The organism is Leclercia adecarboxylata, assembly GCF_023639785.1.
Classification (GTDB): domain Bacteria; phylum Pseudomonadota; class Gammaproteobacteria; order Enterobacterales; family Enterobacteriaceae; genus Enterobacter; species Enterobacter adecarboxylatus_D.
Map to the genome: position 1 here is coordinate 2,341,080 of NZ_CP098325.1, position 230,686 is coordinate 2,571,765.

The following is a 230,686-nucleotide window of genomic DNA, read 5'->3' on the forward strand; positions in this document are numbered from 1 at the left end:
GTGCAGCGGGTTAGTCCCGAGCGGCGTTTCCATCGGCTCGTAATGTTCCGGGAAAGGTCCTTCCGCCAGCTTATCAAGGGCAAACAGACGTCCCAGCCCTTCCGGCTGCATGATAAACGGCCCGGTGTTGCTGCCCGGCGCGGCGGTGTTGTAGTCCGGAATATCGTTCCCGGTCCACTTGCTGCCGTTCCACTGGATCAGCATCCGTTTCGGATCCCACGGTTTACCGTTGATATCCGCCGACGCGCGGTTGTACAGCACCCGACGGTTTAGCGGCCATGCCCAGGCCCAGCCCAGCGTATTGCCCAGCCCTGACGGGTCGGCATTATCGCGGTTGGCCATCTGGTTACCCTGCTCCGTCCAGCTGCCGGTGTAGATCCAGCACGACGAGGCCGTTGTGCCGTCGTCACGCAGATGGGCAAAGCTGTTCAGCAGCTGGCCTTTCTTCGCCACCAGATTGCCGTTGGCGTCATAGAGATCGGCCAGCGCCACGCCGTTGTTCTCTTTCGCCACCTCTTCCGACTCAGGGTGATCCGGCTGTTTGTAGTGCCAGTTCATCCCCAGCAGCGGCTCGACGCCTTTACCGCCTTCGGCGCGGTACATCTCGCGCAGGCGATGGTAAATCCCGGCAAGGATTTCGCCGTCGTTGCGAGCTTCACCCGGCGCGTCCTGCCCCTTCCAGTGCCACTGCAGCCAGCGGCCGGAGTTGGCGATGGAGCCGTCCTCTTCCGCAAAGCAGGTGGACGGCAGACGGAATACTTCAGTCTGAATGGCGGCAGGATCGACGTCGTTCATCTCGCCGTGGTTCTGCCAGAAGGTCGAGGTTTCGGTAACCAGCGGGTCGATCACCACCATGTACTTCAGCTTGCTCAGGCTGGCGACAATTTTGTTCTTATCCGGGAACGAGGCCACCGGGTTAAAGCCCTGGCAGATATAGCCCGTCACATCGCCCTTCGCCATCATGTTGAAATACTTGATGACGTCGTAAGACTGATCCCATTTTGGCAACCAGTTAAAGCCCCAGTCGTTCTCCTTCTGCGCCGCATCGCCGTAGAAGGATTTCATCAGGCTGACGAAGAACTTCGGATAGTTGCTCCAGTAGTTGACCTGGTCCGGCAGCGTCGCTTTTGGCGTGTTCGCCGCCAGGTATGTTTGCAGGTCGGTCTGCTTTTCAGACGGCAGCGTCAGATAGCCCGGCAGGCTGGTGGACAGCAGTCCCAGATCCGTTAACCCCTGAATGTTGGAGTGACCGCGCAGGGCGTTCACCCCGCCACCAGCCATGCCCATGTTGCCAAGCAGCAGCTGGATCATCGCCATGGTGCGGATGTTCTGCGCACCCACGGTGTGTTGCGTCCAGCCCAGCGCGTACAGGAACGTGGTGGTTCGGTCGGCGGCACTGGTGGAGGCCAGCACTTCACACACTTTCAGGAAGTCCGCTTTTGGCGTCCCGCAGATGTTCTCCACTACCTCCGGCGTATAGCGGGAGACATGCTGTTTCAGCAGGTTCCACACGCAGCGCGGGTCGGTCAGGGTTTCATCGCGTCTGGCGTAGCCGTTCTCATCGAACTGGTAGTTCCAGGAGGACTTATCGTACTGGCGTTTTTCGGCGTCATAGCCGCTGAACAGCCCGTCATCAAAGGCAAAGTCCTCCCGCACCAGCAGGTTAGCGTTGGTGTAGTGCTTAACGTACTCGGCGTTAATCTTGTTATTTTCAATCAGGTACAGCAGCACGCCGGAGAGGAACGTAATGTCCGTACCGGAGCGGATCGGCGCATAGATATCTGCCACCGATGCCGTACGCGTAAAGCGCGGATCGACGACGATAAGCGTCGCTTCGTTGTTGTTTTTCGCTTCCATCGCCCAGCGGAATCCCACCGGATGGGCTTCCGCGGCGTTGCCGCCCATCACCACCACGACGTTAGCGTTTTTGATATCAACCCAGTGGTTGGTCATCGCACCGCGACCAAATGTTGGAGCAAGACTTGCTACCGTTGGTCCGTGTCAGACGCGCGCCTGGTTGTCTACCGCCAGCATGCCAAGTGAGCGCACAAATTTTTGCGTCAGCATGCCGGTTTCATTACTTGCCGCAGAGGCGCAGAGCATCCCGGTTGAGAGCCAGCGGTTGACCGTCACGCCCTGCTCGTTGGTCTCGACGAAGTTGGCATCGCGGTCGGCTTTCATCAGCTTCGCGATGCGGGTGAAGGCTTCATCCCAGGAGAGCCGCTGCCATTTATCGGAGCCTGGCGCGCGGTATTCCGGGTAACGCAGACGGTTATCGCTGTGGACATAGTCCAGCAGACCGGCCCCTTTCGGGCATAACGCCCCGCGGCTGACCGGATGATCGGCGTCGCCTTCAATATGATAAATCGACTCTTTAGCGTTCTTTGCGCCATCACCCAGGCTATACATCAATAGCCCGCATCCCACGGAGCAGTATGTGCAGGTGTTACGGATCTCTTTGGCACGCAGCAACTTATAGTTGCGCGCCTGAGCCAGCGCCATTTTGGGGGCAAACCCCAGAGCGGCTACTGTTGTTCCGGCCATACCGCCCGCGCAGATTTTAAAAAACTGTCTGCGACTGACGTCCATCGTTGTCCTCGTTAGCAATTGAGAAGTCCGGCGGAAAACTAACAGCAAAGCCCCTGTTTTTTTTGCGGCAAATCAATATCGCCGATCTTCGCCCTCTTAATAGTCAGCGCTTATGACTTTTACTCATCCTAAAGAGTTACTGCAGCGCAGTTTCATTCGCGGAAGGTACTGAAAGAGTGCTATAAATTTGCCCCTGAAATGTATAGCCAGTGGAAAGATGATGGACAGAAAAAGAGCCACCCTGATCGGTCTGGCCGCGATTGTGCTCTGGAGCACGATGGTGGGCCTGATCAGAGGTGTCAGTGAGGGATTGGGCCCGGTCGGGGGCGCGGCGGCAATTTATACACTCAGCGGTTTACTCTGTCTGGTGACGGTAGGCTTCCCCAACCTGCGACGTTTCTCGCCACGATACCTGATCGCCGGCAGCGTGCTGTTCGTCAGCTATGAGATCTGTCTTGCCCTGTCGTTAGGCTACGCCGCCACCCGCCATCAGGCGATTGAGGTGGGGATGGTGAATTACCTCTGGCCAAGCCTGACCATCGTGTTCGCCATTTTATTCAACGGCCAGCGATCCACCCTGTGGGTGATCCCGGGTCTGATTATCGCCCTGCTGGGGGTCAGCTGGGTATTGGGCGGCGAGAACGGGCTCAACCCGACTGAGATTACCCGTAACGTTGTCTCTAACCCGCTGAGTTACGGCCTCGCATTTGCTGGCGCGTTTATCTGGGCGGCCTACTGTACCGTAACCAGCAAATACGCCAACGGCCAGAATGGGATCACGCTGTTTGTGCTGCTGACGGCGCTAACCCTGTGGCTGAAATATGCCTTCAGCGATCAGCCTGAGATGGTGTTTAGCCTGCCGGTGGTAATAAAGCTTTTGATGTGCGGCGTGGCGCTGGGGTTCGGTTACGCGTCGTGGAATATTGGAATTTTGCACGGCAACGTGACGCTGCTGGCGGCGGCATCCTATTTTACCCCGGTGCTGTCGGCAGCGCTGGCAGCCGTACTGCTGAGCGCCCCGCTGTCGTTGAGTTTCTGGCAGGGGGCGATGCTGGTGTGTGCCGGGTCGCTGTTGTGCTGGTATGCGACGCGGTCGCGGGTGGGTTGACGTTTCTGCGGCCTGCAACGCCGGGCGGCGCATTCGCTTGCCCGGCCTACGGCGTCCCCTTCCAGGCCCGGCAAGCGTAGCACCGCCAGGCGTGTTTTACCGCGGCGATACCTTCGAAAGGCTAAACCCGATCCCCACAGCCAGCACCAGCAGCATCCCGCCGGCGCTGCCCAGCGCCACGCTGTGGGAGGTGATAAACGCCGTTTTAGCCGCCTCTATCACGGATTCCGCCAGCGCAGGCGGCAAGTCCTGCGCGACTTTTACCGCCTCGCCGATGGAAGATGAAGCATGTCCGGCGAGCGTGGCGTCCAGCCCGTTCGGCAACTCAATAGATGCCGAGAAGCTACGCGTCAGCAGCAGACCGAAGATAGCGATCCCAAGCCCCGCGCCCAGCTCGTAGGACATGGTCTCAATCGCCCCGGCGGCAGCGGCTTTCTCTTTTGGCGCGGCGGCCATGATTGCCGAGGTGGAGGCCAGCAGCGCGCTCGCCGCACTGAATCCCAGCAACACCATCAGGCTCCAGGCCTGCCACTGTTGGGTGCTGAAATCGAGCATCGACAGCCCGATAAAGCTAAGCGCGCTCAGCCCCATGCCGCCGGTCGCCACAATCCGCAGCCCCAGACGTCCCACCAAAACCCCGGCAATCGGCCCGCTGAAACCGCTGGCAACCATCAGCGGCAGCATAAACATTCCCGCTTCAAAGGGGGTGAAGCCGTGGACAAACTGCAGCTCCTGGGCCATCAGCAGTTCGAAACCCACCAGGGCGATCATCGCCGTCATCGCCATCACCACGCCGCTTAAAATCACACGATGGCCAAAAAGCCGCATGTCGATCATCGGCGTGCGGGCGCGCAGCTGGATACGTACAAAAACACACAATAACGCTGCGCCCGTCACCAGCGTGCCCGCCACCAGCCACGGCGAAGGCGCTCCTTTTAACGCGGTTTTGGCGCTGTAGACCAGCAGCAAAATCGCCACGATCAGCATCAAGGCATGAGTGATATTGAGCGGCTGCTCGGGCCGCCCCTGCTGCGCGGGTACAAAACGCGCCGCCAGGGAGACCACCAGTAGCACAATCGGGACGTTGATCAGAAACACCGCGCCCCAGTAGAAATGCGCCAGCAGCATGCCGCCGATCAGCGGGCCAAAAGCTGCCCCGCCCGACCCCACCGCCGCCCAGACGCCGAGGGCGATATTGCGCTGACGCGCGTCGGCAAACAGCGTGCGGATCCCGGCAAGCGTCGCGGGAATAATCATCGCCGCACCGACGGCCAGCAGCGCCCGCGCCGCGATCAGCCACCCTGCCGTGGGCGCAAATGCCGCTGCCAGCGACGACAGCCCGAACAGGCTACTGCCCATAATCAGCAGGCGCTTAAAGCCAATGCGATCCCCGAGCGCCCCCATCGGCAGCACCATACCGGCCATCACCAGCGAGTAGATATCAATGATCCACAGCAGTTCATTGCCGGTGGCATCCAGGGTCATACTCAGCGTCGGCGCCGCAACGTGCAGCACCGTGGCGTCAATCGCGACCGGGATATAGACCAGCACGATAATCACTAACGCTAACCACTGACGAAACATAAATTTCCTTATTATCCGAAACTGGACACATGTCCAGAATGGGATCCTACGTAAAGTTGAACGCATGTCCAGCTTTTTGTTACACTCGTTGTCCCGGGATCGAGAGTGAAAAAAATGAGCTATCTGAGTAAGGACGAACGGCGGGAAGAGATCCTTCAGGCCGCCATGCGCGTAGCGCTAAACGAGGGCTTTACCGCGATGACCGTCAGACGTATCGCCGCCGAGGCAAAAGTGGCGACAGGCCAGGTCCATCATCACTTCTCCTCTGCTGGCGAGCTGAAAGCCCAGGCCTTTGTGCGCCTGATCCGCACCCTGTTGGATGCCGAGATAGTGGCAGAAAACGCCAGCTGGCGCGAACGACTGCACGCCATGCTCGGCAGTGAAAACGGCGGATTTGAACCCTACATTAAACTCTGGCGTGAGGCGCAGATTGAGGCTGTAAGGGATGCTGAGATCAAAAGCGCCTACCTGCTGACCATGCATATGTGGCATGAAGAGACCGTCGCCATTATTGAACAGGGCGGTGTTGCGGGTGAATTTTTACGCGTTGACCACGCAGCCGATATCGCATGGCGGCTGATCGCGTTGGTGTGCGGCCTTGATGGTATGTATGTGCTGGGGATGGCTGAGATGGCCGGGTCGGCGCTCTTCCGTCATCTGGACAGAGCGATCGGCTTAGAGCTTTTTTCTCAACGCTAACGTTTTACAGCGGGCAAAGCAGAACGTTGCTCTGCCCGCCCGGCCAGGGAAAGACGCTTTTTAAGGCTCCCATTCCGGGTTTACAGCCAGCGGGCCTACCCGCGATGACCATTTCTGTGCCGGGTGTTGGCTGCGGCCCGGCCTGAAACTGTCCCCTGCGTTTTAGCTGAAGTATTGACCTGACGATGACAACTACAGTAGTTTGCTGGCAAGGAATAACACTTAACAAGGAAAGTTAAGCATGCTTAGTGTCGTTAAATTTACCCTATTTGATATTTTTATTGCATTTTTGCTACTCTCTGCGCCCTGGTTAATGGGAGCGATCATTTTACTTTTCCTTATTAAAGCTTTCAGAAATAAAAAAAGCCGTCTGCTCTTACTATGGTTGCTGTTACCTCAATGTTTGGCCACTTTATTCATAGGGTTGGGACTGAACTTCTACAACGTTGATACAAATATTAGCTTATTATCCTCCGCGAGTCTTGCATCGCTGGGAGGAACGGTCATTTGCTCTCTTATTTTCCGAACAAGACAGGCTATCCTTGGCGGGCTATTATGGGGCCATATCTTTGCCTTGACAGTGTTTTTAGTCCTGATACATATCTTTAAACCCGCTCTACTTTCTGAACTGCAGACTGGCAGAGATATGCATCAGCTACACCATATCAATCAGAGTGGTGAAGCATTTAATCGCCGGCTTGAGGACGCATCGTTTCGACAGCAAATGTTATTTGAAGCGGTGAAGTCCTATGATATGCCTGAAACAACCTATCGGGGATTGCTGGCGAAAGGCGCAAATCCATTTCAAACATATGCGTTTCAGGGTTTCATTTTCTCAATAGCGGTAGAGCGCCATAATTTTAATGCGCTTCGCGTATTTAGCGAACAACTGGATGGCAGTACTGAACAGGCAAAAAACAACCGTCTCTTTCTTACTAAAAACAATCCGTTGGATGAACATTTTTATTTCTCTGCTACGCCGAATGAAGAACAAACACAGCAATATAACGCTACCGCAAAAGTTATACTCGACAAAATGCCTGAGTTATTAACGGACAAGGTTTACGCCAGAATTCTGGCGACGACCAATAAGGATATTATTCAATTTTTATGGCAATACCATCCCCCTGAAAAACGCATATATCGCATTCAGGCCGAAGCGCTACTGGGTATGTTAACGAGTGCGGATAATATCGCTGCAGCGCCAGGCGTTCTTACGGAGAAACCTGCCGCCGACTACTCTAAAACGCTGTGGGAATACCTTGTTGAGTATGCTCCACAACCTGTTATCCAGGCTATACTGCAGAAAAATGTGGTGCAATGGGCTGATTATGTAGATAAAAATAACAATAACCCGGTCCTCGAAAAGGCTATCTTAAGAGCAAAAAAAATATGGCGTTAATCCTCAAGTCCTGACGGCCATTATGAATGATATCGTATTACATCGAGCATCCTGGTCGCCCTCTCAGTTAGCTCACGGTTTTTATACAGAAGAAACGGGTTCGCCTGTTGTCCTGGCATTATATAAAGCGGGTATAACCTGCAAGCAACTCAGAGAAGCATTGTCTACCTACGTCACAGGATATTATTATGAGAATGGAATGCATAGAATAGAGGAAATTTGTGGCGCGGAAAAATAACGTTTAACTGTAGTAAGAAGGCTCTGCCGATATTAAAGAAAAGGATCTGTGACAGATCCTTTTGTTGCATGTATGGGACAGTTACCGAAGCTACAGACCGGATAATGTCCCCTGAAGGAAGGAAATAATCAAAAACAGCAGCAGGATCGCGCAAACAATCCCAATACCAAATAGTGCGGCGTGAAACATCAGCGTTCCGCCCGCAAAAACCAACGCGCCCACGATCCCCCAGCGATTTTCCTTGCGCATACCGCCAATAAAGGCCAGCCCCAGCGCCACCACCGCCAGCGCAATCCCGCCATTGTGCAGAATCTTATCAATATTTACGCGTTTATTTTCGGCCACCTCCGGCTGCTCCCCCTTTAAGCCAGCGGTGATGCCTTTTTTAACGGCATTCACCTGGTTAGCGATCGCCGATTGTAAGGTTGGCGGCGGCGAGGAAAAAGGCCCTAATGAGAAATGCACAATGCCCAGTACCAGGGCGATGGCGCCTAAAAGCATACCCAGCGAGCTGAATTTATTCTGCGATAAGATTTCCATATCTCTTTGCCTTGTGATGATGACGGGTAAATTATCTGAGTGGCGCCATTGTATCAGACTTAAGTCCTGCTGGAGGTCCAACGGGTTTCCCGCCCTATTTCCCCGCCTGCGGATGGGTTTCAAACCCGGCCATCACCGCCGTCAGTTCTGCCAGGGTAAAGCCGTGCTTCGCATCGGTTACGCCCAGCCCAAACCGCTCCTGCATCAGCTGATACAGCGCTGCCGCATCCGGCAGGTTAATCTGTTCCACCGCGTGACCCTCCTGCCAGTGGGTGAAGTGGAAGTTAGTGAGGGTCAGCTTGCCGCCGTCGGGAAGATGGCGGCACATCAAAAGATGATGACGGAAATGGGACTGCGGCCAGTGCGCGGACCAGAAGTTGCCCATCACGTAATCGGCCTGATACTGTGCGGCGAGATCGAAGTGATACATCGACTGCCAGTGCTCGTGATGACGGAACTGTAGCACCCAGTCGCTGCCGTCGTTGATCAGCCGGTACAGCCCGTGGGGCGTCGCCTGCTCCTCTTCGGCAATCAGACGAATGGGCGCGGTCAGGGTCTGCCCGCCAAACCCCACGTCGGCGATCCAGCGTTCCCCCTCCAGATCGATCAGCAGCAGGCGATGGGTGCGCGGCGGCATGTGGGGCGGATTCGCCAGCACCACCCGGCCCAGCAGGCTGCGTACGTTAAAACCCACCTCGCGCAATACCCGCTCGAACAGGCCGTTCTGCTCAAAGCAGTACCCGCCCCGGCGGGCGGTGACCAGCTTATCGACCAGGGATTGATCGTCGAGCTGGATCTCACGGGGCAGAACCACATCAATATTCTCAAACGGGATGGCGCTGTTGTGATGCAGATGCAGCGCTCGCAGGGTGGCGATATCCACAGAAACCGGCTGCTGCCAGCCGGTACGGACGAAATACGCAGTCAAAAACGGGGTCATAGTCAGTTTCCTTGTCCAGTGCTTCCTTGTTTATAAACTATATTTCTCCGCCCACTGTCGCAAAAGTGCTTTTTACCCGCGCGTTGAGCGCTGCATGATCCCGAGGGCGGTCAGCATCAACACCAGCCCGGTCAGCAGCGTCAGGGTGGCCATGGCCATTCCCTGCCCGACGGAGCCCTGCTCGAACTGCCGCCAGATAAACACCGACACGGTTTGCGTACCCGCCGGGGCCAGCAGCAGCGAGGTGACCAGCTCCCGGGAGGCAATAGCAAATACCATCAGCATCGCCGCCAGCATTGCCGGAGAGACCAGCGGCAACACGATAAACCGCAGCGCCTGCAATGCCGAGGCGCCATGCACCCGCGCGGCGGGCTCGAGATTACCCCCGAGCTGGCGCAGCGCGCTGCCCACATAGCGCACCGGCCACGGCAGCAGCAGGCAGCAATAGGACAGCAGCAATATCGCCCAGCTGTTATAAGGGGACACCGGCCAGAACGGGCGGTTCCACAGCAGGATCAGCCCCACCCCGACCACCACGCCCGGCAAGGCGGCAGGCATCAGGGACAGCGCATCCAGCAATCCGCGGCCTTTGATCTTCTGCACCACCACCAGCCAGGCGGCCAGCAGCCCCAGCGCTCCGGTGATACAGGCTGCGCCCAGAGCCAGCGACAGGCTGGTGCCCAGCGCAGACAGCGCATCCCCCTGCTGACTGAAGAGCGCAGCATAGTGGGCGGCGGTCAGGTTCGTCAGCGTCACCCCGCCGGACAAGGTTCCCAGTACGCCGGACAGCGCCATCGACGCCCCCGGCAGGATCACCGCGATACCCCCCACCAGGGCCATGAGCGCGACAAGCGGCAGCGTAAACACCCCCGCATTCGCCCCCATGTTCTCCGTCGGTTTCCCGGTAATACTGGTCACATCCTGATGACCGGTCAGCTTTTTCTGCAGCCACCAGGCGCTGAGGGCGATAGCCACCAGCACAACCGAGAGCATCGACGCACCCGAGAGGTCGATCGGCCAGTCGGCGAGCTTTTTCTCGATATCGGTGGTCAGCATCAGCACGCCAGCGCGCGTCCCGAGGGCTGCGGGCACGCCAAACTCTTCGATTGCCAGAGTGAAGGCCAACAGCATCCCCGCCGCCAGCGACGGTGAGAGCATCGGTAAGGTGATATGCCAGAAGGCCCGACCGGGGCTGGCGCCGTGGACGCGGGCCACCTGGGCCAGACGCTGTCCGCTCGCCAGCAGGCTGCGGGACACGGCAAAATAGACCACCGGGAAGATGTTCAGGGCCATCACCAGCACTATACCGCTCTTGCTGAACAGCAGATCGTTGAGGTTGAGCCCGGTTAGCTGTTGCAGATAGCCGTTGGTTTGCAGCACCAGCATCCACGATAGCGCGGCGATATAGGGCGGGGTTAAAAACGGGATCAGGAACAGCAGGTCCCAGAGCTTTGGCAGCGGCAGGTTGAACAGGCCGCGGGCCACGCCAAGGGGAAAGCCGATCAGGGCGCTGACCAGCGCCACGCCGAGGGCGATTTGCAGCGTTCCGCTCAGCATGCCCGGCAGCTGCGACTCGGCCAGAAGCGTGCTGATGCCGCTAAACGCCCCGGAAAACTGCCCGGCACTGAACTGCGGGAACACCGCCTGCAGCAGTATAAAGGTGAGCGGAAACGCCACCAGGATCAGCAGTAGCCCCAGCGTCGTCACCGAAAGATATTTAGGATTCACGAAGCAGTCCTGAAGACGGGGTTGCCCCCGTCCTGTGATTATAAGGTAAAGAGCGTGTTGAAACGCTTGAGGATGTCGCTGCGCTCGCTGCTTCCGTCGCTTTTGGTCGGCAGGATGTTCAGATCGTTAAGCAGCGGACGTTTGGCCTGCACGTCGCCACGGGCGGGCATGAGCCAGGCATCGGCCACCATCGCCTGGCCTTCTGGCGACAGAACGTAATCCACAAAGGCTTTGGCATCATCGGCGTGCTGAGTGGATTTGAGGATCATCATTGGACGCGGGGCAATCACGGTGCCGCTGGCCGGGAAGATCACCTTCAGGGATTCGCCCTGGCTGATGTTGCCGTACGAGACGTAGTCCACGGCGCCGAACACCGCCGCTTTCGCCCCCTGCATCACCGGCGTTACCGCCTGCGCATTCGGGCCGCTCACCACCATGCCGTTCTTTTTCAACGCATCAAACAGGCTCCAGGCTTTATCGCCCATGCCATTTTGCAGCCCGATCAGCAGGTCCAGCGACGCGCCTGACAGCGCCGGGTCCGGCGTTGTGACTTTATCTTTGAAGGCGTCGGTGGTCAGATCGCGCCACTCTTTCGGCTCCGGGGTGCCGCTTTTGGTATTCCAGACGATGCCTAACGCCGACACGCCCTGGGCCACGAAGTCGTCTGATTTCAGATCCGCGGGCACGTTAGCCGCGTTAGCGCTCTGATACGGCAGCAGCCAGCCACGGTTGTGCAGATCTTCTGCGGTATCCCAGGAGGCGGAGATCAGAATATCGGCCTGCGGGTTGGCCTGCTCTGCCTCGAGCCGGGCCATTACTTTGCCGGTGGTGGCCTGGAAGACATCCACCTTCACGCCGGTTTTCTTCTCAAATCCGCTGGCCAGATTTTTGGCAAGCGATCCCGGCCCCGCGGTGTAGAGGGTCAGCGCGTGGGCGCTGGACATCATAACGGACGATAACGCCATGGCTAACAGCACTCCTTTTTTGACGGACATTGCAGCTTTCATGCGAACTCCCCAGAGGTTGTAATCAAACGATCGGCAGCAACGCTGCCAGCAGACAAATGCACGATGCGGTCGGCGAGGATTTCAGCCTCCCGGCGGTCGTGGGTAACATAGACGGCGGTGGTGCCGAGCTGGCGCAGCAGCGTGGCCATCTCATGGCACAAACTTCCGCGCAGTTCGCTGTCGAGGTTGGAGAGCGGCTCGTCAAACAGCAGCATCCGTGGCTCCGCGACAATCGCCCGGGCCAGCGCCACGCGCTGTTGCTGGCCGCCGGAGAGCCCGGCCGGTTTGCGTTCGGCGAAATCGCTTAAGCCGACGCGCGCCAGCGCCTGCCCGACACGGCTGTCGCGCTCCTGACGCGGGAAGTTGCGCATTTTCAGCGGGAACATCACATTCTGTGCCACGGTCATATGCGGCCAGAGGGCGTAATCCTGGAATACCATGCCGATGTCCCGGGCTTCCGGCGGCAGTGCCCAGCCGGTTTTCGCCACCAGACGATCGCCAAAATGGATTTCACCCTGTGCGGGCTGGGTTAACCCCGCCAGCAGACGCAACAGGGTGCTTTTCCCGCAGCCCGACGGCCCCAGCAGCGCAACCACGCTACCCGGCTCGATATGCAGATCGATTTGATTCAATACGGTATTCGCGCCAAAAGCGTACGACACGCCGTTGAGCGAGATGGACGTGAGCATATTGTTATCCTCTTTGGGATTTGATGCTCGCCACTCTAGGCAGCTTGTGTGACGAAAAAATGACGTGTTTGTTGCGTATTGATTTCTGATGGCTTTCAGGCGTTTAATGCCTGCACCCGTCCTGCGAGGAAAACTGATGAGCCACTTCCGCCCCGTTGAGTTAATACACGCCAGCCGCCTGTTGAATCACGGCCCGACCATCCTGATCACCAGCCGCGACGACACCCTTGGCCGCCGCAACGTCATGGCCGCCGCCTGGTCGATGCCGGTAGAGTTTGAGCCGCCGCGCATCGCCATCGTGGTGGATAAAAGCGCCTGGTCGCGGGAGCTGATTGAGCGCAGCGGCATGTTCGGCATCGTCATCCCCGGCGTGGCAGCCACCAACTGGACCTATGCCGTGGGCAGCGTCAGCGGGCGCGATGAAGACAAGTTCAACTGCTACGGTATCCCGGTCATCAACGGCCCGGTGCTGGGCCTGCCGGTGATCGAGGAGAAGTGTCTGGCGTGGATGGAGTGCCGTCTTCTGCCCGCCACCTCCACCGCAGAGAAGTATGACACCCTGTTTGGCGAGGTGGTCTCTGCCGCCGCAGACGAGCAGGCGTTCGTGGCCGGACGCTGGCAGTTTGACGACGATAAGCGCAACACCCTGCATCATCTCGGCGCCGGGACGTTTGTGACCAGCGGGAAGCAGGTGAAGGCGCCGGGTCAGTAAGTTTTATAGGGAATGCGCATCCGGTCCAGCAGGTTGGTAAAATCCTGCACCGCGATAAAAACCACCGCCCCTTCCCCCGGGATGACGTTGGTGATGATCCCCACCGCCTCCCCGGTCAGGCTGTCGATCACCGGCCCGCCGGACATGCCGGAGACCGCCCCCGCCCCGGTGATAATCCCGTAGTAGCAGCCGTTGCGCTTAACGAAGCCGTCGATCTTGCCCCGGCTGGATTTGGGTAGGCTGTTAATGGCGCTGTAGCCGAACAGCGTGACGTTGCGCCCGGCCCGGGCGTAAGCCAGCTGATGCACGATTTTCCCGAGATTATTATCGGCAATGACCGCCACATCGCAGATGGGGTGCTGGGCTTTGATCGGCTTCAGCAGCGGCACCGCCACGTGGGCGGCGGTAAGCGATAGGGTGCTGGAGACCGGAAACGTGGTGCCCTGCATCCCGGCCACCAACCAGTTCAGCGGCGCCGGGAGCCCGATAAAGACCATGTCCGCCTGTCTGGTGGCGGCAAAGTCGGTTTTGCTGGTGCCGGTCATCACCACGCACCCCAGCAGCAACAGGGGGGCGGTGATGACGGCGAGAGCGAGATGCAGGCGCTTCATGGTTCGCCCGGTCGCTACTTTTTCGCGCGTCCGGCGATGATCTCATCGGCCACGATGCGCGGCGCTTCGGCATAGTGATGAAACTCCATGCTGTAGGTCGCCCGCCCCTGCGACATCGACCGCAGCGTGGTGGCATAACCGAACATCTCCGCCAGCGGCACGTCGGCGCGGATGATCTGGCTGCCGAACTGCTCCTCCATCCCCTGCACCAGCCCACGCCGGGACGAGAGGTCGCCCATGATATTCCCGGCGTACTCTTCCGGGGTTTCTACCTCCACGTGCATCATCGGCTCAAGGATCACCGGGTCGGCCTTGCGCGCCGCCTCCTTAAAGCCAAAGATCGCCGCCATGCGAAACGCCATCTCCGAGGAGTCGACGTCGTGATAGGAACCGAAGGTCAGGGTCGCTTTGATATCCACCACCGGGTAGCCCGCCAGCACGCCGCTGTTCATCGCCTCCCGCAGCCCTTTCTCTACCGACGGAATATACTCCCGCGGCACCACCCCGCCTTTGGTGGCATCCACAAAGGCAAAACCGCTGCCCGGCTCTTGGGGCTCGAGGCTAAGCACCACGTGGCCGTACTGCCCTTTACCCCCGGACTGGCGGACAAATTTGCCTTCGACGTCGCTTACCGCTTTGCGGATGGTCTCCCGGTAGGTCACTTGCGGACGGCCAATGTTGGCCTCGACGCCGAACTCGCGTTTCATGCGGTCGACGATGATCTCCAGGTGCAGCTCCCCCATCCCGGAGATAATGGTCTGGCCGGACTCGTCGTCGGTATGCAGGTGGAACGAAGGATCTTCCGCCGCCAGACGATGCAGGGCGATGCCCATTTTCTCCTGATCGGCCTTGGTTTTCGGCTCGATGGAGAGGGAGATCACCGGGTCCGGGAACTCCATCCGCTCAAGGGTGATCACCGCACTGGGGTCGGTCAGGGTGTCGCCGGTGGTGACATCTTTCAGCCCCACACAGGCGGCGATATCCCCGGTGCGCAGCTCCTCGACGTCATGACGGTCGTTGGCGTGCATCAGCACGATGCGCCCGATGCGCTCCTTCTTCCCCTTCACCGGGTTAAAGACCGCGTCCCCTTTTTTCAGCACCCCGGAGTAGACGCGGATAAAGGTCAGCTGGCCGACGTAGGGGTCGGACATCAGCTTGAACGCCAGCGCCGAGAAAGGTTCGTCGTCGTTGGGATGACGCTCGGCGTGCTGGCCTTTTTCATCCACCCCGTCGATAGCGGGCACGTCGAGGGGGGACGGCATCAGCTCGATCACCGCATCGAGCATCCGCTGCACCCCTTTGTTTTTAAAGGCGCTGCCGCACAGCATCGGCTGTATCTCCCCGGCCACCGTGCGTTGACGTAAGCCGCGGATTATTTCCGCCTCGTCGAGATCGCCAGTTTCGAGGTATTTATCCATCAGCTCGTCGCTGGCTTCCGCCGCGGCCGAGACCATTTTTTCCCGCCAGGCTTGCGCAGTCGCCAGCAGATCCTCCGGCACCGGGGCATAGCTGAAGGTCATCCCCTGGGTAGCGTCATCCCAGAGTATGGCCCGCATGTGGATAAGGTCGACCACCCCGGTGAAATGATCCTCCGCGCCGATGGGGATCACAATCGGCACCGGATGGGCTTTCAGCCGGTCGATCATCATCTGCACGACGTGAAAGAAATCGGCGCCCGGGCGGTCCATCTTGTTCACGAAGGCGATGCGCGGCACCCGGTATTTATTGGCCTGACGCCAGACGGTTTCCGACTGCGGCTGCACGCCCCCCACCGAGTCATAGACCATCACCGCGCCGTCCAGCACCCGCATGGAGCGCTCCACCTCGATAGTAAAATCGACGTGGCCGGGAGTATCGATGATATTGATGCGGTGCGGCTCAAACTCGCGATCAATGCCGGACCAGAAGCAGCTCACCGCCGCCGAGGTGATGGTGATCCCCCGCTCCTGCTCCTGGGCCATCCAGTCGGTGATCGCCGCGCCATCGTGGACCTCCCCCATCTTATGGCTCACCCCGGTATAGAAAAGGATGCGCTCTGTGGTGGTGGTTTTACCTGCATCAATATGCGCCGAGATACCGATGTTGCGATAACGCTCAAGAGGAATGGGCCGGATCATGATGCATCCTTCTTTTATGGACATGAAAAGCACGCGCTGGGTTAGCGCGTGCGGGTATGTAGATCAGTGTAGTGCCCTGTAAACAGGGGGACGGGTGATTTACGGTGAGGGCCGGTTGAGTATGATGATGGGGCGCAAAGGGTTCCCTCTCCCTTGAGGGAGAGGGTTAGGGTGAGGGGGAACAGGCCGCTTCGAAACAACAACGCCGGGTGGCGGCTCCGCCTTACCCGGCCTACGGGCGCGTGAAGTTGTAGGCCGGGCAAAGCGAAGCTGCCGCCCGGCGATACCACCTTACCTGACCATTATCACCCGAATATCATTCACATTGGTTAACGTCGGGCCGGTCACCACCAGATCCCCCAGCGCGGCAAAGTAGCTGTAGCTGTCGTGCCCGCGCAGCATCGCCTTCGCATCCAGCCCGGTGCGCGACAGCGTATCCGGCGTGACGATCGCGCCTGCGGCATCCTCGGTTCCGTCGATCCCGTCGCTGTCCCCGGCGATGGCGTAGATCCCCTCCTCGCCCTTCAGCGCGCAGGCCAGCGCCAGCAGAAACTCGGTGTTGCGTCCGCCGCGCCCGCAGCCGGTGTCGCCAAGGGTCACCGTGGTCTCGCCGCCGCTCAGCAGCACCGCCGGGCCTTTCACCGGCAGGCCGTGCTGCTTCACCGATTTGGCGATGCCGGCCATCACAATCCCCAGTTGGGCGCTTTCACCCTCCAGCGCATCGCCCAGAATCAGCGGGGTGTAGCCCATCCGCCTGGCAACTGAGGCCGCGGCGGCCAGCGCCCCGGACGGGGTAGCGATAAGGCGGATATCCTCGTCAATGTCCGCAGGCGTTACCGGCGGGCGCGGAGTCTGCAATACCCGCATCACCGGCTCCGGCAGTTCCAGACCGTAGCGGGCGATAATCTCCAGCGCCTCCTCCGGGGTTGAGCTGTCCGCCACCGTCGGGCCAGAGGCGATGCTCTGGGGATCGTCGCCGGGTACGTCGCTGATAATCAACGTGATCACCCGGGCAGGTCTGGCAGCCAGCGCCAGGCGCCCGCCTTTGATGTCCGACAGCTGCTTGCGAACGGTATTCACCTCGTTGATGGTCGCCCCGCTTTTTAGCAGCGCCTTGTTCACCGCCTGCTTGTCGGCAAGCGTAATCCCCTTGCGCGGCAGCGCCAGCAGGGACGAGCCCCCGCCGGAAATAAGCGCGATCACGCAGTCGTCGGCGGTAAGGTTTTTCACCTGCTCCATCATCAGCATCGAGGCGACTTCGCTCATGGCATCGGAGACCGGGTGCGCCGCCTCGACGATGCGGATTTTTTGCGTCGGGGCCGCGTGGCCGTAACGGGTCACTACAACACCCTGAAGATCGACATCCGGCCAGGCGGTCTCCAGCGCGGCGGCCATGGCGGCGCTGGCTTTTCCGGCCCCCACCACAATGCAGCGACCGCGCGGTTTCTCCGGCAGGGCTTTGAGCAGTGCTTCATGGGGGTCGGCACTCTTCACCGCCGCCATGAAGATCTCAGTAAGCGCCCCTCTCAGGGCGCTGTCGTCGTGTTGAGCCATAGGTCAGCCTTCTGTGATGGCGCGGATCACCGCCTGGGTGACCTCGCGGGTGTTGGCCGTCCCGCCCACGTCCGGGGTCATGATCCCCCCGGCGCAGACTTTTTCCACGGCGGCCATCAGGCGCGCGGCGGCTTCGTTCTCGCCCAGATGTTCCAGCATCTGCGCCGCGGTCCAGAAGCTGGCGACCGGGTTGGCGATGCCTTTGCCGGTGATATCAAACGCCGAACCGTGGATCGGCTCGAACATTGACGGGAAACGACGCTCCGGGTCGATATTGGCGGTCGGCGCCACACCCAGACTGCCTGCCAGCGCCCCGGCCAGATCCGAGAGGATGTCGGCATGGAGATTGGTTGCCACTATGGTGTCCAGCGACTCCGGGTGCAGGGTCATGCGCACGGTCATGGCATCCACCAGCATTTTATCCCAGGTGACGTCCGGGAACTCGCGGGCCACCTCGGCGGCGATCTCATCCCACATCACCATCCCGTGACGCTGGGCGTTAGATTTGGTGACCACGGTTAACAGCTTACGCGGGCGGCTCTGCGCCAGGCGGAAGGCATAGCGCATAATGCGCGTCACTCCGGTGCGGGTGAAGATCGCCACCTCGGTGCCGACTTCCTCCGGCAGACCACGGTGCGCCCGCCCGCCGTGCCCGGAGTATTCCCCCTCCGAGTTCTCACGCACAATCACCCAGTCGAGAGTGCCCGGCACCGCTTTGCGCAGCGGGGACTGAATGCCCGGCAGGATTTTGGTGGGGCGCACGTTGGCATACTGGTCGAAGCCCTGACAAATCGGCAGACGCAGCCCCCATAGGGTGATGTGGTCCGGTACGTCCGGCGCGCCCACGGCACCAAAGTAAATGGCATCAAAGGCTTTTAACTGCGCGAGTCCGTCCTCCGGCATCATCACGCCGTGCGTCTTGTAATAGTCCGAACCCCATTCGAAGGTATGTACCGAGAAACGCATATTTCCCTGACGCTGCGCCAGCGCATGTAACACCTCTACCCCTGCGGTGATCACTTCCGGGCCGATACCGTCTGCGGGGATGGCTGCAATCGCGTAATCTTTCATCTGTGTTTCCTTAAATTAATGTTTTGACTGAACTAAGGGTTCGCTGGGCTGGGTTTTGCGGCTGGATGCCGACAGCCACAGCACAACAAGCGAGGAGAGGATCAACAACCCGGCCACAAACCACAGCCCCCAGGTGTAACTGCCGGTGTGCTGCTTAATCAGGCCAATCATGAACGGACCGACAAAGCCGCCGAGGTTGCCGAGGGAGTTGATGGTGGCGATACCTGCCGCTGCCGCCGAACCGGAAAGGAACAGCGTGGGCATGCTCCACAGCGGGGGTTTAGAGGCGCTGATGCCGCAGTTAACGATGGTCAGGGCGAGGATCACCCCGACGATGCTTGCCGTAGTGCCCGCCATAAACAGCCCGGCCGCAGCCACGATGCAGGCGGCAATGACGTGCCAGGAGCGTTCGCCTGTTCGGTCGGAATGACGCGCCCAGAGCACCATCGCCACGACGGCAATCACGGCCGGAATGGCATTCAGCAGGCCAACAGTCATGGAGGAGACGCCGAGCGTTTTGATGATCTGCGGCGACCAGATGCCCAGGGTATAGAGCCCGGCGGAAGTACCAAAGTAGACCAGAGAGAGCGCCAGCACGCGTTTATCCAGCAGTCCTTTCCAGACGCTGTGCTGCGCCGTGGCTTGTTTCGCCGCCTGCTCGCGTTGCAGGGTGCCAGTCAGCCAGCCGCGCTCCTCTTCGCTGAGCCATTTCGCTTTCTCGGGGCGGTCGGTAAGCCAGAACAGCACCACCACGCCGAGGATCACCGCCGGAACCGCTTCAAGAACAAACATCCACTGCCAGCCGGCAAAGCCCATCATGCCGTGCATCTCCAGCAGCGCGGCGGAGATCGGCGAGCCGAGTGCGGTGGAAATGGGGGCCGCCGCCATAAAGATGGCCGTGACCTGGGCGCGCTTCTGCGCCGGGAACCAGTAGCTTAAGTAGAGGATGATCCCCGGGAAGAATCCGGCTTCCGCCACGCCGAGGAGGAAACGGAGGGTGTAGAAGCTGGTGGTGCCCTGAACAAAGGCCATGCCGCCGGAGACCAGCCCCCAGGTGATCATCACCCGCGCAATCCAGATGCGCGCCCCGACCTTATGCAGGATGAGGTTGGACGGAACTTCAAACAGGAAGTAGCCGAGGAAGAAGATCCCGGCCCCGAAGCCAAACACCGCCGGGGAGAAACCGAGGTCGGCATTCATGGTGAGCGCCGCGAAACCGATGTTGACGCGGTCAAGGAAGGCGATGAAATACAACAGCATGATGAAGGGCACGATGCGCAAGGTGATTTTGCGCATTACCCGTTGTTCGATTGTGCAGGTCATGTGAGGTGTTCCTCATAATTATTTTGTAGGGTACGCAGTCGGGCTGCTTTGATGAGTATGCTGATATTTCTTGCATGATCATGCGCATCGGTTTATACAAAAAAATGCAATAATCACGAGCGAGCCAACATGGAACTACAACACCTGCGCTGTTTCCTGGCGGTGGCAGAGACCCTGCATTTCGGCCAGGCGGCCCAGCGGCTGGATATGCTGCCTTCTGCCCTGGGAAGAAATATTCGTCTTTTAGAAGAGGCACTTGGCACGCGTCTGTTCACCCGCTCGACCCGCCGGGTGGCGCTGACGGAGAACGGCGTCCTGCTGCGGGAAGAGGCGCGAAAACTGCTCGCCCATGCCGACGCGATTATGTTGCAATTTCGTCAAAATCCGCGTCGCTCACAGCCGCTTTTACGCGTCGGGACTATCGACAGCGCGGCCATCGGTTTATTGCCCGGGCTGCTGCATCTGTTCCGCCAGCTCTACCCGGAGGTGGAGATCCAGCTGTTCGAAGATAAGACCGTGCATCTGCTGCCGAAGCTGAAAAGCGGCAGGCTGGATCTGGTGTTTATCCGCCCGCCTGCCCAGCTCGACGTGCAGTTTGGCCGGGCATTTTTGTGCAACGAGCCGGGTATTCTGGCCCTGCCCGCCAGCCATCCGTTCGCCGGGCGCGAGGCGGTGGATATCGTGGAGCTTGAAGGGATGCCAATGATCCTGCCGGAGCGGCGTTCGCGCCCGCACAGCCACGACCTGACCATGAATCTGTTTCATCAGGCCGGAATAGAGGTGACAGTGTCACAGATGGCGGATGAGAAGCAGACCATCATCAACCTGGTGGCGGCGGGAATTGGGCTGGCGATTGTGCCCGCCTGGAGCAGTCGCTATCTGATGCCGGGGGTGAAGTTTGTGAAGCTGAATGGTGCCGACCTGATGGGAATGCCGCTGGAGGCGGTGTGGATGGCCGGAGCACAGGATGAGATTCGGGATAATATGCTGGCGATGCTTGACGAGCATCCTGAATTGTACGTTTAACGTTGTACGGCCTGTGTGCCGGGCGACGCTACGCTTGCCCGGCCTACGGGTTCCAGGCCTTTGTAGGCCGGGTCAGGCGTAGCCACCATCCGGCAGAACACCGCACGGTTCCCTGTAGGCCGGGTCAGGCGTAGCCGCTACCCGGCAAAACACTTACATCGAATAACCCGGCTTCTTAATCAGCTCGTCCAGCTTCGGGCCAATCTCCGTATCCCAGACATGCGCTTTCCAGTCCGCTTCCTGAACTTCGTTCAGGGCCACGGAGATGGAGCGATCTTTACTGTTCAGATGACGGGTGATCACCTCGGCGATATCCGCCGCCAGGGCGGTTTTCTGTTCGTCGTTCAGGTCGCGGGGAAAACATTTGATATCAACGTGTGGCATGTGCAGGTCTCCTTTTGAATGTGCGTTCCAGCCTATCAGAGAATGTTGTTCTCTTTTAGCACCTTGTGCAGTTTCGGGAGCTTGCACACGCTATCGGCAATCGCAGTGATTTTCGGCGTATTGGCGGCAAACCAGTCCGGGCGTGGCCCCCAGATACGCATCACGCACAGGTAGCAATCGACCAGAGTTATCTGTTCGCCAAAGGCATACGGGGTGGCCTTCAGATGGCTGTCCAGCCACAGGTAGAGCGATTTGCGGTATTCAATGCAGTTTTTTTGCAGCTGCTCTGGCGCATCCGGTGCCCAGCGCTCCGGGTAGTCGGCGTAAGTAAAGGTGGGATAGACGTTAGCCACAAGCCAGATCAGCAGGCGCTGAAACTGCTGGCGCTCCGCGCGTCCGACCGGGGGTGCCAGATCCGGGCAGCGATCGAGGATCATCAGCGCAATCGCCGCCGTTTCCGTCATGATCTCGCCATTTTCCAGTTCCAGGGTTGGCACCTGACACAGAGGGTTGAGCTTTTCGAGCAGCTCACGCGTGGCGCCCGGCTTATCAAAACCGTCGACGTCGATGAACTGATACGGGATGTCGGCCAGGGTCAGCATCACCTCACTGATGGCTGAGCCCCAGCCCGGTACGCCATAGACTTTAATCATGTTCTCTCCACTCGCGGGTCAAAACCCTAAGTGTAGAGCAGCATCAGTAGGTGATCCCCGGCGGGTTGACTACCGACTGCGCCACCGCTTCTCCCTGTTCACCCCAGCGCGCCAGCACCTGCTGGTACTCACCCCGCTGGATAGCCCCGTCCAGGGCGGCCTGCAAGGCGTACACCAGCTCGTTGCCCTTTTTGGTGGTGGTGGCCACGTACGCCTTTTTCGGACCTAAACCCACCACCCGGGTTTTACCGGTCAGCGCCGCTTTATAGGACGAGACCGACTGCGGGCCAAAGAACACATCCGCCCTGCCGGACTGGATATAGAGATTGCCGGAGGCGTCGTCGGTCAGGTAAACCGGCAGCGCAGGCTCGCGCCCGGCGGTTTTGTTCTCCTCGTTCCAGCCGAGCAGAATGCGCTCCTGGTTAGTGCCGGACCCGACAATCACCTTCTTGCCCGCCAGATCGGCGGCGCTTTTGATCGACTGCACCTCACTGGTGGATTTCACCGAGAAGGCCAGGTTATCGACGCGATAGGTGGCGAAATCAAACTTCTGTTTACGCTGCTCGGTCACCGCAATATTGACCAGCGCCACGTCGTAACGCCCGGAGGTGATCCCCAGCGGCCAGTCCTCCCACGCCGTCGGCACCAGCTTGAGTTTCAGGCCGAGACTGCCAGCCAGCAGCCGGGCAACATCCGGGTCGCTGCCGATGCGGGTGCGGTTGTCGCTGGCCAGCAGCGCCAGCGGCGGCGAGTTGAGGGCCGAAATCGCCACGGTTAAGGTGCCCGGTTCAACAAACTTATAGCTGGCCGGAATTTTCGCCACCGCCTGCGGATCCACCGTCACCCGCAGCGGCTGCTCGTTGGCCTGTAAATCAATCTCCGCGTGGCTGGCAGAGGCCACCACTAACAAAGCCAGTAATCCCTTTTTCATCTTCTCTCCTTACAGCACTTTGGACAGGAACTGCCGCGTTCGGGCGTGGGACGGGCGGTTCAGCACCTCGTCGCTGCTGCCCTGCTCCACGATTTTGCCGTCGACCATAAACACCACCTGGTCCGCCACTTCCCGGGCAAAGCCAATCTCATGGGTCACCACCACCAGGGTGGTGCCGGAGCGGGCCAGCTTTTTAATGACGTCCAGCACCTCGCCCACCAGCTCCGGATCCAGCGCCGACGTCGGTTCATCAAACAGGATCACCCGCGGGCGCAGGGCCAGAGCGCGGGCAATGGCGATACGCTGCTGCTGACCGCCGGAAAGATGGCGCGACCAGGCGTCGGCTTTATCCCGCAGCCCCACCACGTCCAGCAGTTCGTAAGCCCGCTCGATGGCCGCTTTACGGCTCAGTTGTTTATGGGCGATGGGGGCCTCAATCAGGTTCTCCAGCACCGTCAGGTGGGGGAACAGGTTGAAGTTCTGGAACACGTAGCCCACGTTGACGCGCTGCTTAAGGATCGCTTTCTCCTTCAGCTCGTACAGCGTATCGCCCTCCCGGCGATAGCCGATGTAGTCCCCGTCAATCTGGATAAAGCCTTCATCCACGCGCTCCAGGTGGTTAATGGTGCGCAGCAGGGTTGATTTACCCGAGCCGGACGGGCCGAGGATCACCGTTACCGAGCCCGGCGGGATCTCCAACGAGACGTTATCCAGCGCCTTGTGGCGCCCAAAGAACTTGCTTACGCCGGTAATGGAAATATGTCCTTCAGGAGAGGCTTGCATGGACAGGCTCCTGTGTCGATTGGGTGGTCACGGAACGGCTGCGGGTGGCGCGGGCGCTGTTCACCGCCGAGCGGCGCTCGCTGCGGGCCAGCCCCCGTTCAACCAGATGCTGAATGGCGGAGAGCACGGTGGTGATCACCAGATACCAGACGGCGCCGACCATCAGGAGCGGGATCACCTCCTGGGTGCGGTTGTAAATCATCTGGATGGTGTAGAACAGCTCCGGCATCGCCAGGACGTACACCATCGCCGTGCCTTTGGCGAGGCTGATGACCTCGTTAAACCCGGCCGGGAGAATGGTGCGCAGCGCCTGGGGCAGGATGATGCGCAGGGTGCGGCGCGAGGCCGGTAAACCCAGCGCCGCGGCCGCTTCGTACTGGCCGTGATCGACCCCTAAGAAGCCGCCGCGAACGATCTCCGCGGTATAGGCGCTCTGCACCAGCGTCAGCCCGACGACGGCCGTGGAAAACTGCCCCAGCACGTTGATGGTCTCAAAGCTGCCCCAGGTGATGCCGGTGAACGGCACGCCAAGGGAGAGGGTGTCGTACAGATAGGAGAAGTTGTAGAGAACGATCAACACCACAATCAGCGGCAGGGAGCGAAACAGCCAGATATAGCCCCACGCCAGGGTGCTCAGCAGCCACGACGAGGAGAGCCGCGCCAGCGCCAGCAGGCCGCCTATCACCACGCTGAGCACGGTGCCGATCAGCGTCAGCAGCAGCGTCTGCCCTACCCCTTCGAGGATCACCGGGTCAAAGAACCAGCGGGCAAAGACCGCCCACTCCCAGCGGGGATTAAAGGCCACCGACTGGACAACCACCGCCAGGACAAACAGCGCGACAACGGCGCCAAGGGTGCGCAGCGGGTAGCGCGCCGGGACCACTTTGATGGTTTCAACGTTGTTCATCGTCGTTCCTCATGCCGATTTACTGAACGCTTCGCGTACCAGCGTTTTGGTGAAGCGCAGCCGTCCGTCAAACGGCGGCTGGCTGTACTCTTCCGGGTCGCGGGTCAGATCGAACTGCGCCGCGTAGCCCTGGCTCAGGTAGAGCCGCACCGCTTCTGGCTGGCGAAAGCCGGTGGTGAGATAGATCTGGCTGTAACCGGCCAGTACTGCCCGCCGCTCCAGCTCCTGCACCACCCGGGCGGCAAGACCCTGCTGGCGCAGGGATTTGTCGGTCCAGATACGTTTGATCTCGGCGGTCTCTGCATCTAAGGGTTTGTATGCCCCGGTGGCGATGATTTTTCCGTCGCGCTCCAGCACAATAAACAGCCCCTGCGGCGCCAGATACCATTCGGTCAGTTCCACCTCGGCATCTTTAGAGAAGTAGTCGCCGTAGCGTGCCGCGTACTCGCCGAACAGCCCGTCGATGATGGGCTGAAGATCGGCGTCTTCCGGCGATACGTCGCGAAAAAGGTCGCTCATGGGATCTCCTTAGTCGCCGAGGCCAGCCGGGTTAACTTCTGATGCCGGAATACGCTCCACGCCTTCCCCCCAGCGGTTCAGCACCCTGTCGTAGTCGCCGTTTTTGATCGCGCCGTTGAGTGCGGTCTGTACCGGCTCCGCCAGGCCGCTGCCTTTTTTCAGGGTCACGGCAATGTGCGCCGCTTTCGGCCAGCCGCCGTCGACGCTGCCCACCAGTTTGGTTTTGCCGGTCAGCGCCGCTTTCCACGCGCCAATCACGTTCGGGCCAAAGTAAGCATCCGCGCGACCGGACTGCAGCGCCAGGGTCTGGGCCGCATCATCTTTGGTGTAGATCGGGGTGAACGGCTTCAGCCCCTTCTTCTGGTTTTCGGCATCCCATGCCAGCAGGATCGCCTCCTGATTAGTGCCGGATCCCACGATGATCCGCAGCCCGGCGATGTCTTCCGCTGTCTCAAGTTTCTTGATCGGGCTGGTGGATTTCACGTAGAAGCCCAGCGAGTCTTTACGGTAGGTGGCAAAGTCGAACTTCTCTTTGCGCTCTTTGGTGACGGTGATGTTGCTGATGGCCGCGTCGTATTTCCCGGACGTCACCCCCAGCGGCCAGTCCTCCCAGGAGGTCGGCACCACGTTCAGCTCCAGCCCGAGGCTGTCGGCCACCAGACGGGCGATATCGGCCTCGCTGCCTATCAGCGTTTTGTTGTCATCGGCAAACACCGTCAGCGGCGGCTGGCTCAGCCCGGCAATTGCCACGGTGAATTTCCCCGGCACCACCGGTTTGAAGCTGGCCGGGAGCAGGGCAATGGCCTCCGGGTTTTTCGCGGTGTTAATCGGCGTTTTGTTGGCCTCGAGGCTTACCCCGGTGCCATTAATGTTGACGTTCTCTGCCCAGACGGCAGGGGTAAAGGCCAGCGCGAGCGCCAGAATAAGCGATGATTTTTGCATGGCAGTGTCTCTTATTGTTGTGTGAACTGATTAACGGGCTGATCTAACCCCAGGCTGTCACGCAGGGTGGTACCAGGATAGTCGGTGCGGAACAGGCCGCGCGCCTGCAACAGCGGCACCACCTGGTCAACAAAGCGCGGGAAGGTATCCGGCGTGCCGCCCTGGATGATGAACCCGTCTGCTGCGTAACCCTCAAACCACTGCTGTAAACCATCGGCCACCTGCTCCGGGGTGCCGGAAAAACGCGGCCGGGGTGAGGCCGCCTCCAGGGCCACCTGGCGCAGGGTTAGGTTGCGCTCCCGGGCGTTGCGCTTGATCTCATCCGTGGTGCTGCGGAAGCTGTTTTTGCCGAGGTCGCCGATATCCGGGAAGGCTTCATCCAGCGGATACTGGCTGAAGTCGTGATGCTCGAAGTAGCGGCCGAGATAGTTCAGGGCATCATTAACAGAGACCAGCGCGGCGGTGGTCTGGTACTGCTGCTCCACGTCGTCGGCATCGTTGCCGACGATGACGCTCACCCCCTGGAAGATGTGCAGTTCATCAGCCCGACGGCCATGCTGTTTCAGCTGGCTTTTCACGTCGTGCCAGAAGGCCTGGGCCTCCTCAAAGGTTTCATGGTGGGTGAAGATGGCGTCGGCGTGTTTTGCCGCCAGCTTTTTGCCGTCGTCAGAGGCACCGGCCTGAAAGACAATTGGTCTGCCCTGCGGGGTGCGGCCAATGTTCAGCGGCCCGGCCACCTTAAAGAAATCGCCGTGGTGATCGAGGGTGTGCAGCTTTTGTGGGTCGAAGAACCGCCCGGTCTCTTTATTGCGCACAAAGGCGTCGCCCTCCCAGGAGTCCCAGAGCCCTTTCACCACGTAGAGGTACTCATCGGCGATGCGGTAACGCAGGGCGTGCTCCGGGTGTTTTTCCCGGGAGAAGTTCTTCGCCGACCCTTCCAGGGGCGACGTCACCACGTTCCAGCCTGCCCGGCCGTTACTCAGGTGATCAAGGCTGGCAAACTGGCGCGCCACGGTGAAGGGCTCGCTGTAGGAGGTGGACAAGGTCCCTACCAGCCCCAGCCTTGAGGTGACGGTCGCCAGCGCCGACAGCACGGTCAGGGGCTCAAAGCGGTTGAGAAAATGCGGGATCGACTTCTCGTTGATGTACAGGCCGTCGGCGACAAAGATGAAGTCGAGCTTGCCCGCTTCGGCCTTCAGGGCCGTCTCTTTGACGAATTCAAAATTGATGCTGGCATCGGCGGGGGCCGCCGGGTGGCGCCAGGCCGACATGTTCCCCGATGCGCCGTGCAGGATGGTGCCAAGACGCAGCTGTCGTGTTGCGGACATATTCACTCCTTACCCTTAAAGTTGATTCAGTGCTTTTTCCGCAAGCCGGGCGAAGTATCGCGCGGCGGGTTCGATTAAGGCTTCATCCGGGTTAAAAGCCGGATGATGTAAGCCGTACTGGCTGGCGCTGCCGATGCTGACGAAGGCGCCGGGGATCTGCTGGAGGTAGACGGCGAAATCCTCCCCGCCCATATGCAGTTCGGCCTGCTGCGTCTCGTAGCCGGTTTCCTGTGCCACCGAGGTGGCAAACTCGGCCCAGGCCGCATCGTTAACCAGCGCGGTGGGCCCGGCATACCAGGTGATGTCGATCTGCGCGTTAAAGGCGCTGGCGAACCCGGCGGCGATTTCCGCCACCCGGGCCTTTACGTTCTGCTGCACTTCGGTGCGGTGGGTGCGCAGGGTGCCCTCCAGCTCAACGCTCTCCGGCAGGACGTTCCAGGTGTTCCCCCCGGTAATGCGCGTCACGCTCAGCACCACCGAATCAAGGGTGTTAACGTTGCGGCTGGCGACGCTTTGCAGGGCGGTGACCAGCTGGCTGGCGATGACAATGGCGTCGTTACCTTCGTGCGGGCGGGCGGCATGCGCCCCCTTGCCGGTAATGCGGAAGATAAAGCGGTCGACGTTGGCGTAGAACGGGCCGCCACGGGTGGCAAAGTGCCCCACCGGTAAGCCAGGTTCGTTATGCATGCCGAAGATGGCGCTGACGTCGCGCAGGGCACCGGCGCGAACCAGGCTTTTCGCGCCGCCGAAGTTCTCCTCCGCAGGCTGGAACAGGATCCGCACTCTTCCACTCAGCTCGCTTTCACGGGCTTTCAGGGTTAAGGCCGCGCCGAGGATCACGCTGGTGTGGACGTCGTGGCCGCAGGCGTGCATGACACCGGCACGCTGCGAGGTAAACGCCACGCCGCTGCGCTCCTCAATGGGCAGCGCATCGATATCCGCACGCAGGGCGATCTGCTTTTCGCCCCTGCCCACTTCGGCCACCACGCCGGTAGGCAGGTCATAAGGCAGGACGGCGATCCCGGCCGCTTTCAGCCACTGGCGCAGGCGGGCGGTGGTTTCCACCTCTTCGCCGGAGAGCTCCGGGTTCTGGTGCAGCTCGCGGCGCCAGGCGATCAGCTGTTGTTCGAGGCTCATACCGCCACCTCCCGCAGCTGTCGGGCCTGGGCCAGCAGGCGCAGGGACTGGACGCGGGCCGGGCCGTCGGCGACTGGGGTATCGATAATGAACTCATCAATGCCCCACTGCTGATGCAGCGCCTCGAGCTGGTCGAGTACGAATTCGGCGGTGCCAGCCAGCAGAGACTGGGCGCGACGGGCGATACGCAGCGGCTCGCTGCCCGCCTGACGGGCAAAGGCGTAGGCCTGCTCTTCGCTGGCGACGGTCACCCGCTGGCCGTTCGCAAGCTCAACGCCCCAGACTTCGACTGCGCTCGCCAGCGCCCGGGCCTGCCCCTGGGTTGGGGCAACGATGGCCTGCACCGCGACAATCACCTCCCGGGCGCTGAGGGCGCGCCAGGTGCCAATCACCTCACGCAGAAGCGCGGGATCGCCGTTGAGATGGGCGGCAAACACGAAGTCCCAGTTAAGGCTGGCGGCAAGGCGTGCGCTCTCCGTGCTGGCCCCCAGCAGGAAACCCGCCGCAGGCACCTGCGGGTGCGGGGTGGCGCGTACCGCCTCCTCCAGTGACGTCGGGTTAATCCAGCCGTTCAGCTGCGCCAGCTGGGAGGCAAAATCCCCCTTCTGCTGCGGGTTAAGGCCGAGCTGTAACGCCTTTGTCGACAGCGGCAGGCCGCCGGGCGCTTTGCCGATACCCAGATCCACCCGACCCGGGGCGATAGCCGCCAGCAGGTTGAAGTTTTCGGCCACTTTGTACGGGCTGTAGTGTTGTAGCATTACCCCGCCTGAGCCGACCCGAATGCGACGCGTCTGCCCCAGGATCCAGGCAATCAGTAGCTCCGGCGACGGGCTCGCCAGTTGCGGGGTGTTGTGGTGTTCGGCAATCCAGAAGCGGTGATAACCCAGCGACTCGGCCTGCTGCGCCAGGCTTAAAGTGCGTGCCAGGGCATCGGCGGCCGTTTCGTGTTCTGCGACAGGACTTTTATCCAGAATGCTGATTCGCCATGACATGTTGCAATCTCGTTTGACTAAACATGTCGCCATTATTAAAGGGCGATTTCACCTCTGAGAAACAATTAATTTACATTTGGTTTGCCGGATTTCAGATATACCGCCCCGGATTACTGCGCTGCACGCAGTTCGGCGATCAGGGCTTCGGCCTGCTGACGGGAGGTGATGCGCACGAAGCGAATGTGGGCATAGTTCGGGTTGAGCATGTCAGCTTCATACCGCGCCCGGTTGCTGCGCCAGGTTTTGATGGTCCACAGCAGAATCGATTCGCGACTAAAAAAGGAGCGGCGAAAGCTCTCCCGGTTGCCGGTGCCGGGCCACAGCTCCTGCTGCGTCCAGGCGCGTTTCGCGGCCCGGATCACCGCCTGGCGCAGGGTGCGGGCGAAACCATAATCTACCCATACCACCAGGTCGACATCACGCCACTTCACGGGGCGGGTGCGGTTGTAGTTGCCGTCCAGCACCCAACCGGGGCTGGCGCTGAGGGCAGTCTCCAGCTTTGCGAAGAGGACCTCATCCGGGGTGCCCTGCCACGCCGGGAGCCAGTACAGGGTGTCCATTTCGATACAGGGCAGCGCCAGTTCAGCGGCAATTCTGCGGGCAAGGGTGCTTTTTCCGCTGCCGCTGGTGCCAATAATATTGATTTTCATCGTTTCATCTGAGATTCGGAGAACGGGGCCAATATAATAATGTTTAACCGGTGTTAATGAAACGCTATTTCTGGTAGTCAGGTTTATGCCAGGAATCCATTAATTTCTTTATATTTGCCTTAAGTCGGGTTATTCCCCGCTGGCCTTTATATCCGCGCTTTATTGATTGCATTTTTATTACATCAGCCGCCATTAACAGATAAAAAATAGTTAATAGTGACGCTATCCAATTGATTAAATTTTGTGGAGAATACGCCGTCCGTTTTTTAAAAAATAAGATTTTCACCTTGCCTGAACCTTTTTCGGGCGGCATTTCTTTACGCAGACATCAGCCGGAGTTATTCATGAGGCGTAACATTCACGTTACACAAAACGAGTACTTGCTTAACGAAGGGTCGACCTTAATGTCGACTACCGATACACAAAGTCATATTACGTACGCGAACTCGGCCTTTATTGATGCCAGTGGTTATAAAGAAGAGCATCTTATTGGTGAGCCTCATAATGTGATCCGCCATCCGGATATGCCTCCGGAGGCGTTCGGTGATATGTGGTTTACCCTGCAACAGGGCGAGAGCTGGACCGGGATGGTCAAGAACCGCCGTCACAACGGGGATCACTACTGGGTGCGGGCCAACGTCACCCCGGTTTATCAGAATGAGGTTCTGACCGGGTATATCTCAGTGCGAAATATACCCGAGCGCCACGAGATTGACGCCAGTGAAGCCCTTTACGAGCGGGTGCGAAATAATGAAATAAAAGGCCATCGTTTTTATAAAGGCGTGCTGGTCCGTCGGGGTATGCTCTCTTTTCTTTCGATATTTAAGCGGCTCAGCACCACAAAGCGCGTTAATTATGCCCTGGGGATCGCCGCCCTGCTCTCTTTCGCCGTTCCTTTATTACTTCCTGCCGGGATAATTCAGACAGCGACGCTGGCGCTGCTGTTTATTTTGCTGGGACTGTTTCTCAACAGCCAGATCTGCCGTCCGTTAAAAACCATCGTAAAACAGATGCAGCGTATCGTGTCTGGCCGCAAAACGGATTACACCCATTTCGACCGCGTTGACGAAATAGGCTTAATGATGCGGCTGGTTAATCAGTCCGGCTTAAACCTCAACTCGCTGGTGGACGATGTTGGGGCACAGATCGGCGGCATTCGCGATATCAGCCAGCAGGTGGCGAAAGAAGGCAATGCCTTGCAGGCACGTTCTGAGGAGACGGCAGACGATCTGCAGCAAACCGCCGCCGCGGTGGAAGAGATTGCCAGCGCGGTTAAGCAGACCGCCGAAACCGCAGAAGAGGCGATCCAGATGGCGGACCAGACCCGCGCCAGCGCATACCGCGGCGAGTCGGTGATGAAGCAGACCATCGGCGTGATGCAGTCTGTCTCCCGGGATAACGGCCAGATTGTCGACATCATCTCCGTCATCGACCGGATCGCTTTCCAGACCAATATCCTGGCGTTAAATGCCGCGGTGGAAGCCGCCCGCGCCGGGGAGGCCGGTCGTGGATTCGCAGTGGTGGCTGCCGAAGTGCGTAATCTGGCCCAGCACTCGGCGTCAGCGGCAAAAGAGATCGCCGCGCTTATCGAGAAAAACGTCGCCAGCGTGAATGCCGGGGTGGATATGGTGGAGCAGACCGAAACCCAGCTGACCACCATGATTGGCAACGTGCTGAACATGTCGGCGTTGATTAAGGAGATTGGTCACGCTACCCAGGAGCAGACCCAGGCCCTGACCCTGATTAACGAGTCCATTTCACGCATCGGGGTAATGACCCATAACAACACCGGGATGGTGGAGCACGTTACTCTGGCGGCTAACCACCTGACCCAGCGCACCACCAGGTTGCAGCAGGCGATTGGGGTGTTTGGCGGCTGACTCCCACCACAAAAATGGCTAACCCGGCGAAAAGGTCATATCTTTTTAAGGCGACGATCGCCGCCGGGAGCCCTGAATGAAAGCAGAGAAACTGACGTTAGCCTGTTCATTACTCGCCTGGGGCGCGCTCTATTATCTGCTGGGCTGGCTCTCACTCTTCCTCGACGGCCCCGACATCCGGGCCGCTTTTATCTGGTTACCTTCAGGCGTCGCCGTCACCGCCCTCCTCCTTACCGCAAAAAAACAGTGGCTCGCGCTGGGGCTGGTCCTGTTTATCGCCCGTCTGGCGCTGGGCTTAACCTTTCACCACACCTTCCACGTGTCGCTGGTGCTGGGGGCGTTTTCGCTCCTCAGCCATCTGGGCATCGCCTGGTCGGTGCGCCACTTTTCCCGGGGTTATGACAGGCTGCACAAAATCGTTAACTGGATCATGGCCACGGTGGTCTTCAGCACCCTGAGCGCGCTGGCGGGCGTGGTCTGGCTCTCTTATCTCGCGGGCACCCTGCAAATGTCGTGGTTCTGGCTTGCGTGGAGCGCCAACGTCACCGGCACGCTGTTCGTCACGCCGCCGCTGATGGGCCTGCTGGCGCCGGATAAAGACGCGCGCCGCGAGTCGCTGGCGGGCGTGTGTCTGGTGTTCGCGATCCTGCTGGCAACGCTGTTTATCTTCAGCGAGGTGCCCGATCGCAGCGACAATATCGCCCTGATCTACTCTCTGGCCTGCCTGCCGTTAATCTTGCTCACCGCCACCACCGTGGTGTGCGGCAATCGCCTGGCGTCGGTGGCGTTTATTCTGTTCAGCGCCGTGGTGATCTACGCCTCCTGGCGGGAAACCGGCCCCTTCTATTTAGCCCGCCTGACGGCGGAAGAGTCGATTTTGCTGGCCCAGTGCTACCTCTCCGCTGCCGCCCTGCTGCTGGTCTTTATCCGCGCCCAGAAAACGCACCGGCAAAGGGATCTTCATGCCCGGAGCGTGGCATACTCTCTGGATATCGAAACCGGCCGCCTGGCATGGGATCCCCATGCCAGCACCCCTCTTGCCGCCGCGTTAGCCCCGGTTACCCGTCGGGAGGCGCTGCTCTCGCGCATTCCCGATCCACAAGAGCAGGCACACATGGCCGCCCGCTGGCAGGCTACTGCCGCAGGCCAGCCGGTTAAGGAGCAATTTCACTTTACCCTTGCCCTGCCGGGCCAACCGTCCGTGGTAATTACGGAGCGAAATATGCTGCTGATGACGGACAACGATCGCCCGGTGATTGTCGCATTCTGGTCTGAGGATAACGCCAGCCTGTTTCAGCCCACGCCGCAGGAGGAGGGTTAACGATGCTGCAAATTGCCTTTTTACTTGCCGGGGCGGCGTTTGTCCGCAAGGCGGCGCCGTTCTTTATGCTGGCGGGCATTCTGTGGGGTGGACTGGGGCTGGCTATTTTTATTGATGGCCTGCAGGGCGGACTGCATTTTCCGCTGCATGTCTTTGGCCTGTTTCTGCTCCTCGACAGCCTGGTCTCCCTGACGCTGGGCTCGGCGGCCAAGGGAACCCAGCGCGGGATCTTTTACTTTAAGGGCGGGCTGTTTCTGCTGATCGCCATTTTGATTTTATCCGGGCGTCATGACGGCACCCTGGCGCTGGCCATCGTCTTTGGCATTGCGTACTTCATTACCGGCCTGTTCACCATCGCCTCTGCCGTGGTGGTGCGGTTTAGCCACTGGCGACGCGCCCTGATTTCCGGCGTGGCGCAGATCCTGTTTGCGATTTTCCTGTTCCTGCCTTTTCCTACCCAGCACGACGGCACCGTCTCGCAGTTTATCGGCATGGTGATGCTCACCGGCGGCGTGCAGTCGGTCGTCCTCTCCCTGCGCATGCGCCAGATCCGCCACGGTCGCTCGGTGTTTGATATTCTCGCCCCGCAGGCGCTGATCCCCGGCCCGCGCGAGACGTTGCCGCCCACCGTTGCCAACACGTCGGGGAATCAACTGATCGTCCATGTCTGGACCCCGGAAGGATCGGCAAAACAGCAGACCCTGCCGCGCCCGGTCATCAACCGCTACATCGCCGCCGTGGATGCTAACGGCGTGATCTCCACCGGCCATGCGGCGCTGGAGTGCCCGCCGGAACTCTATATCAGCCTCTATCCCGCGGCGGAGATCGACCGTTCCCCTTCCGAGTTCTTTAACCTGCTGAAGGCCGTGGAGGCGAACACCGTGGCAGGGAAATACCAGCCTAGCTACCGCTATGAGGCGGGTATCTGGTGCGAGTCCAACCGTAAAATTCACTTCTCAACCTTTAATGCCGCCTCGTTAACCAGCTTCTGGACGCAATACCGGCAAACCGAGACCTACAACCTGACCTGGCGCAACTGCTCCAGCAGCGTGGCCTGGGCCCTGGAGGCGGCGCTGGACGGCGCACTTCAAGAGCGCTGTGCCGGGGTCGGTTTTGTGCGCCTGCTGTTTATTCCTGAGCTCTGGATCGCCGCCCAGCTGCGCAAACGCGCCACCAATATGGCCTGGACGCCCGGGCTGGTGCTGGACTACACCCGGGCACTGCACGCCATCGTTCATCCCGGCGGCGTGTCGCTTTTTGCGCTGATCAAAAAGAGGCTGTCTACGCCTGCGGATACTGCGCGTCGGTAACCTTTTCCAGCCAGTCTACCGGGCTGCCGTTCACCGCTTCGGCAATGGCGATGTGGGTCATCGCCGTCCGGGCGCAGGCCCCGTGCCAGTGTTTTACCCCCGGTGGGATCCAGGCGATATCCCCCTGATTGAGTTCTTGAGCCTCTTTGCCCCACTCCTGTAGCCAGCCGCGCCCCTGGGTCACGATCAGGGTCTGCCCCAGCGGATGGGTATGCCATGCGGTGCGCGCCCCCGGCTCGAAGGTGACGGTCGCTCCGCCCACTTTGGCCGGTTCGGTAGCCTGAAACGGCGCGTCGATGCGCACGGTACCGCTAAACCAGGCCTCGGGGCCCTGCACGGAGGGTAATGAACCACTGCGGATAATTTTCATAATGACTCCTCGTTTGCTGTTGCGTTAACAGTAGCGCATGCGCACAGCGAGGATTAGACTGCATAATCAGAAAGGAACCATGAGCCAGATTCATATATCCGGAGAGCCGCGATGCTGAAAGACAACTTCAACGATCTGCTGTCGTTTATGGTGGTTGCCCGGGAGCGCAGCTTCACCCGCGCGGCGGCCCAGCTCGGCGTGTCGCAGTCGGCCCTCAGCCACGCCATGCGTAATCTCGAAGCCAGGCTGGATATGCGGTTGCTGACCCGTACCACCCGCAGCGTTGCCCCTACCGAGGCGGGTGAACAGCTGTTTATGCGCCTGAGCCCGCACCTGCTGGAGATCGAGCAGGAGCTGACCGCCCTGCGCGACATGCGTGACAAGCCGGCGGGCAATATCCGCATTACCGCCGGAGAGCATGCCATGAGCGCGGTGCTGTGGCCGGTGCTGAAGCCTTTTATGGCTCAGTATCCGGACATTCACGTCGAGGTGACGGTGGATAACGGCCTGACGGATATCGTCGACGGGCGTTTTGATGCCGGGGTGCGCTTAGGCGAACAGGTAGCGAAGGATATGATTGCGATGCGTATCGCGCCGGATATGCGAATGGCGGTGGTCGGCTCCCCGGACTATTTTGCCCGCTTCAGTGAGCCGCAAACCCCGGAGCAGCTGGCAGATCACCGCTGCATCAACATGCGGCTGCCGACGCGCGGCGGCCTGTATGCGTGGGAGTTTACCCAGGAGGGGCGGGAGATCCGCGTCCGGGTGGACGGGCAGCTTACGTTGAATAACCTCCCCGAGCGTCTGGATGCCGCCGAGGCCGGTCTGGGGCTGGCGTATGTCCCGCAGGACACAGTGCAGGAGGCCATCAGCCAGGGGCGACTGGTGCGGGTTCTGGAGGCGTACTGTCCGGTATTTGACGGCTATCACCTCTACTACCCCAGCCGCCGCCAGCACACCACCGCCTTTGCCCTGCTGGTCGAGGCGCTGCGTCGAAACTAGCCTGATTTCCCTGGCGGGATTTTTACTTCAGCATGCATCACTTTCACTCCGTTATTTTTTGCGTCGTTTATTAATTGCAGGTAGGATGCTTCGCCATGTTTTGCCTTATCCATACGCAGAATGACTGGAAAGGCAGAATATTTCCGCGCAAGAGCAATCGTTTGTATTGCTGCTGCCGGTTACGGACAATACGTTTTTGATTCAGACAGGCAAACAGGTAACTCAATGAAAACAAGCAATAAAAGCGCAGCCGATCATCACGCTGCGAAACGTCGCTGGTTGAATGCCCACGAAGAGGGCTATCACAAGGCGATGGGCAACCGTCAGGTGCAGATGATCGCCATCGGCGGCGCTATCGGTACCGGGCTGTTTTTAGGCGCAGGCGCACGTCTGCAGATGGCTGGCCCGGCCCTCGCCCTGGTCTATCTGGTGTGCGGGATCTTCTCCTTCTTTATTCTCCGCGCCCTTGGCGAACTGGTATTACACCGTCCGTCCAGCGGCAGTTTCGTCTCCTACGCCCGTGAGTTCCTCGGTGAAAAGGCTGCCTACGTGGCGGGCTGGATGTACTTTGTGAACTGGGCGATGACCGGGATCGTGGACATCACCGCCGTGGCGCTGTACATGCACTACTGGGGCGCGTTTGGCGATGTACCGCAGTGGGTGTTTGCCCTTGGCGCGCTGGCGATTGTCGGCACCATGAACATGATTGGCGTAAAGTGGTTCGCCGAAATGGAGTTCTGGTTTGCGCTGGTAAAAGTGCTGGCCATTGTCATCTTCCTGGTCGTGGGTACCGTGTTCCTCGGCACCGGCAAGCCGCTTGACGGCAACATGACTGGCTTCCACCTGATTACCGACAACGGCGGTTTCTTCCCGCACGGCCTGTTACCTGCGCTGGTGCTGATCCAGGGCGTAGTGTTTGCCTTTGCCTCCATTGAACTGGTGGGTACGGCTGCGGGCGAATGTAAAGACCCCGAGAACATGGTGCCAAAAGCGATCAACAGCGTGATCTGGCGTATCGGCCTGTTCTACGTTGGCTCCGTGGTGCTGCTGGTTCTGCTGCTGCCGTGGAACGCCTACCAGGCGGGCCAGAGTCCGTTCGTGACCTTCTTCTCTAAGCTCGGCGTGCCGTATGTGGGCAGCATTATGAACATCGTGGTCCTGACCGCGGCCCTCTCCAGCCTGAACTCCGGTCTGTACTCCACCGGCCGCATCCTGCGCTCCATGTCGATGGGCGGCTCCGCGCCGAAGTTTATGTCGAAGATGAGCAAGCAGCAGGTGCCGTACGCGGGCATTCTGGCGACCCTGGTGGTCTACGTCTTTGGCGTGTTTCTGAACTATCTGGTGCCGTCCCAGGTGTTCGAGATTGTCCTGAACGTCGCAGCGCTGGGTATTATCGCCTCCTGGGCCTTTATCGTGGTGTGCCAGATGCGTCTGCGCCAGGCGATTAAAGCCGGTACCGCGGCTGACGTCAGCTTCAAGATGCCTGGCGCGCCGTTTACCTCCTGGCTGACCCTGCTGTTCCTCTTCAGCGTGCTGGTGCTGATGGCGTTCGACTATCCGAACGGGACTTACACCATCGCCACTATCCCACTGCTGGCGGTTCTGCTGGTGGCTGGCTGGTTTGGCGTGCGCAAGCGCGTGCATGAGATCCACAGCACCGCGCCTCAGCACCCGGACAATGAAAAGCGGGATGGTCCGCTGGTGGAAGAAACCTCAAGGTAAACGCAAAAAGGCAACGTAAGTTGCCTTTTTTAATGTTTGCTCCCTCTCCCTTTGGGAGAGGGTTGGGGTGAGGGGATCTGACCGCACCACCGTTTTTTGCCCAGCGGCGCTACGCTTGCACGGGCCTACGATCTCTGAGGTACCCGGGCAATCACCTTAATCTCGAAATCAAAACCTGCCAGCCAGGTCACGCCAACGGCTGTCCAGTTTGGATAGGGAGGTTGCGGAAAAATCGACGCTTTGACCGCCATAATGGTTGCAAACTGATTTTGCGGATCGGTATGAAAGGTGGTGACATCAATCAGATCATCAAAGGTACATCCCGCCGCGGACAGCGTTGCTTTGAGGTTATCAAACGCAAGCCGCACCTGAGCGGCGAAATCCGGCTCCGGCGTGCCGTCGGCGCGGCTTCCTACCTGGCCCGACACAAACAACAGATCGCCGGAACGGATGGCGGCAGAATAACCGTGCTCTTCATAAAGAGCATGTCGGTTAGCAGGGAAAACCGGTTCACGCTGGATCATAAGGTATCCTGTACTTAGTCTGAGGTGAATTAGGTAAAGCGCAGCACGCAGCAATGATTTAATATACGCGGCGTATGTCAAATTAATCACACATACGCCGCGTATGTCAAATGAAGATGGAGATCCTATGGTTGCAAGACGCCGCAGCGAAACGATGGAAGAGAACCGGGCAAAACTGCTAATGGCAGCGCGGAAAGCCTTTGCTGAAAACGGCTTTGCCGCCGCATCAATGGACGAGTTAACGGCCAGCGTGGGCCTGACCCGCGGGGCGCTGTACCACAATTTTGGTGATAAAAAGGGGCTCCTCGCCGCCGTTGTCGCGCAGATGGATGGTGAAATGGCGCAACGCGCGAAGGCGCAAGCCGCTGATGTAGTCGATGAGTGGGAAAGGCTGATAGCTGAAGGGGTCGCCTATATCAAAATGGCGCTCGACCCTGAGGTGCGACGTATTGTGCTGCTTGATGGCCCCGCTTTTCTGGGCGATCCCGCCCAGTGGCCCGGTCAAATGAGCTGTCTTGAATCCACCCGCCAGAGCATCCTGAAAATGCTGGAACGCGACGTGATTAAGCCGGTAGATGCGGGTGCCGCAGCCTATATGTTAAACAGCGCCGCCATGAACGCCGCGCTGTGGATAGCCGCCAGCCAGGATCCGCAGAAAGCGCTGCCGGACATTATTAAGGTGTTTACGCACCTGGCAAGCGGCCTGTGCCAGCGTCCGCAATGACCCTTTTGCCCGGCGGCGCTGCGCTTGCACGGGCCTACAAAACCGCACACAACCGTAGGCCGGGTAAGGCGCAGCCGCCACCCGGCATGCAGACCGCACCGCCCTTTTGCCCGGCGGCGCTGCGCTTGCACGGGCCTACAAAACCGCACACAACCGTAGGCCGGGTAAGGCGCAGCCGTCACCCGGCATGCAGACCGCACTGCCCTTTTACCCGGCGGCGCTGCGCTTGCACGGGCCTACAAAACCGCACACAACCGTAGGCCGGATAAGGCCCAGCCGCCACCCGGCATGCAGACCGCACCGCCCTTTTGCCCGGCGGCGCTGCGCTTGCACGGGCCTACAAAACCGCACACTACCGTAGGCCGGGTAAGGCGCAGCCGCCACCCGGCATGCAGACCGCACTGCCCTTTTACGCGGCGGCGGTGCGCTTGCACGGGCCTACAAAACCGCACACAACCGTAGGCCGGATAAGGCGCAGCCGCCACCCGGCATGCAGACCGCACTGCCCTTTTGCCCGGCGGCGCTGCGCTTGCACGGGCCTACAAAACCACACACAACCGTAGGCCGGGTAAGGCCCAGCCGCCACCCGGCATGCAGACCGCACTGCCCTTTTACCCGGCGGCGCTGCGCTTGTAGGGCCTACAAAACCGCACACAACCGTAGGCCGGGTAAGGCGCAGCCGCCACCCGGCAAAACCACGCGAGACTTACAGCGCGATACGGATCACATCATCCGGCTGGGTCGCTTCCTGCTGACGGGTAGACTTCTGCTTCACCGTCACGTACAGGGTTTTACCGTCCGCCGAGAGCGCCAGGCTGTTCGGGAAGGTCGGGGTGTCGTGGGTTTTGGTCACTTTGTAGGTTTTCGCGTCAATCACGCTCACCTTGCCCGCTTCACGGTGGGTGACGTAGGCTTCATCACGCGCCGGGTTGAACAGCACCGCCAGAGATTCAGGCGCGGCCACTTTGCTGATGATGCTGCCATCTTTCAGGGAGACCACCAGCACTTCCGGCTGTTTCGAGTCGGTAATAAATGCGCGCTGGCCCTTCACGTCGAGGCTCAGGTTCAGGTAGAAGTGCTCTTTCCCGTCGTCCTGCAGCTTTTTACGCTCGATGATTTTGTTGGTGGCAGTATCGATAGTCACCAGTTCGCCGTCGCCGTTAGTGGTGTACAGGCGCTTCGCCTGCGCATCCAGAGCCAGGCCGGTGCTGAACTTACCGGTGCCGGAGATCGTCTCTTTCAGCTTCAGCGTTTCGCCATCCACTACCCAAATCACGCTCTCTTTACCGATGCCGGTAATGTAGACGCTGTTGTTAGTGTCATCGGCGACCAGCTCGCGCGGCTGCAGGGGTTTTACCGTTTCGCTGCGCTTGCGATCGTCGAGCACCAGGCGGCCCTTCACGTCACCGGTTTTGGCGTCAATGGCGGTCACCGCGCTGTTGGTGGTGTTACCAAACCACAGCGTCTGGGTGGCGTTGTTGATGGTGGCCCCAAACGGCTTCAGATCGCTATGAATCGCCTGAGTAACTTCCAGCGTCAGCGGATCGAGGCGGTACACTACCCCACCTTTATCCGTCTTGCGGCTCTGGGTGGTAGCCACCCACAGCGCATTCTCCTGCTGGCTGACGGCCATCTCATACGCGCCCTTACCAACCGCTTTACGCAGCATCTCTTCTGCGGCATGGACATTAAACGTCCCGGCTACCAGCAGAGAACCCAACAGCAGTGAGCCACGCAGACGCGGCGAGCACAGATGACGTAAATTCATAACAACTCCCTTTTGAGTAAATGGTATGGCTGACATCGCTTCCGGCTGGCTAAGTCATCGCTTCGCCTGATTATGGATGAGAATAGTAATCATTATTTATCTCAATGTGGAGTAATTCTTGATCGCAACGAGCCCGTTCGCTGATTTAACCTACACTTAGGTTAACGCTATGTGCTGTTTTGGTTTTCAAAATATTTACAAAAGATTTACCATATCCGCACATGTTCCATTTGGTTCGTCTTTCCTTAACCGGTTTTATCATTCATGAAAATCTTTTATGCCCGCAGGGCAACGCTTCCCCTGCTGTTGGTTCCTGTTGTTTTAGCCCCTGTCGCGGCGATGGCGGCCGACGAACAGACCATGATCGTCAGCGCGTCGCCGCAAGCGCTCTCCGAATTAGATACCCCTGCCGCGGTCAGCGTGGTTAATGGCGAGGATATGCGTCAGGCCGCGCCGCGCATCAATCTCTCCGAATCCCTCGGCAGCGTGCCGGGGCTACAGATCCAGAACCGGCAGAACTATGCCCAGGATCTTCAGCTCTCAACCCGTGGTTTTGGCGCCCGCTCCACCTTCGGGGTGCGCGGTATTCGACTCTATGTGGACGGGATCCCGGCGACCATGCCGGACGGCCAGGGGCAAACCTCGAACATCGATCTCAACAGCATCGAGAGCGTGGAAGTGCTGCGCGGGCCGTTCTCCGCCCTGTACGGCAATGCGTCCGGCGGCGTGCTTAACATGACCACCGAAACCGGCCGTGAGCCGAACACCGTCGAGGCCAGCAGCTATTACGGCAGCTACGGCACATGGCGCTACGGCATGAAGGCGACCGGCGCGATGGGCGACGGCACTCACCCAGGTGACGTGGATTACACCGTCTCAACCACCCGCTTCACCACCCACGGCTATCGCGATCACAGCGGCGCGCGCAAGAATCTCGCTAACGCCAAACTGGGCGTGCGTATCGACGATGCCAGCAAGCTGAGCCTGATTTTCAACAGCGTGGACATGAAAGCCAACGATCCGGGCGGGCTGGACTATCAGGAGTGGCGGGATAACCCCCGCCAGTCGCCGCGCGGGGATCAGTACAACACCCGTAAAACCATCAAGCAGACCCAGGCCGGACTGCGCTATGAGCGCCAGCTCAGCGCCCAGGACGATCTCAGCGTGATGGCCTACGCCGGTGAACGCGAGATGACGCAGTACCAGTCCATCCCGTATCAGCCCCAGCTCAGAGCCACTCACTCTGGCGGCGTGATCGACATGCAGCGCCACTATCAGGGGATCGACACCCGCTGGACCCACCGCGGGGAGTTGCTGGTGCCGATGACCTTCACCACCGGCCTGAACTACGAAAACATGAGCGAAGATCGTCGCGGGTATGAAAACTACGTGATGAATAACGGGGTGCCGGACTACGGCGTCAAAGGGGCGAAACGCCGCGACGAGCGCAACCTGATGTGGAACGTCGACCCTTACCTGCAGACCAACTGGCAGCTGACGCAGAAGCTCTCCCTCGACGCGGGCGTGCGCTACAGTTCCGTGTGGTTCGACTCCAACGACCACTACGTCAAGGGCGCGAACGGTGATGACAGCGGCGACGCCAGCTATCACAAATGGCTCCCGGCAGGCGCGCTGAAGTACAGCGTGACCGATGCCTGGAACCTGTATGCCGCCGCTGGTCGCGGTTTTGAGACGCCGACCATCAACGAACTCTCCTACCGTTCTGACAACCAGAGCGGCCTGAACTTCGGCCTGAAGCCGTCGACCAACAATACGTATGAAGTGGGAAGCAAAACGCGCATCGGCAACGGCCTGTTCACCGCGGCGCTGTTCCGCACCGATACCGACGATGAGATCGTTGTCGACGCCAGCGCGGGCGGGCGCACCAGCTACAAAAATGCCGGTAAAACCCGCCGTCAGGGCGTGGAGCTCTCCCTCGATCAGCAGTTTGCTGAGAACTGGAAGCTGAAAATGGCGTGGACGTATCTGGATGCCACCTACCGCACCAACGTCTGTGGCGATGGCGACTGCAGCGGCAACCGCATGCCGGGCATTGCGCGCAATATGGGCTATGCCTCCTTTGGCTGGCAGCCTGTTGAAGGCTGGTACGCGGGCTCTGACGTGCGCTACATGAGCGACATCATGGCCGACGACGAGAACAGCGCCAAAGCGCCATCCTACACCGTTGTGGGCCTGAACACCGGGTATAAGCTCAACTACGGCAACTGGGGAATGGACGTGTTTGGACGCGTGGATAACCTGTTCGACAAAGAGTACGTCGGCTCGGTGATCGTCAACGAATCGAACGGTCGCTACTACGAACCGGCACCGGGGCGCAACTACGGGGTGGGCCTCTCCGTCTCGTATCGCTTCGAGTGACAATAAGACCGGCAGCCCTGGCTGCCGGTCTTGTTTTATGCCATCTGCGTCTGCTGCTCCAGGCGGAATGCCACCCGCAGCAACACCAGACCAAAACCCGCCGCGATCTTTCTGCTGATTTTTATATTACGGATTCGGTGACTGACACGCATTCCTGGCTCCTGAAAAGGCAACTGTACCTTTTCAGGTTATCGGCAGCGTGCAGGGTTATTTAGTTAAGCTGGTCTTATCACCAGGATAAAAAATAGCCATCCCCGGCGGTATGATTTCCGCCGGAAAATAAACAGAGTAATAATCAGCGATATTACCGCTTCGCTTATTAATATCCCTTAGTTGACAAACTGTTTGATTAAAATGTCATTCGCCTCGTCGATCACTTTATCGATGGCCGCCCGGCTGGCGTCCTGATCGCCCTTCTCCAGTGCATCAAGCAGTTCATCGTAGCGATAGGATTTGCAGGGAAGCACGAGGTCTGGATCGTACAGATAGTTAAAACAGGGCCCGGCGCGCACCCACAGCTGCTCAATGAGCGACATCAGGATGGGCATTTCGGCATAGTGATAGAGGGTGAAGCGAAAGGCCCGGTTGGTATGCAGCGCGCGCTCCACTTCACCGTTACTCATCGCATCATGGAATTTGTCAGAAAGTTCGCGCAGCGTGCCTAACTTTTCGTCAGACATCTGGTTACAGGCCGCCGCGACTGCCATGCACTCCAGTTCCTTACGGATAGCGTTGACTTCGGTGTAACGCTCAAAGGATATTTCCGGCACCAGAAAGGCCTGAGCCGGGGTAGCGTGCAGCGCGCCAGCGGAGACCAACCGCAGCAATGCTTCACGAACAGGAGTAATACTGGTACCGAGTTTATCCGCAATCTCTTTCGTAACGAGCCTGGCCCCAGGCTTCAGCGCTCCGGCAATTAGCGCGCTTTTAAGGCTCATCTCAACCTGCATCGTCAGGCTCATTCGTTGAGCTTTTTCTAAATTATCCAAATCCAGCATGTTCTATTCCTGTTACCTGCACTTAACTAATATTCCACGGGCGGTTAAATGTCTCGCCAGAGTATTTGATATATCCTGTATCTGCATGCCTGATTTACGTCAAAAAGAAACCTGTCAATCAATACGAAAATTGATTGATTAAATAAAAAAAATCGTTTCGTATACGGCGCTTTGACTATTCTATGCCTGTATAATTAAAGACGTTATTTCTCATTTTGCACAACTGAGTATGGCGGAATATTCCGCCATATACGTTACTGTTCGTTATCGTTCGCGACGCGTATCACGACTTTGCCAAAGTTTTTTCCATTCAGCAAACCGATAAACGCCTCTGGCGCATTTTCCAGGCCTTCCGTTACCTGCTCACGGTAATGGATCTTGCCCTCTTTGACCCAGCGTCCCATCTCCTGCTGAAACTCCTCGATGCGGTGGCCATAATCCTGGTTGATGATAAAGCCCTGCATACGAATGCGTTTTTTCAGGATGGTGCCCATCAACAATCCGAGACGATCCGGCCCTGGCGGCAGGTCGGTGGCATTGTATCCGCTGACCAATCCGCAGACCGGCACCCGCGCCTGGGTGTTCAGCAGCGGCAGCACCGCATCAAACACTTTTCCGCCGACGTTCTCGTAATAAATATCGATGCCATCCGGGCAGGCCTGCTTAAGCTGCCCGGCGAAATCGTCAGCATGGTGATCCAGACACTCGTCAAAACCCAGCACCTCGGTCGCGTGGCGGCACTTCTCCGCCCCACCGGCAACGCCCACCACCCGGCAGCCTTTCAGCTTACCAATCTGCCCGACGGTGGAGCCCACCGGGCCAGTCGCCGCGGCCACCACCAGCGTTTCACCCGCTTTGGGTTGCCCGATGTCCAGCAAGCCCATATAGGCGGTGAAGCCCGGCATACCCAGAATGCCTAACGCCCAGGAGGGGTGATCCGGGTTCTCACCCAGTTTAACCAGCCCGTTGCCGTCAGAGAGTTCATACTCCTGCCAGCCGCTGTAGCCGAGCACCCACTCACCGGGCTGATAATCAGGATGGTTTGACGCCTCAACGCGGCTGACTGTGCCCCCTACCATCACGGCACCGATCTCTACCGGCGGCGAGTAGGACGGCGCATCGCTCATACGGCCCCGCATATAGGGGTCGAGAGAGAGCCATATCGTGCGCAGCAGAAGCTGGCCGTCGGCGGGCTGTGGGATGTCGGTGGTTTCTGAGCGAAAATTATCGGCGGTGGGTGCGCCATGGGGACGAGAAGCCAGAACCCATTGACGATTCTGCGTTGAAGATTGACTCATACCTCACTCCTTTTTATGAATACGTCCTTAAGCCTAGCCTCATCTTTCCGGGTCTGCTTTGGCATTATGAGCCGGACTGGTTAAGCCTGACGACCAGATAGACGCACGGCGCATCGCTTTCATTAATAAACCGGCAGTCGTTGGGTGGGCCCAGTTCCAGACAATCCCCCGCCCGCATTTCATGGCGGGTATCCCCCTCCTGAAAGACCAGCTCCCCTGACTGAAGCCAGATAAGCTGACGTGCCAGGGCATACGAGAACGCGGGCATCGGCACATCGCTGGCTGCGGGCAGTTCCACCTGCACCAGGTCAATGGGTAGATCGGTACGCGGGGAGACGTGCCTGCGCAAATAGTGCGTTTGCGGATCGCGCCAGACGGGCTGGCTTTCAAAGCGCAGCAGCTTGCCTTCCTGCATTTCGGCGCGGGCAATCAGCGTTGACATGCTAATGCCAAAGGCGCCGGAGAGTCGGGCCAGCAGGGTGGCGGTTGGGCTGCTGTCGGCACGTTCGATCTTGTGGATCATCGCCCGCGACACCCCCGCCCGTTCGGCAAGCTCGCTCAGGGACCAGCCGCGTGACTCGCGTTCAAGACGAATGCGCGCGCTAATGCGATGATTGATATTGTCTGACATAGTATTCATCCCGCCATACTATAGTGAAAGAAATGGATTACAACGGGCTTTTTTCATAACCAAAAGATATGAGTTATGCCGTAGCGTTTCCAGTGTCGGTTTGTGTAATATCGTGTCAAATCGTACTACTATAGTGAACAACACAGACTGAGGTTTCGCCATGCTTATTCGCCACGCTCTTAAAGAGGATTGCGCCGCTATCGGCGAGATCTATAACCACGCCGTGCTGCACACCGCCGCCATCTGGAATGATGCCACCGTGGATACCGATAACCGTATCGCCTGGTTCGAGGCGCGTCAGCTGATGGGCTACCCGGTGCTGGTCAGCGAACATGACGGCGTGGTAACAGGGTATGCCTCCTTTGGCGACTGGCGCGCCTTTGATGGCTTCCGCCATACGGTTGAGCATTCGGTTTACGTCCATCCGGATCATCAGGGCAAGGGTATCGGCCGGGCGCTGATGAAAGCGCTGATTATCGAGGCCAGGCGCATCGGTAAACATGTGATGGTGGCGGGCATTGAAGCGCAGAACAGCGCCTCTATCCATCTGCATGAAACCCTGGGCTTTGTCATTACCGGCCAGATGCCGCAGGTGGGCACCAAGTTTGGCCGCTGGCTGGATCTCACCTTTATGCAGCTGCAGCTCGACGCGCGCAGCGAGCCGGATAACATCGGATGAATCACTCCCTGACGCTGGTATTTCTGGTTGCGGCGGGCATTGGGCTGGTGGTGCAAAATACCCTGATGGTGCGCATCACCCAGACCTCCAGCACCATTCTTATCGCCATGCTGCTTAATTCGCTGGTGGGTATCGTGCTGTTTGTGTCGATCCTGCTGATTAAAAACGGCGTCGCCGGGTTCAGCGAACTGGCGCACCAGGTGCGCTGGTGGACACTGATCCCTGGCCTGCTGGGGTCGTTTTTTGTTTTTGCCAGCATCAGCGGTTATCAGTATGTTGGCGCCGCGACGACTATCGCGGTGCTGGTCGCCAGCCAGTTGATTGGCGGTCTGGTAATGGACGTGGTGCGCAGCCAGGGAGTGCCACTGAAGGCGCTGATTGGCCCGGTGTGCGGTGCGGTACTGCTGGTGATTGGCGCCTGGCTGGTCGCAAAGCGCCAGTTCTGACTTACAGGATCACCCCGCCTTTGGTCAGGCTGTCGTGGCGGGCTTCCTGATCTTCTTTGTACTGCTTCCCGTGGTGGGCAATGGCGTTGCGCAGCCGCTGCTGCTGGGCATAGCGATCTTCACGGGTCAGCTCCGCGTCTTCGCTCAGCGCAATCAGCAGTTCGTTCATATGCGCAATCACGCTTTCAGTTATTGCCGCGTCCACGCGGGCGGTAACATCCTCTAAATGTGACATTGTCACTCCTTGTCAGTTTGCCCGGCGGCGCTGCGCTTGCGCGGGCCTGCGGGTGAGAATTTGTAGGCCGGGTAAGGCGCAGCCGCCACCCGGCGGTTTATCAGTTCACTTTCGCTTTCGAGAAATCACTGCCCATCAGGCTCACGCTGTATCCGCTGATGTTGCTGCGGGTGGCGTAGAAAGTTTTACCGTTGGCCAGCGCAATCCACGGGGCCTGCTGGTAGAAAATCTCCTGCGCCTGACCGTAGAGCTTTGCGCGGGCAGCCGGATCGCTGGTCAGCTTCGCTTTCTGCACCAGGTCATCATAACCCTTGTCGCACCAGCGTGCAGCATTGGAGCCGGTTTTAATACTGTCGCAGCCCAGCAGCACGTCGGCAAAGTTGTCCGGGTCTCCGTTATCCGACATCCAGCCAAACAGGGCGCTGTCGTGCTCGCCTTTGCGCATGCCGGAGAGGTATTCGCCCCACTCATAGGACACAATCTTCGCCTTAATCCCCACCTTTGCCCAGTCGCTCTGGATCATCTCAGCGATACGGCGCGAGTTCGGGTTATACGGACGCTGCACCGGCATCGACCAGAGCGTCACTTCCGCCCCCTTCTCCAGCCCGGCCTGCTTCAGCAGCGCTTTGGCTTTTTCCGGATCGTAGCCGTAGTCCTGCAGATCTTTATTAAAGCCCATCATGTTCGGCGGGACAGGCGATTTTGCCACCGTGCCGGAGCCCATAAATACCGCGTTGATAATCGCTTTTTTATCGGTGGCGTAGTTCAGGGCCTGACGCACCAGCACGTTATCAAACGGCTTTTTCTCGGTGTTAAACGCCAGATAGCCAACGTTCAGCGCATCCACCGTATGCAGGGTCAGGTCTTTGTTCTTCTTGATCACCTCGAACTGGACTGGCGATGGCGCCGGAATGATCTGGCACTCGTTGGTTTGCAGCTTCGCCAGGCGGGTTTCCACGTTCGGGGTGATAGAGAAGATCAGGTGTTTGGTCGGGACCGCGCCATCCCAGTAGTTCGGGTTAGCCAGATAGCGGATCTGCGAGTCGGTCTTGTACTGCTGGAGCACGTACGGCCCGGTGCCTATCGGCCAGGTGTCCACGTTCTCCGGGGTGCCCTTCTTCAGCATCGCGTCGGCATATTCCGCCGAGAGGATCGAGGCGAAGTCCATCCCCCAGTCGGCAAGGAACGCAGCGTTCGGTTCGCTCAGTACAAACTGGACGTGGTTATCGTCGATCTTCTTCACCTCCTGGATCAGCTTATCCAGGCCAACGTCGTTAAAGTATTCGTAATTGCCCTGAGAGACGTTGTGGTACGGGTGCTTAGGGTCTTTCTGACGCATCACCGAGAAAATAACGTCATCGGCATTAAAGTCGCGGGTCGGTTTGAAGAATTTGTTGCTGTTAAACTTCACCCCTTTGCGCAGGGTAAAGGTATAGGTTTTGCCGTCCGGGGAGATGGTCCAGGACTCCGCCAGGGACGGGACCGGGGTATTTTTAACCGGATCAAAGTTAATCAGGCGGTTATACAGCACCTGCGAGCTGGCGACGAACGTCGGGCCGGAGCTGGCGATCTGCGGGTTGAACGACTCCGGCGAGGCCTCAGAGCAGTAGATAATGGTGTCGGTATTGGCCGCCCATGCGGCGCCCGCTGGCAGTAATGCACTTAACGCCAGCGCGAGAAGCGTTTTCCCTGTAGACATGGTTATTACCTGTTTGGTTTTATTATAAAGAACCGTAATAACAGCACAGCCCTCGCCCGCAGGCAAATAACGAAACACTATCAGGTTATTCTAAAGCAGCGATTTCCGCTGATTTTCCCGGCAATAGCCGGAGGGTGATTTGCCTTAAGGTACATTCAGCGTCAAGCACTTTCCCTCCTCTCAATGCTGCAAGAAATCGCCCCTTTTGCCGTCTCTTCTGCCGTTTGCTTGCCGGCAGATTTCGTAAAGTAGACGCGTGAAAAAGTCTATGGGACCAAATCGTGGCAAAAACCCTTTTACGCAGCGGCAATCTGGATGATTTTCAGGCCGTTGGCGGCGGCGGACAGGCCGTTTTTGAATCAGCATTGCAAATCCGTGAGGCGCTCCGTCTGCGCAAACAGCAGGCTATCGTTGATTGCCTTGCCATCCCGCAGGTCAACGATGAAGGCGACCGGGTGGACTGGTACTCCCCGTCAGACGGCGCGGTTATCAGCTGGAAAGCCGCCGACGAAGATGCGCGCTTCCGGGCGCTGCGCCTGCTGGAAAGCACCCTGTCGAGCGTAGAATCCCTGAGCAAAAAATCGCTCCAGTCGCCAAAAACCGCCCAGCAGCTGTTTGGTTCCCTGCTGTCAAAAGCGTTTCAGTTCCCAGGCGAAAACTTCCTGTTCCTCGTCGACGGTAAGCCGGTGATCACCTTCTGGGGTTTTGTGAACCTCAATGAAAGCGCGCGCGAGGATGTTCTCGACTGCCTGCGCGCCTCCCTGCTGCCGGTCCCGATGCCCGCCGCCGAGGTTGAGCCAGAGCCGGAGCCGGAAACCGCCCCGGCTATCGTCTTTGAAAAGGCCGATGAACCGCTGGTTACCGCCCCGGCGACGGTGAGTATTACCGCGAACGATCTCTACGAAGCGCAGCCTGCGCCGGTAATGTCCGCCAGCGAGCCGGAGCCGGTACCTGCGCCGGTAGTCGCGAAAAAACGCCGCGTTCCGCTGTGGTCCCTGCCGGTTGCCGCGGTGGTGGTTGCAGCCGTTGCTGCCCCGCTCCTGTGGCCAAAACTGGCCCCGACCGCCGAGCCGGTAAAAACCGCCGTCGCTGCCGCTCCGGTGGCCATCGAGCCCAAACCGGTTGCCGCAGTTGAACCCATGCCGCTGAATCTGCCGTTGCATCAGGCTGAAGTGGCGGCAGTGGAAGCCCCTGAACCTGCCCCAGCCGAGCCGGTGGTGATTGCCGCGATCCCGAAAGACGCGCTGGTGATGGAGGCAGGCCAGGTAAGATCCGGTTCGACGCGTTTTCTCAACGGAAGCTGGCGGGTGATGCTGGACGTGACTGACCCGATTACCGGTAAGCCGCCTTCAATGCGCTATCAGATTCAGAACAACAAAGGGTCGGCCCGCGTCGTTCACGGCGATAACGTGGTCTGCCGCGTCGAGGTCTTCTCCGGGCTGCACAGCAACGGCGAACTGCTGATTAAAACCCGGGGTAACGCCCGCTGCGCTGACGGCTCGCGCTACCCGATGCCGGAAATTACCTGTAAGGCCGGCACCAGCGACGTGGCGGAATGCAGCGCGCGCTACGACGCGAAGACCGTGGTTCCATTGACATTCAGGAAGACAGGTGCGTGATCCTATGCTGGTAAACCTTTGCGACTACAAACAGAGCGTCACGCTGATTGCCAACAGCGGCGTACAGTTTCTTGATTTCGGCCTGACTCCGCAGGATTCCGCCCAGAGCGGGCGTTTTGTGCGTAAAACCGCCAACGGCCCCCTGCTGCGCCTGGACTTCGATCTGGTCAACGGCCGCTACACCCTGCCTGCGACCCACGGCGGACAGCCGGAAGTGGTTAAACCGGAAAGCACCATTCTGTTGCAGCAGTCGCTGGCGGTGCTGGACGGCGTCTGGCTGCCGGTGCCCTTCCTGCGCTTCAACCCACCGCGCACCTTTGTTGAAGGCCCGGATAACTGGGCGCGGGTGCAGGTCCGTAAGCTGGAAACCCCGGATAACGCCGGAAACAGCCACCGCGTGACCCTGGCGCTGGACAGCCAGATTGCCGCCCACGCCACCAGTCCCCTGTCGCCGGTGGAGAATGACATTCTCAACGGGACCCGATTCGCGCTGGCCTGGCGTGACGATGAAGTGGCGAATTTCCTCGACCAGACCTGGATTGACGGCTGGCTGCGCGAGGCCTTTACTCAGTATGCCACCGGCGTGGAGAACCGCGCTGAACGTGAGCTGCAGCTGGCGATGCGCAACTTTGAGTACCAGGCGCACTGGCTGAACATTCTGGCGATGCTGGGCGAGCAGCTCACCGTCCCGGAAGTGAAATTCGTCACCCATACCCTCAGCACTCCGGCGATCCCGGTGGACCTGATCCTGGATGTGGGTAACACCCACACCTGCGGGGTGATCATCGAAGACCACGGGGATGCCAACGACGGCCTGCGCCAGACCGCCGAGCTGCAGGTGCGCTCGTTAAGCGAGCCGCAGTTCCTGAATGAGCCGCTGTTTACCAGCCGCCTTGAGTTCTCCGAAGCCCGCTTCGGCAAGCAGCACTTCTCGGTGGAGAGCGGGCGTGAAGATGCCTTTGTCTGGCCCTCCATCGTGCGCGTGGGCGACGAGGCGCGCAAGCTCGCCACTCAGCGTCTGGGCACCGAGGGCAACAGCGGCATCTCCAGCCCGCGCCGTTATCTGTGGGATGAAACCCCGGTGGTGCAGGACTGGCGTTTCAGCCAGATGAACGCAAAAACCCAGCGCGAGCCGCTGGCGACCGCCTTCCCGCTGATGAATCTGATGAACGACGACGGACAGCCGCTGTTCACCCTGCCGCAGGATGAGCGCCTGCCGGTGTTTTCCCCGCAGTACAGCCGCAGCACCCTGATGACCCATATGCTGTGCGAGCTGCTGGCGCAGGCGCTGGGGCAGATCAACAGCGTTGCCACCCGTCTGCGTCTGGGCTTCCCGGCCTCGCCGCGTCAGCTGCGCACCCTGATCCTCACCCTGCCGTCGGCGATGCCGAAGCAGGAGCGGGAGATCTTCCGCCGTCGCATGTTCGAAGCCATCGCTATCGTCTGGAAAGCCATGGGCTGGCACCCGCAGGATGACGACTTCTCCAGCCGTAAACAGCAGGAGAAGAGCGTGGTGCCGGTTCCGGAGATCCAGATGGAGTGGGATGAAGCCAGCTGCGGCCAGCTGGTGTGGCTCTATAACGAAGCTATCTCCCACTACAATGGCCAGACCGAAGCGTTTTTTGCCGCCCTTGCCCGCCCGGATCGTGAGCCGGAGCCTGGCTGTCAGCCGGGCCGCGCCCTGCGCGTGGCCTCGATTGATATCGGCGGCGGCACGACCGATATGGCGATCACCCACTACCAGCTCGACGACGGCTCGGGCAGTAACGTCAAGATCACGCCGCAGCTGCTGTTCCGCGAAGGCTTTAAGGTGGCGGGGGATGACACCCTGCTGGACGTCATTCAGCGCTACATTCTGCCTGCCCTGCAGACACAGCTGCAGAAGTCCGGCATTGCCGATGCCTCGCTGCTGATGGCCTCGCTGTTTGGCGACTCCGGGCGCATCGACACCCAGGCGGTATTGCGCCAGCAGACGGCGTTGCAGCTGTTTATGCCGATTGGCCATGCGATCCTCGCCGCCTGGGAAGCCAGCGACGCCGACGATCCGCTGGACGGACTGCACGCCACCTTTGGCGATCTGCTGACCCGCAAGCCCACGCGCAACGTGATGAACTACCTGCAACAGGCCATTGAGCACGCCCTGCCTGCGGGCTCCCCGCCGTTCGACCTGTTTGCCGTGCCGCTGCACGTTAACTTCCGCGAAATGCAGGACGCGATGCTGGCCGGGCACTTCACCCTGGCCGCACCGCTGCACGCGGTAGCCGAGGCGATCTCCCACTACGCCTGCGATATTCTGCTGATCACCGGGCGTCCGGGCTGTCTGCCGGGCGTTCAGGCGTTGATCCGCCATCTGCAGCCGGTCCCGGTCAGCCGCATGGTATGGCTGGATAAGTACCGGGTGCATGAGTGGTATCCGTTCAGCCAGCAGGGGCGCATTGGCAACCCCAAATCCACTGCGGCGGTCGGGGCGATGCTCTGTAGCCTGGCGCTGGATCTGCGCCTGCCGCGCTTCAACTTTAAGGCGGCGGACATCGGCGCCTACTCCACCGTGCGCTACTTAGGCGTGCTGGATAATACGGTAAATACCCTGCGCGAAGAGAACGTCTGGTATCAGGAGTTGGACCTCGACAAACCGGGGGCGAAGCTGGATACCCGTCTGCACTTCCCGCTGCGGGGCAACGTCACTCTCGGCTTCCGTCAGCTGGCGAACGCCCGCTGGCCTGCCACCCCGCTCTACACCCTGAGCATTAACTCGGCGGAGCTGGCAAAATCGATTGCCGGTGACGGGGTGCTGAACGTGCGCCTTAAACTCTGCGGCGGCAATAAACATGAAGGCCCGGAGGCCTTTGAGCTGAGCGACGCCTGGCTGCAGGACGGCACGCCGGTGTCGGCGGATGCCCTGACCTTTAAACTGAATACTCTGGCCGATCGCCGACACAGCGGTAGCCATTACTGGATCGACAGCGGGAGCGTATACCTGAAATGACAGCCACGACGACCACGACTCAGGCGTTAATCGGGTGGATCAACGCAACGCGTCAGCACGCCCCCATTCTCGATAACGACGCCGACGCCCTGCTCGCACGACTGGCGATGGCCGACGCGCGGGAAAACGCGATTGCGCGCGCGCTGGCCTCCGGCAGCACCATCGGCTTGTACGGTCACTCCCAGGCGGCGAAAGCGCACCTGCTCGCCACCCTGTGCGGCAATGACAATCAGCGGATGAATGTGACCGTCGGCCAGCGGACCTTTGACTATTTTTCCCACATCAACCCCGGTCACGCGCTTACCAACATGGCGCTGCGCTTCACCCCGAACGCGGCGGAGGTGGCTGACGACGTCTTTCCGCTGCGCCTGAGCCTGCTCACCGAAGCCGAACTGGTGCAGGTGTTTCTGGCCCGTGCCACGCTCGCGGCGGTGGATAAATCGGTTATCGAGGCGCGGCTGGAGAAGTGGCGCGCCCTGCGCCAGCCCCAGAGCGTTCCGGGGATCACCCCTGCCGACGTGGGCACTATCGCCCACTACTGGCGCGATACTGTCCCCGCGGCGGCGCAACAGATGGACGATGCCCTGTGGCACCAGTTTGCCCTGCTGCTGCCGTCGCTGGATCTGAGCACCCGGGCCAGCGTCTGGTCGTTACTGTGGGGCGAACAGCAGGAGCTGACCCAGGAGTGGCTCAAGCTGGCGCATATTCTTCACCAGACCAGCCATGCGCCAGAGCTGGCCGCCCCGCTGAGCCTGCTGGTGGACAACTTTGGTCTGCCGACCGAAGGTTTCCTCACCCGCGGCGACATCGCCCTGCCGGACGTCCAGCAGGCGGTGCTGCATCCGCTGCACAAGGGTGAACTGCTTAATGCCATCAGCATTCCGCTGGATGTGCTGGCCCTGCTGACCCGGGAGCTGATCCTGCCGGTCGAACAGTGCGCCCTGGCCGGAGTGGATATCATTGATATTCCTGCCCCGTCGGCCCAGCCGGATCTGCCCCTCGCCCGGGCCAAACAGCAGTGGCTGCTGGAGCACTACCGTCAGCAGCTGCAGCCGGACGTGCTGGTGATCTGCAACGCCACCGCTCATCACGGCCAGACGGCCAGAACCGCGAGAATGCTCCTCAACTGGGTGAAGGCAACCCAGCCGGGCGACGATGCTGCACTCCCGGGCCTGGTATGGGCCATCACCCCGCAGGATGCGCGCTTCACCAGCCGTACCAATCTCGACGAAGCCGTGCAACAACTGCTGGGCAAACCCGGCCAGCACTGGGGGACGTTGCAGGCACTCGATACCAGCAGCATGCAGCGGGTGATCGAGTGGTTGTCCCAGGCGACGCTGGCCACCCAACGCCAGACCCGTTTGCAGGCGTTACGCCAGCAGCATCAGCGCCAGCTACGCCAGCTGATGCAGGGGTATCTCGCGCCGCTGAGCCAGGATGCTGGCGCTCAGCGCGTTGCCGCCGAAGCGATGGTGCGAGCCCTGCAGGGGAGCGCTGCCCGTCACGGGGAGCTGCTGGAGGGATTACTCCCGCCGCTGCGCGCCTTTGAGACGCTGCTTGCCGTGCAGCAGCCGCGCGAGGAGCAGGTTAATGGTCTGTTTACCGACGCCATCGACCTGTTTGCCGACAGCGCCCTGGACAGCGATGAGATGTTACAGCCCACCGACAAGGCCCGTCTGGCCCATCAGGTGTGGATCAATCATATGCGCCAGTGGAGCCGCGACGAGGCCGTCGCCAGTCGTCTGGGTCTGGAGTCCGCGATCCTGCAGCAGATCGGCGATGTGCTGGTGATCGCCAGCTACCGCCTGAACCTGCTCGCGCTGCTGAAGAAAATAGTCGATACCGATAAAAGCAGCGCCGCGCAGCTGCATGCCGCACTCGGCAACTTTGTCGGCTGGGTGGGTTATGCGCAGACCCCGGCATCCGCCCGTCCGGCCAGCCGCATCCGCAAGGGCCAGCCGGTGTTTGTGACGCCATCGGTCAACAGCAGCGCGCCGCGCTTAACCCGACTGGGAGAGCAGCCGGTGCACGCCGCGACGGCCTATGTCTACGACTGGCTGGTGGCCTTGTATACCCAGGCGATTGAGAATATCGGATATCAGCATCCGCATGATATGACGATGGACGACCGCCAGGCGTTGCAGGGGTTGCTCGCCTGACAGAGACGCCTGATGGCGCTGCGCTTATCAGGCCTACGGTGAGAGGAATATCATGCGTAGGCCTGATCAAGGCAATCAGATAACGCCTTCGCCAGCGCCGAGGGTTTTTCCCAGGACATAGAGTGCCCTGCATCCGGGATAATTTTTACCTCAACGCCCTGCCCACGCATCTCGTCTACATCGGCGTCGGGTAACGAAAGCTCACCAAAAATAAGCCATACCGGGCAAGACAATTGCAGAAAGCGCACATTCCAGCTGGGCTGTACGCCTGTAACCAGACTCGCGGCACCGCGCCACACTGCCCAGGGAGCATTGCTTTGCAGGCAGCCTTTCCAGGATGAGGTTTCCGCCTCCAGCATCGCCTGATAACCTGTTCGAACAAACTCGTCTTCTGTCTGCGCGGCTATATCCCGGCTAAACACACCACCTCCGGCATGAAAGTTGGGCTCTGAAACGATCAATCCCCGAAGACGGTTACCGGCCAGCTCTGCCGCTTCGATCGCAATGCTGCCCCCCATGCTGTGCCCGTACAGCCAGAATGACGTTACGCCCAGATGATTGAGCAGCTCGATGACCACCTGCGCCTGGGCAGAGGTCTGATAGCTGAATGCTTCAGGTTTATCGCTGTAACCGCTGCCGGGCAGATCGATAAGAATGGCTCTACGGGAACCGAACTGAGGCTCGCACACAATGCGGGGATATTCGTAAGAAGAGGCACAGCCGAGACCGTGTATAAAGACCAGCGGTTCGCCCTGTCCGGGCAGTTCCTGCCAGCGCACGACACAATTGGCCTGTAGCGATTTAAAGCTGTTCATATGCACTCCTTTTCAGATAACTGTGTATTTATACAGCCCATCGTAAAGAAATACTATCGCTGGCATTCAAATCTGGAAGGTGTCTTCAGAAACAGACGTCGGAGGGCGCTACGTTAAGTAGGCCGGATAAGGTGCTTGCACCGCATCCGGCAAAAAGCCGCCTAAGGCGGCTTTTAGAAGAGAGAGATCAGCAGGGCGACCGGGAAACTCATCGGCCAGGTGGAGCCCACCAGAAAGGCACTCAGAAAACGGATACGCTTACGATCTTTAGAGAGAAACCAGGTGATCAGGGCACTGATCGTCGCCATGACGGCGTAAAACATCAACATCTTCTGGTACAACGTCATTTCAATGACCCAATTTGCTGTTCAATAACCGCGCGCAATATGCGACATATGTTGATAAGGATCAAGTTTTTTTGTTACAGATTATCCACAGTTTTTGCGAGGTAATAACAGTTGGGTAGCATCCGCTACAACTTTTTGACGAGGTTTTTCGGGGATAGCGATAACCAGAGCCGCGATCAGCGGCCCTGGTTTCCGGCTTTACTTCTTCACCGGTTGAGGCTTTTTGTTACCCGAATCGGGTACTTTAGGGGATTTGTCTTTATCAACCTGAAGCATCAGACTCTCCTTTGTGGCCTTCGGAATAAACAAGTATAGCCTGGTTAAAAAACACACTGCCAATGGTGCTTACATTTTGAGCAGATCAAGCACCCTTTGCGGGACCTGATTCGCCATCTTAAGCGCCGCATTCTGACTCTGCTCCAGGATCTGCGCCCGGGCAAGCTGGCTGGCCTCGGCGGCGTAATCGGCATCCTGAATGCGGCTGCGGGCGGTTTGCATCGCCACGCCCTGCTGGGACAGCACCGCTTTACTGGATTCAAACCGGTTCATCATCGCGCCATATTGCCCGCGATAGCTGCTCACTTTCTCCAGCGCGGCATCCAGCAATCCCATGCACTTCCGGGCACCTGCCTCGGTGGACATCTCAGTATTGTCCAGCTGCAACGTCTTCAGATCCGTCGGGGTTGGCTCGATGGTGGTGGTCTGCATCTCTTCCCCGAAGTTGGCGCTGGTGACAACCTCTATCGGCCGACTCTGCTTCGGCGGCACCTCAGGGGGAATGGTCGGCGTCGGCAGCGTGCCCCATTTAATGTTGCTGGTGAAAGACCCGCTTCCTACCACCATTACCAGCAGATCTTCCGTGACGGTATCCAGGGTCATACGTTCGATACGGTTCGAGCCGTTAGCACCGTCGTTCCAGGCCCCGGATGCGACATCTTCATAACGGTCGCCGTCCCCGCTGTAGCTAATGTTCATGCCGTTATAGTTGAGCGTTTCCCCGCTCAGGCTCCAGCCGGGCCCGCCGTCAATCAGCTGTGCGTCATCGTAAACCGCCCCGCTGCTGAAACCGTTTTTGGCGGTCAATACCGACGCGGTGGCTTTAGCGCCGTCGGTAATTCCCCGGCTGACCCAGGTGTAATCCGCATCCGGGCCGTTTAACGGCGTGCCGGCAAGATGTTTCCCGTCCCGGGTAAATAGCTGCAGATCGTCATCCAGCCCCAGTGAATCAATGGTGATGGTGATATTTGTCGAACCGGCGGGAATATAAGCCAGCGGAATAATTCCCGAGCTGAAGGAATAATCGGTTCCGGCTACGGGGAATTTGGTGTTTAAGGGTGGAACATCGCCGATTAATTGCGGCGGAAATACCGGCTTATCGGTCGCCAGCGGATATTGACCAAAAATCTCAGTTTGTTCAGAGACCTGCGTAATCGTTGCCAGAATCTGCTGATACTCCTGGTTAATACTGTCCCGGTCCGACTGCGATAAGGTGCCGTTCGCCGCCTGGATAGCGAGACTTTTGGCTTTGATCAGCATATTACCGATATCGCTCAGGCTCCCTTCTGCCGTCTGCGCCAGGCTTATGGCATCGTCGAGCCCGCGGGAGATAGCGCTATCCGCGTTAATATTTGAGAACATCCGGTTGGCTATCGCCTGCCCGGCCGCGTCATCCTTTGCGCTGTTAATACGAAGTCCTGAGGAGAGCCGCTCAATGGTTTGAGAAAGCAACGTGGTGTTAGCGTTCCGGGACTTAAGCGAGAGCCCGGCAATCTCGTTATGATTAATTGCAAGCATGATGAACAGGGCCGTTTTTCTGGTCTGACTACTCTATCGGCCCGCTCGTAATTTTATTTAGGAAATATTTAATAAAACCAATCGATATATTTTCTGCCTGCCAGGACGGGTGCCTTAATATATTCATCAAATCAATGTATTTAATAAAATATATTTTGTTTCCGCCGGTTCAGAGGCCGGGCCGGCGGAAACACGATCAGTGTTTGAACATGATATGGCGCACCACGGTGTAATCTTCCAGGCCATAGACCGACATATCTTTGCCGTAGCCCGACATTTTCATTCCGCCGTGGGGCATTTCACTCACCAGCATAAAGTGGGTGTTGACCCAGGTGCAGCCATACTGGAGATGCGCGCTGACGCGATGGGCGCGGCCAACGTCCTGCGTCCATACCGAAGAGGCCAGCCCGTACTGAGAGTCGTTTGCCCAGTTGAGAACCTGCTCCTCGTCCTCGAACGCGGTGACGCTCACCACCGGGCCGAAGACTTCCCGCTGGACGATGGCATCCTCCTGCTTCGCCCCTGCCAGCACCGTGGGCTGGAACCAGTAGCCTTTGCCGTTGTGCTTGCTGCCGCCGGTGATCACCTGCACATGCTCAAGGGCTTTCGCCTCCTCCACCGCTTTACAGACCCGATCCAGATGCGCCTGGGAGCTTAGCGGCCCGAGCTCGGTGCTTTCATCATCCGGCGCGCCGATCTTCAGGCTCGAGACCGCAGCTCCCAGTTTTTCTACCAGCGCGGCATAAATTCCTTTCTGGGCGTAAATGCGGCAGGCGGCGGTACAGTCCTGCCCGGCGTTGTAGAAACCGAAGGTCCGGACGCCCTCCACCACCGCGTCGAGATCGGCATCATCAAAGACAATGACCGGCGCTTTGCCGCCCAGCTCCATATGGGTGCGCTTAATCGTCGAGGCGGTATGGCCGATGATGTGCTCCCCGGTGGCGATTGAGCCGGTGAGGGACACCATCCGCACCTTGTCGTGGCCGGTAAGTGGATCGCCAACGGTTTTACCCCGGCCAAACAGCACGTTAATGACCCCGGCCGGGAAGATATCTTTTGCCAGCTCCGCCAGTTTTAGCGCAGTCAGCGGCGTGATTTCGGAGGGTTTGAGCACCACGCAGTTACCGGCAGCCAGGGCGGGCGCCAGCTTCCACGCCGCCATCATCAGGGGATAGTTCCAGGGTGCGATGGACGCCACCACCCCAACCGGGTCGCGGCGGATCATCGAGGTGTGCCCCTCAAGATATTCCCCCGCCGCCGAACCGTGGAGGGTGCGCGCCGCCCCGGCAAAGAAGCGGAAGACATCGGCAACGGCCGGGATCTCATCCCCCTTGACGCAGTGCAGCGGCTTGCCGCAGTTTTGCGACTCCAGCCCCGCTAGCGTATCGGCATTGTCTTCAATGGTGTCCGCCAGCTTGAGCAGACATTCGGCGCGGCTTTTCGGCGTGGTCCGCCCCCAGCTGGCGAACGCCCGGTCGGCGGCCTGCACGGCGGCATCCACCTGAGCTGCCGAGGCTTCGGCAATCTCCAGCAGCACCTCACCGGTGGCAGGATTATAGACCGGCTGCTTTTCCCCTTCGCCGTTGACCAGTTCACCATTAATCAGCAGTTGAGTTTGCATAGCATTGTCCTGTTGAAATCAACGTTATTTGCCGCTTCCGGCGATGTTTTCGCCGTCGCGGGTTAGCCACCAGGCCCCCAGAATTGGGATGGCGGTCACCAGCATCACCAGCAGTGCCACCACGTTTGTTACCGGGACATCCCGCGGACGTCCGAGCTGATTTAACAGCCACAGCGGTAAGGTGCGCTCGTGTCCGGCGGTAAATGTCGTCACGATGATCTCATCGAACGACAGGGCAAACGCCAGCATCCCCCCGGCCAGCAGCGCCGAACCCAGATTGGGCAGCACCACATAGCGGAAGGTTTGCCAGCCGTTCGCCCCCAGATCCATGGAGGCTTCAACCAGGCTCCAGGAGGTGCGCCGGAAACGGGCAATCACATTATTGAACACCACCACCACGCAAAACGTGGCGTGACCGAGAATGATGGTAAAGAAGCCAGGCTCCAGATTGATGGTTTTGAAGGCCGTCAGTAATGCCAGCCCGGTGACGATCCCCGGCAGGGCGATGGGCAGGATCAGCATCAGCGAGACCGCGTTTTTGCCGAAGAAATCCCGGCGCCATAACGCCGCGGCCGCCAGAGTGCCCAATACCAGCGCAATAACGGTGGACAGCGCAGCGATCTTAAGTGACAACGTCACAGACTCAATAATATCACTGCGCCCGGCAGCGGCGCTGAACCACTTCAGGGTCAGCCCCTGGGGCGGAAAACTGAACGCCGCATCCTCGGTATTAAAAGCATAGATGGCAATAATCAGCAGCGGGAAGTGCAGGAAGATCACCCCGCCCCAGGTGGCAATTTTCAGAAACAGCGGCGCGCGTTCAAAGTGCATCAAACGCTCCCAGGCGCTTCACGAACGCCAGATAGAGGGTAATGAGGACAATGGGCACTAAGGTAAAAGCGGCCGCCATCGGCATATTGCCAATCGCCCCCTGCTGGGAGTAAACCATCTGCCCGATAAAGTAGCCCGGCGGCCCCACCAGCTGAGGCACGATAAAGTCGCCCAGCGTCAGGGAGAAGGTAAAGATTGACCCGGCGGCGATGCCCGGGATCGCCAGCGGCAGGACGACATAGCGGAAGGTCTGGCGCGGACGGGCCCCGAGGTCAGCCGACGCCTGGAGCAGCGAGGGTGGCAGACGTTCCAGCGCCGCCTGCACCGGCAGGATCATAAACGGCAGCCAGATATAGACAAATATCAGGAAGCGCCCCAGCCCGGAGGTGGAGAGCGTACTGCCCCCCACGCCCGGCACCGTCAGCAGCGAGGTCAGCAGCGGCTCCAGCCCCATATGGCTGAGGAACCACTGCGCCACGCCATCCTTCGCCAGCAGCAGCGTCCAGGCGTAGGCCTTGACGATGTAGCTGGCCCACATCGGCAGCATCACCGCGATATAGAAGAAGGCTTTCCACTTCCCGCTGGTGTAGCGCGCCATATACCAGGCCATCGGAAAAGCCAGAATGGCGCTGCCGAGGGTAACGGCAATCGCCATCGCCAGGGTGCGCAGGATAATGTCGTAGTTAGCGGGATTGAACAGCGCGCGGATGTTGGCGAAGGTCAGGTCTGGCGTCACCGCCATCGTGAAGTCATCGAAGGTGTAGAACCCCTGCCACAGCAGGGTGAACAGCGACCCGAGATAGACAATACCAAACCACATCAGCGGCCCGAGCAGAAGCAAAAACAGCCCCAGGGAGGGTTTGCGCCAGAACAGCGCCGACAGACGCCCCGGCAAGCCGTGCGAGGACGACGGAGGTGACACGCTCATGTCCATCTCACCCCTCCTCATACAGCGGCACCATGGCGTCACGCGCCCACGAGGCGGTGACCTGCTGCCCGGCCTCAACCGCGGTAGCCTGCTTCAACCCGCTCAGGTTGGCCTGGCTGACCAGCAGTTTCTCCCCTTCGTCCAGTCGCAGTTCGTAGCGGGTGGCCGCCCCCTGAAACTGCACCGCCTGCACCTGGCCCCGCACCTGGATCTCACCCTGCCCGTCCAGACGGATATGTTCCGGGCGCAGGGAGTAGCTGCCTGTCATGCCGCAGACGCGCCGGGCCGTCGCGTCGGAAAAGACGTTCGAGGTGCCGACAAAGCTGGCGACAAACGGCGTGCGCGGCCGCAAATAGAGCTCGCGCGGGGTATCCACCTGCTCAATGCGCCCGTTGTTAAACACCGCCACCCGGTCGGACATCGACAGCGCTTCGCCCTGATCGTGGGTGACGAAAATAAAGGTGATCCCCAGCTCCTGCTGCAGTTTTTTCAGCTCAAACTGCATCTGCTCGCGCAGCTTAAGATCGAGCGCCCCGAGGGGTTCATCCAGCAGCAGCACCCGGGGCTGATTGACCAGCGCCCGGGCGATCGCCACCCGCTGGCGCTGGCCGCCGGAGAGCTGCGAGGGCTTGCGCGCCTCGGCAAAGCTGAGCCCGACCTTCTCCAGCGCCTCCCGCGACTGGGCCTGGCGGGTGGATTTGCTGATCCCTTTTACCATCAGCCCGTAGGCCACGTTCTCAAGGATCGTCATGTGGGGAAACAGGGCGTAGTCCTGAAAGACGGTGTTGACGTCGCGCTCCCAGGGCGGAAGCAGGCTGGCGTCTTTACCGAATATGGAAATGGTGCCGCCGCTCAGCTGTTCGAAACCGGCTATCAGGCGCAGGCAGGTGGTTTTGCCGGAACCCGAAGGCCCCAGCATGGAGAAAAACTCGCCGTCACGTATCTGGATCGTTACCCCATCCACCGCACGCACGTCGCCATACAGGCGTGAGACATCGTTAAACTCGACTGCGTACGTCATAGTCCGCTCCCTGGCGCTTAACGACCGCCCATAATGGCGATGTAGTCCTGAACCCAGCGGCTGTACGGAACGAATTTTCCGCCGTTAGCGACAGGCGTTTTCCAGAACATGATTTTGTCAAAATAGTTGTAGCCGTTGGTTTCACAGCCCTTGTCCCCAAGCAGGGTGCTGGTTTTACAGCCTTCCGCCACCACCGGCAGCGAACCGAACCATCCCGCCAGATCGCCCTGCACTTTTGGCGTCAGGGACCAGTTCATCCACTTGTAGGCGCACATCGGATGTCTGGCATCGGCGTGCAGCATGGTGGTATCCGCCCAGCCCGTAACGCCCTCTTTCGGGAAGACGGTACCAATCGGCTGATTTTCGCCTTTCAGGGCGTTAGCCTGATACGGCCAGGCGCTGGAGGCGACCACCCCTTCGTTTTTGAAGTCACTCATCTGTACGGTGGTGTCATGCCAGTAACGATGGACCAGCGCATGCTGATCTTTCAGCACCTTCACCACCGCCGCATACTGCGCTTCAGTCAGCTGATACGGATCGGTGATGCCCAGATCCGGCTGGGTGGCTTTGACGTACAGCGCCGCATCGGCAATGTAGATCGGACCATCGTAGGCCTGAACGCGCCCTTTGTTGGGTTTGCCGTCCGGCAGATTTTGCTCTTTAAACACCACTGCCCAGCTGTCAGGCGGCGTCGGGAAGGTTTTGGTGTTGTACATCAGCAGGTTTGGCCCCCACTGGTACGGGGTGCCGTAGGCTTTGCCGTCGACGTTGAACCACTCGCCTTTGACGATGCGCGGGTCGATGGTTTTCCAGTTGGGAATTAAATCAGGATTGATGGGCTGGACGCGTTTACCCATGATCAGGCGCAGGGAGGCGTCGCCGGAGGCCGTGACCAGGTCATACCCGCCCTTCGCCATCAGGCTGACCATCTCATCCGAGGTGGCGGCGGTTTTGACGTTAACTTTACAGCCGGTCTCTTTTTCAAACTGGGTCACCCAGTCATAATTTTTATCGGTCTCGCCCCGTTCGATATACCCTGGCCAGGCAATGATATCCAGCCGTCCTTCTCCCTTGCCGATCTCTTTTGGTGGCTCTGCCGCCTGTGCAGTCAAAACAGTCATGCCGAGCGCACACAGGCTGCTACGGGCAAATTTTTTGCTCATACGTATTACTCCTGTCGTAATGAAATCAGAAGGCAGCCGTGCCGGTAGAATATCTCCTTAATTAAACGTAGACCGCGCCATTGCGGCGCACCCGGCGGGCCTGAGAAATTTCACCAGGTTGTGACCGGGGGCGCATTCCCCGGTAACTGGATTATAGACAAGGGGTTAGCAGGCGAAGGGGTTATGCATATTTCCTATGAGCGATAATAAAAAACGCCGCAAATTAATTGCGGCGTTATTAACGGGATAAGAAATGATTATTTAGCGGCAGCGATCAATAGCGAGAAAATCTTATTTTTGGGTATTTAACATGTCGCTGATTATTTGCCCTAACTGGATCACCGCCTGCTCCTCCCGCTCTCCCCAGGCCCACGAGGTATTAAAACGGAAAAACGGCGTCCAGGTATCGGAGGTGGAGAACATCTTGCCGGGCGCGATGCTGATATGGTGTTTCAGCGCCCGGGCGCTCAGCTCCCCGGCATCCAGCGGCGCGGGCAGTTCCAGCCATAAAAAATAGCCGCTGTCGCTGTGGTGAATTTTAACGTCGGCGGGCAGATGGCGCAGCAACGCCTGCCACGCCTGCTGTTTGCGGTCGGCCAGGGTACGGCGCAGGCGCCTGAGATGAGCGTCGTAACGTTTGGTGGCAAGATAATCCACCAGCGCCAGCTGCATCGGCGAACTGGTGGATAACGTGCTCATCAGCTGAAGCTGCTGGATGCGGCGGGCATGTTTTCCGGCGGCGACCCAGCCAATACGAAACCCGGCCACCAGGCATTTGGAGAACGACGAGCAGTGCAGCGTCATGTCGTTGCGATCCCAGGCCTTCGCCGGGAGCGGCTTTTCGCGGCCGTAATAGAGCTCGCTGTAGACATCATCTTCAATCAGGGTGACGTTGTGCTGCGTGAGCAAGGCGATCAGCTGCGCTTTCTTTGCGGCGCTGAGGGTAAAGCCCAGCGGGTTTTGTCCGTTAGTCATCAGCCAGCAGGCTTTCACCGGATAGTCGTTCAGGGCCTGCGCCAGGGCGTTAAGATCGATCCCGTCGCGCACGTCGGTGGCCACCGACAGCGCCTTCAGCTTTAGTCTCTCCAGCGCCTGCAGCGCACCGTAGAAACAGGGATTCTCCACAATTACCCAGTCGCCCGGTTCGGTCACCGCCTGCAGGCTGAGGTTCAGGGCTTCGAGCGCCCCAGCGGTAATGACGATTTCATCCGGGGAGATGTTCATCCCCTGCTGGGCATAGCGGCGGGCGATAGCGTGACGCAGATCGACGTTGCCCGGCGGCAGGTTCTCGATCACGCTCATGGCGGTGGCAGTTTTACTGACGTTCGCCAGGGAGCGGTTGAGCTGCTGTAAGGGGAAGAGACGCGGATCGGGAAAGGCTGAGGCAAAAGGCACTACCGACGGGTCGCGGCTGGCCTGCAGGACGTCGAAGATATAGGTATTGATATCAACCGCCTCGTCGCGCATTACCTGCGCGGGGGGCATCGGCTGTTGTCCGCTGGGACGGGCCGCAACGTAATACCCCGACTGCGGGCGCGCCACAATGTGACCCTGGCTCTCCAGCATCTGGTAGGCATGACCGACGGTCATAAAGCTCATTCCGCTGCTGGTCACCTGCTCGCGCAGGGAGGGAAGCTTATCGCCCGGCTGCCAGACGCCCAGGTCGATCTGCGAAATGATTTGCTGCGCCAGGCGCTGGTATTTTTTCATCGGGTTCTCCTTGCTGCGCTACATAGTATATCAGCAGGAGAAAAAAGGCAGAATTAATAAACTGTTATAGGTATGAGGGGGATGTCAGCAGGCGTGACGGCGCCTGTCTGGATTACTTACGCAGCTCAAACGGCACCTGGCGGGCATGACGGGAGGCCGCTAAGTGGTCGAGAGTGATCATGGATGATTTGCAGAAAATGCACTTTGCACCGTGCGGATTTTTTTCAGACACGTCGAAAATGGACGTGCGGAACTGCGAACCATGACAGCATGGGCAACGAAAATGGATAGTAGAACTCATGTAAATCTCCTGTACGTATACACGTAAAAACTAATGGGCCTTAACGGCAATATGGGTCTGAGACAAAACTAATCAGAGCGTAAAGATAAAACCCAGGAGCGACTGTGGAGAGGCACAACGTGATGAGAGATGCTTTAAATACTGCTTAGATATCTTTTGGATTTCAAACCGAAAGAGCATTAACGCATGAATCCCGGAAGGTGGCAAGCGATTTTCACGCTAAAATTCTTGTTATTATGCGACTCGCTGTATTCATTCAAATTTTTTGATGGGTTCTGTGAAATAAACGGCATTTTATCTCTTTAGGTAATCCGTAAAGTAACGATCACGCTATTTCTCTGAAATCAGGAAAACCCGGAATGAAAAAGATCGGTTTTTTATCCTTTGGTCACTGGACGCCGTCTCCGCAGTCCGGCACCCGCACCGCCGCTGACGCGCTGTTGCAGTCCATCGATCTGGCGGTCGCCGCCGAAGAGCTGGGCGCCGACGGCGCTTATTTCCGGGTGCACCATTTTGCCCGTCAGCTCGCCTCTCCCTTCCCGCTGCTGGCGGCGATTGGCGCAAAAACCAGCCGGATTGAGATTGGCACTGGCGTTATCGATATGCGTTATGAAAACCCGCTCTATATGGCGGAAGATGCCGGCTCAGCCGATTTGATCTCCGGCGGGCGCCTGCAGCTGGGTATCAGCCGCGGCTCCCCGGAACAGGTGATCGATGGCTGGCGCTACTTTGGTTATGTGCCTGGCGAAGGTGAAAACGAGTCGGATATGGCGCGCCGCCACACTGAAGTGCTGCTGGACGTTCTGCGCGGCGAAGGCTTTGCCAAACCCAATCCGCAGCCGATGTTCCCTAACCCACCGGGCCTGCTGCGCGTTGAGCCGCACGCCGAAGGGCTGCGGGAGCGTATCTGGTGGGGCGCAGGCTCTAATGCCACCGCCGTGTGGGCCGCGAAGCTTGGGATGAACCTGCAAAGTTCCACCCTGAAAGACGACGAGACCGGCGAGCCGTTCCACATCCAGCAGGCAAAACAGATCCGCGCCTACCGCGAAGCTTGGGCCGAGGCGGGACACACCCGCACGCCGCGCGTCTCGGTCAGCCGCAGCATTTTTGCCCTGATGGACGATCGCGACCGGATGTACTTCGGCTCCAGCCGGAACGAAAGCGACAGCGTGGGCTATCTGGATGAGAAAACCCGCGCCATCTTCGGGCGCAGCTACGCCGCCGAGCCGGACAAGCTGATCGCCCAGCTAAAACAGGACGAAGCCATCGCCGAAGCGGACACGCTGTTACTGACCGTGCCGAATCAGTTGGGTGTCGACTATAACGTACATGTGATTGAGTCGATTCTTAAGCACGTGGCACCGGCGATGGGCTGGCGCGACGCGTGAACATAAAGCCGGGTGACGGCTGAAGCCTTACCCGGCCTACAACATGCCCAATCCGTAGGCCCGTGCAAGCGAAGCGCCGCCGGGCGTGGTGGCAACTGATTATAACACTTCCGAATAACGCCCGCTTTCCTGAAACTGTTATACATAAATTCCTCTTTTCTGTCTCTGATACTGATTTTCGCGCTGATTTACCATAACAGACACACCGATTGACCTTGAGGCTGTGCATGTTTGGTTTAGATGCGTTTCATCTGGCGAGGATACAGTTTGCCTTTACTGTCTCCTTCCACATTATTTTTCCGGCGATCACCATTGGTCTCGCCAGCTATCTGGCGGTGCTGGAGGGGTTATGGCTGAAAAGCAAAAACCCCGTCTGGCGCTCGCTGTACCATTTCTGGTCGAAGATCTTCGCCGTCAACTTTGGGATGGGCGTGGTTTCCGGGCTGGTGATGGCCTACCAGTTTGGCACCAACTGGAGCGGCTTTTCCCAGTTTGCGGGGAGCATTACCGGCCCGTTACTGACTTACGAGGTGCTGACCGCCTTCTTCCTCGAAGCCGGTTTCCTCGGCGTGATGCTGTTCGGCTGGAATAAAGTCGGGCCGGGACTGCACTTCTTTGCCACCTGCATGGTGGCGCTGGGTACCCTCATCTCCACCTTCTGGATCCTTGCCTCGAACAGCTGGATGCAGACCCCGCAGGGCTTTGAGATCATCAACGGCCAGGTGGTGCCGGTGGACTGGTTTGCGGTGGTGTTTAACCCCTCCTTTCCGTATCGCCTGCTGCATATGTCCATTGCCGCGTTTCTCAGCAGTGCGCTGTTTGTCGCTGCATCTGCCGCCTGGCACCTGCTGCGCGGAAATAACACCCCTGCCATTCGCCGTATGTTCTCAATGGCGCTGTGGATGACGCTGATTGTCGCCCCTATCCAGGCATTGGTTGGGGACATGCATGGCCTCAACACCCTCAAGCATCAACCGGCTAAAATTGCCGCCATTGAAGGCCACTGGGAGAACCCGCCCGGCGAGCCGACCCCGCTGCTGCTGTTTGGCTGGCCGGATATGGAGCAGGAGCGCACTCGCTACGGGCTGGCGATCCCGGCCCTTGGCAGCCTGATCCTCACCCACAGCCTGGATAAGCAGGTCCCGGCGCTGAAAACGTTCCCAAAAGAGGATCGCCCTAACGCCACCATCGTGTTCTGGTCGTTCCGTATTATGGCCGGGCTGGGCATGCTGATGTTGCTGCTGGGCGCGGTGGCCCTGTGGCTACGCTACAGGCAGCGGCTCTACCACTCCCGGCCATTCCTCTGGTTTGCCCTGCTGATGGGACCATCGGGATTGATTGCCATTCTCGCCGGGTGGGTGACGACCGAAGTGGGCCGTCAGCCGTGGGTGGTGTACGGATTACAGCGCACGAAAGATGCGGTATCCGCTCACGGGGATCTGCATATGAGCGTCAGCCTGCTGGCCTTCATCCTGGTCTACACCTCGGTGTTTGGTGTCGGCTACAGCTACATGGTGCGCCTGATTAAAAAGGGGCCGCAGGAAGAAGAGACCTACCCGACCGAAAATGATGGTCGTCCGGCACGCCCGCTCTCGGCCGCCAGCACTGAGTTTACGACAAAGGAGACACCCTAATGGGAATCGATCTCTCCCTGATCTGGTTTGTAATTATCGTCTTCGCCACCCTGATGTACATCGTGATGGACGGCTTTGATCTGGGCATTGGCATTCTGTTCCCGGCCATTCAGGACGCGGACGACCGTGATGTGATGGTCAACAGCGTCGCCCCGGTGTGGGACGGGAACGAAACCTGGCTGGTATTAGGCGGAGCGGCCTTATTTGGCGCCTTTCCTCTGGCCTATGCGGTGATCGTTGATGCCCTGACTATCCCGTTGACCTTGATGCTGATTGGGCTGATTTTCCGCGGCGTGGCCTTTGAGTTCCGCTTCAAAGCGACGCCCGCCCACCGCCCCTTCTGGGATAAGGCATTTATTGGCGGATCCCTGCTTGCCACCTTCACCCAGGGCGTGGTTGTGGGGGCAGTAATCAACGGTTTTCCGGTAAGCGGCCGCGCCTGGGCTGGTGGTCCGCTCGACTGGTTTACGCCGTTCAACCTCTTCTGCGGCCTGGGGCTGGTGGTGGCCTATGCCCTTTTGGGCGCGACATGGATGGTGATGAAAAGCGAAAATCCGCTGCAGAGCCGGATGCGGCAGGTCTCTAAACGCCTGCTGCTGGCGCTGCTGGCGATAATCGCGGTCATCAGCCTCTGGACACCGCTGGCCCACCCGGCTATCGCCGACCGCTGGTTTAGCCTGCCGAACCTGTTCTACCTGCTGCCGGTTCCGGTTCTGGTAGGGGTTCTGGGGTTATGGCAGTGGCGTAGCCTGAGTAACCCGCACAGCCATCATCTGCCGTTCGTACTGACTCTCGGGTTAATCTTCCTGGGCTTTAGCGGGCTTGGGATCAGCATCTGGCCGTACCTCATTCCGCCGTCCATTACCTTATGGCAAGCCGCTGCCCCAGCCCAGAGCCAGGGCTTTATGCTGGTGGGGGCGCTGTTTATTATCCCGATCATCCTTGTCTACACTTTCTGGAGCTATTACGTATTTCGCGGCAAAGTCCAGCCTGGGGAGGGCTATCACTGATGAATCAACCTGTCTGGAAACGTCTGATGTGGATGGTGATTATCTGGGGCGGCAGCGTGTTAGCGCTGGCGCTGGTGGGGATGTTTTTCCGGGTGCTGATGACGGCGGCGGGGTTTAAGTCGCACTAGTGATAAGTTACTTACTCATAAAGCAATAGAGAAATTCAAGGATAATAAATAACTTACAGCGGCTCCCTGGTCCGGCTGAACATCGCTGAGGCGTTGACCGCAGGCCGGGGCGAGCCCCCTTAGCACGTTCACCGGTTCTGTAGTGACAGAAAAGCAAGGAACCTAAGGTGAACGGAACCAACTCTACAGCCGCATGTTTCCCCTCACCCTAACCCTCTCCCCACAGGGGAGAGGGAACAGTCCGGTGCACCATTAACCCACAAACTCTGACAAATCCTTTCCTGCCTTTGAAAAAAAGAATAATAACTCAACGCAACTATCGGCATGATGATCGCTCAACGTAACCGGGCGGTGGCAAGATGTTTAAAAAAACGTTATCGGTAGTAATGCTGACCTGCGCGCTATTTTCAGGCCAGCTGATGGCAGGCCACAAAGGCCATGCTTTTTTTTGGGTGAAGAGCGTGGAGCAACAGTTGCGCCACGAGGCGGACAGCGATGAACTGCGGGTGGTAGCGGAGGAGTCGGCAGACGGCTTGCGCGAACACCACCACTGGCAAAAGTCGCGCAAACCGGATACCCATTTTCGCTGATTAAGCGCCTTTGCGTTTCGGCAGCGTTTTCAGCAGATCGTCAGGGCTGACGGAAGCCACCACGCTGCCCGGCTGAGGCATTTTCAGGATATGGTTTTTCATCTTGCCGATGACGTGCATTTCGCACGGACGGCAGTCAAATTTGAGGGTTAACACCTCATCGCCATTCACCAGCTGCATCGGCGTCGCCTTCCAGCTTTTGATGTTGCCCTTCGCCTGTTTCGGGCACAGATTGAAGGCGAAGCGCAGGCAGTGCTTGGTGATCATCACCGGCACGTCGCCCTTCTCTTCATGCGCTTCATACGCGGCGTCAATCAGCTCCACGCCATAGCGCTGATAGAAGGCCCGCGCTTTATGGTTGTAGACGTTCGCCAGGAACGAAAGATGCGTATCCGGGTAGACCGGCGGCGGCACGGAGACCGGTTTACGGCTGCCGCGCGGGTAGTTCGCCAGACGCGCCGCGTCCAGCATCTCTGCCGTTTCACGACGGAACTGGTTAAGCAGGCTGTTCGGCACGAACAGCGCGCCCGGGAGATTGACCTGAATATCCCGGGCGTAATAGATGGTCTGGCCCAGTTTGGCAACGCCGTCTTTCAGGTTATTCAGCGCTTTTTCGGCGTTGTTCGCCACCTCAAACTGCCCGTCCAGGGTGTGGGTGACGCTGGTGCCGTCTTCGCTGGTCATGGTGAGGATCAGCTGCTCTTCCCAGCCGCCAAGCTCGATATCCACCGCAATGCGACGCTCACTGGAGGTTTTCAGCAGCGCCTGCTGCCAGTTGTGGTCGAGGTTACGGTTAAGGGCCGCATGCGGACGCGCTTTACAAAGATCGGCTGGCATTTCGTTCGGCCACACGCGGTAGCGGTTTTCAGCGGTTTTTTCTACCGTATTGGCACGGAAGCCCACCACTTCACGCTTGATCATCACGTTCAGACCGTCGCCATTGGCCAGCGGTTCGGTCACTTCCACATCAAGATAATCTTTCGCCACCTTCAGCACTTCCCCCACCGGCAGGCCGATAAATTTCGGGGAATCGAAGGCGCCGATATCATCTTTACGCGCGTTCACGAAGTAGTCGGTGCTGCCGCGGTGGAAGGTCTTGTCGGTGGACGGAATAAAGAAGTGCTCGGTACGCCCGGCAGAGCTGCGCGCCAGACCGCCGCGATCCTCAATGATGGCATCGAGCATCTGACGATAATGGGCGGTGATGTTCTTCACGTAGCTCATGTCTTTGTAGCGCCCTTCAATCTTGAAGGACTGCACGCCCGCGTCGATCAGTGCGCCCAGGTTGGCGGTCTGGTCGTTGTCTTTCATCGACAGGAGATGCTTTTCAAACGCCACCACCCGGCCCTGATCGTCTTTCAGGGTGTACGGCAGACGACAGGCCTGGGAGCAGTCGCCGCGGTTGGCGCTGCGCCCGGTCTGGGCGTGGGAGATGTTGCACTGGCCGGAATAGGCCACGCACAGGGCACCGTGAATAAAGAACTCGATAGTGGCGTCGGTCGCCTGGCGAATGTCGCGGATCTGATTGAGGTTCAGCTCGCGCGCCAGCACGATCTGGGTGAAACCGGCATCCGAGAGGAACTTCGCTTTCTCCACGCTGCGGATATCGCACTGGGTACTGGCGTGGAGCTCAATCGGCGGGATATCCATTTCGAGGACGCCCATATCCTGGACGATCAGGGCGTCGACGCCGGTCTGGCACAGATCGGTAATCAGACGCTGCGCCGGTTCCAGTTCATCATCATGAAGAATGGTGTTCAGGGTCACGAACACTTTCGCCCCAAAACGGTGGGCGAATGGCACCAGATCGGCAATATCGCGCAGGCTGTTGCTGGCATTATGGCGGGCGCCAAATCCAGGGCCGCCGATATAGACCGCATCAGCACCGTGAAGGATCGCTTCACGGGCAATGGCGGCGTCACGAGCCGGGCTTAAAAGTTCAAGATGATGGGATGGCAGGCGCATACTTCGTCGTTATCCGTTATGGTCAAAATGGCGGCTATTGTAGTCAGAAGTATGGGCCAGTGAAACAGTTTTACGTGCCTTTAGCGGGGATAATGGATGAGTGAGTGAAAGTGCACCGTCTGGCCGCTGCTGTTGCGGTAGGCGTGGGGTTTATCTCCGGCAAAACGCAGGCCGGTATCGGGTATAAGCGTCTGCCAGACGCCGTCGATCTGCATCTCCAGCTCTCCGCTGATCACCACCACGTGCTCAATCACCCCGGCCTCGTGCGGCGTGGATTCGCTCAGGGCGCCCGGCGCAAGGGTAATCGAAAAATGATCGTACTTCAGCGCCTCATCCCAGGGGAACAGCGGTTTGACTACCATCGCCTGCTGCTGCGGGTCGAAGACCGGCGGATCCTCCGTTTCGGGGCTGATAAAGGTGGAGAACGGCACGTTAAGCCCGGTGGCAATTTTCCACAGCGTCGAGACCGTCGGGCTGGATTCATTGCGTTCCACCTGGCCGAGCATCGCTTTCGATACCCCGGTCTCTTCCGCCAGCTTCGACAAACTCCAGCCGCGCGCCTGACGCAGCGTTTTCAGTGTGATAGCAAGATGTTGTGTGATGTCCATGGTCCCTCCCGTTGCCGCGAGTGTAGCACTTGTATGCTATAACGCACAGTGCTACATTCACGGCTGTTATAACGCACAACGGAGTTTCCATGCGCGCATCCTCGCTCACCTTTCCCACCGTCTTATCCGGATTTGTCGCCGTGCTGGTGGGCTATGCCAGCTCCGCCGCGATCATCTGGCAGGCCGCTGCCGCGGCAGGCGCAACGGCACCGCAGATTGCAGGCTGGATGACCGCGCTGGGTCTGGGGATGGGGATCAGCACCCTGGGGCTGTCGTGGTGGTACAAAGCGCCGGTGCTGACCGCCTGGTCAACGCCGGGTGCCGCCCTGCTGGCAACCAGCCTGCAAGGGGTGAGCCTGTCGGAGACTATCGGCATCTTTATTTTTGCCAACGCCCTGATCCTGATCTGCGGCGTCAGCGGCCTGTTTGCCCGGCTGATGAAGATCATCCCCCATTCACTGGCGGCGGCGATGCTTGCCGGGGTGCTGCTGCGATTTGGTCTGCAGGCCTTCAGCAACCTTGAGGGGCATTTACTGCTGTGCGGCAGCATGCTGCTGGCCTGGTTACTGACTAAGGCGTTTGCTCCGCGCTACGCCATTGTCGCGACCCTGCTGGTGGGCGGCGCGGTGGCCACCCTGAAAGGTGACGTTGTCACCGAAGAGCTGACCTTCGCCGTGGTGATGCCGGAGTTTATCGCCCCCACCTTCAATCTCACCACCCTTATCAGCATCGGCCTGCCCTTCTTTCTTGTGACCATGGCTTCGCAGAACGCGCCCGGCTTCGCGACGATGAAAGCCTCCGGCTACCCGGTGGCCGTTTCGCCGCTGATTATCGTCACTGGCGGGCTGGCGCTGCTGCTGTCGCCGTTTGGCGTGTACTCCATCTGCATCGCGGCAATCACCGCTGCCATCTGTCAAAGCCCGGATGCGCACCCGGATGCCAGCAAGCGCTGGCTGGCCGCGGCGGCGGCAGGGGTGTTTTATCTGCTGGCAGGGATTTTTGGCGGCTCGATTAGCGGGCTGATGGCGGCCCTGCCGTTAAGCTGGATCCAGACCCTGGCGGGGCTGGCGCTGCTGGGTACTATCGGCGGTAGCCTGCATCAGGCGCTGCACAATGAGGCCGAGCGCGACGCGGCTATCGTGACCTTTCTGCTGACCGCCAGCGGCGCAACGCTTGCGGGGATTGGTTCGGCGTTCTGGGGGCTGGTGGCGGGGGGCGTCTGCTACGCCCTGCTGTCACGCACAGGCCGCGCGTAGCTGGGACGGGGTCAGCCCGGTCGCAGCGCGAAAGCGGTTGCTGAAATGGCTGGCGGAGCTGAACCCGCAGGCCAGCGCAATATCGGTGAGGGGCTGGCGGGTGGTGCGCACCAGGGTTTTGGCCTTCTCCATTCGCCGCTGCATCACATACTGGTGCGGGGCCATCTGCATCGACTGACGGAACATGCGGGCAAAGTGGAATTCGCTGAGGCTCGCCTGCGTCGCCAGATCCGCCAGCGTCAGCGGCTGGGCCAGATTCTCTTCGATAAACCCCAGCACGTTTCGCAGTACGAACGGCGACAGGCCACCGGTGATCGTGGGCAACGCCCACTGCACGTTGCTGTAGTTCTGCACCAGATGGGTCAGGAGCAGCGTCGAGGCGGTGCTGAGCGTGAGCTGATTGGCAGACTGCTGCCAGTCGCAGCCGAGGATAAAATGGCGATACAGGGCGGTGATGCTGGCGTCATCGCCAAACAGATTCTCGTCGAGGGTAAAGCTGTACGGGCTTTTGTCCCAGACCTGCTCGCCGACGTTGCGCAGGTGATCGTCGGTACAATAGAGATGCACAAACGACAGATCGTCGCGAATATCCCAGCTGGACTCACTCTCTTTCGGCATCAGACAAAAGCGATCCGGCCCGCCGCCGTTTTTCCAGCCCGCGGTCGTTTTGTGATAACTCTCGTAACCGTCGGCGATATAAAGACTCAGCGTGTGGTGATCGCAATACTGCGTAATGGTGTCACGCTTATTTGACCAGGCCGCCAGCTGGATCCCTGAATTCAGCGCCACGGCATTATGTAATACCGCTTTATGCTTGCGCAGATTTTCAAAGGCACAGTAGGTCTCAGCCATAATCACTCACACAGGTGTTAATAAGAATTAACAAGTCTAAAAAGATCTGCCCTTCAGTACCAGTCCTCTTCTGCATGCCTCAGAAAAAAAGCGCAAGAATATGCAAGTCCACCGCAAGACGGTGAAAGAAGGCCCGGCTCTCTGTCGCCATACTGAGCGCAGACTTTGCTGAAAAGAGAAATAAGATGAACGCATTTTTGTACGCTCTGGTTGTGATTATCTGGGGAACCACCTGGATTGCCATTTTCCTGCAACAGGGGCCGGTACCTGCGCCGGTCTCTATTTTCTGGCGCTTTGCCGTCGCCACCGCCACCATTATGACGGTCCTGCTGATCCTGCGACGCCTGCGCCCGCTCGCCTTACGTGACCACCTGTTTTGCGGGCTACAGGGATGCTGCGTCTTCTGCTTTAACTTCTGGTGTTTTTACACTGCCGCGGCGTATATCAATACCGGACTGGAATCGGTGATTTTCTCGATGGCGGTGCTGTATAACGCCCTGAACAGCTTCCTCTTTTTCGGCCAGCGCCCGCCTGCACGCTTTTATCTGGCGGCGGCTCTCGGGCTGCTCGGCATTATTACGCTGTTCTGGAATGACCTGCTGGACAGCGGCTGGAGCGCGGGTCTGCTGTTCGGTATTGCCCTGTCGGCACTGGGCACCTACGGGTTCTCGCTGGGGAATATGATTAGCCTGCGCCACCAGCGCAATGGTCTGGAAACCATGACCACCAACGCCTGGGCGATGCTGTACGGCACCCTGGTCATGGGGGCGATTGCGCTGTTCCGCGGAGATGACTTCACGCCGGTCTGGTCGGTAAGCTATATGGGCGCGCTGCTCTATCTGGCGCTGTTTGGTTCGGTGATCGCCTTTGGCGCTTACTTTACGCTGGTGGGAAGGATTGGCGCGGGTAAGGCAGCCTACAGCACGTTACTCTTCCCGTTGGTCGCGCTCTCATTTTCAACCCTGTATGAGGGGTATGTCTGGCACAGCAACGCCATTGCGGGATTACTGCTGATATTAACCGGGAATCTGGTGATGTTTGCCCGCCCGGAGAACTGGTTCCGACGCCTGCGAACGGCATAAAAAAACGGCCTGCTCATCGCAGGCCGGTTTTATTATTGGGTTTTATGCACATCAAACATGGTGGCATCGGTCGCCATGTCATCCACAACCTGCTTCAGGGTCGCGAAGGTCATTGGCGTGCTTTCGTTATTCAGCTCTTTACCTTCCCCTTTACGTACCACTTTGATGACCGGCTTGTTGGTCTTCGCATCAATCAACTCGCCTTCAAAGTAGAGGTGGGTATCCATGGTGCGGTGACCGGTTGCCATCTGGGTACCGGCAACAACCAGCGCGACAGGGACAACTTCATAGAACTGCAGGCCTTCTTTCTGCGAGCTGACGCCGGTGATAGCGCCACGGAAGATCAGGCTACGTGGGCCCGGCGTCGCCACAATGGGCTTACGCTGGCCAATAGCGTTTTTCATTTTGTCGTTGGTGTAATTTAACAGTTCATCCAGCGTGCGCTTACCGATCTGGGTGGTTGGCTTTGGTTCCGGATAATAGGTGATATGGTTCCAGACAATATTGTCGTAGTTCGCCTCGTTATAAGACGGATCAACCCAACGCAGCGTCGGTTTCCCCGAGGCTGAGGTGGTTTGTTTTAATCCGGAGTAATCTTTTAAAAAGCCCGAATATTGATCCGGCGCGGCCACTTTTGACGCACAACCCGCCAGCAGCAACAGGCCGGAAAGCGCGGCAACTTTAAATAAAGTATTAGTACGCATGGGTGTATCCCTGTGAAGTGCAAATATGCAATTGAAGTTATAGCAAAAACAGGATGAAAAAAAAGTGACAAAAAATGAGGAAGACAGCACAAATTGAAAAAAGACTGCCCGTAACGATAACGGGCAGTGTTAAATGATTATTTAATATCCACTTGCCAGAATAAATGTTTACCGAACGGGTCAATTTCGTAGCCTGTTACTTCTTTGCGCACAGGTTCGAAAATAGTTGAGTGTGCAATCATTACCGCTGGCATTTGATCGTGCATCATCTGCTGGGCCTGCTTATATAACGCAACGCGTTTATCGTGATCGGTAATAGATTTTGCCTCGGCGATAATTTTATCAAAGGGTTGATAACACCATTTGGCGGAATTCGAGCCGCCGTTCGCTGAGGTGCAGGTAAAGAGCGGACCAAAGAAGTTATCCGGATCGCCCGTTGCCGTGGTCCAGCCCATCAACGCCGCCTGATGCTCGCCGCCCTTCACGCGCTTGAGGTATTCACCCCACTCGTAGGTGACGACCTTAGTCTGCACGCCGATTTTTGCCCAGTCGGCCTGAATCATCTCGGCCATGCGTTTCGCATTTGGGTTGTACGGACGCTGCACCGGCATCGCCCACAGGTCGATGGTCATCCCGTTGGCGAAACCGGCCTCTTTCAGCAGGGCTTTGGCTTTTTCGGGATCGTAATCGTAGTCTTTAAGCTCGCTGTCGGCACTCCACACGCCCGGCGGCAGCAGGTTTTTCGCCGCCGTACCCGTGCCCTGGAAAACGGCGTCAATAATGGCCGGTTTATTAATGGCCATCGCCAGCGCCTGACGCACCTTGACGTTATCCAGCGGCGGTTTCTGAGTGTTAAACGACAGGAAGCCGGTATTCAGCCCCGCTTTGCTCATCAGATTAAGATCTTTATTCGCTTTCATCCGCGGCAGATCGGCGGGATTCGGGAACGGCATCACCTGGCACTCGTTTTTTTCCAGTTTGGCGAAACGCACCGACGCATCCGGAACGATGGTAAACACCAGACGATCCAGCTTCGCCTTGCCCTGCCAGTACTCCGGGAACGCCGTAAACAGGATGCGCGAATCCTTCTGGTATTTCGCCAGCTTGAACGGCCCGGTGCCAATCGACTCCATATCCACCTTCTCTGGCGTTCCGGCTTTCAGCATTGCGTCGGCATATTCGGCGGAGAGGATGGACGCGAAGTACCAGGCCAGGTCGGGAACAAACGGGGCCTCCGGGTGCGCCAGGGTGAAGCGCACCGTATGATCGTCCACCTTATCAATGGCGGTGATCAGTTTGCCAAACTCCAGGCTTTCGAAATTCGAATAGTTGCCGTTAGAGACGTTGTGATAGGGATGCTTCGGATCTTTTTGTCGCATGAACGAGAAGATCACATCATCAGCATTAAAGTCGCGCGTCGGGGTGAACAGCTTGTTGCTCTGAAATTTCACCCCCTTGCGCAGATGGAAGGTATAGACCTTGCCGTCCTCGCTCACGTCCCAGCTTTCAGCCAGGCTCGGCACCAGATCGGTGGTGCCCGGCGTAAAATCCACCAGCCGGTTGTACACCGGCACCGCGCTGGCATCCACGCTGGTGCCCGAGGTATAAAGTTGCGGGTTAAAGTTCTCCGGCGATCCTTCGGAACAATAGACCAGCGTTTTAGCGGCAACGGTGGAACTGACCGTCAGTGCGGCTACGGTTAGCGCCAGTTTTGTGAGGTTGCTTTTCATCGCGTTTTCCTGTCTTTTAATTTGACGGCTAATGAATTTTTGTCGTGCCAAACCATAAATATCATTAAAGTGATTTTGCAAACACCTGATAACTCAAATAAAGAAGGATCCACCATGGCTTCTGCGCTCGCCAGACAATTAACCCAACGCTTCTTTCGCTACCTGGCCGTCACCAGCCAGAGCGATCCGAAGGTTAACACCCTGCCCTCCACACCCGGCCAGCACGAGATGGCGCGGATGCTGGCCGCAGAGCTGCAAACGCTGGGTTTGTCGGATATCGTCATCGATGAATTTGCCACCGTTACCGCGGTGAAAAAGGGGAATGTGCCGGGCGCGCCGCGGATCGGTTTTATCACCCATATCGATACCGTTGACGTGGGATTGTCACCAGATATTCATCCACAAATCCTGACGTTTACAGGCGATGATCTCTGCCTCAACGCCGAAAAAGAGATCTGGCTGAAGGTCAGCGAACATCCGGAAATCCTCGCCTACCCCAACGAAGAGATCATTTTCAGCGACGGCACCAGCGTGCTGGGCGCCGACAACAAATCGGCGGTGACCGTGGTGATGACGGTGCTGGAAAACCTCACCCCTGAAGATAAGCATGGCGATATCGTGGTGGCTTTCGTGCCGGACGAAGAGATTGGCCTGTGCGGGGCGAAGGCGCTGGATCTGAAGCGTTTTGACGTCGATTTCGCCTGGACTATCGACTGCTGCGAGCTGGGTGAGATTGTCTATGAGAACTTCAACGCGGCGGCGGCAGAGATACGCTTCACCGGCGTGACGGCGCACCCGATGTCCGCCAAAGGCGTGCTGGTGAACCCGCTCCTGATGGCGACGGATTACATCAGCCACTTCGACCGCCTGCAAACGCCGGAGCACACCGAGGGCCGCGAAGGCTATATCTGGTTTAACGGCATTCAGGCCGGGCAAAACGAGGCGCTGCTGAAGGCGAGCATTCGAGACTTCGATCGCGACAGCTTTGCCGCCCGCAAAGCGCAAATCGGCGAAGTGGCAGAGAAGATCGCCGCCCGGCACCCGACCGCAAAAGTAAGCTGGCACATTGAAGATACCTACAGCAACATCAGCAACGCGACAGGCGAAGATCGCCGGGCAATTGATCTGATGTTTGAGGCGATGGAGAGTTTAGGCATTACGCCAAAACCAACCCCGATGCGCGGCGGCACCGACGGCGCAGCGCTCTCGGCGAAAGGCCTGCTAACCCCGAACTTCTTCACCGGTGCCCACAACTTCCACTCGAAGTTTGAGTTTTTACCCCTGAAATCGTTTGAGGCCTCGTATAACACCGCGTTGCAGCTCTGCCTGCTGGCGGCGCGTTAAACCGGGTGGCGGCTGCGCCTTACCCGGCCTACGTCCAGTAGGCCCGTGCAAGCAAAGCGCCGCCGGGCACTGGACCTTACGCCGGTTTACGCGCCAGCAATGTCGCAAAACGTAGCCTGATGCGGTTCCCCTGGGCGTCGGTACGGTGTAACTCGCCGACGTCCTCGTTATATTTCAGCTGTTCCCAGCCCGCGTAGTATTCGCTCAGCTCGCCGGTCTTGAAAGCAAACGGGAAGCCGACATTGCACGGATAGTCTTCGGTATCCATCGCCGCCACAATCAGGTTATAGCCGCCGGGTTTTGTGCAGCGCTGCATGTTGTCGATAAGCCCTGGAATGGTTTCCGCCTGCAGGAACATCAGCACCACGGTGGAGAGAATAAAATCATATTCGCCCTCAAAACGCAGGCTGTTGAGATCCTTAATCGCCGTCTGCAGATGAGTGATGCCCTCTTTCGCTTTGATGTTCTCGATATTCTCGATGCTCATCGGGTTCTTATCCCATGCGGTGACGTCGTAGCCGTTCGCCGCCAGGTAGAGGCTGTTACGACCGTTGCCGCAGCCGAGATCCAGCGTTTTTCCCGGCTTCACAATTCCGGCGCTGTAGATCACTTCTGAGTGGGTACGGGTCAGGCCATATTTTTCGGTAAAGTAGTTCTCATCAAACACAGTCATTCTTTTTCCTCAGCTTGCATAAGCGTTGCTTTGTCTGCACGAACCAGCAGTTTTCCCTGTATCAACAGGATAAACGTACGCACCAGTAATAGCGCAATGATGGCATTGGTAAACATAAACAGCGGGATGGCGATGGCGTGGAATAAACCGGACGGGCTGCTCTGCCCCAGATGTAGCCCGGTGGTTGCCAGCGCCGACACGCCGAACGAAAAGCTCCAGAACGAGGCATTAAACGGCTGCGCCAGATACCAGGGCATCAGCCGCAGGGTAAACAGCAGTTGCAGCAGGCCGTAGCCGAACAGCATTTTAGCGAAGGTATCCGCCTCCCCGCCGTTCACGCTGAACCAGGCGCTACAGGCTACCAGCGCGGGTGCCAGCTGAATGCCCAGGGATGAGCGCATCGGCGCAGGCAGTTCACCCGCGCTGCGCAGACGCTGCAAGATCACCGGCTCAAGGCTCAGCCAGGAGAAGACCCCCGCACCGAGAAACACCAGTCCGGCATCGTGAAACCCAAGCGCCCCGCAGGCCATGGCGCTGATAAAGTTGTTTGCCACCGTCGGCAGATAGAGGCCCGGTGTGGTGGCCTCCTCCGGGTGTTTACCCCGCCACAGCCCGGCAGACTGCCACGCCCCATAGCTCAGCTGCACCACCACGCCCAGAGTGAACAGGCAGAGCGCCAGCGGGCGATACCAGGGCACAAAGCCAATCGCCACCAGCATGGTGGTGGCCGGAAACAGGCTGACAAAACTGCTCATCACCGGATGGCGCATCTCCGCCAGCACGCTGCCGGGGAAACGCACCAGACGGGTGATAAAGGCTACGGTTAACAGCAGCCAGATGACCATCGCCAGCGCGACCAGGATATCGCCCGGCCAGCGCGTGACCGGCCAGATCGTGCTGGCATAACGCCAGGCGAAACCCATGCCAATGATCCCCAGCACCATACCGTAGTAGCCCGCAGGCAAATTCAGAACGCGTTCAGTGGATTGACTCTTGTACATTTATTTTAAGCTATAAAATATATTTGAAATGCTAGTTTAAAGAGTTTCATTTGCGGATGCCACTCTTTCGATCAACGTAAACTTTGCTACGTTTAGTGGAGAGGACAACTGTGGGCACAGTGATGAAAAAATATCGACTTAGCGACGAGAGCCGTCTGCACCACTGGCAGGACGGTGAAACCAGAGCAGCAGTAAAGGTGTATCAGATTATCGCCGCGCGGGATTTCAGCGATGTGAAAAGTGGCACCCGCGGCGGCTGGGTTGAGGATGAATCGGCGCTGTCCCACGAGCACGACTGCTGGATCTACGACGAGAACAGCGTGGTCTTTGCCGGAGGACAGGTAAGCGGCAATGCGCGTATCACCCGGCCCTGTGTGATCAGCCATCAGGCCTCGGTCAGCGATAGTGTCTGGGTGGATGGAGCGCAGATCAGCCACGGCGCACGAGTAAGTGACAACGTCACCGTTCAGTCGTCGGTGGTGCGCGGGGAGTGCCACCTTTTCGACAATGCCCGGGTGCTGCACAACAGCATGGTGATTGCCGCCAAAGGCCTTACCCCGGATCACGAACAGATCCTGCGTATTTTCGGCGAGGCCACGGTCAGCCAGTCGCGGATAGTTCATCAGGCGCAGATCTACGGTAACGCCATCGTCAGCTATGCCTTTGTCGAGCATCGCGCCGAAGTGTTTGAGAACGCGCTAATTGAAGGCAACGAGGTGAATAACGTCTGGGTGTGCGACTGCGCCAAAGTGTACGGCAACGCGCGCCTGCTCGCCGGGCTGGAAGAGGATGCCATCCCCACCCTGCGTTACAGCTCCCAGGTGGCGGAAAATGCCCTGGTCGAGGGTAACTGCGTTATCAAACATCATGTGCTGATTGGCGGTGAGGCCTGGTTACGCGGCGGCCCGATCCTGATTGATGACAAAGTGGTGATCCAGGGCCGGGCGCGCATTCATGGCGAAGTGCTGATCGAACATCATATTGATATTACTGATGACGCGGTGATCGAAGCTGCCGACGGGGAGATGATTCACCTGCGCGGTGCGAAGGTGATTAACGGCGCACAGCGCATCACGCGCACGCCGCTGCTCGGGGCATTATAGCGCGCAGATACGGGCGTAGATGTTCTGGTCGTCAAAGCGTCCGTTGAGGAACTCGGCCTCTTTCAGGCACCCTTCCAGCACAAAGCCGTTGCGCTGCGCCACCTGATTGCTGGCTGCATTCTCAACGCGGCACTTGATGACGAAGCGGCGGATATCTCCGCGCGCGGCGTAGTAGCCAATAAACGCCTCAAGCGCCCGGGATAAAATCCCCTGTCCCTGATGCGCTTCATCCAGCCAGTAGCCGATATAGCCGGTCTTGTTCAGCGGCTCAATGGCATTGAACGACAGCACTCCTGCCAGCGCATTATCGTGAAAGATCAGAAACATTTTGGCGTAACCGCGCTGATGCAGCATCTGGTTACTCTGGATGTTCTGCCGGGTGTCCTCTTCCGTATCGACAAACTGCGGCCAGTTCAGATAGCCCTGCAACCAGTCCCGGTTTTTGACCACCAGGTTATGCAGCTCGGTCGTGTAACGTTCGTCGGCGGCGCGCAGTTCAGTGCGCTCGGTGACAGGAATTATCTCTTCAGTTTGTGCGGTCATTATGCTTCCTCTGCAACGCCGGGCGGCGCATGCGCTTGCCCGGCCTACGGTTTGGTGCGGTTCGTAGGCCGGGTAAGGCGCAGCCGCCACCCGGCACAGGCTTAACGCATGACGCGGTCATCAACGTACTGGCGTTTATCCGGCGCAGGCGGGAAGTAGTGATACAGCCAGGTCTCGCTGATTGCCTCGCCCTGGCAGCGCAGGAACATGCGGATATCCACCGTATCGGTCGAATCGCTGGTCGGATACCAGTCAAACAGGATCCGGTAGCCGTCAAACGGCTCCACGTAGAGGATCTCAATCTGCTTTGCTTCGCCGCTTGAGAGGGTGATCACCGGCTCAATCCCTTTCGGGGCGGCCGCTTTCAGATCGCCACCGACAAAGTCAACCGCGAAACGGCGCGCCCAGACCTTCGGATAGTGCTCGCCCGGCGCCCAGCCTTCCGGGAAACCGCCCATGCCGGTACGGGTGGCCAGCACGTTTGCCAGCGGGGATCGCACCGGCGGTTTAGCGCTCCAGTAGAGACGGTACTGGAAGTCCAGCTTGTCGCCCGCTTTAACAGGTTTTTCCGGCTGCCAGAAGCACACCACGTTGTCCAGGGTTTCACCGGTGGTGGGGATCTCCATCAGCCCCACGGTGCCTTTGCCCCACTGGTTACGCGGCTCAACCCACAGGCTTGGGCGTTTGTTGTACCAGCCCATGATATCCTGATAGTGCGAGAAGTCGCGATCGAGCTGCAACAGACCAAACCCTTTCGGGTTTTTGTCGGTATAGGCGTTGAACTGAAGTTTCTGCGGGTTATTCAGCGGACGGCATACCCACTCGCCGTTGCCGCGCCACATCGCCAGCCGATCGGAGTCGTGGATCTGCGGGTGGATGGTGTCGCATACCCGGCGTTCGTTGTTGCCGCAGGCGAACATGCTGGTCATCGGGGAGATCCCCAGTTGCTGGATATCCTTGCGGGCATAAAGGTGGTTTTCGACGTCCATGATCACCTGCGTCTTCTCGCAGTGGATCACAAACTTATAGGCGCCGGTAATGCTCGGGCTGTCGAGCAGGGTGTAGACCGTAAAGGTGGTGGCACCCGGTTTGACGGTTTCAAACCAGAACGAGGTGAAGTCCGGGAACTCTTCAGGACTGTCGGCGTAGGTGTTCAACGCCAGGCCGCGGGCGGAGAGCCCGTACTGGTAAGTGTCGTCCACCGCGCGGAAGTAGCTGGCACCGAGGAACGAGACGATATCCCGACGCGCCAGTTCCGGGGATTTAAAGGCGCGGAAACCGGCGAAGCCTAAATCGCTCTGCCCTTCCAGCTGCTTCGTATCCACCCCCGCGTCATGGTAGTTGAACAGCTCAGGACGGAAGTGGATCTCGCGCGCCTGGGAGGTCTGGTTATCCAGCGAGAACATGCGCACCCGACGGCGGAAGCCCATCCCGACGTGGAAGAACTGCACGTCAAGCTGGCGGTTTTCGATGTTGTTCCACAGGGACTGCTTTGCGTCGTACTGGATGCTGTTGTAAGCCTGCGGCGTCAGCGTTGCCAGGGTTTCAGGCAGCGGACGCGGCGCACCGCCCCACGGTGTTTGCGCCAGGTCGTGCGCCATGGATTGCAGCACAGAAAAGTCGAAACGGCGGCTCGAACCGTCCGCGATATCCGATTCAGCCGCATGGGCCGCCTGGGAAAAGAGTGCGGACAGTCCGGAAGTCCCGCTCACTGCGGCTACGGCCAGGGAGCCTTTTAAAAAACGTCTGCGATTCATGCCTGGAAAAACGTCCTTATGGTCGTGGGTGGTGGGTTTCGCTCAGGGCGAAACAACGGCAAGAAAGAACATCATTAAAGGGGCACAGCCTAAACAAAAACGGTTAAGAATCCAATTATTGACAGGTGAGAATATGAACAAAGCGCGAAAGATTTTTCTGTCGAGGGGAATTGCCTGAAACGCGGGTAAAGTTTTGTTTAAAAAAGCCCCCGCCGGACATCATCGGCGGAGGCTAAAGCAGAGGAGGATTGTTATTTTACGCTGACATCGATACCCGGGAAGTACTTCTTCGCCAGCTTGTCGATGGTGCCGTCAGCGCGGACTTTATCAATGGCAGCATCAAGCTGCTTTTTGGTGACCTCATCGCCTTTACGCAGGCCATAGCCGATCCCGCTGCCGAGGATGGTGTCATCCGACACCGGCTTGCCGATAAAGCCGAAGCCTTTGCCCTGCGGCTTGCTCAGGAAGCCAGCCTGCCCGGCGGCGGACATCACCAGCGAGGCGTCAATACGGCCATTCAGCAGGTCGCCCCAGGCCATATTCTGATCTTTATACGACACCACGGTCACACCCTGCTTTTCCCAGTGCTCTTTGGCGTAGGTTTCCTGAATGGAGCCCTGCAACACGCCAATGGTCTTGCCCTTTAGCCCTTCAGGCGTAGCGTCGACCACGCTGCCGGTTTTGCCCACCAGCTGGGAGGGGATACGGTAGATCGGCTGGGTGAAGTCGATGCTCTGACGACGCTGCTCGGTGATGTTCATCGCCGAGTTAATGGCGTCGAATTTTTTCGCCACCAGCCCCGGGATCAGGGCGTCGAACGAGGTTTCGACCCAGCTGCACTTCAGCGACGCCGCCGCGCAAATGGCATTCCCCAGCTCAATATCAAACCCTTCCAGCTCACCGGAAGCGTTGCGGCTCTCAAAAGGCGGATACTCTGCTTCTACGCCGTAACGTAATTCGGTTGCGGCAAAAGTGGAGAACGAACACAGCAACCCCAGGCCGACAACGAAGGCTTTTAATTTCATGACTGAACTCCTTAGCGTGGTTTTACCCGACACAGGGCCTGCGCACCTGCCCGTAATGTCGCCTCATCTTTCGCAAAAGAGAGACGGATTAATTTGTTATCTGTCCCGTCGGTGTAGAACGCCGAGAGCGGGATCGTGGCAACACCGTAGTCAACAATCAACCGCTTGACCAGTTCGCTGTCGCGTTCATCGCTGAAGTGGCTGTAATCCGCCAGCAGGAAGAACGAACCTGCGCTCGGCAGCAGGCGGAACGGGGAATCGGCCAGCAGGTTAACCAGCAGATCGCGTTTGCGCTGGTAGAAGGGTGCCAGCGACAGCCAGGTATGCGGATCGGCCATATGTTCTGCAAACGCGTACTGCATAGGAGTATCGGCAGAAAACATCAAAAACTGATGAATTTTGCAGATCTCATCCATCAGCTGCGCCGGGGCGACGCAGTAGCCGACGCGCCAGCCCGTCACGTGGTAGGTCTTACCAAACGACGACACGATGACGCTGCGCTCAGCCAGCCCAGGATGGGTCGCCATACCGTAATGCGGCACCTCGTCGAACACCACATGCTCGTACACCTCATCAGAGAGAATAATAATGTCGGTGTTGCGGGTAATAGCCGCAAGCTGGTCCAGATCCTCCGCCGAGAAGACCTGCCCGCTCGGGTTATGCGGCGTATTGACGATGATCATCCGGGTGCGCGAGGTAATGGCGGCGCGCACTTCATCCCAGTTCACCGCGAAATCCGGCACCGTCAGCTTAATGGCGACCGGCGTCGCGCCCTGCAGGCGGACAATGGGCGCGTAGCTGTCGAACGAGGGTTCAAAGTAGATCACCTCATCGCCGGGATGCACCAGGCCACTGATGGCCGAGTAGAGCCCTTCACTGGCGCTGGCGGTAACCAGAACCTCGCTGGCAGGATCGTACCGGGTACCGTACAGGGCGGCGATCTTATCGGCGATGCGCTCCTTCAGCGGTGCCAGCCCGGTCATCGACGCGTACTGGTTGTTGCCCGCCTGCATGGCGCGGTGGACGCCCGCCACCAGCGCGGGGTCGCAGTCGAAGTTCGGCGCCCCCTGAGAAAGGTTGATGGCATTGTGCTCAGCGGAAAGCTGACCGATAACGGTAAAAATGGTGGTGCCAACGTCCGGCAGTTTAGAACGAGTTTGTATCGGCGTGCGCAGCGTCATCATGAACCCCTCTGGTGAATAGTGCATAACTATTCAACCCGAACGCTATTGTGGCGACAATCGAATTGTTGTCATAATAGCCATGACAAAAAATCATACCTGGAGGTTCTGTGTCGCATCGCGCGTTCCCGCTTACTGCCGTTGAGGCGTTTATTGTTACCGCCCGGCACCTGAATCTGACCCATGCGGCAAAAGAGCTGTGCCTGACCCAGGGCGCAGTGAGCCGCAAGATCGCCGCCCTTGAAAGCTGGTTCGGTTTTCCGCTGTTTGAGCGCCACGCCCGCGGGCTACGCCTCTCGTCCCAGGGCAGCGCCCTGCTGCCGGATCTGCGCGCCTCGTATGAACACTTATTGACGGTGGCGGATCAGGCCCGGGCCCAGCAGACCGTGGTGCGCCTGAAGGTGCCCACCTGTGCCATGCGCTGGCTGGTGCCGCGACTGCTGCAGGTGGAGCGTGAACAGCCCGAGCTGCAGATTGCGCTCACCACCACCAACGATCACAGCGTAAATTTCAAAACCGAATCCTATGATGCGGCCATTGTTTTCGGCACCCACCTGAGCGCGGGGGATCTGCTGTTTGAAGAGGCCCTGACGCCGGTGCTGAGCCCGCAGCGCCAGGGCCTGGCGGTGGAGTCGCTTACCTTTCTGCATCCGACGCGGGATAAAACCGACTGGTCGCTGTGGCTGGAAAAACAGGCCGTGCAGTCGCCTGTTATGCACAAAAATCAACACTTCGACACCATGGATTTGGCCATCACCGCCGCCATTCAGGGGCTTGGCGTGGCGATAGCCGACGAGACGCTGGTGGCGGAAGATATCCGCGCCGGGCGGCTGGTGCGGCCTTACGCCAGCAGCGTCAGAACCGGCGCCAGCTACCGGCTGGTGCTGCGGGAGTCGCGGGGCAAAGCGGCGGGGCTGGCCGCCTTTCGGGAATGCCTGCTTAATCCAGGCTGACGTGGTGCTTCATCACCCGTCTGAAGAGCGCCATGCGGGCGCGCATAAATCGATTTTCAAGCTTAAAACCCGCATGTTTATTCACTCCAATGCGTAACAGAACGTCCCGCCCGTGATGACAGGCAGGCCAGCGCGTGGGGCCATTCAGCGTGTCGCACTGCCGGCTGGCATGGCGGGCGAAGTTGACCCAGTAATCGGCAACCTGAGCGGAAAACGCCAGGTCGTTGGCATTCACATACTGTCGTGCGGGCTCGGCGAGGGCGAGCGTATCGAACACGTAGGGTACCTCGTTGCCATGCCACGCCCCGTTGGCGTAGGTGGCGTGCTCGGCTTCAGCCACGTAATCGAACCAGTAGCGCCAGCACGGCTCCCCTACCCGCCGCTGGGCCTGCATTACCACAAAGCCCAGGGTGGTGAAGGCCATATCGCGGCACACCTGACGCCCCAGCTCGGTATCGTCTTTGATACCGGGATAGAGCAGCTTGATCAGCCCCAGTCCCAGCCGCCGCTCCCGGCGCAGCTTCTGGATCTGCCCGGCGAGATCGACGCCAAACACCGCCATCACGCTGGCCTCATCGCTGTTGGAACCGACCATAATCGGCACCGGATGGTGGCGAGCGGCAAAAAAGACCTCCAGCATCGGCTCCGGCAGCACGCAATCTCCCGCGATGGGAGCCGGGCCAATGTTCAGCGGCGCCGTCAGCGGCCAGAAGGCCTCGGCCGGGATCGCGCGCAGTTCTTCGGCGGAGGCGTGTTCCAGACCAAAATGGGCCGCCAGCGCCTCCCCCTTGCGGAGCGCCTGCTCCCGGGGCGTATCCGGTAGCGTATACCCGCTCTGGATTATCGCCTTATGGAACAGCCCTTTGGCCAGCGGCGAGGCCAGTAGCGACAGCACGCTGCGCGCCCCGGCAGATTCACCAAACAGCGTGATGTTCTGCGGATCGCCGCCAAACCGGGCGATGTTATTCCGCACCCACTCCAGGGCGGCCATCTGATCGAGCAGCGCAAAGTTATGCACCACCCGCTCCTCTTCGCCTTCCAGCGCGGGATGGGCAAAAAAGCCCAGGTGGCCGAGGCGGTAGTTAAGGGTGACGATCACCGCCCCGCGCTGGGCCAGCGCCTTGCCGTCATAGGGCGGCAGCCCGCCTGCGCCAATGGTAAAGCCCCCGCCGTGCAGCCAGACCATAACCGGCAGCGGCGCGGTGCGCGCCACCGGCGACCAGACGTTCAGGTAGAGGCAATCCTCTGAGAAGCGTCCCGGATCGCCCCCGCCCAGCTGCTGGCAGTACTCACTGCTCTGCCAGCTTGATGGCGAAAAGGCGGTGGCCTGGCGCACGCCCTGCCAGCTGGCTACCGGCTGCGGGGAACGCCAGCGTAATGCGCCTACCGGCGGTGCGGCATAAGGAATGGCGCGCCAGACCTGCACATCGCCGTCCGTAATGCCGCAGATATCGCCGTGGCGCGTGGTCACTATCGGGGAAGAGACGTTTTCCATATCGACCTTCAGTTGATGTCACATCCCCGCAGAGTACCGTTTTCAGAGCAAACCGCAACGTCGCATGCTGCGCTCCTCCGCCTCCCGGTAGAGGGTAAACTCGTCCAGCACCGGGCACCCCAGCGCCTGTTCAAAGGCATCCCGGCTGGCATTGCCGTGGGTGCGGGCCTGTGTCTCGTTGCCGAGGTTCGACTGGAAGATCCCGGCGGCGCTCACCGGCAGGAAGTCTTCATAGGTGATGGGCTGGGCAACCACCCAGCCGCGTTCGATCAGCGGCTGCGGATCGTCGCCGGGGCCAAAGGCATGACGGTGCGCCTCTCCGGCCGGGGTCAGGCGGTAGCGGAACCACGCCAGCCCCTGGCGGCGCAGGAAGATATCGCTGTCGGGAAACGCCTGGAAGACCTCCTGCAGGTGCAGCTGATGGGTCAGGTTATCCTTGCCGGTGCCGGCCTCCGCCAGCAGGCGATCGTACAGGTCGCGCCCTTTCGGGGTTAAGGCTACGCCGCGCTGCTCAATCTCGCCAAAGCGCGCGGTATGGGTGCCCCGCTGTTCGCCCGCAAACAGCACCGGCTCCTCCAGTGCCTTAAAGCTGGTCTGGCGCAGCAGCAGCGGCGTCTCCCGGCGCGGCGGTCCCTCGATCAGCATCTTGGGTTCAATACCGTATTCGGGCATCAACGCCTGCACCCGGTCGATATCCAGCGTGCGCGGCGTCAGGTGGTTAATGTGGCAGCCCGGGAAGCAGACCACGTCGGCAATCAGCCGGTGCTCGTTGTGCAGGGCCTGATAGGTGTCGTGATCCACCGTGGCGTGGCGATGCCAGCGGAAGGTTTCCAGCGCTTCCTGAACGAACTCTTCGGCCTGGGCCGGGGTAAAGGCCCCTTCCGTCTCGTGCAGGTCAATCAGTTCCAGGCAGCGGGGGGTGAAGATGTTGCGCCGGGCGAGGATCTCCGCCGCTTTCTCGCGCAGGGGGGCGTTGTCGATCAGATCGAGGCGCAGCAGCGAGGTAAAAATACGAAACGGATTGCGGCACAGCGCGGCATCGTCAACCGGACGAAAGGCGGTTGAGTGCACCGGCACCCCGGCCTGGGAGAGATCGTAATAGCTGACCGGGAACATCCCCATAATGGCGAACATGCGCCGCAGGGTTGCCAGTTCCAGAGCGGTGCCGACACGGATCGCCCCGTGGCGTTCAAGGTTGAGGCGAGCGAGTTCATCCGCGTTGGCCAGTTGTTCATGCAGCTTCGGGTTGTTTTCCAGTACTGCCAGATTCACATCCGCTACCAGCTCCAGCAAGGTCCCGTACTGCGGAACTTCCTGCTGGTACATCGCCGACATAGCCTGCGAAAAGTTTTCCCGAATATCATCAGCCGTGATGGTGTTCGCCATGATGTCATGCCTCCAGTGAATATTACCTGGAGTGTAGAGAAGGCCATTGCGCCTGTTTGGAAGAATTTACGAATTGTGATCCAGGTGGTTAGCTGCCTGTTTTTCATGCTTCACTGTTGACGAAGGGGTAAAGCGTCATACTTTTAGCCAGATAAAAAATATCCGTTAACAGAAATTTATATCCAGCATTATTCATTGCGCCTGAATAAAAACACCCAGGATATATTTTCACAAATATTCCACCTCTTATTTACGGTTAATATTTAATTCTTAAAGCGCTGCAGAAAATGCAACCGCTCATTTTACACTCTGAGAATAAATGATAATTATTATCGCAATAGTCTGAATTTTCAGCCGATAACCGTTATTAAATCCTCTCCTTGATAAATATCAACTACCTCGTTTTAAACCCCATGGAAAATAGGAGGTATTTTCTATGAGGGAATAATATGTCTGTATCTGAAAACAACGAAGATGACCTTCCATCAGGGGTGTCACGCAGGAGTTTCCTGAAGGCGGGTTCCGCCGCCATCGCCTTACCTTTTTTAACCTCGGGTCGCGCCGCTGCCTCCACCGCGGGGGCCGACGCATCCGTAGTGGATGCGGCGCCCGCCGCACGCGTCGTGCAGACCTGCAGCACCTTCGACTGCGGGGGAAAGTGTGATATCCGCGCGCATATTGCCGACGGCGTCGTCACGCAAATTACCACCCGGCCGGATAACGCGCTCGATCCGGAAATGCCGGTCATGCGGGCCTGCGTGCGCGGGCGCAGCTATCGCAAATTTGTTTACCATCCCGACCGCCTGAAATATCCCATGAAGCGGGTGGGTAAACGTGGCGAGGGTAAATTCGAACGCATAACCTGGGACGAGGCCACAACCCTTATTGCGGATAATATTATCCGCATTACCCAGAAATACGGTCCGGAGTCCCGCTTTGTGCATAATAATACCGCTGTAAGCGGCGGCACATTCTCCGGGGATAAAATGATGCGCCGCTTATTAAACCTGACCGGCGGGCATCTGGAATATTATCACTCCGTCAGTATGGGCAATACCGCGGCCGCCACGCCTTATACCTATGGCGCGGTTGCGACGGGTAATTCCCTCGATACGCTTCAGGATACAAAGCTGGTGATCCTCTGGGGCCATAACCCCACAGAGACCATTTTTGGCCACACCAACCACTATTTTCAGCAGATGAAGCAGAACGGCACGCGCTTTATTGTCGTCGATCCACGCTATTCCGATACCGTGTCGTCGCTGGCGGATGAGTGGGTGCCGCTGTTGCCGTCCACCGACAACGCGCTGATGGACGCCATGATGTACGTCATCATCAGCGAGAACCTGCACGATAAAGCCTTTATCGCGCGCTACACCCTGGGGTTCGATGAGGACGCCATGCCTGAAGGGGTGCCTGCCAACGAATCACTGGTGGCGTACCTGATGGGTAAAAAAGACGGTGTGGTGAAAACGCCGGAATGGGCAGAAAAAATCACCCACGTACCGGCCCAGACCATCCGCCAGCTCGCCCGGGATTACGCCACCACCAAACCCGCCGCCCTGATCCAGGGATGGGGTCCGCAGCGTCATATCTGCGGCGAGCGCACCGCGCGTGGCTCCACGCTGCTGGCGACCATCACCGGCAATGTCGGCGTGAAAGGCGGCTGGGCCGCAGGCTACGGCGGCATTGGCAACCGTAAATTCGCCACCGGGCCGGAGATGCCGGACAATCCGGTTAAAGAAAAAATCTCCATCATGAACTGGGTTCAGGCCGCCGATGACGCCAGCAAGGTGACGCCGGAAGATGGCCTGACGGGGGCAACGCAGCTTAAGAGCAATATCCGGATGCTGTTCTCGCTGGCGGGCAACTATCTTGCCAACCAGAACCCGGACATTAATCAGGCCGTGAAGGTGCTGGAGGACGAGTCAAAAATCGAGTTTATCGTCGCCAGCGATCTCTACCTGACACCCAGCGCCCGCTATGCGGATCTGCTGCTGCCGGAAACCAGCTTTATGGAGCGCTGGAATATCGGCGAAACCTGGGGCACCGGCAGCTATCTGATTTTGTCCGAGAAGATTGTTGAGCCTGAATTTGAACGCCGGTCAGACTACGACTGGCAGCGCGAGGTGGCGGCGAAGCTGGGTATCGAAGCGCAGTTTAGCCAGGGCCGCAGTGAGAAAGAGTGGATTGAACACATCTGGGAGCAGACGCGTCTCTCCATGCCGGATGAACATCTGCCCACCTTCAGCGAGCTTCAGGTTAAGCGTCAGCATCTGTTCAAAAGCAAACCGCACGTGGCGTTTGAAGCCAACATCCGCGATCCGGAGAATAACCCGTTCCCGACGCCATCGGGCAAAATTGAGATCTTCTCAAAGCGCCTGTATGACATGCACAACCCGGACATCCCTGCCCTGTCGCACTACGTTCCGGCCCACGAAGGCCCGGAGGATGCACTGGCCAGACAGTTCCCGCTTCAGCTTATCACCTGGAAAGGCAAAAACCGCGCGAACTCCACCCAGTATGCCAACCCCTGGTTACAGGAAGTGCAGGTTCAGAAGCTGTGGATCAACCCGCTGGACGCAGAGCAACGCGGCATTCGTCAGGGGGACATCGTCCGTATCCATAACCAGCGCGGCATCTGCCAGGTGCCGGCAGAAGTGACCGTGCGGATCATGCCGGGCGTCGTCGCCATGCAGGCCGGAGCCTGGTGGCAGCCGGACGACAACGGCGTCGATCTCGGCGGTTGTCCAAACGTTCTTAGCTCGGCGCGTATCACTCCGCTTGCTAAAGGTAATGCCCATCAAACCATGCTTGTGGAGGTCGCAAAGTATGACGCAGCAGTTTAATGATTTTCCGCCGGTCAGCGATAAACAGCTGGGGTTCTTCATCGACTCCTCCCGCTGTTCAGGCTGTAAAGCCTGCCAGGTGGCCTGCAAGGATAAAAACAATCTCGAGGTGGGCCGCCGCTTCCGCCGCGTTTACGAGGTGAAAGGCGGCGGGTTCATCCCTACCGGTCAGGGCGGCATAACGCAGAACGTGTATGCCTTTACCCTGTCGATCTCCTGCAACCACTGCGCAGACCCGATCTGCACCAAAAACTGCCCGACCACGGCCATGCACAAGCGCCCTGGGGACGGTATCGTGCGGGTCGATACCCGCAAGTGTGTCGGGTGCGGGTACTGCGCCTGGTCATGTCCTTATGGCGCGCCACAGATGAATGAAGAGACAGGGCAGATGTCAAAATGCGATTTTTGCGTCGACCTGCAGGCCAAAGGCGAACAGCCCATTTGCGTTGCCACCTGCCCGCTGGGGGCGATTAAGTTTGGGCCTATCGACGAGCTGCGCGCCCGCTACGGCAGCGTATGCGACGTGCAGGGCTTGCCGGACTCATCCATCACTCACCCTAATCTGGTGATCAAAGCGCACCAGGGCGCCGAGCAAGAGGAGCAACCGCATGCATGAGTTGCCGTTACTGATCTTTACCCTGCTGGTACAGGGTTCCGTCGGCATCACGCTGTTCCTGACCCTGGCTGCGGGCGCGGCGAAATCCGTGCCGCAGGCGTCGCGCCAGCTTTTGCCTGCCTTGCTGACCGCCTGCGTGATGGGCGGGCTGGGGTTGATCGCCTCCACCCTGCATCTGGGCTATCCGCTGAACGCCTTCAACGCGCTGCGCCACGTCGCGAGCTCATGGTTAAGCCGTGAAATCGTCTTTGCCAGTTTCTATCTGGCGGTGCTGGGGCTCTGTACGTTGATCCTGATGGTGAAGAAGACGCTGGTCAGCGTCCTGCTTCCTGTTGCCGCGCTGCTGGGGTTGATTGACGTCTGGTGCATGAGCGCCATCTATGCCAACAGTTCCATTATCACCTGGATGCATTTCAATACCTGGCTGATGTTCTATGGTGCGGTGGGCATTCTCGGTGCGGTGGCGATGGCCTGGCTGCCTGTCCTGAACACCGGTTCGGTGATGAAAACCCGCCGTACCCTGATGCGCCTGGCCGTTGTGTTGGTGGTGGGCATTGTCGCGGTCCGTCTGCTGGCCCAGCCTGCGTATATGGATTATCTGGCGAACGCGCCGCTTAAAAATGTGGTGACTCTGCCGCATCAGCCGCTGGCGGCATTTGCCCGTCTTGATGGGCTGCGCCTGTTCAGCTGGATCGTCTCTGTCGTCGGGGCGGTGCTCTTTGCCGTGAGCGGCTGGCGCAACCGCAGAGCGGGGCTGCTGGCCGGCGGTGCGCTGCTGGTGCTGGCGGAGATCGCGTTCCGCTTTGTCTTCTTTAGCATCAGCTAATGGCTCTCTTTCGCCTCAACGCTAAGCCCCCTGCGCCACCCGGCGTGGGGGCTTCTTGTCTGCGTAACACCTTTGCGCGCCACACCTGCCGCGTCTGCGCCGATGCCTGTCCGGTGGGGGCGATAGCGCTTTCCGCCGCCGGGCAGACCATCGATGAAGAGCGCTGTCTGCGCTGCGGTAACTGTCTTTTTCCCTGTCCGGTCGATGCGCCGGAAAATCTGCATCCTGCGCAGCGAAACTACCAGGCCGGTCGACTGGTGGCGCCGTTTTCAGCCTGCGTCTCAGCCGATGAACTCCTGATGTGGCATTACCAGTACGCTATCCGCGGCGTGGAACTGGAAGGCGCCGATCATCCGGTGTGGGTGCGGGCCATTGCCGAAGTCAACCTCCTCCTGCGGGAACGCGGTGAGCCTGAGTGGCAGATTTTTCCGCCGACACCCCGCGCCGTTAACCCGTTACGCCGCCACTGGTTACGCATCCCCGAAGAGAACGTGCAATCGGCACAGGTCGCCGCCGGTCGTCGTGCCCGCAGGCAGCTCATGTCGCCCCTTAGCGAGTATCAGCTCTCCCTCACCCTCTCCCGCTGCGTGGCATGCGGGGCCTGCGCCAGAGCCTGCCCCGAAAACGCGCTGCAGCTCACCGGGACGGCGCTGGAGTGGGAACCTGCCCGCTGCACGGGCTGCAACAGCTGTACCCTGGTCTGCTTTACGGATGCGATCCGCATAGCGCCCCAGGCAGCGGTCAGCCCGGGACAACGCTTTACCTTTACAGCAAAAACCTGCCGCAGCTGCCAACACCGGTTCTATACGTTTTCCCCTGAGGCAGATCGCTGCCACATCTGCCAGCGCCACGCGCACGCGATGCGGGAAGCCTGACCCATCACATGTTGCCGTTTTGTTATGTAAAACGGCCATTTCCCGCTTCAGATCCCCCTGCGACACCCCTGACGCATACCGCTAACTGACAGATTTTATTCGATGCTTTACTAAATCTGATGAAATGTTAATGATATTTTGCTATCAAGTTATCAAAATTAAATAACTTTCCTTGTCACGTTTAACGCTCTGTTTTTAACATCGCTTATGGAAAAAAATGGTCTGTTTTCTCAGCGCATCCGTTTGCGCCATTTGCACACTTTTGTAGCCGTCGCACAGCAGGGTACGCTTGGGCGCGCGGCTGAAACCTTAAACCTGAGCCAGCCTGCACTTTCAAAAACGCTGAACGAGCTTGAGCAGCTTACCGGTACACGGCTGTTTGAGCGCGGACGTCTGGGGGCGCAGCTCACCCTCGTGGGCGAGCAGTTCCTGACCCATGCGGTCAAAGTCCTTGATGCCCTGAATACGGCGGGCCAGTCCCTGACCCGGCGCAACGATACACCGGGCGATGTGGTGCGGATTGGTGCCCTGCCAACCGCGGCGCTGGGTATTCTGCCGGCGGTGATCGGCCAGTTCCATAAGCAGCAGCGCAACATTACGTTGCAGGTTGCCACCATGAATAACACCATGCTGCTGGCGGGGCTGAAATCCGGCGAGCTGGATCTGGGCATGGGCAGAATGTCCGATCCGGAGCTGATGAGCGGCCTGAACTATGAGCTGCTGTTCCTGGAATCCCTGAAGCTGGTGGTGCGTCCGCGCCACCCGATCCTTAACGATACCGTCACCCTTAGCCGGGTGATGGAGTGGCCGGTGGTGGTATCCCCGAAAGGCACCGTACCGCGCCAGACGGCGGAAACCCTGCTCGAGACACAGGGCTGCAAGCTGCCCTCAGGCTGTATCGAAACGCTTTCGGCCTCGCTGTCGCGCCAGCTGACGGTGGATTATGACTACGTCTGGTTTGTCCCATCCGGTGCGGTGAAAGAGGATCTGCGCCAGGGCACGCTGGTGGCACTGCCGGTCACCACTCCTGGTCCGGGCGAACCGATTGGGGTATTAACCCGCGTTGACGTCCCGCTCTCCGCCGCCACCCAGACGCTGCTGAGCGCGATACGTAAATCCATGCCGGTGTAATCACTCGTCTCTCCAGCCCGTCGTCATGACGGGCTTTTTGTTCCATTCTCAAATAATGCGAAATCATTCATTAACAATTGCACTAAACAATTTAACAGATTTATCATACCCGCCGAATTCACCAAATGGTTCATTCCAGTAACGCATCGGTGACTTCTTTGCCGCCACACTGGCGTCATGCTCGACTTTTTCATTAAGGATCTTCTCTTCTTTTACCCATTTGGTTCAGGGCTGGGTCTGCCCTGTCCAGTGAAGACAAGATTACTTCAGGAGACAGAAATGGCTATAGGTAATTCGCTACGTGGGTTCCCCCGGTTCCTGCAGTGGCTGCTGGTTGGTCTGATGGCACTCATCGGGCTGGCCGTCGGTGGGCTGGGCTTTAAGCTCGTTACCGTCGGGGGAAGCTGGTACTTCCTGATCATGGGCGTAGTGATGCTGGTCGCCGCGTTCCTTATCGCGCGCGGGCGCCCGGGCGGCATCATGCTGTATGCGGTGGCGTTTATCGCCTCGCTCGTCTGGGCTGTGAGCGATGCAGGCTGGGATTTCTGGCCGCTGTTCTCGCGCCTGTTCACCTTCGCGGTGCTGGCGTTCCTTTCCGCCCTCGTCTGGCCGTTCCTGCGCGGTGTGGATCGCCCGGTCAACAAAGCCCCGGCCTTTGGCGTTGCCGCCGTGCTGGCGATCGCGATGCTGGTGAGCTTCGGCTGGATGTTTAAGCCGCAGACCCTGGTCAGCGCCAGCGAGCCGGTGCCGGTTAAACCGGTGACGGAAGGTGAGCAACAGAAGAACTGGGCGCACTGGGGTAACACCACCCACGGCGACCGCTTCGCAGCGCTGGATCAGATTAACAAGCAGAACGTCAGCGATCTGAAAGTGGCCTGGGTTGCCCACACCGGCGACATCCCGCAGAGCAACGGCTCCGGCGCGGAAGATCAGAACACCCCATTGCAGATTGGCGATACGCTCTTCGTCTGTACGCCGTACAGCAAGGTGCTGGCGCTGGACGTCGACTCCGGCAAAGAGAAGTGGCGCTATGATTCCAGAGCCACGGCGCCAAACTGGCAGCGCTGCCGTGGTCTGGGCTATTTTGAAGACACCACAAACGTGACAACGTCACATACAGAGACGCAGCCTGCCGCCTGCGCGCGCCGTCTGTTCCTGCCCACCACCGATGCCCGCCTGATTGCCCTTAACGCCGACAACGGCAAGGTTTGCGAAGATTTTGGCGACCACGGCGTGGTTGACCTCAGCGTCGGCATGGGTGAAGTGAAGCCAGGCTACTATCAGCAAACCTCCACCCCGCTGGTGGCGGGCAACGTGGTGGTTGTGGGCGGACGCGTCGCGGATAACTTCTCTACCGACGAGCCACCGGGGGTGGTGCGCGCCTATGACGTGCACAGCGGTAAGCTGGCCTGGGCCTGGGATCCAGGCAACCCGAACATCACCGGCCTGCCGCCGGAAGGCCAGACCTACACCCGCGGGACGCCAAACGTCTGGTCAGCCATGTCCTATGACGCGAAGCTGAACCTGATTTACCTCCCAACCGGTAACGCCACCCCGGATTTCTGGGCCGGTCAGCGTACCGAACTGGATGACAAATACAGCTCCTCCATTGTGGCGGTGGATGCCACAACCGGTCAGGTGCGCTGGCATTTCCAGACCACCCACCACGACCTGTGGGACTTTGACCTCCCATCGCAGCCGCTGCTGTACGATCTGCCGGACGGTAAAGGCGGCTCCACGCCGGTGCTGGTGCAGACCAGCAAGCAGGGCATGATCTTTATGCTCAACCGCGAAACCGGCCAGCCGGTTGCGAAGGTGGAAGAGCGTCCGGTGCCTGCCGGTAACGTCGAAGGCGAGCGGTATTCCCCTACCCAGCCGTACTCCGTCGGCATGCCGATGATCGGCAACCAGACCCTGACCGAATCGGACATGTGGGGCGCAACCCCGGTTGACCTGCTGCTGTGCCGCATCCAGTTTAAAGAGATGCGTCACCAGGGCGTCTTTACCCCGCCGGGTCTGGATCGCTCCCTGCAGTTCCCGGGCTCCCTTGGCGGCATGAACTGGGGCAGCGTGTCGGTTGACCCGAACAACAGCCTGATGTTTGTCAACGATATGCGTCTGGGGCTGGCGAACTACATGGTGCCGCGCGCGAATGTTGCCAAAAACGCCAGCGGGATCGAGATGGGAATTGTGCCGATGGACGGCACGCCGTTTGGCGCCATGCGCGAACGTTTCCTGTCACCGCTGGGCATTCCGTGCCAGAAACCGCCGTTCGGCACCATGTCTGCGGTGGATCTGAAGTCCGGCAAACTGGTGTGGCAGGTGCCGGTGGGTACCGTGGAAGATACCGGTCCGCTGGGGATCCGCATGCACATGCCCATCCCGATCGGCATGCCGACCCTGGGCGCATCGCTCTCCACCCAGTCCGGCCTGCTGTTCTTCGCCGGTACGCAGGATTTCTACCTGCGCGCGTTTGATACCGCCAACGGGAAAGAGATCTGGAAGGACCGTCTGCCGGTGGGCAGCCAGTCCGGCCCGATGACCTACGTGTCGCCGAAAACCGGCAAGCAGTACATCATCATCAACGCCGGTGGTGCGCGCCAATCTCCGGATCGCGGGGATTACATCATCGCCTACGCGTTGCCCGATAAGAAGTAAACGCCTGTTACCCGCAAGCCGGCCCAATTGTGGCCGGCTTTTTTATGCTCAGGGTTTGGCAGAGAGGGCGTTTTCGATCCAGGTCGCCGTCGTGCCGTTCTGGTAACTGACCACCAGGTTCTGATGGACCCCGGCAGGCCAGCAGCTGCGTAACACCGCGCGTTTGGTCTCATCGAAGAAGGGTTTATCCCCCGCCGCTTCGTAGTCCGTCGCCCTGCCGTTCAGCTTGACGTTAAATGACACCGTCACCCGGCCGGAATATTTCTGCGCCGCAGCCTGCTCAGGATAGCGCGGCTGCACCCGGTAGACATCGCCGTCGCAGTCCGCCTGTCCATTATCCACGGTCGATGTACTGCCGCCCACCGGGAAGGAGAGCCCGACGCCCACCCCGCCATTGCCCCCGCCGCCGCCGATCCCTATGCCGCCAATGCCCACGCTGCCACCCGATGCACAACCGGCCAAAAGCCATGCTGTGCAAACTACCTGCGTAAATCGTTTCATCGCCCTTTTCCTCTTCAGCCCTTACAACCAGCATAGCGGGGAATAAAAAAAGGGTTCATGTCGAAACATGAACCCTTTTTGCCCGGCGGCAATGGTGCCCCTCTATTGCCGGGTGGCGCTACGCTTACCCGGCCTACGAAAACCCACCTGGTGCCAGGTTTCGTAGGCCCGGTAAGGCGTAGCCGCCACCGGGCAGGGTTAGCAAATCAGAAGGTTTCCCAGTTATCGCCATCGGCAACGGCCGGGCGCAGCGGTGCGGCTGGCGCTGTTGGCGTGGCCTGAACGCTGCTGCGGGCCGGGTTCATCCCCTGCAGGCGGAAGGTACCTACCGCTTCGGTCAGACGCGCGGCCTGATCTTCCAGCGAGGCCGCGGCCGCAGAGGCCTCTTCCACCAGCGAGGCGTTCTGCTGGGTCACTTTATCCATCTCAGAGATAGCCTGGCTGACCTGCACAATGCCACGGCTCTGCTCGTCAGAAGCGGCAGCAATCTCCAGCATGATATCGGTGACGCGTTTAACCGCTTCCACGATCTCGCTCATGGTGTTGCCTGCGGCAACCACTTCCCCAGAGCCCTGGTCGATAAGCGAGACCGACTCGCTGATCAGCCCTTCAATCTCTTTCGCGGCGTTGGCGCTGCGGCTCGCCAGGGTACGAACTTCGCTGGCGACCACGGCAAACCCGCGTCCCTGCTCACCGGCACGGGCGGCTTCCACCGCGGCGTTCAGCGCCAGGATGTTGGTCTGGAAGGCGATGCTGTTGATGACGGCGGTGATCTCAGAGATTTTCTTCGAGCTGCTGGAGATGTTGCCCATGGTTTTCACCACCCCGGAAACCATCTGGCCGCCGCGGCTGGCTTTGCCGGAAGCGTCTTCCGCCAGTTTGCTGGCATGGTGGGCGTTATCGGCGTTCTGCTTCACGGTGGCGGTCAGCTGTTCCATACTGGCGGCGGTCTGTTCAATGGCCGCGGCCTGCTCTTCGGTGCGCGATGAGAGGTCGGTGTTACCGGCAGAGATTTCACTGGTGCCGCGATAGATCTCTTCCGCCCCCTGGCGTACCGTGCCCACGGTATTCACCAGCGAACGCTGCATGGTTTGCAGGTCGTGGGTCAGACGGCCAATTTCGCTGCGTCCGGTCAGGTCTTCGGCCAGGGTCAGGTCGCCCTTCGCGATGTGCGCAATACGGTTCGCGGCGCGTTGCAGTGGGTTAATCACCGTGCGGCGCAGCACGATGAAGGTGATTACCGTCAGCACCAGTGCCAGACCGAAGGCGCCGACCATAAACATCAGCCCCAGCTGGGTACGGGTGTGGGCCTGCCCGGTGAGCATATTGGCGCGATCGGTACGGATCTTGATCGCCTTCAGCAGCACCTCGTTATAGGCGTCATCCAGCGGACGCGCCGATTCATTTTCATGGTTGATGATGGCTTCGAACATGCCGTTTTTGGCATATTTCAGCATCGGCTGCATGCCATCTATGTAGGCCTGATAGTTTGTCTTCAGCTCGCCATCCAGGGCTTCATCCGCCGGGGTGCGAACGTTACGGCTCATGTAGGCGGCAAAGCCCTCCTGGGACTTTTTAATCCGCTCTTCTGCTTCGGCTATGTTCTTTTTCATCGCCTCCATTTCGGCGATACGGCTGGCCGCACCGGCGTGGATCATGTTGATACGGGCCGTGCGCAAGTGGTTCGAGCTGTTAGATAACCCGGTGCGCACCTGAATTTCAGCCGTCACATCCTGCTGATCTTTATCTGCCTGCAGTAAAAAATAGCCTGCCAGCCCGGCGCTCAGGGCAAACAGCAAAATGATACCCCCCAGAATCGAGGAGAAAAGCGGGAGCAGCCTGATGTGGTGCAAGAAGCCCAGCTTATGTTGCGCCCGAACTGTTGTTGTTTTGTCCATAGCCGTTGACTCTCTCATAGGTAAGATGCGTGAAAACACGCCTGTAAAGTAGTCATCGGCAATACGGAGAATTTGATTACGGCTAAAAGCGCAACACGGGTCACACTTTCGTGATGATTATTAACGAAATGTCGTCCCGCTGCCCATCAAGGCGCAGCGGGAGAAAGGGTTTATCAGTTATCGCCGAAATGGATAACGGTACGGATGGACTTGCCTTCGTGCATCAGATCGAAGGCTTCGTTGATCTGCTCCAGCGGCAGGCGGTGGGTAATGAACGGATCGAGCTGAATCTTGCCCGCCATCGCATCTTCGACCATGCCCGGCAGCTGGGTGCGTCCCTTGACGCCACCAAATGCGGAGCCACGCCATACGCGGCCGGTCACCAGCTGGAATGGACGGGTTTTGATCTCCTGGCCGGCCCCGGCCACGCCGATAATCACGCTCTCACCCCAGCCCTTGTGGCAGCACTCCAGCGCCGCGCGCATCACGTTGACGTTACCAATGCACTCGAAGCTAAAGTCGACCCCGCCGTCGGTGAGTTCAACGATCACCTCCTGTACCGGCTTGTCGTAGTCGTTCGGGTTGATGAAATCGGTCGCGCCCATTTCGCCAGCCAGCTTGAATTTTTCCGGGTTGGTATCGACGGCCAGAATGCGGCCCGCTTTTGCCTGCACCGCGCCCTGAATAACGGCCAGGCCAATGCCGCCGAGACCGAATACCGCCACGGTATCGCCCTCTTTCACTTTCGCGGTGTTGTGTACTGCACCAATGCCGGTGGTCACGCCGCAGCCCAGCAGACACACTTTATCCAGCGGTGCCTGCGGGTTCACTTTTGCCAGCGAAATTTCGGCGCAGACGGTATATTCGCTGAAGGTGCTGGTGCCCATGTAGTGATAGATCGGCTCGCCGTTGTAAGAGAAACGGGTGGTGCCGTCAGGCATCAGGCCTTTACCCTGGGTGGCGCGAACGGCCTGGCAGAGGTTGGTTTTACCGGATTTACAGAACTTACACTCGCGACACTCTGCGGTATACAGCGGGATGACGTGGTCGCCCGGCTGCAGGCTGGTGACGCCCTCGCCGACTTCCACCACCACGCCGCCGCCCTCATGGCCGAGCACCGCCGGGAAAACACCTTCCGGATCCTCACCCGACAGGGTAAACGCATCGGTGTGGCACACGCCGGTATGGGTGATTTTGACCAGCACTTCGCCTTTCTCAGGCGGCGCTACGTCAATTTCAACGATTTTCAACGGCTGGCCAGGGCCAAATGCAACAGCAGCACGTGATTTCATCTTGCTTTCCTTTTAGTGATGTCAGGTTTTTATTTTAGATAAGAGCGCAGCAAATGGCCGACTTCCGCCATTCTCACGGCCCGCTGATCGGCGGTGGTCTCGCCCGCCACCAGCTCATCTTTGAGGTGAATTTCAACCATCTCGCCCATCAGGCCGTTCGCGGCTCCGCGCACTGCGGCGATCTGCTGCAGGATAGAGAGGCAAGGCTCGCCGGATTCAAGCGCCCGCTCCAGGGCATCGACCTGCCCGCGGATACGGCGCACGCGCGTCAGGACACGTTTTTTATCTTCAGGTGAATGTGGCATCGGAGTGCTCCTGGATACTGTAGGGGGGTATACTATTTTATTTTATACAGCGCTGCAAACGGGAATGTTCAAAGATGCGTGGCGGTGGGATGCGCAAGTAAGGACAGGAGAGCGTGGATGATTCTTCAGGAGGTGGCTGCCCTGTTAAGGGCAGTCGGCGTTGGCGATTTTATAGGTGACCCAGATTACGCGGCTTTCGAATAAAACCGCAGGGATGAGTGAGACTAAATATCATCCCGCGTGAAACCTACAACAATTTCGAGCGTATTGCGGATAACATCGGCAGCCTCAGGATCCGTTGTTTGTTCAAGCGCGTAAATTAACTGAAGGATAATTTGTTTATTGGAGAGGTTATCACCACTGAGAATAATACATCTTATCGCTGAACCTAATACGGCAGCCTCAACGGACAGGTTACCGCCGGCTGAACGGAAATAGGAGGCCAGCGCCTGATCCTGTAGGGCATTGAAATGCTGTGTGTGCTGAGAAACATTAGGTTTCATATTATTCTCTCAAAGATTAATGTTTTTTATCGTATTTATGCTGTGCAGTATTCACCATAAGATGGTGCATACTGTTGATAAGACAGTTTTTTCGGGCTTCTGTATGTACGCGACTACTGGATTTTACTTTCTGCTCAACCTCTAATGCTGCCGCTGACAGCGCGCTTCTTCTTTCAGCATCACGCTCCATGCTGGCCATAATTTTCAGTTTGACTGCCAGAGTTTTAAAATTGATTGGGCCGTTGTCTTTTAAAATTAACAATACTGCTTCGCCAATAAGATCGTCTCTCAGTCTTTCAGATTTCGTTCTATGCATAACTGTTCTCACGTGCCTGCTTTAAGCCACGGATGTGCTAACATGCTCTACCGTTCAAAAAACAGTGCGATAAGCTCATTGTAATGGGCAATTTCTGCTTCATCTTCCGTCTGTTCTACCCGTCGTAATAACTTTGTACAGATAGCCAGTCGGCTGAGGTTACGTCCCTCGTTCAGAATCTCACCGACAATAAGCCCCAGCGTTTCCTGCTGGCTACGCAGACTGGCCTTATTAAAATAGGCGGTGATTGCCTGAGATGAACTCAGGCGCGAACTGTTACCTCGCATAGGTGCTCCGGATTGATATTTAAGTTAGGGGTTAAACTGATGTTAAAAATATACTAAACCACCATAGTTGTACATAGCTGCTGTACAAGTTTTTGGGATTTTAAATAGCAACCTAAGTAACTTTTAAAAATAACACCGCCTTAACAAGCACTTAAAATTCTCTGACGTTGTAAAATTTACAAAAGAAAACGTTCGTAAGTCTTTCATTAATAAAACTTAAGTATCAACCTGCCATACCTCTAACCCAGCATGGAAAGCGAGCGGCCAGCGAAGCATAACCTGCCCTGCTGAGCCTTTATTTCAACACGCAGGCTGTACAACTTATTCATGTTCTGAGGCTGGAAGACACCTGCGCCGCTGTCCAGCCTGAGTTTCAGCGCTGCGCCACAGGCATCGCCCGATACTTTTCAGCAAAACCTTAAGGCAGATTTGCTATTTCCCTACCAGACTTAGGCTTTTTGCTTTTAAGGAGCCCATGCCATGAGGCGTCTGTTTACGTCGATTTTCTCCAGCCCTGAGTCGCTGCTACAGGTGATGAGTCAACAGGAAATTATTGAAGCCGTGGAGGACGGGGACCGAATCATCATCGATCAGGATGGCAACGCCTCGGTCAATTTCAAAAGCCGGGAGGTGCGGGAGGACTTTCTGCGCCATGTTAACGCGCTGAAGAGGGCCTGAGATGGGAACGGCAATCTTTATGGTGCTGATGGTTTCCGGATACTGGTACACCAGCCGCGACCTCTCCACCCGCTTTAAAATCAAGCGTTCCTTTGGCTGGGACGTCTACTTTCTTGTGGCGCTTTATGGCTGCATATTCGTGTTACAGGGTGTCCTTGCCACCGGTCTGGTCTGGCTGCTGCTGCTCGCCCTCTCCTGGATTGCGAATACCTTCCACTTTGTCTCGCAGGACTATGCCAACTGGCAAGTGGACTTTATGACCTGGAGCTTTCTGGGGATCCAGGCGCCAGTCGTGGTGATGCTGGCCTTCGCCATCCTCTTTTGTCTCTACCGTTCGAACTGGGCGGGCAGCGCCAGGCTGGACGGCGAAGGCCGCAAGCAGCTTTACAAGCGCCTGTCGCAATCCAGCGGTATTGAACAACTGCTGTATCAGTGTATGGAAGAAGGCGAACTGGCGCTGGTGACGCTGAAATCGCGGCGGATTTATATCGGTATGATCCATACCGCGACCCTGGAATATGAAAAGACGGCCAATATCGTGCTGATCCCCATGCTGAGCGGCTATCGCGACGGCAAAACGCTGAATCTGTGCATCGAGCACAACTACAGCAAGTGGTATGCCGACCACGATATTACCCTCGACTCACAGCCCAAAAGCGCAATGGCGTTTCGAAAAGTGATCATGCTGGACCAGATTGAAAGTCTTTCACTTTTCGATCCTGCCAGTGCCAGCGCGCTGGATCTGGATCGCAACGCGGAGAGTGCAGAGTGAATTTTTCTCATCATCATGAAGATGGCTCATGTTGCAGTGAAATTTAGTCGCTTTCACTCCCCTCCTGGCTCTGGCATAACATCAGTCATATTAACGTATCAGCAACATAAAGACTGAATTTCGCAACAGCGTCACGCTTTATGCCAGAGCCCAGGAAAAATCACGATGAATAACGATTTCACCTTCACGATTAAGCGCAGCCGTTTCGATGAGAATTACAATCCTTCGGAAAATACGCGTATCACCACCAATTTTGCCAATCTGGCCCGCGGCGATAACCGTCAGCAGAACCTGCGCAACACCCTGGTGATGATGGATAACCGCTTCAACACCCTGGCGCACTGGGACAATCCGAAAAGCGATCGTTATTCCGTCGAGCTGGACATTATCTCCGTTGAGATGCATATCCCAGGGGAGGAGACTCACACCACCTTCCCGGCGATTGAAATCTTAAAAACCAATATTGTGGATAAAAAAACCCACGCGCGTATTGAAGGGATCGTCGGGAATAACTTCTCGTCCTACGTGCGGGATTATGATTTCAGCGTATTGCTGCCCGATCACAATAAAAACCAGCCTGAATTCAGCATTCCGGATAATTTTGGCGAACTGCACGGCAACATCTTTAAGCACTTTGTTAATTCAGCGGAATATAAAAATAACTTCAGCAAGCCGCCCGTGATCTGCCTGAGCGTTTCCAACAAAAACAGCTATCAGCGCATCGGCAATGAACATCCGGTATTAGGCATCGAGTACCGCCAGGAAGGTTCTTCCCTGACGGAAGCCTACTTCAAAAAGATGGGCCTGCAGGTTCGCTACTTTATGCCGCCAGACAGCGCCGCGCCGCTGGCATTTTTCTTCTCCGGCGACTTGCTGAGCGACTATACCTTCCTGGAGCTGATCGGCACCATCAGTACGATGGAGACCTTCCAGAAAATTTATCGCCCTGAGATTTACAACGCCAACTCAGCGGCCGGGCACTATTACCAGCCCAGCCTGACCAACCAGGATCACTCCCTGACCAAGATTGTTTACGATCGCGAGGAGCGGAGCCAGCTGGCGATTGAGCAGGGCAAATTTACCGAGAAGCACTTCATCAAGCCGTACAAAAATATTCTTGAGCAATGGTCTGCTCACTGCGCGCTTTGATTAATTAAAACGATAAGGTCACCTGTTATGAAAACATTGCTCCCCACCTCCACTGCCGGCAGCCTGCCGAAACCGTCCTGGCTGGCACAACCCGAGACGCTGTGGTCGCCGTGGAAATTGCAGAACGAGGAATTACTTGCCGGTAAACAGGATGCGCTTCGTCTCTCCCTTGACGATCAGCTCCGGGCTGGCATTGATATCGTCAGCGACGGGGAGCAAACCCGCCAGCACTTCGTCACCACCTTTATCGAGCACCTCAGCGGCGTCGATTTTGAGAAACGCGAAGTGGTGAAAATCCGTAACCGCTATGACGCCAGCGTGCCGACCGTGGTGGGCGCCGTAGCCCGCCAGAAGCCGGTGTTCGTTGACGATGCGAAATACTTACGTCAGCTCACCACCCAGCCGATTAAATGGGCGCTGCCGGGCCCGATGACCATGATCGATACCCTTTATGACAACCACTACAAAAGCCGTGAAAAACTGGCCTGGGAGTTCGCAAAAATTCTCAACCAGGAGGCCAAAGAGCTGGAAGCGGCCGGGGTGGATATTATTCAGTTCGATGAACCGGCCTTTAACGTCTTCTTTGATGAGGTGAACGACTGGGGGATCGCCGCCCTGGAGCGCGCCATTGAAGGGCTGAAATGCGAAACGGCGGTACACATCTGCTACGGTTACGGCATCAAAGCCAATACCGACTGGAAGAAGACCCTGGGTTCAGAGTGGCGCCAGTATGAAGAGGCGTTCCCAAAACTGCAGACCTCGAATATCGATATCATCTCGCTGGAGTGCCACAACTCCCGCGTGCCGATGGACCTGCTTGAGCTGATCCGCGGTAAAAAGGTGATGGTCGGGGCCATCGACGTGGCAACCCATACCGTCGAGACGCCAGAGGAAGTGGCCGATACGCTGCGTAAAGCGCTGCAGTTTGTCGATGCCGATAAACTCTACCCTTCCACCAACTGTGGGATGGCGCCGCTATCCCGCGAGGTTGCCCACGGCAAGCTCAACGCGTTGAGCGCCGGGGCGGAGATCATCCGCCGGGAACTGGCGGCACGATAAGTGTCAGGCCGGGCAAGCGAGGGCTGCCCGGCGAAATGATTACAGACGGCGGCCACGCGCCCAGTAGGCCATAAAGCTGATCGTCTCTTTTGACAGGTTTCGTTCCCCGATAAGATAGCGTCGCAGATGCTTAACCGCGCTGGATTCCGCAGCCACCCAGCCGTGGAAACGGTTATCGCTTTGCGCGCGATCCCACAACAGTTCCCCTTCGGCCTCTTCCCGCACCTCCTGGCTCTGGGTCAGGGCATACTCCGGCAGTTTCACGTGCTGTTTGACGGCCTGTAACAGGGCTTCGCCATGGCTGGCGCCCGTCAGGTCACGCGCCCGCCAGTGCACTTGTGCAAAGTCATAGGCGCCGAGATCGATACAGTCGCCCTGCTCCGGCACTTCGATGAATACCTGTACCTGCGGGGGTGTATCGCGCCGGGCGAGCTGCTCCAGGATCCCTTTTACCGCAGGCCATGCCGTTTCATCCGCAATAATCAGGCCCTGTTCTGCATGAGGATGGGGATCCCACTCGTATCCCCCGCTGTCTTCGGGATAGTCACGGTTTGGAGCCACAATCTGCAGTTCGTCACCCGGCTGTGCCCCTGCCGCCCAGGCTGACGCCGGGCCTTCGGTGCCGTGCATGACAAACTCCACCTCCAGCTCGCAGGCTTCAACGTTCACCCGACGCAAGGTGTAGGTGCGCAGGATCGGCCGTATCGCTTCCGGCAGAGACTTGATTTGCTCCCACCAGGAGCCTTCTGACGTCAACGCCGACGGCGTGCCGTTCAGCGAGGGAAAGAGCAGTTTAATGCGCTGGTCCGGTGCATCCATTTTCATATGACGCACGTCGTCGCCCCGGAACACGCAGCGTAGCATAGAGGGAGAAAGCCCCTCTTTTCGCGCCAGTTTTACGTTGAATAAGCGATAGCTCTGCACAGCCGACATACCTTCACCTTAAAGCGCGTCGTGAATAGTTAAGATGGGCCGATAGTAGCAAAGGAAAATGATAATGAGAACGCTTATTATCTAAGAGGTGCTGAGATTCAAAAACTTAGCTTTTGAGCGCGGCAACGACAGCGGCTTCCATCTTCTCCGGGGAGGTTATCGGCGCAAAACGCTTGAGGGGTTTACCGTCGCGCCCGATGAGGAATTTCGTGAAGTTCCATTTGATCCGCCCGCCCAGCACACCGGGCAGTGCGTCTTTCAGGTAACGAAACACCGGGTGCGCACCCGCGCCGTTGACCTCAACTTTCCCGAACATCGGGAAGCTCACGCCGTAATTGATATCACAGGTCTTAGCGATCTCATCGGCGCCACCGGGCTCCTGCTTCCCGAACTGATTGCAGGGAAAACCCAGCACCACCAGCCCCCGTGAGGCGTACTTTTTGTAGAGCTTCTCAAGACCTGCGTATTGCGGTGTGAAGCCGCACTGGCTGGCCGTATTGACCACAAGAACCACTTTACCCGCATAGTCGGCCATGGAGATGGGCTGACCACGCAGGCTGGTGGCAGAAAGTTGATGAAACGTCGTCATTCAGGAAACCTCAGAATCATAATGGCACCCTGCCACTGACAAGGTGCCCACAGAATAGCTTACTTCACCGTTTCAATTTTAGGCGGCTGCCAGGTGCCGTCCAGAATTGGCTGTTCACCCCAGTATGCACGAATGTAGAGGGAAAGATTACCCTCAGGCGCCGGTAGCCAGTTACTGACTTTATCTTCTGATGGGCGGGTTTTGCTGACGTACAGGGTCAGGGAGCCATCATCGTTATACTTCAGGTTTTTGTTTTTGGTGCCCAGCGAGAAGCGGTTCAGCTCGTTAGGGCTGAACAGATGCTTGCTGTTATAGAGCGTTAATGACCAGAACCCTTTCACCGGCGGCAGTTCGCCTTTGGCAAAGGTCACGGTGTAATCATGTTCGCCGGACAGCTGGTTGCCCGCAGCATCGTTGTCGGTGTAGAAATACTGGGTTTCGTTCGGTTTGTTATCGAACATATTCGATTTAGAGGTGCCGGTACGGTTGTAGTAGTCCACCCCAAACTCAGCGTTGTTTTTCGAACGGTTCCAGCCATTGCCCGCCGGTACGCCGTTGTTCTTCCACTTAAAGAAATCAGCAATGACGGTTTTATCCGTTTCTTCTGCGGCAGCATCCATCCATTTGCGAATCTCGGGGTTTTTCTTGCCTGCTTCCACAAGGTGACGGTACTGAGCGTACATGGCCTCTTCGCCAGGCAGCGGCGGCACTTTTTCCAGAACATTAGCGAACTGGTCGAAGAATTTCTCCGGAACGACCCAGCGTGTTTCGCCTGCGCTGGCATCCGGTTTATCGCCGATTGCCGGGATTTTCGAGTATTCGAAAGATTTCATTTTGCCGTCAAACTGACTCAGCGGGTAGGTCATAATCTCTTTGATTGGCGCCTGAATCGCTGCCCGGTCTTCCGGGGTATCATCCATCTGGACGCGAGGGATCACGTTAGCCATTTCTGTGGAGGACTGAATCACACCGTTAATGCCCTGCGGGGTTTCCCCTTTCCAGTTAGGCCCGACAAGCAGATAAAAACCGGGCTTGGTGGCGTAAGGTTTACCGACGTTACCGATCTGATTGGTGCGGGCATCATAAATAGCGTACACCCAGAAGCGGTCGCCGAAATCGGGCACCTGGATGACAATCGGCTCTTTATCCAGTTCGAAGAAGCCCAGCCCGTACGCCACGTCCTGGTTTGGACAGGTGACGAAGGTCTCCTCCGGCTTGATGTAGTCCGTCAGCATACTGAGCTGACCCATCGGCGCGACCGGCACCATGCCGCCGTTCAGCGCCGGATAAGGTGCTTTGGTGATGGTTTCCCGACGGTTAAACTGATTCACCATTGGCCAGCCCCAGATGTAGGCCTGCTGCGCGATGGCTTTCACATAGCTCTCCGGCATGGTGACATCCGCCGAAGGTTGCGTGAGCTGATCGAACTGGGTGGCATGAGGAATAGTCAAGGGTTCGGTTTGGGCGTACGCCCCTGCGCTTAGCGTCAGGGCTGTAAACAGCGCCAGATATCTTTTCTTCATGTCATTTACCTTATTTATTGGTCTGGACCAGGTCATCCGGGATCCAGCTTTGATCGTAGAATCCGTCTTCGGTGCCATACAGACGCAGGGCCACGAGGAAATTACGGTCCGGGACGGTTTTAATAAATGCGCTGTCTTCCACACCGTCCGGTTTGACTGGGCCGAACCAGAGGTCGATAGAGCCGTCGTTGTTTTTCGGGATGTTGTAATAGCCGTTGGTGGACGGTAACAGCTGATCGGTTTCAGGCATGGTGCCGTCGGTAATGTTGTAGGCGGTGACGGCCCAGAACAGCGCCGCTGGCGGGTTGGGCGGCAGGTGCAACTTATAGGTATTGCTGCCGTTCAGGAACGTGCCGGTACTGTCTTTGGTGGCATAGGGGTATTTGGAGCCCGCGCCGGTGGTATGCATCACCATCGCCGCCGCACTGGAGTAAGCAATCTGGAAGAAGGCCGCGCGCTGGTTGGCATCAAGCGTGCCGTACTGCATCCATTCCGCCGTGGCGCCTGCCCAGGAGTTCTCCCACTGACGGTCTTTGTAATAGAGCTGGCGCTGGTCATCACGTCCCATCTGACGACGCGCGAGGATCATACGCGGGGCAGTTTCCACGGCTTTGTTCAGCAACTCCTGCTGCTTAGCCGTCGGGGCGAAAGGTTTGCCCTTCACGATGCCGATGCTGAGCAGTGCGCTGCGGGTGGCATCCGGGATCGCGGTCAGGGGTTCATAATCGACGAAGGCTTTCAGCTTTTGCCAGTAGCTGGCATCGGTGGGATAAACCATGTTCACCCGCTTCCCGCTGGCATCCGGGAACTGCATCGGCTTCACCTCTTTTTCCACATCCCAGAGAGGATAAACCCGGGTGGTTTCGGCATTTTTCACCGCCGGGACCGGATCGGGTTTGCCTTCACCTTTCCCCATGATGGTTCTGAAGAAGAGGAAGACGTTGTAAGTAGACGATTTAAACGCGTAATACCCCTGCGGCACAGGGCCGTCATAATCCGGCGGCAGAAGTAAATAGAGGCCACCCCGGGCGCGGTCTGGCCCGATGGCACCCACATCGGTAATGGTTTTCTGGAAGAAATCGGTAAACATCCCGATAACGTTCGGCGGCGCTTTGATCACCAGCGGGCCGGTCTCCTTCAGATCCAGATAACTCATGGAATAGATCACATCTCCGTTAGGCGTAGGCACCACCGCCCGGCTGTCCATGCGCTCTTTCCAGATCGGCAGGACGTTATAGCCTTTGCCAAACGCGGCCTCAGAGCCATCACGCAGGCCAATGGTGTTCAGCAGCGGCAGGGTCTGAATGTAGGCCTGAATCGCATCCTGATAATAGAGTTCGTCGCTTAACGACTGCGCCTCCTGCTCCGGTAACCAGTTACCGTTATTCAGTTGCTTCATCAGGGGAGAAAGCGGCGCGTCGGCGGCCATTGTGGGTTGAGCTAAAACGAGTGACAGCAAAACGGCAGAGGTGACTATTCGGCGTTTCATACGTATATCCCGATAATAGAGTAGTAAAAACGAAATTAACGACTTACATACAATCGGTGACGGCGTTTGGCTTAAAACAAGCGAGACAGAATGTTCTTAGAAAGGATAGTTGGTTTTGCAAAATGAGTAGTGTTTTTAGCGAGTTAATATCCGTGAAATTCACCCTCTATACTTAAGAAAATACCGGAGGTAATTATGTGCGGACGATTCGCCCAGGCGCAGACCCGGGAAGCGTATCTTGCCTTTCTTGCGGAGGAAGCCGAGCGCGACATCCCCTACGACCCTGAACCTATCGGGCGCTACAACGTTGCGCCCGGCACCAAAGTCTTGTTAGTGAGCGAGCGCGACGATCTGTTGCATCTTGACCCGGTATTCTGGGGTTATGCTCCTGGCTGGTGGGACAAACCGCCGCTGATTAACGCCCGTCTGGAAACCGCCGCCAGCAGCCGGATGTTTAAACCGCTGTGGAATCATGGCCGGGCAATTGTCTTTGCCGACGGCTGGTTCGAGTGGAAAAAAGAGGGGGAGAAAAAGCAGCCTTACTTTATCTCCCGCGCCGACGGGCAGCCCATTTTTATGGCGGCGATCGGCAGCACGCCCTTCGAGCGTGGGGATACCGCCGAAGGGTTCCTGATTGTTACCGCTGCGGCAGACAAAGGCCTGGTGGATATTCACGACCGGCGACCGCTGGTGCTGACGCCACAGGCGGCACGCGAATGGCTGCGCGAGACGGTAAACGGTAAAGAGGCGGAAGAGATAGCGCAGACGGGCGCGGTATCCGCCGATGAATTTCACTGGCATGCCGTCACGCGGGCAGTGGGGAATGTGAAAAATCAGGGGCCAGAATTAATCGATGATATCAGCACGCCTTAATGTCATTGATTCTGGCCAGAAATAATCGGTTAAGCCTGCGTCAGCTCATCTAAAAGTTCAGGGTGCTTATCCAGTGCTTTAAACAACAGCACTAACGGTTTTGGCGGTGCTACACGCCCCGTTTCGTAACGACTAAAGGCATTGACCCCGCCGCCAAAAATTTCTGCCGCCTGACGCTGATCCAGATTCAGGCGCTTTCGCACCTTAGCGATGAAAGTGGGATCGACCTCTTCGGCATTCACTTTGCGGTTAAACTCCAGCATGGCGGCAAAGTAATCATCCCCTTCCCCGTTCGCGAAAATAATTTCGCCGCACGCATCGCAAAACTGCCCCTTAACGGCATGAAAAATTGTTTTTTGGCCTTTGTATTCATAAGCAACATCGCGGCTTTCATGCTTCAACGCCGCGCCACCGCAGACAGGACATTTCATTTTCATAACTCCTTAAATGACACCACCAGCACACCATCAGTCACGATAAGTTTCATGTAAATTGTCTGGTCTTTATACACAGTCCGATACACGTCGTGCCAGCACGTATGGTCGTGATGAGCCGTCATACTTTTGTAAAAGTCGGTGGGTTCCAGTGCCAGGACAACATCGAAAATCTCCTGTCTGGAGCAAAATCCCATCCGGGCTGCGCCAATCAATGCAGAATGGGTTACTGCCGTCAGTCCAGCTCGTACCATCGTTTTAACGATATGTAAGCGAGTATGCGGCGCTCTCTTTTCCATAAGATTAACCTATATGCCAAATTATGCAAACAGGTTAATCATACAGCGGGAGCGAGTAAAGCATGCCTGTGATGAAATGCGAGGGTGACCGCAGATCAAATTCACTGGCATGCCGTCACGCGGGCAGTGGGGAATGTGAAAAATCAGGGGCCAGAATTGATCGCTAAAATAAGCGAGCCGTAAAATAAAGCCCGATGTTATTAAACGCCATTATTTCCAGAAATAACGAGGCGCCAGCAAATATAAATTCTTTACCAGCGTAGCGGCAAAATCATTAATCAGGAGGGCCAGAATTAGCCCTCCCCTTTAACACCTAAACCACCTGTTTTGGCCATCTTCTCCTTTTAGGAAGCGGCAGGCATGAGTGTGCGGTGAGTCGGGTTCCGCAGACGGAACAAACAGCACCATGAGGTTGGATTTGCGTTGGGCTAAAAGAGGTAAAACGAAACCGCTTGCTCTTGCAAACCGGGCACTCAAATTTAATGTTGGGAATAGCCCCTCCGGGCAGGTGAATAGAGCCACCACCATAGCCTAATTCTTCATTGCCCAGGGATATATCGTGCATATCCGACAAATATTTACTTTTATCCTTTGCACTATTTTAGTGAAAGAGATTTATCTGACCCAGGGAAAATCAGAAAAACGCGTGGTATATCGCGGGGATAACATTTCCCGCTTCATTTGCCACTTCTGCTCTATTCCCTGTCCGGCAAACCAGATTGTCCCGCGCCCTTGCTCATTAAGTTTATCCACGAGCGCTACCACCTAATCGAGCCCCTGGTTTCTCAATGCTAACCCAGAGCGCATTAAAAGCAGCTTCATAGTTACTCGCTATGCTACGTAAGCGTTCGCGTAACTGGAGTTCCATCTGATCGAGGTCATCACTGGGAATAAAATGAGTTCGACGAAGGAATTCAAATACTGAAAGGTCAGGAGCAGTTTTTTCAAGAGATGAGTCAAGGTGTCATTTACTCCCCTCTGTGCTTTCCCTAAACTTTGTAGATAGTGCATTTCATCTGGCTGGGAAGAGCTGTGTTCTCTGAGTTTTGCAAGGTCGCCAACGTTATTTCGCGAATAAAATCGGACACTCAATCTGGAATTTTTTGGACATAATATTAGCCCTTCTGGGCTTGCACCAGAGTGTCCAGATGGTTCCCGCCCCTTGATCTTTGCTACCGACATACAATACTGTATATAAACACAGTATATTTAGCGGTAATCATAATGCAGTTTTTCACACCCATCAGGCTACACCCGATCGTGGCATCCCCCAGGTTCAGTGATTTTACTCCCTGCGCTTTACCCGATGCCGCTCAGAACGATGTCGTGAAATCCGGGAACTCATCATGTTTGCACTCTGCGATGTAAACTCTTTCTATGCTTCCTGCGAGACTGTTTTTCGCCCGGATCTGAAGGGCCGGCCAGTGGTCGTTTTATCAAATAACGACGGGTGTGTTATCGCTCGTTCTGCGGAAGCAAAACCCTTTGTGAAAATGGGTGAGCCGTATTTCAAACAAAAAGATCTTTTCAGGCATTATGGGGTGGTTTGCTTCAGTAGCAATTATGAACTCTACGCAGATATGTCGAACCGGGTGATGACCACACTAGAAGAGATGGCTCCCCGCTGCGAAATATACTCAATTGACGAGCTTTTTTGTGACCTTACAGGTATACGCAACTGTCGCGATCTTACCGAGTATGGCCGTGAAATCAGAGCCACGGTTTTACAGCGCACGCATCTGACCGTTGGGGTTGGAATCGCGCAGACTAAAACTTTGGCAAAGCTGGCAAATCATGCGGCAAAACGATGGCAACGGCAGACCGGCGGCGTGGTTGACTTGTCTGACGTGGACCGTCAGAGAAAACTGATGGCTGCCCTACCGGTCGAAGATGTTTGGGGCGTAGGCCGACGCCTGACCAAAAAACTCGAAAGTATGGGTATTAAAACAGTATTACAGCTGGCAGATGCCGATATAAGGTTCATCAGAAAACACTTCAGCGTCGTGCTTGAGAGAACTGTCCGTGAATTACGCGGTGAACCCTGTCTTGAGCTGGAAGAGTTCCCGGCCGTAAAGCAGGAGATTATCTGTTCCCGTTCATTCGGTAGCCGTATTGCAGAATATGAAGAGATGCGCCAGGCTATCTGCAGCTATGCGGCCCGGGCAGCAGAGAAACTGCGTAGTGAACATCAGCATTGTCGATTTATATCGGCATTTGTTAAAACCTCCCCGTTTACAATTAACGAACCGTATTACGGTAATAGCGCATCGGTAACGCTGCTTACTCCGACCCAGGACAGCAGAGATATCATCGGCGCTGCTACCCGATGTCTGGATGTCATCTGGAAAAACGGACATCGGTATCAGAAAGCGGGCGTCATGCTGGGAGATTTTTACAGTCAGGGCGTCGCACAACTTAATCTGTTTGACGACAATCCACCCCGCAAAAATAGCCAGAAGCTGATGAATATCCTGGATCACCTGAATGCTGAAAACGGACATGGGACGCTTTATTTTGCCGGACAAGGGATCCAGCAACAATGGCAGATGAAGCGGGAAATGCTCTCCCCGCGATACACTACTCGCTATGCCGATCTCCCCATCGTTAAGTGATACTGGCCGCTCTGTAGCAGAGCTGCCCCTGCTCCTGTTGCTGTTAGTTACTCCCCCACGGAAATGGCTCTTCCAATTTCATTAGCTATCGCCTCCTTGCATTGCATGAGTTCTTGCCGATAAAAGTTTTCATGTTTATGGAAACGTGGAGACGGAACTAATAATGAGATCGAAAAGCGACCAAAAAGAGTGTCCAGCGCTACCGCTATTGTGCAGACGCCCTCGAGAGTTTCACCCAGATCTATAGCCAACCCCCTGGCACGAACATCGGCGATAAGTTCCAGAAGCTGTGGAAGGGTTTTAACTGTCATACCAGTGAGATCTTCATAGGCTTCGCCTACCAGTATGCGGACATCTTCATCACTTTCCATAGCCAGTAGCACACGACCGCCGGAAGTGCTGTAGAGCGGTAAATTAAGTCCAATACGAGGTACAACACGTAATTCACGAGATGCTACGACGTAGTGGACAATTGCCAGTTGGGTACCACTGGCACGTGCCAGGGTCACTGTTTCATTAACCCTGGCTGAAAGTTGCTCCAGGAAGGGACGTACAAGATCCACTACATCGCTGTGCACACTGGAAATAAGTTTGAGTAGTGCAGGTCCCAGACGCAGGCCACCAGCCCCGCTGCTACGCACAAGTTGAGCGCTATCTAAAGCCGCGACAATACGCTGCACCGTTGAACGAGGGAGAGCAACCTCCTGCGCAATTTCCCCCAGACTCATACCGCCCGGGTGTTTTCCCAGCACATTCAAAATTGCAGCTGCGCGGGCGATAACCTGAATCCCGCCAGTTTTTTCATCCTCAAAGCTTGAAGCATTTACGGCCATATAGAGCTCCTTATTGTCCGGTGACGGACAGCCTGTAACCTCAGTTCATGTATTAATTATCACATTGCAATGGATGCTATCGCAATGTAAGATGCCAGCATGTACCACAATACGGTACACCGTACCGTTTAAATGCATGGGAACTTTGTATGAATGCACAGCGTACTATCCCGCCCTCGTCCCCCTTTACCTGGCGCCTTGCAATGGGGTTTATGGGAGTACTGATTGCAGCCTTAACCTCCGGGCTTAATGGTCGGGTTATAGATATAGCGCTTGCGGATGTGCGTGCCGGCATTGGCGTGACTTATGATCAAACCAGTTGGTTCACCTCTGCCTACCAGGCCGCAGAAGTAGTGACAATGATGATCGCACCATGGTTTGCTGTGACTTTTTCGCTGCGTAAATTCGCGCTTGCTTGCGCGGGCGGTTTTATGGTTTGCGGCATACTTTTACCCTTACTGCCGAATGCGCCGTTATTTATTCTCTTGCGAACGATACAGGGCCTGTTTAGCGGCGCACTCCCTCCCTTACTCATGACTGTGGCGCTACGTTTTCTGCCACCATCGATAAAACTTTATGGACTTGGCGCTTATGCTCTGACTGCGACTTTTGGTCCAAATGTGGCCCCTTCACTGGCGGCATTCTGGACTGATGACGTGAGCTGGACGTTCATGTTCTGGCAAGTGGTCCCCGCCATTTTGATTTCGATGCTATTTATGGGTTGGGGTTTGCCGCAGGATCCGATTCACCTTGACCGATTTAAACAGATCGACCTGTTCGGTATGCTTACCGGCGGTTCTGGTATGGCGTTTTTAATAGTCGCCATCACTCAGGGTGGACGTCTGGACTGGTTTGAGTCGCCGTTATTTAATGGTCTGTTATCCAGCGCCATCGTCTGCCTGACGATTTTTCTGATTAATGAATGGTTTCATCCCTTCCCTTTGTTCAAATTACAGATGCTGGAGAGAAGTAACTTTTCATATGGCCTGATGGCGCTCGCTGTAGTGTTGGTACTGGCGCTGGCTGGCTCGGCTTTGCCGTCCAATTTCTTTGGCAAAGTAGAGGGCTTTCGGACAGCGCAATTTGCGCCGCTGGCTTTGACCATTGGGCTCCCGCAGTTAATTATCACCCCGCTTGTTGCCGCACTGCTTAGTCTGCGCTGGGTTGATTGTCGCTGGCTGATAGCTTTCGGAATTGCTCTGATGATTTTCGCCAGCCTGATGGGTATGCAAATAACCAGCGACTGGGCACGCCAGAATTTCTGGGCTATACAGATTCTGCAGGCGATTGGATTACCGTCAATTATTTTACCGTTGCTTATGAGCGCAACCAGCGTTGTGGCTCCCCCGGAAGGACATTATGCCTCTGCTATGTTCAATACCGTACGGGGTTTTTCAAGCATCGCTGCTGGGGTTTTAGTGGAATGGTTTATAAATCACAGAGAACAGTTTCATTCTAATGTTCTGGTCAATAACGTAGCCAACCGCCCATGGTTGATATCGACACCGGTCAGTGAGCAGGCCAGCAGCAGCATCCCTTTATTACACGACGGCAGCATCAGCAACACCGAGAACATCGCTGGATTTATCACCTTATTAAAACATCAGGCCATTGTTCTGAGTCTGGGCGACAGCTATCTGCTGATGACTGGCTGTGCCATCCTGCTGTTATTACTCACCGTCTGGCTGCCAAAACGTGTCTGGCCGCCCCACACACGTTTTCAACCTGCCATAACAAAATAGAGGTGGTTAAATGAAATTTCCTGTATCCAGAAGAACGATTCTGCTCAGCGCATTATTAATCCTGATGTTGACGATGATATTTTTCGTCTGGTCGACAATGCTGAATAATGATACCCGTACCAATGATGCCTATGTGAATGCGGATTACACACTGGTAGCACCAAAAGTATCGGGCTATATCAAAAATATCTATGTCGCAGATAACCAACGCGTTAAATCAGGGCAAACACTGGCCACGCTGGATGACCGTGACTACAAAATAGCGCTTGAAATGGCGCAAGCTAATTTGCAGCTTAGTGAAGCAAAACACCTGAGCAGCCTTGCACAACTGGAGCAGCAACAATCCATTATTGCCCAGACAAAAGCGACCCTTTTAGCCAGTCAGGCATCAGCGCAGTACGCCAGTCAGAACGCTGAACGTTTTAACAAGCTTTATCAAAGAGGTACCGTCGCTGCGGACGATCAACAAAAAGCCCATTCAACGCAGCGTTCTGCATCCGCAATCGTTCGTCAGAACGAAGCTGCTCTGACCTCAGCAGAAAAACAGGTAGGCGTGTTAAAGGCTGCATTACGTCAGGCAGAAGCCGATGTTGCAGTCGCGCAGGCCAGGGTTAGTCAGGCGAGGGTTAATCTATCTTATACGCGTATTATTGCACCCGTCGATGGGATGATAGGCCAGCGTTCAGTGCGCCTCGGTGCCTACGTTAATGCAGGGACACGTCTGCTGGCTGTGGTTCCGCTACATCAAACTTACATCACTGCTAATTACCTTGAAACACAGCTGGCAAATGTTCAGCAGGGACAGAAAGTTTTAATTAAAATTGATGCCATGCCTGGCAAAAAGTTTACAGGACATGTCGATAGTATCGCTCCTGCAACCGGCGCAACGTTTTCTGCCATCCAGCCAGACAATGCAACGGGTAACTTTACTAAAGTCGTTCAGCGTTTACCGGTGAAAATAATGCTGGATAGTAATCAACCCGATGCAAAATTATTGCGCGTCGGGATGTCAGCTGTTCCTGAAATTGAGATCCGCTAATGTTCCCCATATTTTCAAAAACCACCCTATTTTAAGCGCCTGACCGGAAACGATTATCCCGTTATCTGGACGTAATATGCTGTAGGATATAAATGTCACTGACACCAGGCTAAGTTCCTGTTATAAAAAATGCCTGTGCCATCGCGACCATATTTAGTCGACCCTCATATAAAGAGAGTGATCGACTAAATATTTTTATCAGGCAACAATACGGCTAAACGCGAGGTTAGTCTTCACGCCTGGCTATCAAAAAACTTAATGCTGCATAAGCTCCAGTGTTTTTTCCTTAACCCGCAGCAAAATTGTCTGTGCCTCTTCGGTTGAACGAATATTGGTATATCCAATGACTAATCCATAACGTTTTTGTGTCTGCGTATACCAGCTCGAGAGTGGCCGGACATAAAGCTCGTGCTCTATCCATAATGCCGCTAATGCAGTATCTTCAATGCCACGTTGCAGGAAGGCAACAATATGCATCCCGCCATCTGTAAGCTCAAATTCAAATAACCCTGGAAAGCTCGTTTCAATTGCCTCAAGCATCATGCGACGCCGCTGCTGATAGAGTAAGCGCATTTTTTTTATATGCCGGTAGAAGTGCCCTTCGCTAAGGAATTGCGCAAGGATTTTTTGCGGCAGTAATGGCAGACCCGTCTCAAGGATGTCGCCCAGCTCACTGAAACGGGCTACCGTCTCCTGTGGCATTACCATATAGCCGATACGCATAGCTGGCATTATCGTTTTACTAAACGTACCGGTATAAATCACCCGGTCATGCATATCGAGGCTTTTCAACGCCGGGATGACTTTTCGTGTGTAATGAAACTCTCCGTCGTAATCGTCTTCGATTATCCAGCTACTGTTTTGCTGTGCCCAGGCCAGCAGCTGATGCTTACGTGGTAATGAAAGGCTCACTGCGAGCGGACTTTGATGAGTGGGTGTAACGATGGCGAAGCGTGCATCGTTGTGATAGCGCTGAAGATAATCAACATCCATCCCCTGCCGATCAACAGGTATATAGTGCAGATTGGATGCCATTCGCTTCAATAATTGCTGACCATAAAAGTAGCCAGGATCTTCAAACAACACTTTATCGTCAGGCTGCGCAAGTACCGACAGAATTAACCGTAAATTGGCCCGATAGCCGCTGGTAACAAAGATTTGCTCCGGTCGGCAATTCAATCCTCTTGAAATATTGAGATAACTTGAAAGGGCCTCACGTAGCGGTTGAAAACCCATTACCGGGGGCATGAGCATTTCTTCCGGACGAAGACTTCGCGCCGCTTTTCCTGATATAAGTAGCCATTTTTTATGGGGGAATTCATCCAGAGCAGGGATTCCAAGCCGCAGATCACCCTTCCTTTCAGTAACCTGTATATGAGGTGAACGAGACGATACAGCGTTATCTGCGCTGACCGTTGAAGTCAGCCTGAGTTCCGGATTTATATAGGTCCCCTTCGCTCCCAGACTCACGAAATAGCCTTCTCCAGTAAGAATTTCATACGCGGTTTCCACCGTTTTTCGCGCTACCTGCAACTCGCTCGCTAGCGAACGAATCGAGGGAACGCGCGCCCCCGGTTTCAAAAGGCCGTTCTGAATTTGCTGGCGATAGCGGGCATAAATCTCTTTGTACCCCATGAAATGCACCTTTATATGTCCTACCAATTAAGGCGAATAATGGCCCTTTTTAATCAGACATACAAGATTAAGATATGGCTATTAACCAAGTCACTCACTATGAGGCGTCATGAAGATTGAACATTACGACACCGCCACTGACCTTGCTCGTTGCTTTGCGCTGATGCGGGAACTACGCAGCAAACTGACGAATGAGAAACAATTTATCGCTCAGGTACAGCGCCAGCAGGCGCAAGGCTATCGGCTTGCAGGACTGGAGCAGGATGGCAAACCAATGGCGCTGGCCGGTTATCGACTGCTCGAAAATTTTATTCACGGGCAATTCTGTTACGTCGACGATCTGGTAACAGTGAGCGAGGCTCGCGGTCAGGGGATGGGTGCAACCCTGCTGAATCACTTAGCGGTGATCGCACGTGAATACGGTTGTGGTCAGATGGTTCTTGATACCGCCATGAGTAATTCGGGAGCCCAGGCATTTTATCAGCGTGTCGGATATACCGCCCTCGGCCTGCACTTTTATCGCGATCTCACCTGAGGAAAAGAATGATGAAACTGCTTCACATTAAAGTCAGTCCGGATTTATCAGGATCGGCATCCCGCGCGGCGTCTGAACGCCTGGTAGAAAAATTACGTGCGCATCATGCCGGAATTGAAGAATCAGTGCTGGACCTGGCTCAACGGCCGCTACCGCATCTTGATGCATTTACCATTGGTGGTTTTTTTACCCCACCGGATCTGCGCAGTGAAGCTCAGCTCACCGCTATTCAGACTTCGGAACAACTGGTCGATCAGCTTCTTGATTGTGACACGCTGGTTATCTCCTCCCCGATGTGGAACCTCGGCCTGCCTTCTGTACTGAAAGCCTGGTTCGATCATATTACCCGCGCCGGACGAACGTTCGCCTTTACGCCAGAGGGTAAAAAAGTGGGGCTTGTCAGCGGCAAAAAGGTGTACTGCGTGGTCGCCAGCGGCAGCATATTTGCCCACGGCCCATTTGTAGCGGATGACCAGTTCACGCCATATATTCGCGTAGCACTTGAATATATCGGCATCACAGACGTGCAGTTTATCCGGGTGGACGGAACGCATGATCCCATCACTCGTGCAACAGCATTACCCCATGCAATGCAAGCTATCAATCGTTTATTTTAAAAGAGGATTACATTATGTCGTCACGAGTGAATCATTTCAAAACCATCCCAGCACTGGCTAAAACACTTGCCGATGCGTCTATGGCATTAGGAAAAATCTCCCTGGATAAAAAACTTAAGCACTTGGTGGATATCCGTGCGTCGCAATTGAATCACTGCGCGTTTTGTCTGGATATGCATGTAAAAGAAGCGAAAATGCATGGAGAGCGTGAATTACGTCTTTATCACGTTGCAATTTGGCGCGAATCACCATTGTTCAGCGCTAAGGAGAAAGCTGCGCTGGCACTGACTGAAGCTTTGACCCGCATTGGTGAGAATGGTGTGAGCGAAGCGCTTTATGGTGAGTTGCGTGAACACTTCTCTGAAGTAGAAGTATCAGAGTTAACGTTTACCATCGCTGTGATCAACGCCTGGAATCGTCTGCAGATTCTGTCCCAGATGGTGCCGGGCTCTATGGATAGTGCTTACGGCCTGGATCGTGCTGAATTACATTAATCCCTGTCCGCCAACAACACTTGTTGTTGGCGTCTGTTTTTAACTTTCACGCAAGATGATATTTAGGGACTTAAAAGAATGTTAACAACAGAATATTTCATGACCTGCTGTTAAAAATAAAGAAACCGCCTTCATTCAGGCGGTTTTTTATCAGGGATATATTAATAGCCATTGCGAGAGGAAAACGAATGACAACTTACGCCCTGGCTAGCGGCTTCATCCGAAAGCTGATGCCCATACGATTAAGTGCATTCATGGTTGCAATTACGATGGTTAAATCAACCAGGTCTTTTTCACCAAATACTGAAAGCGCAGCAGAATAGGCTTCGTCCGAAGCATGTGTTTCACTCACTCGGGTAACTTCTTCTGCCCATGCCAGCGCCGCTTGCTCCAGATTCGAGAATAGATAAGTAGCCTCATCCCATACTGGGATCAGTACTATTTTCTCTACCGACATACCACACTTCATCAGATCGCGGGTGTGAATATCAATACAATGCGCACAGCCATTAATCTGAGATACTCTCAAAAAAACCAAATGTATTAGCTCTTCCGGAAGATTTGTTCCTGTTGTGGCAAAGTGATGCAGCGCTCCCAGTGCTTTTGATCCTTCTGCAGATACCTGAAACCAGTTTGGACGTTTCATTTGCTTTCCTGTATAGAGAGTTATATGGATGATTTATCTACGAGAGTATGTTTCACCTTCTTTCGAAGGAATTACTAACTGATACTTCAGCGTTAAATGATATTAATCAAAGTTGACATATAAAAAAGATACAAAGAAGAGGAAAACGCGTAGGACATAATGGAAAACGTAACGCCATAAAACTTATGCGGATATACATTTGATTTAACGCGCCCTTTTACGGGCACGTTATTAACCGGAGACGGTTATTTGCAGGCCACCAGATCGGCCATCTGCTTAGCATCAGGCAAGCCGACGATCTGCTGCAGGGCGCGATCTTTATTCAGGTAATAAATGGCTGGCGTGCCGGTGGCCCCGAGCTGCTCCATAAATTGCTGGTTCTGCTGAATCTGCTTAAACACCGCAGGCGGCGTATTGCCTTTCAGCGCCGGTTTTGTTTTCCCGTCGCTGCTCTCAAGGTCATGCCACACTTTAGCCGGATCGCTGGCGGAGAGGATCGCCGCCGCATACTGGGCGCTGTCCGGGCGGATCACGCCCACCAGCAGGGTTTTGGTGCTGATGCTTTTATCCTTGATATAAGGTTGGGCCTGATGCCAGAACTTATTGCAGTACGGGCAGAAGGGATCGGAAAAGACAACTACCTGACACTTAGCGTCCGCGCTACCTTCTGCGATCCCCGGCGCGGCGGTGAGCCGCTTCCACATTTCGCGCCCGGCGGGAATATAGATCTCATCATTGATCACTTTCTCGCTGAGGTTATTGCCCCCGGCATCATACATATAGCCTGAAATCACATGCTTTTTGTCCGGGGTGAGATAGAGCGTAACGCCCATGTCCTGATATTTCCCCAGCCACCCTTCCACACCGCCGGGTGCGCTGAACGGCTTAACAATTTCAATGCCCTGCTTCTGGATCTGTTTAATGGGTTCGGGTAAATCAGCGGGCTGTGCTAAAGCGGTGGCGCTGAAGGTCAACGTCAACAGGGACAGGATCTTGTTCATTATTTTTCCTCAGTAAAATCAGATGGGGTAACCGCACCGGCCTGTGCCAGGGCGGTCAGCAATGCGTCTTTGCTCAGCAGGGAGGGCAAAACATAACCCTGCGGAAGGGAAGGACCAAAAATGGCGTTAAACGGAATGCCGCTGGCGCCGTAGCGCCTCAGGAACTGTTCGATTTCAGCGGAGGGCTGGCTCCAGTTGCCCTGCAGCAGAACCACGTCGTCGCGGTTTAACGCCGCCACCACTTCAGGACGGTGAAGCACCATAACTTCGTTCACCCGGCAGTTCAGACACCAGTCAGCGGTGATATCCACCAGCACGCGTTTTCTGGCATCCAGCGCCTCGCTGAGCGCGGCTTCGCTCAGTGGCTGCCAGTTCAGGGGGGATGCGGCCTTCCCCTGAGGCTGCGGCGCCAGAAAGGCATACAGCCCGGCGCCAAACAGCACGCCAAACGCCAGGCTGCGCAGATTTTCCCGGTGATTCGGCATGGCCTTCGCGCAGCGGTAAAGGAAAAACGCCACCATCAGGCCGCCGCCGATCAGCACATAGCGTGCGCCCCACTCCTTCACCAGCAGCGACATCAGCCAGATACAGGAGCCGAGCATCAGGAGCACCAGCACCAGACGCAGTTTACCCATCCATGGGCCGGGCTTCGGCAGCCAGCGCGCGACGCCTGGCACCATGCTGATGGCCAGCCAGGGCAGGCTCATCCCGATACCCAGCACAAAAAAGATGAGCCACAGCTGATGGACGGGGGCCGCCAGGGCGAAGGTTACGGCGGTGCCGAGGAACGGTGCCGTACAGGGCGTGGCAAGCAGGGTCGCAAACGCGCCTTCGAAAAAGCTCCCGCCGATACCGTTACCGCCCGCGGTCGCCAGCCTTGTGGTGAGCGTGGAAGGCAGACGGATTTCCATCAGGCCCGCCAGGCTGAAGCAGAAAATCCACGTCACCAGCACCATGGCGCCGATGAACCAGGGATTCTGGAACTGAAAGCCCCAGCCAATCCAGGCGCCGGACAACCGCAGCCCGGTCACGACCGCCGCCAGCACCATAAACGAGAACAGGATCCCGGCCGCCGTTGCCAGAAAACGCAGCCGCGTCTGACGGCGGGTGCTCTCTGCCAGCGTCATCAGCGACGCGAGTTTTATGCCAAGAACGGGCAGCACGCAGGGCATCAGGTTGAGGATCAGCCCCCCTGCCAGCGCCACGGCCAGGATCTGCCACAGATGTGTGGAAGCCTTGATATCCACGGTGAGCTGCTGGCTTTGGGCGCCGTCGCTGACCAGCAGCGCGACCTGCCGTAAACGGGAGGCCTCCAGCGGTTGACCTTGATCGTCGCTGACGCTAAAGCGTGCCGTCAGGGTGTCGCCGTCAATCGCTATCTGCGGCGGGGCAAGGTTCGCCCCGGCCGGGTTATCCGTGAACAGTTCGGGCCGGGACCAGCCCTCCGGTGAGGTGAGTTTAACCGTCAGGGTATCTGCGTCGGTGGCGACAGATTTCAGCATTATCGCACCGCTTGTTGCAGGAACCGCGCGCATGGCGTCATCCCAGGCCGCGGCAAAGCCTGTCGACGGACCGGAAGCCAGGTTGATATCCAGCGGGAAGGTTTTAACCACGCAGAGATTGCTGCACAGCGACAGCGTCAGTTTGCCGCGCAATCGCTGCACCTCGTCGGTGGTGATTTCCAGCGGAAACACCACGCGGCGTTCGTAGCCTACCGAACTGAATCCGGCGGACGTAAAGCGCACGGGCCGCGGCCAGTGCCACTGCGTACGGGCCGGGGAAACCCAGTCGATCACCGGCCGAAAACCGCCATCGCCGGGGGTTCGCCAGTAGGTTTTCCACCCTTCATCTGGGGTGACGTCCAGCAGCAGGCGCACTTTCCCGTTCGCTGGGGCATCGTGCAAGACATGCACCTGAGCAGGGGAATTGTCAGGCTGCATCGGCCAGCCCGGTACCGCCGCATAAGCGGCAGACAGGCTGAATAACAGGAACCACAGGCTCCTGAAAAGCGTATTCATCGTTTTTCTCCATGAAAAATTAACTAAACAGGGACAGCCCGTTCAGTCATTCACGGAAAACGCAGTTCTTAAGGTGTATTCGAAGGAGCGGAGGACGAAACAGAATAACCGGCCTCGGCAGAACGCTGATTTTTATCAGCACCGCTAAAACGAGAACCAGCAGAGCGGGTAACAGCAGAAGGTTATCGAAATGAAGGGGTTGGGCAGCCAGCAGAGAGTGGGCGCTGAGCTCACAGGGCGACAACCCTGGCGACGTCAGTTCCTGCGGGCTGCTTTCAGCGGTCAACGAGAGCGTGGCGGCTTTGACCTGCATGTGGTGCAGGATGCTGGCCCGCTGGGTCAGACAGATCAGCATGACAACGCAGGCCACGAAAAGAAGCGCGACGGCTCTCAGTTGCCTGTTTTTATGTTGAGTCGAACCTGTCAGGATAGTCATGGGCAATGAGAATAGTGAGCGACGCGTCTTCGGGCAAGGGGCAATTTGTAAAGTAATGCCAACCCGCGCGGAAGGCTAATTCCTACCCTGAAAAAACCAGACGCTGCCAGGGTCCGGTGATATCACAGTGGCCTGAATCATCCGCATCTATCCATCCCAGACGACGATAAAAAGCCAGTGCTGGAGTGTTAAGACTGGATACCTTAAGAGACGCTGGCTTATCTAAATCTGCCAGTCCCTTTTCCAGCAAAGCACGTCCAAAACCCTGTCCGCGAAACTCACGCGAAACGTAGAGGTGATGGATAAAACTCTCCTGAGCCCAGATTGCGATAAAGCCGCAAAGAGAGCCCGCATCCTCCGCGACCCAAACCCGTTCACCGCGTGTCTGTTCGAAAAAGTCATTCAGCAAAAACAGCGATGGATCTACCCAATGGAAGGTTTGCTGTCGTTCGCTGAGAAACAGCCTGGCTAATGCAGATGCATCAGTATCCCGCATGGCTCTTATCATAATGGCCCCCCACTCTCTTTATACAAACCTGTTCAGGGCACCAATGCAACCTAGTCCCTGTAATGTCATCTGGACAGCGTGATCAAGAGGAGTATGGGGCTCCGCACCTAAAAAGTTAATAAGTTTCGCATTGTCCAGACGGACCGGCTGGCGCCATAAATACCGCATCTCCAGAAGTTCGCGGAAGGTTGCGTTGAAAGGCGCTGCCAAAGACATAAACCACCAGGGAAATGGTTTTATTTTGGCAACGCCGCCATAGCGTGCGGCGACACGTTGAATAGTTCTGGCCATTTCGCTGCCATCAGGATCCCAATGACCTTGCATATGGAAGCGCGCAAAAGGTTCGAGCTCCTCACGCCGTGCAAGTAATGCAGCAATAGTTTTCGCTATATCAGGTAAATAGGCCCACTGATGACCTGTTCCAGGCAGACCAGGACTGGTAATGACATCTGGCAGCTTACCGGGCTTAATCAACCCCTGAGAAAACCAGTTGTTACCCGCGAGTGGACCGAAAAAATCCCCCGCGCGGACGATCAATACCCGTCCGCCACGCTGTGTATAGGCCTCAAGTTCTTTCTCCATTTGTACCCTGATCGCCCCTTTCCTTGTGACCGGGTTCTGCTGAGCATCTTCGCTTAATCGCGGAAAGGCATCAGGTCCATAGTTGTAAACAGTACCAGGGAGAACTATCAAGGCTCCATTTCGTTCTGCTGCGCTGATGGTATTACGCAGCATAGGCAATACAAGCTTCTGCCAGTTTCGGTAACCGGGCGGATTGACGGCGTGAACGATCACGCTACAGTCTGTCGCTGCAGCGACGACTTGCTCTCTGTCGAGAGCATCGCCCTCTGTCCACTGGATTTCACCCTTTCGTTCACGTCCAGGAGATCCTCGTGTTAATGCATGTACGTCCCATTTTTCCTGAACGAGTCGTCGGGCAGTTTCCCCCCCAATACCGCCCGTTGCTCCAAGTATTAAAACCTTTCCTCTGGTATCCATATTGTTTGCCTCGTTGCTGAATTGTGATTGACAGCGTACGTCAGGCAGAGCTAAATGGAATTGCATATCCTGATTGAGCAGATATACAAATTTGTATGAATACCTCTATTCCATGGGAGTGGTACCGAACATTTCTGGCCGTACTGAGAGAAGGGTCCCTGTCCGGTGCAGCGCGCAGGCTTGCGATTACGCAACCCACAGCAGGGCGGCACATCGCCGCGCTGGAGTCTGCCCTTGGCCAGGTATTGTTCACGCGTTCGCAAACAGGCTTGCTGGCGACTGACACTGCGCTGGCACTGAAGGTGCATGCAGAAACGATGGAGAGCACGGCTAATACGCTGGAGCGAACCGCAACCAACTTTAGTATTAACAGTGCGTCTGTTCGTGGTGTTGTACGAGTCTGCGCAAGCGACGTCATCGGAACTGAGATACTCCCCCCTCTCATTGCCCGGCTCAGGGAGTCTAACCCGCAGATAACGATAGAATTAGTTCTGTCTAACCGGGTACAGGATTTACTACACAGGGAAGCAGATATTGCTGTACGTATGACGACGCCAACACAGGAACAGCTTATTGCGCGTCGCGTTGGCAGCATTGAACTCGGTCTCCACGCATCTGCTTCATATATCGCAAGACATGGCTCTCCTGAAAGTACCGAAGATCTGCTGAAGCATGCCCTGATTGGCTTTGATCAGCATACGCCTTTCATCCGTAAGGCATTGACACAATATCCTCAGCTAAACCGCGATTGCTTTTCCATGCGCACCGACAGCGACGTGGCACAGTTGAACCTGATTCGCGCCGGTGCTGGCATTGGTATATGCCAGGTACCCCTTGCCAGTGGATATATCCCACTACAGCGGTTACTTCCTGATTTCTTTTCTTTGTATCTTGATACATGGCTCGTCATGCACGAAGACCTGCGCAATAGTCGGTGCTGCAAATTCGTTTTCGATGCGCTGGTTAAGGGATTAGAGGAATATATTTCCCGGAATCAAGAGCAGTGAGTGACCCATTTCAGGCAGAAGAAAAGCTGAATTTTCAGCTCATTGAACGCAGAACCCGATGTTTTTCATGATTTTTTGTTTTTAGGGGTAATCATTTACTCCAGTTACCCTGGCAACCTCAAAAGTCCAGCCGCATCCCTACCCGTCGCGCCGGATCGAAACCCTGTTCAATTTCCTCTTCTCTCTGGCTTATCAGGTGAGGCGGACAGGATCCGCCTTCGACGATTTCAAAACCCAGCGAGGCGTAAAATTTTGCATTAAAGGCGGCCAACTTATCTGTGGTTAATGTGGCGCCCGCCAGGCCGCGCTGCCGTCCGGAAGCAAGCACAGCCAGCATTAACACTCTGCCGATCCCCTTGCCCTGCCAGTCCGGATGCACATCCATTTCGGCTATGTGCAGCCATCTGTTTTCGAATGTACCGGCAACAAATCCTACGGGGGTGGAATCTGCAGTAAAGGCGGCAAGCAGCAAACCGTCGCGGCTGAAGTCACAAAACGCCTGCAGGCTATTTGCCACAGCCTGACCTGTCACCGCCCCGGCTCCACGTAGCGTCTCAAATGCCGCCAGCTCAATGGCGCGCAGGGCAGCAAAATGCGCAAACTGCGCCTTGCCGATCGTGATTTCCGGTACCGAATTCTCCATGTACGTCTCCCCGCTCAATAACGCAAAATTATGCCAGGCGGCCAGAAATGGCCGCCCGGAACAGCCTGTCGCGCCACTACCAGGGCGTGGCCTGCATATCAATGACAAAGCGATACTTTACGTCGCCCTTAAGCATACGGGCAAAGGCAGCCTCAATATCCTCGCCACCGATCGTTTCAATATCGGCGGTAATATTATGCTCGCCGCAGAAGTTCAGCATCTCCTGGGTTTCCTGGATGCTGCCAATCGACGAACCGCTGATGCTTAAACGCCGGAACACCATGGGCGTAATCTCCGGCGCATCGTGTGGCTGGTCCGGAATACCGACCAGCACCAGGCGGCCATTGGTTTTCAGCGCGGCCAGATAAGGGTTCAGGTCGTGCGGTGCCGCCACGCAGTCAATGATGACATCCAGCGAGGTGTGGCAGGCGGCCATTTGCGCAGCATCACGCGAGACCACGACCCGTTTTGCCCCCAGACGACGGGCATCTTCCCCCTTCTCCGGGGAGGTTGTAAACAGCGTCACCTCTGCCCCCATCGCACTGGCCAGCTTCACCGCCATATGGCCTAACCCTCCCAGGCCCACCACACCGACGCGATCCCCCGCACTAACGTTAAAGTGGCGCAGCGGCGACCAGACCGTCACGCCCGCACACAGCAGCGGTGCAACCCCGGCAAGGGGCAGGTTATGCGGTACAGACACAACGAAATGTTGATCGACAATCACGGTCTGCGCATAGCCGCCCCGGGTTCTTTCACCGGTATATTTATCTGTGCCATTGTAGGTCGCGGTAAAGCCTGCTTCACAGTACTGTTCTTCATGGCTCTTGCAGAAATGGCACTCGCGACAGGAGTCGACCATCACCCCGACACCAACGATATCACCGGGTTTAAAATGGGTGGCCTCGTCGCCCGTCTCCATGACTCGCCCGACGATTTCGTGCCCTGGCACCAGCGGATAGTGACTTACCGCCCATTCGTTACGCGCCATATGGAGATCGGAGTGGCACACGCCGCAGTAGAGGATCTCAATTTTGACATCCTGTTTTTGTAACGGGCGCAGCGAAACCTGGCCTGACGTCAGGGGTTGTGTCGCGTCATGGGCGACTAATGCATTGATCTTCATCTCACCTCAAAAATAGGCTGGTTCGGGCTAACTCAAGGGGGCAGACTATAATCAACAGGATCGCATATTGATAGTAGTTACCATTTGGTGACCATAAGCAGAGGTGAGAACAGTGCCAGCCTGGGTTGAGGGTAAACTTTTTTTCTATGCGGACTCGCCGCCGCGCCGCCTGATGGACCTCTTTTCAGTGAAATGGAGCACAATGGTGCTGCACGCGCTGTATCACTGGCCGGATGAACGCGCACGCACCGGTGAGCTACAGCGCAGCCTGCAGGGGATTTCGAAGAAAATGCTCTTCCAGACGCTGAAAGAGCTGGAACAGCGGGGGTTGATTACCCGTCATGTCTACGACGTGATCCCACCCAAAGTCGACTACCGACTGACGCCACTCGGCAGAACCTTTGCCGAGCCCATAGAGCAAATGTACCAGTGGGGGTTAGAAAACCAGGCCGCACTTGATGAAATGGAAGCCTGTTATCAGGCGGCATCCCGCTAACAGGTTACACTGATCGTGATTGTATTCTGGGCCGCATCCGTTGCGGTCAGCCATAACCCATTCTGGAGTCGTTATGCTTAACGCGTTCACCTGGATAAATGAGCCTGCAAAGTGGCAGTGCCAGAACGGCACGCTTCATGTCACCACCGATGATAAAACGGATTTCTGGCGCAAAACCTGGTACGGGTTTGAACGCTTTTCCGGTCATGTTTTTGCCACTGAGGTGGAGGGAGATTTTACTTTCCAGCTCAAGATCTGCGCAGACTTTACCACCCTCTACGATCAGGCCGGGCTGATGATGACAGGTGATGATCGGCACTGGTTAAAAGCGGGAATTGAATATAACGACGGCGCGCCCGCCATTGGCAGCGTGCTGACCCTCGGCCATTCCGACTGGGCTACGGGGATCTTTCCCGGCGATGCGCGGGCGTTCTGGCTGAGGCTCACGCGTAAAGGAGACAGCCTGAGACTGCAGTATTCAACAGAGGGACAGACGTGGCCTTTACTACGCCTGAGCTATTTTCCGCCGGGGCCGGTCAGGATCGGTACAATGTGTTGCACCCCGGAGCGGGCTGGCCTGGATGTCGTGTTTAAGGACATCCTTTTAACGCCGCCGCTGGATAAGGCACTGCACGATTTGAGCTAATGTCATAAGGCCATCAAAAAAAGGCGATCGCGTCGCCTTTCTGCTTCGCCATAACGATGCCCTCACGTCGTTGATGAGAACATAACAAACATCATGGCTTAGTCGCTCTGCGCCCCGGCGAGGATTTTCACCATCCACACGCGGTCAATGGCGCCCGTATCATAATGCGCGAGCGTAAAGACCTGGGCCTGACTCATCATCAGCGCCAGTTCGGGGGTGATATTAAAACTTGCCGCCACTTCATGGCATTCAAGTTCAGGCCGACGCCTGCGACGTTCAATACGAAAGCGCAGCTGGTTGTATTTTGCCCAGGCAATCAGCGCCAGACTTATAAGACAGGCCACCAGCAGGTAGCTACTCAGCGTACTGAGCGTGGTGTAGAACGGCCTGGTCCCTATAAAAGGATCATGTTCAATCGCGGTTATCAGGCCACTGTAAATCAGCCAGCTAAACCCCAGCCAGGCAACGATCGTTAACAGGGCATCCAGCATGCGTGGAAACAGCTGTTGTTCAGTAAAAATTAAAGGTTGGATCATGGTTTTAATCTCCCAATACCGCGATCGGGGCTTACCCAACGAGCTCTGCTGCGTTTGCGGCGCAGCATGACTTTCGGGAAAGCCACAAGCGTTGTGAACAGGCTCAACATCCAGTACACCACCGGAAACCAGATAACCCAGAACAGTGATGCCGCAATACCTTTCTCGTAGCGTCTTTCAATAAACAGACTGACCGCGAACTGCAACAGACAGACCACGCCCAGCATCAGGCCAGTAAAAGCCGGTGGGAAAAGGTGCTGAACATATAAAGAGTCGGGCATCGGAATAAGCTGCCCGATGAGAAACAACAGGATGCTGACGGCATAGGCAAAGGCCCATGCGGTTGACATGCAAAACTCAAGAAACAGAGGCCACATGCGCCGGTACTCCCAGCCCCACAGGCGGCGCATATTGACAATAAACACCTCCGCGCCCCCCTGCGCCCAGCGCAGACGCTGCTTCCAGAGCCCTTTCAGCGTCTCGGGCATCAAAATCCAGCACAGCGCCCGGGGTTCGAAGAAAATTGACCAGTGGCGCAATTGTAACTTCCAGCTGATATCAATGTCTTCCGTGATCATATCCGGGCTCCAGTACCCCACCTCTGCCAGGGCGCGACGGCGAAAAGCGGCAATGACTCCGGAAACGGTAAAGACCTGACCATAAACGCGCTGGGTACGCTTGATGAGGCCGATGATGGATGAAAATTCCCCTACCTGGACGCGCCCAATCAGTGTTGAACGCGTACGGATACGCGGATTACCGGTCACGGCCCCCACGCGAGGGTAATTCAATAGCGGTGCGACCATATACACCGCCGCATCCCTGTCCAGCAGCGCATCGCCATCAATGCACACCAGAAAGTCACTGCGCGCCGCCGCGGCACCCGCCTGCAGGGCGACCGCTTTGCCCTGATTTTCCGCCAGATGAATCACCCGTAGCCGGGTATATTCACTCGCCAGCTTTTCCAGCACGGCCGCGGTGTTGTCTATAGAACCGTCATTGATAGCAATCACTTCTATGTTTTCATAACGTTGCGCCAGCGCCGCTTCGATCGTCTCACGGGCATTCAGCCCTTCGTTAAAGCACGGCACCAGAATGGAAATCAACGGATTGCCTTCGAGTACCGGAGGCGGTGTGTCCCGCCCCCATGGCCAGTGGCGCTCGCGGTGAAACCAGAAGTAAAGCCCGCCGCTTATCCAGAGGGCCGACATAAACAGCGGCCAGAAAAAGACGAAATTAAGGATCACTTCACCGGTAAAAATCACCGCCACGCCGAGCGGAAAACTGAACATCAGGCAAAGGATCAGGAAGGCGATGAGGCGATCGGTCATTTTTGCGGATACCAGTAAGAGGAAAAAGCAGAACGGATCTCTGCCATCCGGGGTTGATCGTTAATGAAATCGTCCGGGTAGTAGCCATAGTTTCCGGCACCGCTCAGCTTGAGCTGCCGCATCCACCCGTTAAGCATTTCACCGCTAATAGCGTCCTGCCCCTCCCCCTTACGCCAGTCGCGTGCCTGAAGTTCAAAAACCGTTTTATCCAGCGCGCCAGGGTAACGGGCTACCTGCCCGACGAGCCTGTCCAGCCAGGCATTGGCCTCGTTAACCGGGACATTTTCCATCAGCGGCATCGCCATCGGGGCCGTCCAGTCGTAGGTGCCGAGAAAATCATTCAGGTTCTGCGCAAACCAGGTTTCGCTCTGCGGATCCAGTACCGGCATGGCGTAGATGTTGCGGGCGGTTTTGATCTGCGGGCCGCGCACGGCACGCACGGTTTGCGTGAGCTGTCGGGTAAAATCAATCAGGGCGCGACTTTTAAAGCGCGTCCAGCGCGCCAGCAGTTGCGGGTTGGCGCGGATCTGCGCGACGTTGTCCGGGAAGCCTGCTGCACGATAGGCCTTGAGCGCATCCGGAGAGGCATCCTCAAAGTCGGTCAAAAAAGCGTCATCATGGAACAGAATGCCGTTGAAGTTGGCATGGCGCGCCAGATCCTCGTAGATGTCGTTGATCCTCTGCCGGGCAACCGCGCTCCAGGGTGATAAGCGCAAATAATGGCGGTTATCGGGCGCAATGCGTCCGTTGTCTGGCGACCACGCCGCCACGCGCGGCACCGAGGGATCTAACCCAAACGCCAGTACCGGCATCCAGGCGTAAACCTTCACCCCGGCACGGGTCTGCAACTGCCAGGAAACGAAGTTAAACAGATCCGCCCGCATAGGGAGCCAGCGACTGCGGAAATAGAGCGCATTCACGTTGCCGTCCCCTTTCGGATCGGCATAAGCCTGTAAGAAGACGTGGGTTATCTTCATGTCGAAAACACGCTGGATCAGCACATCGATATTTTTACGCTGTTGAGCCTGATTTTTGTCGTACACATAGTCGAGATCGATATGCATTACCCGCATGTTTTCAGGTTCCCTGACCTGAGCTATCTGGCTGGCGAAGCTACGCAGCGAAGGGTTGTTGGAGATCAGCACCCGGGGAATGTCTTCCAGACTGGCGGCATTGGCCAGCCCCTGATTCAGGGTGAACGCCATCTGGTAGCCCTGCTGATGCGCGAGCTTCAGCGTTGTCCCGCTCGCCGCACCGTAGGGCCAGACCCAGGCGCGCGGTGCTTTCCCGGTGACCTCTTTGATTTTGTCCGAAATGCGCGCCAGGTCGGCACCCATACGCTGTTCAAACTGCGCATCCGTTTCGTACTGCCCGCGGGTTTTATCGTAGAGACGGTTAGCGGCCGCGGGCTCCTTACTGCCTTGCGGATTGGCCTGATGGCCGTAATGGGATGCCCAGGTGTGCGCCCCCACCTCCACCCACCCCGACTCGCTGGCCTCGCGGACCATCTTCCAGGTGGCAAATTTTTCCCGCGGGGTTTTTAGTCCGCCAAAATCCACCAGAGAATGTTCCGGTGCATCCACCCAACTGCCGACAGGCGCCCACAGAGCAGGCCATCTGAACAACCGAAGCAGCGGCAGAACCCGCGTCGAGAAGCTACTGTATCCATCATCAAAGGTCAGAAGCACCGCCTTTTCAGGCAAGGTGATTTTTCCGGCATGGGCATCCAGCACCTGCTGCACGCTAATCGGGTGGTAGCCGTTATCATTCAACCAGGCAAACTGGTCGTTCAGGGCGCTGGTGCGCACGGACAGATAGCGCTGATCGGCGGCACCGTCCTCCACGTCATGCCAGGCCAGCACAAGAAAGCTGTTTGTGGGCCAGCGCTGGTCCGCATACAGCGCCGGCCGCTCGGCAGGAGGCAGATAACGCGGTGCCGCGGCCAGGGCGCACATGCTCATCATCATCCACCCGACGATTATCCTCGCGGCAAGAAGCCATCGTTTCATCATGAAGCGCCCTTAAAACCTGACATTCAGATCAAATGCGAGGGCAATATTGCGCTCCCGCTTCCCGTCGTAAGGACGCTTATCCCAGGTCAGTTTCACCCCGGCATCCACTACGTTATTCCATTGAATACGTTGCCCGTAACCTAACTGGTTGATGGCCCCGGCGCTGTACCCTTTTTGCCAGTAACCGCCCGCGCCCGCCTCAAACTGCTGCTTCCAGACCGTGTCGTAATGGCGGTACAGCACCTGTTCGGCGCGCAGCCCTGCCACCGCCGAAACATCACGTTTGGGGTTGTAATAAGGCACGTTTTCTTTGCTGTTGTGGCTGCCGCTGATGCCCGGGATAAAGTCCAGCGTAAAGCGTGGCGACGTCCAGAGACGTTCTTTACCGCCAATGCCGTATTCCAGCCGATCGTTGCCGTCGGTGAAATGGGTGCCGAAAAGCGAAAGCTGATATTCACGTCGTTCGTTCTGATACCAGCGTAACCACAGATCGCCACCGTTGGCGTTCACCCCATTGCGCAGGGCGCGCAGCGGCGTGTTACGGGTTAACCGCTCCGCCGAGCCCCCGACCCGCCAGTTGTCGCTGAAGTCGTACCAGCCAGAGAGGCGTCCGCCGATTTTCTGATCGCTGGCATCGTTGCGCCCGGAGATCTCCATTTCGGCCCAGCTATTCCTGGACGTCCATTCCGCGCCCGCCAGCAGGTCCCGGCTTATTCCCTTCCCTTCCTCAAAATCGCCACGGGCAAAGTTGTAGCCGGTAAACAGCCGCCAGTTTTGGTTAATCGGTGGGCTATAAAGCGCAGTGTTGAGGGTAAAATCGTTTTTGCCACTGACCGGACTGTCGGATGCGATCCCCTGAGATCCGGCTATCCGCAGTTCAGCCTTGTTATGTATCGCCATCAGTCGTTCAAGCTGCAACGTGGCGGCGTCATCCGGGCTGCGGGAGACCACATCCTGCGTCAGCTCGTCGGCCTGCCGCCACTCCTGTAGCTCCATGGCCGTCCATGCCTGTTGCCTTTCCAGCGCCAGGTTGCTGGGCTCAATGACTTCGGCAAGCTTAAGTTCGCGCTCTGCGGCACGCGGTAATCCTCTCGCCAGCAGCACTGACGCATAGGCAATACGCAGGGCCTGGTTACCCGATCCTGTACGCGCCAGCCGCTCCGCATGCGTCTCGGCGGCAGGCAAGTTATTGGTGGCCACCAGATATTCGGTTTGTAAGGTTCTGGCCAGCAGCCAGTTATCATTGGGCTGCGGCGTGGGAGAACCATAGAAATATCGCAGGTAAGGGCTTTCTTTACTGTAGATATCCAGTTGCTGCTTCGCTTCCTCGAAATGGTTGTTATCGAGGCGGGCATACAGCAGCTCCTGTTGATCGTCCATGGTCAGCGGCTGCGATGCCAGGGTCGAGCCACGCGGAAAATAGATGCTTTCAAGCAGCGACTCGGCTTTGTCCGGCTGCTTCTGCGCAAGATAGGCAGAGGCGACCCATCTTCTGGCGTAGTCAGGAACAGGCGTTCCGTTCGCCTCGAGCGATTCAAATTCGGCGATCGCTTCATCCATGCGTTTACGGATAACCAGGGCCCCCAGCCGGTCAATTCTGGCGCGTCGCACATCAGCCTGCGCCTCGGGAAGGGGTTTCCAGGTGGCAATCAGTGCGTCATAGCGCGCCAGCGCTTTATCTGCCACCAGAAAGCGTTCATCTTCATTACGGGTGGGCGTGAACGCCGCGCGGACGGTTTGCGCCGCCGCATCCAGTTCAAGTTGACGTGTCATGGCATCAGGCTGCGGATAGCGCTCTGAAAGGGTCAGCGCGGGGCCGGCAATACGGTTGGCCGACATGGCAGCCAACAGCGTGGGCACCACGTTTTTGTTATGGTCTGCATCGGTATCGACCTGGCTGGCCGCCATGACTGAATCCCAGTTTTTCCCCTGGGCATGATAGACATAAGCCAGCAGTGCCTCTCTCTCTGGCCCCGGCTCCTCATCTGCCCAGCGCCGGGCTTCGGTGACGGCCTGCTCGTTGCGGTGGGCATCGGCAAGCGTCATTATCCAGCCGGTGCGGGCGTCGCTGTTGCCGGGCTCATCTTGCAGAACGCTTTCCCAGACGGCCAGCGAGGCATTCCACTGCTTTTGGTTCCGCAGCGCGCGGGCGGCAGCGATTTGCCCCCTGGCAGGGATGGCCATGCGTTGGCGATAACGCTCCCATACCGCCAGCGTCTCAGCGTCATTATTGGCCCACGAGGAGACCTGAAGCCAGTCAGCAATCTCCCCCGCCGTTAACTGTGTCTGCTTTTCCCGGTCGGCAAGGTATTGCAATAAAGGCTGGCGGTCGCCATCCCGCGCCTGAATAATAAGTTCGTCGTAGGCAGACACCTGGGCGTATACCCATGTCGGGAATAACATGCTCACCATTAATAAGTATCGTCCTGAACGCAAGGGTTTAATAACGCACGAAGAGCAGGAAACTCTGAACATAGTTAACCCTTTATCTCTGTTATAACGTGAGCTTTTCATTAATTTATGACTACAGGATGACGAAAATTTAACACTTAAAAAAAGAGCGCAGATAAATATAAAATGTCATGCTTTTTTCGTATTTACCATTATTCAGCCAGGGACTACCGTTTTTAAAATAACACCTGTGCGCCACTCAAAAAGTTAGCAGGCACCTTTACCTTTTACCAACTCATGAAATAAAAAAACACGCAAAAGCGTGCTTTTCATACTAATATCATTCTTTAGTACCAGACGTTTTTTGCATACTCAGTAAAATGTCCTGGTAAACGCCTGTTAAAATTGATGTCCAGTATCTGAACTCAGCAATGAGTCCGCTCTGTGCCAGAGGCGGACGTCAGACAGAAGTAGCATCCCTTTTTATAAGTGATTCATTCTTAATCAAATGAATGAAAATCGTTTAAGTCACCTGACTAAAGCCTTGATAATATTCTTCGGAACGATAAAGACAGATCTCGCTTGTAAACATATCCGGAAGACATATCACAGCGGTAATTCGAGGGCTGTAATCCATACGGGCAGTAGCCATTATGAGGTTTGAACAAGCATTAATTAAAGCTTGTGCACAAGCTGCTTTGGTTTTAAGCGTGCTGTATTTTCCCTGAACGAGATTTATATTTACTGGGATTTTGAAATTCCAGTAATGCTCTTATTCTGGAAAACTACTACGTTCAGGGCTATGAAAAGTACCAGCCCAACGATTAAGGGCTTTTATGCGCCGGGGAATATTTCTGACTTTGGTTCTGTGATCTCTGTTAAGTCGTCTACTCATGAATAATGTACCTGTTAGCTGCTTAAACGGTTCACGTTCTCCCCCTGCACAAGAGCATTCTATCCTGAGTTGTTCAGCTTCTCGTTACGTCTGCAATTTAACGCACCGCAATCGGCTTATTAAACCGCCCCGGGCGTGGGGCGGTTTAAATCAGAGGGTCATCATCATTTCATGCCAGGCCATTCCGCCGTGATCGGAGGCGGACGGTCTGATGTACTGGTAGCCAAAGTGGGCGTACAGATCGACGTGGCGATCCTTGCACATCAGGTGAAGGGTCTTTTTATTCATCGCTTTCATCTGCGACACGAATTTACGCATCAGCAGCGACGAATAGCCCTTACCCTGGTAAGCCGGGTCGACCACCACGGACATGATCACCGCATTTGGCGCAGCGGGATCGTGCCCCACCAGCTCCTTAAACGCTTCGTCGGACATCACCACATCCCATGCGCAGCCCGCATTAATAAAGCCAATGACCTTGCCATCCAGTTCCATGCAGAGGAAGCCTTGCGGGTAGCGATGAATACGGGTGGCAATCTTTTCATGCGTTGCCGCTTCATCCCCTTCATAAGAGGCGATCTCAATCTCATAGCAACGATCGACGTCAGCAGGGGTTGCCTGGCGGAATAACGGGGTGGTCATGTTTTTACCTCTTCATCGTGTTATTGCCGACAGGTTACCTTTTCCTGGGCGTGCTTGCGTCAGAATTTGGTTAATCCGCCGACTTAACGATGTAGGTCACCACCCCAAAGATATCGAGCGAGTCCTCACTGCCCACCAGAATCGGGGAATAGGCGCTGTTCATTGGGTTAAGCTGCACCCGGGGTCTGAGCTGGAGGCGTTTTACCGTAAACTCCCCTTCCACCGCGGCGATAACAATATCCCCGTGCTGTGCCGTTCGGGCGCTGTCGACAATCAGCAGATCGCCGTCGCCAATACCGGCATCAATCATCGAATCCCCCGCCGCCTTGACGAAATAGGTCGAGCTGGGGTGTTGAATCAGCAATTTATTCAGGTCGATACGCTGTTCAACGTAGTCCTGGGCCGGACTGGGAAAGCCGCACTGCACCACATCGCTGAAAAGGGGGAGCGCAATTACCTCGCGCAGCGCTGAAAGTTGGTAAAACTCCATGATTCGTTCCTCGAATACTGTTTTTATATACAGTAGTCGCGGCGAGGAGTGTAATCAAGTCATCAAATGACAATGGCTGTTTACTGCTTAACCGCTTCGCTTATAACTGGTTGTCGTTGTTATAAATATCTTTTTGTAAATATCCCGGGCGCTGTTCAGGATGCACCTGGATAACTGCCTGAGACGGGAAGAAAAAACGTTCAGCTGAACGTGCAGGGTCGCAAAAAATAGACTAGTTTTTAGACTAAGATACTGCTTTTTTATCGCTGCAACGGCATATCAGACTCAACCTCAATACCGGAAACGGGCAACAACGCAGAAGGAAAAAGCAATGTTTTCTAAAATGATTATTATTGCCGTCGCTTTAATGTCGTTGAATGTCGCGCAGGCGAACACGCCCGATACCCGTCAGGCTGTTCCGGCCAGCGACACAGAAATAACCTCGACGCACAGCAGTCTGAAGAAGAATATGGCTGATGATAAAAAGACAGATGCTAAACCAAAAGGAGAGTTTGAACAGGAAAGCGTCGTATTTCTGGCTCAGGGAATGAGTGGGTTTATTGGTTTTTAATTCAGGGTTAGATGTGATGTACGAAATAAGGTATCCTGTCGCCTTCAGGACATTGACATCATCAGGCATTAACCAATGAGCATAATCGATATTAACAGGCTGGAACTGTTTTTATGGCGTAAATATTTACCTTTGTTACAAAATAATAGCGCCGACAAGGGGAAACCTCACGACTATTTTTCCGTTTTCTTAAAAGATGCAGAAAATAATCGCTATATTCTGAAGGATGTACAAGGGGGCGATAACGCGCAGGATGCCGCTTTATCATTATCCTCGCTGTATCAGAGTGGCGATAGTGTAAAAAAACTTGTCGATATTCCTGAGATGGACGCCGAGATCGTCCATTACAAAAAAAATTACGCCCAGACCTATAAAAGCATATTCCTGTTTGCACTCGATCGTACGTTGAAGGTTATTACGCTCAAAACACAGTTTGCCCGCCTGAAAGGCAGAGTCGTGTCTGGCGCAAAGTCGGATACGGAGACCATCAGCCGCGACCGGTTTAATCTCCTCAGGCTGCTGGTCGCCAGCTATGTTAATCAGCGCCCCTCGCGCACCTCGTCCGGCTTTAGTCTGGATGAGGTGATCGCCCTGCTCTATGGCACGCTGTGGTATAAGCACATTAAAAATGAAGCGTTCAGACGAAAAATAAAACTGCTGATGGAGTCGCTGGTCATTAGCGGCGATTTAACCGAAAACCAGGGGGCCTATTACGTTCAGGGACAGGCCATCACCACCCTCGTTGAGTATGAAAAAGAGGATCGCCGGGTTTCTCAGCAGCAGAAGATGCACAAAAATATGGTTCGCTTTATGTTCGTTATCACCGTGGCAACCCTGCTCATTATTCTGGTGCTGCTTGGCATGGCCGGGATCGTCGATTTGGCGGCCATCTGGCAAAAGATACTGCAAATTAAACCGGTCAGGTTTATGCTGAAATTCATCTGAAAACAGGGAGCAAGGCCAGTGGAATACAAGTTTGATATCAAAACCTTAAAGACCATTCACACCCTCTGCTCCTGCGGCAGCGTCATACAGACGGCGAAACTGTTGGGTGTCTCTCCCGGCGCCGTCAGCTACACCCTCAATAAAGCACGCAAAATCACCGGTTCGGCCCTCTTTTTTCGTTCCAGAACAGGGATGGTGCCGGGTAGTCTGGCAGAAGAGCTGAGTCAAAAATATCAAAAAATCGTCAGCGATCTGGATTTAGACAGTCTTCTCTCCGTGACGGAGAAAAACATCTTTACCGTCAGCTGCTATTCTCTCCTTGAACTGCTGCTCTCGACCGCATTAATCGCCAGCGACGACGCGTTACCCCGCATCAACTTTTGCACCGCGATCGATAACGACGAGGCCAGAATCGCCCGGATACGTAATAAAGAGGTGGATATTGATATCGGTACCCGGCTGCCGGTCAATAACTCCATCATCCAGCTAAAATTTTTCAGCAGCCGTATCTCAGCCATCGTGCGACACGATCACCCCGTGATCGGTGAGACATTTTCCCTCTCCCACTGGACGGAGCATCAGCATGCTGTCTGGTCCAGAGGCATGCATCTGATTAGCGATAATGTTGAACAAACCAACCGTTTTAATGCGCTGTTTCAAACGCGTAACGTTGCCTTTGTCGCCAGCAGCACGCTTAATCTGGTGATGCTATGCGCCAACAGCGATCTTATTATTTTGTTACCAACGTTAATTGCAAAAAATATTCAGCCGCTGTTGCCAATAAAAGTGCTGGATGTTCCGCCGGAGCTGGATATGACGTATGAGTGTTATCTCCATTACCACCACTCGCTCGCCACTCACCCCATGCTGAGTAAATTAATTGCGCATTTTCAGGCGTCGGTGAACTAAAGCGTGCACTGAAAATGCCCAGTAATAACAGTGCAATTCAAAAACGTTAAATTCAGTATTTAAATTCCTGTGCCCTTTTTAATTTTACAGGGCATAGCTTCCTCTATACCCTAGCCTCTTCAATTCCCTTACTCTCGATATTCCGATATTAATATGCATACTGTTATTTTAAGTGATAATTATTATCTTTGTTCAGGCATTCATTGCTCAAGGATTAATGCATTATTTATTAGCGACGAAACAGACCTCGAACAGTTGATTGAGGTAAGTGCGTTCCGGGATGTCATCATCGCAATCGCACACGACAACCTTCGCAATAAGGTTATTAAGCAGATCAGGCAAGAAAAATCCCGCTATATTGTTTTACTGAACGAGATTGAACCGGACTGCTATATCAAAATAGATAACATCATTTATTCATCGTTGCGCTTTACCCTGCAACCGCTGCAGCATCTGATCAGCTTTTTCCCTCACTTCCGGCAGCATCACTTTACGCGGCGGGAGTACGATGTGCTCAAGCTGGCTCATCTGGAAAATCATAAAATTGCCAAGCGCCTGAGCCTGTCGCAGAAAACCACCAGCACCTACCGGATCAAGATTCAGGAGAAGCTGAATATGCGTGCAAAAAATATGCTCGCGATGCACAGAGTGAAATCGGCCATCATCGATCAGGCATTCTGATCCACCACCCCCACCCGCCCTGAAAACAGCCACCTCCATCAGGAAGTGGCCCGGACCTTAAAACTGATAGCTGTAGTTCAGGCTGGCAAACCACAGGTACGGATCGTCATAGCTGCCTTTCAGGATTGCCGGAGACTGTACCCGGGAAGACTGCATATGCAGGTATGAAACCGCAAAACCGATATTGCTCTGCGGGGTGATTTGGTACTGCGCCCCGGTGGCGAAACGCCACTCATCCCCGGTCGGCAGGGACAGGGCCGCGTCGTTTTGCGATTCGTAAATAGTGCTGTCAAACGCGACCCCCGCATTGATACGCCACTGCTCTGTCGGGCGATACTGCACCCCCAGCGCCGTGTGCCAGGAGTCCTTGAGGCGGTTTTTCTTGTCGAGATCCTGTCCTACCACCGTAATTTGCGGGCTGCCGAACTGGCTCCAGTCCTGCCAGCCCAGATCGCCCATTACCGACCATCTCTGATTAATATCATGCACCAGGCTTAACATAATCTGCTGCGGCGCCCTGACCTGGGCCGATATCGGCAGATCGTATTCAACGTTCGGCAGGTTCGGGAAGCGAGCCTTGCCGTCAATATCAAAGTCATATTCAGTTTTACTGGTCCAGGTGATCCCCGCCCGGGTCTGGTCGGTGAGTTCCATCAGTAATCCCAGGCGGTAGCTCATGGCCCAGTCGTGATCTTTTTCGGTTTCATCATCGCCATCAACGTTTCGGGTGAGGGAAAGAAGACCGTAGTTAACGTTAACCGAGCCGCCAACCGACACCCGGTCGTTCAGCTTATACGCCAGCGAGGGGCTTAAGGTCAGGGCGACCATTGCGCTCTTCTTGAGAAGCCTGTCCCCCGCCCACTCACCGTAGTCGGTGGCCAGGCCGTAGTTGCCGTACAAGCCGATCCCGGCATACAGGTCATCATTAATTTTTTGGCTGTAAAACCCGCTGGCATTGGGAAACACGCTCATGATGTCGCCGGGGCTTTTTCGCCCGGACTCGTTGTCCAGGGTATAGGGAATTTTCCCGTCCATCATCTGCGCGCCGCCGGTAAACATATGGTCCGGCAGACGGGTCATCCCGGCCGGGTTGGTCACAATGGTGGACGCATCCTGGGCGCGCGCCGCCTGCCCCGCACCGGCGAGGGCCGTATCTTCGGTACCTATTTCATAAAAGTAGAGCCCACTTGCATGGGTTACCGGGGATAACATCAGACCAAGTCCAATCAGTGTAAGTTTTCTCATTCGCCACCTGCCAGGTTACGTTATTATTTCTGGAATCGTTCGAGCTGGGTTTTATCCGCCTCTCGCGCCCGGTCGGCCAGCCGCTGAAACTGCGACGGGCCATAAAATGCTTTTGGCACAGGCAGAGACTGCATATCTGCGCCCGGGTAAATCTGTAGCTCCCCGAGACGGGAGAGCTGATACCCCACCACCACAGCGGGCATGGTGAGCCTGTAAGGCGCCGTTTTTTCATACGCCACCGGCGTGGGTAGCCGGTCAGAGTCGAGACTGTAGTTGCGTTTCAGCACCAGAAATCTATCCGGTACCCGGCGCTTGCTGTTCCACCAGTCGCCGTCCAGCTCGCGAAACTTTCTTTCGGTTTCCGTTTCGGTAGCGACCCCGAGCCGCAGCAGCGCATGACGCAGCGCGCTGTCCATGGCGGCGTTATAGCGTTCCACCGAGTCGGCTTTCCCCTGCAAAATGACCTCGATGGCCAGACGGGCCCCTAACAAATTGGAGTAGAGATCTTCCGGGGAAAACGCAGAGATTTCTTCAGAAAAGCCTGAAACTGACTGAAATCCATACCATTGGGCGATCTCGTGCCATTGGGCCAGCTCAAATGCCAGGCGCCCGGCCAGCCAGGCCGCCAGAGTGTAACGCTGGGGCATGGCGGAGGGCGGCGTAAAGGCCCGGAGCTGCACCCGGCGCACGCCCAGCTCTTCGCTATAGAAAAGACGCCCGTCGCGCCCCAGTTCGGGCAGGATGCGGGAGAAGAGGTAGAGCGTATTGTCCGCCGTGTCGCGGACGTGGGCGATATCGATAAACCCGCCGCGACGAGTGTAGATCAGGCCGTTTTTCTCCTCGCTCAAGCCGACAATGTTTTTCACGGCCCCCAGCGCGCTGTCGTTATAGTGATGGCGGCCCAGCGTATCCAGCGTCAGAACGTTGCCAATCTGGTAAAAGGGAATGGGCACCCCCACCGCCCGGACGTGCAGATCGTAGCCAAACGCGCAGCAGGGGCGCAGCGATTCCGGAGGAGAAAGCTGGCTCACCACGGGGTACGCCTTTCGCGCCTGCTTAAGGGGCAGCAGCGTCCCGTCGGCCCAGGCGGCTCCCGCCACTATCCATAACAGCAAAAACCACTTACCCATTCAGAACGCCTCCGCAACCTGAAAATAGAACCCCGCGCTCTCTTTGCCAAACCCCAGATCCAGCCGGACGTTCATCGCCGGTTTGACTTCAAACCGGTATCCCACCCCGGCGGTAGGCAACAGCGGATGATCGCCGAGAGCGTCGATATCGCTCCCCAGCGCCCCCGCCCCCAGCCAGAGCACATACCCGTGCCGCCAGTTCAGCTTGCGCCGGTACTCCACCTGCCCGCTCACCACGTCTTTGTCACGATAGCGCCCCTGGTAGTAACCGCGCATGCGACGGTCGTCCCCGGCCATCGAGAGCCTGTCCCAGGGCACATTGCCCCGCGTAAAACGCCCCCAGAGATCGAACGCCAGCACGCTCTTTTCGTTCAGCAGATGGAAATAATCGTATTGCACCTCGGTGGCGGTGAAATGGGTATCCGACCCTGCCGACGGATCAAACCAGCTGTACTCCACCTTCAACAGCTGCCCACGCTGGGGGCGTGTGACAACGTCACGTGAGTCATAGTTCAGGCTGACCGTAGCTCCCGAGGCAAGCGGCGACGTCTGCGCGTGGTAGCGGGTAAACACATCCCCCGGATAAGAATGATCGATATCCGCCTGCAGCGTGGAAAAATCCCAGCCGACACCGACATAGAGATCTTCTGCCACCTCGCGCATCACCACCGGATGGATCCGGAAGGCGTTGCTGGTGTAATCCTGTTCGTCCCCCTGGGCGGCATCGTAGCCAATCCCCCAGAAGCTAGTGGGTACCCGGTTCAACGAGCCGTCGACAAACAGGCGCCAGCGGTCGTCGGTAAAAAAGGTGTAGCTGCTTAAGCCCAGCCCCAGCGCGCCGCTGGCGCTGACGAACCCGGTAAAGGAGAGCGACGAGTTCTGGGTGGTGGCATCATTGGGGTCGACCCGGTAGATACCCGCCACCGCCATACCCAGCCCCAGCCTGAGCTCCGGGGTGTAAAACGGGCCGGGCAGCACGCTCCAGTTGATCCCCTTCAGCGGATCGTACTGGTTATCGGCCCCCAGTTTCGCCAGAAAGGCATCCATTGATTTTTGGTCCAGCATCGCCGCCTCCGATGACCATGCCGTCAGCGTCAGGGATAAAATCAGCGTCAGGCGTCCGGGTTTCATCAGAAACGGTATTCCCCCGCCACGAAGAAGCTGTTGCGCTCATTGAAACCGAATTCCGTCAGCACGTTAAAGTGCGGGGTCATTTCAAACTGGGTGCCAATCAGCATATTCCACGGCGAGGTCAGCTTCTGCTTCACGTCAAACCGGCCGTCGTCGTTCTGGTTCACCGAGTTGATCAGGGGTTGCAGTGCGGCGGGCATATGCAGATCGGACAGGCTGCCGCGAAACTCCTGCTGCACGTCCTGGTACATCGTTCCTATCCATACGCCAAGGTGCGACTGTCCCGCGGGCCCCTGGAAGCTGAAGCGATAGCCCACCCGGGGCGAGACGGTCAGCGCTGAGATCTTGCCGTCCAGAATGTCAAAATCGGTGCGGGTGTAGTTGGTATCCACCAGCGCAAACCAGTTTTGATAGCCGCCGGCCAGGGTGATCCCGGTGCCCCAGGTGGTACCCTTGAAGTCGAGAATAAAGTCGATATCCTGCAGCTCACCGCTCTGATAGAGCTGATGCACGGACGAGGCGATAATCCGGTCTACGCCGGTATAGCGCGCGGGATCGGCGTCCACCGAGACGTTGGATACCGACGAGCCGCGGGTGTGCCCCACCAGGCCATAAATATTCAGAAACGGAAACACCCACATATCCAGACGCAGGTTTTCGGTTTTGCTCTGCTCCCGCGTATGCCCGGCATCAATATTGAACATATCGGTTGGGATGGGATGATTACCCAGCGCCAGTCCGGAAAAGCCAATGCTGTCGACATCGATGTTCTGCCGCATATTCATATAGCTGAGATTAACGCCAAACGGCAGCGGAATGGCGTATCCCCGCGCCCTTGCCTCATCGCCCCAGATGGGAAACGTCCGCGCGTCCGTGTCAGCCGCCGAGGCGGCGCCTGAGACCAGCAGGAACGGCACCATCACCTTAGTCCATCGCATATCCATCCTCATTTACAGGCCGGAGCCCACGTTGAAATAGACCGCCTGCTCGTGATCGCTGAAGGCCACATCCACTCCGGTATGCAACCCGTACTCCCGGGCGATCAGATAGCGAAACCCGGTGCCCCAGGCCACTTCTGCGCTAGTGTAGAGATCGCTGGCGCTATCTTCGGCGCTACCGGCCCCGACAAAGCCCTGCACAACCCAGCGCGGCGTCACCTGCCAGCCCAGCTGAGCCTGCACGGTGCTGACATCCTCGCCCTGATAGCGGTAGCTGGAGATCCCCCGCAGCTTGATATAGGGCCGGGCCATCGGCGGCAGGTGTTGATCCTCCTGCGAGAGCATCTGGTAGTTCCCGGCGAGGGACAGCGTCCAGGTGGGGTTCAGCGGCAGGAAAACCTTGCCGTCCAGGGTCAGCAGATCGTAGCGGTAATCCCCCCCCAGAAAATGGCCGTAAAACTGGTACTCACCGCTGAGCGCGACCCCTTGTCCCGGCCAGAAGAAGTTATCGGTGGTGTCATACTCTGCCACCAGGCCGAGCGACGAGGAGGTACTGTCATCCCCCAGCACCCGCTGCCACAGGCGATCGATAAGCGGATTGTTTTTGGCGGAGATATCCGCCCTGAACCACGACTGGGATGCCCCGACAAAGACCGGCGAATCTCCGACGCGGAACAGCAGCTTGTGCAGGCCGCCGTAGCCCTGGGTTTCGGTGTTGATGGCTTTATTGCGGCTAAAGCCAGCGACATCCCCGGAATAGATATCCAGATTGATATCGGCATAGCCCCCGGCAACGAGATAGCGGATATGGTCCTCCTGCCAGGTCCGTCGGTGGCCGCCGCCGACAAACCAGGTGCCGTTTTCGGTGCCACCTCCGCCGAATGCCGTCATCGCCGGGGGGATAAATCGCCCGTTAGCCTGGGTGCCTTTCCCGTGCAAAAACAGGCCAAACAGACCGCCGCCATAGCCGATGGCGGGCTCGGTGATCACCACCGGGATCGGCAGAAATCCGTAAGGCTTATCCTGCAGGTTATGGCTCATATCCAGCATGCCATCTTCAGGATCGATCAGGCCAGCCGACGTGGCTTGCCCGCAACAGAGTGCAGTCAGCAGCAAAAGCCGCTTCATCCTTTATCCCCGGCGGGAGCCGACGCCGGCGCCGGGTACCAGTTCTCTTTCGCCACCATCACCGCCCCCTCAGGCTGCATCACGAAGTTCGGCGACATGATCTGCACGTTGAACTCGTTGAACACGTCCTGAATATTGCTGTGCAGTTCGTTGCGGGCCGCCGCCAGCGACTGCCCCGGCAGGAGCCGGACCTGTAACTCGTAGGCGATGTACCAGTCCATCAGGCTCAGCTGGCGTACCAGCGGCGGGTGCGTGAGATCGACGCCCTGCGCCCGCTTGGCGGCCAGCTCCAGCATGGCGTGAACCTGCCGCCAGGGGGTGTCGTACCCGATGGTGACGCCCACGGTCAGGTTCACCCCGCCGTCCGGGTTCTGGACGCTGAGATTGGTGATTTTGCCGCTCACCACTACCGCGTTGGGTACCGTCACCACGTAGTTTTCCCGGGTGATAATCTTGGTGGCAAGCATGCCGATCTCGCTGACCTGCCCCTCGTTATCCGCCACCCGAATCACATCCCCTTTGCGCAGCGCCCGGGAGTAGATCAGCACCAGCCCGCTCATGGCGTGGTTCATCACCCCCGCCGACCCGAGGGTGAGCATTAAGCCGAAGAAGACGCTGATCCCCTTAAACGCCAGCGAGTTGGCCCCGGGCAGGAAAGGATACGCCGCAGAGAGGGCAAACAGCCACACCACCACCGAGATCAGCTTGCGGGTGGCGCCGACGGTCTCCGGGTGGATCCCCGGCAGCTGCAGGCGCCCCGCCTCCACCTGATTCAGCACCATTTTCAGCAGCTTGAGGATAAACGCGGTGATAAGAAAAATGAGCATTACGATCAACAGCCCCGGCAGAGCCGAGACAATCGACAGGGCGATCTGCCGCAGGGCGCGGATCGACCAGTCGCCGAGAGAGGTCCCCCAGACCCGCGTCCAGGGGAAAAGGCTGAAGACCCAGCTCAGCCAGGCATAGAACGCCACGATAGCCAGTAAGATCATCATCAGGGCATAGAGGCGCGTTTCGATGGCGCCAATAAAGCGCCGCCAGCGGTGCGGGATCAGGCTGCGGTTTTCGAGGATCCGCCGACCATAAAAACGCCGCACCCAGCGCCACGAGCGGTATGCCCCGTAACAGAAGAGCATAAAGACCAGCAATCCCGCCGCCGCTTTCACCGTGGAGAGCGCCAGCCAGCCGGAATCATACTGATCGCGCAGGGCCATACGCTGGGCTTCCATGCGGGCCAGCACCCGCTGGGCGGCCTGATCCAGGGTTAAATCATCCCCTTCGTCCAGATCCGCCTGAGCCAGCAGCATCACCGGTTTGCCGTTCATGACGATCAGCCTTCCCTGCTGGTTGTAGCGGGTCACCGGCACGATTCTGAGCGGCTCCCGCACGTCCTCCTGGGTAAAGTTGCGCAGCGTATTGCGGATACGTAAGACACGTTCTTCGGGGGTGGTCAGGCCAAACTTCGCCTGCAGCATGACGATGGGTTGATGGAAGATATAGAGAGTGCGGGCGCGCTCCTGCTCAGTAGGTGCCTGGCGGGGTTCTGCTGCCTGTGTCATAAAAGCCAGACCGGAGAGAAAACACGTTAAAAAGACGAGCAGGATCCTGTTCATTTCCACCACCCGAAACGCGCAATTATCGTTATATTTCAGACTGCCCACGAAACGGCTGGTCTGCACTCATTTGAGCGTAGACCAGCGTTTCGCTTCTGCAATACCACTCAGAAACGGATCTTCATCCCCAGCGACGCCGAAATATCGGCATCCAGGCTGGTCTTACCGCTGTTGTCCCAGGTTTTGCCCACTTCGGTGTAGGCCTGAACGTCATCGGTCACCATCCAGGTGGCCCCCACTGCCGCCTCGGTGGCGGCGAACTGCTGGTTGGCCTTCAGGGTGGTTTTGCCGTGACTGTTGGCGGTATTGCGGTAAGTCACCTCATCCTGGCCGTCGGTCAGCTCCTGCCAGTAGTTCACCCGCACGTAGGGCTTCACTATGCCGTGGTTGGTGTCGTACTCGGCGGTGAGACGCGCCCCCAGACGGCCAATCACCGCGCTGTCGGCGTTGACGCTGACCCGGGTTTTCGCGGCATCGTTGAGGGTGACGTCGTCGAAGTCGCTCCACTGCCAGATCAGCTGGGCCTGAGGCTCAAATGCCCAGCCGGTATCGCCGAAGTACCAGGGTTTACCCACCTCCACGGAGGCGGTCACCGAGTTGCCGTCCGGGTGGTAGGTTTCATGGTCGGTCATGTTTTTCAGATCGACCGAGTGGTAGCCATACTGCAGCACGTTATCGACGTAGAAGCCGTCGGTGTCGGTCCAGGTGGCATAGCCGCCAAGGTAGGTGGAGAAGGTGGAGTTATACGCCGCCCCGCCGCTCATGCCGGTATTGCCGTCGATGGCGCTGTCGATATCCATAAAGGTGGTGTACATCCCGGCACGCCACTTATCGTCCTGCCACAGATCCAGCCCCATCTGCATGCCGTTGTACTGGCTGTGGCTGGTGCTGCCTGTGGCATCATCCAGTTTCTGGTCGACGGTTTTGGTCAGGTAGCGCGCCCAGAAACGCCCCTCCTGATCCGCAGGGTTGTCCGCCCGGTAAGGGCGTTCATCCCCCTGGCGCAGGTGCAGGGTGCCCAGCACAAACAGATCCGCCTGACGGATGATGGAAGGTAAAGTGTCGAAGCCCGGCACGTCCGGACGATAGCCGGCACGCAGGAACCAGTCTTCGCCCGCGCCGTTGAGATCCCCCGCAAACAGCTGGTACTCCCAGGCCCCGGCGGTCAGATAGTCGGCCCCGAGAGTAAAGGCGTCTTTGGTGGTTTGCGCCGTGGTGACGCCGCCGTTGATGGCATCAACAACCAGAATGCCGTCCCCTTCGGTTGGCTCCCCAAGCCGGCTGACGTCAATGTCCAGCAGCGTGGTGCCGCTGGCGGTTCCGCCGTCGATCACCAGATGGTCCGCCACGCCCGGGCTGTTCTGCTGAGCGGCAATTTTCAGCGTGCCGTCGAGGCCCACATAGTCGCCCTGCACCGTTAGCGTCGAGCCCACGTTACCGCCGCGCAGGTTCACCGTACCCTGGTTTACCAGGTCCGCCACGGTCTGGTTATGCCCGCCAGTATCGAGGGTACCGTTACTGCTGACGATGTGGCTGGAACCGCTGCTGAAACGGTTGATGCCTCCGGCCAGCAGGGTGCCGTTTTCCACCAGCGTATAGCCCGTCCATCGGTTGAGTCCGTTCAGGACGGTGGTGCCTTCACCGCGCTGAATAAAATCACCGGTTCCGGTGATGATACCGTTGAGATCCAGGGTGTTGGCGCGATTGACCACCAGGGTGGCGAGGTTAACCACGTTCCCCAGCACGCTGCCGCTGTTGCCGCCATTCCCCAGTTGCAGGGTGCCGTTACGCACGGTGGTTTCGCCCTGGAAAGTGCTGTCCTGCGTAAGCGTCAGGGTGCCGTCCCCCTGTTTCGCCAGATTGCCGCTGCCGCCCACCGCCGTGAGCAGCGAGACATCATTCCCGTTGGTGTCGATCGCCCCGCCATCTCCGGCAAGCGTTACGGCGCGGGCGGTATCGAACGCGGCGCCGTAGCGCAGCGTACCGCCGCTGAGGGTGATGCCGGTGTCCGCGGCACCGAGGTTCGGATCGCCGGAGACCTGTAATACCCCGTCACTGATAGTGGTGCCGCCCTGATAGGTATTGCTGCCGTTCAGCACCAGGGTGCCAAGATCGGTTTTATTCAGCCCGCCGCTGCCGGCAATTTGTGAGTTGAAGGTGGCGGTATACCCCGCCCCGCGCACGGTGCCATCCCCCACGCGCAGAACGGTGTCGGCAGTATCGGTGGTGATGACGCCGTCGTTAATGACGTAGCCGTCGGTCATAAACTGCGCGCCGCTGATGGTCACCGCCCCCAGGCTGTTATCCACCGTGACGGTGCCGGACTCGCCGCCAAACACCGCGAACGCGCCATCGCTGAACGGGGTGTTAAACGCCCCCTCCGGGTTGGTGCGATCGGTGGTCCAGTTATCGTTGCCGTTGCTGTTCTGCCAGACGCCGTTGCCGCCATCAATGACATCGTTATTTTTCAGGGAACCGCCCGCGCCGCCAAAGCCGTCCCAGAAGCGCATGGTGTACCCGGTGCGGTTCACCAGGTTGACCTGGCCGTCGATTGAGGTCTGAACATAGAGATCGTCTGCCGCCGCGGGCGCGGTGCCGATCTCCAGGATGTTGTTGGTGAGCGTGCCGCTGTAGTCGATCACGCGATAGACGCCGACGTCAAAGTTCCCGCCCGGGGTCTGGGTGATATTGAGCCTGCCGTCGAGGTTCAGATCGCCGTTCACCGTCAGCAGATCGTTCAGCGCCCCGCCCGGGGTGCCGGACTGGCCGAACTGGAAATCAAGCTGGGCGTTTTGCGCCAGCGTCAGGCTGCCCATCGTCAGCTCGCCCACGCTGTCGAGCGCCGCGCCCGGCGTCAGATGGCCGTCATCCGCCACGCTGACGCTGCCGCCCAGGGTGCCCGCCCCGCCGAGGGTCGCCCCGGCATCGACCGTCGCTGCCCCGGTGGCCGCACTCTGATCGCCGTTAACCAGCAACACCCCCTGCTGAACGGCGGTCGCGCCGGTATAGCTGTTATCGCCGGATAAGGTCAGGGTGCCGCCGCCGGTTTTCACCAGCCCGCCGCCGCTGCCGCTGATGATCCCGCTGATGGTGTCGTTCAGGCCAAGATTACCTTCGGTCAGGGTGGCCGCGCCCAGACTGACGTTCCCGGCCCCGGAGAGGGACCCGACAGCGGTATTGCCTGCGGCGTCCGCCAGCGTCACGTTGCCGCCCGCCAGGTTACTGATGCGGGCCGACGCCGCCTGGGCATTGCCCGCAAACGCCACCGTGCCGCTGTTGGTGGTCAGGCTGGTTCCGGCGTCAGCGCTGCCGGAGAGCTGCATCAGGGAAGCGGCATCGACGTTAAACCTTGCCGCGCCACCGCTGCTGGTGTCGGTCAGTTCAAGCGTACCGCTGGTCAGGTTGACGGTGCTGCCGTCCGCCGTCGCCGTATCGTTAAAGGCCAGGGTGGCGTTGTTGACGTTGAAGAGATGCGCCTCTGCCGCGCTGGCGTTGTTGATGTTCACACGGGCCGCGTCGATGAGGGTCACCGTGCTGTCGGCCCGGCCCAGCGCGCCGGCGGCGTTAGCATTGACGGTCAGGGTGCCGGTGCCATTTTTCCCGGTAACGGTGGTATTACCCTGATAGGTATTGGCTACGTTGAGATCCAGCACCCCATCGCCCGTTCCGGCGGCGCTGTCTTTCACCGCCAGCGGGCCGTCGCCGCCAATCCCCCCCTGGGAGGCGAAGGTATTGCCGTAAACATCAAAGGTGCCGCCCGCCACGCCATCGAGGATAAACAAGCGGTCGGTGGTGTAATCGGCCCCGGTCTGGAAGGTTGCGCCGTTCTTGAGGAACACAAAGGTCCCGGCATCGCCGAGGCTGGTGTCTTTAGAAACCTGTAAGGTGCCGTTCCAGACTTCGGTCCCGCCGCTGTACTGGTTGTCGCCGTTAAGGATCAGGCGGCCCGGATCGGTTTTCAGCAGGCGGATCGCCCCGTCGGCATCGCTGTCCTGCACCAGGTCTACGTTGATAGTGGTATTCACATCCGCACCGGCCGCGCCGTCGCCGACGCGAATCGCGAAGTAGCTGTCGCCGTGGGTTCCGCCTACCGCGTCGTAGCTGTTATCCGGCGTCACCACGCCCGCAATACCGGTCGCCACCATGTGCAGTTGGGAATCCTGGTTGATCAGATCCGGCGTCAGCAGATAGCCGTCGGTCGTAAACTGCATCCCGCTGGTGATGACATCGCCAAAGGCGTTGCTGACCAGGACGGTATCCGCCTCGCCCTGGAAGACGGCAAAGGCGCGCTGGGACCAGGGGGCGTTGCCCACCCCGTTGCTCTGGGTCCAGTTGTTACTGGTGCCCGCGATGAGGGCATTCCAGGAGCCAAAACCGCCGTCGACCACGCCGTTGCCGGAGGTACCATCCCCGTGGTTGGTGGCGTTGAGATCGCCGTCCCAGAACTGAAGCTGGTTAGAAGGCACCACAAAGTCCAGCACGAGGTTAACCTGATTCGCGATGTTAGTCTGAATGGCATACTGATTGGCATCGTTCGGCGGTAACGAGCCGATGTCCATGGTGTTGTTGATCAGTGCTCCGCCGTAGTTAAACAGACGGTAGACCCCCGGCAGGAAGCTGCCCCCCGCGGTGAGCGCCACGTTCACCACCCCGTCGAGGGTGAGATCGCCCGCCACCGTCACCAGATCGTTTAACGCCCCGCCCGGCGTGTAGACCTCTCCCAGCTGGAACTGGCTGTCGGTATCGCTCGCCAGGGTCAGGTCGCCGTTGATGGTCAGTTCACCGGTGCCATTGCCCCGGGCATCATCCCCCGGACGCAGCACGGTGCCCGTTTCAAAGACCACGTCCCCGCCCAGGGTGCCGTAGCCGCCGAGGGTGGTGCCGGACTGCACCGTCGTCAAGCCGGTACCGGTCTGCACGCCGTTGATCAGCAGCGTACCCTGCCCGACGGTGGTGGTTCCGGCATAGCTGTTATTGCCGCCCAGGCGCGTCACACCGCTGCCCAACTGGCGGAACGCCCCGCTGCCGGAGATAACGCCGTTTAACGCCACATCATCTGAACGATTGACGGTTAACAGCCCGTTGTCGGTGATATTGGTGGTGGTAGATAAACTCCCGGTGGTGCCGCCGTTACCCAGCGCCAGCTCTGAATCCGTACCGATCAGCGTATTGCCGGTGTAGCTGTTTTCCCCCAGCAGGATAGTGTCGCCGCCGCCGATGCGCGCCATACCGCCGTCGCCGGAGATGACGCCGCTGTAGGTCTGAACCCCTGCGCCATCAAACGACACCAGGCTATTGCCGCCCACAGTGGCAATGTTGTACTGCCGAATGGTTGCCTCGCCGCTGGTGACGGCGTTATCCCCGGAGCGCAGCGTCGCCCCGTTGTTGACGTTGATCTGCCCCGCCCCGGAGAGCGCCAGGTCGTTCACCACGCGGATATCAGCAGGATCGCCGTCGAGGGTCAGGGTGCTCCAGCCGGTGCCAATGTTAGTGCCCGTTGCCAGATCGTCCGCCGCCAGGGATCCGATATTCGCCGAACCCGCGCTGCTGTGGGTATTGTTAAAGGTCAGAAGACTGTTGGTGCCCCCTTCGCTCAGGACATGGCTCACGCGGGCCAGGCTCACATCGCCAAAGGTGGCGCTGTCGTTGCCGTCGGCCCCGGTAAAGGTCACCCCACCCGCGAACTCGCCTGCGGTAAAGCCAAACTGGTCGCTGCCGCTGCCGAGGGTGATCTCGCCCTGGGTGGTTCCGGCGTTGATGTTCATCACGTCGTTGCCGCTGCCGGTCAGCACCACCTGTGCGGTGTCGCTGGCGGCACGCAGCGTGCCGGTGTTGACGAGGGTGTTACTGGCCGTTCCCGAGGCATCAATGACCGTCGCATTTTCGCTTTGGCTGGTGATAAGCCCGGTATTGGTGATGGTGCGGCTGGCGGCCGTGCCGTTCAGGGCAATCAGCGACTGGGCGTTAGTGGTGCTGGTGGAGGTGATGTTGCCGCTGTTGCTGAATGCCGGGGTGTTCTGCGCCAGGATGGTGCTGCCGGTGTCGCTGCTGGTGGTGATGACCCCGCTGTTGCTCAGGCTGCTGGCACTGGTCGCCTCAATGGCCGCCCCGGCGGTCGTGCCCATAGTGATGGAGGTGCCCGAGTTCACGTTGCCGGTGGTCCGCGCCAGCACCCCGGTGCTGTCGGTGCCGTTACCGTTGATGGTGTAGCCGGTGCCGATGGTCAGATCGCCGGAGGTTTGCGAGCCGTCCGCCTGCATAAAGGCAAACCCGCTGCCGCTGCCCGCCACGTTCAGGACGTTGCCGGTGCCTTCCGCCGTAAAGGTCACCGCCGTGCGGATAGCCGGGCCGTCGCCGGAATTAATGGTCACGTTATTCAGATTGATATTACTGGAGCTGGCGTTGTTGTTAATGCCCGCCCCGGTTCCTGACACATCGATAGTGGTGTTGCTGGCGTTGAAGGAGGAGGCCCCGGTGCTGTCGATACGCACCCCGTCCGCGCCGTTGCTGGCGGTGATCTGGTTCCCGGTGCCGTTAACGGTAAGCGTCGCGCCGTTGCCCGCCAGCTGCACCGCCGCCAGGCCGCCGTTGGCGGTGACGGTGCCGAGCTGGCTGACCGTTGCGCCCGCCCCCTGCACCCGCAGGCCGATGTTACCGCTGCCTGCGGCCCCGGATACGCTGATGGCCCCGCTGTTATTCAGCAGCCCGGCATTCTGAATATCCACGCCAATATTGTTGGTCCCGGCAACGCTGACCGGGGCGGTCACCGTCGCCTGGCCGTTGTTATGCAGAACGATACCGGTGCTGCTGTTCCCCAGCAGATCGATAGCCGCACCCGCATTCAGGGTAAGGTTGCCGAGGTAGCCAACGTTGTACCCCACAATCCCTGTCTGCCCGGCCGCCGAGGTGATGACCGCATCGGAAGTAACGAGGGTTTCCCGCGGTTCGGGATCGATAGTGGCGTCGATGTTGTAGTTGCGCCCGTCCACCAGCACGGCGGTCGTGTTATCCCCCGTCAGGTTGATGGCCCCGTCGGTGATGGCCCCATTGGCCCCGCCGGTCACTTTCACCCCAACGGCACCCGCCCCGGAGACGGTAATGGTGGCATCCCCGGTCGTTAACTGGGTGGCCACATCATCCGCCGGATCGGCATTGTTCAGATCGTCCACGCCGTTGGCGAATACCCCCGTCGAACCCTGGCCTGAGACGTTCAAATCGTAGCTGCTGCCGGTCCCGGTATTGCCGTTAAAGATCGCCCCATGATCGACAACGAAAAGAATGGACTGGGTCTGGGCGCTGTCGGTGATGGTGGCGTTGGTGATATTGATGCTGGAGCCCTGGCCCCAGGCGTAATAGCCGATTTGCTGGGAATTCTGGAACGACAGGGAGGCATCCGCCCCGATATCGATCGTGGCATTGCCACGGGCGTGGACGCCGATGGCCCCGGCGGATAACAGACTGATATCAGAGTCGAGCGTCACCTGCGCCGCGTTGTTGTTTAACCCTTCGGCATAGACGGCGTAATTACGGTAGGTGTAAGGCTGGTTGTCAGTGCCGCCGGTATCTCCCGCGCTGCCCACCACAATCCCGCTGCTGGCGGTGGAGTTCAATGACGCATTGGCGGTTTGCGCCAGGATATTCAGGGCGATGTTGTTGTCACCGTCGACAAAAATATTGCCGTTGTTGGTCACCACCCCGCCGTTGTCTTTGACGTACATGCCGTAGTTGGCGGCGGCAGAAATTTCGCCGGTCGACGTTGGCGTCAGGGTGCCCAGCACGTTCAGCTGGCCGTTGTTGGTCGCCGCCTCGGTGCCGCCTTCAATCAGCATCGCTGCCGCATTGCGGGTGCCGGAGAGCAGCGTGATGGTGCCCTCGGCGGTGTTCTCCATGTTGCCCTTGCCGGTGGTGTACATCCCGGCGCTTAACGCCCCACTGCCCACCAGATCCACCGCCTCCGGGGTGTCGCCTGAGATAACGGGGGTTGCGCCAAGGTAAATCTGCCCGGCGTTGGTCACGGTGCCCATTGAGTCGCTGAGAATCGCATACCCGGCCGCCCGGCCATCGGGATTACGGCTGTTACCCGTCAGGGTAACAGTGCCGGTATTGCTGAGGGTACTGTTGCCGCCAACGGCCATCCCCCATGCGGTACGGGAGGCGTTATCCGTTACCGCAACATTGATGTAACCCTGGTTGGTGAGCGTGGCGTTCGTTAAGCCGGCCATCCCCACGCTACCGGCGTTGCTCACATTCTGGTTAACGCCGTCTTTCTCGAGGAATAACCCGGCGTTGATCACCCCGGTATTGAGCGCCGTGCCGTAGCTGGCCAGCATCGCCACCGAGGTGGGGCTGCTGCCGCTGCTGCGCCAGGCGTTGATGGTGCCGTTGTTGACGATCGCCCCGCCGTCGAAGGCCTCCATCACCGCTGAGGCCCCATCCACGGCGAGGCTCGCGTCGGCGGTGACGGTCCCGGTTGCGCCTGCCCCGTTGGCATAGATCACCCGCAAATCGCCGGTGCCGAGGGTGGCGTTGTTGTTGTGCGCCAGCCTGTCTTCCCAGACGTTATAGGTGAGATTGATTTGGGTGCTTTGCGCCTGGCTGAGTAAGCCGGTGATGATGCTGTTATAGACGGTCTGCGCCTCCACCGCGGAGTCAATCACTTCGCCATTCACCTCAGCACCGGCCGTCAGCCAGTACTGAACTTGCGGACTCCCGGCATAGGCGCCCTGTCCGGTGAGGTAGTTGTTTACATCGGCGATATCATCGGAGGAGGTAATGTTAAATTCGCGGGTACCCACCTGAATCACCCGCCCGCCGGGCAATTCGGTGTAGTTCGGTAAGGTCAGGGTGTAGTTATACTGGGTACTCTGCGCCCCCACGCTCTGACTCTGCGCGCTGACCACCGCCGCAGGGCGGAAATGAATATAGTTATCAGACAGCCAGTTCACCGCGCTGGTGGCGGTTCCTCCCGCATCCGCCCGGGCCAGAGTGGTGTTTTTGGTCAGGAGATCGAGAGTGTTTTCCGCGGCGGCAATGGGCGTTGCACCGTTGGTATCCGCCCCGACGTTAATGTTCGCCGTGCCGCCATCATTCCCCACCTCAGCGATCCCAAACCCATTCATGATCCGGACGGAGTTGGGGTCATACACCGACAACTGCATGTTGCCGACCGGGGTATCATCTGAAGAAACAAAGGTGGAGGAGTCGTAAATACTGATGACCTGGAAGCTGCCGTCCAGCCCGGGAACCTCAACGTTGAGCTCCTGATCCTGCTGCGGGTTGGCCGGGTTTGGCGAGTAGGTGAACTCACCGATATTGGCTGACGTAATAGGCGTCTGATTACCTTGCGAATCGGTGGCCGAAATGGTCAGGATGCGATCCCCTTCGGGCGCAACGGCCCCGGGCAAGGCACTGGTCACCGCCACCGTGCGCCCACTGACGCCGTTACCGGCAGTGACATCCGGCATCACCGGAATCGGCCCGAGAATATTCAGGGTGGTGCCCGGCGCATAATGATTCGGTAAAACCGCATTATCGATGCTGAATGCTATGCCGGTATTAATGACGGTATCGAAGTTATAAGCAGGATCGGTTGAGAATAAATAGCTGGGGTAAACCGAAGCCCAGTTAACATCGTCTGCTGAGGCGACGCCAGATAAGCTTAAAAGTAGTACCGGAGCCGCGCCCGTGGCGATTAAGCGGCGGCGTTTAGTGCCTGTATGCGACGTAGAAAGCTCACTGACCGCAATGAAACAGCCTGCGACATGGCTCCATACATGACGATAAATTTTATTCATAACATACCCTGCCGAATCCAGTCGTTTGAAATCTATGGAAATACGCGGAAAAGTTAAGAAACATTCAGACAACGAATGTATTTAGGGTAGTTGAATAATTTTATTTTTACATGGCAGGAACAACGAGAAATTCAATACGAAAAAATAATGAAAAAAGCATTTAAACAGTATGTTTCAGCGCTCAATTACCGCGACTGCACCCGCCTGAAGCTGCTTATTAAATTGTGCTTAATTAAGGGGCGAAATAAAAAAAGACAGCGCTTGCGCGGGCCTACAAAGCAGTTCACAGGCCGGGTAAGGCGAAGCCGCCACCCGGCAATTACGCACCGAGTCCCGCCCGACGGCGCTGCGCTTAAGCGGGCCTACAAAGCAGTGCGTAGGCCGGGTAAGGCGAAGCCGCCACCCGGCAATTCCGCACCTTGCTTCGCCCGGCGGCGCTGCACTTGCGCGGGCCTGCAAAGCAGTGCGTAGGCCGGGTAAGGCGAAGCCGCCACCCGGCAATTCCGCACCGTGCTGCGCCCGGCGGCGCTACGCTTGCGCGGGCCTACAAAACAGTGCGTAGGCCGGGTAAGGCGAAGCCGCCACCCGGCAATTCCGCACCGTGCTGCGCCCGGCGGCGCTACGCTTGCGCGGGCCTACAAAACAGTGCGTAGGCCGGGTAAGGCGAAGCCGCCACCCGGCAATTTCGCACCGAGCCCCGCCCGGCGGCGCTACGCTTGCGCGGACCTGCAAAACAGTTCACAGGCCGGGTAAGGCGAAGCCGCCACCCGGCAATTCCGCACCGAGCCCCGCCCGGCGGCGCTGCGCTTGCGCGGGCCTGCAAACCTGCTGCAACGCCACAAAGGCTTTTTCATCAATCTCACCCTGCGCCAGCGGGGTCAGGGGAAATGCGCTCAGACCTCGAAACATACTGAATTCCTTATCCAATCATCAGGAAAATTTTCGCGAACCTGTCACACACAGAATCACGCCCAGAGTGATTAAGAGCATCAGCGGGCTAACCGTCTCATGCAGCAGCGTGGCGGAGAGTCCCAACCCCAGAAAGGGTTGCAGCAGCTGCAGCTGCCCGACGGCGGCGATGCCACCCAGGGCAAGCCCTTTGTACCAGAAGATAAAGCCGATCAGCATGCTGAAGAGCGACACATATCCCAGCGCGGTCCAGGCCGACATACTAATCCCGCTGAATGATGCAGGCATCGTCAGCCAGGAGGCAACCAGCATGAAAGGCAGCGCAAGGATCAGCGCCCAACCGATCACCTGCCAGCCGCCGGACTCACGGGTCAGCGCTGCCCCTTCGGCGTAGCCCAGGCCGCAGACCACCACCGCCGCGAGCATCAGCAGATCGCCCGTCAACGAGAGCGCGGCACTTTGCGAGAGCGCAAAACCCGCCACCAGCAGACTGCCGAGCACGGAGAAGATCCAGAAGGCTTTCGCAGGCCGCTCCTTGCCGCGCAGCACCGCGAAAATGGCGGTCATCAGCGGCAGCAGCCCAAGAAATACAATCGAGTGGGCGGCGGTAACGTGCCTGAGCGCCAGGGCAGTCAGCAGCGGAAAGCCAATCACCACGCCCAAAGAGACCATCATCAGCGGCACAATCCGCGCGGCGGGCGGGCGTTTTTCCCGCAACACAAGGATCAGGGCGAGGGCCACAACCCCGGCAAGAGAGGCCCGGGCAAAGGTCAGGAAAAAGGGGTCGAAATCCTGCACCGCCATCCGCGTGGCGGGCAACGAACCGCTAAAAATGACCACCCCCAGCAGGCCATTCAGCCAGCCCGAAAGCGAGGTTTTATCTGCTGCAACATTCATCACCGTTATATTCCCAGTCTTGAGCCTCAGTTGAGCGGATGGTAGTCTCGCCCATCTGAGACAATCAAATTATTGTCATGGATACATTTGATGAAAGCCCGCTATAAAACCATCGTGGATCGCTACGCACAGCTGATCCGCTCCGCCACGTTGACGGCAGGCACCCGGTTGCCCACTCACAGGACGCTCGCCGCCCGGGAGCATATCTCGCTGGCCACCGCCACGCGCGTCTATGCCGAGCTGGAGAAGATGGGGCTGGTGAGCGGGGAAACCGGACGGGGAACCTTCGTCAGGGAGATCCTGCTGCCGTCAGGGCTGGGCATCGACCAGCAGGCGGTCGCCACCGATGTGCTGGATCTGAACTTCAACTATCCCGCCCTGCCGGGTCAGGGAGAACTGCTTCGGGAGGCGCTCAGGCAGATAGCAGGCGCAGGCGATATTGAATCGCACCTGCGCTATCAGCCCCATGCGGGCAGACAGACGGAGCGGGAGATCGTGGCCGCGCACCTCTCCGAGCCGCATTTTCAACCTTCGGCAGATAACCTGCTGATTGTGAACGGTGCCCAGCATGGTCTGACCATCGCCCTGATGGGACTGCTCCGGCCCGGTGACGTGGTGGCGGTGGATGCGCTCACCTATCCGGGCTTTAAGGCGCTGGCGGCGCTGTATCACCTTGAGCCGATCGCCATTCCCGCCACTCCGGCCGGCCCGGACCTCGGCGCATTACGCCAGATCTGCCTGAAGCGGCACGTGCGGGCGATTTACACCATGCCTACGCTGCATAACCCTCTGGGCTGGGTGCTGGACCTTAACCAGCGCCAGGCGCTGGTGAACATTGCCCGGGAACACGACCTGCTGATAATCGAAGACACCGCCTACAGCTGGCTGATCCGCCGTCCGCCGCCGCCCGTTGCCAGCCTGGCCCCGGAACGCACGATCTATGTCACCGGCTTTTCCAAAAACGTGGCGACCGGCCTGCGGGTCGGGGCGGTGATCTGCCCGCCAGCGATGCGTCCGGCGCTGGAGCGCGCTATCCGGGCCACCACCTGGAATACGCCGTCGGTGATGACCGCCATGGTCTGCCACTGGATCCAGGACGGCACCGTGGCCCGCTTTGAAACCCTGAAAAGGCGCGATGCCCGACAGCGGCAGCAGGTGCTGAAAAGGGTGATGGAAGATCTGCCCTGCATTACCCATCCCGACTCTTACTTTGCATGGTTGCCCCTGGCGGACGAGGCCCGGGCCGATCGGGTGGTGAAGGCGCTGATGGACCACAATATCTCCGTCTCCACCGCAGAGCCTTTTTCCACCTCCGGCACGGTGCCGCAGGCGATCCGCGTTGCCCTCGGTTCGGTGCCGGTTGAGACGTTGCAGCATGCGTTACTACAGGTCAGAGCGGCGATAGAGCTGGAACAAAGCCGTTAAGACAAGTCTTAATTCATGGCGTGGAGGGAATTATTTTAGCAATCTGTAATCATCTCCCTTCGCTTCAGAATTACTCATCAGACATATAAGCCGCGCTAACTTGCTTATTAGCGAGGATATATTCCCTTCCGCCGAAAAAATATGCAAAAACGCGAGTCGTAAATAGCAAAAAAACGCACCGGGAGGCTTATTGACCTTTTATCCTTTCTGTCTACAGTTATTTGTGCACGCATTTGAAGAGGTTAAGCCCTCTTTCAATATATATTCTCATCGAAAAATCTGGAGACATGTTATGACCAAGCATCGAGGCGGTTCCGGCAATTTCGCAGAAGACCGGGAGCGTGCATCCCAGGCGGGCCGTAAAGGCGGACAGAGTAGCGGCGGTAACTTTAAAAATGACCCACAGCGGGCATCCGAAGCGGGAAAAAAAGGCGGACAAAATAGCCGGGGCGGCGGACGTAAACCTGCTGAGTAATCGCCAGAATATATTTTCTGATGGCGGCAATATGTCAGACAATATATTCAGAAATGTAAATAAAGGTAATTATCACCCTTTTTCGTAATTGCAGCCAGACCAATTATGCGGAGGTTATATGATGCACTTAAGAAGAAGAGTTCGTAACGCTCGTAATAATCATCGCACCCGTGATGATGTCGGCTGGATAATTCCGGGTGATGCTGAGCGTACCCGCTCTCCGGATAGCGAACCGGCACGCAACATCGTCGCTGAGGGTGATACCCGCAGCGAAATGAAGCTCAGTCAGCGCCAGACGTACCTCGTCAACGCCATCGCACACCGGGATCTACTGAAGTAATCAGCTGTTAAGTGATGCAACGTTTGTTGTGCTTTGTTATTTGCCCGGCCTTCCCCGCCGGGTTTTTTTATGCCGCACTCAGGAGCGCAGCGGTAGCCCGGCGGTCTCTTTCGCCCGCAGCACCGTCAGGAAAGAGATCAGTGCCGCCGCCATGATAAACAGCGCTGGCGAGAGCGGGTTGCCACTTTCGATCAGCAGCCAGGTCGAGAACCACGGCGTGATGCCGCCAAAAAACGCCACTGCCACGTTATAGGCAATGGCGATACTGCCAAAGCGAATGCGGGTTGGAAACAGCTCCGCCATGGCCGCACTGCTGGCACCATCAAAGAGCGCGATGCAGAGCCCCAGCAGCAGCATTGCCAGCAGCGCTGAGAGGAGGTCGCCCTGCGCCATTAACGCGATGGCAGGCCAGCTCAAAAGGATAAACCCCATGCAGCCCGCCAGCATCAGCGGCCTGCGGCCAAACCGATCCGACAGATAGCCCATAAAAGGGATGAGCACCGCAATGGCCAACAGACCGAGAGTGGTGATGAAATAGGCCTGCTCCGGCGGGAAGCGCAGCTCCGTCGCCAGATAGCCGGGAATAAAGGCCTGCAACATCCAGTGCCCTACCGCCTTAATCACGACAAAACCGATACAGAAGATCAGCGCGCGCCGCTCGGTAGTCACCGCCGTGTGCAGCGGCGCGGCTACCGTTTTATAGCTTTGCTTCAGCGCCAGGAATTCGGGAGAGTCCTCAAGATGGGTTCGCAGCCAGAGGCCAATCCAGCCCAGCGGACCGGCGAGCAAAAACGGAATCCGCCAGCCCCAGTCGTTCATCGCCGCTTCTCCGAGCACAGAGGTAAGCAGCAGGACCAGGCCCGAGGCGGCCACAAAAGCCAGAAAGCCGAAGTTATCTATCCAGCAGGTAAAGAAGCCCCGGCGATGGGCAGGCGCATACTCCGCCAGAAAGGTGGTGGCCCCTGCGCTCTCTCCCCCGGCGGCAAACCCCTGTACCAGCCGCACCAGCACCAGCATCAGCGGGGCGAAAAGCCCCACCTGGGAAAAGGTAGGCAGCAGCCCGATCAAAAAGGTGGCTCCGGAAGTCAACAGGATCACGGTGGCCAGCACCCTGCGGCGGCCAATCCGGTCACCGAGGGATCCAAACCACAGCCCGCCGAGCGGGCGCATCACAAACCCGGCGCCAAAAACCGCAAACGACGACAGCAGCGCCGTCACGGGATCTTCCGCATGGAAGAAGTGCATGCCAATCAGGGCGGCTAAGGTGCCGTAAAGCCCGAAATCGAACCATTCGACAAAATGGCCGACCCCGGTGGCAAACAGCACCTTGCGCAGTTGCGGGGACACGTTAATCCCTTAGCGCTTTTTCGGCATCATGCGCAGCAGGGTGTTGTCTTTCCAGTAGTAGTGATGAAGCAGCGCGGCAAAGGCATGGATGCCGATGATGAAATAGCCCAGGTTCGCCAGGGTAACGTGCCAGGCTTTCAGCGTATCCACCAGATCGAAATTTGATTCGGCGGCGTGCGGCATCCCCAGCCCGAATGCAAACCAGGTGTTGCCCCGGTTATACATCATCACCAGGCCAATCAACGGCAGCGCAATAAACAGCAGATAGATGGCAAGGTGCCCCAGATGGGATAAGCCGATATACATCGGTTTAGGTTTAGGCACGATGGGCGGCGCGGGATACTTAAGGCGCACCAGCAGACGCGCGACTATCAGCACCAGAATAGAGATGCCGCATGACACGTGGATCATATTGATCAGCGGACGGTCGCTGCGGGGGAACCAGCCGCGAAACTCCATGGCACAGTAGGCGACGATCACCAGCAGAAAAACCAGCCAGTGAATGGCAATTTGCAGGCCGGTGTATTTATTGCGCATGAGTATTTCCTGAAAGAAGGCTAAAAAAGCTTAAAATAACCAGCTTTCCTTAAAAATTCATTAATTATTCTCCCCCACTTTTCAAAAGCTTCCGTGCAGATGAGCCATCTTCAATTGCCTCGCTGGGCTTCATGGTCTAATCCTGGATGAGTTCAACCTACCGTACGTCCACACAGGAGAGGATCATGAGTAAGATTGGCATCAACGGTTTTGGTCGTATTGGCCGACTGGTTCTTCGTCGGTTACTGGAAACTCAGGACAGTAATAGCGTGGTGGCAATTAACGATTTGACGTCGCCGAAGGTGCTGGCCTACCTGTTAAAACATGACTCCAACTATGGCCCCTTCCCATGGAGCGTGGACTTCACGGAGGATTCGCTGATCGTCGACGGCAAATCCATTTCGGTCTATGCCGAAAAAGAGGCGAAGAACATTCCGTGGAAAACTGCCGGGGTGGATCTGGTGGTGGAGTGTACCGGCTTCTACACCTCGCAGGAGAAATCCCAGGCTCACCTGGATGCGGGCGCCAGAAAGGTGCTGATCTCCGCCCCGGCGGGCGAGATGAAAACCATCGTCTTTAACGTCAACGATGACACCATCGAGGCCAGCGACACCATTATCTCTGTCGCCTCCTGCACCACCAACTGCCTGGCTCCGCTGGCGAAAGTGCTGCACGACGCCTTTGGTATCAAGGCGGGCACCATGACCACCATCCACGCCTATACCGGCACCCAGGCGCTGGTGGATGGCCCGCGCGGCAAGGATCTTCGTGCCTCCCGCGCCGCGGCGGAAAATATTATTCCGCACACCACCGGGGCGGCGAAGGCGATTGGGCTGGTGATCCCGGAACTGAGCGGCAAGCTGAAAGGCCACGCCCAGCGCGTACCGGTCAAAACCGGATCCGTGACCGAGCTGGTGTCGATTCTGGAGAAAAAAGTCAGCGTGGATGAGATCCATCAGGCGCTGAAGAAGGCCACCGAGGGCAACGAGTCCTTCGGCTATACCGATGAAGAGATTGTCTCTTCCGACGTGATCGGGTCAAACTTTGGGTCGATCTTCGATGCCACCCAGACGGAGGTCACCGACGCGGGTGACGTCCAGTTGGTGAAAACCGTGGCCTGGTACGACAACGAATACGGGTTTGTTACCCAGCTGGTGCGTACTTTAGATAAATTCGCTGCACTGTAATCACATTGCGGACAGCCCTGCTGTCCGCAAGCTGTGAATCCGTTCAGGGTTTCATATTGTTAACCCTGATATAACAAACGCTTTCCAGAGAGGGAGCGTTATCATGGAAGCACTGAGCCGCGAAACCTTAGAACAGAATATGGCGCACGCCGTTGGCCGCTCGGCCACCTTTAGTATCTGGCCCACTCCTGAAGCGCCAGGCGCGCGCACCAGCGACGCCGTCTTTACCCCCGAACCGCGCCACACCGGCACTTCCAACTTCGATCGCGCCGTCACCGGCGTTCGCGCGCCGCAGATAACCGTTTATGCGCCGAACAAACCTAACGGGGTCGGCATTCTGGTGGTGCCCGGTGGCTCCTTTCGCCGCGTGGTGCTGGATAAAGAGGGCAGCGCGCTGGCCTCCTTCTTCAACGCCCGCGGCTATACCCTGTTTGTGATGACCTACCGCATGCCGGGAGACGGTCATGAGGAGGGAGCCGATGCGCCGCTGGCGGATGTGCAGCGCGCCATGCGTGTAATCCGCGCCCGCGCCCGGGAGTACAGTCTGGACCCGGCGCGCATGGGGGTGCTCGGCTTCTCTGCGGGCGGTCACGTGGCGGCAAGCCTTGGTACCCGTCATGACGAAGCGGTATACGCCCCGCTCGATGCCGCCGACGAGCACGCTGCCCGCCCGGCCTTTATGGCGCTGGTCTATCCGGTGATCACCATGCAGGGCGACCATTATCACCCGGGCTCGCGGCATGAGCTGATAGGCGATAACCCTGGCGAGGAGCAGATCCAGCGCTATTCGCTGGAAACGCGCGTCACCCGCGACGCCCCGCCGACCTTCCTGCTGCATGCCGCCGACGACCCGGCAGTAAAGGTTGAGAACAGCCTGGCGATGTACAGCGCCCTGCGCCACGCGGGCGTGCCGGTTGAGATGCACCTGTTCGAGCGGGGCAAGCACGGGTTCGGCATTCGCGATGCCCAGGGTTTACCGGTGGCCGTCTGGCCGGAACTGATGATGAACTGGATTGCGACAAAGGTGTGAACCTGTAACGCCGGGTGGCGGCTTCGCCTTACCCGGCCTAAGGATCGGGTGCGGTTTAGTAGGCCCGGCAAGCGCAGCGCCGCCGGGCATGCAGGCGGCTGTGCGGCCTGATGCCCTCACCCCAACCCTCTCCCACGGGGAGAGGGAGAAATGCCAGGCAGGTTTATCAGGACTGCAAATAGACCACCTGAGTTTGCAGATACTCGTGCAGGCCGTGCTTGCCGTCTGCCCCGCCGATCCCCGATTTACGCCATCCCGCGTGGAAGCCCTGCATCGCTTCAAAGTTCTCGCGGTTGATGTAGGTTTCGCCAAACTTCAGCCCTTTGATGGCCTTCATCGCCACGTTCAGATCCCGGGTGTAAATAGAGGACGTCAGGCCGTAGTCGCTGTCATTCGCCATCTTCAGCGCCTCTTCCAGGGTATCAAATACCACCACCGGCAGCACCGGCCCGAAGGTCTCTTCGTGCATGATGGTCATGTCCTGGCGCACGTCGAGCAGTAGGGTTGGCGGGTAGAAATAGCCTTTACCTTCCACCGCTTTTCCGCCCAATACCACTTTTGCCCCCTGCTCTACCGCCAGAGCCACTTTCTGCTCCACGCGCTCCAGCGCCGCGGCGTTAATCAGCGGCCCCATCGCAATGTCGTTGCGCTCGGCCGGGTTGCCAAACTGCACCGCTTTCATCGCTTCGCCCAGACGGTTCGCAAAGCGATCGTAAATACCCTTCTGCACATACACGCGCTCGGCGCAGTTACATACCTGCCCGGTGTTGATCACGCGGGAGTCAACAATCGCCTTCACCGCCAGCTCCAGATCCGCATCGTCCATCACGATGGCCGGGGCCTTGCCCCCCAGCTCCAGGCATACTTTGGTGATGTTCTTCGCGGCGGCAGCCATGATCTTCTCTCCCGCGCCCACGCTGCCGGTCATGCTGACCATCGCCACTTTCGGGTTGCCCGCCAGCTCCTGGCCCACGGTTTCACCCCGGCCCAGCACCAGGTTAAATACCCCTTTCGGCAGGCCAATCTCGTCGACAATTTTGGCGAAGGCGATGGCGTTGTTCGGCGTGAACTCGCTCGGCTTGATGACAATGGTGTTACCGGTCAGCAGCGCCGGAGCCAGCTTGCGGGCAATCAGGAAGAACGGGAAGTTCCACGGCAGAATGCCGGTGGTCACGCCGAGGGCGCGTTTGAACAGCAGAATATTTTCACCCGGGCGATCGCTCTGGATAATTTCGCCCTCGTAGCGACGCGCCCACTCCGCCATATAATCGAGATAGTCAGCGGTGAAGGAGACTTCAACGTCGGCGAGCTGCTGGATCTTGCCGCCTTCGGCGACGATCAGGGCGCTGATCTCACTGGCGCGCTCGCGAATACCTGCGGCGATTTTACGCAGCCAGCCCGCACGCTGAATGGCAGGCAGCGCCTCCCAGGCGTCCTGGGCGCGTTCCGCAGCGTCAATCGCTTTGCGGGCATCGTCAGCGCTACCATCGGGAATACGGGAAATGACCTCTTCGGTGGCCGGGTTGATCACATCAATCCAGGCATCACCCTGCCAGGCGACAAACTGTCCATCGATATACATAGGATGTTGTACGGGTACTGTCATGACTCGCTCCTGTAATTGCACTGTTTTTAACAAGTAAAATTATTGTTAAAAACTACAGTTCCCGACCCTCAATCCCAGCCTATCGCGCTGTTTTTGTGAGATATCTCATAAAAGAAACGGGTCAGCAGGAGGAAAACATTACATTCTGGCAACAGAGAGTTGCCCGTTTGCGTGAAACTTATCGCAAACGGGCAGAGCGTTACAGCAGGGCGCGACTGGATAGCGCCTCGGTGAGGACGGCGTCGTTACGCAGGATCTGCCAGGCGGCCTCTACGTCGGCAGGAATATCCACATGGACGATAAAATCCCGGCCAAGCGGGCCATAGCCGTTGATGTCATCCCGCAGGCGCGGGAGCTCACCCAGCACCAGCGACAGATAACGCTCCACGGGCCACAGCCCCTCGCCGCCGCCGCGGAACACCAGGCCGTCATCGCTGTTTTGCAGCTCAGGCACTATCCCCGGGTGGCTGGACCATTGCGGCGCATCGGGCTTATCGCGGTAGACGCGGGCAAACGTCGCCATGGTGCGGCGCTGCATGGTCGGGTCCTGCACCACAATCCCGCGCTTCACCGGCAGATGGTGATGCTGGATCATCGCCGCGCTGAATCGGGCATTTTCACCGCAGTTGGTGGACTGGTCTTCCACCAGCAGGCGCTCGGGCGGAATGTGCCAGAACGCCCGGGCGATCTCCGCCAGAATAGTGGCTTCGGCTTTGCCGGTGGTGCGCACTTTGTTGTAGCGCGGATGTCGCGCAATGGCGGCGTATAAAAAGGTGGTGGAATGGCCTATCCCGCCGCTGATCAGCAAGGGCACGGCAAGCTCCGACGCCAGACGACAGGCCGCGTCGATGGCGGGGATCACCGCGTTACCGGCCAGCACCACCAGGTCGGCCTGGAGCGCGGGCGGGTTGTAAGGCAGGTTATCTTCGGCAAGCCAGCGGCCAACGGTATTCACCGCGGCCAGGGTTTTGTCCGGCAGGGATGGGAAGATTGTGAGACTCATCGTTACCTCCTTCCAGCAATTACGTTCAGGGTAACGCGCGGGCCGTTGCTTAACAGGGGATCACTCTGAAAGCAAAATCGGGGGTTACCCTATAAGAATAGTCATTAAACTGAAATAACAAGAAACGTCCAAAAATCAGCCGGTTGCACCTGCATCATATGCTGCAAGTTACGCTGATAAAAAAATTAAGCACCATATATCTCGCAACAAGGAGCATCGATAGCTGCTTATTTCACCGTGATCTGACCAGTTTTGACATGTCGCCGCTTGCCAAAAGTAACAGCCCTCCCTAAGTTGCTTAACAATTCGACAACCTTTTTCCTTTATCGGGTTGCACCCGAAGCGCGCCGGGTGTCACCCGCTTCATCATCCACTGGGCGGGATCACGGTTATGACACAACAACACGAAAGCAGTGCCGCAGTTTTACGTAAAAATAAGAAGGTGCTGGTCGCCAGCCTCACCGGCAGCGCCATTGAATGGTTTGACTATTTTCTCTACGGCACGGCCGCCGCGCTGGTCTTCAATAAGATCTTCTTCCCGATGGTCGACCCGGTTATCGGCCTGATTTTGTCCTATCTTTCGTTCTCACTAACCTTTTTTATCCGCCCCATTGGTGGCGTGTTGTTCGCCCACATCGGGGATCGTATTGGGCGCAAAAAAACGCTGGTGTTGACCCTGTCGCTGATGGGGGGTGCAACCGTGATGATTGGGCTGTTACCCACCTATGAGCAGATTGGCCTCTGGGCCCCGGCCCTGCTGATCCTGATGCGCATTATTCAGGGGATGGGGATCGGCGGCGAATGGGGCGGCGCCCTGCTGCTGGCCTATGAATATGCCCCTGAAAAGCGTAAAGGCTTCTTTGGCAGCATTCCGCAGGCGGGGGTCACCATCGGCATGCTGATGGCCACCTTTATCGTCTCGCTGATGACGCTGTTCAGCGAAGAGGATTTTCTCTCCTGGGGCTGGCGCATTCCGTTCCTGCTGAGCTCGGTGCTGGTGCTGCTGGGGCTGTGGATCCGCAAGGATATCGACGAAACGCCGGAGTTTAAAAAGGTAAAATCGAGCGGTAAGGTGGCCAAAGCCCCCCTGCGCGACACCCTGAAATACCACTGGCGCGAAGTGCTGATCGCCGCCGGGCTGAAGGTGGTTGAGACCGCGCCGTTCTATATCTTCTCTACCTTTGTGGTGAGCTACGCCACCACTACACTCAGCTACCAGAAGTCGCAGGCGCTGGAGGCGGTTACCCTCGGGGCGCTGGTTGCCACCATCATGATCCCGCTGATGGGGCTGCTGTCGGATAAGGTCGGTCGCCAGCGGATGTACGCCGTCAGCGTCTTTGTCCTCGGCCTGTTTATCGTGCCGTGGTTTATGCTGCTCAATACCGGCACCACCTGGGGCATCGTGCTGGCGACGGTGATCGCTTTCGGGGTGCTGTGGGCGCCGGTGACCGCGGTGCTGGGTACGCTCTGCTCCGAAATTTTCTCCGCAAACGTGCGCTATACCGGCATCACCCTCGGCTATCAGTTGGGTGCCGCGCTGGCGGGCGGTACCGCTCCGCTGATTGCCACCGGCCTGCTGGCGAAATATAACGGCGACTGGGTGCCGGTGGCCTGGTATCTGGCGGTGACCGTGACCATCTCGCTGGTTGCCATCTTCTGCGCCAGCCGGGTAAAGCGCGCCCCGGTGATTAACGCCCGGACAAACGAACTCTGATCCTCACGCGGCCAGCCCTTCTGGCCGCTTTTTTTCTGAACTTCCCTCTCACATTTGCTTAACCCGCCGTTATCATATTCACTTGAAACAGACATTGCGTCAGACGTAGAATCATTAGCCCACTAACTATTCACTCTTATTACAGGTACTTGCCGCTATGCGCCTGCCCCAACGCGACCCCTATGCTCCTCGCGAGTGGCAGCCTCACGAAAAGCCGATGCTGTTAGGCTCCCCGTCCACGCCGGTGCACAGCACCCCGAAGCGAATCGCCTATGGCGTGGTGGGATTACTGGTCTGCCTGACCGGCGCGCTGGGCAATGCGATGGTTGCCGCCAACCTGCAAAATTTGCAGGGCACCTTTGCCGCCTGGTCCACCGAAATCGCCTGGCTCCCGGCGGTATACGTGATGACCAACGTGTCGATCAACCTGCTGCTGGTGAAGTTTCGCCAGCAGTTTGGCCTGCGCGCCTTCACGGAAGGGTTCCTGGTGCTGTATGTGCTGGTGACCTTTTTCCACCTCTTCGTCAACGATCTCAGCTCGGCCCTGATGGTGCGCGCCGCCCACGGCATGGTGGCTGCGGCGCTCAGCTCGCTTGGGATCTACTATCAGATCCAGGCCTGGCCGGCGAAACACCGCCTCAAAGCCCTGACCATCGGCATCACCGGCTCGTCGCTGGCGATCCCCATTGCGCGGCTGTTCTCTACCGAACTGTTACAGCTGGACGAGTGGCGCGGGCTGTATCTCTTTGAGCTCGGTCTGGCGCTCATCTCGCTGGGCTGCGTGATCGCCCTCAAGCTGCCGCCGGGCGACCGGCGCAAGGTATTCGAGAAGAAGGATTTCATTACCTTTATTCTGCTGGCGCCGGGCATGGCGCTGCTGTGCGCGGTGCTCTCCCTTGGGCGACTCGACTGGTGGTTTGAAGCGCCGTGGATCGGCTGGGCGCTGGCGGGTTCGCTGGTGCTGATTGTCTCAGCCATCGTTTTTGAGCATAACCGCAGTAACCCGCTGCTGAATACGCGCTGGCTCTCCAGCGGCAGTATCCTGCGCCTGGGACTGATTATGCTGCTGATCCGCATCGTGCTGGCGGAGCAGAACACCGGGGTGATCGGCTGGCTGCAGTACGTCGGGCTGCAAAACGAGCAGATGACCCATCTGGCGTGGTCGATTTTTGCCGGGATCGCCTGCGGCATCGCCGCCAGCTGCCTGACCATCAAACCCACAAAGCTCGCCTGGCCGATCGTCACCTCGCTGGTTCTGATGATTATCGCCTCCCTGCTCGACAGCCAGTCCAACAGCCTCACCCGTCCGGATCAGCTGATGCTGAGCCAGTTCCTGCTCGGGTTTGGCAGCGCCTTCTTCCTCGCCCCGGCGATGCTGGCCGGGATTGGCGGGGTGATCGCCGATCCGCGCAACCTGGTCAGCTTTTCGGTGCTGTTCGGCATGAGCCAGAATATCGGCGGGCTGCTGGGTTCGGCCATTCTCGGCACCTTCCAGACCTGGCGGGAGAAGTACCACTCCAGCCTGCTGGCGGAACAGCTCACCAGCCTCAATCCGCTGGTGAACGAGCGCCTGCAGATTTACAGCCAGATGTACCGCAGCCTGATTGGCGACGACGCCCTGGTCAGCGTTCAGTCCACGCTGCAACTCCAGAACGCCAGTACGCTGGAGGCAAATATTTTGGCTTACAACGATACTTATCTTCTGACGGCTGGCATTGCCACCGCCACGCTGGTCTGGATTTTATGGCGGTTGCTGCGCCTGCGCATCACTGCCCGTCTGGCGCTGAAAAAGGCCACCGGCAGTCAATAATGGATGAAAAATTAATGATGTTTCTGGAGAAGTTATGAGTCAGCAGGATGCCGCTAAAGAGCAGGCCAATACCCGGAATAATTTACGCGTGGTGTCAGTGTTCGCCGCGGCCGCCATCGGCATCGTCGGCGTGCTGGTGATCCTCTACGCCTGGCAGCTACCGCCCTTTACCCGCCACGCGCAGTTCACCGATAACGCCTACGTGCGGGGCCAGACCACCTTTATCAGCCCCCAGGTGAACGGCTACATCACCGAGGTGAAGGTGCAGGATTTTGTGCAGGTCAAAAAGGGCGACCTGCTGTTGCAGATTGACGACCGCATCTACCGCCAGCGCGTGCATCAGGCCGAGGCCCAGCTGGCAATGAAGATAGCCGCCCTGAATAACAATTTGCAGCAGCGTAAAAGTGCCGAAGCGGTGATCCAGCGTAACGATGCGGCGCTGAAAAACGCCCGGGCCCAGAACCAGAAGACCCAGGCCGACCTCAGGCGGGTGAAGGATCTCACCGCCGACGGCTCGCTGTCGATTCGCGAGCGGGATGCTGCGCTGGCGAGCGCCGCCCAGGGCAGCGCGGACATCGACCAGGCAAAGGCCACGCTGGAGATGTCGCGCCAGGATCTGCAAACCGCCATTGTTAACCGCGCCGCGCTGGAGGCCGACGTCGAAAACGCGAAGGCGGCGCTGGAGCTGGCGCAAATCGACCTGCAAAACACCCGCATCGTCGCCCCGCGCGACGGCCAGCTCGGGCAGATTGCCGTGCGCCTGGGTGCCTATGTGACCGCCGGAACCCATCTCACCACCCTGGTGCCGCCGCAGCACTGGGTGATCGCCAATATCAAAGAGACCCAGCTGGCGAACCTGCGCGTCGGCCAGCCGGTGAAATTCACCGTCGATGCCCTGAATGATAAAGCCTACGAAGGCCGGGTGCAGAGCATCTCCCCGGCCACCGGGGTGGAGTTCAGCGCCATTACGCCGGATAACGCCACGGGTAACTTCGTGAAGATTGCCCAGCGCATTCCGGTGCGCATTGAGGTACTCGGCAAGCCGGAAGAGTCGGCCCTGCTGCGTCCGGGGATGTCGGTGCAGGTGACGATTGATACCCGGGAGGCGAAATGATCCGCCGCCCGCTTGTTGCCCTGATGGTCGCCGCCGCCCTGAGCGGCTGCCAGTCGGTGGATGTCGCCCCGGCAAAACCGACCTTGCAGATCCCCGCCCAGTGGCGCGCCGCGACGGGGCCTGCCAGCCCGGCAGAACAGCAGTGGTGGCGCAATTTTCATGACAGCCAGCTAAACCACTACGTTGACCAGGCCCTGCGCAACAACAGCGACGTGCTGATCGCCCGGGAGCGGATCAACGAGTATCAGGCCCGGGTGTATGCCGCCGACAGCAGCCTGTTTCCGAGCCTGGATGCCGAACTGAACGCGGGTCGTGCCCGCTCCCAGTCGGCGGCCACCGGTTTGCCGGTCTACGGCGCGCTGTACAGAGGCAGTCTGACCGCCAGCTATGACGTGGATATCTGGGGCGTTAACCGCCGTACCAGCGATGCCGCCGAGGCCACCCTCGAGGCGCAAAAGGCGGCCGCCGCGGCCGCGGATCTGACCGTGGCCTCCTCGGTGGCCTCCGGTTATGTCACCCTGCTGGCGCTGGACGAGCAGCTTAAGGTCACGCAGTCGACCCTGAAGGCGCGGGAGGAGGCGTTTAACCTGGCGCAGCGGCAGTATCAGACCGGTTACAGCTCGCGCCTTGAGCTCATGCAGTCCGACTCGGAGCTGCGCTCGACCCGGGCGCAGATCCCCCAGGTGCAGAACCAGATTGCCCGCCAGGAGAATGCCCTCAGCCTGCTGCTGGGCAGCAACCCGGGGTCCGTTGCCCGCAGCGTCGATTTCGATGCCCTGACGCCGCTGCGTATTCCGTCGCAGCTGCCGTCATCATTACTTAATCGTCGTCCTGATATTGTGCAGGCGGAACGCCAGCTCATTGCGGCGGATGCCACGCTTGCCGCCTCCCGCGCCAGCCTGCTGCCGTCGATCAACCTCACGGCGACGGGATCGATTCAGGATCGCACCCTGCCCGGCCTGCTGGATAACCCGCTGGAACTGTGGAGCGTTGGCGGCAGTATTCTGGCGCCGCTGCTGAACCGCCAGGCGCTGAACGCGCAGGTGGACGTTTCCCAGTCCCAGCGCAACCAGGCGCTGTACAGCTATGAAAAAACGGTGCGTAATGCCTTTAAAGAGGTGAACGACAGCCTGGATGCCATCACCCGCTACGGCGAGCAGCTCTCCGAGCTGCTGGCGCAGCAGGAAGTCGCTCAGGAGACATTGCGCATCGCCCGGAACCGCTATCGCAACGGCTATTCATCTTATCTGGACGTGCTGGACGCCCAGCGCACGCTGTTTTCGGTGCAGACCAGCGTGGTGCAGGCGAAAAATAACCTGCTGCTGGCGCAGATCGATCTGTATAAGGCGCTGGGCGGCGGGTGGTCGGCATAAAATACCGGGCTCTGTGCGGCCTGATGCCCTCTCCCACAGGGAGAGGGAGCAAACAAATGTAGGCCCGTGCAAGCGTAGCGCCGCCGGGCAATGCTCTCACAATAAGGGGTCAATCTATGCAACAACAGTGGTCTGCCGTAGATAATTACATGATTTCCGAGCTTATTCCTCAGGATGAGGTGCTGCAAAAGGTTCTGGAGAATAACCAGCGTGCGGGGTTACCGGCTCACGATGTGGCCGCCAATCAGGGGCAACTGCTGGCGCTGTTCGTGCGTATGACCCAGGCGAGGCGCATTCTGGAGATTGGCACCCTGGGGGCCTACAGCAGCATCTGGATGGCACGCGCCCTGCCCGCGGATGGCAAGCTAATCACCCTGGAAGCTGACCCAAACCATGCGGCCGTTGCGCGGCAGAATATTCATCTGGCGGGGCTGGATCAGCGCATCGAGCTGATTGAAGGTCCGGCGCTGCGCTCACTTGAGCGCTTCGACAGCATCCCACCTTTTGATCTGATTTTTATCGATGCCGACAAACCCAACAACCCGGGCTATCTGGAGTGGGCGCTGCATTATTCCCGTCCGGGGACATTGATCATCGGCGACAATGTGGTGCGCGACGGCGAAGTGGTGAATGGTCAGAGCGACGACGCCCGGGTGCACGGCGTGCGACGGTTTATCGAGATGATCGGAGACAACCCGCGACTCACCGCCACCGCGTTGCAGACGGTGGGGGTTAAGGGGTGGGATGGGTTTACGCTGGCGATGGTGAACGATTAAGGCATTGTGCGCGCTGATGCCCTCACCCCGGCCCTCTCCCACGGGGAGAGGGAGAAAACCGTAGGCCGGGCAAGCGCATGCGCCGCCCGGCGGTTTTACGCTGAGATCTGCTCCATCGCCTGCAAAATACGCTTATCGGATATCGGGTACGGCGTCCCCAGCTGCTGGGCAAAGAAGCTGACGCGCAGCTCTTCGATCATCCAGCGGATCTCCTGCACGTCTTCGTCATCGCGGCGGGCTGGCGGGAGCTTATTCAGCCACTGCTGCCAGCGCTGCTGCACCGCTTCCACCTTCAGCATCTGCGCCCGGTCGCGGTGCGGGTCGATGGCCATCTTCTCCAGACGCTTTTCAATCGCCTGCAGGTAACGCAGCGTATCCCCCAGCCGTTTGTAACCGTTGCCGGTGACAAACCCGCGATAGACCAGCCCCGCCATCTGGGCTTTCACGTCCGACAGCCCCAGCGCCATGGTCATGTCCACCCGCCCTTTCAGACGTTTGTTGATATTGAACACCGCGGTGAGGATCTGTTCGACCTGCTTCGCAATGTTAACCACCGTCTCGTTGAGTTCGGCGCGCACCTTCTCGTGCAGCTTCGCAAAGCCCTCTTCCGTCCATACCGGGCCGCCCGCGGCATGGATCAGCTGATCCACACCGCAGGAGATGCAGTCGTCGATCAGATCCAGCACCTTGCCGTACGGGTTAAAGTAGAGTCCCAGCTTGGCTTTGTTCGGCAGCTTCTCGTGCAGATACTTGATCGGCGACGGGATGTTTAACAGCAGTAAACGGCGCAGCCCGCGCCACATCGCCTGCTGCTGCTCCTGCGGATTATCAAACAGCTTGATCGCCACGCTGTCGCGCTCGTCCACCAGCGCTGGCCAGGCTTTCACCTTGTAGTTGCCGCGCTTCTGCTCGTAGCTTTCCGGCAGCTGACCGAAGCTCCAGATATGCAGCCCGCTCTGCTCGATGCCATCGTCGGCCACGGCAGACAAGGTCTCCTGCACTTTGCCTTTCAACGCCTCTTTCAGCTCGCTCAGGGAACGGCCTTCCTGTAGCTTTTTGTTTTTGTCATCCACGACCCGGAAGCTGATTTTCAGGTGATCGGGCACCTGATCCCAGTGCCAGTCTTCCCGGTCGATGGTGACGCCCGTCATGCGACGCAGCTCGCGCTCCAGCGAATCCAGCAGCGGCAGCTCCAGCGGCGTGGCCCGCCCCAGAAATGCCTCGGCGTAGTTCGGCGCAGGCACAAAGTTGCGACGCACCGGTTTCGGCAGGGACTTAATCAGGGCGATAACCAGCTCGCGGCGCAGGCCTGGAATTTGCCACTCAAAACCGCTCTCCTCCACCTGGTTAAGCAGCGGCAGCGGGATGTGAACGGTCACGCCATCGGCGTCGGTGCCCGGCTCAAACTGGTAGCTCAGGCGCAGCTTGAGATTGCCCTGATGCCAGAAGTTCGGGTAATCCAGCTTGCTGACCTGCTCCGCCCCCTCTTTAATCAGCATGCTCTTTTCAAAGTTGAGCAGATCCGGGGTCTCGCGGCTGACCTTTTTCCACCAGCTGTCAAAGTGGCGGGCAGAGATCACGTCGTGGCTGATGCGCTGGTCGTAAAACTCGAACAGCGTCTCGTCATCCACCAGGATATCGCGACGGCGGGTTTTGTGCTCCAGCTCTTCCACTTCGCTGCGCAGCTTGAGGTTTTCCCGGAAGAAGGCGTGACGGGTCTGCCAGTCGCCTTCCACCAGCGCATGCCGGATAAACAGCTCTCGCGAAAGGGCCGGATCGATCTGGCTGTAGTTGACCTTACGCGCGGCCACCACCGGCAGACCGTAAACGGTGACCTTCTCGGTCGCCATCACCGCCCCCTGCGCCCGCTCCCAGTGCGGCTCACTGTACGAGCGTTTCAGCAGGTGCTGCGCCACCGGCTCGACCCACTCCGGATCGATGCGCGCGGCAATGCGCCCCCACAGGCGGCTGGTCTCCACCAGTTCCGCCACCATCGTCCACTTCGGCGGCTTTTTGAACAAGCCGGAGCCCGGGAAGATAGAGAACCGGGCGTTACGCGCTCCGGTAAACTCCTGCTTGTCGGCATCTTTCATGCCAATATGCGACAGCAGACCGGTCAGCAGTGCGATATGCACCTCGCGGTATTCCGCCGGTTCGCTGTTCACCGGAATGCCCAGCTCTTTCACCACCTGACGCAGCTGGGTGTAGATATCCTGCCACTCGCGCACCCGCAGGTAGTTAAGGAAATCCAGCTTGCACTGGCGGCGGAACTGGTTCGACGACAGCGCTTTCTGCTGCTCGCCGATGTAGTTCCACAGGTTCACGAAGGCGAGGAAATCGGACTCTTTGTCGTGGAATCGGCGGTGCTTCTCATCGGAAGCCTGCTGTTTATCCATCGGACGCTCGCGCGGATCCTGAATGGAGAGCGCCGAGGTGATGATCATCGCCTCGCGCACGCAGCCGTGTTTTTGCGCCTCCAGCACCATTCGCGCCAGACGCGGATCCACCGGCAGCTGGCTGAGCTGGCGCCCCATTTGCGTCAGCTTGTAAACGGTGGCCTGCTCGTCGGTGGTGATCGCCCCCAGCTCCTCCAGCAGGCGCACGCCGTCCTGGATATTGCGTTTGTCCGGCGCTTCCACAAACGGGAAGGCGGCGATATCACCCAGCCCGAGGGCGGTCATCTGCAGAATGACCGACGCCAGGTTGGTACGCAGAATTTCCGGGTCGGTAAACTCCGGGCGCGACAGGAAATCGTCTTCCGAATAGAGACGGATACAGATCCCTTCCGAGACGCGCCCGCAGCGGCCTTTACGCTGGTTGGCGGAGGCCTGGGACACCGGCTCAATCGGCAGGCGCTGCACCTTGGTGCGGTAGCTGTAGCGGCTGATACGCGCCGTGCCGGGGTCAATCACATACTTAATGCCCGGTACGGTGAGGGAGGTTTCCGCCACGTTGGTCGCCAGCACGATGCGGCGGCCGCTGTGGGACTGGAACACGCGGTTCTGCTCGCTGTTGGAGAGGCGCGCGTAGAGCGGCAGGATCTCGGTATGGCGCAGGTCGCGCTTGCTGAGCGCGTCGGCGGTATCACGGATTTCGCGCTCGCCGCTCATAAAGATAAGGATATCGCCCGGGCTTTCGTTCCCCAGCTCGTCCACCGCGTCGAAAATGGCCTGCAGCTGATCGCGCTCGGTGTCGTCGGCGTCTTCCACCATCGGGCGGTAGCGCACTTCAACCGGGTAGGTACGACCGGACACTTCGATAATCGGCGCATTGTTAAAATGACGCGAAAAACGTTCCGGGTCGATGGTCGCCGAGGTGATGATGACTTTCAGGTCCGGACGACGCGGCAGCAGTTCGCGCAGGTAGCCCAGCAGGAAGTCGATGTTCAGGCTGCGTTCATGCGCCTCATCGATGATGATGGTGTCATACTGCATCAGCAGACGGTCCTGCTGGATCTCCGCCAGCAGGATCCCATCGGTCATCAGCTTGACCATGGTGTTGTCGCTGACGTGATCGCTGAAGCGCACCTTATAGCCGATGCAGCCCCCCGGCTCGGTTTGCAGCTCTTCGGCAATACGGTTCGCCACGGTCCGCGCCGCCAGACGACGCGGCTGGGTATGACCGATCAGCCCCTTGAGCCCACGCCCCAGCTCCATACAAATTTTTGGCAGCTGGGTGGTTTTACCGGAGCCGGTCTCCCCCGCCACAATCACCACCTGGTGATCGCGCACGGCTTCAAGAATTTCCTGCTTTTTCTGGCTGACGGGCAGGTTTTCCGGGTAGGTGATCGCCGGGCGTGCGGCTTCGCGCAGCACGACCTTACCTGCCGCCTGTTCAATCTCTTTCGCCATCTCCTGGAAAATGGCCTGTTGTGCATCAGGATTTTTAACCTTCCTGGCCCCGTACAGACGGCGGGCAAAGCGCTGTTTGTCACGCAGCATCAGCGTGTCCAGCTGTTGCATAAGCATCGGTAAGGTTAATTTTTGTTGTTCTGTCATAGCGTTAACGGGCAGTGCACTGCCGGATAAAATCTCTTTTTAATGATTGATATAGAGTACCACATCGGCGGTTTTTACGCCTTATTCAAAAATTTCGAACATAGACTTCGATATATTGCGCTATCCCTGCGACAGGATTGTGAATAGAGTGTCAGCAAGCAACGGGGCAACCCCCCTCATCAAATACAACAAAGGAATCACCCATGAGCAAAGTATTAGTTCTTAAATCCAGTATTCTGGCAGGGTACTCTCAGTCTGGTCAGCTGTCTGATTATTTCGTTGAACAGTGGCGTGAACAGCACAGCGGTGACGAAATCACCGTCCGCGATCTGGCCGCTCAGCCGGTACCGGTCCTGGATGGCGAACTGGTTGGTGCCCTACGTCCGAGCGATGCCCCACTGACCCCACGTCAGCAAGAAGCGCTGGCCCTCTCTGATGAGCTGATTGCCGAGCTGAAAGCCCACGACGTGATCGTGATTAACGCGCCGATGTACAACTTCAACATCCCGACGCAGCTGAAAAACTACTTCGACCTGGTGGCGCGTGCGGGCGTAACCTTCCGCTACACCGAGAAAGGACCCGAAGGTCTGGTGACCGGTAAACGTGCGATCGTGCTCTCCAGCCGTGGCGGTATCCATAAAGATACCCCAACCGACCTGGTTGCGCCGTACCTGACCCTGTTCCTGGGCTTTATCGGCATCACCGATGTGAACTTCGTGTTCGCGGAAGGTATCGCTTACGGTCCGGAAGTGGCGAACAAAGCCCAGACCGACGCGAAAGCGGCTATCGACAGCCTGGTTGCTGCATAAGATTTCCCACTCCCACCGCCCGGTGGGAGTTTTTTTACCCGCTATACCTGATAAATCAATGCATGGAACAGCCGGAGGAAAATTACAGCAGAAAGAGAGAGAATAAATAACAGCATTAAATTGAACCGCCAATAATAATGCGCTGTTGCAATATTATCATGTTGAGACACATCATTGCAGACACCCACAATTATTAGTAAAAGCGCGACACCAATTGGCATATAAAAATATATATCTGTAGATGCGGTCTTTGCAAAATAGCTTACCATCACTATGCAGGAAAAAAACGTTCTTCTCCATGAGAGTATCGTTCTCTCATACTGCAATCCTTTATCCAAATGCTCACCTGTCACGTGACCTAAAACATAAACAACGATAAAAAAACAGCAATTATTAATAAATACAATGCTAGAAATGGCATGAATTTAATCAATTTAAGCGCACGAGAATGGCGCATCGCTATTTCATTGGTTCGCCAACGTAACCATGAGATAAGTCCTGTCAGCCCACCAAAGATGGTTAATGATAATGCAAGATAACGCCAATATTCCGGCACATTATAATGAGAAACCAACTGTTCCAACGCAATAGCGCCCGCCAATAGTGCGAGTGCGGTTCTTATCCAGGCCAGAAACGTTCTCTCATTTGCCAGGGAGAATCGATAATCAGGCTGGTCTCCTTCCTCCCACCAGGGTGTTGTTGACTTTTTAAAGAGTGATTGCCAGCGTTCACGCATAATTTAACCTGTCAATATGTCGATGATAGCAGTACTTATTGTAGATACCAGCGATGGCTCGCATCGCCGGTATCTCAATTACAGTTTTAGTTCGATTCGGCGGATCGGTCCCATCAGGAACAGATAAGCAATGACCGCTAAAATAGCGTGCGCAGCAACAAAGATAAGAACGCCATCAAATGAACCGGTCATCGCGATGATATAACCTGCTGTGATTGGCATGACCACTCCCGCAAGACCACCAATACCGTTGAAGATCCCGCCAGTCAAACCAGCAAACTCTTTTGGACACGAGTCGGAGACAACTGCCCAGCCTATCGCAGCCAATCCTTTTCCATAGAAAGCCAGGGTCATGATCGCGATCACGGCCCATTCCGCTTCAACGAAATTACACAACACCAGAGAGGAGGCCAGCGTCATGCCCAGAACGAAAGGCGTTTTTCTCGCAACGGTCAACGATGCTCCGCGTCTGATCAGAAAATCGGAAAGCAAACCACAACAGATGCCGCCAAGAAAACCGCAAATCGCAGGTAAGATAGCCACAAAGCCAACTTTCATAATCGGCATGCCTCGGCCCTGAGCGAGGTAAATTGGAAACCAGGTGGTAAAAAAATAGGTCAGTGCAGTATTGGCGTACTGTGAAAAATATGCAGCCAACAACAGGCGATTACTGAGTAATTGCTTCACATGGTGCCAGCGTACTTTGACCGGCGGAGCGGCATCATTACTGTCCATATTGGTCAGTGCACCACCTTTTTCTACATATTCAATCTCAGCGGCAGTTACCCGCGGATGCTTTTTAGGACTGTAAATGAGCTTTGGCCAAAAACATCCAAGAACGATGCCAATGCCGCCCATCAGAATAAATACATATTCCCACCCGTAGGCAGTAATCACCCATGCCATGACAGGAGAGAAAACCGCTAAGGAGAGATACTGAGCCGTATTAAAGATCGCGGTTGCCGTTCCACGTTCAGCTGAAGGAAACCAGGCGGTGACGATGCGACCATTGGCAGGGAACGCGGGGGCTTCAACAAGGCCAAGTAAAAAACGAATAGCAAAAAGCAAGGCAAAGGCGGCTGCTGCGTGTACTAAACCAACGGCCCCCTGCACCACGGTAAATGCAGACCAGAGAATCAGACTTAATCCATAAATCAGCTTGGAACCAAAGCGATCCAGAAGCCATCCACTTGGAACCTGAGCGATAGCATATGCCCATGCAAAAGCTGAAAATAGATAACCTAACTGAATTGCGCTAAAGCCTAACTCCTGCTGCATTGCAGTGCCAGCCATCGACAGAGTAGCCCTGTCGGCATAATTTATGGTGCTCACCAGCAGCAAAATTGCCAGAATGCCATATCTCACACGCCCAGTGTTAACTGCTTTAACCGCAGATTTTGCCTGTGCAATAGAATTATTCATATCTGCTATCCTTCACTCACATTCGTGTAATTAAAAATTTGTGAAAGGTACGCGACCGAGAAGATTAATCAAAAATCCCCAGAGCATTGTCGTTTGATTTATTAATCATCACTCAAGTCAAACCGGTAGTAGAGTTCCTTAGGTGCATCGGACTCCTTCATGAGTTCAATGATAAAAGACTCCATTTTTTTCTCGACCTCGTTATCAGTGATTCTTGTTTGTTGCAGTGGGTCTGAAACTAAATCATAAAGTCGTGTCTGCACATCAATCTGAACACCTGCCCCCTGTCGATTATAAACTGGAGATAAAGGTGTCGAAGGTGTTTTCATGACTTTAACACCTTTAGTAAAATTAAAGGGTTCAGACAATGTAGCATCCTTTAATTCATCAATACTAAAAAAACCCTGAATATGCGTCGGCATCAGCGTGTATTGATTAAGGTTACCCCCATGAATATCTTTTGGATACCGGAAGTAGGTGTAACGTCCATCGGTGACATTAATAGCGGCGCCATGCAAACCATATATTCCTGCTTGTCTTACAGGTTTATCACTTTCAATAACGTCTATCAGCGATTTCCCTTGAACTTCCGATGGAATGGAAGCGCCGAAATAATCAAGGAAAAATGGCATCAAATCGATGGTCTGCGTTAATGAACTTCTCCTTCCTCCAGACTTATTCAAATGTTCAGGGTGAGAAATAAACAGGGGAATATGCGCTATTTCATTATATACTGGCATCATATTTTTTCCCCAAAGATCACGCTCCCCCAGTAAGAACCCATGGTCTGTGGTAACAACGAGTAAAGTGTCCTTCCATAGATTATGTTCATCAAAAAAATCCAGCACTCTTCCCAATTGATAATCACAATGCGCAATCGTTGCGCGGTAATTAGCTCTGAGTTCTGCAATCTCTTCTGGCGTTTCCTCTACGGCACCATATCTTGGCCAATCGAGCGTAGGGCCACGATACTCTGTTGGGAAATCTTTTCTGAAATTATCCGGTACCTGAAACGGTTCATGAGGATCAAAAGTCTCGATCTGCAGGAACCAGTTATCAGCCTTGTGATTAAGGGAAAGAAACTCTAAACCGCTATCAAATGTTTGCACGGCAGGATATTGTTCATAATCTTTATAAAACTCCCTGTTTACAATGTTACGACGCAGTTTATGTCTTAATGCAATGGCATATTGTGAGGGGTGATATTTTTGTTCCCACTCAGGCAAAGGATCGACGATACCTTTCCAGGCATCTTTCTCCTGGCCACGAATCATTTCAACACTGTCATAACGGGTGTGATAAGTTGCCCCACCATCTTCCCAGTAATGCGAATGGTCTGATACGAGATGCGAATATACGCTACATTCTTTACTCAAAATCTCTGGAAAAGCATTATCAAAAGGCTCAAGTGGCCCCCACGAGCGATGAAGAAAATTATAACGACCGGTAAGCAACTCCCGGCGTGCTGGCATGCAAGGCAAGCTTCCAACATAGTGGTTATCAAATGTCAGACTATTTTTAGCTAATCGGTCAAAGTTGGGCGTTTTACCGCCATCCTGATTGTAGGGGCCAATTGAACCCAAATTTAACGTATCAAACAAAATAAACACAGCTTTCATTTCGCGGCTCCGGTATTTTTATACTGCATTTTTTATAGCAAAATGATTTTCCATAGTGAAATGATGGTTTTTTATGGGGCGATAACAAATTAACATTTTTCACAATATTTTGTGACAAACATCATATTCCCGGAGAAAAACTCTTAGATGCTGCGAAAAAAAATTCAATGATGAGCGATGTCTTAATTTTTATAAGGACACCGTCGTGTTTCATGAAATTGATTCTCTAAGGGTATTCATGGCCTTATGTCAGTCCTCCAGTATACGCCAGGGTGCTGATAAACTTAACCTAACACAACCTGCAATTAGCAGGAGGGTGCAAAAACTTGAAGATGAATTAAACGTTAAGCTCTTTAAGAGAACCGCGCATGGAATTGAACTTACTGAATGCGGGGATATTCTTTATCGGTACGCACTACAAATTGATAGTCTTTGTACCCAAGCTAAAACTCAAATCGAAGAGTGCTCCACAGGCCGTGTGGGTGAAATTCGCATTGGTGCAGGACCAGCATGGTGTAGATCCATTCTGCCAAAAGTAATTTCTCACTTACATCAACAGCATCCTTTATTAAAAATTTCGTTAGTTTCCGGGCTGAATGGGACAACAATGGCAATGCTTGCTGAAGAAAAATTAGATCTGGTCATTGGCACGTTACAGCCTGAACTTAATGACAATGATACATATATATATGATCTTTTAAGAGAGAATGAACTTAAGGTTTTTGCTGGCCAGAATCATCCCTTGCATAATAAAACAAAAGTGGAACTTGGGGAGTTGTTATATTATCCGTGGATCAGTTTAACTGGCTCCTCAGTAGGCAATTCGGTATTAACAAAACTGTTTAGTAAAGAAAACTTACAATGCCCAAAATATGATGTTGAAACATCGTCCTTACAAGCCGCCCTCGCAATTATTAATGGCAATAATTTTTTAATCGTACTTCCAGATTTACTGGAAGCAGATCTTGCGAAACAGGAAGTCAAACCACTTAACTTGCAGATATGCATTTTGAAATTTCCTAGTGGAATGATATATAGAAACAATGGCAGTAAAAGGCAGATAATGCAGTTGTTGAATAAAACAATTTCTGAACTATTATAAGGGCTATGGGATACAGAAATGAATAGTATCCCAGCCATTTATTATAATATTTGTGTTGAAACCAGCAACATAACGGATTCAGTTGAATTCGGGGGTACAGCAAGGTAATCATCTTTGACTCTTGCTGTTTCAATACAAAGCATTTCTTTCCATGCTTCGCCAGAAAACTGGTCAAGCTGTAAGGCACGCTTGTCATAAGGGTTCCACAAAACACATGAAGAACTGTTCAAAGAAGTAATGACTATTTTTCTCCTGTAGTAAGGATCAATTATTGCGATATCACCAGTTCGGTCAGTAAATGTTCTGGCCATCTCTTCATTCACGAAGGGTTCTTCATCCTGATTTTTAAGGGACCAAGCATCAAGAGCATCGTAATATTTGTGCGAGGCCAGCCCTTTTAATTTAATACTTTCCACATCTGAAACATGATAATAACTATGTAACGCCAGCGTGACAGACAACGGATAATTGTTTGGATTACAAACTGTCAGTGTTACCTGTAAGTTATCACTTATAATATATTCAATTTTTATATGGCAATTATGTCGCCATGCAAAATAGTCATTTTCTTTAATTCCCAAAGAAAAGGTCATTGTAACTTGGCCACCTGTCTCATTCAGACCCTCAAAATCCCATACAGATTGCCGGACTAAGCCATGAAATGGGAGTAGATCTGATCCTCCCTGAATTGCCATTTTTTTCACTGCATCAGGATTTTGTGTAAAATCTCCAAACCACGGAAAACAGACTGGAATTCCACCTCTCACAGGAACATCATTCATATACTCAGCGTGGGGATTTCCCCATATAATCTGTGGCTCTTCATGCTTGCCATATGACAATAGTTGCGCCCCCTGCTGCGATATCTGAGCCCTGATACTCCCCATTTTAATATCCCAGACATCAAGATGTCCTTTTTTAATTTTCTGAACAGGCATATGCTACCTCTGTTGATAACCTGGATAATCCCCGTTGTGTCTATCATTTTATTCTTAAATGTAATACTCAGCACTCATGCCAGTACAACCTAACACATTTTCATCATAAATATCCTGGCTCAATGCACCAGAATCAATGTTGCAAACTTTCATAAGTTATTAATTAACAGCAACCATTGCCTGTGTCGAATGATTTATTTTTATCGCGTGATGACTGAACAACATCAGAGTTATAAAGCACTATTGAAAATTTTGAGTCACCTACCGCAGCAATTTTTGAATTTCTTCCCGCTGTTGCATGAACACTCATCATTTCTACCTGCCCCTGCCCTTGGGCCGCGAGATTTGTCTTTATCAGCTACCCATTTCATAATCATATACGGTGGATAATGTTTTGATAATAGTTCACGCCAGGTATTCATATAAGGTGTGATGTGCTGGAAAAAGTGCTTATAACCTGAACAGAGATAATTATGTCCGCTATGACCGGCAGGAGATAGAGCAAATCGGTGTTTGGGGCACCCCCCGTGGCATACAAAAAGGTAATCACATCGGAGACAGTCTGATGTCAATGTTTCCCGTTTCACCTGACCAAACTCTTTCGCTTTTTCACTGATATTAATTTGTTTTATCGTTGTTTCATGAATATTTCCCAGCAAGTGCTCAGGATATACAAAATGATCGCAGTTATAAATATCTCCGTTCGATTCCAATGCAAAAGCATGACCACAGGTTTCTGAATGGACGCATAAAACGGGCCTTTGTCCTGTCCATGCGGCCAGCGATACATCAAACATTTGGACGGATACCCGGCTAACATCACGCCTTATCCAGATGTCAAAAATGGTATTTAGGAACTCCCCATATTGCCATGAAGGAACAGACCAGGGTGCCAGAGTGGCGCCACTTTCACCAGGAAGAACAAGGTTCAGGAGAGACGACTTTGCGGTGCTCATTCGCTCCACCAGTGGAATAAACTGTATGTAACGAGAACCCGACTGCCGAAGAAACTCATAGACTTCCAAACCATGCGCTGAATTATGCCGCCCCACAACAGTTAAGGTGTTGAAAGCTACATGATACGTTTTCAGCAATGACATCGCAGCCGTGACCTGCGCGAAAGTCCCTTTTCCAGCACGATTGACACGATATTGATTATGCAAATGCGCAGGGCCGTCAATTGAAAGTCCAATCAAAAAATCATTCTCGGCAAAAAACCGCGCCCACTTGTCATTTAGCACTATTCCATTCGTCTGCAGCGCATGTTTTATTCTTTTACCGCCGCTGTATTTTTTACAGAGCTCGATCACGCGTTCAAAAAAGGAAAGCCCCATCATTGTTGGCTCACCGCCTTGCCAGGCGAATAACACAGTGTTACCGACTTGTGCATCTATGTGTTGTTTAATGTAGAGTTCAAGTGTTATGTCTGACATTCGCCAATTTAGCTGCCGCTCAGGATATAACGCTTCTTTTTCCAGATAAAAACAGTATGTACAATCAATATTACATACTGCGCCTGTCGGCTTCGCCATCACTTGGCAACCTTTTATGGTCATGTTAGTCGTCTCTTTATAATAGAAAATTTACCTGTTTGTTTCCTAAGGCTAGCATAATCATTTCAGATGCAGCAACGAATAACATTACATTTTGAATAGCTATATAATTCACGAAATTAGATATTTTTGCATCTTACATGATCAGCATCACAAAAAAGATTTTCATATTAAGCTTCAGTGCTTACCTGTTTTGTTAGTCTGTTGAGCAATATAAAACTATTTTCCAGCAGACACGATTATGTGACTTCCGTTTATTATTTAACATTGCTAAGAATTTACACTGTGATATTACAGAGTGCGGGTCTCTTATTATTAACACTTCCTGAAGTAAAATCGCCCGGATCGTTGAATACAATGTACCAAATAGATTGTTTTACTGGTGATTCCAGCGGATCCTAAGTAGAGCTGGATGAAGGCGATCGGGTCCATCGTGCCCCCGTTTTTTATGCCTCCCGCAAACGTGCCAGCATACGGCTTCTACTGGTATAAATAATCGCGCATAACAGCAAGTTTCAAATTATCTATTTTCCCTTTTGCATGTTTTTTCAGTGAGGCTTGACTCACGTTCAATGTGCAGTATTATCTCTTATTGGAGAATATTGTCTCACATATGAGAAGAGCATATGAACAATCAGGACTACAGAGAGAGGCTGGCGGCACGTCTGGCGGCGTTACGCCTGACGCATAACCTTTCGCTGGAGGATCTCTCCACGGCGTCAGGGATAAGCCGGGCCTCGCTGTCACGCATAGAGCGCGGGGAAGTGAGCCCCACTGCGGAGGTGCTTAACCAGCTCTGTAGCGTCTACGGCATGACCATGTCCCGGCTGATAAGCGAAGTCGAACAGGTCGCTGACAACCTGTTCAGGGCTGAAGAGCAGAGCCTGTGGCACGACGAGCAAAGCGGATTTGAAAGACGCCTGTTAATACCGCCGTCGAATCCGTTCCGCTGTGAAATGATTGAGGGGAAATTACGCCCGGGCGCGTTTATTGAATATCTTCAGCCCCCCGTTCAGGGCCTCGAGCAATATATCTGGCTCTGTGAAGGGGAGTTAATTATTACCATGAACGCGGAAACATGGCATCTGAAAAAAGGTGACAGCCTGCGTTTTCACTTATCGGGCACCTCTTCATTCAGGGCGCATGAAAACCTCGGTGCAAAATACATTCTGGTGGTGTGTAAATCATGATTGAATATAAACGTCTCTCTGTAGATGATGCCCGGCAACGGTTCTCAGAATTAGGCGATGTCCTGCAGGCGTGTGTAAAAGACGGAGCGAGCGTGGGTTTTATTGACCCCGACGATCGCCCTGCTATAGATCGCTTCTGGGAAGGTAAGATTTCTGCGCTGGCCAGCCACGAGTGCGATCTGTTCATCGCCCTGAATAACGGCACGGCCGCCGCCACGGTGATGATTAACTACTGCGCGACGCCCAACGGCCGCCACCGGGCAGAAATTACCAAGCTGCTGGTTCACCCGCAGTCGCGTCGTCAGGGCATTGCGAGGCAGCTAATGATGCAGGCCGAACTGCGGGCCTGGGAAAAGGGGCTGGTGCTGCTGGTGCTGGACACGCGTAGCGGCGACGTCGCCAGCGATCTCTACCGCTCCCTTGGGTGGCAGACCGCCGGATCGATCCCCTTTTATGCGCAGTCGGTTGAACACTCCCTGGATTCGACCACGTACATGTACAAAGTCAACGAAACCCGTCGGGCATGACGACATAAAGACCAGCCCGACGGTGCTAAACCTGGCGGGCCGATTTTGGCCGCAGGTTCTCGTCAAACACCAGCCGCTTGCGATCCGGCTCCACCTCGTGCAGCGGCTCCACCTGATGCATCGTCTGTTTACAGCGATCCACCAGGGTCTGGTACTCCCGGGTGCCCTGCTGCTTCCACGCTTTCTCCTGCTCGCTGAGCACGCGGATGGCTTTAGCCGGGCTGCCGATAATCAGATGGTCGGCAGGCATTTCCGCTTTCGCTTTCACAAAGGCCGCCGCGCCGACAATACTGTTCTCGCCGACGATCGCCCCGTCCATGATCACCGCGTTCATCCCCACCAGCGCGTTGCGGCGGATCACGCAGCCGTGCAGAATGGCACCATGTCCGATATGCCCCTCCTCTTCCACCACCGTGTCCTGTTCGGGGAAGCCGTGCATGATGCAGTTATCCTGAATATTGGCCCCGTCTTTCACCACGATGCGGCCAAAATCGCCGCGCAGGCTGGCGTTCGGCCCCACGTAGACCCCCTTGCCGAGGATCACGTCGCCAATCAGGACCGCTGTCGGGTGGACATAACTCTCTTGTGGAACAACAGGTGTCAGACCATCGATTTGATATACAGGCACATAACCTCCGTTACGCAGACGTCAGGCCGCCAAAGCGCTGCCAGTAGGAGCTGCCCGGTGAGGGCAGTTCGCCCACCGAGGTCTCCCCTTTCTCACTGACGAACGCCAGCGCACCCGGCGCCACACGCTGATAAATGTTGATGCACAGCTGGCGGGCCGTCTGGCCTGCCCAGTGCGACGGGAGTAACTCTTCCGGCAGGAGCGGATCCTTAAGCACCACCCGGCGGTAAAAATGGATCAGCAGCAGCTGGATCTGGAAGCAGCGCTCCGGGGTCAGCTCCTCCGGCCTTGCCTCGCGCAGCAGAGGCAGCACCGGACGGAAAGAGTCGATAAAGGTTTCATACATCAGGTTCTGCTCGCTGAGCTGCCAGCACTCCTCCACCCGGGCGCGCAGCGCGGCGCGGGAGAGCGCCAGCGGGGAATGCGCTTCAAAGCAGATCACGTTGTCCGCCACGCCCGCTTCATGCAGCAGGGTTTGCACGTCCGCCAGCTGTTGCGACGGCGAGGCCATCAGGCTCGGCGCCAGGGTACCGAAGCCCTGCCAGATGAGCTGCTTTTTCACATCCGCCAGCGTAGCTTTGTCCATCCCTTCGGAGAGCAGCAGCAGCCACTTGCCGTCCCAGGCCGGAAGCTCGGCGCGGTAGATTTTGGTCTCGGCCCGACGGGTTAAGCGCAGCCCTTTGTCGCTCAGCCGGTAGAAGCTGCGACGGCCAATGCGGACCACATCCAGCCAGCCCTCCTTATTCAGACGGAACAGCGCGGTGCGCACGAAGCGCTCGCCAAATCCCATCCCCTCCAGCAGGGCCGCCAGGCTTCCCAGCCAGACTTCACCGCCGCGATGGGACAGGGCATCACCGTACAGGGAGGAGATCAGCGAGGTGCCGCTGACCGGAACGGAGCTGACTGCGTGCTGGATAAAGGCGTCGAGTTTACTCATGTGATTCATTCTGTTGTGATTATTTTTCCGGATGAATCATAGCACAGCTCCATGAAGGGGACCCTCTCCAGAAACAGAGAGGGTCAACATGCGGCGTTAGCTGTTGGCAGCCGCCTTGCGCAGATCGAAGACACGGCAGGCCTTGCCTTCGGAACGCGGGATACTGCCGCAGTTTACAATAGTCACGTCGGTGGAGATCCCCACCATGGATTTGATGCGATGGCGCAGCTGGTGGCAGACGTTGCAGCGCTGCTCGTGGGTCAGCGTCAGGCTGCTCTCTTTCAGCTCGACTTTCACCGAAAGCGAATCAAGATGACCGCGACGGTTCACCTCCAGCTGATAGTGCGGCGACAGGTGTTCAAACTTGACGATCTCCTCTTCCAGCTGGGACGGGAAGACGTTCACGCCGCGGATAATCAGCATGTCGTCGCTGCGCCCGCTGATCCTGTCCATCCGGCGCATGGTACGGGCGGTGCCCGGCAGCAGGCGCGTCAGGTCGCGGGTGCGGTAGCGGATCACCGGCAGCGCCTCTTTGGTCAGGGTGGTGAACAGCAGTTCGCCCTGCTCGCCATCCGCCAGCGGCGTGCCGTCGTTCGGGTTGACGATCTCCGGGTAGAAGTGATCTTCCCAGATGGTCGGGCCGTCGGCGGTTTCGATGCACTCCATCGCCACGCCCGGGCCCATCACCTCGGACAGACCATAGATATCCAGGGCGGTAATGCCGAGGCGTTTTTCGATTTCCCGGCGCATCGCCAGAGTCCAGGGTTCGGCGCCAAAAACGCCCACGCGGAGGGAACATTTGCTGGCATCCCCGCCCATCTGGCGCTCAAGCTCTTCGATCAGGTTGAGGCAGTAGGATGGCGTCACCATGATCATGTCCGGCTGGAAATCGCGGATCAGCTGGGCCTGCTTCTCCGTCTGGCCGCCGGACATCGGGATCACCGTTGCGCCCAGGCGCTCGGCACCGTAATGCGCACCCAGACCGCCGGTGAACAGGCCGTAGCCGTAGGCAACGTGAATTTTGTCCTTCGCACTGCCGCCCGCGGCGCGCAGGGAGCGGGCCACAATATTGGCCCAGTTATCAATGTCGTTTTGCGTGTAGCCGACCACGGTCGGTTTACCGGTGGTGCCGGAAGAGGCGTGGATACGCACCACCTGCTCCATCGGTACCGCGAAGGTATCAAAAGGATAGTTGTCGCGCAGATCCTGCTTGGTGGTGCACGGGAACTTGCGGATATCCGCTAACGCTTTGAAATCATCAGGGTGAACGCCCGCCGCATCAAACTTGCGTTTGTACATCGGGACGTTTTCATACGCGTGTTTTAAGGTCCACTTCATGCGCTCGGTTTGCAGGGCCTGCAGCTCATCAAGGGAGGCGGTTTCGATGGCATCAAGCGCTGTGGTGGATGCCATTGTCGTTGCAGTTGTCGTTGTCATAGTAGGGTACTCACATTTTTATAATTGTTCAGACACGCTCAAGGATCATGGCAATGCCCTGACCGACACCAATGCACATCGTGCACAGCGCATAGCGCCCTTTACGACGGTGCAGTTCATTGCTGGCGGCCAGCGCCAGACGGGCTCCGCTCATCCCCAGGGGATGACCCAGGGCGATCGCGCCGCCGTTCGGGTTAACGTGGGCTGCATCGTCCGGCAGCCCCAGCTCGCGCAGGACGCCCAGCGCCTGGGAAGCGAAGGCTTCATTCAGTTCGATAACGTCCATATCGTTGATGCTCAGCCCGGCGCGCTCCAGCACGCGACGGGTAGCGGGCACCGGGCCGAGGCCCATCAGACGCGGCTCAACGCCCGCGGTGGCCATCGCCACGATACGGGTGCGCGGCGTTAAGCCCTGCGCGGCCGCCATCTCTTCGCTGGCGATAATCAGCGCTGCGGCGCCGTCATTTACGCCGGACGCGTTACCGGCGGTGACTACGCCACCCGCGCGGAACGGCGCTTTCAGCCCGGCAAGCATCTCCAGGGTGGTGTCCGGGCGGAGGTGTTCGTCATGCACCACTTCGGTGACCGCCCCTTTTTTGCCCTTAATCATCACCGGGACGATCTCCTGGGCCAGAATGCCGTTGGCCTGAGCCAGAGCGGTACGCTGCTGGCTGCGCAGCGCGAAAGCATCCTGGTCTTCACGAGATATTCTTAACAATTCCGCTACATTCTCTGCCGTTTCCGGCATGCTGTCAGAACCAAATTGCTGCGCCATGAGCGGGTTCACAAAACGCCAGCCGATGGTGGTATCAAAAATTTCATTCTGGCGCTGGAAGGCGCTGGTGGCTTTACCCATCACGAACGGCGCGCGGGACATCGACTCCACGCCCCCGGCGATCATCAGGTCGCCATCACCGGCGCGGATGGCGCGAGCGGCGAAGCCAATCGCATCCAGACCCGAGCCGCACAGACGGTTCAGGGTGGTGCCGGAGACGGTCTGTGGCAGCCCGGCCAGCAGCAGGGACATACGCGCCACGTTGCGGTTGTCTTCCCCCGCCTGGTTGGCGCAACCAAAGATCACATCGTCAATGCGCTCCGCATCCAGACCGGGGTTGCGCACCAGCAGTTCCCGCAGCGGGATAGCGCCCAGGTCATCCGCGCGAACGCCCGATAAGGCCCCGGCATAGCGGCCGATGGGGGTACGGATCCCGTCACAAATAAAGGCGTCACGCATTATGCTTCTCCTGTAATCGTGCCGCCGATGCGGTGGGATTTCCCACGGAACAGGGCAACGGTTTTTTGTTGTTGGTTAACGATTTCGATGTCGTACACGCCGGTCAGCTGGCCCTGATGGCGCACCTGCGCTTTCGCGGTGAGCTTGTCGTGGGCAAACGCCGGGCGAACAAAATCAATGGTGCATCCCGAGGCCACCGCCGCCAGGCCCTGGCTGTTGCAGGCGTAAGCGAAGGCGGTATCGGCGAGGGTAAAGAGCTGGCCGCCGTGGCAGCTTTTGTGGCCGTTGAGCATCTGCGGCGTGACGGTCATGGTCAGCACCGCGACGCCCTCATCCATCTCGATAATGTCAATGCCGTAGGCCTGGGCGCAGGCGTCGTTCTCATACATGGCGCGGGCGTTGCGCCAGGCGTTATGACTCATAGCTACTCTCCAGAAGCGCACGCTGGCGCAGCAGGGATGAAGGACGGTAACGCTCTTCGCCGTAGTGGCGTTGCAGGTTTTCCAGAAGGCATAGCAGACGCTGCCAGCCAAGCTGTTCTCCCCAGGCCAGCGGACCGCGCGGGTAGTTCACCCCGAGGCGCATAGCGGTATCGATATCCTGTTCGCTGGCGACCCCTTTTTGCAGGGCGTCGAGGGCCTCGTTGACGATCATCGCCACCGTGCGCCAGATAATCAGGCCGGGATAGTCCGCCACCTGCAGCACGCGCTTGCCCTGCTGCTGGAAGTAGCGCACCGCTTTCAGGGTGGCGGCAGGCGGGTTGCTGGCCGCGGCGGCAATGACCGCCACGTCGCCCTCCTGCCTGTCGAACACCACCACCGGCTGGCCATAGCGCTTTGCCAGCGCCTGGGCGGTTTCGCCCCGGGTCTCTATCAGCAGCAGGTCGTCAATTTCAGTGACGCCGTCACTTTTCTTCAGCTGATGCGTGACACTGTAACTATCGCTCACCGTGTCCAGCCAGCTCACCGCAGGCTTGTCGTTACGCCAGTTGTAGACGCCCTGCCCGCTCTTCTTGCCGAAACGCCCGGCCAGCACCAGCTCCTGCTGCACCAGCGACGGCAGGAAACGGCGCTCCTGCCAGAAGGCGTTAAATACGGAACAGGTGACGGCGAAGTTGACGTCCTGACCGATCATGTCGGTCAGCTCCAGCGGCCCCATCGGGAAGCCCGCACCTTCGCGCAGGGCGGCGTCGATAACTTCCGGCGCGGCAACCTGCTCTTCCAGCGCGCGCCAGGCTTCGGCGTAGTACGGCCGCGCCACGCGGTTAACAATAAAGCCCGGCGTGGACTGGCAGCGCACCGGCTGCTTGCCCCAGCGTTGTGCCAGTTCGGTCAGCTGGGCCACCACCTCTTCAGAGGTCGCCAGCCCGCTCACCACCTCCACCAGCTTCATCACCGGGGCCGGGTTAAAGAAGTGCAGCCCGGCCACGCGCTCAGGGTGATGCAGGTCGGCGGCGATAGCGGTGATGGAAATAGACGAGGTGTTGCTGGTCAGCAGCGTTTTAGCCGGGCAGATCTCCGCCAGCTGCGCGAACAGCGCTTTTTTGACGGCCATCTGTTCGGAGGCGGCTTCAATCACCAGGTCCGCCGCCACCAGCGAGTGAACGTCGGTAACAGGCACCAGGCGCTGGAGGGTTTGTTCGGCGGCGTGTGCGCTCAGCTTGCCGCGCGCCACGCGGGACTCCAGACGGCTGCGGATGCCGTCGATGGCGCGGGAGATGGCGTCGGCGTTGATGTCATACACCAGCACCGGATGGCCGTGGCTGGCCGCCACTTCGGCGATCCCTGCCCCCATAATGCCGCTGCCAATGACCGCTACGGTATGAATCGTCATCTTATTTCCCCGTAAACTGCGGTGCGCGTTTGTTGAGGAAGGCGCTGACCCCTTCCCGGTAGTCGGCGCTGCGTCCGGCCAGGCGCTGATAGTCGCGTTCCAGATCCAGCTGCGCGTCCAGGGTGTTGGTTTCCGCGGCGTTGATAGCCTGCTTGATCAGACCTAAGCCGAAGGTCGGCTGTGAAGCCAGGTGCACAGCCAGCTGGCGGGCGGTGTCGGTCAGTTCGGCGTCATCCACCACCTGCCAGATCATCCCCCAGGCGTGGGCCTGCTCAGCGCTGATTTTCTCCCCCAGTAGCGCCAGACCCATCGCCCGGGCGCGGCCCGTCAGGCGCGGCAGCAGCCAGGTACCGCCAGAATCCGGCACCAGACCGAGCTTGCTGAAGGCCATCACAAAGTTAGCCGAGCGGGCGGCGATGACGATATCGCAGCCCAGCGCCAGCGTGGCCCCGGCACCGGCAGCCACGCCGTTCACCGCGCAGATCACGGGCTTGGGCAGTGTTGCCAGACGACGCACCAGCGGGTTGTAAAATTTCTCCACCGACATGCCGAGATCCGGTGCCGGGCTGTTCGGGTCGACGTTACGGTCGTTCAGATCCTGTCCGGCGCAAAAACCGCGACCGGCACCGGTGAACAGCAGGCAGCGAACGGTATCGTCGCGCTCCGCCTGCTTCAGGCACGCTGCCAGCTGCTGGTGCATCTCCTCATTGAAGCTGTTGAGTCGCTCCGGGCGGTTCAGGGTAATGGTCATTACGCCCTGCTCAACGTGACTCAGAATGAAATCCATGGTTAGCGTCCTTTAAATTCGGGGGTGCGTTTTTGCAAAAAGGCGTTGATCCCTTCCCGGCGATCCTCGGTGGCCGCCAGCAGGCTAAACAGCTGGCGCTCCTGAGCCAGTCCGGCGTTCAGCGGCATCTCCTGAGACTGGCGCAGCGCCTGCTTCGCCGCCTGCAATGCCAGCGGGGAGTGGCGCGCCATCAGCACCGCCTGCTGCAGGGCATATTCCAGGGTCAGGGATTCAGGATGAACATCGCTCACCAGCCCGGCCGCCAGCGCCTGACGGGCAGTGATGCTCTCTCCGGTCAGCACCATTTTGCTGGCAAGGGATTTGCCAACGCTGCGGATCAGGCGCTGGGTGCCGCCTGCGCCCGGCATAATGCCTAAGGTAATTTCCGGCAGGCCGAAACGGGCGTTTTCCCCGGCGATGACCAGATCGCAGAGCAGCGCCAGCTCGCAGCCCGCCCCGAGGGCATAGCCGTTAACGGCGGCAATCAGCGGCTTGTTGAAGGCGTTGATCCGCGCCCAAAGCTGGGGGCGAATGTCGTTCAGGGTGGCGGGAAGATCTTTTTCCGCCATCTCGTTCAGATCGGCCCCGGCGGCGAAGACGCGCTCGTTGCCAGAGATCACGCACACCGCGATCTCGCTGTCCGTCGCGGCAGCTTCGAGGGTGGTTGCCAGCTCGCTCAGCAGGGCATTGTTCAGGGCGTTGCGGGCCGCCGGACGGTTAAGTGTCAGGTGCAGCACCCGTCCGTGACGGGCGATAATCAGATCGCTCATGCCATCCCCTTCGCGTCAAAGTCCACTACCACGTCGGGGGTGAGCGGCAGAGCCTGACAGCTCAGCACGTAGCCCGCCGCCAGTTCGTCCGGCTCGAGGCTGTAGTTGGTGACCATATCCACCTTGCCGCGCACCACTTTGCACTTGCAGGTGGCGCAGACCCCGCCCTTGCAGGCGTAAGGCAGATCCGCCCCCTGACGCAGGGCCGCGTCGAGAATGCTCTCGTCGTCGGCGGTGAGGACGATCTCGCGGTCGCGTCCGTCCTGGCGCACCGTCACTTTCTGCCCCTCGGTCTGTACCGTATGGGTCCGTTTGACGGTCGTTCCCGGCGTGTTGAAGCGCTCGAGGTGCAGGGACTTTTCCGGCATGCCCAGCGCTTTCAGCGTCTGTTCCGCTTCGTCCATCATCGCCGCCGGACCGCAGATAAAGGCTTCGTCAAACTGGCTGAAGTCGATGAGGTGTTTTCCCAGCGCCTGGAGTTTTTCACCGTCGATGCGCCCGTGCAGGAGATCGCTGTCCAGCGTCTCCTGGCTGAAGATGTTGATCACCTGCAGGCGGGTCGGATAGCTGTCCTTCAGGTCGGCCAGCGCCTGGCGAAACATCATGCTCTGGCTGCTGCGGTTGCCGTAGATCAGGGTGAAGTGGCTGTTCGGTTCGGTGGCCAGGGTGGTGGCGATGATCGCCAGCATCGGGGTGATGCCGGAGCCTGCGGCAATCGCCAGATAGCAGCCTTCACGCCCGGCCAGCGGCTGATAGCCGAAGTGGCCCTGGGGCACCATCACCTCCAGCGCCATCCCCTGTTTGATCTCATCCCGGGCGTAGCGCGAGAAGCGGCCGCCGTCGATGGCTTTCACCGCCACGCTGATTTCGCCTGTGCGGGCGCTGCGGCAGATGGAGTAGCAGCGGCGCAGCTCTTCGCCCGCTAAATGGGCTTTCAGCGTCAGATGCTGGCCCGGACGGAAACGGTACGCCTCCTGTAAAGCCTGGGGAACCGCGAAGGTGATGGTCACCGCATCGCGGGTTTCGGGTTCCACTTTTGCCACCGTTAAGGAATGAAACGTTGTCATGGCGACCTCAGATACATTTGAAATAGTCGAAGGGTTCCCGGCAGCTGTCGCAGCGATAAAGCGCTTTGCAGGCCGTGGAGCCAAATTCACTGATAAGCGTGGTACGGGTGCTGGCGCAGCGCGGACAGGTCACTTCGCCCGGCAGATGCGCATGGCAGCTGTGTCCGGCCGGGGGGCTGATGCCGTACTGACGCAGGCGCTCCCGGGCGTCCGGCGTCATCCAGTCGGTGGTCCAGGCCGGGTCGAGCTGAATGGTGATCTGCACCGGGGCATAGCCATGGGCGGTCAGCGTGTCGCGGATCGCCCCCATCAGATGGTCGGTGGCCGGACAGCCGGAATAGGTTGGCGTAAAGCCGATGGCCCAGCCTTCCCCCTGAGGAGTAACGCTGCGCACCATCCCTAAGTCGGTAATGGTCAGCACCGGGATCTCCGGGTCCGGGATCTGGCTCAACAGAGACCAGATCTGCGGGACGGCGGCGGGGGTGAGTTCGACGTGCTGCATGGCGCTCTCCTGCTCTACCACTGCTGGCCGGGGTAGACGCGCTGCAGATATTGCATCTCTGCCAGCATCGGTCCCAGATGTTCGGTGTGCAGCCCTTTACGGCCACCGCTGCGATACGCAGACTCTGACGGCACGCTCAGCGTTGCCTCGTTCAGCCCGGCAAAGACCTCCGCTTCCCATTCGTCGCGCAGGATGCGCGGGTCGACGGCAATACCCTCTGCGGCCAGGGCCAGATCAATCTCGTCGGCCTCGAACAGCTCCGCGGTGAAGCGCCACAGGTCGTTCACCGCCTGCTGCATTTTTTGCCCGGACACGTCGGTGCCGTTGCCCAGACGTTCCAGCCAGCCGCGGCTGAAGCGCAGGTGGTAGCGGGCTTCTTTAATGGATTTGGCGGCGATGGCGGCAAGCTGGGCGTCGCGGCTCTGAGTCAGTCGGGTAAACAGCGCCACGTGCCAGACGTCGATAAAGTACTGGCGGGCGATGGTGTCGGCGAAGTTACCGTTCGGCTGCTCAACCAGCAGCAGGTTGCTGAACTGGCGCTCGTCGCGCTGGAACGCCAGCGTATCCTCGTCCCCCGCGCCTTCCAGCCCGGCAGCGTAGGTTAAGAAGTTGCGCGCCTGGCCCAGCAGGTCGAGGCCGATATTGGCCAGCGCGAGGTCGATCTCCAGCTCCGGGGCATGGCCACACCAGGCGCCCAGACGCTGGGAAAGCACCAGCCCGTTATCACCCAGGCGCAGAACATATTGCGTTAACGTTTTCATCCCTGCCTCACATGTGCTCGATGCCATCAGGGATGGTGTAGAAGGTCGGATGGCGGTAGACCTTGCTTTCCGCCGGGTCGAAGAACTCGCCGCGCTCTTCCGGCTGGGAGGCGACGATTTCGCTCGCCTTCACCACCCAGATGGAGCAGCCTTCGCTGCGGCGGGTGTAAGCGTCACGGGCGTTTTCCAGCGCCATGCGGTCATCGGCGGCGTGCAGGCTGCCCACGTGACGGTGGGATAACCCCTGTTTGCTGCGGACAAAAACTTCGTACAACGGCCAGTATGTTTTGCTCATCTTGATTCCCCTTACGCGACTTTGCGGGCGTGTTGTTTTTCTGCGTGCGCCAGGGCGGCCTCGCGCACCCACGCCCCCTCTTCCCAGGCTTTGTTTTTGGCGGCCAGGCGCTCGTGATTGCAGATGCCGCGGCCGTTAATGACCTCGTCAAACTCCTGCCAGTCGATCTCACCGAAACGGTAGTGACCGCTTTCGGCGTCGAACTGCAGATCCGGATCCGGAACGGTCATGCCCAGCATTTCCACCTGCGGGACGGTGTTGTCGACGAAGCGCTGACGCAGCTCGTCATTGCCAAAACGTTTGATCTTCCAGGCCAGGCTGCGGGCGCTGTTCGGCGAGTTGTCGTCGTTGGGGCCAAACATCATCAGGGCCGGCCACCAGAAGCGGTTGATGGCGTCCTGCAACATCTGACGCTGGGCTTCGCTGCCCTGAGCCAGCGCCATGCAGGCCTCAAAGCCCTGACGCTGGTGGAAGCTCTCTTCCTTACAGATTTTCACCATCGCGCGGGCATAGGGGCCGTAGGAGGTGCGGCACAGCGCCACCTGGTTAACGATGGCCGCGCCATCCACCAGCCAGCCGATCACGCCGATATCCGCCCAGCTCAGGGTTGGGTAGTTGAAGATGGAGGAGTATTTCATCTTGCCGTCGAGCATCTTCTGGTAGATGTCTTCCCGGGCGCAGCCCAGCGTTTCCGCCGCGCTGTAGAGATAGAGTCCGTGCCCGGCTTCGTCCTGCACTTTCGCCAGCAGAATGGCCTTGCGGCGCAGCGTCGGGGCGCGGGTGATCCAGTTACCTTCCGGCAGCATGCCGACAATTTCGGAGTGCGCATGCTGCCCAATCTGGCGGATCAGCGTTTTACGGTACGCGTCAGGCATCCAGTCCTGGGGCTCGATGGCCGTCTCTTGCGCGATGCGCTGCTCAAAGCGTTGTTCTTCCGTCACGTCATCACCCTTTTGATTCGTTTATCTGGTAATTAGCATTCAATGATGAATCACTTTGTTTTATAAAAGTTACACAAAGGTTAATGATTAACCCAAGGATCCTTTACTCATTTTGTGATGAGGCTCGCAAGACATTTCTGCAGCCCAGATACAGCGCGGGATGCGCTTACAGAGAAGATATAGCGAGATCACAATGTTAATAAATCATTAACAAGAAACTTGCTTTTTATGATTCACAAACGAACTATCTATAGTGAAATCACGAACCATCTGGAGAGAGAGATGCAGCAGTTAGCCAGCTTCTTATCCGGCACCTGGCAGTCTGGCCGGGGCCGTGAGCGCACCATTCAACACGCCATCAGCGGGGAATCCCTCTGGTCCGTCACCAGCGAAGGGCTGGACATGGCCGCCGCGCGTCGCTACGCCATTGAGAAAGGCGGCGAAGCGCTTCACGCCATGACCTTCATTGAGCGCGCCGCGATGCTGAAAGCGGTAGCCAGACATCTGTTGAGCCAGAAAGAGACCTTCTATGCCCTGTCGGCACAAACCGGGGCCACCCGCGCCGACAGCTGGGTGGATATCGAGGGCGGGATCGGGACGCTGTTCACCTTCGCGAGCCTCGGCAGCCGCGAACTGCCGGACGATACCCTGTGGCCGGAAGATGAACTGATTCCCCTCTCTAAAGAGGGCGGATTCGCCGCGCGCCACGTGCTGACCTCCAAATCCGGCGTCGCGGTGCACATCAACGCCTTTAACTTCCCCTGCTGGGGGATGCTGGAAAAACTGGCCCCCACCTGGCTGGCGGGGATGCCGGCGATCATCAAACCGGCCACCGCCACCGCCCAGGTGACCCAGGCGATGGTGAAAGCCATTGTCGACAGCGGCCTGGTGCCGGACGGCGCCATTAATCTTATCTGCGGCGGCGCGGGGGATCTGCTTGACCAGCTCGACCATCAGGACGTGGTGACCTTTACCGGCTCTGCCGTTACCGGCCAGTCCCTGCGCGTACACCCGAACATCGTGGCGAAATCCATTCCGTTTACCATGGAAGCCGACTCCCTGAACTGCTGCGTGCTGGGGGATGACGTTACCCCGGAGCAGCCAGAGTTTGCGCTGTTTATCCGGGAGGTGGTGCGGGAGATGACCGCCAAAGCCGGGCAGAAATGCACCGCAATCCGCCGCATCATGGTGCCGCAGGCGCAGGTGGAGGCCGTCAGCCAGGCGCTGATCGCCCGTCTTGAAAAAGCGGCGGTTGGCGACCCGGCGCAGGAAGGGATCAAAATGGGTGCCCTGGTCAACGCCGAGCAGCGTGCCGACGTGCAGGAGAAAGTGGATGCCCTGATCTCCGCAGGCTGCCAGGCGCTGTTGGGCGGTAAAGCCGACCTGAATGCCGTCGGGGCCTTCTTCCCGCCGACGCTGCTGTTCTGCCCGCAGCCGGACGAAACCCCTGCGGTCCACGCCACCGAAGCCTTTGGCCCGGTAGCGACCCTGATGCCGTATCAGTCCCGGGAACACGCCATGGCTCTGGCCCGCGCCGGGGAAGGCAGCCTCGCCGGAACGCTGGTGACCGCCGATCTGCGCCTGGCGCGTCAGTTTATCACCGGGGCCGCCCGCGCCCACGGTCGTATCCAGATCCTTAACGAGGAGTCGGCTAAAGAGTCCACCGGCCACGGCTCTCCGCTGCCGCAGCTGGTACACGGCGGCCCGGGCCGCGCGGGGGGCGGCGAAGAGCTGGGGGGCCTGCGGGCGGTGAAGCACTATCTGCAACGCACCGCCATCCAGGGCAGCCCGAGCATGCTGGCCGCCATCAGCCAGCAGTGGGTGCGCGGCGCCCGGGTGCAGGAAGATCGCGTTCATCCGTTCCGCAAATACTTCGAGGAGCTGCAGCCGGGCGACAGCCTGCTGACCCCGCGCCGCACCCTGACCGAGACCGATATCGTCAACTTTGCCTGCCTGAGCGGGGATCATTTCTACGCCCACATGGACAAGATCGGCGCGGCGGAGTCCATCTTCGGCGAGCGCGTGGTGCACGGTTACTTCCTGATCTCCGCCGCGGCGGGGCTGTTCGTCGACGCGGGCGTCGGGCCGGTGATCGCCAACTACGGCATGGAGAACCTGCGCTTTATCGAGCCGGTGAAGCCGGGCGATACCATCCAGGTGCGGCTGACCTGCAAGCGCAAGACGCTGAAGAAGCAGCGCACGGCGGAAGAGAAACCGACCGGCGTGGTGGAATGGGCGGTTGAGATCGTCAACCAGCACCAGCAGCCGGTGGCGCTCTACTCCATCCTGACCCTCGTCTCTCGTCAGCACGGAGATTTTGGCGCCTGATCCCTTCCCTGCGGGTAACGTCGCGCACGTTACCCGGCTTCTGGCACATCTGACAAAACATCTGGCAAATGCAGGCAAACGCTACGCACAGCGATATTGCTATGTTGGCAATGAATAAACCGCGCGCAGAACAGCGGTCCCGAGTGGATAACAACACAAACAACAGAGGTTAATCATGGGAAGCTCCTCAATTTTTTCTCCACGTAAAACGGCGCTGGCGTTGGCCGTTGCCTGTCTCTTTTCCGGTCAGGTGCTGGCTCACGGTGGCGCAGCGCATATGGTCGAGATGGACAAAACCCTGACCGAATTTGGCGCTGATGTGCAGTGGGACGACTACGCCCAGATGTACACCATCAGCAAAGACGGGGCCTTCATCAAAGTGAAGCCGGGCGCAACGACCGCCATGGTTAACGGCAAGCCGCTCACCCTGCAGGCGCCGGTGGTGATGAAAGACAACAAGGCCTGGATCTCCGATACCTTTGTCAACGATGTGTTCCAGTCCGGTCTTGACCAGACCTTCCAGGTAGAGAAGACCCCGCACCCGCTGAATGCCCTCTCCGCAGATGAGATCAAACAGGCCGTCGAGATTGTCAAAGCCTCGCCGGATTTTAAACCGAACACCCGCTTTACCCAGATCGCCCTGGCCGAGCCGGAAAAAGCCAAGGTGTGGGATTTCGTGCTGAACGGCACGGCGGTGGACGCCCCGCGTCAGGCCAATATCACCATGCTGGACGGCAAATTTATTATCGAAGCGCTGGTCGATCTGAATGATAAGAAAATCCTGCACTGGGAGCCGATCAAGGACGCCCACGGCATGGTGCTGCTGGATGACTTTATGGCGGTGCAGAAGATCGTCATCGGTAGCCCGGAGTATGTCGATGCGCTGAAAAAACGCGGCATCAACGATCCAAGTAAGGTCATGACCACCCCGCTGACCGTCGGCTTTTTTGACGGTAAGGATGGCCTGAAGCAGGAAGACAGGCTGCTGAAAGTGGTGAGCTACCTGGATACCGGCGACGGCAACTACTGGGCGCACCCGATTGAAAACCTGGTGGCGGTCGTCGACCTGGTTGAGAAGAAAATCGTCAAAATTGAAGAAGGCGCCGTTGTGCCGGTGCCGATGCAGTCCCGTCCGTATGACGGCCGCGATCGCGAGCCGGTAGAGCATAAACCGCTGGAGATCGTGGAGCCGGAAGGCAAGAACTACACCATTACCGGCAATATGATCCACTGGCAGAACTGGGATTTCCACCTGAGCCTCGACTCCCGCGTCGGGCCCATTATCTCCACCGTCACCTTTAACGATAATGGCAAAAAACGCCAGGTGATGTACGAAGGGTCGCTGGGCGGGATGATCGTCCCTTACGGCGACCCGGACGTGGGCTGGTACTTCAAGGCCTATCTGGATTCCGGCGATTACGGCATGGGCACCCTGACCTCTCCGCTGGTGCGCGGCAAGGATGTGCCATCCAACGCCGTGCTGCTGAATCAGACCATCCCGGACTACACCGGTGCGCCGATGGAGATCCCGCGGGCCATGGCGATTTTCGAGCGTTACGCCGGGCCGGAGTATAAGCACCAGGAGATGAATCAGCCGAACGTCAGCACCGAACGTCGCGAGCTGGTGGTGCGCTGGATCAGTACCGTGGGGAACTACGACTACATCTTCGACTGGGTGTTCCACGAAAACGGCACCATCGGCATTGATGCCGGGGCGACCGGTATCGAAGCAGTGAAAGGGGTGATGGCGAAAACCATGCACGATCCGAGCGCCAAAGACGATACGAAGTACGGCACGCTGATTGACCACAACATCGTCGGCACCACCCACCAGCACATCTATAACTTCCGTCTGGATATGGACGTGGATGGTACCAACAACACCCTGGTGGCGATGGATCCGGAAGTGAAGCCGAACACCGCGGGCGGCCCGCGTACCAGTACCATGCAGATCAACCAGTACAACATCGACAGCGAGCAGCAGGCGGCGCAAAAATTTGACCCGGGCACCATTCGTCTGCTGAGCAATACCAGCAAAGAGAACCGCATGGGCAATCCGGTCTCCTACCAGATCATCCCATACGCGGGCGGCACGCACCCGGTGGCCACCGGCGCGAAATTCGCCCCGGACGAGTGGATCTATCACCGCCTGAGCTTTATGGATAAACAGCTGTGGGTGACCCGCTACCATCCGAACGAGATGTACCCGGAAGGCAAATTCCCGAACCGTTCCGCCCACGACCAGGGGCTGGGGCAGTTCAGCAAGGATAATGAGTCGCTGAATAACCAGGATGACGTGGTGTGGATGACCACCGGCACGACCCACGTGGCCCGTGCGGAAGAGTGGCCGATCATGCCGACCGAGTGGGTGCATACCCTGCTCAAACCCTGGAACTTCTTCGACGAGACGCCGTCTCTGGGTAAGAAGAAAGAGGCGCAGTAAATCCGTAGGCCCGCACAAGCATAGCGCCGCCGGGCATTGTCGGGTGGCGCTTCGCTTACCCGACCTACACAACTATTTTATTTCGCTTAAGTGATTTATTTGCTGAACAGGTTTCCTTGCTTATAGTTGATCATACCCTTAAAGACCGGGTTGCCTTTCTTTAAACGTTTTTTTGGACATCATGCGAAGTTTTCCCGACGCCATTGTATGCACATTGAGAGGTTTTCAGGATGAGATTCAACTTGATAGCAAGAAGCCTTGCGCTTGCAGGGTTCCTGGTTTCTGCCAGCAGCGCAACCTACGCAGCCGAAGGGCCTAAAGAGGCCGCCGCCGCCACTCAGCAAGCCAATAATGCGCTGTTCAGCCAGCTGCCTTTCTCCGATAACGCCGACTTCACCGATGCCCATAAAGGCTTTATCGCCGCGCTTCCCACAGAGGTGATCAAAGGCGAACAGGGGAATGTGGTCTGGAACCCGCAACAATACGCCTTTATTAAAGAGGGCGAAAAAGCGCCGGATACCGTCAACCCGAGCTTATGGCGCCAGGCGCAGCTGATTAATATCAGCGGCCTGTTTGAGGTCACGGACGGGGTGTACCAGATCCGCAACCTCGACCTGTCGAATATGACCATTATCGAAGGGGCGACCGGTATTACCGTGGTTGACCCGCTGGTCTCAGCGGAAACGGCAAAAGTCGGGATGGATCTCTACTACAAAAACCGCGGGCAAAAACCGGTGGTCGCGGTGATCTACACGCACAGCCACGTTGACCACTACGGCGGCGTGCGCGGCGTGGTGGACGAAGCCGACGTTAAATCCGGCAAGGTGAAGATCTACGCCCCGGCGGGCTTTATGGAGGCCGCAGTAGCAGAGAACATTATGGCCGGCAACGTGATGAGCCGTCGCGCCAGCTATATGTACGGTAACCTGCTGAAACCCGATCCAAAAGGCCAGGTGGGCGCGGGGCTTGGTACAACGACTTCCGCCGGTACCGTAACCCTGCTTGCCCCGACTAACATCATCGAAAAAGATGGCCAGAAGGAGACCATCGACGGCCTGACCTATGACTTTATGCTGGCACCGGGCTCGGAAGCGCCGTCAGAAATGCTCTGGTATATCGAAGAGAAAAAACTGATCGAATCCGCCGAGGATGTGACCCATACCCTGCATAACACCTACTCCCTGCGCGGGGCGAAAATCCGCGAGCCGCTGCCGTGGTCGAAATACATCAACGAAGCCATCGTGCGCTGGGGTGACAAAGCCGAAGTGCTGATGGCCCAGCACCACTGGCCGACCTGGGGTAATGACAACGTGGTTAAGCTGCTGAAGAGCCAGCGTGACCTGTATCGTTACATCAACGACCAGACCCTGCGCATGGCGAACCAGGGTATGACCCGGGACGAAATTGCCGCCAACTTTAAACTGCCGGATTCACTGGCGCACACCTGGGCTAACCGCGGTTACTACGGCTCGGTGAGCCACGACGTGAAAGCCACCTACGTGCTCTACCTTGGCTGGTTCGACGGCAACCCGGCCGCCCTGGATGAACTGCCGCCGGAAGAGGCTGCGAAGAAATACGTAGATTACATGGGCGGTGCGGACACCATTCTGCAGAAGGCCAAAACCGACTTCGACCAGGGGAACTACCGCTGGGTGGCGCAGGTGGTAAGCAAGGTGGTGTTTGCCGATCCGAACAACCAGGCGGCGCGTAATCTGGAGGCGGACGCGCTCGAGCAACTGGGCTATCAGGCGGAATCGGGTCCGTGGCGTAACTTCTACCTTACCGGCGCGCAGGAGCTGCGTAACGGCGTGGTGAAAGGGCCGACCCCGAACACCGCCAGCCCGGATACGGTGCGGGCGATGACGCCGGAGATGTTCTTCGACTATCTGGCGGTTCACATTAACGGCGAAAAAGCCGGGACGGCAAAATCGGTGTTTAACATCGACCTGGGCAGCGACGGCGGCAAATACAAACTGGAGCTGGAGAACGGGGTGCTGAACCACACCGCGAACGCTGAGGCAAAAGATGCCGATGCGACCATTACCCTGAACCGCGATACGCTGAATAAAATTATCCTCAAGGAGACCACCCTGAAACAGGCTGAGGAGAGCGGCGCGGTAAAAGTAACTGGCGACGGCACCAAACTTGATACTATGCTGAGTTATATGGATAAATTTGAGTTCTGGTTCAACATTGTTACACCGTAAACCAACAAGTCTGCGGGCGGAACCTTTCGCCCGCAGTGATATGGTCACCCGCGGGCTGGCCATTAGTATTCCGTGGCTGACCCTCGTTAACATTGGCTTTGCGCTGATAGTGCTGTTGCGTAACGGGCTGTTCGACGGCATTGACGCCCTGTACCAGGTCAGTGCCATCAGCGCCAGCATCATAGACACGCTGATGCTGGCGGTAATCATTCTGTTTGGTCTCTCCCTGCTGCTGGTCTGGCGAAAAATCCCGGGGCTGAGTCTGCTGCTGTTGCTGGCAGGGCTTATCTGGGCCTGCTGCAGCGTCTGGTTTATCGCGCATCTGCAGCTCCCGTTTGCCTGGCCGCTCTGTACCACCCTGCTGATGACCTCGCTGGCGGCACTCTATTTTTATCCCGTCGGTCTTGTCTGCTATACGCTGCCGCTGTGGATTGCGATGCCCGTTGCCAGCGCGGTGCTGAACCAGGGCATCAGCATGCGCTTCCTGGTGGTGTGGCTTATCTTTACGGCGATCCTGGTCTACGGACGGTTCATTTTATTGCGCTGGTTCGATGAAGCCTGGCTGCGCCACCAGCAGAACCAGGCGCTGATTGCCCGCCTGGATGCGCTGGCGCATCAGGATCCCCTCACCGCCACCGCGAACCGCCGGGCAATGGAGTCGGTGCTGATGCAGGCTGTAGAACAAGGAAGGGATTTTGCGCTGATCATGCTCGATGTCGATGAGTTTAAGCGCTACAACGATTTTTACGGACACCAGGCCGGGGATGAGTGTCTGGCGGCGGTGGCGCAGACGCTTAAACAGGTGGTGCGCAGCCCGGACGATCTGGTGTCGCGCTATGGCGGCGAGGAGTTTCTGCTGATCCTGTTTGATGCGACGCAAAAAGTGGCGGAACAGGTGGCGGCGCGCATTCAGAAGGGTCTGCACGCTGCGGCTATTCCGCATGCTGCCTCAACGGTCAGCGACAGCGTCACGGTCAGCATGGGGATCGCTTCGATGACCGATGGTCAGACGGCCAGCGAGCTGATTGCCCAGGCCGACGCCGCGCTGTACCGGGCGAAAAATGCAGGACGAAACCGCTGGTCCTGCTAAGGGTGCGGATTATTTGTCAGGTGCGGCCTGATGCCCTCACCCCGACCCTCTCCCACAGGGAGAGGGAGCAAACACTAAAAACGGTCACCGCGGTGACCGTTTTACTTTTGCCTAATAGCGCACGCACACCGATTTGGTTTCACACCAGCCATCCAGCCAGTCCGGGCCGAAATCACGGCCGGTGCCGGACTGCTTCATGCCGCCAAACGGCAGGTTGGCGTCGATCAGGGTATGGCTGTTCACCCACACGGTACCGGCCTGCAAACGGTCGGTGTACTCCAGCGCTTTACTGATGTTTTGCGTCCAGACGCTGGCGGTCAGCCCGTATTCGGTATCGTTCGCCAGGCGTAATGCCTCTTCCCCATCTGCGACGCGCACCAGGTTCACCACCGGGCCAAACACCTCTTCGCGGGTCAGGCGCAGGCTGGCGTCCGGGTTCACCACCAGGGTCGGCGATACATAATACCCTTCCCCGTTCGGGCCGCGGTTGCCGCTAATCAGCTCCGCCTGACGCGACTGCGCTTCGTCGAGGAAGGTCTGCACCTTATCGCAGTGGGCGCGGGAAACCAGCGGGTTGATGTGCGCCGTCTGGGACATGCCCGGCCCGACGCTCAGGGATTTCACCGCCTGCTCAAAGCCGCTTACCAGGGTATCAAAGAGCGGCGCTTCGATGTAAATGCGCGAGCTGGCGGCGCACACCTGGCCCTGATTGAGGAAGCTGCCGGTCATCAGCCCTTCGATCACCCAGGCCGGATCGGCATCTTTCAGTACGATGGCCGGGTTTTTACCGCCCAGCTCCAGGGTCACGCCCATCAGTCGGTCGGCGGCGGCGCGCGCAATCTGCTTGCCGGTGGCGGTGGAGCCGGTAAAGCTCACTTTGGCGATATGCGGATGGTTAGTCAGCGCCGCGCCACACACCGCACCGCTGCCGGTGACCACGTTAAAGACGCCGTCCGGGATCCCGGCCTCACTTGCCAGTTCGGCCACGCGCAGCAGGGTCAGCGGCGTGGTTTCGGACGGTTTGATGACGATTGAGCAGCCTGCCGCCAGGGCGGGCATCACTTTCCACATGCCGATCAGCAGCGGGAAGTTCCACGGCACGATCCCGGCCACCACGCCAATCGGCTCTTTGCGGGTCCAGGCCTGGTAGCGGGCCCCCTGCGGCATCGGAATGGAGAGATCCAGCGTCTTACCGGAAATTTTAGTCGTCAGCCCGGCGGTGTAGCGCATCCAGTTCAGGGTGCAGCCCACCTCAAAGGCGCGGGAGATGTTAATGGATTTGCCCTGCTCCAGGGTTTCGAGCTGGGCCAGCTCCTCGGTGTGCTGCTCCACCAGATCGGCGAAGCGCAGCAGAATACGTTCCCGCTCAGCGGGCAGTTTACCGGACCAGCTCCGGGCCACGAAGGCGCGCCAGCCGGACATTACCGCGCGGTCGACATCCTGGGCGCTGGCATCGGCGGTAGAGGCGATCGCCTGCCCGGTGGCCGGGTTAAAGATATCCAGACGCTTTTCGCTGTCGGAGGCGGACTGTTGTCCCTCAATCCAGAGGCCGTGCTGGCGATCCAGAAATTGCTGCACGCTGTGCAGTACTGCGACCTGTGTATCAGACATAGCGATTCCTTATTATTCGCAGGGTGTCATCGCAGTCTAAGATGGGTTTCGGCAATGCGCTTTTATCTCTGTGACATTCGCTTTGTGGGCTGTGACAGGCTCCGCAAAACACGACATTACCGCCGTTTCGCTCACCCGTGCCGCCGGTTTTTTTACAGGATTTCGCCCTGTGTCACGGGCAATTAGAAACATAAATGCAACAATGTTTAAACATTCATGACATGGCAGGTAAGACATGCGTGCAAACGAAACGGACCATTATCAGCAGTGGCTGGCGCAGATAAACCAGGTTTGCGGGAGTTTTGCGGCCCGGCCGATGAGCGGCGAGTTTTACGGCGAGCTGGAATCGACCTGGACCGGCAACCTGAAGCTCAGCACCGTTACCGCTGGCGGCGTGAATCTGTTTCGTACTCACCAGGAGATCAAAACCAGCAACGACGCCTGGTTCTACACCGTGTTTCAGCTGGAAGGTGAAGCCGGGCTGGAGCAGGACGACCGGCAGATTGTGCTGAACGCGGGGGATATCACCCTGATTGACGCCTCCCGCCCCTGCTCGATCTACTGGCCGGAAAAATCACGCCAGATTTCATTGCTGCTGCCGCGCCAGATCCTTGAGCAGCACTTCCGCTTTCAGGAAGTCAGCTGCGCGCAGAAACTTTCCCACAGCCTGCCCACCGTGCAGCTTAGCTACCGTCTGCTGCAGGACAGCATGAACAACCCGACATTGAGCGAGACCGAAAGCGAAGCCGCGCTGGAGGCGATGGTCTGCCTGCTGCGCCCGGTATTGCAGCAGCGTGAAACCGTCCAGCCGCGCAAGGCGCGTCAGTTTACTCAGGTGCTGACCCTCATCGATGACCATATTCAGGCTGAACACCTGCGCCCGGAGTGGATTGCGGCGGAATGCGGTATGTCGGTACGGAGCCTGTACCGGATGTTTGCCGGGAAAGGGCTGGTGGTGGCGCAGTACATAAAAAATCGCCGTCTGGATCTGTGCGCGCAGATGCTGCGTGGTGCCCGCGACGACGAAAAACTGGCCGGGATTGGCTACAGCTGGGGCTTTACTGACCATAGCCACTTCTCTACGGCGTTTAAGCAGCGCTTCGGGATTTCACCTGGCGAATACCGCAAGCGCCACCGCTGATCACTTCTGCATCCACTTGCCGTTGATCCCCTTGACGTATTCACCGGGGCGGGCGCGCTCGACCAGTTTTGTCCCGGCCATCTTCGCCACTTCATCCACCGGAATGTTATTACTGTCCGCCAGTTTCTGATAGCTCTCGGTGCGCGCCCTGTTGATCTGCTCCACCAGCATCAGGGTTTCCCTGTCCTGACTGCGCGGCGCAATATACCCGCTCAGCGTCTCCCCGACGCGCCCTTCGGTGCGGGCTTCACTCAGGGTCAGCGCCAGCGCGGGCGCGCTGAGTCCCAGGATGAACACAAGCAGCACGATCAATTTTTTCATGGCGGCCTCAGAAGAGATCGCTGCGGGATTTCAGCAGCGATTCCACGTCTTTATCCACTTTGATGTGGATTTCATGTTCAATTTTGACGTTCATGTTGATGGTGATAGGCTCCTTCGACGCCGCCACTTCGATCCTCGGCGTGCAGCCTGTGAGCGTCAGAATCACAATCGCGGTGAAGCCACCGGCCAGCTTTTTCATGGTTGTTCCTTACATTCCTTGCCTGTCGGACAGCGGTTATCCGGTAGTGCTGCGTGCTCCTCCAGCCAGGTCTGCAGATTGTCGCCAAAACGCAGGCTGCGCCAGAGGGTAAACACGTTCTCCTGATGGGTGTAGTTGAGGTTAACGGCCTGAGTCTGGCCCTCCACGCGGCTCGCGCCACGCAGGGTCGACGCCAGGGTTAATTCCCCCAGGTTATCTAAATTGAGTTTCGTCCACGACTGCGAAATTTCCATGTAGCGAAGCCAGTTAATCGCGCCCCCCGCAGCCCCGTTCTCCTTGACCAGCGCATCGGCAGTCTCTTTATCGAGACGCAGGGTCATCGGGCCCGCGTTGGTCAGCCAGCCATCTTTGATGATCCACTTGTCGTTGTCCAGCCACAAAGGCAGCGCCCCGCTGAACGGCCCGGACAGAGCAAACTGTTTGGGGTTAATGGCACTGATAAGCTCGCTGGAGGAGATGTTCTGCACCCGGAGTAGCGCCGCATCGTGCTGGGGCATGCGCAGCTGCTGGAGGGTCACTTTGCCCCCCAGCAGGTCGACGCTGACGTCACTCAGCAGCAGCGGAGTTTTATCGCTCCAGGGGTACTCACCCTGCAGATCCGCGGTGATATTGCGGGCGGTGACCTGGTTTATCACTTCATCAATGCGCAGCGTCACCGGACCGTGGGTACCCAGCGACCAGGTGCCCTGGCTGAAGCGGAACGGCAGGACAAAATCGACGCCGTTAATTTTGTTGTCCGGCATCCAGACGCTGCCGCTTTTCAGCACCCCGTGACCTCCGGCCTCAAAGCCCTGATCGGCTGCTGCGGACCAGGCCACCTGAGCATAAAGCTCGCCGTCCTTGAGGGTCATTTTCCAGTCCGGTGGGATCAGCGGCTGGAAGACGGTTAACGACTGCTTCGGCCACCACGCCTGGCCGCGCAGACGCTCCCCGTCCCAGCGCCCGTTCAGCTGCACCGGGCCAATGGCTCTGGCATTGAGCGTGCCTTTGTACTGGAAAAACGTCGGATCGCTGCCATCCACGCTGAATTTGATTGTTGAAGGCGGTAACACGCTACCGCCGGTGAAGGTGGTTTCTCCGGCGTCAAAGGACAACGCACCGCTGAAGTGCGGCTTCGCAGGATCGCGCTGCCAGCGGATCGGCTGCTCCAGCACCATGCGCGGCGCGCTGGCATGCATAGTGCCGTACTTCAGCTGGTCGAACCCGGTGGAAAGTTCGCTGAGCGTAATGACGCTGTCGCGCCACTCGCCCCTGCCCGCAACGTCCCAGCGGGCCTGCATCGGGGTGAAGTTGCCCTCGCCCCAGTAGCGCCATTGCCACAGCCCGTTGTCCGGCAGGAAGTCATTGGCCCGGCCGTCGAGATGGAGGGTGAAATCCCCCATCTCCTGTTCGTGAGCGCGCAAAATGGCCTGCAAACGTCCGTCGATGCCTTTACGGGTGAGCGCCACGCCAGCCAGCGGCCAGCGTACCTCGTCGATATTCAGGGTGTCGATGATTCGCCCGCGTGAGCGCAGCAGCGCCCCCGGTGCAAACGCCAGCCGGGGATCAGCGAGGCTGCCGGTCAGCGTGGCGGGCAGCTTCGCGTACAGCGTCAGGTCGTCCTGTTTGGCGATGCCGGTGAGCTGCATCGGCATGGCGCTGTTATCCATGCTCAGCCTGCCGGGGCCAAAGGTCAGCACCGCGTTGCCCTTCCCGGCATCGCCCTGGGTGAGCACGTTCATCCGCCCGCTGATAACGGCGTTCTCCGTCCCCTGCTGCCAGTTGTCGATCCTAAGCCCTACACGCCCGCTCAGCGGGATGCCAGCCTGTTCCCAGCGCCAGCGTCCGTCGCTGATGGTGAACTGTTCCGCCGTGATCTGCCAGGGAAGATCCAGCAGCGGCTCGCCGCTCTCCCGGGCAATCATCACCAGCTGGCCCTGATTGTCCTGCCACGTCAGCTCGCCGTCCACCAGCGTTGGGATCTGCGGCACCGAGAAGGTCGCCACCGTATGCCCCTGCACCGGCAGGCCATCCGGCACCAGCGGCAGGGTAAATTCTCCCACCAGTTTTACCGGCTGGGGATTATCGGGGAGATGCAGCGTAACGTCGGTAACGGTCAGCGACCGCCCGCGTAGTTTCCCTCGCAGGCTAAACTTATCGCCGTGGTAGACAATTTCCTGCAGCGACGGCGTGAGCGAGGCGGTTAATTTTCCCTCCCACGCCTGCCAGGGGGAGAGCGTCAGGCGGTCGACGGTCAGCCAGGTATTGGGCAGCAGGGATTGCCATTCAGCCAGGGTGCGGGGCGCGGCGGGCGTGGACTCGCTGGCGGGGATTTTACCCAGGCAGGCGCTGTTGAGATCCAGCGAACCGATGTTAATTTTCCAGCGGCTGGGGTGGCTGAGGGTGGCATCCTCGATGCGGGCAATCTCGCAGTCATCCACCAGGTAGCGCAGATCGGCTATTACCAGCGCGTTGCGGGTGAGACGCGGGCTCTTCTCAAAGGCGATGCGGGTCCCGGCGGGTAGCCAGATCCCGGCGAGCGTTGGCACCCACTGCCCAAGGGTCAGCAGCAGCGTTAACGGCAGAAGCGTGATGAGCAGCAGTAGCGCAATCGCGGCTTTGTATGTACCCCTCATGGGCAGTTAATATCCTGATTTAGCGAAAAAATTAGCCGACAGTGCCGAATATTGTGGCATGTTTAGCCCGCCAGTTGAAGCGAACGCCATTTTTAAGGATAGTTGCTACATAATTATTCAGAGAACTTCTTGATTTCAATAATATTTTATAAATTGTAAGATTATTTTAAACATGCTAACGTAATTGAAAAATCACTGGAGAAAGTCTTATGAAACTCGCTGTATACAGTACAAAGCAATACGACAAAAAGTATCTGCAGCATGTTAACGAGGAGTATGGCTTCGAACTTGAATTTTTCGACTTTCTGCTTAACGAAAAAACCGCTAAAACTGCCCATGGCTGTGATGCAGTCTGTATTTTCGTTAACGATGACGGTAGTCGTCCAGTGCTGGAAGAGTTGAAAAAGCAGGGTGTGAAGTACATCGCGCTGCGCTGCGCGGGCTTCAATAACGTGGATCTGGATGCAGCGAAGGAGCTGGGTCTGCAGGTGGTACGCGTCCCGGCCTACTCGCCGGAAGCGGTGGCTGAACATGCCATCGGCCTGATGATGTCCCTGAACCGCCGTATCCACCGCGCATACCAACGCACCCGTGATGCGAACTTCTCTCTGGAAGGTCTGACCGGATTTACCATGTACGGCAAAACCGCCGGGGTGATCGGCACCGGTAAAATCGGCGTGGCGGCACTGCGGATCCTGAAAGGATTTGGTATGCGTCTGCTGGCCTTTGACCCCTACCCAAGTGCAGCCGCGCTGGATCTGGGCGTGGAGTATGTCGACCTGCCGACCCTGTACGCGGAGTCTGACGTGATCTCCCTGCACTGCCCGCTGACCGCAGACAACTACCATCTGCTGAACCAGAGCGCTTTCGACCAGATGAAAGATGGCGTGATGATCGTTAACACCAGCCGCGGCGGCCTGGTGGATTCACAGGCGGCCATCGAAGCCCTGAAAACCCAAAAAATCGGCGCGCTGGGGATGGACGTTTATGAGAACGAACGCGATCTGTTCTTTGAAGACAAGTCTAACGACGTGATTCAGGATGACGTGTTCCGCCGCCTGTCCGCCTGTCACAACGTGCTCTTCACCGGCCACCAGGCGTTCCTGACCGCCGAAGCGCTGATCAGCATTTCAGAAACCACGCTCGGCAACCTGAAACAGCTGGAGAAAGGCGAAAAGAGCCCGAACGCGCTGTTTTAAAAGCTACATCTAAAACAATGAATCAGCTTCAGGATAATAAAAGGCTAACAGCGGCGCCAATGTCCGGCTGAAAATCGCTGAGGCGTTGACCGCAGGCCGGGGCGAGGCGCAGGGACGCCCGACCCGATAGCCGGAGGGAAGAAGCCGAAGGGACCGCGAAGCGGCGATTTTCTTGCCGGGAGCCCGGGTTGCCAGGGTGGTGGCGGTTGAGCCACCCTGGCACGTTCACGGGTTACTTTGTACCAAAGAAGCAGCGTACATAAAGTGAACGGAACCTTCTCAACAGCTGCATGTTACTTGCCACAGGCGCATTAAGCCTCGCCCGGCGGCGCTTCGCTTGCACGGGCCTACAACCCCAACCCACATTTCAGATTTGCCCGCAAGACAATCCCACCCAGCGCAATACACTATCCAGTAGCTATTTACGAAGTGAATATATTGAGAAGAAACATGAAAACGCTCGTCGCAGTAACACTCCTCAGCATGGCGCTGACAGGCTGTGTCAATCCAGGGAAAGCCTCTGTACAGGAAGAACAGCTCCAGCAGCACCGATTTGTGCTGCAAAGCATCAATGGCAGCGTCGTTGCCCCGGTCACCACACCACCGGAAATCACCTTTGGCGAAAAAATGGCGGTATCAGGCGTGATGTGCAACCGCTTCAGTGGCCAGGGTAAGCTTTCTGACGGCGAGCTTAAGGTTAAATCACTCGCCATGACGCGTAAGCTGTGCACCGAGCCTCAGCTTAACGAACTGGATCACGCCATTGGAACGATGCTGCGCAGCGGTACGCAGGTCGATCTGACGGAAGACGTATTAACCCTGGCGACGGCCGAGACGACGCTGGTCTTTAAGCGGGCAGAGTAATCAGTAACTACCGCACGAACCTACGGCAAGCGACTGTTCACTGCAGCGTTTGCCGTTGGGCAGCGCGCACATGCCGATAGCGGAACCATCCAGCTGGCGCGCAACGGACAGCGAGCCGCCAATCATGGCACAGTTGGCCTCGCCTGAACTGGACATTGCCGCTCTCATTCCCGGCGCGACGTGCGCGGCGGTTGCCTGTTGGACAGGTTCATTGCTGCAGGCCGACAGTAACAAAACGGCACACCCAACCCATAATGCTGCGCGCATAATCTCTCCCCATGTTGAATTGCAAAACCTATGCATAATAGGCACCACACGCCCTGCCGTCGAGAGCCGAAGCGCAGTTTTCTGCGTTGTCAAAACAATTGCAGACTATTTTCAGGCAAAAGTTTGATCAAACCCTGAATGACGCGAGCAGGCAGGACACAAAAGCGAAAATCGTTTCAGCGCCCCTTTGCTAAACTGAAAAGATAATTACAGGACGCGTCGATGTGTCACGGGTCCCTCTTTCTTTGCGCAATGTAAGGGTGTCATATGCAAACTATTGACGGCAATGGCGCAGTCGCGTCCGTCGCGTTTCGCACCAGTGAAGTGATCGCCATCTACCCCATTACACCCAGCTCGACCATGGCGGAACAGGCCGACGCCTGGGCCGGTAACGGGCTGAAAAACGTCTGGGGTGATACGCCTCGCGTGGTCGAAATGCAGTCGGAGGCCGGGGCGATCGCCACCGTCCACGGCGCGTTGCAGACCGGGGCGCTTTCCACCTCGTTTACCTCGTCCCAGGGGCTGCTGCTGATGATCCCGACGCTGTATAAGCTCGCGGGACAACTCACTCCGTTCGTGCTGCACGTGGCGGCACGCACCATCGCCACCCATGCCCTGTCGATTTTTGGCGATCACTCCGACGTGATGGCCGTACGCCAGACCGGTTGCGCCCTGCTCTGCTCCGGCAGCGTGCAGGAGGCGCAGGATATGGCGCTAATCTCCCACATGGCGACGCTGAAAAGCCGCGTGCCGTTTATTCATTTCTTCGACGGTTTCCGCACCTCCCATGAGATTAATAAGATTAAGTCGATCTCCGATGACACCATCTTAACGCTGCTGCCTCAGGCGGAGATTGACGCCCACCGTGCCCGCGCGCTGAACCCGGAACACCCGGTGATCCGCGGCACCTCCGCCAACCCGGACACCTATTTCCAGTCCCGGGAGGCGACCAACCCGTGGTACGACGCGGTGTACGACCACGTGGACCAGGCGATGGCCGATTTTGCCGCCGAAACCGGGCGCGAGTACAAGCCGTTTGAGTTTTACGGCCATCCGCAGGCGGAACGCGTCATTGTGATCATGGGTTCCGCGATTGGCACCTGTGAAGAGGTGGTGGACGAACTGCTGCGTCGGGGCGAAAAAGTGGGCGTGCTGAAGGTGCGTCTCTACCGGCCGTTCTCGGCAAAACACCTGCTGGCGGCGCTGCCGGAAAGCGCGAAATCGGTGGCGGTGCTGGATCGCACCAAAGAGCCCGGCGCCCAGGCCGAGCCGCTCTATCTGGACGTGATGACCGCCCTGGCAGAAGCCTTTAACAGCGGTGAGCGCGAGACGCTGCCGCGGGTCATTGGCGGGCGCTATGGGCTGTCATCCAAAGAGTTTGGCCCGGACTGCGTGCTGGCCATCTTTAACGAGCTGAGCGCCGCAAAACCGAAACCACGTTTTACCGTCGGCATCTATGACGATGTCACCCATCTTTCCCTGCCGCTGCCGGAAAATACGCTGCCGTCAACCGCGAAGCTGGAAGCGCTGTTTTACGGCCTGGGCAGCGACGGCAGCGTGTCGGCGACGAAAAACAACATCAAGATTATCGGTAACTCCACGCCGTGGTATGCCCAGGGTTATTTCGTCTATGACTCGAAAAAAGCCGGGGGGCTGACGGTATCCCATCTGCGTGTCAGCGAACAGCCAATCCGCTCAGCGTATCTGGTGTCGCAGGCCGATTTCGTCGGCTGCCACCAGCTGCAGTTTATCGATAAATACCAGATGGCCGAACGCCTGAAACCCGGCGGGATTTTCCTGCTCAACACGCCATACAGCGCCGATGAGGTGTGGGCGCGCCTGCCGCAGGAAGTGCAGGCGGTGTTGAACCAGAAAAAAGCGAAGTTCTATGTTGTTAACGCGGCCAAAATCGCCCGCGAATGTGGCCTGGCGGCACGTATTAATACCGTTATGCAGATGGCGTTTTTCCATCTGACCCACATTTTGCCAGGCGACAGCGCCCTGATGGAACTGCAGGGCGCCATTGCCAAAAGTTACAGCAGCAAGGGCCAGGAGCTGGTGGAGCGCAACTGGCAGGCCCTGGCGCTGGCCCGGGAATCGCTGGCGGAAGTGCCGTTGCAGCCGGTGAATGCCCACAGCCCGAACCGCCCGCCGGTGGTGTCGGACGCGGCACCAGACTTTGTCAAAACCGTTACCGCCGCGATGCTGGCCGGTCTGGGCGATGCCCTGCCCGTTTCGGCCCTGCCGCCGGACGGCACCTGGCCGATGGGCACCACCCGCTGGGAAAAACGCAATATCGCCGAGGCGATCCCCATCTGGAAAGAGGAGCTGTGCACCCAGTGTAACCACTGCGTGGCGGCCTGCCCGCATTCGGCCATTCGCGCCAAAGTGGTGTCCCCGGAGGCCATGGAGAGCGCCCCGGCCAGCCTGCACTCGCTGGATGTGAAATCCCGCGACATGCGCGGGCAGAAATACGTGCTGCAGGTGGCGCCGGAAGACTGCACCGGCTGTAACCTCTGCGTGGAAGTTTGCCCGGCCAAAGACAGACAGAACCCGGAGATCAAGGCCATCAACATGATGTCGCGCCTTGAGCATGTGGAAGAGGAGAAAGTCAATTACGACTTCTTCCTCGATCTGCCGGAGATCGATCGCACCAGCCTGGAGCGCATCGATATTCGTACCTCGCAGCTGATCACCCCGCTGTTCGAATATTCGGGTGCCTGCTCCGGCTGCGGCGAGACGCCGTACATCAAGCTTCTGACCCAGCTGTACGGTGACCGGATGCTGATCGCCAACGCCACCGGCTGTTCGTCGATTTACGGCGGCAACCTGCCGTCAACGCCGTACACGACCGACGCCAATGGCCGTGGTCCGGCATGGGCGAACTCCTTGTTCGAGGATAACGCCGAGTTTGGTCTGGGCTTCCGCCTGACGGTGGATCAGCACCGCGTCCGGGTGATGCGTTTGCTGGAGCAGTTTGCCGATAAGATCCCGGCCGAGCTGAATACCGCCCTGCACAGCGAGGCGACGCCGGACGTGCGCCGTCAGCAGGTGGCCGAGCTGCGCCAGGCGCTGGCGGGTGCAGAAGGTGCAGAGCAGCTTTTGACCGATGCTGATGCGCTGGTCGAGAAGTCGATCTGGCTGATTGGCGGCGACGGCTGGGCCTATGACATCGGCTTTGGCGGCCTGGATCATGTCCTGAGCCTCACCGAGAACGTCAATATTCTGGTGCTGGATACCCAGTGTTATTCCAATACCGGCGGTCAGGCATCGAAGGCGACGCCGCTGGGCGCAGTGACCAAGTTTGGCGAGCATGGCAAACGCAAGGCGCGTAAAGATTTGGGCGTCAGCATGATGATGTACGGTCATGTTTATGTGGCGCAAATCTCGCTGGGTGCGCAGCTAAACCAGACGGTGAAGGCGATTCAGGAGGCGGAAGCCTATCCCGGCCCGTCGTTGATCATCGCCTACAGTCCTTGCGAAGAGCATGGCTACGATCTGGCGCTCAGCCACGATCAGATGCGCCAGCTGACCGCGACCGGCTTCTGGCCGCTGTATCGCTTTGACCCGCGCCGCGCCGATGAGGGCAAACTGCTGCTGGCCCTGGACTCGCGTCCACCATCAGATGCGCTGGCAGAAACGCTGATGCAGGAACAACGCTTCCGTAGGCTCAACGCCCAGCAGCCTGAAGTGGCAGAGCAGCTGTGGAAAGATGCCGCCGCGGACCTGCAAAAACGTTACGACTTCCTGGCGCAGATGGCCGGAAAAGCCGAGAAATCGGTAAGCGAATAGCCCGTTTAAGCCCGGCATGACCGGGCTTTTTTATTCATAAAAAAAGGCCCGCCAGAATATTCAGGCGGGCCGCTTCCATTAATGAATAAATAACAGCTCAGCTAGTTAAACTCTATTTAATCAATTAGCGAAAAAAACACTACAGACATATAACGTGCTGAGTGTACTGATTTCGACCGACAAAAAGTAATTTTTATTTCGTATGAAATCGCCTAATACATTCACCAAAATTATGACTATTTCCACCGCAGTAATTTCTTTAGATTTTACTTACCTGGTAACAATTATGTTTTATCGCCTGGTGAGAGTAGTGATTTAGCATGTGACCACTTTCCAGCGCAGAAAGTTCCACGGAAAGTACAACAATATTTAAAATATAAAAACAGCAGAAGGATTAGTCACAATGCAAAGAAAAGTACTGGCTCTGATGATCCCGGCCCTGTTAATGGCTGGCGCAGCACACGCAGCGGAAATTTATAATAAAGACGGCAACAAATTAGATCTGTACGGTAAAGTAGACGGTCTGCATTATTTCTCTGACGACAGCAATGCTGACGGCGATCAGACGTATATGCGTCTCGGCTTTAAGGGCGAAACCCAGATCAACGATATGCTCACCGGCTATGGCCAGTGGGAATATAATATCCAGGCAAACAATACCGAAGGTTCTGAAAAGCAGTCCTGGACCCGTCTGGCCTTTGCCGGTCTGAAATTCGGCGATTACGGTTCATTCGACTATGGCCGTAACTACGGCGTGTTGTACGACGTGGAAGGCTGGACCGATATGCTGCCAGAGTTCGGCGGCGACTCCTACAGCAAAGCCGACAACTTTATGACCGGTCGTGCGAACGGTGTGGCGACCTACCGTAATAACGATTTCTTCGGCATGGTTGAAGGCCTGAACTTCGCGCTGCAGTACCAGGGCAACAACGAAGATGCCGGTAACGGTAATGAAGGCACCAACAATGGCCGTGACGTGCGTAATGAGAACGGTGATGGTTTCGGTATCTCCACCTCTTATGACTTCGGCATGGGCATCAGCGCAGCCGCGGCCTACGCCTCTTCCGATCGTACCAACGCTCAGATTAACGAAACTACCGCAGGTGGCGACAAAGCTGACGCGTGGACGACGGGTCTGAAATACGACGCCAACAACATCTACCTGGCGGCGATGTACTCTGAAACCCGTAACATGACCCCGTACGGTAATAATGACCACGCGGTAGCTAACAAAACCCAGAACTTCGAAGTGACTGCGCAATACCAGTTCGATTCAGGTCTGCGTCCGGTGGTTTCTTACCTGCAGTCCAAAGGTAAAGATCTGGGCAACGGTCAGGGCGATCAGGATCTGGTTAAATATGCTGAAGTTGGTGCGGCTTACTACTTCAACAAAAATATGTCCACCTACGTTGATTATAAAATCAACCTGCTGGACGAAGACGACCAGTTCTACAAAGATAATGGTATCGGCACCGATGACATCGTAGCATTGGGTCTGGTTTACCAGTTCTGATGAAATTAGCCCGCGTTTCGACGCGGGCTAACTCTTTATATTTCTGAACCATTCTGCTTTATTAATATTCCTGCCAGCATGTCGTTCAAATATCCTTACTTTACCCTCACCTCTTTTACACACTTTTTGTTGCACCAGCTGGGCTATCTGATACAAGATTAATCGCATGTCTGCCTGGCTGTAAGGACTCGCTATTATGAATCATCATACCGTTAAATCTTCGCGCATCGCCTCGATTGCCTATGACAAATGCAATGAAACGCTGGAGATCCGTTTTCTGGATCGCAGCGCCTGGCAATACCAGCCGGTTCCGGTACGGATTTTTAACGATTTTTTGAACGTGGTTTCAAAAGGTCGTTTTTATGATGGCGTCGTAAAGGGCAAATTTAAAGAGAAAAGAGTCGCCTGACCCCCTCTCAACCGGGCCTTTACTCGTCCGGGGTGGCGCGGTAGCTCAACACGCCAGCCACGCCGCCACCGCCATCATTGGGGTGAACCCTGCCTTCCATCACCAGCACTTCCGGGAAATCAAACGGCGAGACGCCTTCAATGCAGGCGACGTTGACGCCATACTGGTTCGGATTTGAACGCCGCTGGTGGAAAGTGTAAATCCCGCATACTGAACAGAAGTAGTGCGCCGCTGCCTGAGTATTAAAACGGTACTCGGTCAACAACGCCTCTCCCTGAATAATTTTGATACCGGATAACGGCGCAGAGAACGCGACCGCCCCGCGCATCCGACAGTATGAACAGTTGCAGCGCCGGATAGTGTTGAACCCGTCGGTGAGTTCGACGGTAAAGCGAACCGCGCCGCAGTGACACTGAGCAGTGACATTATTCGCCATTGCAGGCTCCTTTAAGATAAGCATACCCTACACGAGCAGCGTCAATTCACGCTGCGTACCGGCTAAGTGTATGCCAGACGCCCCATCAGCGGCGGATATTTTCCTCCGCGATCTTTTTCAGGTAGGCCTCCTGAAAGAGTTGTTCTGAGTAGGTGAGCTTCATCAGCGGCGATAAATAGGGTGCATCAAGTTCGATTAAATCGTCATCATTCTGGTATCTGGCATATTTATCGCCGGCAAAGGAGATCTGTTTTTTCTGCACGACATATTTATGCGCCAGCATACTTTCGACTTCATCGAACCGACTCTTATCCAGCTCGAGCATAATGGCAGTGATCCTGCCGGCCTTATTGAAGATCACGGCGTTGTTTTTTACCCCCTCTAATCCCAGCTCCCGATTGGGGATAGAGAATATATCGCCGTCGCTCCACTTACTGCGCCCTTCATGCAGGGATGAGGGATAAGCCTTAATAAATTGCTGTAACGTGGTTTCGCCTAACGTCAATCCCATCGCGGTGGTGTTCGCCCGGGCAGATGAAAACACAGTCAGTAAAATGAAAATACCTACCAGTACTTGCCACTGTTTACGCATCGTTATCACCTCATTGTAATCGTCCTGTTTTTGTCCACCATCGTCTTTATTACCTGTCTCTTCTCTATCGTACAGGGTCAATTATTAACGGCCTATGCGCCTTTCTGGTGAGAGAGTGGCGTTGAAACAGCACGACTTACTGAGTGAGGAGACGGCGAAAAAAGCATAAAAAAGCCACCCGTAAAAACGGGTGGCGGGGTATGACTCACGGTCAGCTATTTTTTAACAGGTTGGGGCTTCTTATCACCCGATTCCGGCGCTTCGCGCGGGTCATCTTTTTCAACAAACTGCATGAGTACCTCCCTTTTTTATGGATGGACTACAACTATAGCGTTGTTTACCGAAATTCAGCCAGGCGGCAGCGGCGAAAATACCGGCGCACTGGAACACGCGCGTTTGCTGCAAAACGTGCTGACATTCATCGCCGTAATCCGTACCATACACGCCATACTTTTTCATGTTGATCTGCAGCCCGCCTTATCAAAGTGTGAGCCGCCTGAGCTGCTTTAGCCACAAACGAATTGAGCCACTATTAAATGTCGCAAAATCAAGATATTACCAAGAAAGAACAGTATAACCTGAACAAACTTCAGAAGCGTCTGCGCCGTAACGTTGGCGAAGCTATTGCCGATTACAACATGATTGAAGAAGGCGACCGCATCATGGTCTGCCTGTCTGGCGGCAAAGACAGCTACACCTTACTGGAAATTTTGCGCAATCTTCAGCAAAGCGCGCCGGTAAACTTCTCCCTCGTTGCCGTTAACCTGGATCAGAAGCAGCCGGGCTTCCCGGAGCATATTCTGCCGGAATATCTGGAGAAGCAGGGCGTCGAGTACAAGATTGTTGAAGAGAACACCTACGGCATCGTTAAAGAGAAGATCCCGGAAGGGAAAACCACCTGCTCGCTCTGCTCCCGCCTGCGCCGCGGCATTCTGTACCGTACGGCTACCGAGCTGGGATGCACCAAGATTGCCCTGGGTCACCACCGGGACGACATTTTACAGACGCTGTTCCTGAACATGTTCTACGGCGGCAAAATGAAAGGTATGCCACCGAAGCTGATGAGCGACGACGGGAAACACATCGTGATCCGCCCTCTCGCCTACTGTCGCGAGAAGGATATCGAGCGCTTCTCCGAGGCCAAAGCCTTCCCGATCATTCCATGCAACCTGTGCGGCTCGCAGCCAAACCTGCAGCGTCAGGTGATTGCCGACATGCTGCGCGACTGGGACAAACGCTATCCTGGCCGGATTGAAACCATGTTCAGCGCGATGCAGAACGTGGTGCCTTCGCACCTGTGCGATATCAACCTGTTTGATTTCAAAGGCATTAAGCACGGTTCGGAAGTGGTGAATGGCGGCGATCTGGCGTTTGACCGGGAAGAGATCCCAATGCAGCCGGCGGGCTGGCAGCCAGAAGAAGATGACACTCAGCTGGATGAGATGCGTCTGAACGTTATTGAAGTGAAGTGATTTTAACGCGTCTCAGCGTGAATGCTGAGACGCTTTCCCGCCCGCTTATTTCAGCAGACGAACCCGGCAGCTTTTGCCTTTGATCTTTCCGTTTTGCAGCTGTTTCCACGCCTTTTGTGCCACAGACTGTCGCACCGCCACATACACGTGCGCAGGATGCACGGCGATTTTACCGATATCTGCACCGTCCAGCCCAATGTCCCCTGTCAGCGCCCCCAGCACATCACCCGGACGCATTTTGGCTTTTTTACCGCCGTCGATGCACAGCGTTGCCATCTCTGCTGCCAGCGGCGTAATGCTGACGTTTGCCGGGGCATCCACCCAGTTCAGCTTAATTTGCAGCATTTCAGCCAGAATATTGGCGCGCTGCGCCTCTTCCGGCGCGCAGAAGCTGATCGCCAGACCGCTGTTACC

At 57.4% G+C, this 230,686-nt stretch carries 200 protein-coding genes and 3 pseudogenes (2 of these 203 only partly in view); 77 read left to right on the plus strand and 126 right to left on the minus strand.

Features of this window, described 5'->3' with window-relative positions; all coding sequences use genetic code 11:
- Positions 1-2,589: the 5' portion of a formate dehydrogenase-N subunit alpha gene (gene fdnG / locus NB069_RS11245; RefSeq protein WP_250589425.1), read on the minus strand. It extends 459 nt beyond the left edge of the window; the window shows 2,589 of its 3,048 coding nt (coding positions 1-2,589); it begins with the start codon at positions 2,587-2,589; its stop codon lies off the left edge, out of view.
- 220 nt (positions 2,590-2,809) lie between these two features.
- Between fdnG and yddG the strand changes: the two genes are divergently transcribed.
- On the plus strand, positions 2,810-3,697 hold the full coding sequence (gene yddG / locus NB069_RS11250) for an aromatic amino acid DMT transporter YddG (RefSeq protein WP_250589426.1): 888 nt from the start codon (positions 2,810-2,812) through the stop codon (positions 3,695-3,697).
- A gap of 96 nt (positions 3,698-3,793) precedes the next feature.
- On the opposite strand, the gene NB069_RS11255 is transcribed toward yddG, so the two are convergent.
- Positions 3,794-5,281 carry an MFS transporter gene (locus tag NB069_RS11255; RefSeq protein WP_250589427.1) on the minus strand — a complete coding sequence of 496 codons (1,488 nt, stop codon included), beginning with the start codon at positions 5,279-5,281 and terminating at the stop codon, positions 3,794-3,796.
- Positions 5,282-5,395: 114 nt separating this feature from the next.
- Here NB069_RS11255 and NB069_RS11260 point away from each other — a divergent pair, with 114 nt between their 5' ends.
- Together NB069_RS11260 and NB069_RS11265 are read left to right on the plus strand one after the other, a co-directional pair.
- Positions 5,396-5,980 (plus strand): TetR family transcriptional regulator, encoded by a 585-nt coding sequence (locus NB069_RS11260; RefSeq protein ID WP_250589497.1) that lies wholly within the window; start codon positions 5,396-5,398, stop codon positions 5,978-5,980.
- A gap of 241 nt (positions 5,981-6,221) precedes the next feature.
- Positions 6,222-7,382 (plus strand): hypothetical protein, encoded by a 1,161-nt coding sequence (locus NB069_RS11265; RefSeq protein WP_250589428.1) that lies wholly within the window; start codon positions 6,222-6,224, stop codon positions 7,380-7,382.
- A 328-nt stretch (positions 7,383-7,710) separates the two neighbouring features.
- On the opposite strand, the gene NB069_RS11270 is transcribed toward NB069_RS11265, so the two are convergent.
- The 5 genes from NB069_RS11270 to NB069_RS11290 all read right to left on the minus strand — a co-directional run bounded on the left by NB069_RS11270 (position 7,711) and on the right by NB069_RS11290 (position 12,524).
- On the minus strand, positions 7,711-8,160 hold the full coding sequence (locus NB069_RS11270) for a hypothetical protein (RefSeq protein WP_250589498.1): 450 nt from the start codon (positions 8,158-8,160) through the stop codon (positions 7,711-7,713).
- A 94-nt stretch (positions 8,161-8,254) separates the two neighbouring features.
- Positions 8,255-9,100, minus strand: coding sequence for an N-hydroxyarylamine O-acetyltransferase (nhoA, locus tag NB069_RS11275; RefSeq protein WP_250583569.1), 846 nt, complete (start codon positions 9,098-9,100; stop codon positions 8,255-8,257).
- 72 nt (positions 9,101-9,172) lie between these two features.
- A complete protein-coding gene (locus NB069_RS11280) occupies positions 9,173-10,828 on the minus strand; it encodes an ABC transporter permease (RefSeq protein ID WP_250583571.1) in 1,656 nt (551 codons plus the stop codon).
- 38 nt (positions 10,829-10,866) lie between these two features.
- Entirely contained in the window at positions 10,867-11,835 is a 969-nt protein-coding gene (locus tag NB069_RS11285) for an ABC transporter substrate-binding protein (RefSeq protein WP_250583572.1), read from the minus strand.
- Complete coding sequence (locus NB069_RS11290; RefSeq protein ID WP_250583574.1) at positions 11,832-12,524, minus strand: ABC transporter ATP-binding protein; 693 nt, start codon at positions 12,522-12,524, stop codon at positions 11,832-11,834. Before NB069_RS11290 ends, NB069_RS11285 begins: the two co-directional genes overlap by 4 nt.
- A gap of 136 nt (positions 12,525-12,660) precedes the next feature.
- Between NB069_RS11290 and NB069_RS11295 the strand changes: the two genes are divergently transcribed.
- Complete coding sequence (locus NB069_RS11295; RefSeq protein ID WP_250583576.1) at positions 12,661-13,236, plus strand: flavin reductase family protein; 576 nt, start codon at positions 12,661-12,663, stop codon at positions 13,234-13,236.
- Here NB069_RS11295 and NB069_RS11300 read toward each other — a convergent pair.
- From NB069_RS11300 to NB069_RS11320, 5 genes are all read right to left on the minus strand, one after another.
- Positions 13,230-13,847 carry a serine protease gene (locus tag NB069_RS11300; protein ID WP_250583578.1) on the minus strand — a complete coding sequence of 206 codons (618 nt, stop codon included), beginning with the start codon at positions 13,845-13,847 and terminating at the stop codon, positions 13,230-13,232. The genes NB069_RS11295 and NB069_RS11300 overlap by 7 nt on opposite strands.
- 14 nt (positions 13,848-13,861) lie before the next feature.
- Positions 13,862-15,964: an elongation factor G gene (gene fusA, locus NB069_RS11305; protein ID WP_250583580.1), complete on the minus strand. Its 2,103-nt coding sequence runs from the start codon at positions 15,962-15,964 to the stop codon at positions 13,862-13,864.
- A 291-nt stretch (positions 15,965-16,255) separates the two neighbouring features.
- On the minus strand, positions 16,256-17,518 hold the full coding sequence (locus NB069_RS11310; protein ID WP_434543581.1) for a glycerate kinase type-2 family protein: 1,263 nt from the start codon (positions 17,516-17,518) through the stop codon (positions 16,256-16,258).
- A gap of 3 nt (positions 17,519-17,521) precedes the next feature.
- Positions 17,522-18,589, minus strand: coding sequence for a tartrate dehydrogenase (locus NB069_RS11315; protein WP_250583582.1), 1,068 nt, complete (start codon positions 18,587-18,589; stop codon positions 17,522-17,524).
- 15 nt (positions 18,590-18,604) lie between these two features.
- Positions 18,605-19,912, minus strand: a complete 1,308-nt coding sequence (locus NB069_RS11320; protein ID WP_250583584.1) for an MFS transporter — start codon at positions 19,910-19,912, stop codon at positions 18,605-18,607.
- Positions 19,913-20,041: 129 nt separating this feature from the next.
- Here NB069_RS11320 and NB069_RS11325 point away from each other — a divergent pair, with 129 nt between their 5' ends.
- Positions 20,042-20,938 (plus strand): LysR family transcriptional regulator, encoded by an 897-nt coding sequence (locus tag NB069_RS11325; RefSeq protein ID WP_250583586.1) that lies wholly within the window; start codon positions 20,042-20,044, stop codon positions 20,936-20,938.
- A gap of 153 nt (positions 20,939-21,091) precedes the next feature.
- Here NB069_RS11325 and pptA read toward each other — a convergent pair whose 3' ends face one another.
- The 10 genes and pseudogenes from pptA to NB069_RS11375 all read right to left on the minus strand — a co-directional run bounded on the left by pptA (position 21,092) and on the right by NB069_RS11375 (position 30,164).
- Entirely contained in the window at positions 21,092-21,322 is a 231-nt protein-coding gene (pptA, locus tag NB069_RS11330; RefSeq protein ID WP_250583588.1) for a tautomerase PptA, read from the minus strand.
- A gap of 35 nt (positions 21,323-21,357) precedes the next feature.
- Positions 21,358-21,975: a glutathione S-transferase family protein gene (locus NB069_RS11335; protein ID WP_250583590.1), complete on the minus strand. Its 618-nt coding sequence runs from the start codon at positions 21,973-21,975 to the stop codon at positions 21,358-21,360.
- Between the two features lie 43 nt (positions 21,976-22,018).
- Positions 22,019-22,906, minus strand: a complete 888-nt coding sequence (locus NB069_RS11340) for a transporter substrate-binding domain-containing protein (RefSeq protein ID WP_250583592.1) — start codon at positions 22,904-22,906, stop codon at positions 22,019-22,021.
- 9 nt (positions 22,907-22,915) lie between these two features.
- Entirely contained in the window at positions 22,916-23,689 is a 774-nt protein-coding gene (locus NB069_RS11345; RefSeq protein ID WP_250583594.1) for an amino acid ABC transporter ATP-binding protein, read from the minus strand.
- Positions 23,673-24,596 carry an amino acid ABC transporter permease gene (locus tag NB069_RS11350; RefSeq protein ID WP_250583596.1) on the minus strand — a complete coding sequence of 308 codons (924 nt, stop codon included), beginning with the start codon at positions 24,594-24,596 and terminating at the stop codon, positions 23,673-23,675. Before NB069_RS11350 ends, NB069_RS11345 begins: the two co-directional genes overlap by 17 nt.
- 9 nt (positions 24,597-24,605) lie before the next feature.
- On the minus strand, positions 24,606-25,115 hold the full coding sequence (locus NB069_RS11355) for a GNAT family N-acetyltransferase (protein WP_250583598.1): 510 nt from the start codon (positions 25,113-25,115) through the stop codon (positions 24,606-24,608).
- Positions 25,116-25,124: 9 nt separating this feature from the next.
- Positions 25,125-27,385, minus strand: a pseudogene (locus NB069_RS11360) (NtaA/DmoA family FMN-dependent monooxygenase).
- Between the two features lie 15 nt (positions 27,386-27,400).
- Positions 27,401-28,522: an amidohydrolase gene (locus NB069_RS11365; RefSeq protein WP_250583600.1), complete on the minus strand. Its 1,122-nt coding sequence runs from the start codon at positions 28,520-28,522 to the stop codon at positions 27,401-27,403.
- A complete protein-coding gene (locus NB069_RS11370) occupies positions 28,519-29,514 on the minus strand; it encodes an LLM class flavin-dependent oxidoreductase (RefSeq protein WP_250583602.1) in 996 nt (331 codons plus the stop codon). The genes NB069_RS11365 and NB069_RS11370 overlap by 4 nt, the downstream gene beginning before the upstream one ends.
- 110 nt (positions 29,515-29,624) lie before the next feature.
- Positions 29,625-30,164 carry a (d)CMP kinase gene (locus NB069_RS11375; RefSeq protein WP_250583604.1) on the minus strand — a complete coding sequence of 180 codons (540 nt, stop codon included), beginning with the start codon at positions 30,162-30,164 and terminating at the stop codon, positions 29,625-29,627.
- Positions 30,165-30,508: 344 nt separating this feature from the next.
- Here NB069_RS11375 and NB069_RS11380 point away from each other — a divergent pair, with 344 nt between their 5' ends.
- From NB069_RS11380 to NB069_RS11390, 3 genes are all read left to right on the plus strand, one after another.
- Positions 30,509-32,044, plus strand: coding sequence for a methyl-accepting chemotaxis protein (locus tag NB069_RS11380; protein ID WP_250583606.1), 1,536 nt, complete (start codon positions 30,509-30,511; stop codon positions 32,042-32,044).
- A 76-nt stretch (positions 32,045-32,120) separates the two neighbouring features.
- On the plus strand, positions 32,121-33,365 hold the full coding sequence (locus NB069_RS11385; RefSeq protein WP_250583608.1) for an MASE1 domain-containing protein: 1,245 nt from the start codon (positions 32,121-32,123) through the stop codon (positions 33,363-33,365).
- A 2-nt stretch (positions 33,366-33,367) separates the two neighbouring features.
- Complete coding sequence (locus tag NB069_RS11390) at positions 33,368-34,675, plus strand: HdeD family acid-resistance protein (protein ID WP_250583610.1); 1,308 nt, start codon at positions 33,368-33,370, stop codon at positions 34,673-34,675.
- Here the strand turns inward: NB069_RS11390 and NB069_RS11395 are convergent.
- Positions 34,647-35,045 carry a (R)-mandelonitrile lyase gene (locus tag NB069_RS11395; protein ID WP_250583612.1) on the minus strand — a complete coding sequence of 133 codons (399 nt, stop codon included), beginning with the start codon at positions 35,043-35,045 and terminating at the stop codon, positions 34,647-34,649. The two genes, NB069_RS11390 and NB069_RS11395, sit on opposite strands and share 29 nt — an antisense overlap.
- Before the next feature lie 111 nt (positions 35,046-35,156).
- On the opposite strand from NB069_RS11395, the gene NB069_RS11400 reads away from it, so the two are divergent.
- A complete protein-coding gene (locus NB069_RS11400; protein ID WP_250583614.1) occupies positions 35,157-36,047 on the plus strand; it encodes a LysR family transcriptional regulator in 891 nt (296 codons plus the stop codon).
- 225 nt (positions 36,048-36,272) lie between these two features.
- On the plus strand, positions 36,273-37,769 hold the full coding sequence (ansP, locus tag NB069_RS11405; protein ID WP_250583616.1) for an L-asparagine permease: 1,497 nt from the start codon (positions 36,273-36,275) through the stop codon (positions 37,767-37,769).
- A gap of 125 nt (positions 37,770-37,894) precedes the next feature.
- On the opposite strand, the gene NB069_RS11410 is transcribed toward ansP, so the two are convergent.
- Positions 37,895-38,293 carry a RidA family protein gene (locus tag NB069_RS11410; protein WP_250583618.1) on the minus strand — a complete coding sequence of 133 codons (399 nt, stop codon included), beginning with the start codon at positions 38,291-38,293 and terminating at the stop codon, positions 37,895-37,897.
- 127 nt (positions 38,294-38,420) lie between these two features.
- Between NB069_RS11410 and NB069_RS11415 the strand changes: the two genes are divergently transcribed.
- On the plus strand, positions 38,421-39,017 hold the full coding sequence (locus NB069_RS11415; protein ID WP_250583620.1) for a TetR/AcrR family transcriptional regulator: 597 nt from the start codon (positions 38,421-38,423) through the stop codon (positions 39,015-39,017).
- Positions 39,018-39,723: 706 nt separating this feature from the next.
- On the opposite strand, the gene NB069_RS11420 is transcribed toward NB069_RS11415, so the two are convergent.
- Positions 39,724-40,785 carry a YncE family protein gene (locus NB069_RS11420; protein WP_250583622.1) on the minus strand — a complete coding sequence of 354 codons (1,062 nt, stop codon included), beginning with the start codon at positions 40,783-40,785 and terminating at the stop codon, positions 39,724-39,726.
- Positions 40,786-41,049: 264 nt separating this feature from the next.
- Here NB069_RS11420 and pqqU point away from each other — a divergent pair, with 264 nt between their 5' ends.
- The gene (gene pqqU, locus NB069_RS11425; protein WP_250583624.1) at positions 41,050-43,164 is read left to right on the plus strand and encodes a TonB-dependent receptor PqqU; all 2,115 of its coding nucleotides are present in this window, start codon (positions 41,050-41,052) and stop codon (positions 43,162-43,164) included.
- Positions 43,165-43,493: 329 nt separating this feature from the next.
- Here the strand turns inward: pqqU and NB069_RS11430 are convergent, their stop codons facing one another.
- From NB069_RS11430 to NB069_RS11440, 3 genes are all read right to left on the minus strand, one after another.
- Entirely contained in the window at positions 43,494-44,162 is a 669-nt protein-coding gene (locus NB069_RS11430; protein ID WP_250583626.1) for a GntR family transcriptional regulator, read from the minus strand.
- A 254-nt stretch (positions 44,163-44,416) separates the two neighbouring features.
- The gene (locus tag NB069_RS11435) at positions 44,417-45,460 is read right to left on the minus strand and encodes an NADP-dependent oxidoreductase (RefSeq protein WP_250583628.1); all 1,044 of its coding nucleotides are present in this window, start codon (positions 45,458-45,460) and stop codon (positions 44,417-44,419) included.
- A gap of 64 nt (positions 45,461-45,524) precedes the next feature.
- Positions 45,525-46,100 (minus strand): helix-turn-helix domain-containing protein, encoded by a 576-nt coding sequence (locus NB069_RS11440; protein ID WP_250583630.1) that lies wholly within the window; start codon positions 46,098-46,100, stop codon positions 45,525-45,527.
- Between the two features lie 151 nt (positions 46,101-46,251).
- On the opposite strand from NB069_RS11440, the gene NB069_RS11445 reads away from it, so the two are divergent.
- The gene (locus NB069_RS11445; protein WP_250583632.1) at positions 46,252-46,770 is read left to right on the plus strand and encodes a GNAT family N-acetyltransferase; all 519 of its coding nucleotides are present in this window, start codon (positions 46,252-46,254) and stop codon (positions 46,768-46,770) included.
- Positions 46,767-47,216, plus strand: a complete 450-nt coding sequence (locus NB069_RS11450; RefSeq protein WP_250583634.1) for a DMT family transporter — start codon at positions 46,767-46,769, stop codon at positions 47,214-47,216. Before NB069_RS11445 ends, NB069_RS11450 begins: the two co-directional genes overlap by 4 nt.
- A 1-nt stretch (position 47,217) precedes the next feature.
- Here the strand turns inward: NB069_RS11450 and NB069_RS11455 are convergent, their stop codons facing one another.
- Together NB069_RS11455 and NB069_RS11460 are read right to left on the minus strand one after the other, a co-directional pair.
- Complete coding sequence (locus NB069_RS11455; protein WP_250583636.1) at positions 47,218-47,451, minus strand: YdcY family protein; 234 nt, start codon at positions 47,449-47,451, stop codon at positions 47,218-47,220.
- 100 nt (positions 47,452-47,551) lie between these two features.
- Positions 47,552-49,150 (minus strand): ABC transporter substrate-binding protein, encoded by a 1,599-nt coding sequence (locus tag NB069_RS11460; protein ID WP_250583638.1) that lies wholly within the window; start codon positions 49,148-49,150, stop codon positions 47,552-47,554.
- A gap of 281 nt (positions 49,151-49,431) precedes the next feature.
- On the opposite strand from NB069_RS11460, the gene NB069_RS11465 reads away from it, so the two are divergent.
- From NB069_RS11465 to NB069_RS11475, 3 genes are read left to right on the plus strand one after another with little or no spacing between them, the layout of a single operon-like run.
- Positions 49,432-50,769, plus strand: coding sequence for an SrfA family protein (locus tag NB069_RS11465; RefSeq protein ID WP_250583640.1), 1,338 nt, complete (start codon positions 49,432-49,434; stop codon positions 50,767-50,769).
- A gap of 4 nt (positions 50,770-50,773) precedes the next feature.
- Entirely contained in the window at positions 50,774-53,755 is a 2,982-nt protein-coding gene (locus tag NB069_RS11470; RefSeq protein ID WP_250589500.1) for a virulence factor SrfB, read from the plus strand.
- Positions 53,752-55,914, plus strand: a complete 2,163-nt coding sequence (locus tag NB069_RS11475; RefSeq protein WP_250583643.1) for a virulence factor SrfC family protein — start codon at positions 53,752-53,754, stop codon at positions 55,912-55,914. Before NB069_RS11470 ends, NB069_RS11475 begins: the two co-directional genes overlap by 4 nt.
- Positions 55,915-55,964: 50 nt before the next feature.
- Here NB069_RS11475 and NB069_RS11480 read toward each other — a convergent pair whose 3' ends face one another.
- The 10 genes from NB069_RS11480 to ymcF all read right to left on the minus strand — a co-directional run bounded on the left by NB069_RS11480 (position 55,965) and on the right by ymcF (position 66,445).
- Entirely contained in the window at positions 55,965-56,729 is a 765-nt protein-coding gene (locus tag NB069_RS11480; RefSeq protein ID WP_250583645.1) for an alpha/beta fold hydrolase, read from the minus strand.
- 173 nt (positions 56,730-56,902) lie between these two features.
- Positions 56,903-57,076, minus strand: a complete 174-nt coding sequence (locus NB069_RS11485; RefSeq protein WP_072036615.1) for a GhoT/OrtT family toxin — start codon at positions 57,074-57,076, stop codon at positions 56,903-56,905.
- Positions 57,077-57,421: 345 nt separating this feature from the next.
- Entirely contained in the window at positions 57,422-58,870 is a 1,449-nt protein-coding gene (locus tag NB069_RS11490) for a flagellin (protein ID WP_250583647.1), read from the minus strand.
- Positions 58,871-59,066: 196 nt separating this feature from the next.
- The gene (gene patD / locus NB069_RS11495) at positions 59,067-60,491 is read right to left on the minus strand and encodes an aminobutyraldehyde dehydrogenase (protein ID WP_250583649.1); all 1,425 of its coding nucleotides are present in this window, start codon (positions 60,489-60,491) and stop codon (positions 59,067-59,069) included.
- Between the two features lie 24 nt (positions 60,492-60,515).
- Positions 60,516-61,322 carry an ABC transporter permease gene (locus NB069_RS11500; protein WP_250583651.1) on the minus strand — a complete coding sequence of 269 codons (807 nt, stop codon included), beginning with the start codon at positions 61,320-61,322 and terminating at the stop codon, positions 60,516-60,518.
- Positions 61,312-62,256, minus strand: coding sequence for an ABC transporter permease (locus NB069_RS11505; protein ID WP_250583653.1), 945 nt, complete (start codon positions 62,254-62,256; stop codon positions 61,312-61,314). The genes NB069_RS11500 and NB069_RS11505 overlap by 11 nt, the downstream gene beginning before the upstream one ends.
- 1 nt (position 62,257) lies before the next feature.
- On the minus strand, positions 62,258-63,271 hold the full coding sequence (locus NB069_RS11510; protein WP_250583655.1) for an ABC transporter ATP-binding protein: 1,014 nt from the start codon (positions 63,269-63,271) through the stop codon (positions 62,258-62,260).
- 17 nt (positions 63,272-63,288) lie between these two features.
- Positions 63,289-64,434, minus strand: coding sequence for a putative ABC transporter substrate-binding protein YdcS (gene ydcS / locus NB069_RS11515; protein ID WP_250583657.1), 1,146 nt, complete (start codon positions 64,432-64,434; stop codon positions 63,289-63,291).
- Between the two features lie 291 nt (positions 64,435-64,725).
- Positions 64,726-66,144, minus strand: coding sequence for a PLP-dependent aminotransferase family protein (locus NB069_RS11520; RefSeq protein WP_250583659.1), 1,419 nt, complete (start codon positions 66,142-66,144; stop codon positions 64,726-64,728).
- A gap of 112 nt (positions 66,145-66,256) precedes the next feature.
- The gene (gene ymcF, locus NB069_RS11525; protein WP_039028652.1) at positions 66,257-66,445 is read right to left on the minus strand and encodes a cold shock small protein YmcF; all 189 of its coding nucleotides are present in this window, start codon (positions 66,443-66,445) and stop codon (positions 66,257-66,259) included.
- A gap of 359 nt (positions 66,446-66,804) precedes the next feature.
- Between ymcF and NB069_RS11530 the strand changes: the two genes are divergently transcribed.
- The 5 genes from NB069_RS11530 (at position 66,805) to NB069_RS11550 (ending at position 71,195) form a co-directional block, all read left to right on the plus strand.
- Positions 66,805-67,833: an LLM class flavin-dependent oxidoreductase gene (locus tag NB069_RS11530; protein WP_250583661.1), complete on the plus strand. Its 1,029-nt coding sequence runs from the start codon at positions 66,805-66,807 to the stop codon at positions 67,831-67,833.
- Positions 67,834-68,060: 227 nt separating this feature from the next.
- Positions 68,061-69,467, plus strand: coding sequence for a cytochrome ubiquinol oxidase subunit I (locus NB069_RS11535; protein ID WP_250583663.1), 1,407 nt, complete (start codon positions 68,061-68,063; stop codon positions 69,465-69,467).
- Positions 69,467-70,477, plus strand: a complete 1,011-nt coding sequence (gene cydB, locus NB069_RS11540) for a cytochrome d ubiquinol oxidase subunit II (protein ID WP_250583665.1) — start codon at positions 69,467-69,469, stop codon at positions 70,475-70,477. Before NB069_RS11535 ends, cydB begins: the two co-directional genes overlap by 1 nt.
- Positions 70,477-70,605, plus strand: coding sequence for a DUF2474 domain-containing protein (locus tag NB069_RS11545; RefSeq protein WP_032610877.1), 129 nt, complete (start codon positions 70,477-70,479; stop codon positions 70,603-70,605). Before cydB ends, NB069_RS11545 begins: the two co-directional genes overlap by 1 nt.
- A 359-nt stretch (positions 70,606-70,964) precedes the next feature.
- Positions 70,965-71,195 carry a DUF2554 family protein gene (locus NB069_RS11550; protein WP_250583667.1) on the plus strand — a complete coding sequence of 77 codons (231 nt, stop codon included), beginning with the start codon at positions 70,965-70,967 and terminating at the stop codon, positions 71,193-71,195.
- On the opposite strand, the gene NB069_RS11555 is transcribed toward NB069_RS11550, so the two are convergent.
- Both NB069_RS11555 and NB069_RS11560 read right to left on the minus strand, forming a co-directional pair.
- Positions 71,196-73,160, minus strand: a complete 1,965-nt coding sequence (locus NB069_RS11555) for a peptidase U32 family protein (protein ID WP_250583669.1) — start codon at positions 73,158-73,160, stop codon at positions 71,196-71,198.
- Between the two features lie 80 nt (positions 73,161-73,240).
- Complete coding sequence (locus tag NB069_RS11560) at positions 73,241-73,768, minus strand: helix-turn-helix domain-containing protein (RefSeq protein ID WP_250583671.1); 528 nt, start codon at positions 73,766-73,768, stop codon at positions 73,241-73,243.
- 89 nt (positions 73,769-73,857) lie between these two features.
- Here NB069_RS11560 and NB069_RS11565 point away from each other — a divergent pair, with 89 nt between their 5' ends.
- Positions 73,858-75,024, plus strand: coding sequence for a benzoate/H(+) symporter BenE family transporter (locus NB069_RS11565; RefSeq protein WP_250583673.1), 1,167 nt, complete (start codon positions 73,858-73,860; stop codon positions 75,022-75,024).
- Here the strand turns inward: NB069_RS11565 and NB069_RS11570 are convergent.
- The gene (locus tag NB069_RS11570) at positions 75,004-75,876 is read right to left on the minus strand and encodes an AraC family transcriptional regulator (RefSeq protein WP_250583675.1); all 873 of its coding nucleotides are present in this window, start codon (positions 75,874-75,876) and stop codon (positions 75,004-75,006) included. The genes NB069_RS11565 and NB069_RS11570 overlap by 21 nt on opposite strands.
- A 185-nt stretch (positions 75,877-76,061) precedes the next feature.
- Here NB069_RS11570 and NB069_RS11575 point away from each other — a divergent pair, with 185 nt between their 5' ends.
- Positions 76,062-76,958 (plus strand): DMT family transporter, encoded by an 897-nt coding sequence (locus tag NB069_RS11575; RefSeq protein WP_250583676.1) that lies wholly within the window; start codon positions 76,062-76,064, stop codon positions 76,956-76,958.
- A gap of 32 nt (positions 76,959-76,990) precedes the next feature.
- Here the strand turns inward: NB069_RS11575 and NB069_RS11580 are convergent, their stop codons facing one another.
- A complete protein-coding gene (locus NB069_RS11580) occupies positions 76,991-77,662 on the minus strand; it encodes a DUF3313 domain-containing protein (protein WP_250583678.1) in 672 nt (223 codons plus the stop codon).
- 137 nt (positions 77,663-77,799) lie between these two features.
- Positions 77,800-79,392, minus strand: coding sequence for an ABC transporter substrate-binding protein (locus tag NB069_RS11585; RefSeq protein WP_250583680.1), 1,593 nt, complete (start codon positions 79,390-79,392; stop codon positions 77,800-77,802).
- Positions 79,393-79,506: 114 nt separating this feature from the next.
- Between NB069_RS11585 and pepT the strand changes: the two genes are divergently transcribed.
- Positions 79,507-80,736 carry a peptidase T gene (gene pepT, locus NB069_RS11590; RefSeq protein ID WP_250583682.1) on the plus strand — a complete coding sequence of 410 codons (1,230 nt, stop codon included), beginning with the start codon at positions 79,507-79,509 and terminating at the stop codon, positions 80,734-80,736.
- A gap of 76 nt (positions 80,737-80,812) precedes the next feature.
- Here pepT and tehB read toward each other — a convergent pair whose 3' ends face one another.
- Together tehB and tehA are read right to left on the minus strand one after the other, a co-directional pair.
- Positions 80,813-81,409 carry a tellurite resistance methyltransferase TehB gene (tehB, locus tag NB069_RS11595; RefSeq protein WP_250583684.1) on the minus strand — a complete coding sequence of 199 codons (597 nt, stop codon included), beginning with the start codon at positions 81,407-81,409 and terminating at the stop codon, positions 80,813-80,815.
- The gene (tehA, locus tag NB069_RS11600) at positions 81,406-82,410 is read right to left on the minus strand and encodes a dicarboxylate transporter/tellurite-resistance protein TehA (RefSeq protein WP_250583687.1); all 1,005 of its coding nucleotides are present in this window, start codon (positions 82,408-82,410) and stop codon (positions 81,406-81,408) included. Before tehA ends, tehB begins: the two co-directional genes overlap by 4 nt.
- A 122-nt stretch (positions 82,411-82,532) precedes the next feature.
- On the opposite strand from tehA, the gene ydcK reads away from it, so the two are divergent.
- Positions 82,533-83,513 (plus strand): YdcK family protein, encoded by a 981-nt coding sequence (ydcK, locus tag NB069_RS11605; protein ID WP_250583689.1) that lies wholly within the window; start codon positions 82,533-82,535, stop codon positions 83,511-83,513.
- On the opposite strand, the gene rimL is transcribed toward ydcK, so the two are convergent.
- From rimL to NB069_RS11625, 4 genes are all read right to left on the minus strand, one after another.
- Complete coding sequence (gene rimL / locus NB069_RS11610; protein ID WP_250583691.1) at positions 83,508-84,056, minus strand: 50S ribosomal protein L7/L12-serine acetyltransferase; 549 nt, start codon at positions 84,054-84,056, stop codon at positions 83,508-83,510. The genes ydcK and rimL overlap by 6 nt on opposite strands.
- Before the next feature lie 101 nt (positions 84,057-84,157).
- Positions 84,158-85,813 (minus strand): glucan biosynthesis protein D, encoded by a 1,656-nt coding sequence (locus tag NB069_RS11615; RefSeq protein WP_250583693.1) that lies wholly within the window; start codon positions 85,811-85,813, stop codon positions 84,158-84,160.
- A 251-nt stretch (positions 85,814-86,064) separates the two neighbouring features.
- Positions 86,065-86,838, minus strand: coding sequence for an ABC transporter substrate-binding protein (locus NB069_RS11620; RefSeq protein ID WP_250583695.1), 774 nt, complete (start codon positions 86,836-86,838; stop codon positions 86,065-86,067).
- Between the two features lie 11 nt (positions 86,839-86,849).
- Positions 86,850-88,019: a pyridoxal phosphate-dependent aminotransferase gene (locus tag NB069_RS11625; protein WP_250589501.1), complete on the minus strand. Its 1,170-nt coding sequence runs from the start codon at positions 88,017-88,019 to the stop codon at positions 86,850-86,852.
- A 110-nt stretch (positions 88,020-88,129) separates the two neighbouring features.
- Between NB069_RS11625 and NB069_RS11630 the strand changes: the two genes are divergently transcribed.
- A complete protein-coding gene (locus NB069_RS11630) occupies positions 88,130-88,972 on the plus strand; it encodes a LysR substrate-binding domain-containing protein (protein ID WP_250583697.1) in 843 nt (280 codons plus the stop codon).
- Here NB069_RS11630 and NB069_RS11635 read toward each other — a convergent pair.
- Both NB069_RS11635 and hglS read right to left on the minus strand, forming a co-directional pair.
- On the minus strand, positions 88,959-90,467 hold the full coding sequence (locus NB069_RS11635) for a carboxylesterase/lipase family protein (protein WP_250583699.1): 1,509 nt from the start codon (positions 90,465-90,467) through the stop codon (positions 88,959-88,961). The two genes, NB069_RS11630 and NB069_RS11635, sit on opposite strands and share 14 nt — an antisense overlap.
- Before the next feature lie 42 nt (positions 90,468-90,509).
- Positions 90,510-91,853: a 2-oxoadipate dioxygenase/decarboxylase HglS gene (gene hglS, locus NB069_RS11640; protein ID WP_250583701.1), complete on the minus strand. Its 1,344-nt coding sequence runs from the start codon at positions 91,851-91,853 to the stop codon at positions 90,510-90,512.
- 449 nt (positions 91,854-92,302) lie between these two features.
- Between hglS and NB069_RS11645 the strand changes: the two genes are divergently transcribed.
- From NB069_RS11645 to NB069_RS11670, 6 genes are all read left to right on the plus strand, one after another.
- Positions 92,303-94,702 (plus strand): DMSO/selenate family reductase complex A subunit, encoded by a 2,400-nt coding sequence (locus tag NB069_RS11645; RefSeq protein ID WP_250583703.1) that lies wholly within the window; start codon positions 92,303-92,305, stop codon positions 94,700-94,702.
- Entirely contained in the window at positions 94,686-95,318 is a 633-nt protein-coding gene (locus NB069_RS11650; RefSeq protein ID WP_250583705.1) for a DMSO/selenate family reductase complex B subunit, read from the plus strand. Before NB069_RS11645 ends, NB069_RS11650 begins: the two co-directional genes overlap by 17 nt.
- Positions 95,311-96,144 (plus strand): dimethyl sulfoxide reductase anchor subunit family protein, encoded by an 834-nt coding sequence (locus NB069_RS11655; protein ID WP_250583707.1) that lies wholly within the window; start codon positions 95,311-95,313, stop codon positions 96,142-96,144. The genes NB069_RS11650 and NB069_RS11655 overlap by 8 nt, the downstream gene beginning before the upstream one ends.
- On the plus strand, positions 96,144-97,019 hold the full coding sequence (locus NB069_RS11660; RefSeq protein ID WP_250583709.1) for a 4Fe-4S binding protein: 876 nt from the start codon (positions 96,144-96,146) through the stop codon (positions 97,017-97,019). The genes NB069_RS11655 and NB069_RS11660 overlap by 1 nt, the downstream gene beginning before the upstream one ends.
- 207 nt (positions 97,020-97,226) lie before the next feature.
- Positions 97,227-98,150, plus strand: coding sequence for a LysR substrate-binding domain-containing protein (locus tag NB069_RS11665; RefSeq protein ID WP_250583711.1), 924 nt, complete (start codon positions 97,227-97,229; stop codon positions 98,148-98,150).
- Between the two features lie 279 nt (positions 98,151-98,429).
- Positions 98,430-100,808: a glucose/quinate/shikimate family membrane-bound PQQ-dependent dehydrogenase gene (locus NB069_RS11670; RefSeq protein WP_250583713.1), complete on the plus strand. Its 2,379-nt coding sequence runs from the start codon at positions 98,430-98,432 to the stop codon at positions 100,806-100,808.
- A 48-nt stretch (positions 100,809-100,856) separates the two neighbouring features.
- Here the strand turns inward: NB069_RS11670 and NB069_RS11675 are convergent, their stop codons facing one another.
- The 7 genes from NB069_RS11675 to ycgZ all read right to left on the minus strand — a co-directional run bounded on the left by NB069_RS11675 (position 100,857) and on the right by ycgZ (position 105,910).
- Positions 100,857-101,309, minus strand: coding sequence for an energy transducer TonB (locus NB069_RS11675; RefSeq protein WP_250583715.1), 453 nt, complete (start codon positions 101,307-101,309; stop codon positions 100,857-100,859).
- 206 nt (positions 101,310-101,515) lie between these two features.
- Positions 101,516-103,207, minus strand: a complete 1,692-nt coding sequence (locus tag NB069_RS11680; RefSeq protein ID WP_250583717.1) for a methyl-accepting chemotaxis protein — start codon at positions 103,205-103,207, stop codon at positions 101,516-101,518.
- Positions 103,208-103,380: 173 nt separating this feature from the next.
- The gene (locus NB069_RS11685) at positions 103,381-104,499 is read right to left on the minus strand and encodes an S-(hydroxymethyl)glutathione dehydrogenase/class III alcohol dehydrogenase (protein ID WP_250583719.1); all 1,119 of its coding nucleotides are present in this window, start codon (positions 104,497-104,499) and stop codon (positions 103,381-103,383) included.
- A 29-nt stretch (positions 104,500-104,528) separates the two neighbouring features.
- Positions 104,529-104,804, minus strand: coding sequence for a metal/formaldehyde-sensitive transcriptional repressor (locus NB069_RS11690; RefSeq protein ID WP_039028624.1), 276 nt, complete (start codon positions 104,802-104,804; stop codon positions 104,529-104,531).
- 224 nt (positions 104,805-105,028) lie between these two features.
- Positions 105,029-105,307, minus strand: coding sequence for a biofilm development regulator YmgB/AriR family protein (locus NB069_RS11695; protein WP_250583722.1), 279 nt, complete (start codon positions 105,305-105,307; stop codon positions 105,029-105,031).
- A 16-nt stretch (positions 105,308-105,323) separates the two neighbouring features.
- Entirely contained in the window at positions 105,324-105,623 is a 300-nt protein-coding gene (locus tag NB069_RS11700; protein WP_250583724.1) for a hypothetical protein, read from the minus strand.
- A gap of 47 nt (positions 105,624-105,670) precedes the next feature.
- Entirely contained in the window at positions 105,671-105,910 is a 240-nt protein-coding gene (ycgZ, locus tag NB069_RS11705; RefSeq protein ID WP_250583726.1) for a regulatory protein YcgZ, read from the minus strand.
- A gap of 480 nt (positions 105,911-106,390) precedes the next feature.
- Here ycgZ and NB069_RS11710 point away from each other — a divergent pair, with 480 nt between their 5' ends.
- The 4 genes from NB069_RS11710 to NB069_RS11725 all read left to right on the plus strand — a co-directional run bounded on the left by NB069_RS11710 (position 106,391) and on the right by NB069_RS11725 (position 109,568).
- A complete protein-coding gene (locus NB069_RS11710; protein ID WP_039028617.1) occupies positions 106,391-106,588 on the plus strand; it encodes a hypothetical protein in 198 nt (65 codons plus the stop codon).
- Position 106,589: 1 nt separating this feature from the next.
- A complete protein-coding gene (locus NB069_RS11715) occupies positions 106,590-107,360 on the plus strand; it encodes a hypothetical protein (protein WP_250583728.1) in 771 nt (256 codons plus the stop codon).
- A gap of 165 nt (positions 107,361-107,525) precedes the next feature.
- Complete coding sequence (locus NB069_RS11720) at positions 107,526-108,509, plus strand: DUF1852 domain-containing protein (RefSeq protein ID WP_250583730.1); 984 nt, start codon at positions 107,526-107,528, stop codon at positions 108,507-108,509.
- Positions 108,510-108,536: 27 nt separating this feature from the next.
- Positions 108,537-109,568, plus strand: coding sequence for a methionine synthase (locus NB069_RS11725; protein ID WP_250583732.1), 1,032 nt, complete (start codon positions 108,537-108,539; stop codon positions 109,566-109,568).
- Between the two features lie 39 nt (positions 109,569-109,607).
- On the opposite strand, the gene NB069_RS11730 is transcribed toward NB069_RS11725, so the two are convergent.
- The 4 genes from NB069_RS11730 to NB069_RS11745 all read right to left on the minus strand — a co-directional run bounded on the left by NB069_RS11730 (position 109,608) and on the right by NB069_RS11745 (position 114,102).
- Positions 109,608-110,501 (minus strand): siderophore-interacting protein, encoded by an 894-nt coding sequence (locus NB069_RS11730; RefSeq protein ID WP_250583734.1) that lies wholly within the window; start codon positions 110,499-110,501, stop codon positions 109,608-109,610.
- 106 nt (positions 110,502-110,607) lie between these two features.
- Complete coding sequence (locus NB069_RS11735; protein WP_250583736.1) at positions 110,608-111,090, minus strand: glutathione peroxidase; 483 nt, start codon at positions 111,088-111,090, stop codon at positions 110,608-110,610.
- Positions 111,091-111,149: 59 nt separating this feature from the next.
- The gene (locus NB069_RS11740; protein ID WP_250583738.1) at positions 111,150-112,613 is read right to left on the minus strand and encodes a DUF1254 domain-containing protein; all 1,464 of its coding nucleotides are present in this window, start codon (positions 112,611-112,613) and stop codon (positions 111,150-111,152) included.
- 10 nt (positions 112,614-112,623) lie between these two features.
- Positions 112,624-114,102 carry a DUF1254 domain-containing protein gene (locus NB069_RS11745; protein WP_250583740.1) on the minus strand — a complete coding sequence of 493 codons (1,479 nt, stop codon included), beginning with the start codon at positions 114,100-114,102 and terminating at the stop codon, positions 112,624-112,626.
- Positions 114,103-114,297: 195 nt separating this feature from the next.
- Between NB069_RS11745 and NB069_RS11750 the strand changes: the two genes are divergently transcribed.
- Positions 114,298-114,975 (plus strand): SOS response-associated peptidase, encoded by a 678-nt coding sequence (locus NB069_RS11750; protein ID WP_250583742.1) that lies wholly within the window; start codon positions 114,298-114,300, stop codon positions 114,973-114,975.
- A gap of 29 nt (positions 114,976-115,004) precedes the next feature.
- Here the strand turns inward: NB069_RS11750 and NB069_RS11755 are convergent, their stop codons facing one another.
- Positions 115,005-115,406 carry a type II toxin-antitoxin system MqsA family antitoxin gene (locus NB069_RS11755; protein ID WP_350223416.1) on the minus strand — a complete coding sequence of 134 codons (402 nt, stop codon included), beginning with the start codon at positions 115,404-115,406 and terminating at the stop codon, positions 115,005-115,007.
- A gap of 2 nt (positions 115,407-115,408) precedes the next feature.
- Positions 115,409-115,708 (minus strand): type II toxin-antitoxin system MqsR family toxin, encoded by a 300-nt coding sequence (locus tag NB069_RS11760; RefSeq protein ID WP_350223392.1) that lies wholly within the window; start codon positions 115,706-115,708, stop codon positions 115,409-115,411.
- 84 nt (positions 115,709-115,792) lie between these two features.
- On the opposite strand from NB069_RS11760, the pseudogene NB069_RS11765 reads away from it, so the two are divergent.
- Positions 115,793-115,891: pseudogene (locus tag NB069_RS11765) on the plus strand (SOS response-associated peptidase); the annotation flags it as partial.
- Positions 115,892-116,323: 432 nt separating this feature from the next.
- On the opposite strand, the pseudogene NB069_RS11770 reads toward NB069_RS11765, so the two are convergent.
- Positions 116,324-116,461 (minus strand): annotated as a pseudogene (locus NB069_RS11770) (DUF4113 domain-containing protein); the annotation flags it as partial.
- 593 nt (positions 116,462-117,054) lie between these two features.
- Between NB069_RS11770 and NB069_RS11775 the strand changes: the two are divergent.
- Positions 117,055-118,320, plus strand: a complete 1,266-nt coding sequence (locus NB069_RS11775; RefSeq protein ID WP_250583746.1) for a Y-family DNA polymerase — start codon at positions 117,055-117,057, stop codon at positions 118,318-118,320.
- 47 nt (positions 118,321-118,367) lie between these two features.
- On the opposite strand, the gene NB069_RS11780 is transcribed toward NB069_RS11775, so the two are convergent.
- Positions 118,368-119,153, minus strand: a complete 786-nt coding sequence (locus tag NB069_RS11780) for an IclR family transcriptional regulator (RefSeq protein WP_250583748.1) — start codon at positions 119,151-119,153, stop codon at positions 118,368-118,370.
- 149 nt (positions 119,154-119,302) lie between these two features.
- Between NB069_RS11780 and NB069_RS11785 the strand changes: the two genes are divergently transcribed.
- Positions 119,303-120,895 carry an MFS transporter gene (locus NB069_RS11785; RefSeq protein ID WP_250583750.1) on the plus strand — a complete coding sequence of 531 codons (1,593 nt, stop codon included), beginning with the start codon at positions 119,303-119,305 and terminating at the stop codon, positions 120,893-120,895.
- 10 nt (positions 120,896-120,905) lie between these two features.
- Complete coding sequence (locus NB069_RS11790; RefSeq protein ID WP_250583752.1) at positions 120,906-121,934, plus strand: HlyD family secretion protein; 1,029 nt, start codon at positions 120,906-120,908, stop codon at positions 121,932-121,934.
- A gap of 255 nt (positions 121,935-122,189) precedes the next feature.
- Here the strand turns inward: NB069_RS11790 and NB069_RS11795 are convergent, their stop codons facing one another.
- Entirely contained in the window at positions 122,190-123,569 is a 1,380-nt protein-coding gene (locus NB069_RS11795; RefSeq protein WP_250583754.1) for a PLP-dependent aminotransferase family protein, read from the minus strand.
- Between the two features lie 109 nt (positions 123,570-123,678).
- On the opposite strand from NB069_RS11795, the gene NB069_RS11800 reads away from it, so the two are divergent.
- The 3 genes from NB069_RS11800 to NB069_RS11810 are packed head-to-tail and all read left to right on the plus strand — an operon-like array spanning position 123,679 to position 125,215.
- Positions 123,679-124,104: a GNAT family N-acetyltransferase gene (locus tag NB069_RS11800; RefSeq protein ID WP_250583756.1), complete on the plus strand. Its 426-nt coding sequence runs from the start codon at positions 123,679-123,681 to the stop codon at positions 124,102-124,104.
- 8 nt (positions 124,105-124,112) lie between these two features.
- Positions 124,113-124,721, plus strand: a complete 609-nt coding sequence (locus NB069_RS11805; RefSeq protein ID WP_250583758.1) for an FMN-dependent NADH-azoreductase — start codon at positions 124,113-124,115, stop codon at positions 124,719-124,721.
- A gap of 14 nt (positions 124,722-124,735) precedes the next feature.
- Positions 124,736-125,215: a carboxymuconolactone decarboxylase family protein gene (locus NB069_RS11810; protein WP_250583760.1), complete on the plus strand. Its 480-nt coding sequence runs from the start codon at positions 124,736-124,738 to the stop codon at positions 125,213-125,215.
- 196 nt (positions 125,216-125,411) lie between these two features.
- Here NB069_RS11810 and NB069_RS11815 read toward each other — a convergent pair whose 3' ends face one another.
- From NB069_RS11815 to NB069_RS11840, 6 genes are all read right to left on the minus strand, one after another.
- The gene (locus tag NB069_RS11815; protein ID WP_250583762.1) at positions 125,412-125,861 is read right to left on the minus strand and encodes a carboxymuconolactone decarboxylase family protein; all 450 of its coding nucleotides are present in this window, start codon (positions 125,859-125,861) and stop codon (positions 125,412-125,414) included.
- A 245-nt stretch (positions 125,862-126,106) separates the two neighbouring features.
- Positions 126,107-126,862 (minus strand): thiol:disulfide interchange protein DsbG, encoded by a 756-nt coding sequence (dsbG, locus tag NB069_RS11820; protein ID WP_250583764.1) that lies wholly within the window; start codon positions 126,860-126,862, stop codon positions 126,107-126,109.
- Positions 126,862-128,880, minus strand: a complete 2,019-nt coding sequence (locus NB069_RS11825; RefSeq protein WP_250583766.1) for a protein-disulfide reductase DsbD family protein — start codon at positions 128,878-128,880, stop codon at positions 126,862-126,864. Before NB069_RS11825 ends, dsbG begins: the two co-directional genes overlap by 1 nt.
- 46 nt (positions 128,881-128,926) lie before the next feature.
- Positions 128,927-129,316: a copper-binding protein gene (locus tag NB069_RS11830; protein WP_250583768.1), complete on the minus strand. Its 390-nt coding sequence runs from the start codon at positions 129,314-129,316 to the stop codon at positions 128,927-128,929.
- 82 nt (positions 129,317-129,398) lie between these two features.
- On the minus strand, positions 129,399-129,824 hold the full coding sequence (locus NB069_RS11835) for a GNAT family N-acetyltransferase (protein WP_250583770.1): 426 nt from the start codon (positions 129,822-129,824) through the stop codon (positions 129,399-129,401).
- A gap of 18 nt (positions 129,825-129,842) precedes the next feature.
- Positions 129,843-130,823, minus strand: a complete 981-nt coding sequence (locus NB069_RS11840; protein WP_250583772.1) for an NAD-dependent epimerase/dehydratase family protein — start codon at positions 130,821-130,823, stop codon at positions 129,843-129,845.
- A 95-nt stretch (positions 130,824-130,918) separates the two neighbouring features.
- Here NB069_RS11840 and NB069_RS11845 point away from each other — a divergent pair, with 95 nt between their 5' ends.
- Positions 130,919-131,830 carry a LysR family transcriptional regulator gene (locus NB069_RS11845; protein WP_250583774.1) on the plus strand — a complete coding sequence of 304 codons (912 nt, stop codon included), beginning with the start codon at positions 130,919-130,921 and terminating at the stop codon, positions 131,828-131,830.
- A gap of 118 nt (positions 131,831-131,948) precedes the next feature.
- Here the strand turns inward: NB069_RS11845 and NB069_RS11850 are convergent, their stop codons facing one another.
- Entirely contained in the window at positions 131,949-132,473 is a 525-nt protein-coding gene (locus NB069_RS11850) for a GNAT family N-acetyltransferase (RefSeq protein WP_250583776.1), read from the minus strand.
- A gap of 76 nt (positions 132,474-132,549) precedes the next feature.
- Positions 132,550-133,599, minus strand: a complete 1,050-nt coding sequence (locus NB069_RS11855; RefSeq protein WP_250583778.1) for an NAD(P)-dependent alcohol dehydrogenase — start codon at positions 133,597-133,599, stop codon at positions 132,550-132,552.
- Positions 133,600-133,711: 112 nt separating this feature from the next.
- Here NB069_RS11855 and NB069_RS11860 point away from each other — a divergent pair, with 112 nt between their 5' ends.
- Complete coding sequence (locus NB069_RS11860) at positions 133,712-134,095, plus strand: winged helix-turn-helix transcriptional regulator (RefSeq protein WP_250583780.1); 384 nt, start codon at positions 133,712-133,714, stop codon at positions 134,093-134,095.
- Positions 134,096-134,168: 73 nt separating this feature from the next.
- Positions 134,169-134,741 (plus strand): DUF1349 domain-containing protein, encoded by a 573-nt coding sequence (locus NB069_RS11865; protein ID WP_250583782.1) that lies wholly within the window; start codon positions 134,169-134,171, stop codon positions 134,739-134,741.
- A gap of 98 nt (positions 134,742-134,839) precedes the next feature.
- On the opposite strand, the gene pgaD is transcribed toward NB069_RS11865, so the two are convergent.
- The 7 genes from pgaD to NB069_RS11900 form a co-directional block, all read right to left on the minus strand.
- Positions 134,840-135,277 carry a poly-beta-1,6-N-acetyl-D-glucosamine biosynthesis protein PgaD gene (gene pgaD, locus NB069_RS11870; RefSeq protein WP_250583784.1) on the minus strand — a complete coding sequence of 146 codons (438 nt, stop codon included), beginning with the start codon at positions 135,275-135,277 and terminating at the stop codon, positions 134,840-134,842.
- Entirely contained in the window at positions 135,274-136,608 is a 1,335-nt protein-coding gene (gene pgaC / locus NB069_RS11875; protein ID WP_250583786.1) for a poly-beta-1,6-N-acetyl-D-glucosamine synthase, read from the minus strand. Before pgaC ends, pgaD begins: the two co-directional genes overlap by 4 nt.
- Positions 136,605-138,620: a poly-beta-1,6-N-acetyl-D-glucosamine N-deacetylase PgaB gene (gene pgaB, locus NB069_RS11880; protein ID WP_434543582.1), complete on the minus strand. Its 2,016-nt coding sequence runs from the start codon at positions 138,618-138,620 to the stop codon at positions 136,605-136,607. Before pgaB ends, pgaC begins: the two co-directional genes overlap by 4 nt.
- 9 nt (positions 138,621-138,629) lie before the next feature.
- On the minus strand, positions 138,630-141,095 hold the full coding sequence (pgaA, locus tag NB069_RS11885; RefSeq protein WP_434543583.1) for a poly-beta-1,6 N-acetyl-D-glucosamine export porin PgaA: 2,466 nt from the start codon (positions 141,093-141,095) through the stop codon (positions 138,630-138,632).
- 439 nt (positions 141,096-141,534) lie between these two features.
- Positions 141,535-141,762 (minus strand): DUF3916 domain-containing protein, encoded by a 228-nt coding sequence (locus tag NB069_RS11890; RefSeq protein WP_350223417.1) that lies wholly within the window; start codon positions 141,760-141,762, stop codon positions 141,535-141,537.
- Positions 141,763-142,056: 294 nt separating this feature from the next.
- Positions 142,057-142,548 (minus strand): GNAT family N-acetyltransferase, encoded by a 492-nt coding sequence (locus NB069_RS11895; protein WP_250583790.1) that lies wholly within the window; start codon positions 142,546-142,548, stop codon positions 142,057-142,059.
- A gap of 70 nt (positions 142,549-142,618) precedes the next feature.
- Complete coding sequence (locus tag NB069_RS11900) at positions 142,619-143,038, minus strand: translesion error-prone DNA polymerase V autoproteolytic subunit (RefSeq protein ID WP_250583792.1); 420 nt, start codon at positions 143,036-143,038, stop codon at positions 142,619-142,621.
- Between the two features lie 331 nt (positions 143,039-143,369).
- On the opposite strand from NB069_RS11900, the gene NB069_RS11905 reads away from it, so the two are divergent.
- The 4 genes from NB069_RS11905 (at position 143,370) to NB069_RS11920 (ending at position 146,144) form a co-directional block, all read left to right on the plus strand.
- Positions 143,370-143,609, plus strand: a complete 240-nt coding sequence (locus NB069_RS11905; RefSeq protein WP_250583794.1) for a hypothetical protein — start codon at positions 143,370-143,372, stop codon at positions 143,607-143,609.
- A gap of 75 nt (positions 143,610-143,684) precedes the next feature.
- Positions 143,685-144,554 carry a hypothetical protein gene (locus NB069_RS11910; protein WP_250583796.1) on the plus strand — a complete coding sequence of 290 codons (870 nt, stop codon included), beginning with the start codon at positions 143,685-143,687 and terminating at the stop codon, positions 144,552-144,554.
- A gap of 18 nt (positions 144,555-144,572) precedes the next feature.
- Positions 144,573-145,463: a LysR family transcriptional regulator gene (locus tag NB069_RS11915; protein WP_250583798.1), complete on the plus strand. Its 891-nt coding sequence runs from the start codon at positions 144,573-144,575 to the stop codon at positions 145,461-145,463.
- 153 nt (positions 145,464-145,616) lie between these two features.
- Complete coding sequence (locus NB069_RS11920; RefSeq protein WP_250583800.1) at positions 145,617-146,144, plus strand: LuxR C-terminal-related transcriptional regulator; 528 nt, start codon at positions 145,617-145,619, stop codon at positions 146,142-146,144.
- 57 nt (positions 146,145-146,201) lie between these two features.
- On the opposite strand, the gene NB069_RS11925 is transcribed toward NB069_RS11920, so the two are convergent.
- From NB069_RS11925 to NB069_RS11965, 9 genes are all read right to left on the minus strand, one after another.
- Positions 146,202-147,389: an OmpP1/FadL family transporter gene (locus NB069_RS11925; protein ID WP_250583802.1), complete on the minus strand. Its 1,188-nt coding sequence runs from the start codon at positions 147,387-147,389 to the stop codon at positions 146,202-146,204.
- Positions 147,390-147,412: 23 nt separating this feature from the next.
- Entirely contained in the window at positions 147,413-148,519 is a 1,107-nt protein-coding gene (locus NB069_RS11930) for a DUF4056 domain-containing protein (RefSeq protein ID WP_250583804.1), read from the minus strand.
- On the minus strand, positions 148,520-149,650 hold the full coding sequence (locus NB069_RS11935; protein ID WP_250583806.1) for a BamA/TamA family outer membrane protein: 1,131 nt from the start codon (positions 149,648-149,650) through the stop codon (positions 148,520-148,522).
- Positions 149,650-150,588, minus strand: a complete 939-nt coding sequence (locus NB069_RS11940; protein ID WP_250583807.1) for a hypothetical protein — start codon at positions 150,586-150,588, stop codon at positions 149,650-149,652. The genes NB069_RS11935 and NB069_RS11940 overlap by 1 nt, the downstream gene beginning before the upstream one ends.
- A gap of 12 nt (positions 150,589-150,600) precedes the next feature.
- On the minus strand, positions 150,601-151,716 hold the full coding sequence (locus tag NB069_RS11945) for a BamA/TamA family outer membrane protein (protein WP_250583808.1): 1,116 nt from the start codon (positions 151,714-151,716) through the stop codon (positions 150,601-150,603).
- A complete protein-coding gene (locus tag NB069_RS11950; RefSeq protein WP_250583809.1) occupies positions 151,713-153,329 on the minus strand; it encodes a mechanosensitive ion channel family protein in 1,617 nt (538 codons plus the stop codon). Before NB069_RS11950 ends, NB069_RS11945 begins: the two co-directional genes overlap by 4 nt.
- 107 nt (positions 153,330-153,436) lie before the next feature.
- A complete protein-coding gene (locus tag NB069_RS11955; RefSeq protein ID WP_250583810.1) occupies positions 153,437-163,123 on the minus strand; it encodes an autotransporter-associated beta strand repeat-containing protein in 9,687 nt (3,228 codons plus the stop codon).
- A gap of 738 nt (positions 163,124-163,861) precedes the next feature.
- Positions 163,862-164,032, minus strand: a complete 171-nt coding sequence (locus NB069_RS11960) for a hypothetical protein (protein ID WP_250583811.1) — start codon at positions 164,030-164,032, stop codon at positions 163,862-163,864.
- 21 nt (positions 164,033-164,053) lie between these two features.
- A complete protein-coding gene (locus tag NB069_RS11965) occupies positions 164,054-164,929 on the minus strand; it encodes a DMT family transporter (protein ID WP_250583812.1) in 876 nt (291 codons plus the stop codon).
- A 90-nt stretch (positions 164,930-165,019) separates the two neighbouring features.
- Between NB069_RS11965 and NB069_RS11970 the strand changes: the two genes are divergently transcribed.
- The 3 genes from NB069_RS11970 (at position 165,020) to NB069_RS11980 (ending at position 167,169) form a co-directional block, all read left to right on the plus strand.
- Positions 165,020-166,354: a PLP-dependent aminotransferase family protein gene (locus NB069_RS11970; RefSeq protein WP_250583813.1), complete on the plus strand. Its 1,335-nt coding sequence runs from the start codon at positions 165,020-165,022 to the stop codon at positions 166,352-166,354.
- Between the two features lie 292 nt (positions 166,355-166,646).
- Positions 166,647-166,829 (plus strand): general stress protein, encoded by a 183-nt coding sequence (locus tag NB069_RS11975; protein ID WP_032610990.1) that lies wholly within the window; start codon positions 166,647-166,649, stop codon positions 166,827-166,829.
- A gap of 118 nt (positions 166,830-166,947) precedes the next feature.
- Entirely contained in the window at positions 166,948-167,169 is a 222-nt protein-coding gene (locus tag NB069_RS11980) for a hypothetical protein (RefSeq protein ID WP_250583815.1), read from the plus strand.
- A 78-nt stretch (positions 167,170-167,247) separates the two neighbouring features.
- Here NB069_RS11980 and NB069_RS11985 read toward each other — a convergent pair whose 3' ends face one another.
- Entirely contained in the window at positions 167,248-168,522 is a 1,275-nt protein-coding gene (locus NB069_RS11985; RefSeq protein WP_434543626.1) for an MFS transporter, read from the minus strand.
- 3 nt (positions 168,523-168,525) lie between these two features.
- Positions 168,526-169,053 carry a cytochrome b561 gene (gene cybB, locus NB069_RS11990; RefSeq protein ID WP_250583819.1) on the minus strand — a complete coding sequence of 176 codons (528 nt, stop codon included), beginning with the start codon at positions 169,051-169,053 and terminating at the stop codon, positions 168,526-168,528.
- A gap of 185 nt (positions 169,054-169,238) precedes the next feature.
- Here cybB and gap point away from each other — a divergent pair, with 185 nt between their 5' ends.
- Complete coding sequence (gene gap, locus NB069_RS11995; RefSeq protein ID WP_250583821.1) at positions 169,239-170,240, plus strand: type I glyceraldehyde-3-phosphate dehydrogenase; 1,002 nt, start codon at positions 169,239-169,241, stop codon at positions 170,238-170,240.
- A 103-nt stretch (positions 170,241-170,343) separates the two neighbouring features.
- The gene (locus tag NB069_RS12000) at positions 170,344-171,270 is read left to right on the plus strand and encodes an alpha/beta hydrolase (RefSeq protein WP_250583823.1); all 927 of its coding nucleotides are present in this window, start codon (positions 170,344-170,346) and stop codon (positions 171,268-171,270) included.
- Positions 171,271-171,436: 166 nt separating this feature from the next.
- Here the strand turns inward: NB069_RS12000 and aldA are convergent, their stop codons facing one another.
- Entirely contained in the window at positions 171,437-172,876 is a 1,440-nt protein-coding gene (gene aldA / locus NB069_RS12005) for an aldehyde dehydrogenase (protein WP_250583825.1), read from the minus strand.
- A gap of 199 nt (positions 172,877-173,075) precedes the next feature.
- Positions 173,076-173,879, minus strand: coding sequence for a YdcF family protein (locus NB069_RS12010; protein WP_250583827.1), 804 nt, complete (start codon positions 173,877-173,879; stop codon positions 173,076-173,078).
- A 391-nt stretch (positions 173,880-174,270) separates the two neighbouring features.
- Here NB069_RS12010 and NB069_RS12015 point away from each other — a divergent pair, with 391 nt between their 5' ends.
- The 5 genes from NB069_RS12015 to NB069_RS12035 all read left to right on the plus strand — a co-directional run bounded on the left by NB069_RS12015 (position 174,271) and on the right by NB069_RS12035 (position 180,666).
- The gene (locus tag NB069_RS12015) at positions 174,271-175,593 is read left to right on the plus strand and encodes an MFS transporter (RefSeq protein ID WP_250583829.1); all 1,323 of its coding nucleotides are present in this window, start codon (positions 174,271-174,273) and stop codon (positions 175,591-175,593) included.
- 157 nt (positions 175,594-175,750) lie between these two features.
- Positions 175,751-177,403 (plus strand): MFS transporter, encoded by a 1,653-nt coding sequence (locus tag NB069_RS12020; protein ID WP_434543584.1) that lies wholly within the window; start codon positions 175,751-175,753, stop codon positions 177,401-177,403.
- A gap of 34 nt (positions 177,404-177,437) precedes the next feature.
- Positions 177,438-178,517: an HlyD family secretion protein gene (locus tag NB069_RS12025; RefSeq protein WP_250583831.1), complete on the plus strand. Its 1,080-nt coding sequence runs from the start codon at positions 177,438-177,440 to the stop codon at positions 178,515-178,517.
- On the plus strand, positions 178,514-179,890 hold the full coding sequence (locus NB069_RS12030) for an efflux transporter outer membrane subunit (RefSeq protein WP_250583833.1): 1,377 nt from the start codon (positions 178,514-178,516) through the stop codon (positions 179,888-179,890). Before NB069_RS12025 ends, NB069_RS12030 begins: the two co-directional genes overlap by 4 nt.
- Positions 179,891-180,006: 116 nt before the next feature.
- Positions 180,007-180,666: an O-methyltransferase gene (locus NB069_RS12035; RefSeq protein ID WP_434543585.1), complete on the plus strand. Its 660-nt coding sequence runs from the start codon at positions 180,007-180,009 to the stop codon at positions 180,664-180,666.
- A 95-nt stretch (positions 180,667-180,761) separates the two neighbouring features.
- Here the strand turns inward: NB069_RS12035 and hrpA are convergent, their stop codons facing one another.
- Positions 180,762-184,664 carry an ATP-dependent RNA helicase HrpA gene (gene hrpA, locus NB069_RS12040; protein WP_250583835.1) on the minus strand — a complete coding sequence of 1,301 codons (3,903 nt, stop codon included), beginning with the start codon at positions 184,662-184,664 and terminating at the stop codon, positions 180,762-180,764.
- 203 nt (positions 184,665-184,867) lie between these two features.
- Here hrpA and azoR point away from each other — a divergent pair, with 203 nt between their 5' ends.
- Positions 184,868-185,473: an FMN-dependent NADH-azoreductase gene (gene azoR, locus NB069_RS12045; protein WP_250583837.1), complete on the plus strand. Its 606-nt coding sequence runs from the start codon at positions 184,868-184,870 to the stop codon at positions 185,471-185,473.
- A gap of 41 nt (positions 185,474-185,514) precedes the next feature.
- On the opposite strand, the gene NB069_RS22530 is transcribed toward azoR, so the two are convergent.
- The 4 genes from NB069_RS22530 to NB069_RS12060 form a co-directional block, all read right to left on the minus strand.
- On the minus strand, positions 185,515-185,826 hold the full coding sequence (locus NB069_RS22530) for a DUF202 domain-containing protein (protein ID WP_350223393.1): 312 nt from the start codon (positions 185,824-185,826) through the stop codon (positions 185,515-185,517).
- Positions 185,827-185,831: 5 nt separating this feature from the next.
- Positions 185,832-186,209, minus strand: a complete 378-nt coding sequence (locus NB069_RS12050; RefSeq protein ID WP_250583839.1) for a YidH family protein — start codon at positions 186,207-186,209, stop codon at positions 185,832-185,834.
- Between the two features lie 78 nt (positions 186,210-186,287).
- Complete coding sequence (locus NB069_RS12055) at positions 186,288-187,631, minus strand: MFS transporter (RefSeq protein ID WP_250583841.1); 1,344 nt, start codon at positions 187,629-187,631, stop codon at positions 186,288-186,290.
- A 101-nt stretch (positions 187,632-187,732) separates the two neighbouring features.
- Positions 187,733-189,250 carry a sulfatase gene (locus tag NB069_RS12060; protein ID WP_250583843.1) on the minus strand — a complete coding sequence of 506 codons (1,518 nt, stop codon included), beginning with the start codon at positions 189,248-189,250 and terminating at the stop codon, positions 187,733-187,735.
- 205 nt (positions 189,251-189,455) lie between these two features.
- Here NB069_RS12060 and NB069_RS12065 point away from each other — a divergent pair, with 205 nt between their 5' ends.
- Positions 189,456-190,352, plus strand: coding sequence for a LysR family transcriptional regulator (locus tag NB069_RS12065; protein WP_250583845.1), 897 nt, complete (start codon positions 189,456-189,458; stop codon positions 190,350-190,352).
- Between the two features lie 41 nt (positions 190,353-190,393).
- Here the strand turns inward: NB069_RS12065 and NB069_RS12070 are convergent, their stop codons facing one another.
- Together NB069_RS12070 and NB069_RS12075 are read right to left on the minus strand one after the other, a co-directional pair.
- A complete protein-coding gene (locus NB069_RS12070; protein WP_250583847.1) occupies positions 190,394-191,290 on the minus strand; it encodes a D-hexose-6-phosphate mutarotase in 897 nt (298 codons plus the stop codon).
- 257 nt (positions 191,291-191,547) lie between these two features.
- A complete protein-coding gene (locus NB069_RS12075) occupies positions 191,548-192,846 on the minus strand; it encodes an anaerobic sulfatase maturase (RefSeq protein WP_250583849.1) in 1,299 nt (432 codons plus the stop codon).
- A gap of 623 nt (positions 192,847-193,469) precedes the next feature.
- Between NB069_RS12075 and NB069_RS12080 the strand changes: the two genes are divergently transcribed.
- Both NB069_RS12080 and NB069_RS12085 read left to right on the plus strand, forming a co-directional pair.
- The gene (locus NB069_RS12080) at positions 193,470-194,033 is read left to right on the plus strand and encodes a helix-turn-helix domain-containing protein (RefSeq protein ID WP_250583851.1); all 564 of its coding nucleotides are present in this window, start codon (positions 193,470-193,472) and stop codon (positions 194,031-194,033) included.
- Positions 194,030-194,560: a GNAT family N-acetyltransferase gene (locus NB069_RS12085; protein WP_250583853.1), complete on the plus strand. Its 531-nt coding sequence runs from the start codon at positions 194,030-194,032 to the stop codon at positions 194,558-194,560. The genes NB069_RS12080 and NB069_RS12085 overlap by 4 nt, the downstream gene beginning before the upstream one ends.
- Positions 194,561-194,585: 25 nt before the next feature.
- Here the strand turns inward: NB069_RS12085 and paaY are convergent, their stop codons facing one another.
- From paaY to paaA, 13 genes are all read right to left on the minus strand, one after another.
- Positions 194,586-195,188 (minus strand): phenylacetic acid degradation protein PaaY, encoded by a 603-nt coding sequence (paaY, locus tag NB069_RS12090; protein WP_250583855.1) that lies wholly within the window; start codon positions 195,186-195,188, stop codon positions 194,586-194,588.
- A 10-nt stretch (positions 195,189-195,198) separates the two neighbouring features.
- Positions 195,199-196,134, minus strand: coding sequence for a phenylacetic acid degradation operon negative regulatory protein PaaX (gene paaX / locus NB069_RS12095; RefSeq protein WP_250583857.1), 936 nt, complete (start codon positions 196,132-196,134; stop codon positions 195,199-195,201).
- Between the two features lie 87 nt (positions 196,135-196,221).
- A complete protein-coding gene (gene paaK / locus NB069_RS12100) occupies positions 196,222-197,538 on the minus strand; it encodes a phenylacetate--CoA ligase PaaK (protein ID WP_250589507.1) in 1,317 nt (438 codons plus the stop codon).
- Between the two features lie 52 nt (positions 197,539-197,590).
- On the minus strand, positions 197,591-198,796 hold the full coding sequence (pcaF, locus tag NB069_RS12105) for a 3-oxoadipyl-CoA thiolase (RefSeq protein ID WP_250583859.1): 1,206 nt from the start codon (positions 198,794-198,796) through the stop codon (positions 197,591-197,593).
- Positions 198,796-199,218 carry a hydroxyphenylacetyl-CoA thioesterase PaaI gene (gene paaI / locus NB069_RS12110; protein ID WP_250583861.1) on the minus strand — a complete coding sequence of 141 codons (423 nt, stop codon included), beginning with the start codon at positions 199,216-199,218 and terminating at the stop codon, positions 198,796-198,798. Before paaI ends, pcaF begins: the two co-directional genes overlap by 1 nt.
- Positions 199,208-200,629: a 3-hydroxyacyl-CoA dehydrogenase PaaH gene (gene paaH / locus NB069_RS12115; RefSeq protein ID WP_250583863.1), complete on the minus strand. Its 1,422-nt coding sequence runs from the start codon at positions 200,627-200,629 to the stop codon at positions 199,208-199,210. The genes paaI and paaH overlap by 11 nt, the downstream gene beginning before the upstream one ends.
- Before the next feature lies 1 nt (position 200,630).
- Positions 200,631-201,416: a 2-(1,2-epoxy-1,2-dihydrophenyl)acetyl-CoA isomerase PaaG gene (paaG, locus tag NB069_RS12120; protein WP_250583865.1), complete on the minus strand. Its 786-nt coding sequence runs from the start codon at positions 201,414-201,416 to the stop codon at positions 200,631-200,633.
- A gap of 2 nt (positions 201,417-201,418) precedes the next feature.
- Positions 201,419-202,186, minus strand: a complete 768-nt coding sequence (gene paaF, locus NB069_RS12125; RefSeq protein WP_250583867.1) for a 2,3-dehydroadipyl-CoA hydratase PaaF — start codon at positions 202,184-202,186, stop codon at positions 201,419-201,421.
- Positions 202,183-203,253, minus strand: coding sequence for a 1,2-phenylacetyl-CoA epoxidase subunit PaaE (paaE, locus tag NB069_RS12130; protein WP_250583869.1), 1,071 nt, complete (start codon positions 203,251-203,253; stop codon positions 202,183-202,185). Before paaE ends, paaF begins: the two co-directional genes overlap by 4 nt.
- A 7-nt stretch (positions 203,254-203,260) precedes the next feature.
- Complete coding sequence (paaD, locus tag NB069_RS12135) at positions 203,261-203,755, minus strand: 1,2-phenylacetyl-CoA epoxidase subunit PaaD (protein ID WP_250583871.1); 495 nt, start codon at positions 203,753-203,755, stop codon at positions 203,261-203,263.
- A gap of 14 nt (positions 203,756-203,769) precedes the next feature.
- Complete coding sequence (paaC, locus tag NB069_RS12140) at positions 203,770-204,516, minus strand: 1,2-phenylacetyl-CoA epoxidase subunit PaaC (protein ID WP_250583873.1); 747 nt, start codon at positions 204,514-204,516, stop codon at positions 203,770-203,772.
- A gap of 7 nt (positions 204,517-204,523) precedes the next feature.
- Complete coding sequence (gene paaB, locus NB069_RS12145; protein ID WP_032611057.1) at positions 204,524-204,811, minus strand: 1,2-phenylacetyl-CoA epoxidase subunit PaaB; 288 nt, start codon at positions 204,809-204,811, stop codon at positions 204,524-204,526.
- A gap of 11 nt (positions 204,812-204,822) precedes the next feature.
- Positions 204,823-205,752, minus strand: a complete 930-nt coding sequence (paaA, locus tag NB069_RS12150) for a 1,2-phenylacetyl-CoA epoxidase subunit PaaA (RefSeq protein WP_250583875.1) — start codon at positions 205,750-205,752, stop codon at positions 204,823-204,825.
- Positions 205,753-206,034: 282 nt separating this feature from the next.
- Between paaA and paaZ the strand changes: the two genes are divergently transcribed.
- The 4 genes from paaZ (at position 206,035) to NB069_RS12170 (ending at position 213,820) form a co-directional block, all read left to right on the plus strand.
- Positions 206,035-208,080 carry a phenylacetic acid degradation bifunctional protein PaaZ gene (gene paaZ / locus NB069_RS12155; RefSeq protein ID WP_250583876.1) on the plus strand — a complete coding sequence of 682 codons (2,046 nt, stop codon included), beginning with the start codon at positions 206,035-206,037 and terminating at the stop codon, positions 208,078-208,080.
- A gap of 175 nt (positions 208,081-208,255) precedes the next feature.
- On the plus strand, positions 208,256-210,523 hold the full coding sequence (gene tynA, locus NB069_RS12160) for a primary-amine oxidase (RefSeq protein WP_250583878.1): 2,268 nt from the start codon (positions 208,256-208,258) through the stop codon (positions 210,521-210,523).
- Positions 210,524-210,753: 230 nt separating this feature from the next.
- The gene (locus NB069_RS12165; protein ID WP_250583880.1) at positions 210,754-212,730 is read left to right on the plus strand and encodes an alkyl/aryl-sulfatase; all 1,977 of its coding nucleotides are present in this window, start codon (positions 210,754-210,756) and stop codon (positions 212,728-212,730) included.
- A gap of 40 nt (positions 212,731-212,770) precedes the next feature.
- Positions 212,771-213,820, plus strand: a complete 1,050-nt coding sequence (locus NB069_RS12170) for a GGDEF domain-containing protein (protein ID WP_250589508.1) — start codon at positions 212,771-212,773, stop codon at positions 213,818-213,820.
- 111 nt (positions 213,821-213,931) lie between these two features.
- Here the strand turns inward: NB069_RS12170 and NB069_RS12175 are convergent, their stop codons facing one another.
- Complete coding sequence (locus NB069_RS12175; RefSeq protein WP_250583882.1) at positions 213,932-215,431, minus strand: aldehyde dehydrogenase family protein; 1,500 nt, start codon at positions 215,429-215,431, stop codon at positions 213,932-213,934.
- 235 nt (positions 215,432-215,666) lie between these two features.
- Here NB069_RS12175 and feaR point away from each other — a divergent pair, with 235 nt between their 5' ends.
- A complete protein-coding gene (feaR, locus tag NB069_RS12180; RefSeq protein ID WP_250583883.1) occupies positions 215,667-216,572 on the plus strand; it encodes a transcriptional regulator FeaR in 906 nt (301 codons plus the stop codon).
- Here the strand turns inward: feaR and NB069_RS12185 are convergent, their stop codons facing one another.
- From NB069_RS12185 to NB069_RS12195, 3 genes are read right to left on the minus strand one after another with little or no spacing between them, the layout of a single operon-like run.
- Entirely contained in the window at positions 216,573-216,893 is a 321-nt protein-coding gene (locus NB069_RS12185) for a YdbL family protein (protein ID WP_250583885.1), read from the minus strand.
- 7 nt (positions 216,894-216,900) lie between these two features.
- Positions 216,901-217,092: a YnbE family lipoprotein gene (locus NB069_RS12190; RefSeq protein WP_039028506.1), complete on the minus strand. Its 192-nt coding sequence runs from the start codon at positions 217,090-217,092 to the stop codon at positions 216,901-216,903.
- A complete protein-coding gene (locus NB069_RS12195) occupies positions 217,089-219,728 on the minus strand; it encodes a YdbH family protein (protein ID WP_250583887.1) in 2,640 nt (879 codons plus the stop codon). Before NB069_RS12195 ends, NB069_RS12190 begins: the two co-directional genes overlap by 4 nt.
- Positions 219,729-219,937: 209 nt before the next feature.
- Here NB069_RS12195 and NB069_RS12200 point away from each other — a divergent pair, with 209 nt between their 5' ends.
- Together NB069_RS12200 and hslJ are read left to right on the plus strand one after the other, a co-directional pair.
- Entirely contained in the window at positions 219,938-220,927 is a 990-nt protein-coding gene (locus tag NB069_RS12200) for a 2-hydroxyacid dehydrogenase (RefSeq protein ID WP_250583889.1), read from the plus strand.
- A 450-nt stretch (positions 220,928-221,377) separates the two neighbouring features.
- The gene (gene hslJ / locus NB069_RS12205; protein ID WP_250583891.1) at positions 221,378-221,791 is read left to right on the plus strand and encodes a heat shock protein HslJ; all 414 of its coding nucleotides are present in this window, start codon (positions 221,378-221,380) and stop codon (positions 221,789-221,791) included.
- On the opposite strand, the gene NB069_RS12210 is transcribed toward hslJ, so the two are convergent.
- The gene (locus tag NB069_RS12210; protein WP_250583893.1) at positions 221,792-222,058 is read right to left on the minus strand and encodes a putative hemolysin; all 267 of its coding nucleotides are present in this window, start codon (positions 222,056-222,058) and stop codon (positions 221,792-221,794) included.
- A 267-nt stretch (positions 222,059-222,325) separates the two neighbouring features.
- On the opposite strand from NB069_RS12210, the gene nifJ reads away from it, so the two are divergent.
- The 3 genes from nifJ to NB069_RS12225 all read left to right on the plus strand — a co-directional run bounded on the left by nifJ (position 222,326) and on the right by NB069_RS12225 (position 227,772).
- Positions 222,326-225,850, plus strand: coding sequence for a pyruvate:ferredoxin (flavodoxin) oxidoreductase (nifJ, locus tag NB069_RS12215; protein WP_250583895.1), 3,525 nt, complete (start codon positions 222,326-222,328; stop codon positions 225,848-225,850).
- A 403-nt stretch (positions 225,851-226,253) separates the two neighbouring features.
- Positions 226,254-227,363: a porin OmpC gene (gene ompC / locus NB069_RS12220; protein ID WP_250583897.1), complete on the plus strand. Its 1,110-nt coding sequence runs from the start codon at positions 226,254-226,256 to the stop codon at positions 227,361-227,363.
- A gap of 196 nt (positions 227,364-227,559) precedes the next feature.
- Positions 227,560-227,772 (plus strand): KTSC domain-containing protein, encoded by a 213-nt coding sequence (locus NB069_RS12225; RefSeq protein WP_250583899.1) that lies wholly within the window; start codon positions 227,560-227,562, stop codon positions 227,770-227,772.
- A gap of 19 nt (positions 227,773-227,791) precedes the next feature.
- On the opposite strand, the gene NB069_RS12230 is transcribed toward NB069_RS12225, so the two are convergent.
- From NB069_RS12230 to NB069_RS12240, 3 genes are all read right to left on the minus strand, one after another.
- On the minus strand, positions 227,792-228,208 hold the full coding sequence (locus NB069_RS12230) for a GFA family protein (RefSeq protein ID WP_250583901.1): 417 nt from the start codon (positions 228,206-228,208) through the stop codon (positions 227,792-227,794).
- Positions 228,209-228,293: 85 nt separating this feature from the next.
- Positions 228,294-228,800 carry a hypothetical protein gene (locus NB069_RS12235; protein WP_250583903.1) on the minus strand — a complete coding sequence of 169 codons (507 nt, stop codon included), beginning with the start codon at positions 228,798-228,800 and terminating at the stop codon, positions 228,294-228,296.
- Between the two features lie 215 nt (positions 228,801-229,015).
- Positions 229,016-229,093 carry a hypothetical protein gene (locus NB069_RS12240; protein ID WP_250589509.1) on the minus strand — a complete coding sequence of 26 codons (78 nt, stop codon included), beginning with the start codon at positions 229,091-229,093 and terminating at the stop codon, positions 229,016-229,018.
- A 243-nt stretch (positions 229,094-229,336) separates the two neighbouring features.
- Here NB069_RS12240 and ttcA point away from each other — a divergent pair, with 243 nt between their 5' ends.
- Positions 229,337-230,272 (plus strand): tRNA 2-thiocytidine(32) synthetase TtcA, encoded by a 936-nt coding sequence (ttcA, locus tag NB069_RS12245; protein WP_250583905.1) that lies wholly within the window; start codon positions 229,337-229,339, stop codon positions 230,270-230,272.
- Positions 230,273-230,317: 45 nt separating this feature from the next.
- On the opposite strand, the gene dbpA is transcribed toward ttcA, so the two are convergent.
- Positions 230,318-230,686, minus strand: partial view of an ATP-dependent RNA helicase DbpA gene (gene dbpA / locus NB069_RS12250; protein ID WP_250583907.1) — the 3' end only. 1,005 nt of this gene lie beyond the right edge of the window; only the last 369 of its 1,374 coding nucleotides appear in the window; the start codon falls outside the window, past its right edge; its stop codon occupies positions 230,318-230,320.

Bases quoted from the DNA above. Each gene is read 5' to 3' on its own strand.
- yddG (WP_250589426.1), top strand. From the start codon at position 2,810: ATGGACAGAAAAAGAGCCACCCTGATCGGTCTGGCCGCGATTGTGCTC.
- NB069_RS11255 (WP_250589427.1), bottom strand. From the start codon at position 5,281: ATGTTTCGTCAGTGGTTAGCGTTAGTGATTATCGTGCTGGTCTATATC.
- NB069_RS11260 (WP_250589497.1), top strand. From the start codon at position 5,396: ATGAGCTATCTGAGTAAGGACGAACGGCGGGAAGAGATCCTTCAGGCC.
- NB069_RS11265 (WP_250589428.1), top strand. From the start codon at position 6,222: ATGCTTAGTGTCGTTAAATTTACCCTATTTGATATTTTTATTGCATTT.
- NB069_RS11270 (WP_250589498.1), bottom strand. From the start codon at position 8,160: ATGGAAATCTTATCGCAGAATAAATTCAGCTCGCTGGGTATGCTTTTA.
- nhoA (WP_250583569.1), bottom strand. From the start codon at position 9,100: ATGACCCCGTTTTTGACTGCGTATTTCGTCCGTACCGGCTGGCAGCAG.
- NB069_RS11285 (WP_250583572.1), bottom strand. From the start codon at position 11,835: ATGAAAGCTGCAATGTCCGTCAAAAAAGGAGTGCTGTTAGCCATGGCG.
- NB069_RS11290 (WP_250583574.1), bottom strand. From the start codon at position 12,524: ATGCTCACGTCCATCTCGCTCAACGGCGTGTCGTACGCTTTTGGCGCG.
- NB069_RS11295 (WP_250583576.1), top strand. From the start codon at position 12,661: ATGAGCCACTTCCGCCCCGTTGAGTTAATACACGCCAGCCGCCTGTTG.
- NB069_RS11300 (WP_250583578.1), bottom strand. From the start codon at position 13,847: ATGAAGCGCCTGCATCTCGCTCTCGCCGTCATCACCGCCCCCCTGTTG.
- fusA (WP_250583580.1), bottom strand. From the start codon at position 15,964: ATGATCCGGCCCATTCCTCTTGAGCGTTATCGCAACATCGGTATCTCG.
- NB069_RS11310 (WP_434543581.1), bottom strand. From the start codon at position 17,518: ATGGCTCAACACGACGACAGCGCCCTGAGAGGGGCGCTTACTGAGATC.
- NB069_RS11315 (WP_250583582.1), bottom strand. From the start codon at position 18,589: ATGAAAGATTACGCGATTGCAGCCATCCCCGCAGACGGTATCGGCCCG.
- NB069_RS11320 (WP_250583584.1), bottom strand. From the start codon at position 19,912: ATGACCTGCACAATCGAACAACGGGTAATGCGCAAAATCACCTTGCGC.
- NB069_RS11325 (WP_250583586.1), top strand. From the start codon at position 20,042: ATGGAACTACAACACCTGCGCTGTTTCCTGGCGGTGGCAGAGACCCTG.
- pptA (WP_250583588.1), bottom strand. From the start codon at position 21,322: ATGCCACACGTTGATATCAAATGTTTTCCCCGCGACCTGAACGACGAA.
- NB069_RS11335 (WP_250583590.1), bottom strand. From the start codon at position 21,975: ATGATTAAAGTCTATGGCGTACCGGGCTGGGGCTCAGCCATCAGTGAG.
- NB069_RS11340 (WP_250583592.1), bottom strand. From the start codon at position 22,906: ATGAAAAAGGGATTACTGGCTTTGTTAGTGGTGGCCTCTGCCAGCCAC.
- NB069_RS11345 (WP_250583594.1), bottom strand. From the start codon at position 23,689: ATGCAAGCCTCTCCTGAAGGACATATTTCCATTACCGGCGTAAGCAAG.
- NB069_RS11350 (WP_250583596.1), bottom strand. From the start codon at position 24,596: ATGAACAACGTTGAAACCATCAAAGTGGTCCCGGCGCGCTACCCGCTG.
- NB069_RS11355 (WP_250583598.1), bottom strand. From the start codon at position 25,115: ATGAGCGACCTTTTTCGCGACGTATCGCCGGAAGACGCCGATCTTCAG.
- NB069_RS11365 (WP_250583600.1), bottom strand. From the start codon at position 28,522: ATGAGCCTCGAACAACAGCTGATCGCCTGGCGCCGCGAGCTGCACCAG.
- NB069_RS11370 (WP_250583602.1), bottom strand. From the start codon at position 29,514: ATGTCATGGCGAATCAGCATTCTGGATAAAAGTCCTGTCGCAGAACAC.
- NB069_RS11375 (WP_250583604.1), bottom strand. From the start codon at position 30,164: ATGAAAATCAATATTATTGGCACCAGCGGCAGCGGAAAAAGCACCCTT.
- NB069_RS11380 (WP_250583606.1), top strand. From the start codon at position 30,509: ATGAGGCGTAACATTCACGTTACACAAAACGAGTACTTGCTTAACGAA.
- NB069_RS11385 (WP_250583608.1), top strand. From the start codon at position 32,121: ATGAAAGCAGAGAAACTGACGTTAGCCTGTTCATTACTCGCCTGGGGC.
- NB069_RS11390 (WP_250583610.1), top strand. From the start codon at position 33,368: ATGCTGCAAATTGCCTTTTTACTTGCCGGGGCGGCGTTTGTCCGCAAG.
- NB069_RS11395 (WP_250583612.1), bottom strand. From the start codon at position 35,045: ATGAAAATTATCCGCAGTGGTTCATTACCCTCCGTGCAGGGCCCCGAG.
- NB069_RS11400 (WP_250583614.1), top strand. From the start codon at position 35,157: ATGCTGAAAGACAACTTCAACGATCTGCTGTCGTTTATGGTGGTTGCC.
- ansP (WP_250583616.1), top strand. From the start codon at position 36,273: ATGAAAACAAGCAATAAAAGCGCAGCCGATCATCACGCTGCGAAACGT.
- NB069_RS11410 (WP_250583618.1), bottom strand. From the start codon at position 38,293: ATGATCCAGCGTGAACCGGTTTTCCCTGCTAACCGACATGCTCTTTAT.
- NB069_RS11415 (WP_250583620.1), top strand. From the start codon at position 38,421: ATGGTTGCAAGACGCCGCAGCGAAACGATGGAAGAGAACCGGGCAAAA.
- NB069_RS11420 (WP_250583622.1), bottom strand. From the start codon at position 40,785: ATGAATTTACGTCATCTGTGCTCGCCGCGTCTGCGTGGCTCACTGCTG.
- pqqU (WP_250583624.1), top strand. From the start codon at position 41,050: ATGAAAATCTTTTATGCCCGCAGGGCAACGCTTCCCCTGCTGTTGGTT.
- NB069_RS11430 (WP_250583626.1), bottom strand. From the start codon at position 44,162: ATGCTGGATTTGGATAATTTAGAAAAAGCTCAACGAATGAGCCTGACG.
- NB069_RS11435 (WP_250583628.1), bottom strand. From the start codon at position 45,460: ATGAGTCAATCTTCAACGCAGAATCGTCAATGGGTTCTGGCTTCTCGT.
- NB069_RS11440 (WP_250583630.1), bottom strand. From the start codon at position 46,100: ATGAATACTATGTCAGACAATATCAATCATCGCATTAGCGCGCGCATT.
- NB069_RS11445 (WP_250583632.1), top strand. From the start codon at position 46,252: ATGCTTATTCGCCACGCTCTTAAAGAGGATTGCGCCGCTATCGGCGAG.
- NB069_RS11450 (WP_250583634.1), top strand. From the start codon at position 46,767: ATGAATCACTCCCTGACGCTGGTATTTCTGGTTGCGGCGGGCATTGGG.
- NB069_RS11455 (WP_250583636.1), bottom strand. From the start codon at position 47,451: ATGTCACATTTAGAGGATGTTACCGCCCGCGTGGACGCGGCAATAACT.
- NB069_RS11460 (WP_250583638.1), bottom strand. From the start codon at position 49,150: ATGTCTACAGGGAAAACGCTTCTCGCGCTGGCGTTAAGTGCATTACTG.
- NB069_RS11470 (WP_250589500.1), top strand. From the start codon at position 50,774: ATGCTGGTAAACCTTTGCGACTACAAACAGAGCGTCACGCTGATTGCC.
- NB069_RS11475 (WP_250583643.1), top strand. From the start codon at position 53,752: ATGACAGCCACGACGACCACGACTCAGGCGTTAATCGGGTGGATCAAC.
- NB069_RS11480 (WP_250583645.1), bottom strand. From the start codon at position 56,729: ATGAACAGCTTTAAATCGCTACAGGCCAATTGTGTCGTGCGCTGGCAG.
- NB069_RS11485 (WP_072036615.1), bottom strand. From the start codon at position 57,076: ATGACGTTGTACCAGAAGATGTTGATGTTTTACGCCGTCATGGCGACG.
- NB069_RS11490 (WP_250583647.1), bottom strand. From the start codon at position 58,870: ATGCTTGCAATTAATCATAACGAGATTGCCGGGCTCTCGCTTAAGTCC.
- patD (WP_250583649.1), bottom strand. From the start codon at position 60,491: ATGCAAACTCAACTGCTGATTAATGGTGAACTGGTCAACGGCGAAGGG.
- NB069_RS11500 (WP_250583651.1), bottom strand. From the start codon at position 61,322: ATGCACTTTGAACGCGCGCCGCTGTTTCTGAAAATTGCCACCTGGGGC.
- NB069_RS11505 (WP_250583653.1), bottom strand. From the start codon at position 62,256: ATGGACATGAGCGTGTCACCTCCGTCGTCCTCGCACGGCTTGCCGGGG.
- NB069_RS11510 (WP_250583655.1), bottom strand. From the start codon at position 63,271: ATGACGTACGCAGTCGAGTTTAACGATGTCTCACGCCTGTATGGCGAC.
- ydcS (WP_250583657.1), bottom strand. From the start codon at position 64,434: ATGAGCAAAAAATTTGCCCGTAGCAGCCTGTGTGCGCTCGGCATGACT.
- NB069_RS11520 (WP_250583659.1), bottom strand. From the start codon at position 66,144: ATGAAAAAATACCAGCGCCTGGCGCAGCAAATCATTTCGCAGATCGAC.
- ymcF (WP_039028652.1), bottom strand. From the start codon at position 66,445: ATGAGTTCTACTATCCATTTTCGTTGCCCATGCTGTCATGGTTCGCAG.
- NB069_RS11530 (WP_250583661.1), top strand. From the start codon at position 66,805: ATGAAAAAGATCGGTTTTTTATCCTTTGGTCACTGGACGCCGTCTCCG.
- NB069_RS11535 (WP_250583663.1), top strand. From the start codon at position 68,061: ATGTTTGGTTTAGATGCGTTTCATCTGGCGAGGATACAGTTTGCCTTT.
- cydB (WP_250583665.1), top strand. From the start codon at position 69,467: ATGGGAATCGATCTCTCCCTGATCTGGTTTGTAATTATCGTCTTCGCC.
- NB069_RS11545 (WP_032610877.1), top strand. From the start codon at position 70,477: ATGAATCAACCTGTCTGGAAACGTCTGATGTGGATGGTGATTATCTGG.
- NB069_RS11550 (WP_250583667.1), top strand. From the start codon at position 70,965: ATGTTTAAAAAAACGTTATCGGTAGTAATGCTGACCTGCGCGCTATTT.
- NB069_RS11555 (WP_250583669.1), bottom strand. From the start codon at position 73,160: ATGCGCCTGCCATCCCATCATCTTGAACTTTTAAGCCCGGCTCGTGAC.
- NB069_RS11560 (WP_250583671.1), bottom strand. From the start codon at position 73,768: ATGGACATCACACAACATCTTGCTATCACACTGAAAACGCTGCGTCAG.
- NB069_RS11565 (WP_250583673.1), top strand. From the start codon at position 73,858: ATGCGCGCATCCTCGCTCACCTTTCCCACCGTCTTATCCGGATTTGTC.
- NB069_RS11570 (WP_250583675.1), bottom strand. From the start codon at position 75,876: ATGGCTGAGACCTACTGTGCCTTTGAAAATCTGCGCAAGCATAAAGCG.
- NB069_RS11575 (WP_250583676.1), top strand. From the start codon at position 76,062: ATGAACGCATTTTTGTACGCTCTGGTTGTGATTATCTGGGGAACCACC.
- NB069_RS11580 (WP_250583678.1), bottom strand. From the start codon at position 77,662: ATGCGTACTAATACTTTATTTAAAGTTGCCGCGCTTTCCGGCCTGTTG.
- NB069_RS11585 (WP_250583680.1), bottom strand. From the start codon at position 79,392: ATGAAAAGCAACCTCACAAAACTGGCGCTAACCGTAGCCGCACTGACG.
- pepT (WP_250583682.1), top strand. From the start codon at position 79,507: ATGGCTTCTGCGCTCGCCAGACAATTAACCCAACGCTTCTTTCGCTAC.
- tehB (WP_250583684.1), bottom strand. From the start codon at position 81,409: ATGACTGTGTTTGATGAGAACTACTTTACCGAAAAATATGGCCTGACC.
- tehA (WP_250583687.1), bottom strand. From the start codon at position 82,410: ATGTACAAGAGTCAATCCACTGAACGCGTTCTGAATTTGCCTGCGGGC.
- ydcK (WP_250583689.1), top strand. From the start codon at position 82,533: ATGAAAAAATATCGACTTAGCGACGAGAGCCGTCTGCACCACTGGCAG.
- rimL (WP_250583691.1), bottom strand. From the start codon at position 84,056: ATGACCGCACAAACTGAAGAGATAATTCCTGTCACCGAGCGCACTGAA.
- NB069_RS11615 (WP_250583693.1), bottom strand. From the start codon at position 85,813: ATGAATCGCAGACGTTTTTTAAAAGGCTCCCTGGCCGTAGCCGCAGTG.
- NB069_RS11620 (WP_250583695.1), bottom strand. From the start codon at position 86,838: ATGAAATTAAAAGCCTTCGTTGTCGGCCTGGGGTTGCTGTGTTCGTTC.
- NB069_RS11625 (WP_250589501.1), bottom strand. From the start codon at position 88,019: ATGACGCTGCGCACGCCGATACAAACTCGTTCTAAACTGCCGGACGTT.
- NB069_RS11635 (WP_250583699.1), bottom strand. From the start codon at position 90,467: ATGGAAAACGTCTCTTCCCCGATAGTGACCACGCGCCACGGCGATATC.
- hglS (WP_250583701.1), bottom strand. From the start codon at position 91,853: ATGGCGAACACCATCACGGCTGATGATATTCGGGAAAACTTTTCGCAG.
- NB069_RS11645 (WP_250583703.1), top strand. From the start codon at position 92,303: ATGTCTGTATCTGAAAACAACGAAGATGACCTTCCATCAGGGGTGTCA.
- NB069_RS11650 (WP_250583705.1), top strand. From the start codon at position 94,686: ATGACGCAGCAGTTTAATGATTTTCCGCCGGTCAGCGATAAACAGCTG.
- NB069_RS11655 (WP_250583707.1), top strand. From the start codon at position 95,311: ATGCATGAGTTGCCGTTACTGATCTTTACCCTGCTGGTACAGGGTTCC.
- NB069_RS11660 (WP_250583709.1), top strand. From the start codon at position 96,144: ATGGCTCTCTTTCGCCTCAACGCTAAGCCCCCTGCGCCACCCGGCGTG.
- NB069_RS11665 (WP_250583711.1), top strand. From the start codon at position 97,227: ATGGAAAAAAATGGTCTGTTTTCTCAGCGCATCCGTTTGCGCCATTTG.
- NB069_RS11670 (WP_250583713.1), top strand. From the start codon at position 98,430: ATGGCTATAGGTAATTCGCTACGTGGGTTCCCCCGGTTCCTGCAGTGG.
- NB069_RS11675 (WP_250583715.1), bottom strand. From the start codon at position 101,309: ATGAAACGATTTACGCAGGTAGTTTGCACAGCATGGCTTTTGGCCGGT.
- NB069_RS11680 (WP_250583717.1), bottom strand. From the start codon at position 103,207: ATGGACAAAACAACAACAGTTCGGGCGCAACATAAGCTGGGCTTCTTG.
- NB069_RS11685 (WP_250583719.1), bottom strand. From the start codon at position 104,499: ATGAAATCACGTGCTGCTGTTGCATTTGGCCCTGGCCAGCCGTTGAAA.
- NB069_RS11690 (WP_039028624.1), bottom strand. From the start codon at position 104,804: ATGCCACATTCACCTGAAGATAAAAAACGTGTCCTGACGCGCGTGCGC.
- NB069_RS11695 (WP_250583722.1), bottom strand. From the start codon at position 105,307: ATGAAACCTAATGTTTCTCAGCACACACAGCATTTCAATGCCCTACAG.
- NB069_RS11700 (WP_250583724.1), bottom strand. From the start codon at position 105,623: ATGCATAGAACGAAATCTGAAAGACTGAGAGACGATCTTATTGGCGAA.
- ycgZ (WP_250583726.1), bottom strand. From the start codon at position 105,910: ATGCGAGGTAACAGTTCGCGCCTGAGTTCATCTCAGGCAATCACCGCC.
- NB069_RS11710 (WP_039028617.1), top strand. From the start codon at position 106,391: ATGAGGCGTCTGTTTACGTCGATTTTCTCCAGCCCTGAGTCGCTGCTA.
- NB069_RS11715 (WP_250583728.1), top strand. From the start codon at position 106,590: ATGGGAACGGCAATCTTTATGGTGCTGATGGTTTCCGGATACTGGTAC.
- NB069_RS11720 (WP_250583730.1), top strand. From the start codon at position 107,526: ATGAATAACGATTTCACCTTCACGATTAAGCGCAGCCGTTTCGATGAG.
- NB069_RS11725 (WP_250583732.1), top strand. From the start codon at position 108,537: ATGAAAACATTGCTCCCCACCTCCACTGCCGGCAGCCTGCCGAAACCG.
- NB069_RS11730 (WP_250583734.1), bottom strand. From the start codon at position 110,501: ATGTCGGCTGTGCAGAGCTATCGCTTATTCAACGTAAAACTGGCGCGA.
- NB069_RS11735 (WP_250583736.1), bottom strand. From the start codon at position 111,090: ATGACGACGTTTCATCAACTTTCTGCCACCAGCCTGCGTGGTCAGCCC.
- NB069_RS11740 (WP_250583738.1), bottom strand. From the start codon at position 112,613: ATGAAGAAAAGATATCTGGCGCTGTTTACAGCCCTGACGCTAAGCGCA.
- NB069_RS11745 (WP_250583740.1), bottom strand. From the start codon at position 114,102: ATGAAACGCCGAATAGTCACCTCTGCCGTTTTGCTGTCACTCGTTTTA.
- NB069_RS11750 (WP_250583742.1), top strand. From the start codon at position 114,298: ATGTGCGGACGATTCGCCCAGGCGCAGACCCGGGAAGCGTATCTTGCC.
- NB069_RS11755 (WP_350223416.1), bottom strand. From the start codon at position 115,406: ATGAAATGTCCTGTCTGCGGTGGCGCGGCGTTGAAGCATGAAAGCCGC.
- NB069_RS11760 (WP_350223392.1), bottom strand. From the start codon at position 115,708: ATGGAAAAGAGAGCGCCGCATACTCGCTTACATATCGTTAAAACGATG.
- NB069_RS11775 (WP_250583746.1), top strand. From the start codon at position 117,055: ATGTTTGCACTCTGCGATGTAAACTCTTTCTATGCTTCCTGCGAGACT.
- NB069_RS11780 (WP_250583748.1), bottom strand. From the start codon at position 119,153: ATGGCCGTAAATGCTTCAAGCTTTGAGGATGAAAAAACTGGCGGGATT.
- NB069_RS11785 (WP_250583750.1), top strand. From the start codon at position 119,303: ATGAATGCACAGCGTACTATCCCGCCCTCGTCCCCCTTTACCTGGCGC.
- NB069_RS11790 (WP_250583752.1), top strand. From the start codon at position 120,906: ATGAAATTTCCTGTATCCAGAAGAACGATTCTGCTCAGCGCATTATTA.
- NB069_RS11795 (WP_250583754.1), bottom strand. From the start codon at position 123,569: ATGGGGTACAAAGAGATTTATGCCCGCTATCGCCAGCAAATTCAGAAC.
- NB069_RS11800 (WP_250583756.1), top strand. From the start codon at position 123,679: ATGAAGATTGAACATTACGACACCGCCACTGACCTTGCTCGTTGCTTT.
- NB069_RS11805 (WP_250583758.1), top strand. From the start codon at position 124,113: ATGATGAAACTGCTTCACATTAAAGTCAGTCCGGATTTATCAGGATCG.
- NB069_RS11810 (WP_250583760.1), top strand. From the start codon at position 124,736: ATGTCGTCACGAGTGAATCATTTCAAAACCATCCCAGCACTGGCTAAA.
- NB069_RS11815 (WP_250583762.1), bottom strand. From the start codon at position 125,861: ATGAAACGTCCAAACTGGTTTCAGGTATCTGCAGAAGGATCAAAAGCA.
- dsbG (WP_250583764.1), bottom strand. From the start codon at position 126,862: ATGAACAAGATCCTGTCCCTGTTGACGTTGACCTTCAGCGCCACCGCT.
- NB069_RS11825 (WP_250583766.1), bottom strand. From the start codon at position 128,880: ATGAATACGCTTTTCAGGAGCCTGTGGTTCCTGTTATTCAGCCTGTCT.
- NB069_RS11830 (WP_250583768.1), bottom strand. From the start codon at position 129,316: ATGACTATCCTGACAGGTTCGACTCAACATAAAAACAGGCAACTGAGA.
- NB069_RS11835 (WP_250583770.1), bottom strand. From the start codon at position 129,824: ATGATAAGAGCCATGCGGGATACTGATGCATCTGCATTAGCCAGGCTG.
- NB069_RS11840 (WP_250583772.1), bottom strand. From the start codon at position 130,823: ATGGATACCAGAGGAAAGGTTTTAATACTTGGAGCAACGGGCGGTATT.
- NB069_RS11845 (WP_250583774.1), top strand. From the start codon at position 130,919: ATGAATACCTCTATTCCATGGGAGTGGTACCGAACATTTCTGGCCGTA.
- NB069_RS11850 (WP_250583776.1), bottom strand. From the start codon at position 132,473: ATGGAGAATTCGGTACCGGAAATCACGATCGGCAAGGCGCAGTTTGCG.
- NB069_RS11855 (WP_250583778.1), bottom strand. From the start codon at position 133,599: ATGAAGATCAATGCATTAGTCGCCCATGACGCGACACAACCCCTGACG.
- NB069_RS11865 (WP_250583782.1), top strand. From the start codon at position 134,169: ATGCTTAACGCGTTCACCTGGATAAATGAGCCTGCAAAGTGGCAGTGC.
- pgaD (WP_250583784.1), bottom strand. From the start codon at position 135,277: ATGATCCAACCTTTAATTTTTACTGAACAACAGCTGTTTCCACGCATG.
- pgaC (WP_250583786.1), bottom strand. From the start codon at position 136,608: ATGACCGATCGCCTCATCGCCTTCCTGATCCTTTGCCTGATGTTCAGT.
- pgaB (WP_434543582.1), bottom strand. From the start codon at position 138,620: ATGATGAAACGATGGCTTCTTGCCGCGAGGATAATCGTCGGGTGGATG.
- pgaA (WP_434543583.1), bottom strand. From the start codon at position 141,095: ATGTTCAGAGTTTCCTGCTCTTCGTGCGTTATTAAACCCTTGCGTTCA.
- NB069_RS11895 (WP_250583790.1), bottom strand. From the start codon at position 142,548: ATGACCACCCCGTTATTCCGCCAGGCAACCCCTGCTGACGTCGATCGT.
- NB069_RS11900 (WP_250583792.1), bottom strand. From the start codon at position 143,038: ATGGAGTTTTACCAACTTTCAGCGCTGCGCGAGGTAATTGCGCTCCCC.
- NB069_RS11905 (WP_250583794.1), top strand. From the start codon at position 143,370: ATGTTTTCTAAAATGATTATTATTGCCGTCGCTTTAATGTCGTTGAAT.
- NB069_RS11910 (WP_250583796.1), top strand. From the start codon at position 143,685: ATGAGCATAATCGATATTAACAGGCTGGAACTGTTTTTATGGCGTAAA.
- NB069_RS11920 (WP_250583800.1), top strand. From the start codon at position 145,617: ATGCATACTGTTATTTTAAGTGATAATTATTATCTTTGTTCAGGCATT.
- NB069_RS11925 (WP_250583802.1), bottom strand. From the start codon at position 147,389: ATGAGAAAACTTACACTGATTGGACTTGGTCTGATGTTATCCCCGGTA.
- NB069_RS11930 (WP_250583804.1), bottom strand. From the start codon at position 148,519: ATGGGTAAGTGGTTTTTGCTGTTATGGATAGTGGCGGGAGCCGCCTGG.
- NB069_RS11935 (WP_250583806.1), bottom strand. From the start codon at position 149,650: ATGAAACCCGGACGCCTGACGCTGATTTTATCCCTGACGCTGACGGCA.
- NB069_RS11940 (WP_250583807.1), bottom strand. From the start codon at position 150,588: ATGCGATGGACTAAGGTGATGGTGCCGTTCCTGCTGGTCTCAGGCGCC.
- NB069_RS11945 (WP_250583808.1), bottom strand. From the start codon at position 151,716: ATGAAGCGGCTTTTGCTGCTGACTGCACTCTGTTGCGGGCAAGCCACG.
- NB069_RS11950 (WP_250583809.1), bottom strand. From the start codon at position 153,329: ATGAACAGGATCCTGCTCGTCTTTTTAACGTGTTTTCTCTCCGGTCTG.
- NB069_RS11955 (WP_250583810.1), bottom strand. From the start codon at position 163,123: ATGAATAAAATTTATCGTCATGTATGGAGCCATGTCGCAGGCTGTTTC.
- NB069_RS11960 (WP_250583811.1), bottom strand. From the start codon at position 164,032: ATGTTTCGAGGTCTGAGCGCATTTCCCCTGACCCCGCTGGCGCAGGGT.
- NB069_RS11965 (WP_250583812.1), bottom strand. From the start codon at position 164,929: ATGAATGTTGCAGCAGATAAAACCTCGCTTTCGGGCTGGCTGAATGGC.
- NB069_RS11970 (WP_250583813.1), top strand. From the start codon at position 165,020: ATGAAAGCCCGCTATAAAACCATCGTGGATCGCTACGCACAGCTGATC.
- NB069_RS11975 (WP_032610990.1), top strand. From the start codon at position 166,647: ATGACCAAGCATCGAGGCGGTTCCGGCAATTTCGCAGAAGACCGGGAG.
- NB069_RS11980 (WP_250583815.1), top strand. From the start codon at position 166,948: ATGATGCACTTAAGAAGAAGAGTTCGTAACGCTCGTAATAATCATCGC.
- cybB (WP_250583819.1), bottom strand. From the start codon at position 169,053: ATGCGCAATAAATACACCGGCCTGCAAATTGCCATTCACTGGCTGGTT.
- gap (WP_250583821.1), top strand. From the start codon at position 169,239: ATGAGTAAGATTGGCATCAACGGTTTTGGTCGTATTGGCCGACTGGTT.
- NB069_RS12000 (WP_250583823.1), top strand. From the start codon at position 170,344: ATGGAAGCACTGAGCCGCGAAACCTTAGAACAGAATATGGCGCACGCC.
- aldA (WP_250583825.1), bottom strand. From the start codon at position 172,876: ATGACAGTACCCGTACAACATCCTATGTATATCGATGGACAGTTTGTC.
- NB069_RS12010 (WP_250583827.1), bottom strand. From the start codon at position 173,879: ATGAGTCTCACAATCTTCCCATCCCTGCCGGACAAAACCCTGGCCGCG.
- NB069_RS12015 (WP_250583829.1), top strand. From the start codon at position 174,271: ATGACACAACAACACGAAAGCAGTGCCGCAGTTTTACGTAAAAATAAG.
- NB069_RS12020 (WP_434543584.1), top strand. From the start codon at position 175,751: ATGCGCCTGCCCCAACGCGACCCCTATGCTCCTCGCGAGTGGCAGCCT.
- NB069_RS12025 (WP_250583831.1), top strand. From the start codon at position 177,438: ATGAGTCAGCAGGATGCCGCTAAAGAGCAGGCCAATACCCGGAATAAT.
- NB069_RS12030 (WP_250583833.1), top strand. From the start codon at position 178,514: ATGATCCGCCGCCCGCTTGTTGCCCTGATGGTCGCCGCCGCCCTGAGC.
- NB069_RS12035 (WP_434543585.1), top strand. From the start codon at position 180,007: ATGCAACAACAGTGGTCTGCCGTAGATAATTACATGATTTCCGAGCTT.
- hrpA (WP_250583835.1), bottom strand. From the start codon at position 184,664: ATGACAGAACAACAAAAATTAACCTTACCGATGCTTATGCAACAGCTG.
- azoR (WP_250583837.1), top strand. From the start codon at position 184,868: ATGAGCAAAGTATTAGTTCTTAAATCCAGTATTCTGGCAGGGTACTCT.
- NB069_RS12050 (WP_250583839.1), bottom strand. From the start codon at position 186,209: ATGCGTGAACGCTGGCAATCACTCTTTAAAAAGTCAACAACACCCTGG.
- NB069_RS12055 (WP_250583841.1), bottom strand. From the start codon at position 187,631: ATGAATAATTCTATTGCACAGGCAAAATCTGCGGTTAAAGCAGTTAAC.
- NB069_RS12060 (WP_250583843.1), bottom strand. From the start codon at position 189,250: ATGAAAGCTGTGTTTATTTTGTTTGATACGTTAAATTTGGGTTCAATT.
- NB069_RS12070 (WP_250583847.1), bottom strand. From the start codon at position 191,290: ATGCCTGTTCAGAAAATTAAAAAAGGACATCTTGATGTCTGGGATATT.
- NB069_RS12075 (WP_250583849.1), bottom strand. From the start codon at position 192,846: ATGACCATAAAAGGTTGCCAAGTGATGGCGAAGCCGACAGGCGCAGTA.
- NB069_RS12080 (WP_250583851.1), top strand. From the start codon at position 193,470: ATGAACAATCAGGACTACAGAGAGAGGCTGGCGGCACGTCTGGCGGCG.
- NB069_RS12085 (WP_250583853.1), top strand. From the start codon at position 194,030: ATGATTGAATATAAACGTCTCTCTGTAGATGATGCCCGGCAACGGTTC.
- paaX (WP_250583857.1), bottom strand. From the start codon at position 196,134: ATGAATCACATGAGTAAACTCGACGCCTTTATCCAGCACGCAGTCAGC.
- paaK (WP_250589507.1), bottom strand. From the start codon at position 197,538: ATGGCATCCACCACAGCGCTTGATGCCATCGAAACCGCCTCCCTTGAT.
- pcaF (WP_250583859.1), bottom strand. From the start codon at position 198,796: ATGCGTGACGCCTTTATTTGTGACGGGATCCGTACCCCCATCGGCCGC.
- paaI (WP_250583861.1), bottom strand. From the start codon at position 199,218: ATGAGTCATAACGCCTGGCGCAACGCCCGCGCCATGTATGAGAACGAC.
- paaH (WP_250583863.1), bottom strand. From the start codon at position 200,629: ATGACGATTCATACCGTAGCGGTCATTGGCAGCGGCATTATGGGGGCA.
- paaG (WP_250583865.1), bottom strand. From the start codon at position 201,416: ATGGATTTCATTCTGAGTCACGTTGAGCAGGGCGTAATGACCATTACC.
- paaF (WP_250583867.1), bottom strand. From the start codon at position 202,186: ATGAGCGATCTGATTATCGCCCGTCACGGACGGGTGCTGCACCTGACA.
- paaE (WP_250583869.1), bottom strand. From the start codon at position 203,253: ATGACAACGTTTCATTCCTTAACGGTGGCAAAAGTGGAACCCGAAACC.
- paaD (WP_250583871.1), bottom strand. From the start codon at position 203,755: ATGCAGCACGTCGAACTCACCCCCGCCGCCGTCCCGCAGATCTGGTCT.
- paaC (WP_250583873.1), bottom strand. From the start codon at position 204,516: ATGAAAACGTTAACGCAATATGTTCTGCGCCTGGGTGATAACGGGCTG.
- paaB (WP_032611057.1), bottom strand. From the start codon at position 204,811: ATGAGCAAAACATACTGGCCGTTGTACGAAGTTTTTGTCCGCAGCAAA.
- paaZ (WP_250583876.1), top strand. From the start codon at position 206,035: ATGCAGCAGTTAGCCAGCTTCTTATCCGGCACCTGGCAGTCTGGCCGG.
- tynA (WP_250583878.1), top strand. From the start codon at position 208,256: ATGGGAAGCTCCTCAATTTTTTCTCCACGTAAAACGGCGCTGGCGTTG.
- NB069_RS12165 (WP_250583880.1), top strand. From the start codon at position 210,754: ATGAGATTCAACTTGATAGCAAGAAGCCTTGCGCTTGCAGGGTTCCTG.
- NB069_RS12170 (WP_250589508.1), top strand. From the start codon at position 212,771: ATGGTCACCCGCGGGCTGGCCATTAGTATTCCGTGGCTGACCCTCGTT.
- NB069_RS12175 (WP_250583882.1), bottom strand. From the start codon at position 215,431: ATGTCTGATACACAGGTCGCAGTACTGCACAGCGTGCAGCAATTTCTG.
- feaR (WP_250583883.1), top strand. From the start codon at position 215,667: ATGCGTGCAAACGAAACGGACCATTATCAGCAGTGGCTGGCGCAGATA.
- NB069_RS12185 (WP_250583885.1), bottom strand. From the start codon at position 216,893: ATGAAAAAATTGATCGTGCTGCTTGTGTTCATCCTGGGACTCAGCGCG.
- NB069_RS12190 (WP_039028506.1), bottom strand. From the start codon at position 217,092: ATGAAAAAGCTGGCCGGTGGCTTCACCGCGATTGTGATTCTGACGCTC.
- NB069_RS12195 (WP_250583887.1), bottom strand. From the start codon at position 219,728: ATGAGGGGTACATACAAAGCCGCGATTGCGCTACTGCTGCTCATCACG.
- NB069_RS12200 (WP_250583889.1), top strand. From the start codon at position 219,938: ATGAAACTCGCTGTATACAGTACAAAGCAATACGACAAAAAGTATCTG.
- hslJ (WP_250583891.1), top strand. From the start codon at position 221,378: ATGAAAACGCTCGTCGCAGTAACACTCCTCAGCATGGCGCTGACAGGC.
- NB069_RS12210 (WP_250583893.1), bottom strand. From the start codon at position 222,058: ATGCGCGCAGCATTATGGGTTGGGTGTGCCGTTTTGTTACTGTCGGCC.
- nifJ (WP_250583895.1), top strand. From the start codon at position 222,326: ATGCAAACTATTGACGGCAATGGCGCAGTCGCGTCCGTCGCGTTTCGC.
- ompC (WP_250583897.1), top strand. From the start codon at position 226,254: ATGCAAAGAAAAGTACTGGCTCTGATGATCCCGGCCCTGTTAATGGCT.
- NB069_RS12225 (WP_250583899.1), top strand. From the start codon at position 227,560: ATGAATCATCATACCGTTAAATCTTCGCGCATCGCCTCGATTGCCTAT.
- NB069_RS12230 (WP_250583901.1), bottom strand. From the start codon at position 228,208: ATGGCGAATAATGTCACTGCTCAGTGTCACTGCGGCGCGGTTCGCTTT.
- NB069_RS12235 (WP_250583903.1), bottom strand. From the start codon at position 228,800: ATGCGTAAACAGTGGCAAGTACTGGTAGGTATTTTCATTTTACTGACT.
- NB069_RS12240 (WP_250589509.1), bottom strand. From the start codon at position 229,093: ATGCAGTTTGTTGAAAAAGATGACCCGCGCGAAGCGCCGGAATCGGGT.
- ttcA (WP_250583905.1), top strand. From the start codon at position 229,337: ATGTCGCAAAATCAAGATATTACCAAGAAAGAACAGTATAACCTGAAC.